Annotated in this window: 209 protein-coding genes, 5 pseudogenes and 2 riboswitches (1 of these 216 running past the window's edge); of the genes and pseudogenes, 111 read left to right on the top strand and 103 right to left on the bottom strand. The window is 73.4% G+C overall.

The genetic code is table 11. From position 1 onward, the window contains the following. From ACIBBD_RS06085 to ACIBBD_RS06070, 4 genes are all read left to right on the top strand, one after another. Nucleotides 1-574 carry the 3' portion of an SDR family oxidoreductase gene (locus ACIBBD_RS06085; protein ID WP_399418078.1) on the top strand. 188 nt of this gene lie to the left of the window's left edge, so the window shows 574 of its 762 coding nt (coding positions 189-762); its start codon lies off the left edge, out of view; its stop codon occupies nt 572-574. 218 nt (nt 575-792) lie between these two features. Further along, nucleotides 793-2355: an ABC transporter substrate-binding protein gene (locus tag ACIBBD_RS06080; protein ID WP_399418077.1), complete on the top strand. Its 1563-nt coding sequence runs from the start codon at nt 793-795 to the stop codon at nt 2353-2355. A gap of 91 nt (nt 2356-2446) precedes the next feature. Continuing rightward, the gene (ung, locus tag ACIBBD_RS06075) at nt 2447-3130 is read left to right on the top strand and encodes a uracil-DNA glycosylase (protein ID WP_399418076.1); all 684 of its coding nucleotides are present in this window, start codon (nt 2447-2449) and stop codon (nt 3128-3130) included. Between the two features lie 100 nt (nt 3131-3230). Then, nucleotides 3231-3710: a hypothetical protein gene (locus ACIBBD_RS06070; protein ID WP_399418075.1), complete on the top strand. Its 480-nt coding sequence runs from the start codon at nt 3231-3233 to the stop codon at nt 3708-3710. 5 nt (nt 3711-3715) lie between these two features. Here ACIBBD_RS06070 and ACIBBD_RS06065 read toward each other — a convergent pair whose 3' ends face one another. The 3 genes from ACIBBD_RS06065 to ACIBBD_RS06055 form a co-directional block, all read right to left on the bottom strand. Then, nucleotides 3716-4219, bottom strand: coding sequence for a hypothetical protein (locus tag ACIBBD_RS06065; protein ID WP_399418074.1), 504 nt, complete (start codon nt 4217-4219; stop codon nt 3716-3718). 117 nt (nt 4220-4336) lie between these two features. Then, entirely contained in the window at nt 4337-4444 is a 108-nt protein-coding gene (locus ACIBBD_RS06060) for a DUF664 domain-containing protein (RefSeq protein WP_399418149.1), read from the bottom strand. A 62-nt stretch (nt 4445-4506) separates the two neighbouring features. Further along, nucleotides 4507-5100, bottom strand: a complete 594-nt coding sequence (locus ACIBBD_RS06055) for a TetR/AcrR family transcriptional regulator (protein ID WP_399418073.1) — start codon at nt 5098-5100, stop codon at nt 4507-4509. A gap of 93 nt (nt 5101-5193) precedes the next feature. Between ACIBBD_RS06055 and ACIBBD_RS06050 the strand changes: the two genes are divergently transcribed. Further along, a complete protein-coding gene (locus ACIBBD_RS06050) occupies nt 5194-6378 on the top strand; it encodes an FAD-dependent monooxygenase (RefSeq protein ID WP_399418072.1) in 1185 nt (394 codons plus the stop codon). A gap of 10 nt (nt 6379-6388) precedes the next feature. Beyond that, on the top strand, nt 6389-7300 hold the full coding sequence (locus ACIBBD_RS06045; protein WP_399418071.1) for a Gfo/Idh/MocA family protein: 912 nt from the start codon (nt 6389-6391) through the stop codon (nt 7298-7300). Here ACIBBD_RS06045 and lnt read toward each other — a convergent pair. Together lnt and ACIBBD_RS06035 are read right to left on the bottom strand one after the other, a co-directional pair. Continuing rightward, nucleotides 7218-8783, bottom strand: coding sequence for an apolipoprotein N-acyltransferase (lnt, locus tag ACIBBD_RS06040; protein WP_399418070.1), 1566 nt, complete (start codon nt 8781-8783; stop codon nt 7218-7220). The two genes, ACIBBD_RS06045 and lnt, sit on opposite strands and share 83 nt — an antisense overlap. Before the next feature lie 145 nt (nt 8784-8928). Next, the gene (locus tag ACIBBD_RS06035; protein WP_399418069.1) at nt 8929-9402 is read right to left on the bottom strand and encodes a nuclear transport factor 2 family protein; all 474 of its coding nucleotides are present in this window, start codon (nt 9400-9402) and stop codon (nt 8929-8931) included. A gap of 112 nt (nt 9403-9514) precedes the next feature. Here ACIBBD_RS06035 and ACIBBD_RS06030 point away from each other — a divergent pair, with 112 nt between their 5' ends. From ACIBBD_RS06030 to ACIBBD_RS06020, 3 genes are all read left to right on the top strand, one after another. Continuing rightward, nucleotides 9515-10147 carry a DUF4291 domain-containing protein gene (locus ACIBBD_RS06030; RefSeq protein ID WP_399418068.1) on the top strand — a complete coding sequence of 211 codons (633 nt, stop codon included), beginning with the start codon at nt 9515-9517 and terminating at the stop codon, nt 10145-10147. Between the two features lie 53 nt (nt 10148-10200). Continuing rightward, a complete protein-coding gene (locus ACIBBD_RS06025; protein ID WP_399418067.1) occupies nt 10201-11316 on the top strand; it encodes an AI-2E family transporter in 1116 nt (371 codons plus the stop codon). Nucleotides 11317-11391: 75 nt separating this feature from the next. Further along, complete coding sequence (locus ACIBBD_RS06020; protein WP_399418066.1) at nt 11392-12132, top strand: SDR family NAD(P)-dependent oxidoreductase; 741 nt, start codon at nt 11392-11394, stop codon at nt 12130-12132. 247 nt (nt 12133-12379) lie between these two features. On the opposite strand, the gene ACIBBD_RS06015 is transcribed toward ACIBBD_RS06020, so the two are convergent. The 3 genes from ACIBBD_RS06015 to ACIBBD_RS06005 form a co-directional block, all read right to left on the bottom strand. Continuing rightward, on the bottom strand, nt 12380-12559 hold the full coding sequence (locus tag ACIBBD_RS06015) for a hypothetical protein (RefSeq protein WP_399418065.1): 180 nt from the start codon (nt 12557-12559) through the stop codon (nt 12380-12382). Nucleotides 12560-12707: 148 nt separating this feature from the next. After that, a complete protein-coding gene (locus tag ACIBBD_RS06010) occupies nt 12708-13139 on the bottom strand; it encodes a hypothetical protein (protein ID WP_399418064.1) in 432 nt (143 codons plus the stop codon). Nucleotides 13140-13294: 155 nt separating this feature from the next. Then, nucleotides 13295-14170: an undecaprenyl-diphosphate phosphatase gene (locus ACIBBD_RS06005; RefSeq protein WP_399418063.1), complete on the bottom strand. Its 876-nt coding sequence runs from the start codon at nt 14168-14170 to the stop codon at nt 13295-13297. A 350-nt stretch (nt 14171-14520) separates the two neighbouring features. Between ACIBBD_RS06005 and ACIBBD_RS06000 the strand changes: the two genes are divergently transcribed. Beyond that, complete coding sequence (locus ACIBBD_RS06000; protein ID WP_399418062.1) at nt 14521-15681, top strand: Gfo/Idh/MocA family protein; 1161 nt, start codon at nt 14521-14523, stop codon at nt 15679-15681. Next, nucleotides 15678-16604, top strand: coding sequence for a PmoA family protein (locus ACIBBD_RS05995; protein WP_399418061.1), 927 nt, complete (start codon nt 15678-15680; stop codon nt 16602-16604). The genes ACIBBD_RS06000 and ACIBBD_RS05995 overlap by 4 nt, the downstream gene beginning before the upstream one ends. Before the next feature lie 124 nt (nt 16605-16728). Here ACIBBD_RS05995 and ACIBBD_RS05990 read toward each other — a convergent pair whose 3' ends face one another. Continuing rightward, a complete protein-coding gene (locus tag ACIBBD_RS05990; RefSeq protein WP_399418060.1) occupies nt 16729-17202 on the bottom strand; it encodes a winged helix-turn-helix transcriptional regulator in 474 nt (157 codons plus the stop codon). Between the two features lie 127 nt (nt 17203-17329). On the opposite strand from ACIBBD_RS05990, the gene ACIBBD_RS05985 reads away from it, so the two are divergent. Beyond that, nucleotides 17330-18499: a thiolase family protein gene (locus ACIBBD_RS05985; RefSeq protein ID WP_399418059.1), complete on the top strand. Its 1170-nt coding sequence runs from the start codon at nt 17330-17332 to the stop codon at nt 18497-18499. Nucleotides 18500-18623: 124 nt separating this feature from the next. Here ACIBBD_RS05985 and ACIBBD_RS05980 read toward each other — a convergent pair whose 3' ends face one another. Continuing rightward, a complete protein-coding gene (locus tag ACIBBD_RS05980) occupies nt 18624-19418 on the bottom strand; it encodes a TVP38/TMEM64 family protein (RefSeq protein WP_399418058.1) in 795 nt (264 codons plus the stop codon). 49 nt (nt 19419-19467) lie between these two features. On the opposite strand from ACIBBD_RS05980, the gene ACIBBD_RS05975 reads away from it, so the two are divergent. The 3 genes from ACIBBD_RS05975 (at nt 19468) to ACIBBD_RS05965 (ending at nt 22724) form a co-directional block, all read left to right on the top strand. Next, nucleotides 19468-20190, top strand: coding sequence for a DNA alkylation repair protein (locus ACIBBD_RS05975; protein WP_399418057.1), 723 nt, complete (start codon nt 19468-19470; stop codon nt 20188-20190). Between the two features lie 382 nt (nt 20191-20572). Next, a complete protein-coding gene (tuf, locus tag ACIBBD_RS05970; RefSeq protein ID WP_399418056.1) occupies nt 20573-21754 on the top strand; it encodes an elongation factor Tu in 1182 nt (393 codons plus the stop codon). A 178-nt stretch (nt 21755-21932) separates the two neighbouring features. Then, nucleotides 21933-22724, top strand: a complete 792-nt coding sequence (locus tag ACIBBD_RS05965; RefSeq protein WP_399418148.1) for a spermidine synthase — start codon at nt 21933-21935, stop codon at nt 22722-22724. 89 nt (nt 22725-22813) lie between these two features. Here ACIBBD_RS05965 and ACIBBD_RS05960 read toward each other — a convergent pair whose 3' ends face one another. Then, nucleotides 22814-24145, bottom strand: a complete 1332-nt coding sequence (locus ACIBBD_RS05960) for an MFS transporter (protein WP_399418055.1) — start codon at nt 24143-24145, stop codon at nt 22814-22816. Nucleotides 24146-24213: 68 nt separating this feature from the next. Then, nucleotides 24214-25233 (bottom strand): hypothetical protein, encoded by a 1020-nt coding sequence (locus ACIBBD_RS05955; protein ID WP_399418054.1) that lies wholly within the window; start codon nt 25231-25233, stop codon nt 24214-24216. Between the two features lie 433 nt (nt 25234-25666). Here ACIBBD_RS05955 and ACIBBD_RS05950 point away from each other — a divergent pair, with 433 nt between their 5' ends. Then, nucleotides 25667-26104: a DUF4442 domain-containing protein gene (locus tag ACIBBD_RS05950; RefSeq protein WP_399418147.1), complete on the top strand. Its 438-nt coding sequence runs from the start codon at nt 25667-25669 to the stop codon at nt 26102-26104. Between the two features lie 246 nt (nt 26105-26350). Here the strand turns inward: ACIBBD_RS05950 and galU are convergent, their stop codons facing one another. Continuing rightward, complete coding sequence (galU, locus tag ACIBBD_RS05945; protein WP_399418053.1) at nt 26351-27304, bottom strand: UTP--glucose-1-phosphate uridylyltransferase GalU; 954 nt, start codon at nt 27302-27304, stop codon at nt 26351-26353. Between the two features lie 388 nt (nt 27305-27692). On the opposite strand from galU, the gene ACIBBD_RS05940 reads away from it, so the two are divergent. Both ACIBBD_RS05940 and ACIBBD_RS05935 read left to right on the top strand, forming a co-directional pair. Beyond that, entirely contained in the window at nt 27693-29564 is a 1872-nt protein-coding gene (locus tag ACIBBD_RS05940; protein WP_399418052.1) for an RICIN domain-containing protein, read from the top strand. Between the two features lie 135 nt (nt 29565-29699). Continuing rightward, the gene (locus ACIBBD_RS05935) at nt 29700-30380 is read left to right on the top strand and encodes a DedA family protein (protein WP_399418051.1); all 681 of its coding nucleotides are present in this window, start codon (nt 29700-29702) and stop codon (nt 30378-30380) included. Nucleotides 30381-30600: 220 nt separating this feature from the next. Here ACIBBD_RS05935 and ACIBBD_RS05930 read toward each other — a convergent pair whose 3' ends face one another. After that, complete coding sequence (locus ACIBBD_RS05930) at nt 30601-31128, bottom strand: gamma carbonic anhydrase family protein (RefSeq protein ID WP_399418050.1); 528 nt, start codon at nt 31126-31128, stop codon at nt 30601-30603. Nucleotides 31129-31237: 109 nt separating this feature from the next. On the opposite strand from ACIBBD_RS05930, the gene ACIBBD_RS05925 reads away from it, so the two are divergent. Continuing rightward, complete coding sequence (locus tag ACIBBD_RS05925; protein WP_399418049.1) at nt 31238-32002, top strand: acyltransferase; 765 nt, start codon at nt 31238-31240, stop codon at nt 32000-32002. Nucleotide 32003: 1 nt separating this feature from the next. On the opposite strand, the gene ACIBBD_RS05920 is transcribed toward ACIBBD_RS05925, so the two are convergent. Continuing rightward, the gene (locus ACIBBD_RS05920) at nt 32004-32861 is read right to left on the bottom strand and encodes an EamA family transporter (protein WP_399418048.1); all 858 of its coding nucleotides are present in this window, start codon (nt 32859-32861) and stop codon (nt 32004-32006) included. Nucleotides 32862-32966: 105 nt separating this feature from the next. Between ACIBBD_RS05920 and ACIBBD_RS05915 the strand changes: the two genes are divergently transcribed. Together ACIBBD_RS05915 and ACIBBD_RS05910 are read left to right on the top strand one after the other, a co-directional pair. After that, the gene (locus ACIBBD_RS05915; RefSeq protein ID WP_399418047.1) at nt 32967-33539 is read left to right on the top strand and encodes a helix-turn-helix domain-containing protein; all 573 of its coding nucleotides are present in this window, start codon (nt 32967-32969) and stop codon (nt 33537-33539) included. Nucleotides 33540-33582: 43 nt separating this feature from the next. After that, on the top strand, nt 33583-34137 hold the full coding sequence (locus ACIBBD_RS05910; protein WP_399418046.1) for a YbaK/EbsC family protein: 555 nt from the start codon (nt 33583-33585) through the stop codon (nt 34135-34137). A gap of 76 nt (nt 34138-34213) precedes the next feature. Here ACIBBD_RS05910 and ACIBBD_RS05905 read toward each other — a convergent pair whose 3' ends face one another. Further along, complete coding sequence (locus ACIBBD_RS05905) at nt 34214-35401, bottom strand: cation diffusion facilitator family transporter (protein WP_399418045.1); 1188 nt, start codon at nt 35399-35401, stop codon at nt 34214-34216. Nucleotides 35402-35463: 62 nt separating this feature from the next. Here ACIBBD_RS05905 and ACIBBD_RS05900 point away from each other — a divergent pair, with 62 nt between their 5' ends. Then, nucleotides 35464-35823, top strand: coding sequence for an ArsR/SmtB family transcription factor (locus tag ACIBBD_RS05900; protein ID WP_399418044.1), 360 nt, complete (start codon nt 35464-35466; stop codon nt 35821-35823). A gap of 13 nt (nt 35824-35836) precedes the next feature. Here ACIBBD_RS05900 and ACIBBD_RS05895 read toward each other — a convergent pair whose 3' ends face one another. Both ACIBBD_RS05895 and ACIBBD_RS05890 read right to left on the bottom strand, forming a co-directional pair. Next, nucleotides 35837-37060, bottom strand: coding sequence for a 4-hydroxybenzoate 3-monooxygenase (locus tag ACIBBD_RS05895; protein ID WP_399418043.1), 1224 nt, complete (start codon nt 37058-37060; stop codon nt 35837-35839). Nucleotides 37061-37308: 248 nt separating this feature from the next. After that, nucleotides 37309-37716, bottom strand: coding sequence for a CoA-binding protein (locus ACIBBD_RS05890; RefSeq protein WP_399418146.1), 408 nt, complete (start codon nt 37714-37716; stop codon nt 37309-37311). A gap of 115 nt (nt 37717-37831) precedes the next feature. Between ACIBBD_RS05890 and ACIBBD_RS05885 the strand changes: the two genes are divergently transcribed. The 5 genes from ACIBBD_RS05885 (at nt 37832) to ACIBBD_RS05865 (ending at nt 44511) form a co-directional block, all read left to right on the top strand. Beyond that, nucleotides 37832-38566 (top strand): hypothetical protein, encoded by a 735-nt coding sequence (locus ACIBBD_RS05885; protein ID WP_399418042.1) that lies wholly within the window; start codon nt 37832-37834, stop codon nt 38564-38566. Beyond that, a complete protein-coding gene (locus ACIBBD_RS05880; RefSeq protein WP_399418041.1) occupies nt 38563-39099 on the top strand; it encodes a SixA phosphatase family protein in 537 nt (178 codons plus the stop codon). The genes ACIBBD_RS05885 and ACIBBD_RS05880 overlap by 4 nt, the downstream gene beginning before the upstream one ends. A 497-nt stretch (nt 39100-39596) precedes the next feature. Continuing rightward, entirely contained in the window at nt 39597-40223 is a 627-nt protein-coding gene (locus tag ACIBBD_RS05875) for a YigZ family protein (RefSeq protein WP_399418040.1), read from the top strand. A 134-nt stretch (nt 40224-40357) separates the two neighbouring features. Next, nucleotides 40358-41521: an exonuclease SbcCD subunit D gene (locus ACIBBD_RS05870; RefSeq protein ID WP_399418039.1), complete on the top strand. Its 1164-nt coding sequence runs from the start codon at nt 40358-40360 to the stop codon at nt 41519-41521. Further along, nucleotides 41518-44511: an AAA family ATPase gene (locus tag ACIBBD_RS05865; RefSeq protein WP_399418038.1), complete on the top strand. Its 2994-nt coding sequence runs from the start codon at nt 41518-41520 to the stop codon at nt 44509-44511. The genes ACIBBD_RS05870 and ACIBBD_RS05865 overlap by 4 nt, the downstream gene beginning before the upstream one ends. A gap of 66 nt (nt 44512-44577) precedes the next feature. Here the strand turns inward: ACIBBD_RS05865 and ACIBBD_RS05860 are convergent, their stop codons facing one another. Next, nucleotides 44578-45024 carry an Lrp/AsnC family transcriptional regulator gene (locus ACIBBD_RS05860; protein ID WP_399418037.1) on the bottom strand — a complete coding sequence of 149 codons (447 nt, stop codon included), beginning with the start codon at nt 45022-45024 and terminating at the stop codon, nt 44578-44580. A gap of 138 nt (nt 45025-45162) precedes the next feature. Here ACIBBD_RS05860 and ACIBBD_RS05855 point away from each other — a divergent pair, with 138 nt between their 5' ends. Further along, nucleotides 45163-45660 (top strand): rhodanese-like domain-containing protein, encoded by a 498-nt coding sequence (locus ACIBBD_RS05855; RefSeq protein ID WP_399418036.1) that lies wholly within the window; start codon nt 45163-45165, stop codon nt 45658-45660. 59 nt (nt 45661-45719) lie between these two features. Here the strand turns inward: ACIBBD_RS05855 and ACIBBD_RS05850 are convergent, their stop codons facing one another. Next, nucleotides 45720-47411, bottom strand: a complete 1692-nt coding sequence (locus ACIBBD_RS05850) for a DUF885 domain-containing protein (protein ID WP_399418035.1) — start codon at nt 47409-47411, stop codon at nt 45720-45722. 33 nt (nt 47412-47444) lie between these two features. Continuing rightward, the gene (locus ACIBBD_RS05845; RefSeq protein ID WP_399418034.1) at nt 47445-47936 is read right to left on the bottom strand and encodes an Lrp/AsnC family transcriptional regulator; all 492 of its coding nucleotides are present in this window, start codon (nt 47934-47936) and stop codon (nt 47445-47447) included. Between the two features lie 60 nt (nt 47937-47996). Here ACIBBD_RS05845 and ACIBBD_RS05840 point away from each other — a divergent pair, with 60 nt between their 5' ends. Further along, a complete protein-coding gene (locus ACIBBD_RS05840) occupies nt 47997-49220 on the top strand; it encodes a trans-sulfuration enzyme family protein (RefSeq protein WP_399418033.1) in 1224 nt (407 codons plus the stop codon). A 48-nt stretch (nt 49221-49268) separates the two neighbouring features. Here ACIBBD_RS05840 and ACIBBD_RS05835 read toward each other — a convergent pair whose 3' ends face one another. The 3 genes from ACIBBD_RS05835 to ACIBBD_RS05825 form a co-directional block, all read right to left on the bottom strand. Beyond that, a complete protein-coding gene (locus ACIBBD_RS05835) occupies nt 49269-50648 on the bottom strand; it encodes a GNAT family N-acetyltransferase (protein ID WP_399418145.1) in 1380 nt (459 codons plus the stop codon). Between the two features lie 225 nt (nt 50649-50873). After that, nucleotides 50874-52448 carry an alkaline phosphatase D family protein gene (locus tag ACIBBD_RS05830; RefSeq protein WP_399418032.1) on the bottom strand — a complete coding sequence of 525 codons (1575 nt, stop codon included), beginning with the start codon at nt 52446-52448 and terminating at the stop codon, nt 50874-50876. A 658-nt stretch (nt 52449-53106) separates the two neighbouring features. Beyond that, nucleotides 53107-53937, bottom strand: a complete 831-nt coding sequence (locus ACIBBD_RS05825; protein ID WP_399418031.1) for an alpha/beta fold hydrolase — start codon at nt 53935-53937, stop codon at nt 53107-53109. A 213-nt stretch (nt 53938-54150) separates the two neighbouring features. Between ACIBBD_RS05825 and ACIBBD_RS05820 the strand changes: the two genes are divergently transcribed. Then, nucleotides 54151-55032, top strand: a complete 882-nt coding sequence (locus ACIBBD_RS05820) for an RNA polymerase sigma-70 factor (protein WP_399418030.1) — start codon at nt 54151-54153, stop codon at nt 55030-55032. Between the two features lie 239 nt (nt 55033-55271). Continuing rightward, the gene (locus ACIBBD_RS05815; protein ID WP_399418029.1) at nt 55272-56036 is read left to right on the top strand and encodes a GntR family transcriptional regulator; all 765 of its coding nucleotides are present in this window, start codon (nt 55272-55274) and stop codon (nt 56034-56036) included. 218 nt (nt 56037-56254) lie between these two features. On the opposite strand, the gene ACIBBD_RS05810 is transcribed toward ACIBBD_RS05815, so the two are convergent. The 3 genes from ACIBBD_RS05810 to ACIBBD_RS05800 form a co-directional block, all read right to left on the bottom strand. Then, nucleotides 56255-57427: an ROK family transcriptional regulator gene (locus tag ACIBBD_RS05810; RefSeq protein WP_399418028.1), complete on the bottom strand. Its 1173-nt coding sequence runs from the start codon at nt 57425-57427 to the stop codon at nt 56255-56257. Between the two features lie 100 nt (nt 57428-57527). Beyond that, nucleotides 57528-58190, bottom strand: coding sequence for a response regulator (locus ACIBBD_RS05805; RefSeq protein ID WP_399418027.1), 663 nt, complete (start codon nt 58188-58190; stop codon nt 57528-57530). Between the two features lie 14 nt (nt 58191-58204). After that, on the bottom strand, nt 58205-59359 hold the full coding sequence (locus tag ACIBBD_RS05800; protein ID WP_399418026.1) for a sensor histidine kinase: 1155 nt from the start codon (nt 59357-59359) through the stop codon (nt 58205-58207). Nucleotides 59360-59466: 107 nt separating this feature from the next. Here ACIBBD_RS05800 and ACIBBD_RS05795 point away from each other — a divergent pair, with 107 nt between their 5' ends. The 3 genes from ACIBBD_RS05795 to ACIBBD_RS05785 all read left to right on the top strand — a co-directional run bounded on the left by ACIBBD_RS05795 (nt 59467) and on the right by ACIBBD_RS05785 (nt 61663). Beyond that, nucleotides 59467-60387: an ATP-binding cassette domain-containing protein gene (locus ACIBBD_RS05795; protein ID WP_399418025.1), complete on the top strand. Its 921-nt coding sequence runs from the start codon at nt 59467-59469 to the stop codon at nt 60385-60387. Nucleotides 60388-60389: 2 nt separating this feature from the next. Then, nucleotides 60390-61112: an ABC transporter permease gene (locus ACIBBD_RS05790; protein ID WP_399418024.1), complete on the top strand. Its 723-nt coding sequence runs from the start codon at nt 60390-60392 to the stop codon at nt 61110-61112. Between the two features lie 107 nt (nt 61113-61219). Further along, on the top strand, nt 61220-61663 hold the full coding sequence (locus ACIBBD_RS05785) for a hypothetical protein (RefSeq protein ID WP_399418023.1): 444 nt from the start codon (nt 61220-61222) through the stop codon (nt 61661-61663). Here the strand turns inward: ACIBBD_RS05785 and mug are convergent. From mug to ACIBBD_RS05745, 8 genes are all read right to left on the bottom strand, one after another. Next, on the bottom strand, nt 61641-62216 hold the full coding sequence (gene mug, locus ACIBBD_RS05780; protein ID WP_399418144.1) for a G/U mismatch-specific DNA glycosylase: 576 nt from the start codon (nt 62214-62216) through the stop codon (nt 61641-61643). The two genes, ACIBBD_RS05785 and mug, sit on opposite strands and share 23 nt — an antisense overlap. After that, nucleotides 62213-63655, bottom strand: coding sequence for an adenylosuccinate lyase (purB, locus tag ACIBBD_RS05775; protein WP_399418022.1), 1443 nt, complete (start codon nt 63653-63655; stop codon nt 62213-62215). The genes mug and purB overlap by 4 nt, the downstream gene beginning before the upstream one ends. Nucleotides 63656-63872: 217 nt before the next feature. Continuing rightward, on the bottom strand, nt 63873-64661 hold the full coding sequence (locus tag ACIBBD_RS05770) for an SGNH/GDSL hydrolase family protein (protein WP_399418021.1): 789 nt from the start codon (nt 64659-64661) through the stop codon (nt 63873-63875). A gap of 66 nt (nt 64662-64727) precedes the next feature. After that, on the bottom strand, nt 64728-65741 hold the full coding sequence (locus tag ACIBBD_RS05765) for a hemolysin family protein (RefSeq protein WP_399418020.1): 1014 nt from the start codon (nt 65739-65741) through the stop codon (nt 64728-64730). Continuing rightward, the gene (locus tag ACIBBD_RS05760; protein WP_399418019.1) at nt 65738-67072 is read right to left on the bottom strand and encodes a hemolysin family protein; all 1335 of its coding nucleotides are present in this window, start codon (nt 67070-67072) and stop codon (nt 65738-65740) included. The genes ACIBBD_RS05765 and ACIBBD_RS05760 overlap by 4 nt, the downstream gene beginning before the upstream one ends. A gap of 178 nt (nt 67073-67250) precedes the next feature. Further along, the gene (locus ACIBBD_RS05755; protein WP_399418018.1) at nt 67251-67712 is read right to left on the bottom strand and encodes a GNAT family N-acetyltransferase; all 462 of its coding nucleotides are present in this window, start codon (nt 67710-67712) and stop codon (nt 67251-67253) included. A 290-nt stretch (nt 67713-68002) separates the two neighbouring features. Next, entirely contained in the window at nt 68003-70570 is a 2568-nt protein-coding gene (locus tag ACIBBD_RS05750) for an FtsX-like permease family protein (protein ID WP_399418017.1), read from the bottom strand. A 4-nt stretch (nt 70571-70574) separates the two neighbouring features. Further along, a complete protein-coding gene (locus ACIBBD_RS05745; RefSeq protein ID WP_399418016.1) occupies nt 70575-71381 on the bottom strand; it encodes an ABC transporter ATP-binding protein in 807 nt (268 codons plus the stop codon). A 137-nt stretch (nt 71382-71518) separates the two neighbouring features. Between ACIBBD_RS05745 and ACIBBD_RS05740 the strand changes: the two genes are divergently transcribed. Continuing rightward, the gene (locus ACIBBD_RS05740; RefSeq protein WP_399418015.1) at nt 71519-71767 is read left to right on the top strand and encodes a toxin-antitoxin system HicB family antitoxin; all 249 of its coding nucleotides are present in this window, start codon (nt 71519-71521) and stop codon (nt 71765-71767) included. Nucleotides 71768-71771: 4 nt separating this feature from the next. Further along, nucleotides 71772-72146, top strand: a complete 375-nt coding sequence (locus ACIBBD_RS05735) for a fic family toxin-antitoxin system, toxin component (RefSeq protein ID WP_399418014.1) — start codon at nt 71772-71774, stop codon at nt 72144-72146. A 34-nt stretch (nt 72147-72180) separates the two neighbouring features. Here ACIBBD_RS05735 and ACIBBD_RS05730 read toward each other — a convergent pair whose 3' ends face one another. Together ACIBBD_RS05730 and ACIBBD_RS05725 are read right to left on the bottom strand one after the other, a co-directional pair. Then, nucleotides 72181-72888, bottom strand: a complete 708-nt coding sequence (locus ACIBBD_RS05730) for a class I SAM-dependent methyltransferase (RefSeq protein ID WP_399418013.1) — start codon at nt 72886-72888, stop codon at nt 72181-72183. A 71-nt stretch (nt 72889-72959) separates the two neighbouring features. Continuing rightward, entirely contained in the window at nt 72960-73646 is a 687-nt protein-coding gene (locus tag ACIBBD_RS05725; protein ID WP_399418012.1) for an esterase/lipase family protein, read from the bottom strand. 118 nt (nt 73647-73764) lie between these two features. Here ACIBBD_RS05725 and ACIBBD_RS05720 point away from each other — a divergent pair, with 118 nt between their 5' ends. Next, nucleotides 73765-76032: a LuxR C-terminal-related transcriptional regulator gene (locus ACIBBD_RS05720; protein WP_399418143.1), complete on the top strand. Its 2268-nt coding sequence runs from the start codon at nt 73765-73767 to the stop codon at nt 76030-76032. A gap of 13 nt (nt 76033-76045) precedes the next feature. Here the strand turns inward: ACIBBD_RS05720 and bioD are convergent, their stop codons facing one another. Genes bioD through bioB form a run of 3 tightly spaced genes read right to left on the bottom strand, consistent with a single transcriptional unit; the run spans nt 76046 to nt 79261 of the window. Further along, nucleotides 76046-76795 (bottom strand): dethiobiotin synthase, encoded by a 750-nt coding sequence (gene bioD, locus ACIBBD_RS05715; protein WP_399418142.1) that lies wholly within the window; start codon nt 76793-76795, stop codon nt 76046-76048. 2 nt (nt 76796-76797) lie between these two features. Continuing rightward, the gene (locus ACIBBD_RS05710) at nt 76798-78078 is read right to left on the bottom strand and encodes an adenosylmethionine--8-amino-7-oxononanoate transaminase (protein WP_399418011.1); all 1281 of its coding nucleotides are present in this window, start codon (nt 78076-78078) and stop codon (nt 76798-76800) included. Beyond that, nucleotides 78071-79261, bottom strand: coding sequence for a biotin synthase BioB (bioB, locus tag ACIBBD_RS05705; protein WP_399418010.1), 1191 nt, complete (start codon nt 79259-79261; stop codon nt 78071-78073). The genes ACIBBD_RS05710 and bioB overlap by 8 nt, the downstream gene beginning before the upstream one ends. A gap of 148 nt (nt 79262-79409) precedes the next feature. On the opposite strand from bioB, the gene ACIBBD_RS05700 reads away from it, so the two are divergent. Then, on the top strand, nt 79410-80537 hold the full coding sequence (locus tag ACIBBD_RS05700) for an 8-amino-7-oxononanoate synthase (RefSeq protein WP_399418009.1): 1128 nt from the start codon (nt 79410-79412) through the stop codon (nt 80535-80537). Between the two features lie 67 nt (nt 80538-80604). Here ACIBBD_RS05700 and ACIBBD_RS05695 read toward each other — a convergent pair whose 3' ends face one another. Both ACIBBD_RS05695 and ACIBBD_RS05690 read right to left on the bottom strand, forming a co-directional pair. After that, complete coding sequence (locus ACIBBD_RS05695; protein WP_399418008.1) at nt 80605-80847, bottom strand: DUF397 domain-containing protein; 243 nt, start codon at nt 80845-80847, stop codon at nt 80605-80607. A 9-nt stretch (nt 80848-80856) separates the two neighbouring features. Beyond that, complete coding sequence (locus ACIBBD_RS05690) at nt 80857-81717, bottom strand: helix-turn-helix domain-containing protein (RefSeq protein WP_399418007.1); 861 nt, start codon at nt 81715-81717, stop codon at nt 80857-80859. Nucleotides 81718-81930: 213 nt separating this feature from the next. Here ACIBBD_RS05690 and ACIBBD_RS05685 point away from each other — a divergent pair, with 213 nt between their 5' ends. Next, entirely contained in the window at nt 81931-82389 is a 459-nt protein-coding gene (locus tag ACIBBD_RS05685) for an ATP-binding protein (RefSeq protein ID WP_399418006.1), read from the top strand. Nucleotides 82390-82756: 367 nt separating this feature from the next. On the opposite strand, the gene ACIBBD_RS05680 is transcribed toward ACIBBD_RS05685, so the two are convergent. The 3 genes from ACIBBD_RS05680 to ACIBBD_RS05670 all read right to left on the bottom strand — a co-directional run bounded on the left by ACIBBD_RS05680 (nt 82757) and on the right by ACIBBD_RS05670 (nt 84736). Continuing rightward, entirely contained in the window at nt 82757-83230 is a 474-nt protein-coding gene (locus ACIBBD_RS05680; RefSeq protein ID WP_399418005.1) for a C40 family peptidase, read from the bottom strand. Between the two features lie 3 nt (nt 83231-83233). Further along, nucleotides 83234-83435, bottom strand: a riboswitch (cyclic di-AMP (ydaO/yuaA leader). Nucleotides 83436-83784: 349 nt separating this feature from the next. After that, entirely contained in the window at nt 83785-84093 is a 309-nt protein-coding gene (locus ACIBBD_RS05675; RefSeq protein ID WP_399418004.1) for a hypothetical protein, read from the bottom strand. A 7-nt stretch (nt 84094-84100) separates the two neighbouring features. Beyond that, a complete protein-coding gene (locus ACIBBD_RS05670; RefSeq protein ID WP_399418003.1) occupies nt 84101-84736 on the bottom strand; it encodes an ATP-dependent Clp protease proteolytic subunit in 636 nt (211 codons plus the stop codon). Between the two features lie 63 nt (nt 84737-84799). Between ACIBBD_RS05670 and ACIBBD_RS05665 the strand changes: the two genes are divergently transcribed. Beyond that, nucleotides 84800-85078: a type II toxin-antitoxin system Phd/YefM family antitoxin gene (locus ACIBBD_RS05665; RefSeq protein ID WP_399418002.1), complete on the top strand. Its 279-nt coding sequence runs from the start codon at nt 84800-84802 to the stop codon at nt 85076-85078. A 118-nt stretch (nt 85079-85196) separates the two neighbouring features. Here the strand turns inward: ACIBBD_RS05665 and ACIBBD_RS05660 are convergent, their stop codons facing one another. Further along, nucleotides 85197-86210, bottom strand: coding sequence for an ABC transporter permease (locus ACIBBD_RS05660; RefSeq protein ID WP_399418001.1), 1014 nt, complete (start codon nt 86208-86210; stop codon nt 85197-85199). Nucleotides 86211-86375: 165 nt separating this feature from the next. On the opposite strand from ACIBBD_RS05660, the gene ACIBBD_RS05655 reads away from it, so the two are divergent. The 8 genes from ACIBBD_RS05655 to ACIBBD_RS05620 all read left to right on the top strand — a co-directional run bounded on the left by ACIBBD_RS05655 (nt 86376) and on the right by ACIBBD_RS05620 (nt 93571). Continuing rightward, nucleotides 86376-87023 carry a TetR/AcrR family transcriptional regulator gene (locus ACIBBD_RS05655; protein WP_399418000.1) on the top strand — a complete coding sequence of 216 codons (648 nt, stop codon included), beginning with the start codon at nt 86376-86378 and terminating at the stop codon, nt 87021-87023. A 112-nt stretch (nt 87024-87135) separates the two neighbouring features. Then, nucleotides 87136-87438 (top strand): urease subunit gamma, encoded by a 303-nt coding sequence (locus ACIBBD_RS05650; protein WP_399417999.1) that lies wholly within the window; start codon nt 87136-87138, stop codon nt 87436-87438. A gap of 11 nt (nt 87439-87449) precedes the next feature. Further along, complete coding sequence (locus ACIBBD_RS05645; protein WP_399417998.1) at nt 87450-87761, top strand: urease subunit beta; 312 nt, start codon at nt 87450-87452, stop codon at nt 87759-87761. After that, a complete protein-coding gene (locus ACIBBD_RS05640) occupies nt 87754-89475 on the top strand; it encodes an urease subunit alpha (protein ID WP_399417997.1) in 1722 nt (573 codons plus the stop codon). The genes ACIBBD_RS05645 and ACIBBD_RS05640 overlap by 8 nt, the downstream gene beginning before the upstream one ends. Continuing rightward, a complete protein-coding gene (locus ACIBBD_RS05635; RefSeq protein WP_399417996.1) occupies nt 89475-90149 on the top strand; it encodes an urease accessory protein UreF in 675 nt (224 codons plus the stop codon). The genes ACIBBD_RS05640 and ACIBBD_RS05635 overlap by 1 nt, the downstream gene beginning before the upstream one ends. Nucleotides 90150-90398: 249 nt before the next feature. After that, nucleotides 90399-91076, top strand: a complete 678-nt coding sequence (gene ureG / locus ACIBBD_RS05630) for an urease accessory protein UreG (RefSeq protein ID WP_399417995.1) — start codon at nt 90399-90401, stop codon at nt 91074-91076. Between the two features lies 1 nt (nt 91077). Further along, complete coding sequence (locus tag ACIBBD_RS05625) at nt 91078-91833, top strand: urease accessory protein UreD (RefSeq protein ID WP_399417994.1); 756 nt, start codon at nt 91078-91080, stop codon at nt 91831-91833. Between the two features lie 139 nt (nt 91834-91972). Then, nucleotides 91973-93571 carry an alpha/beta hydrolase gene (locus ACIBBD_RS05620; protein WP_399417993.1) on the top strand — a complete coding sequence of 533 codons (1599 nt, stop codon included), beginning with the start codon at nt 91973-91975 and terminating at the stop codon, nt 93569-93571. A gap of 30 nt (nt 93572-93601) precedes the next feature. Here ACIBBD_RS05620 and ACIBBD_RS05615 read toward each other — a convergent pair whose 3' ends face one another. From ACIBBD_RS05615 to ACIBBD_RS05590, 6 genes are all read right to left on the bottom strand, one after another. Beyond that, complete coding sequence (locus ACIBBD_RS05615) at nt 93602-94363, bottom strand: lysophospholipid acyltransferase family protein (protein WP_399417992.1); 762 nt, start codon at nt 94361-94363, stop codon at nt 93602-93604. A 148-nt stretch (nt 94364-94511) separates the two neighbouring features. After that, nucleotides 94512-95756: a PP2C family protein-serine/threonine phosphatase gene (locus tag ACIBBD_RS05610; RefSeq protein ID WP_399417991.1), complete on the bottom strand. Its 1245-nt coding sequence runs from the start codon at nt 95754-95756 to the stop codon at nt 94512-94514. A gap of 85 nt (nt 95757-95841) precedes the next feature. Further along, a complete protein-coding gene (locus tag ACIBBD_RS05605) occupies nt 95842-98304 on the bottom strand; it encodes a SpoIIE family protein phosphatase (RefSeq protein WP_399417990.1) in 2463 nt (820 codons plus the stop codon). A gap of 514 nt (nt 98305-98818) precedes the next feature. Next, complete coding sequence (gene rocD, locus ACIBBD_RS05600) at nt 98819-100045, bottom strand: ornithine--oxo-acid transaminase (protein ID WP_399417989.1); 1227 nt, start codon at nt 100043-100045, stop codon at nt 98819-98821. Further along, a complete protein-coding gene (gene ddaH / locus ACIBBD_RS05595; protein ID WP_399417988.1) occupies nt 100042-100854 on the bottom strand; it encodes a dimethylargininase in 813 nt (270 codons plus the stop codon). Before ddaH ends, rocD begins: the two co-directional genes overlap by 4 nt. Before the next feature lie 125 nt (nt 100855-100979). Further along, nucleotides 100980-101483 (bottom strand): Lrp/AsnC family transcriptional regulator, encoded by a 504-nt coding sequence (locus tag ACIBBD_RS05590; RefSeq protein WP_399417987.1) that lies wholly within the window; start codon nt 101481-101483, stop codon nt 100980-100982. 147 nt (nt 101484-101630) lie between these two features. Between ACIBBD_RS05590 and ACIBBD_RS05585 the strand changes: the two genes are divergently transcribed. From ACIBBD_RS05585 to ACIBBD_RS05570, 4 genes are all read left to right on the top strand, one after another. Next, the gene (locus ACIBBD_RS05585) at nt 101631-102380 is read left to right on the top strand and encodes a LytR/AlgR family response regulator transcription factor (protein WP_392003126.1); all 750 of its coding nucleotides are present in this window, start codon (nt 101631-101633) and stop codon (nt 102378-102380) included. Further along, nucleotides 102377-102775 (top strand): hypothetical protein, encoded by a 399-nt coding sequence (locus tag ACIBBD_RS05580; protein WP_399417986.1) that lies wholly within the window; start codon nt 102377-102379, stop codon nt 102773-102775. The genes ACIBBD_RS05585 and ACIBBD_RS05580 overlap by 4 nt, the downstream gene beginning before the upstream one ends. A gap of 80 nt (nt 102776-102855) precedes the next feature. Continuing rightward, nucleotides 102856-104580, top strand: coding sequence for a cation acetate symporter (locus tag ACIBBD_RS05575; RefSeq protein WP_399417985.1), 1725 nt, complete (start codon nt 102856-102858; stop codon nt 104578-104580). Further along, nucleotides 104577-105782, top strand: a complete 1206-nt coding sequence (locus tag ACIBBD_RS05570; RefSeq protein ID WP_399417984.1) for a sensor histidine kinase — start codon at nt 104577-104579, stop codon at nt 105780-105782. Before ACIBBD_RS05575 ends, ACIBBD_RS05570 begins: the two co-directional genes overlap by 4 nt. Before the next feature lie 178 nt (nt 105783-105960). Here ACIBBD_RS05570 and ACIBBD_RS05565 read toward each other — a convergent pair whose 3' ends face one another. The 5 genes from ACIBBD_RS05565 to ACIBBD_RS05545 all read right to left on the bottom strand — a co-directional run bounded on the left by ACIBBD_RS05565 (nt 105961) and on the right by ACIBBD_RS05545 (nt 110855). Then, nucleotides 105961-106131 carry a hypothetical protein gene (locus ACIBBD_RS05565; RefSeq protein WP_399417983.1) on the bottom strand — a complete coding sequence of 57 codons (171 nt, stop codon included), beginning with the start codon at nt 106129-106131 and terminating at the stop codon, nt 105961-105963. A 434-nt stretch (nt 106132-106565) separates the two neighbouring features. Further along, nucleotides 106566-107516 (bottom strand): cytochrome c oxidase assembly protein, encoded by a 951-nt coding sequence (locus ACIBBD_RS05560; RefSeq protein ID WP_399417982.1) that lies wholly within the window; start codon nt 107514-107516, stop codon nt 106566-106568. Between the two features lie 108 nt (nt 107517-107624). Then, on the bottom strand, nt 107625-108650 hold the full coding sequence (locus tag ACIBBD_RS05555) for a 6-phosphofructokinase (RefSeq protein ID WP_399417981.1): 1026 nt from the start codon (nt 108648-108650) through the stop codon (nt 107625-107627). Nucleotides 108651-108867: 217 nt separating this feature from the next. Next, nucleotides 108868-109596 (bottom strand): type 1 glutamine amidotransferase, encoded by a 729-nt coding sequence (locus ACIBBD_RS05550; protein WP_399417980.1) that lies wholly within the window; start codon nt 109594-109596, stop codon nt 108868-108870. A gap of 20 nt (nt 109597-109616) precedes the next feature. Next, nucleotides 109617-110855, bottom strand: a complete 1239-nt coding sequence (locus tag ACIBBD_RS05545; protein WP_399417979.1) for a MurT ligase domain-containing protein — start codon at nt 110853-110855, stop codon at nt 109617-109619. A gap of 158 nt (nt 110856-111013) precedes the next feature. Here ACIBBD_RS05545 and def point away from each other — a divergent pair, with 158 nt between their 5' ends. Then, nucleotides 111014-111568 carry a peptide deformylase gene (gene def / locus ACIBBD_RS05540; protein WP_399417978.1) on the top strand — a complete coding sequence of 185 codons (555 nt, stop codon included), beginning with the start codon at nt 111014-111016 and terminating at the stop codon, nt 111566-111568. Nucleotides 111569-111646: 78 nt separating this feature from the next. Here the strand turns inward: def and ACIBBD_RS05535 are convergent, their stop codons facing one another. Further along, nucleotides 111647-112288, bottom strand: a complete 642-nt coding sequence (locus ACIBBD_RS05535; protein WP_399417977.1) for a TetR family transcriptional regulator — start codon at nt 112286-112288, stop codon at nt 111647-111649. A gap of 170 nt (nt 112289-112458) precedes the next feature. Here ACIBBD_RS05535 and ACIBBD_RS05530 point away from each other — a divergent pair, with 170 nt between their 5' ends. Then, entirely contained in the window at nt 112459-113685 is a 1227-nt protein-coding gene (locus ACIBBD_RS05530) for an acyl-CoA dehydrogenase family protein (protein ID WP_399417976.1), read from the top strand. 186 nt (nt 113686-113871) lie between these two features. Here the strand turns inward: ACIBBD_RS05530 and ACIBBD_RS05525 are convergent, their stop codons facing one another. The 5 genes from ACIBBD_RS05525 to ACIBBD_RS05505 all read right to left on the bottom strand — a co-directional run bounded on the left by ACIBBD_RS05525 (nt 113872) and on the right by ACIBBD_RS05505 (nt 118592). Beyond that, nucleotides 113872-114108 carry a DUF6213 family protein gene (locus ACIBBD_RS05525; protein WP_399417975.1) on the bottom strand — a complete coding sequence of 79 codons (237 nt, stop codon included), beginning with the start codon at nt 114106-114108 and terminating at the stop codon, nt 113872-113874. Nucleotides 114109-114133: 25 nt separating this feature from the next. Further along, on the bottom strand, nt 114134-115519 hold the full coding sequence (locus tag ACIBBD_RS05520) for an NADP-dependent succinic semialdehyde dehydrogenase (RefSeq protein ID WP_399417974.1): 1386 nt from the start codon (nt 115517-115519) through the stop codon (nt 114134-114136). Nucleotides 115520-115594: 75 nt separating this feature from the next. Then, a complete protein-coding gene (locus ACIBBD_RS05515) occupies nt 115595-116059 on the bottom strand; it encodes an NUDIX domain-containing protein (RefSeq protein ID WP_399417973.1) in 465 nt (154 codons plus the stop codon). Then, the gene (locus tag ACIBBD_RS05510) at nt 116056-117594 is read right to left on the bottom strand and encodes an ATP-dependent DNA ligase (protein ID WP_399417972.1); all 1539 of its coding nucleotides are present in this window, start codon (nt 117592-117594) and stop codon (nt 116056-116058) included. The genes ACIBBD_RS05515 and ACIBBD_RS05510 overlap by 4 nt, the downstream gene beginning before the upstream one ends. Before the next feature lie 29 nt (nt 117595-117623). Continuing rightward, on the bottom strand, nt 117624-118592 hold the full coding sequence (locus tag ACIBBD_RS05505) for an NAD(P)/FAD-dependent oxidoreductase (protein ID WP_399417971.1): 969 nt from the start codon (nt 118590-118592) through the stop codon (nt 117624-117626). Nucleotides 118593-118670: 78 nt separating this feature from the next. Between ACIBBD_RS05505 and ACIBBD_RS05500 the strand changes: the two genes are divergently transcribed. From ACIBBD_RS05500 to ACIBBD_RS05475, 6 genes are all read left to right on the top strand, one after another. Next, nucleotides 118671-119252, top strand: coding sequence for a helix-turn-helix domain-containing protein (locus ACIBBD_RS05500; protein ID WP_399417970.1), 582 nt, complete (start codon nt 118671-118673; stop codon nt 119250-119252). 96 nt (nt 119253-119348) lie between these two features. Continuing rightward, nucleotides 119349-120326, top strand: coding sequence for an NADPH:quinone oxidoreductase family protein (locus ACIBBD_RS05495; protein ID WP_399417969.1), 978 nt, complete (start codon nt 119349-119351; stop codon nt 120324-120326). After that, entirely contained in the window at nt 120323-121504 is a 1182-nt protein-coding gene (locus ACIBBD_RS05490) for an acyl-CoA dehydrogenase family protein (RefSeq protein WP_399417968.1), read from the top strand. The genes ACIBBD_RS05495 and ACIBBD_RS05490 overlap by 4 nt, the downstream gene beginning before the upstream one ends. Next, nucleotides 121501-122574 (top strand): acyl-CoA dehydrogenase family protein, encoded by a 1074-nt coding sequence (locus ACIBBD_RS05485; RefSeq protein WP_399417967.1) that lies wholly within the window; start codon nt 121501-121503, stop codon nt 122572-122574. Before ACIBBD_RS05490 ends, ACIBBD_RS05485 begins: the two co-directional genes overlap by 4 nt. Nucleotides 122575-122745: 171 nt before the next feature. Continuing rightward, on the top strand, nt 122746-123606 hold the full coding sequence (locus ACIBBD_RS05480) for a phosphatidylinositol-specific phospholipase C/glycerophosphodiester phosphodiesterase family protein (RefSeq protein ID WP_399417966.1): 861 nt from the start codon (nt 122746-122748) through the stop codon (nt 123604-123606). Nucleotides 123607-123719: 113 nt separating this feature from the next. Continuing rightward, the gene (locus ACIBBD_RS05475; protein WP_399417965.1) at nt 123720-123914 is read left to right on the top strand and encodes a hypothetical protein; all 195 of its coding nucleotides are present in this window, start codon (nt 123720-123722) and stop codon (nt 123912-123914) included. 12 nt (nt 123915-123926) lie between these two features. Here ACIBBD_RS05475 and ACIBBD_RS05470 read toward each other — a convergent pair whose 3' ends face one another. The 3 genes from ACIBBD_RS05470 to ACIBBD_RS05460 all read right to left on the bottom strand — a co-directional run bounded on the left by ACIBBD_RS05470 (nt 123927) and on the right by ACIBBD_RS05460 (nt 127379). Next, nucleotides 123927-125156: a phosphodiester glycosidase family protein gene (locus ACIBBD_RS05470; protein ID WP_399417964.1), complete on the bottom strand. Its 1230-nt coding sequence runs from the start codon at nt 125154-125156 to the stop codon at nt 123927-123929. A gap of 299 nt (nt 125157-125455) precedes the next feature. Beyond that, a complete protein-coding gene (locus ACIBBD_RS05465) occupies nt 125456-126655 on the bottom strand; it encodes a bifunctional class I SAM-dependent methyltransferase/NUDIX hydrolase (protein ID WP_399417963.1) in 1200 nt (399 codons plus the stop codon). Nucleotides 126656-126929: 274 nt separating this feature from the next. Continuing rightward, nucleotides 126930-127379: a carboxymuconolactone decarboxylase family protein gene (locus ACIBBD_RS05460; protein ID WP_399417962.1), complete on the bottom strand. Its 450-nt coding sequence runs from the start codon at nt 127377-127379 to the stop codon at nt 126930-126932. Nucleotides 127380-127509: 130 nt separating this feature from the next. Here ACIBBD_RS05460 and ACIBBD_RS05455 point away from each other — a divergent pair, with 130 nt between their 5' ends. Continuing rightward, nucleotides 127510-128370: a pirin family protein gene (locus tag ACIBBD_RS05455; protein ID WP_399418141.1), complete on the top strand. Its 861-nt coding sequence runs from the start codon at nt 127510-127512 to the stop codon at nt 128368-128370. A gap of 60 nt (nt 128371-128430) precedes the next feature. On the opposite strand, the gene ACIBBD_RS05450 is transcribed toward ACIBBD_RS05455, so the two are convergent. Beyond that, a complete protein-coding gene (locus ACIBBD_RS05450; protein WP_399417961.1) occupies nt 128431-128907 on the bottom strand; it encodes a carboxymuconolactone decarboxylase family protein in 477 nt (158 codons plus the stop codon). Between the two features lie 199 nt (nt 128908-129106). Between ACIBBD_RS05450 and ACIBBD_RS05445 the strand changes: the two genes are divergently transcribed. After that, nucleotides 129107-130042, top strand: a complete 936-nt coding sequence (locus ACIBBD_RS05445; protein WP_399417960.1) for an RNA polymerase sigma-70 factor — start codon at nt 129107-129109, stop codon at nt 130040-130042. Between the two features lie 101 nt (nt 130043-130143). Here the strand turns inward: ACIBBD_RS05445 and ACIBBD_RS05440 are convergent, their stop codons facing one another. From ACIBBD_RS05440 to ACIBBD_RS05430, 3 genes are all read right to left on the bottom strand, one after another. Continuing rightward, nucleotides 130144-131265 (bottom strand): amidinotransferase, encoded by a 1122-nt coding sequence (locus ACIBBD_RS05440; RefSeq protein WP_399417959.1) that lies wholly within the window; start codon nt 131263-131265, stop codon nt 130144-130146. A 161-nt stretch (nt 131266-131426) separates the two neighbouring features. After that, nucleotides 131427-131639: a hypothetical protein gene (locus ACIBBD_RS05435; RefSeq protein WP_399417958.1), complete on the bottom strand. Its 213-nt coding sequence runs from the start codon at nt 131637-131639 to the stop codon at nt 131427-131429. A 278-nt stretch (nt 131640-131917) separates the two neighbouring features. After that, nucleotides 131918-132856 (bottom strand): endonuclease/exonuclease/phosphatase family protein, encoded by a 939-nt coding sequence (locus ACIBBD_RS05430; protein ID WP_399417957.1) that lies wholly within the window; start codon nt 132854-132856, stop codon nt 131918-131920. A gap of 346 nt (nt 132857-133202) precedes the next feature. Here ACIBBD_RS05430 and ACIBBD_RS05425 point away from each other — a divergent pair, with 346 nt between their 5' ends. Further along, complete coding sequence (locus ACIBBD_RS05425; protein ID WP_399417956.1) at nt 133203-133994, top strand: matrixin family metalloprotease; 792 nt, start codon at nt 133203-133205, stop codon at nt 133992-133994. Between the two features lie 124 nt (nt 133995-134118). Here ACIBBD_RS05425 and ACIBBD_RS05420 read toward each other — a convergent pair whose 3' ends face one another. Next, nucleotides 134119-135615 carry a glycoside hydrolase family 6 protein gene (locus tag ACIBBD_RS05420; RefSeq protein ID WP_399417955.1) on the bottom strand — a complete coding sequence of 499 codons (1497 nt, stop codon included), beginning with the start codon at nt 135613-135615 and terminating at the stop codon, nt 134119-134121. Nucleotides 135616-135914: 299 nt separating this feature from the next. On the opposite strand from ACIBBD_RS05420, the gene ACIBBD_RS05415 reads away from it, so the two are divergent. Beyond that, the gene (locus ACIBBD_RS05415) at nt 135915-136397 is read left to right on the top strand and encodes a flavin reductase family protein (RefSeq protein WP_399417954.1); all 483 of its coding nucleotides are present in this window, start codon (nt 135915-135917) and stop codon (nt 136395-136397) included. Between the two features lie 251 nt (nt 136398-136648). Beyond that, entirely contained in the window at nt 136649-136939 is a 291-nt protein-coding gene (locus tag ACIBBD_RS05410; protein ID WP_399417953.1) for a DUF6355 family natural product biosynthesis protein, read from the top strand. Nucleotides 136940-137034: 95 nt separating this feature from the next. Here ACIBBD_RS05410 and ACIBBD_RS05405 read toward each other — a convergent pair whose 3' ends face one another. Beyond that, entirely contained in the window at nt 137035-138612 is a 1578-nt protein-coding gene (locus tag ACIBBD_RS05405) for a hypothetical protein (RefSeq protein ID WP_399417952.1), read from the bottom strand. Between the two features lie 263 nt (nt 138613-138875). Between ACIBBD_RS05405 and ACIBBD_RS05400 the strand changes: the two genes are divergently transcribed. From ACIBBD_RS05400 to ACIBBD_RS05350, 11 genes and pseudogenes are all read left to right on the top strand, one after another. Continuing rightward, entirely contained in the window at nt 138876-140132 is a 1257-nt protein-coding gene (locus ACIBBD_RS05400) for an ATP-grasp domain-containing protein (protein ID WP_399417951.1), read from the top strand. Next, a complete protein-coding gene (locus ACIBBD_RS05395) occupies nt 140129-140962 on the top strand; it encodes a hypothetical protein (protein WP_399417950.1) in 834 nt (277 codons plus the stop codon). The genes ACIBBD_RS05400 and ACIBBD_RS05395 overlap by 4 nt, the downstream gene beginning before the upstream one ends. Beyond that, nucleotides 140959-142074: a PLP-dependent cysteine synthase family protein gene (locus tag ACIBBD_RS05390; protein ID WP_399417949.1), complete on the top strand. Its 1116-nt coding sequence runs from the start codon at nt 140959-140961 to the stop codon at nt 142072-142074. The genes ACIBBD_RS05395 and ACIBBD_RS05390 overlap by 4 nt, the downstream gene beginning before the upstream one ends. Further along, the gene (locus tag ACIBBD_RS05385) at nt 142071-143123 is read left to right on the top strand and encodes a dipeptide epimerase (protein WP_399417948.1); all 1053 of its coding nucleotides are present in this window, start codon (nt 142071-142073) and stop codon (nt 143121-143123) included. Before ACIBBD_RS05390 ends, ACIBBD_RS05385 begins: the two co-directional genes overlap by 4 nt. After that, nucleotides 143107-144369 (top strand): MFS transporter, encoded by a 1263-nt coding sequence (locus ACIBBD_RS05380; protein WP_399417947.1) that lies wholly within the window; start codon nt 143107-143109, stop codon nt 144367-144369. The genes ACIBBD_RS05385 and ACIBBD_RS05380 overlap by 17 nt, the downstream gene beginning before the upstream one ends. Continuing rightward, nucleotides 144366-145178 (top strand): class I SAM-dependent DNA methyltransferase, encoded by an 813-nt coding sequence (locus ACIBBD_RS05375; protein ID WP_399417946.1) that lies wholly within the window; start codon nt 144366-144368, stop codon nt 145176-145178. The genes ACIBBD_RS05380 and ACIBBD_RS05375 overlap by 4 nt, the downstream gene beginning before the upstream one ends. A 27-nt stretch (nt 145179-145205) precedes the next feature. Beyond that, a complete protein-coding gene (locus ACIBBD_RS05370; protein ID WP_399417945.1) occupies nt 145206-146783 on the top strand; it encodes an ABC transporter substrate-binding protein in 1578 nt (525 codons plus the stop codon). A gap of 2 nt (nt 146784-146785) precedes the next feature. Beyond that, nucleotides 146786-147739, top strand: coding sequence for an ABC transporter permease (locus ACIBBD_RS05365; RefSeq protein WP_399418140.1), 954 nt, complete (start codon nt 146786-146788; stop codon nt 147737-147739). 287 nt (nt 147740-148026) lie between these two features. Then, nucleotides 148027-148434: pseudogene (locus tag ACIBBD_RS05360) on the top strand (ABC transporter permease subunit); the annotation flags it as partial. Beyond that, nucleotides 148380-150104 (top strand): ABC transporter ATP-binding protein, encoded by a 1725-nt coding sequence (locus ACIBBD_RS05355; protein WP_399418139.1) that lies wholly within the window; start codon nt 148380-148382, stop codon nt 150102-150104. The pseudogene ACIBBD_RS05360 and the gene ACIBBD_RS05355, both read left to right, overlap by 55 nt. A gap of 21 nt (nt 150105-150125) precedes the next feature. Then, nucleotides 150126-150530: pseudogene (locus ACIBBD_RS05350) on the top strand (DUF6766 family protein); the annotation flags it as partial. 17 nt (nt 150531-150547) lie between these two features. Here ACIBBD_RS05350 and ACIBBD_RS05345 read toward each other — a convergent pair. The 6 genes from ACIBBD_RS05345 to ACIBBD_RS05320 all read right to left on the bottom strand — a co-directional run bounded on the left by ACIBBD_RS05345 (nt 150548) and on the right by ACIBBD_RS05320 (nt 156091). Beyond that, entirely contained in the window at nt 150548-151738 is a 1191-nt protein-coding gene (locus ACIBBD_RS05345) for an amidohydrolase (RefSeq protein WP_399417944.1), read from the bottom strand. An 85-nt stretch (nt 151739-151823) separates the two neighbouring features. Further along, on the bottom strand, nt 151824-152681 hold the full coding sequence (locus tag ACIBBD_RS05340) for an energy-coupling factor ABC transporter ATP-binding protein (RefSeq protein ID WP_399417943.1): 858 nt from the start codon (nt 152679-152681) through the stop codon (nt 151824-151826). After that, nucleotides 152678-153427 (bottom strand): cobalt ECF transporter T component CbiQ, encoded by a 750-nt coding sequence (gene cbiQ / locus ACIBBD_RS05335; protein WP_399417942.1) that lies wholly within the window; start codon nt 153425-153427, stop codon nt 152678-152680. Before cbiQ ends, ACIBBD_RS05340 begins: the two co-directional genes overlap by 4 nt. 6 nt (nt 153428-153433) lie before the next feature. Beyond that, nucleotides 153434-153880 carry an energy-coupling factor ABC transporter substrate-binding protein gene (locus tag ACIBBD_RS05330; RefSeq protein WP_399417940.1) on the bottom strand — a complete coding sequence of 149 codons (447 nt, stop codon included), beginning with the start codon at nt 153878-153880 and terminating at the stop codon, nt 153434-153436. Then, entirely contained in the window at nt 153877-154578 is a 702-nt protein-coding gene (locus ACIBBD_RS05325) for an energy-coupling factor ABC transporter permease (RefSeq protein ID WP_399417939.1), read from the bottom strand. Before ACIBBD_RS05325 ends, ACIBBD_RS05330 begins: the two co-directional genes overlap by 4 nt. Nucleotides 154579-154607: 29 nt before the next feature. Next, a riboswitch (cobalamin riboswitch) is annotated at nt 154608-154791 on the bottom strand. A gap of 145 nt (nt 154792-154936) precedes the next feature. Continuing rightward, nucleotides 154937-156091 (bottom strand): PP2C family protein-serine/threonine phosphatase, encoded by a 1155-nt coding sequence (locus ACIBBD_RS05320; protein ID WP_399417938.1) that lies wholly within the window; start codon nt 156089-156091, stop codon nt 154937-154939. Between the two features lie 151 nt (nt 156092-156242). Here ACIBBD_RS05320 and ACIBBD_RS05315 point away from each other — a divergent pair, with 151 nt between their 5' ends. The 4 genes from ACIBBD_RS05315 to ACIBBD_RS05300 all read left to right on the top strand — a co-directional run bounded on the left by ACIBBD_RS05315 (nt 156243) and on the right by ACIBBD_RS05300 (nt 159140). Continuing rightward, the gene (locus ACIBBD_RS05315) at nt 156243-156728 is read left to right on the top strand and encodes a MarR family transcriptional regulator (protein WP_399417937.1); all 486 of its coding nucleotides are present in this window, start codon (nt 156243-156245) and stop codon (nt 156726-156728) included. A 183-nt stretch (nt 156729-156911) separates the two neighbouring features. After that, a complete protein-coding gene (locus tag ACIBBD_RS05310) occupies nt 156912-157916 on the top strand; it encodes a YihY/virulence factor BrkB family protein (protein ID WP_399417936.1) in 1005 nt (334 codons plus the stop codon). A gap of 143 nt (nt 157917-158059) precedes the next feature. Next, nucleotides 158060-158620 (top strand): phosphatase PAP2 family protein, encoded by a 561-nt coding sequence (locus ACIBBD_RS05305; protein ID WP_399417935.1) that lies wholly within the window; start codon nt 158060-158062, stop codon nt 158618-158620. A 187-nt stretch (nt 158621-158807) separates the two neighbouring features. Next, on the top strand, nt 158808-159140 hold the full coding sequence (locus tag ACIBBD_RS05300) for an SCO0607 family lipoprotein (RefSeq protein ID WP_399418138.1): 333 nt from the start codon (nt 158808-158810) through the stop codon (nt 159138-159140). A 2-nt stretch (nt 159141-159142) separates the two neighbouring features. On the opposite strand, the gene ACIBBD_RS05295 is transcribed toward ACIBBD_RS05300, so the two are convergent. Next, entirely contained in the window at nt 159143-160135 is a 993-nt protein-coding gene (locus ACIBBD_RS05295) for a class I SAM-dependent methyltransferase (RefSeq protein ID WP_399417934.1), read from the bottom strand. A 173-nt stretch (nt 160136-160308) separates the two neighbouring features. Beyond that, complete coding sequence (locus ACIBBD_RS05290) at nt 160309-161265, bottom strand: helix-turn-helix transcriptional regulator (protein WP_399417933.1); 957 nt, start codon at nt 161263-161265, stop codon at nt 160309-160311. Nucleotides 161266-161541: 276 nt separating this feature from the next. Between ACIBBD_RS05290 and ACIBBD_RS05285 the strand changes: the two genes are divergently transcribed. Together ACIBBD_RS05285 and ACIBBD_RS05280 are read left to right on the top strand one after the other, a co-directional pair. Beyond that, on the top strand, nt 161542-161868 hold the full coding sequence (locus ACIBBD_RS05285) for an ANTAR domain-containing protein (RefSeq protein WP_399417932.1): 327 nt from the start codon (nt 161542-161544) through the stop codon (nt 161866-161868). Nucleotides 161869-161936: 68 nt separating this feature from the next. Continuing rightward, nucleotides 161937-164864, top strand: coding sequence for an AfsR/SARP family transcriptional regulator (locus tag ACIBBD_RS05280; RefSeq protein WP_399417931.1), 2928 nt, complete (start codon nt 161937-161939; stop codon nt 164862-164864). Nucleotides 164865-165354: 490 nt separating this feature from the next. Here the strand turns inward: ACIBBD_RS05280 and ACIBBD_RS05275 are convergent. Further along, nucleotides 165355-165480: pseudogene (locus tag ACIBBD_RS05275) on the bottom strand (site-specific integrase); the annotation flags it as partial. Between the two features lie 226 nt (nt 165481-165706). On the opposite strand from ACIBBD_RS05275, the gene ACIBBD_RS05270 reads away from it, so the two are divergent. After that, complete coding sequence (locus tag ACIBBD_RS05270) at nt 165707-166000, top strand: hypothetical protein (protein WP_399417930.1); 294 nt, start codon at nt 165707-165709, stop codon at nt 165998-166000. A 653-nt stretch (nt 166001-166653) separates the two neighbouring features. On the opposite strand, the pseudogene ACIBBD_RS05265 reads toward ACIBBD_RS05270, so the two are convergent. Further along, nucleotides 166654-166981, bottom strand: a pseudogene (locus ACIBBD_RS05265) (helix-turn-helix domain-containing protein); the annotation flags it as partial. A gap of 125 nt (nt 166982-167106) precedes the next feature. On the opposite strand from ACIBBD_RS05265, the gene ACIBBD_RS05260 reads away from it, so the two are divergent. The 4 genes from ACIBBD_RS05260 (at nt 167107) to ACIBBD_RS05245 (ending at nt 171946) form a co-directional block, all read left to right on the top strand. Continuing rightward, nucleotides 167107-168984, top strand: a complete 1878-nt coding sequence (locus ACIBBD_RS05260; protein ID WP_399417929.1) for a BTAD domain-containing putative transcriptional regulator — start codon at nt 167107-167109, stop codon at nt 168982-168984. A 114-nt stretch (nt 168985-169098) separates the two neighbouring features. Continuing rightward, nucleotides 169099-169968, top strand: a complete 870-nt coding sequence (locus ACIBBD_RS05255) for a helix-turn-helix domain-containing protein (RefSeq protein ID WP_399417928.1) — start codon at nt 169099-169101, stop codon at nt 169966-169968. 267 nt (nt 169969-170235) lie between these two features. After that, nucleotides 170236-171207: an alpha/beta hydrolase gene (locus tag ACIBBD_RS05250; protein WP_399417927.1), complete on the top strand. Its 972-nt coding sequence runs from the start codon at nt 170236-170238 to the stop codon at nt 171205-171207. 19 nt (nt 171208-171226) lie between these two features. Then, a complete protein-coding gene (locus ACIBBD_RS05245) occupies nt 171227-171946 on the top strand; it encodes an alpha/beta fold hydrolase (protein ID WP_399417926.1) in 720 nt (239 codons plus the stop codon). A 214-nt stretch (nt 171947-172160) separates the two neighbouring features. Here the strand turns inward: ACIBBD_RS05245 and ACIBBD_RS05240 are convergent. The 4 genes and pseudogenes from ACIBBD_RS05240 to ACIBBD_RS05225 form a co-directional block, all read right to left on the bottom strand. Beyond that, nucleotides 172161-172262: pseudogene (locus tag ACIBBD_RS05240) on the bottom strand (epimerase); the annotation flags it as partial. 123 nt (nt 172263-172385) lie between these two features. Next, nucleotides 172386-173111: a metallophosphoesterase gene (locus ACIBBD_RS05235; protein ID WP_399417925.1), complete on the bottom strand. Its 726-nt coding sequence runs from the start codon at nt 173109-173111 to the stop codon at nt 172386-172388. Continuing rightward, nucleotides 173108-173401 (bottom strand): BON domain-containing protein, encoded by a 294-nt coding sequence (locus ACIBBD_RS05230; RefSeq protein WP_399418137.1) that lies wholly within the window; start codon nt 173399-173401, stop codon nt 173108-173110. The genes ACIBBD_RS05235 and ACIBBD_RS05230 overlap by 4 nt, the downstream gene beginning before the upstream one ends. A gap of 11 nt (nt 173402-173412) precedes the next feature. Further along, nucleotides 173413-174123, bottom strand: a complete 711-nt coding sequence (locus ACIBBD_RS05225) for a nucleotidyltransferase domain-containing protein (protein WP_399417924.1) — start codon at nt 174121-174123, stop codon at nt 173413-173415. A gap of 198 nt (nt 174124-174321) precedes the next feature. Here ACIBBD_RS05225 and ACIBBD_RS05220 point away from each other — a divergent pair, with 198 nt between their 5' ends. Beyond that, on the top strand, nt 174322-174633 hold the full coding sequence (locus ACIBBD_RS05220) for a hypothetical protein (protein ID WP_399417923.1): 312 nt from the start codon (nt 174322-174324) through the stop codon (nt 174631-174633). Nucleotides 174634-174753: 120 nt separating this feature from the next. Here ACIBBD_RS05220 and hypE read toward each other — a convergent pair whose 3' ends face one another. From hypE to hypA, 6 genes are read right to left on the bottom strand one after another with little or no spacing between them, the layout of a single operon-like run. After that, complete coding sequence (gene hypE / locus ACIBBD_RS05215) at nt 174754-175815, bottom strand: hydrogenase expression/formation protein HypE (RefSeq protein WP_399417922.1); 1062 nt, start codon at nt 175813-175815, stop codon at nt 174754-174756. Then, a complete protein-coding gene (gene hypD / locus ACIBBD_RS05210; RefSeq protein ID WP_399417921.1) occupies nt 175808-176911 on the bottom strand; it encodes a hydrogenase formation protein HypD in 1104 nt (367 codons plus the stop codon). The genes hypE and hypD overlap by 8 nt, the downstream gene beginning before the upstream one ends. Then, nucleotides 176908-177207 (bottom strand): HypC/HybG/HupF family hydrogenase formation chaperone, encoded by a 300-nt coding sequence (locus tag ACIBBD_RS05205; RefSeq protein WP_399417920.1) that lies wholly within the window; start codon nt 177205-177207, stop codon nt 176908-176910. The genes hypD and ACIBBD_RS05205 overlap by 4 nt, the downstream gene beginning before the upstream one ends. Then, the gene (gene hypF, locus ACIBBD_RS05200) at nt 177207-179591 is read right to left on the bottom strand and encodes a carbamoyltransferase HypF (RefSeq protein WP_399417919.1); all 2385 of its coding nucleotides are present in this window, start codon (nt 179589-179591) and stop codon (nt 177207-177209) included. Before hypF ends, ACIBBD_RS05205 begins: the two co-directional genes overlap by 1 nt. Then, complete coding sequence (gene hypB / locus ACIBBD_RS05195) at nt 179588-180385, bottom strand: hydrogenase nickel incorporation protein HypB (protein ID WP_399417918.1); 798 nt, start codon at nt 180383-180385, stop codon at nt 179588-179590. The genes hypF and hypB overlap by 4 nt, the downstream gene beginning before the upstream one ends. Beyond that, nucleotides 180385-180738 carry a hydrogenase maturation nickel metallochaperone HypA gene (gene hypA, locus ACIBBD_RS05190; protein WP_399417917.1) on the bottom strand — a complete coding sequence of 118 codons (354 nt, stop codon included), beginning with the start codon at nt 180736-180738 and terminating at the stop codon, nt 180385-180387. The genes hypB and hypA overlap by 1 nt, the downstream gene beginning before the upstream one ends. A gap of 146 nt (nt 180739-180884) precedes the next feature. Here hypA and ACIBBD_RS05185 point away from each other — a divergent pair, with 146 nt between their 5' ends. The 10 genes from ACIBBD_RS05185 to ACIBBD_RS05140 are packed head-to-tail and all read left to right on the top strand — an operon-like array spanning nt 180885 to nt 189524. Next, complete coding sequence (locus ACIBBD_RS05185; RefSeq protein WP_399417916.1) at nt 180885-182585, top strand: enoyl-CoA hydratase-related protein; 1701 nt, start codon at nt 180885-180887, stop codon at nt 182583-182585. A 50-nt stretch (nt 182586-182635) separates the two neighbouring features. Then, nucleotides 182636-183691, top strand: coding sequence for a hydrogenase expression protein HypE (locus tag ACIBBD_RS05180; RefSeq protein WP_399417915.1), 1056 nt, complete (start codon nt 182636-182638; stop codon nt 183689-183691). A 44-nt stretch (nt 183692-183735) separates the two neighbouring features. After that, nucleotides 183736-185523: a nickel-dependent hydrogenase large subunit gene (locus ACIBBD_RS05175; protein ID WP_399417914.1), complete on the top strand. Its 1788-nt coding sequence runs from the start codon at nt 183736-183738 to the stop codon at nt 185521-185523. Between the two features lie 11 nt (nt 185524-185534). Then, complete coding sequence (locus ACIBBD_RS05170; protein ID WP_399417913.1) at nt 185535-186065, top strand: NifU family protein; 531 nt, start codon at nt 185535-185537, stop codon at nt 186063-186065. After that, nucleotides 186062-186712, top strand: coding sequence for a DUF5947 family protein (locus ACIBBD_RS05165; protein WP_399417912.1), 651 nt, complete (start codon nt 186062-186064; stop codon nt 186710-186712). The genes ACIBBD_RS05170 and ACIBBD_RS05165 overlap by 4 nt, the downstream gene beginning before the upstream one ends. Then, nucleotides 186697-186903, top strand: coding sequence for a hypothetical protein (locus tag ACIBBD_RS05160; protein ID WP_037681622.1), 207 nt, complete (start codon nt 186697-186699; stop codon nt 186901-186903). The genes ACIBBD_RS05165 and ACIBBD_RS05160 overlap by 16 nt, the downstream gene beginning before the upstream one ends. Beyond that, on the top strand, nt 186900-187604 hold the full coding sequence (locus ACIBBD_RS05155) for a DUF6084 family protein (RefSeq protein ID WP_399417911.1): 705 nt from the start codon (nt 186900-186902) through the stop codon (nt 187602-187604). Before ACIBBD_RS05160 ends, ACIBBD_RS05155 begins: the two co-directional genes overlap by 4 nt. Continuing rightward, nucleotides 187601-188623, top strand: a complete 1023-nt coding sequence (locus ACIBBD_RS05150; RefSeq protein WP_399417910.1) for a hypothetical protein — start codon at nt 187601-187603, stop codon at nt 188621-188623. The genes ACIBBD_RS05155 and ACIBBD_RS05150 overlap by 4 nt, the downstream gene beginning before the upstream one ends. Beyond that, nucleotides 188620-189384 (top strand): hydrogenase maturation protease, encoded by a 765-nt coding sequence (locus tag ACIBBD_RS05145; protein ID WP_399417909.1) that lies wholly within the window; start codon nt 188620-188622, stop codon nt 189382-189384. Before ACIBBD_RS05150 ends, ACIBBD_RS05145 begins: the two co-directional genes overlap by 4 nt. Before the next feature lie 8 nt (nt 189385-189392). Then, nucleotides 189393-189524: a DUF6893 family small protein gene (locus ACIBBD_RS05140; protein ID WP_399417908.1), complete on the top strand. Its 132-nt coding sequence runs from the start codon at nt 189393-189395 to the stop codon at nt 189522-189524. An 85-nt stretch (nt 189525-189609) separates the two neighbouring features. On the opposite strand, the gene ACIBBD_RS05135 is transcribed toward ACIBBD_RS05140, so the two are convergent. Further along, complete coding sequence (locus tag ACIBBD_RS05135; protein ID WP_399417907.1) at nt 189610-191829, bottom strand: endonuclease; 2220 nt, start codon at nt 191827-191829, stop codon at nt 189610-189612. A gap of 265 nt (nt 191830-192094) precedes the next feature. Here ACIBBD_RS05135 and ACIBBD_RS05130 point away from each other — a divergent pair, with 265 nt between their 5' ends. Then, nucleotides 192095-192361, top strand: coding sequence for a peptidoglycan-binding protein (locus tag ACIBBD_RS05130; protein WP_399417906.1), 267 nt, complete (start codon nt 192095-192097; stop codon nt 192359-192361). Between the two features lie 142 nt (nt 192362-192503). Then, on the top strand, nt 192504-193154 hold the full coding sequence (locus ACIBBD_RS05125; protein ID WP_399417905.1) for an FMN-dependent NADH-azoreductase: 651 nt from the start codon (nt 192504-192506) through the stop codon (nt 193152-193154). A 105-nt stretch (nt 193155-193259) separates the two neighbouring features. Here ACIBBD_RS05125 and ACIBBD_RS05120 read toward each other — a convergent pair whose 3' ends face one another. The 6 genes from ACIBBD_RS05120 to ACIBBD_RS05095 form a co-directional block, all read right to left on the bottom strand. Then, nucleotides 193260-194051, bottom strand: a complete 792-nt coding sequence (locus tag ACIBBD_RS05120; RefSeq protein WP_399417904.1) for an enoyl-CoA hydratase — start codon at nt 194049-194051, stop codon at nt 193260-193262. Nucleotides 194052-194313: 262 nt separating this feature from the next. Further along, complete coding sequence (locus ACIBBD_RS05115) at nt 194314-195534, bottom strand: ABC transporter substrate-binding protein (RefSeq protein WP_399417903.1); 1221 nt, start codon at nt 195532-195534, stop codon at nt 194314-194316. Further along, nucleotides 195531-196436 (bottom strand): hypothetical protein, encoded by a 906-nt coding sequence (locus tag ACIBBD_RS05110; RefSeq protein ID WP_399417902.1) that lies wholly within the window; start codon nt 196434-196436, stop codon nt 195531-195533. Before ACIBBD_RS05110 ends, ACIBBD_RS05115 begins: the two co-directional genes overlap by 4 nt. Next, nucleotides 196433-197890, bottom strand: a complete 1458-nt coding sequence (locus ACIBBD_RS05105) for a VWA domain-containing protein (RefSeq protein WP_399417901.1) — start codon at nt 197888-197890, stop codon at nt 196433-196435. The genes ACIBBD_RS05110 and ACIBBD_RS05105 overlap by 4 nt, the downstream gene beginning before the upstream one ends. A 132-nt stretch (nt 197891-198022) precedes the next feature. Further along, nucleotides 198023-200317, bottom strand: coding sequence for a tetratricopeptide repeat protein (locus tag ACIBBD_RS05100; protein ID WP_399417900.1), 2295 nt, complete (start codon nt 200315-200317; stop codon nt 198023-198025). After that, nucleotides 200314-202026: a trypsin-like peptidase domain-containing protein gene (locus ACIBBD_RS05095; RefSeq protein WP_399417899.1), complete on the bottom strand. Its 1713-nt coding sequence runs from the start codon at nt 202024-202026 to the stop codon at nt 200314-200316. Before ACIBBD_RS05095 ends, ACIBBD_RS05100 begins: the two co-directional genes overlap by 4 nt. Before the next feature lie 85 nt (nt 202027-202111). Here ACIBBD_RS05095 and ACIBBD_RS05090 point away from each other — a divergent pair, with 85 nt between their 5' ends. From ACIBBD_RS05090 to ACIBBD_RS05075, 4 genes are all read left to right on the top strand, one after another. Next, nucleotides 202112-202453, top strand: coding sequence for a trypco2 family protein (locus ACIBBD_RS05090; RefSeq protein ID WP_399418136.1), 342 nt, complete (start codon nt 202112-202114; stop codon nt 202451-202453). Between the two features lie 264 nt (nt 202454-202717). Continuing rightward, nucleotides 202718-203440 carry a class I SAM-dependent DNA methyltransferase gene (locus ACIBBD_RS05085; protein ID WP_399417898.1) on the top strand — a complete coding sequence of 241 codons (723 nt, stop codon included), beginning with the start codon at nt 202718-202720 and terminating at the stop codon, nt 203438-203440. 325 nt (nt 203441-203765) lie between these two features. After that, on the top strand, nt 203766-206573 hold the full coding sequence (locus ACIBBD_RS05080) for an AAA family ATPase (RefSeq protein WP_399417897.1): 2808 nt from the start codon (nt 203766-203768) through the stop codon (nt 206571-206573). A 177-nt stretch (nt 206574-206750) separates the two neighbouring features. Beyond that, nucleotides 206751-207668 carry a proline iminopeptidase-family hydrolase gene (locus tag ACIBBD_RS05075; RefSeq protein WP_399417896.1) on the top strand — a complete coding sequence of 306 codons (918 nt, stop codon included), beginning with the start codon at nt 206751-206753 and terminating at the stop codon, nt 207666-207668. 108 nt (nt 207669-207776) lie between these two features. Here ACIBBD_RS05075 and ACIBBD_RS05070 read toward each other — a convergent pair whose 3' ends face one another. Beyond that, complete coding sequence (locus ACIBBD_RS05070; RefSeq protein WP_399417895.1) at nt 207777-208025, bottom strand: acyl carrier protein; 249 nt, start codon at nt 208023-208025, stop codon at nt 207777-207779. Between the two features lie 192 nt (nt 208026-208217). Here ACIBBD_RS05070 and ACIBBD_RS05065 point away from each other — a divergent pair, with 192 nt between their 5' ends. The 5 genes from ACIBBD_RS05065 to ACIBBD_RS05045 are packed head-to-tail and all read left to right on the top strand — an operon-like array spanning nt 208218 to nt 216213. Continuing rightward, entirely contained in the window at nt 208218-209765 is a 1548-nt protein-coding gene (locus ACIBBD_RS05065) for an AMP-binding protein (protein ID WP_399417894.1), read from the top strand. Further along, entirely contained in the window at nt 209762-211087 is a 1326-nt protein-coding gene (locus ACIBBD_RS05060; RefSeq protein ID WP_399417893.1) for a type III PLP-dependent enzyme, read from the top strand. The genes ACIBBD_RS05065 and ACIBBD_RS05060 overlap by 4 nt, the downstream gene beginning before the upstream one ends. Continuing rightward, the gene (locus ACIBBD_RS05055) at nt 211084-211593 is read left to right on the top strand and encodes a cobalamin B12-binding domain-containing protein (protein WP_399417892.1); all 510 of its coding nucleotides are present in this window, start codon (nt 211084-211086) and stop codon (nt 211591-211593) included. The genes ACIBBD_RS05060 and ACIBBD_RS05055 overlap by 4 nt, the downstream gene beginning before the upstream one ends. 26 nt (nt 211594-211619) lie before the next feature. Beyond that, a complete protein-coding gene (locus ACIBBD_RS05050) occupies nt 211620-213011 on the top strand; it encodes a methylaspartate mutase (RefSeq protein WP_399417891.1) in 1392 nt (463 codons plus the stop codon). Nucleotides 213012-213015: 4 nt separating this feature from the next. Beyond that, nucleotides 213016-216213: an AfsR/SARP family transcriptional regulator gene (locus ACIBBD_RS05045; protein WP_399417890.1), complete on the top strand. Its 3198-nt coding sequence runs from the start codon at nt 213016-213018 to the stop codon at nt 216211-216213. A gap of 213 nt (nt 216214-216426) precedes the next feature. Here ACIBBD_RS05045 and ACIBBD_RS05040 read toward each other — a convergent pair whose 3' ends face one another. The 3 genes from ACIBBD_RS05040 to ACIBBD_RS05030 form a co-directional block, all read right to left on the bottom strand. Continuing rightward, nucleotides 216427-217992, bottom strand: coding sequence for an MFS transporter (locus tag ACIBBD_RS05040; protein ID WP_399417889.1), 1566 nt, complete (start codon nt 217990-217992; stop codon nt 216427-216429). 114 nt (nt 217993-218106) lie between these two features. Next, on the bottom strand, nt 218107-218979 hold the full coding sequence (rfbA, locus tag ACIBBD_RS05035) for a glucose-1-phosphate thymidylyltransferase RfbA (protein WP_399417888.1): 873 nt from the start codon (nt 218977-218979) through the stop codon (nt 218107-218109). After that, nucleotides 218976-220259, bottom strand: a complete 1284-nt coding sequence (locus tag ACIBBD_RS05030; RefSeq protein ID WP_399417887.1) for an activator-dependent family glycosyltransferase — start codon at nt 220257-220259, stop codon at nt 218976-218978. Before ACIBBD_RS05030 ends, rfbA begins: the two co-directional genes overlap by 4 nt. A gap of 261 nt (nt 220260-220520) precedes the next feature. On the opposite strand from ACIBBD_RS05030, the gene ACIBBD_RS05025 reads away from it, so the two are divergent. Next, on the top strand, nt 220521-221483 hold the full coding sequence (locus tag ACIBBD_RS05025) for an ACP S-malonyltransferase (RefSeq protein WP_399417886.1): 963 nt from the start codon (nt 220521-220523) through the stop codon (nt 221481-221483). 22 nt (nt 221484-221505) lie between these two features. Beyond that, nucleotides 221506-223062, top strand: a complete 1557-nt coding sequence (locus tag ACIBBD_RS05020; protein ID WP_399417885.1) for an AMP-binding protein — start codon at nt 221506-221508, stop codon at nt 223060-223062. Nucleotides 223063-223425: the final 363 nt, after the last annotated feature.

Here is a 223425-nt window from a genome sequence, read left to right as displayed (position 1 = left end):
CAAGGCCCACGACGTGACGCACCAGGCCGCCGCCGTCGAACGCACGATGGAGGCCTTCGGCCGCGTCGACTACCTGGTCAACAACGCCGGTACGAACCCCGTGTTCGGGCCGATCGCCGACCTCGACCTGGACGTGGCGCGCAAGGTCTTCGAGACCAACGTGATCTCCGCGCTCGGTTTCGCCCAGCGCACCTGGCACGCCTGGCAGAAGGACAACGGCGGCGCGATCGTCAACATCGCCTCCGTCGCCGGCCTGTCGGCCTCGCCCTTCATCGGCGCCTACGGCGTCAGCAAGGCCGCGATGATCAACCTGACCCAGCAGCTGGCGCACGAGTACGCGCCGAAGGTGCGGGTCAACGCGATCGCCCCGGCCGTGGTGAAGACCAAGTTCGCGCAGGCCCTGTACGAGGGCCGGGAGGCGGAGGCGGCCGCCTCCTACCCGCTCGGCCGGCTCGGCGTGCCCTCCGACATCGGCGGCGCCGCCGCGTTCCTGACCTCCGAGCAGTCCGACTGGGTCACCGGCCAGACGCTCGTCGTCGACGGCGGCATCTTCCTCAACGCCGGCGTGGGCTGACCCCCGCGCCGCACGGCACACGGGCGCCGCTCCCTCCCGGGGGCGGCGCCCGTCGCGTCGTACGGCCACCACGGCGTGTGATGACAACGTCGTCACCACCGACGTGATCAAGAACGCTCTCCCGTCGCTGCTTCACCCGGCGTGGCGCTGCGGTATGGTCTGCCGACCCTTGGTATGGCAGATCGAGGAGCGTGCGCGTGTTCAACCGGAAGCGATCCATGCAGCGAGTGGCTGCGATCGTGTCCATATCGCTGGTGGCCGGATGCGGTCTCCTGGGTGAGGAGAGCTCCGACGACGCGGGGCCGATCGTGGTGGGCACCACGAGCGCCCCCAGCACGCTGGACCCCGCCGCCGCCTGGGACGGCTCCTGGGAGCTGTTCCGCAACGTCTACCAGACCCTCCTGGCCTACCCGAACGGCGCGACCACGCCCCAGCCGGACGCCGCCAAGAGCTGCGAGTTCGTCGACGCCAACAGCCAGACGTACCGCTGTGAACTGCGCGAGGGCCTCACCTTCTCCAACGGCGACAAGATCGACGCCGCGGCCGTGAAGCACTCGATCGACCGGATCAAGGCGATCAACGCCCCCACCGGCCCGGCCGGACTGCTGGGCAGCCTGGAGCGGGTGGAGGTGAAGGGCGACCGTGAGGTCGTCTTCCGGCTCAACAAGCCCGACGCCACGTTCCCGTTCGTCCTCGCCACCCCCGGCATGTCCCTCGTCGCTCCCGACGACTACCCCGCCAGGTCGCTGCGCGAGGACGACGGCATCGTCGGCTCGGGGCCGTACCGGCTGGAGGCGTACGACGAGGGCAAGCAGGCCGAACTCGTGCGCAACGACAGCTACAAGGGCTTCGCCGACCGCCGCAACGACGCGGTCACGATCCGCTACTTCCAGGACTCCGGAGAGATGGTCAAGGCCCTGCGGGGCAAGCAGATCGACGTCACCTACCAGGGTCTCGCCGCCGACGACATCGTGGCCCTGGAGAGCGAGGGCGCCGACAACGAGGGTCTGGAGCTCGTCGAGGGCTCCTCCACCAACATCAACTACCTGGTGTTCAACCCGAAGGACCCGATGGCGAACGAGCTCGCCGTCCGCCAGGCCGTCGCCCAGGTCATCGACCGGGCCGCGATCGCCCACAAGGTCTACAAGGACACCGTCGACCCGCTGTACTCCATGGTCCCCAAGGGCCTGACCGGGCACACCACCAAGTTCTTCGACGACTACGGCGACCCGGACCCGGCCAAGGCCCGCGACATCCTCTCCGACGCCGGCGTCGAGACGCCCGTCCCGCTCACCCTCTGGTACACCACCGACCGCTACGGCTCGGACACCGCCCTGGAGTTCAAGGAGATCAAGGCGCAACTGGAGGACTCGGAGCTGTTCGAGGTCACCCTGAAGAGCCGCCCCTGGAAGACCTACGTGGTCGGCTACCAGAAGGGCGAGTACCCGGTCTTCGGCCGCGGCTGGGCTCCCGACTTCCCGGACGCCGACAACTTCATCGCCCCCTTCGTCGGCGAGCAGAACGCGCTCGGCACGCCCTACCCGGTCAAGCAGATCACCGACGTGCTGCTGCCCCGCTCCCGTGAGGAGGACGACCGCGCCAACGTGGTGGAGGAGCTCCAGGCGGCCCAGCAGATCCTCGTCGACGACGCCCGGCTGCTGCCGCTGTGGCAGGGCAAGCAGTACATCGCCTCGAACGAGGACATCTCGGGCGCGGAGCGGGCGCTGGACCCGTCGACGATCATGATGGTGTGGGAGCTCTCCCGCAAGACCAGCTGGTAGCGGCCCGGCAGGGCGGACCGGCGGGCGCGTTGTCAGTGGTCACCTGTAGGTTCTGTGGCCTGGAAGTGACCGCACGACGAAGGACGTTGACGTGACCGACACCGCCATGCTGCCCGAGTCCTGGCGCGGGGTCCTGGGTGACGAGCTGCAGCAGCCCTACTTCAAGGAGCTGACGGAGTTCGTCGAGGAGGAGCGAGCGAAGGGTCCCGTCTACCCTCCGCGCGAGGAGGTCTTCGCCGCGCTCGACGCGACGCCGTACGAGCGGGTGAAGGTCCTGATCCTCGGCCAGGACCCGTACCACGGCGAGGGCCAGGGACACGGCCTGTGCTTCTCGGTGCGGCCCGGGGTGAGGATCCCGCCGTCGCTGCGCAACATCTACAAGGAGATGCACGAGGAGCTGGGCACGCCCGTACCGGACAACGGCTACCTCATGCCGTGGGCCCGGCAGGGCGTGCTGCTGCTCAACGCGGTCCTCACCGTCCGCTCCGGCGAGGCGAACTCGCACAAGGGCAAGGGCTGGGAGAGGTTCACGGACGCGGTGATCCGCGCGGTGGCCGACCGGCCGGACCCCGCGGTCTTCGTCCTGTGGGGCAACTACGCGCAGAAGAAGCTGCCCCTGATCGACGAGACGCGGCACGTCGTGGTCAAGGGCGCGCACCCCTCCCCGCTGTCCGCCAAGAAGTTCTTCGGTTCCCGCCCGTTCACCCAGATCAACGAAGCGGTGGCCCGGCAGGGCCACGAGCCGATCGACTGGACCATCCCGAACCTGGGCTGATCCCGCCGGGCCGGTCCCTCCGCGGGCCGGCCCGGTGCCGCCTGACCGGGATTGCCGCCGCTTGCGGCTAGCGTCGTGGCATCGACGCAAGGAGGGCGCGGTGGCGGAGCATCGACAGGGGCAGGCGGCACCGGACGCCGTGCTGACGCGCATCGGGCAGGTCGTGATGCTGCACCACGGAGGAGACCGCGAGGAGGCCCGGCGCCGGCTGCTCGACCTGTGGACGGAGATCGGCGAGGACGGGGACGCGCTGCACCGGTGCACCGTGGCCCACTACCTGGCCGACACCCAGGACGACCCCTTCGACGAACTGGCCTGGGACCTGCGCGCCCTGACCGCGGCGGAGGAGCACGAGAGCTCACTGGAGGTGCGGGCGCTGTACCCCTCGCTGCACCTCAACCTGGCGGCGGACTACGTGAAGCTGGGCCGCTCCGAGGCCGCCCGCACCCATGTGCGCAGGGCACGACGAGCGGCCGGCGCGCTGGGCGACGACAGCTACGGGGACGGGGTACGGGCGGCGATCAGCAGGATGGAGCTGCGGCTGGGGGAGGGGGGCTTCGGCGACCCCCGGTGGGACTGACCTCCCTAACGTCCGTACGTCTGCTCGCAGATCACCGCCTCCGGGCTGTCCGCGCGCCAGCCCCCGTGCTGCCTGCCGAGCGCGCACACGCCGGCGTTCTCGCGCATGTGCTCCCGCACCTTCCCGCGTACGTCGGGGACCTGGGCGTGCGGATGCGCGGGGTGCCGGGGTTCCGGACGCGCCGGCCGGGGGTGCGGTTTCTTCGGGTGTAAGCGGGCCGGTGGTGGCTGCTCGGCCGGAGCCGCGGGGGAGGTCCGCCGCGGTCGAGGCGGTGCCGTGGGCGCCGGGCCGCGGTCCTTGCCGACCATCTCCAGCGCCTCCAGGGCCGGTGCCTGCACGACCCGTTGCTCGGTCTCCCGCACGGCCTCCCGCCTCGGCGGGGGCGCGGACGGCCGGGACGGGGCGGGGGGCGGGCCGGGAGCGGGCGGGTACTGGATGGTCACGCATCCGGCCAGGGCCGAGGCGGCCACGGTCAGCAGGAGCGTTGCGGTAGTCGTCGTTCGGTGCACCCGCGCCACTCTGGTGGGTCCGGTCGGCGCGGGCACGGCGGTCCGGCGCGGAATGGTCCGCACGGGTGATCCACCGCCCCCTGCGGGTGGCTGTCGCCCGCAGGGGGTGACGTCGCGTCAGCGACCGGTGACGCCGTCGACGCGCTCACGCACGAGATCGGCGCGGACGTTGTGGCGTGCGTACTCCTCGATCGCGTGGGTGTGGATCCAGCGTCCGGGGCGGATGCCCTGCGCTGCACCGTCAGGAACACATCGTTCCAGGACGCGGGCGGTGCGACCGCGCGTCGTCAGCCGCCGAGCGTCCCGGCGAGCAGTTCCCGCAGCCCCGCCCGCACCTCGTCCAGGCTCGGCACCTCCGCGTGGAACGACCCGGCCACGCAGCTGAACATCAGTCCGTCCGCCCAGGCCACCAGCGACAGCACGTGCCTGGCCGGGTCCGTCGAGCCCATCGCCGTGACCAGGGCGGTGAGCTGGTCCCGGAAGCGGGCTCCGGCCGCGTCGAAGTGGGCCCTCAGCTCGGGGCGGCGCGTGGCCTCCAGGGCCAGTTCGTAGCGGGCGAGCGTCAGCTCGCGGTGGCGGGTCAGCGCGCGGTGCGTCGCCAGGGCGAGCGCGTTCACCACGGCGGGGAGGCCGGCCTGCGGATCCGGCATCTCGTCCAGGGCCAGCACCCGGGCCTCACGGTCGGCGAGGCGGCGCACCGCCAGCTCCAGGAGCGCCTGGCGGGTGCGGGCGAGGTTCGAGGTCGAGCCCTGGGGGAGTCCGGCCGCCTCGTCGACGGCCCGGTGGGTCAGGCCGCGCATCCCCCGCTCGGCGAGCAGGGCGAGGGCGGTGTCGGCGACGAGATCGGCGCGCGAGGCACTCGGGGCGGTGCGTACGGACATGATGGCCAACCTACCCCTCTCACTACGCCTGTAGTACAGTCGAGGCATGGAGGCACTACAGTTGTAGTGCGGACGGTGGAGGCTGGAGGAGTCATGGCACAGTCGGGGCACGCGGTCGTCATCGGCGGCGGCATCGGAGGCCTGACCGCCGCGGTGGCCCTGCACCAGCAGGGGTGGCGGATCACCGTGCTGGAGCGGGCCCGCTCCCTGGAACCGGTCGGCGCGGGCATCTCCCTGGCGCCCAACTCCCTGCGCGCCCTGGACGTCATCGGCCTCGGCGACAAGATCCGTGGCCTGGCCGCCTGGCAGGGGGACGGAGGCCTGCGCACACCCGGCGGGCGCTGGCTCTCCCGCTCCAGTGCCGAGGCGGCGGCCCGGCGCTTCGGCGGCCCGCTCGTCCTGCTCCACCGGGCCACCCTCGTCGACAGCCTCGCCGCACAGCTGCCGCCGGGAGCCGTCCGCACGGCCGCCGCCGCGACCCTCACCGATCCCGGCGACGCCGGACGGCCGGCCCGGGTGAGCACCTCCGACGACGAGTGGGAGGCGGACCTGGTGGTGGCCGCGGACGGCATCCGCTCCGCCGTACGCGGCGCGCTCTTCCCGGGGCACCCCGGGCCCGCCTACTCCGGGTTCACCACCTGGCGGGTCGTGCTCCCGGTGCCCGGCCTGCGGTTCGCCTCGCACGAGACCTGGGGGAGGGGCCGCATCTGGGGCACCCACCCGCTGAAGGACGGCCGGGTCTACGCCTACGCCGCGGCCATGACCCCCGCCGGACACCGGGCGCCCGACGACGAGAAGGCCGAACTCCTCCGCCTCTTCGGCGACTGGCACGCCCCGATCCCCGCCGTCCTCGCCGCCGCCCGCCCCGAGGACGTCCTGCGCCACGACGTCCATCACCTCGCCGAGCCCCTGCCCGCCTACCACCGGGGCCGGGTCGCCCTCGTCGGGGACGCCGCGCACGCCATGCCCCCGACGCTCGGGCAGGGCGGCAACCAGGCCATCGAGGACGCGATCGTCCTCGCCCACCACTGCCACGACCTCGCCGCCTACACGGCCGCCCGGCTGCCCCGCACGACGGCCGTCACCCGCCGAGCCGTCAGGGTCGCCCGCCTCAACATGACGAGCAGCCGCGCGCTGATGGCCGTACGCGACACCGCCATCGCCGTGCTGTCCAAGGCCGGACCCGCCCTCCTCCTGCGCGGCTTCGACGGGATCGCCGACTGGCGGCCGCCGCAGCCCCCGTATGCTGCGGTCCGGACAGGCGCGGACCAGCAGTGAAGGAGTTCCCGTGAAGGTCGGCTGCATCGGACTCGGTGACATCGCGCGGAAGGCCTACCTGCCGGTGCTCGGCGCGCTGCCCGGGATCGAACTGCACCTGCACACCCGTACGCCGGCCACACTCGACCAGGTCGCCGACACCCTGCGCGTCCCCGCCGGGCAGCGGCACCGGGACCTCGACGCGCTCCTCGCCCAGGGCCTGGACGCCGCGTTCGTCCACGCCCCCACCGCCGTCCACCCCGAGATCGTCGCCCGGCTGCTGGAGGCGGGCGTCCCCACCTACGTCGACAAGCCGCTGGCCTACGAACTCGCCGACTCCGAACGGCTCGTGGCCCTCGCCGAGGAGCGCGGGACGAGTCTCGCCGTCGGCTTCAACCGGCGGTACGCCCCCGGCTACGCGCAGTGCGCCGACCATCCGCGCGAGCTGATCCTGATGCAGAAGAACCGGATCGGGCTGCCGGAGGAGCCGCGCACGATGATCCTCGACGACTTCATCCACGTCGTCGACACCCTCAGGTTCCTCGCGCCCGGGCCGGTGGACGACGTGACCGTACGGGCCCGGACGGTGGACGGGCTGCTGCACCACGTCGTGCTCCAGCTCGCCGGGGACGGGTTCACCGCGCTCGGGGTGATGAACCGGCTCAGCGGCTCCAACGAGGAGATCCTGGAGGTGTCCGGGCAGGACACCAAGCGGCAGGTCGTCAACCTCGCCGAGGTCGTCGACCACAAGGGCCAGCCGACCGTGCGGCGCCGCGGCGACTGGGTGCCGGTGGCCCGCCAGCGCGGCATCGAACAGGCCGTCCTGGCCTTCCTCGACGCCGTGCGCGCGGGCAGGGTGCTCAGCGCCCGGGACGCGCTGGCGACTCACGAACTGTGCGAGCGGGTGGTACGAGCGGTGCGCGAGCGTTCCGGCGCAGCCTGACCGCCCGCGTCCCCTCCGAGAGGAACACGGCCGCGAGGACCAGCAGGGCCGCGTGCGCCGGCCAGTCCCCGAAGCGGACGTACGGGGTCACGCCCTCGGTGAGGGGCACTTCGAAGACGGCCGTGGTGCTCGCGTCCGTCCCCAGCCACGACCCCAGACGCCGGCCGCTCGCGTCGTAGACGGCGGAGACGCCCGTCAGCGTCGCGTGGACGAACGGGCGGCCGGTCTCCGCGGCGCGCAGGGCACCGAGCGAGGCGTGCTGCTCGGGGGCCCAGCTCTCCTGGAAGGTCGACGTCGACGACTGGGCGACCAGCACGTCCGTGCCGTCCGCGGCCAGATGGCGGCTCATGTCCGGGAACGCGGTCTCGAAGCACACCATCGGCCCGACACGCAGCCCGTCCCCGGCCTCCATCACGACCTGGCCGGTGCCGCGCCGCCGGTCCTCGCCGGCCGCCTTCCCCACGGAGGCCGCCCAGCCGAGCAGCGAGCGGGCCGGGATGTACTCACCGAAGGGCACCAGCCGCATCTTGTCGTACCGGTCGCCGGTCGGGCCGTCCGGTCCGACCAGGATCGAGCTCTTGTAGATGCCGGGCAGGTCGGAGCGGCGCGCGTCGACGTTGACCAGGATGTCGGCGCCGGTCGCCCGGGACAGCTCCGCCAGGCGCCGCGCCAGGTCGGGCCGGTCGTCCAGGTCGTGTCCGACACTGCTCTCGCCCCAGACGATCAGGTCGACGTCCTGCCCGACGAGCCGGCGGGTCAGCTGCTCCTCCCGGTCGAAGCGGCGGTCCGGGCCGGCGACGACACCCGGCTGCACGACGGCGATCCGGGTGTGCCCCCCGGCGTCCGGGCGGGGCGACCACACCCAGGCGGCGGAGGCCGCGGCGGCGGTCGCCACGAGTCCCGCGACGGCGGGCACCCGGTGCGCCGGGACGGCGGCGAGCACGGCGACCGCGACGTTCACGGCCACCACCAGGAAGCTGAGCAGCCACACCCCGCCGACCGACGCCAGCCGCAACGCCGGCTCCACCTGCCACTGACTCGCCCCGAGCATGCCCCACGGGCCGCCCAGGCCCTGCCAGGAGCGGACGAGTTCGACGGCCAGCCAGCCCGAGGGCAGCACGACCAGCGCGGCCCCGATCCGCCCCCACGAGGGCACCCCGGCGAGGAACCGGCGCACCAGCCAGCCCCACGGCGCCCACAGCGCGCCCAGCAGCGCGGCGATCACCACGGTGAAGACGTGCAGGAACGGCAGCAGCCACAGGTGCATGGCCAGCACGAACCCGAATCCGCCGCTCCAGCCGTCGTACAGCGCCCGCCGGCCCGTCGGCGCCGAGCGGGCGAGCAGGATCCAGGGAACCAGCGCCAGGAGCGCCCACCACCACCAGGCGGGCGCCGGGAACGCGGGCACGGGCAGCGCGCCCGCCAGCGCCGCGACGGCCGAGCGCCGCCACGGGGAGGTGAGCCAGGTACCGAACGTCTTCATACGGCACCTCCCTACCCGCTGGTGGCTCCAGTGTGCGCGCCGGGAGCGATCTCCGGCCAGATGGCCTGGGACCGGCCGACCACGGGCTGTCGGCGGGCGCTCCCGACGCCCCGCACCGTCCCGGCGGCCCCGGCGCCTGACCAGGTCAGCCGGCCGAGCCCCGGCCCGGCAGCCGCCGCCACTTCTCCTGGACGACCACCTCCCGCACCCGCCAGCCGTCGTCCGTCCGCAGCAGCCCGAAGGCGTACCGGCCGCCGCAGACGAAGTCGGGCGCGCCCGAGGGCCCCTCGTCGGCCAGCCGCATCGGATTGACGTAGTCGGCCTGGACCAGGGCGGTGTCGCCCCGGTCCCGCTCCAGCACACCGAAGCGGAGCCGCCGGTTCACGATGAGGTGCTGCCGCATCGAGAACACCCGCATGCTCTCCGCGAGCCACGCGGCCACCTTCCCCGCGTCCCCCTCGATACCGCCGGCGGAACGGTAGTCCGCCCGTCCGTCCGGCGTGAACAACTCCCGGTACGCCGCCCAGTCGCCGTCGTCCACCGCCACCGCGTAGTCCGTGATCAACCCGTCGACGGCCAGCCGGTCCATCACGGTGGCGAGCTCCACACGCTGCGTCATGGCCCGAGTGTTGGCCATGGACCTCGCCGAGCCAAGAGGCGCGCGGGGTACGACACGGATACGCCGAATATTCGCTGGCCCTCACGGCCGGTCGGCGGCGAGGCTGAGAGCCGTGAACGATCAATCCGTCGAACGACTTCCCGACCTGGCCCGCGAGCAGGAGCCGAAGTTCCGCATCCGCGCCCTGCACACCGAGGACACGGTCACCGTCTACCAGGCCTACCGACCGAAGATCGGCAACGCCGCGGCCCGCGACGGGCGCTTCCCGTCGTCCTGGAGCCGTGAGCGGATGACCTGGATCAAACCGTCCTTCCTGTGGATGATGTACCGCTGCGGCTGGGCCACCAAGGAGAACCAGGAGACCGTCCTCGCCGTCGAGATCACCCGCGAGGGCTTCGAGTGGGCGCTGCGGAACGCCTGTCTGTCGCACCACGTGCCGGCGCTGCACGGCGACCACGACGCCTGGAAGCGGCAGTTGAAGCGGTCACCCGCGCGCGTGCAGTGGGATCCGGAACGCGACCTGCACCTTGCTCCGCTGCCCCACCGCTCCCTCCAACTCGGCCTGGCGGGCGAGGCGACGGCCCGCTATGCCGACGAGTGGATCGTGGGCATCCGGGACGTCACGCCCCTGGCCAAGGAGATCCACGCACACGTACGCGCCGGTGAACTCGACCGCGCGGCCGAGCTGTTGCCGCGGGAGCGGCCGTACCCGGTGGCCGACGGCGCGCTGGACCATCTGCGCTGACGGGTGACCGGGCCGCGCTCCGCAGTTCGCCGCAGGGCACATAGGGTGACCCCATGCCTGCCACCTTGAGTCCCACGAGGACCCGCGCCGCGCTCCGCACGTCGGCGCGCGTCTCCGTCGATGTGTTGTTGGTCCTCGTGATGCTGAGCGTGGCCTTGTGGCTGCTGGGGCGCATGTGGTCGGTGGTCTGGCCGCTCATAGTCGGTCTGCTCCTCACCACGCTGACCTGGCCCGCGGCGCGCTCCCTCCGTCGTCGGGGGTGGCCGCCGGCTCTCGCCGCCTCGGTGGTCACGGTCCTGTTCCTCCTGGTCGCCCTGGGCGTCGTCGCGCTGATCGCCGTGCCGGTGGCGTCCCAGTCCGGTGAACTGACCGACGGCGTGGTCGAGGGCATCCAGAAACTGCGCGAGTGGGCCTCCGGGCCACCGTTGAACATCGGCGACGACCAGATGACCAAGGCGTTCGACAGCGCGGTCGCCCGTGCCCAGGACGGGCTCGGCAGCATGGTCACCGCTGTCGTCACGGGAGTGAGCACCGTGGTCAACGGTGTGGTCACCGCCGTCCTGGCCCTCTTCCTGATGTTCTTCTTCCTCAAGGACGGTCCGCGGTTCCTGCCGTGGCTCGCCCGTCAGCTTCCCGGCCGGCTCTCCACCGACGTCCCGACCGTGGCCGCGCGCAGCTGGGACACCCTGGGCGCGTTCGTGCGCTCCCAGGCGTTCGTCGGCCTGCTCGACGCCGTCCTGATCGGCCTCGGGCTGTGGATCCTGGGGGTGCCGCTGGTGCTGCCGCTGGCGGTGCTGACCTTCGTCTCCGCCTTCGTGCCGATCGTGGGCGCCCTGTTCGCCGGGTTCGTCGCGGTGCTCATCGCGCTTGTCTCGAACGGCCTGACGGACGCGCTGATCGTGCTCGCGATCATCGTCGTGGTGCAGCAACTCGAGGGCAACGTGTTCCAGCCCATGATCCAGAGTCGGGGACTCGGCCTCCACGCGGCGGTGGTGCTGCTGGCGGTGACGTTGGGCGGGAGCCTGGCCGGCATCGTAGGCAGTCTGCTCGCCGTACCGGTCGCCGCGGTGATCGCGGTGGTCTGGACCTATGTGCGCGACCAGCTCAGCGATCCGCCGCGGCAGTCCGCGACCGACGAACCGCACGCCGGTGCCCCCGTCCCGTCGTAGCGGACCGCCGGCGGCGCCCTGGCCGGACGGCGGCGGTGCGCGGTTGAGCGTGTGTCAGGTGGTCGGGAGGAGATCATGAAACGACTCGTCAGCGTCGTCACCGGCGGCGGCCGTGGCATCGGTGCCGCGGTCTGCCGACGGCTCGCGGACGACGGGCACGACGTGGCGGTGGGGTACGTCCGGGACGCCGGGGCCGCGGAGGCGGTGGCCGACGCGGTGCGGGACGCCGGCCGCCGTGCCGTCGCGGTGCGGGTGGACACGTCGGTCGAGGCGGACGTGGAGCGGCTCTTCGCGGTGGCGGAGGACCGGCTCGGGCCGGTGACCGGCCTGGTGAACAACGCCGGGGTGACCGGGCCCCTCGGGCGGCTCGCCGACGCCGGCACCGCCGACCTGCGCCGGGTCGTGGAGGTCAACCTGCTGGGCGCGCTGCTGTGCGCGCGGCGGGCCGCCCAGCTGATGACACCCAGGGGCAGCGGGCTGATCGTCAACATCTCGTCGGCGGCCGCCACGCTCGGCAGCCCCGGCGACTACGTCCACTACGCGGCGACCAAGGCCGCCCTCGACGCCCTGACCGTGGGCCTGTCCAAGGAGCTCGGCCCGGACGGCATCCGGGTCAACGCGGTCGCGCCCGGCATGATCGACACCGGGATGCACGCCGCGATGGGCGACCCCGGCCGGGCCCACCGGGCCGCCACGTCCATCCCGCTGGGGCGTCCGGGACAGGCCGAGGAGATCGCGGCGGCGGTGGCATGGCTGATGTCCCCGGAGGCGTCGTACGCGACGGGGGCGGTGGTGCGGGTCGCCGGGGGGCGGTGACGGGGTCTCGCGCGGTGGCGGACGGTGATGATTCGCCGTGTGGGGTGCCGGGCGGGCGATGACGGTGGGGCGTGAGGGGTAGGGGAGGCGGTGACGCCGGGCCCGGAGCAGTGCGGGGGGTCGGTGACGCCGGTCCGTGAGCGGTGCCCGGGCGGGCGGTGACGGTGGGGCGTGAGCGGTGTCGGGGTCGGTGACGCCGGTCCCTGAGCAATGCCGGGGACGGGGCCGGTGACGGTGACAGCGGGCCTCAGGCGGCCTCGGCGACGTCACCGCGGATCGCCGCCGCCCACTCCACCACCAGCAGCTCGTACTCGGCCCGCTCCTCGGCCGACAGGGACCCGCCCGCGCGCAGCCACAGTGCCCGGATCTGCTCGTTCACCTCGGCGGCAGACCGCACGGAACCAGGGGCTAAAGAACTGGGGGACATGCGCAACAGCGTAGGCGCAAGCACTGACACTGCGCTACCGCACGGATACGGGGACGGTATGGAGTTGGTCACGGCCACCGTCCGCCCCTGGTCAGGAGCTAGGACGGGGACGGGCACGGGCTCACGGACACGGCCTTCACAGAGCCCCTCAGCGGCCTCGGCGCGGCCCCGCGGGCGTCGTCGACGCGTCGGCCCGGCCCGTCAGTCGACCCACACCCCCACGCACCAGCCTCGCCGGCCGGCCTCGCCGTGGAACCGGCGCAAGGATCGGAAGTGATCGGTGGGGCAGTGCCGTACGGACACCCCGGAACCCCCGGTCGAAACCGCAGGCCGCCGCCGCGGCGGGGGGTGCGGCGGGCAGGCCCGCCAGGACGGCGTCGAGGTCGACGGGGCCGAGGGCGCGGGCGATCTCGGTGACGGCCTCGGGCGTGAGCAGCCGGGGCGGGTCCTCGAAACCGTCGTAGACCTCGTCGTGGTCCAGGAAGCCGACGGGGACGTCTCCGTGGATCGCCCGGTCGAGCACGGCGACCAGGTCGTCGTCGGCGCCCGTGGTCCGGCAGTACCGGATCGGGCCCCACACCGCCCAGTCCGTGTCCAGGAGATCCTCGTGGGGAGACTCCCAGCCCGGTGCCCGTCCGGGGAATCGAGGGCCGACTCCCGGCAGCGGGACAGGGACGCCGGGGAGACGCGCGCGAACTGTTGGGTGAGCGCCACGACCCGTTCGCCGGAGCGGGCTCAGCCCGCCGACTCGGCCGCGTGGGGGCTGAGGACACCCGCCATGACCAGGCCGATCAGCACGATGCCGAGGACGACGCGGTAGTAGACGAACGGCATGAAGGACTTGGTGCTGATGAACTTCATGAACCACGCGATGACCGCGTATCCGGAGACGAAGGCGATCACCGTCGCGAACGCCGTCGGCCCCCACTCCACATGGCCGCCCTCCATGGCGTCCTTCAGTTCGAAGGCACCGGAGGCCAGCACGGCGGGGATGGCGAGCAGGAAGGAGTACCGGGCCGCCGCCTCGCGCCGGTAGCCCATGAACAGGCCGCCGCTGATGGTGGCGCCGGACCGGGAGACGCCGGGGATGAGGGCGCAGGCCTGGCACAGACCGAAGATCAGGCCGTCCTTCACCCCCAGGTTGTCCAGGGTCTTGCGCTGCTTGGGCGCGCGATGGCGCCCGCCGTTCTCGTCGCGTGCCGCCAGGCGGTCGGCGATGCCGATGACGACGCCGACCACCACGAGCATGGTCGCGGTGACCCGCAGATCGCGGAACGGTCCCTCGATCTGGTCCTTCAGTGTGACGCCGAGCACACCGATCGGGATCGAGCCCACGATGACCAGCCAGCCCATCTGGGCGTCGTGGTCCTTGCGCATCGTCTTGTCGAACAGCGACCGGGTCCAGGCCGAGACGATCCGCCCGATGTCCTTGCGGAAGTAGATCAGCACCGCGGTTTCGGTGCCGATCTGGGTGATCGCCGTGAAGGCGGCGCCGGGGTCCTCCCAGCCCGAGAAGGCCGCGGTCAGCCGCAGGTGCGCGCTGGAGGAGACGGGGAGGAACTCGGTCAGCCCCTGGACGAGTCCGAGGATGAGGGATTCAAACCAAGACATGAGGTTACGGAGTCCAAGTGCCGATCGGAGAGGGGCGACGGACACGGCGGGCCGCCGCGCGCGGTGATCAAGTGGTGTGCCGAAGGCAGCGTAGCGTCCCTCGGCGACCGGCCGGGCACAGGGGTTTCGCAGGAGGCGGCGGAGGGGAAGCGTCCGCGGCGGCCGAGCAGGGCCGATGTGTTGACCGGCCGCCGGACGGCCGCTTACGTTGCTGCCGGAGAGAAAGCGCTTGCTGCGTCCTGGGCCGGGCGTGTGCCGTCCGGCGGACGCCGGCGCCCGGTCGCCCGCCGGCCCTGTCGCTCCGCCGCTCGGTTGTCCGGTCGTCCGTCGCAGGAGTGCTGATCACGCCCATGAACCCATCCGCCCCCGCTCCCGTCGCCGGCCGCCGTATCCGTGCCGCCGTCATCGGCACCGGTGCCATCGCCCGGGGCTCGCACCTGCCGGCCCTCAAGCAGCTCGAGGCCGAGGGGGAGAGCGAGGTCGTCGCGGCCGTCGACATCGACGCGGCCGCGGTGGAGGCCTTCTGCGCGGACGGCGGAATCCCGCACGCCTACACCGATCTGGAGCGGATGCTCGCCGAGCAGCGCCCCGACCTGGTGGCCATCTGCACCCCGCCGACCCTGCACCGCGAGCAGAGCGTGGCCGCGCTGCGGGCCGGCGCCTGGGTGTGGTGCGAGAAGCCGCCGGTGCCGACCCTCGCCGACTACGACGCCGTGCAGGCGCAGGAGGGAGCCGAGGGCGGCCCCTACGCCTCGATCGTCTTCCAGCACCGCTTCGGGTCCGGGGCCCGGCACGTGGGACGGCTGCTCGCCGAGCAGGCCCTCGGGCGCCCGCTCGTGGCGCACTGTCAGACGACCTGGTACCGCGACACCGCCTACTACGCCGTGCCCTGGCGCGGCCGCTGGCAGACCGAGGGCGGCGGCCCCGCCATGGGGCACGGCATCCACCAGATGGACCTGCTCCTGGACCTGCTCGGCCCCTGGAGCGAGGTGCGCGCCATGGCCGGCCGGCTCGTGCACGACGTGGAGACCGAGGACGTGTCCACCGCCCTGGTCCGCTTCGAGAGCGGCGCCATGGCCACGGTGGTGAACAGCGTCCTCAGCCCCGACGAGGTCAGTCGCATCCGCATCGACTGCGAGCACGCCACAGTCGAACTCACCCACCTCTACGGCCACTCCAACGCCGACTGGCGCATCACCCCCGCCCCGGACGTCCCCGGCGACCGGGCGGCCGCCTGGCAGGACTTCGGCGCGGACGTGCCCAGCTCGCACCTGGCGCAGCTGCGTGAGCTGGTCGCGAGCATGCGCGCCGGGGAGCGTCCGCGCAGCAGTGGCGCCGACGGGCGCACCAGCCTGGAACTGGTCACCGCGCTGTACAAGTCGGCGTTCACGGACGCGACGGTCAAGCGCGGTGAGATCGGGCCCGGCGACCCCTACTACACGGCGCTGCACGGCGGTGCCCCCGGCTGGGCGCCGGCCGCCGTGCCGGTGGACTCCGAGGTGTCCGCGTGACCGGTCTGCGTCTCGTCCACGCGCACGGGGAGCGCATCACCGTGACCGACCCGGCCACCGGTGTCGAACTGCTCGCCTACGTCTACCGGCCGGAGGCCGCCTGGGAGGCGCCGAGGCCGTACATCCACCCCCTGCGCACCCTCGCCGGGGACGTCGTCACCGACTACCGGCCCAACGACCACCGCTGGCACAAGGGCCTGTCGCTGACCGCCTCGCACCTCTCGGGCGCCAACCTGTGGGGCGGCAACAGCTATGTCCACGGGCAGGGCTACCTCGAACTCCCGGAGCGGGTCGGCTCGATGGCGCACGTCGGCTTCGACGAGGTCGTGGCCGAGGGTGACCGGGTCGTCGTCGCCGAGCGTCTGACGTGGCACCCGCACAGCGGCGAGCTGTGGGCCGAGGAAGCGCGCCGGATCGAGGTGCACGACGTCGACCGGGTCTGCGGCTCCTGGGCGCTGACCTGGACGAGCGCGATCACCAACCGCCGCGACGAGCCGCTGCGGTTCGGCAGTCCGACCACCGCCGGGCGGGAGATGGCCGGCTACACGGGCCTGTTCTGGCGCGGCCCGCGCGCCTTCCGGGACGGCCGTGTCATCGGGCCCGAGGGCGAGGGCCCCGAGCTGATGGGCTCGCAGGGCCCCTGGCTCGCCCTCTCCGGCGAGCACGACGGGACCGACGGTCACGCCACCGTCGTCTTCGCCCACGCCCCCGAGAACGACCACTCCGGTGCCGGGGGCGCCCACCCCGCCCACTGGTTCGTCCGCAACGAGCCCTTCGCGGGCATCGCCCCGTCCTGGGCCTTCTTCGACGAGCTGGAGCTCGCCCCCGGCGACACCCTCACCCGCCGCTACCGTGTCGTGGTCGCCGACGCGGCCTGGGAGCGGGAGGAGATCGCCGAGTACCTCCAGGCGCACCCGTGGTGAGGGAAACGGCGGTGCCTCGCCCGTCGCCCTGACGGCCCCGCGGTGGCTCCCGGGGAATGTCTTGTGCATCCTGCCGGGGGCGGGGCCCGGCGCGGGGGCGCGGGGGCTGGCCCCCAGGGCACGCCTAGGCCGCCGTCGGCCCCGTCACCGTCCATCCCGGGGCCTGGGGGTGGGCCGTGAGGTCCTCGTGGCGGACCCGGTCGCCGCAGGCCGCGCAGGTGACCACCGGCACCATCTCGTGGCCGCAGACGTGCTCGATCACCATGGGGCGGTCGTCGTCCCTGCGCAGATGGCGGTCGCCCCACGCCATGAGCGTCATCAGGACCGGCTCCAGTTCGAGCCCCGCCTGTGTGGGCCGGTACTCGAAGCGCTGCGGGCGCTCGCTGTAGGCGCGCTTGGTCAGGATGCCCGCGTCCACCAGGCGGCGCAGCCGGGTGGCCAGGACGTCGCGCGGGGCCCCGATGTTGCGCACCAGCTGATCGAAGCGGCCGTTGCCGAGGCACACCTCCCGCAGCACGAGCAGGGAGTACTTCTCACCCACGAGCGCCAGGGTGTCGGCGATGGAGCAGGGACGCGGGTCTTTGGTGGAGGCGGCCATGCCGTTCAGTCTAGGCGAGGGTTTGATTTTCCAACTTACAGAGCTATGGTGAGTTCAGATTTCCTACTCACCGGTAATCGCCGCGTCCGGCGGACCGGTACCGCCCGGCGGCCAAGGAGGCCCGCACATGCGTGACGCAGTCATCGTCGAAGCCGTACGCACCCCGATCGGCAAGGGCAAGCCGAACGGTTCGCTCGCCCACGTGCACCCCGTCGAACTCCTCGCCCACACCCTGCGCACCCTCGTCGAGCGCTCCGGCGTCGACCCGGCGTTGATCGACGACGTCATCGGCGGCACCGTCGACCAGGTCGGCGAGCAGGCCATGAACACCACCCGCTACGCCGCCCTGTCGGCGGGCTTCCCCGAGACGGTCCCCGCGACCACGGTCGACCGGCAGTGCGGCTCCTCCCAGCAGGCCGTGCACTTCGCCGCGCAGGGCGTCATCTCCGGCGCGTACGACCTCGTCGTCGCCTGCGGAGTCGAGTCGATGAGCCGGGTGCCGATGTGGTCGAACGTGCCGCCCGGCAAGGACCCCTTCGGCCCCGGCATCGCCGAGCGCTACCCCGAGGGCCTCGTCCCGCAGGGCATCAGCGCGGAACTCATCGCCGCCAAGTGGTCGATCACCCGCGAGCAGATGGACGCCTTCGCCGTCTCCTCCCATCACAGGGCGGCCGAGGCCTGGGGGAGGGGCCTCTTCGACGCGGAGACCGCACCCCTGGACGGCGTCTCGCGCGACGAGTGCGTACGGCCGGACAGCACGGCGGAGGTCCTCGCCGGTCTGAGGTCCGCCTACTACGACCCGGCCTTCGCCGAGCGGTTCCCGCAGATCGAGTGGAACGTCACGGCGGGCAACGCCAGCCCGGTCAACGACGGCGCCTCGGCCGTGCTGATCACCTCCGGCGAGACCGCCGCCCGCCTCGGTCTGCGCCCGCTCGCCCGCCTGCACAGCTTCGCCGTGACCGGCTCCGACCCGCTGCTGATGCTCACCGGCGTCATCCCGGCGACCGAGAAGGTGCTGCGCAGGGCGGGCCTGTCCCTCGACGACATCGACCTCTTCGAGGTCAACGAGGCGTTCTCCAGCGTCGTCCTGGCCTGGCGGCAGGAGACCGGCGCCGATCTCGCCAAGGTCAACGTGCACGGCGGCGCGATCGCGCTCGGTCACCCGCTCGGCGCGAGCGGGACCCGTCTGACGACGACCCTGGTGCACGCGATGCGCGAACGCGGCGCCCGCTACGCCCTGCAGACGATGTGCGAGGCGGGCGGACTGGCCAACGCGATGGTGCTGGAGTCCGTGTGACGGGTGCGGGCGGGTGATTCGTGCGGGCGGGCCACCCGCGCGGGCGGGCCACCCGCGTGCGCGGGTGATTCCGGGTGGGCCGGTGGGCCGGTGGGGGTCCGGTCCGTGTGATCCGTGGGCCGGGTCAGCGGGCCCGCAGGTGGTGGCGTTTGCGCCACGCCACCACCGCGCCCGCCAGCGCCGGCAGGGCGATGCCCGCCACCGCGATCAGGAAGACCGGGGAGGTCGGGGACGAGGCGCTGGCCCCGGCGACGACGTAGGCGGCCGTGTTCGGGATCGAGCCGAGCCCGGTCGCGGCCAGGAACGGCAGCCAGCCCATGCGCGAGACGGCGGCGCAGTAGTTCGCGGCCCAGAACGGCACTCCCGGGAACAGCCGGGCCGCCAGCATCGAGCGCAGCCCGTGCCGGCTCAACTGGCCGTCCGCGGCCTGCAGAAGCCGCCCTCGCAGGAGTGGCCGCAGCGCGTCCTGGCCGAGGATCCGGCCGAGTCCGAAGGCGAGCCCCGCGCCCAGCACGGTGCCCCCCAGTGCCGCGCCCAGGCCGAGCTGAGAGCCGAACAGCGCGCCGGCGGCCAGGTTCAGCAGCGGCCGCGGCACGAACGCCACCGTGCACAGCCCGTACGCGACCGCGAAGACGAGCGCCGCCGTGGCGCCGCCCAGTTGGGGCGGCCAGCCGTCCGCGAGCAGCTTCTGCGGTTCGAAGAGCAGCACGCTCGACGCGGCGGCCGCGAGCAGCGCGACCAGCAGCGAGAAACGGGACCACGGGGACAGCAGCACTCTCGTGCAGCGCGCGACGGGACCGGCGGGCGCGGGCGAGGGGGCGGCGAGGGCGGGCACGGAGACGGGGACGGCGAGCTCCGTCGCGGCGGCCCGGGGAGAGGCCGTGGCGGTGCCCCCAGAGCGGGTGGTGGCATCGAGCATCCGGCGACACTAACCGACACATGCGTGTGATCGCCGTATGGTTCGTCTCATGACCGTCACAGGTGCGGAAACGGTCGGTGTACCGCCCAGCGCACTCGCCGACGCCGTACTGGAGCGGCTGACCGCCGCTTACGCCGCCGGGGCCGATCCGGCCCGGGCGGCGGCCATGCGCGCGTACATGAAGGACGTGGCGCCCTTCCTGGGCCTGTCGACGCCCGAGCGGCGGACCCTGTCGCGTGCCGTCCTGGCGGGCACGCCCCGCCCCGACGAGACGGACTGCACGGCGATCGCCCTGCGCTGCTGGGCGCTGCCGCAGCGCGAGTACCACTACTTCGCCGTCGACTACCTCCGCCGGCACGTCGGACGCTGCGGCTCCGCGTTCCTGCCGGTGGCTCGCCACCTCGTCACCACCGTCCCCTGGTGGGACACCGTCGACCCGCTCGCCGCGCACGTCGTCGGCGCCCTCGTCGCCGCCGACCCCCGGCTCACCGCCGCGATGGACGCCTGGGTCGCCGACGACGACCTCTGGCTCGTCCGCACCGCCCTCCTCCACCAACTCCGCTCCAGGAAGAGCACCGACGCCGACCGCCTCTTCGCCCACTGCCTGCGCCAGGCCGGCCACCCGGACTTCTTCGTCCGCAAGGCGATCGGCTGGGCCCTGCGCGAGTACGCCAGGACCGACCCCGAGGCCGTCCGCGCCTTCCTGGACCGCGAGGGGCACCGGTTCGCGCCGCTGTCGGTGCGGGAGGCGCTGAGGAACATCGGGGCCTGAGCACGTCTCACGGCCGCCGACGGGGCGCCTCGTCGCCGGGGTGCCGGGGCTGCCGAAGTGGAAGGGGACCGCGAGGTGGTCGGCCAGGGCCCGGCCCTGTGGTGAAAACCATTCGACACCGGTCGAACCGTCGGCGAGGATCACTCGCATGTTCCGGTACGCCTTCCTCCTCGCAGCATCCGCCGTCGCGGATGCCCCGAAGGCTGCCGTCCCCGTTCTCGTGGCCGCTGTCGACGGCGCCCGAAGCTGACCCTCTCCGGATCGTCCGGCGGACCCCGCAGGGGGAGGGTCGGCGAGTTCCCAGGGGTCCCCGTCCCGGCCGGCGTCCCGCCGCAACCGGGGCCCTCACTCGGCACTTCCTGAGACGCTTCGAGGTATCGCCATGCCCAAGACGGCATACGTGCGCACCAAACCGCACCTGAACATCGGCACGATGGGCCACGTCGACCACGGCAAGACCACCCTGACCGCCGCCATCACCAAGGTCCTTGCCGAGCGCGGCGCCGGCACCTTCGTGCCCTTCGACCGCATCGACCGCGCCCCCGAGGAGGCGGCGCGCGGCATCACCATCAACATCGCGCACGTCGAGTACGAGACCGACACCCGGCACTACGCGCACGTCGACATGCCGGGCCACGCCGACTACGTCAAGAACATGGTCACCGGGGCCGCGCAGCTCGACGGGGCGATCCTCGTCGTCTCCGCGCTCGACGGGATCATGCCGCAGACCGCCGAACACGTCCTGCTCGCCCGGCAGGTGGGCGTCGACCACATCGTCGTCGCCCTCAACAAGGCCGACGCCGTCGACGACGGCGAGGACGCCGTGCTCACCGACCTCGTCGAGCTGGAGGTCCGCGACCTGCTCACCCGGCACGGCTACGGCGGTGACTCCGCGCCCGTCGTCCGGGTCTCCGGGCTGAAGGCCCTGGAGGGCGACCCGCGGTGGACGGCGTCCATCGAGGCGCTGCTCGACGCGGTCGACACCTACGTGCCGATGCCCGAGCGGTACGTGGACGCGCCGTTCCTGCTGCCCGTGGAGAACGTGCTCACCATCACCGGCCGGGGGACCGTCGTCACCGGCGCGGTCGAGCGGGGCACGGTACGGATCGGTGACCGGGTCGAGGTGCTCGGTGCCGGCCTGGACACCGTGGTGACCGGCCTGGAGACCTTCGGCAAGCCGATGGACGAGGCGCAGGCCGGGGACAACGTGGCGCTGCTGCTGCGGGGCGTGCCGCGGGACGCCGTCCGGCGGGGGCACGTGGTGGCCGCGCCGGGCAGCGTGGTGCCGCGACGGCGGTTCACGGCGCGGGTGTACGTCCTGTCGGCGGGGGAGGGCGGGCGCTCGACGCCCGTCGCCACCGGGTACCGGCCGCAGTTCTACATCCGTACGGCGGACGTGGTCGGGTCCGTGGACCTGGGGGAGGCCGCCGTCGCGCGGCCCGGGGACACGGTGGCCGTGAGCGTCGAGCTGGGGCGTGAGGTCCCCCTGGAGCCCGGGCTCGGGTTCGCCGTCCGCGAGGGCGGGCGGACCGTCGGAGCGGGGACGGTGACCGCCGTCGAGTGACGGCGGGGCGCCGTGCGCGGGGGCCGCGGGCCGGCTGTGGCCGGTCGCGCGGTCCCCGCGCGTCCCCGGGGGCGCTTCCCGGCGGGCGTGGCGGACGGGCTCGCCCCGGCACAATGGGACGGTGAACGACGAGCCCATACCCGTCACCCGAGCCGTCGACCACGGCACCGCCAAGCTGATGCCGGACGTCGACCGGGAGCGGGCGTGGCTGCTGACGGTCGACGGGGCGCCGCAGTCGTACGTCGACCTGGACGAGCCGACGTACCTGGAGTTCGAGTACGCGCGTCGGCTCGGGCACGTCCTGGACACCGTCGCCGAGGCGGGGCGGCCCCTGGACGTGCTGCACCTCGGCGGCGGGGCGCTCACCCTGCCCCGGTACGTGGCGGCGACCCGGCCCGGTTCCCGGCAGGACGTCGTCGAGGCCGACCGCGCACTGCTGGAGCTGGTGGCCGAGCACCTGCCGGTCCCGGCCGGCACCGGCATCACCCTGCACGCCGCCGACGCGCGGGTCTGGCTGGAAGCGGCCCCGGCCGACTCCGCCGACGTCCTCGTCGCCGACGTCTTCGGCGGCTCCCGCGTCCCCGCCCACCTGACGTCCCTCGCCTACGCCCGCCAGGCCGGACGCGTCCTGCGCGCCGACGGCGTCTACCTGGCGAACCTCGCGGACGCGGCGCCGTTCGCCTTCCTGCGATCCCAACTCGCCACCTTCTCGGCGGTGTTCGAGGAACTCGCGCTGATCGCCGAGCCGGCGGTGCTGCGTGGCCGCCGCTTCGGCAACGCGGTCCTCGTCGCCGCCCACCACCCCCTCGACATCACCCCCCTGGCCCGCCGCACCGCCTCCGACGCCTTCCCGGCCCGCGTCGAACACGGGCCCGCCCTGCGGGACTTCGTCGGCGATGCCCCGCCGGTGCGGGACGAGGAGGCGGTACCGTCACCCGTACCGCCCGAGGGCGCGTTCGGGATCGGCTGAGCCGGAGCAGGCGGACGCGGGTCGCCCACGGCGCCGGGTCGGGTACGGCGCCGGGGCGCGCTGTCCCGGCACCCGTTCCACCCGGTCTCCTAAGAGGTCGAGCCGCCGCGCACGGCGTCCGCCTCCCCGACGGCCGCCGCCGGGCCGCCCCCGCCCGCCGCGTCGTCCGGCGTGCCTCCGGCCACCGGCTTCGTGCGACGCGTCAGGTTCCGTACGTCGGGTACGCACAGGACCGCCGCCGTCACCAGGACGACCAGGACGGCGCACCCCCACAGCGAGGCCGTGCGGCCGAAGACGGACTCCGACGGGCCGGCCAGAGCCATCGCCAGGGGGACCAGGGCGACCGAGCCGAACCAGTCGTAGGCCGAGACGCGGGACAGCTTGTCCTCGGGGATCTCCTGGTGGAGAGCGGTCATCCAGGAGACGCCGAACACCTCGAGGGTGACACCGGTCAGGAACATCACCGCGCACAGGACACCGACGGGCGCGGGCACGGCGAGCGCGGCGGACGGCAGGGCCAGCGGGAAGACGCACAGAGTGCCGACGAAGAGCAGGCGGCGGGGTTTCCAGCGGGTCATCACGACGGCGCCGGCCACCGTGCCCGCGCCGAAGAAGCCGAGGGCAAGCCCCCACGGTCCCGCTCCGCCCAGATGGTCCCGGGCGACGAGGGGGCCGTACACCGCGTCGGCGGCTCCGACGACGGCGTTCGCGATGGAGAACTGGAGCACGATCCCCCACAGCCAGGGGCGGCCGCTGAACTCCCGCCAGCCCTCCCGGAGGTCGGCGAGCATGCCGCCGCCCCGCCCGCGCGCCGGGATGTGGCTCACGTCGAGGAAGGCGCGCAGGGCCCCGGCGCACGCGAACGCGGCGGCGTCCGCGGCCAGGACCCAGCCCGGTCCGGTCACGGCGACCATCGCGCCGCCGAGCGCCGCGCCGCCGAGGGCCGCGCCCTGCATCGCCATCCGGAACACCGCGAACGCCCGCCCGGCCTGCTCACCCTTTACGGAGGACATCAGCATGCCCTCCGCGGCCGGGCTGAAGAACGCCTGGCCGGTGCCGCCGAGGGCGGTCAGCAGCATCATCTGCCACAGCTGGGGTTCGCCCGCGAGCACGAGCGCGGCGAACGCGGCCTGGGAGAGGCAGTTGAGGGCGTTGGCCGCGACCATCACCCGGTGCCGTGGCAGCCGGTCGGCGACCGCGCCGCCGATCAGCAGGAACAGCACCAGCGGCAGCGTGCGGGCCGCGGCCACCAGACCGACGTCGCCGCCGTCGCCCCCCGTCTCGAGGACGGCGAACGCGGCGGCGATGAGGGCGCCCTGACTGCCGAGGCTCGTGATGAAGGCGGCGGCGGTCAGCAGGCTGTAGTTACGGCCCGCCCAGGCGGGTCTGCGCAGGCGGCGGGTGTCGGCGGCTGAGGTCACCGGCCGACTATGGCCGCCCGGACACCGATCTGCCAAACCGGTGACCCGCCGCTCCGCGGGGCCGGAGGTCAGCCCTCCGTGGGCTCGCCGTGCAGCCGCACGGTGCTGAGGATCTGCATGATCGTCGCGTTCGGCAGTTCGCCCTTCACGCCCTTGGCCGTGTACAGGTTCCAGGAGACGTAGTCGCCCTTGGAGTTCTTGAAGCCGAACGTGATCGCCTTGCCGTCGCTGGCGCACTTGCCCGTCTGGGGCGTGTTCGTCGACTGGGCCCACGCGTAGCTGCCCTTGATGCCCGAGGCGGTGGTGTAGGAAGTGGCCTTCTCGTCGAAGGAGATGCTCTTCTTGTCCGGCTGCGTGTAGCCGCCGAACACCCACCAGGCCGGCGTGTTGATCGCGATCTCGTCGGTGTTCTTGGCCCCTTCGGCACCCTTGGTGCCGACGATGGCGAGCGCGGTGTCGTCGGTCTTGCCGTCCTTGTCGTCGTCCTCCGTGCACCACTTCGACTTGTACTCGGCGGTGCCCGACTGGATGATCGAGTCGTAGCCGTCGGGCTGCTCCTTGTCCTCCCACTCGAAGCCCTGGCTGAGCGTCGGAGACTGGACCTCCCAGTCCGCCGGCACGTCGAAGGCGACGCCCCGCTTGGGGTTCACCACGACCTTCCAGCCCGCCACGGTCGGCTGCAGCGTCTCGGTGGCGCGCGGGTTGTCGTCCGTGCCGGTCGACGACGAGGCCGAGCCGCTCGGCTCGGTGGACACGGTGGGGCTCTTGCTGCCCTTGCCGGTCACCTCGACCGGATCCTCGTCGCCGCCGAGCACCAAAAACCCGGTGACGCCTGCGGCCACGACGACGGCCACGGCCGCCACGATCGCGATCAGCTTCGTCCGGTTGCCACCGCCTCCTCCACCGGTCTGCGGCGGGCCCGCGGGCGCCGGGGTGCCCCACTGCGCCGTCTGCGCGTAGGGGTTGGGCTGCGGTGGGAAGCCCGGTTGCTGATAGGGATTCGGCTGCTGGTATCCCGGCTGCTGGTACGGATTGTTCTGCGCCTGCGGGTTCTGCTCTCCCCCGGGCGGCTGCTGTCCTGGCCACATGGCCAGAAACCCTAGTGCCGCCAGGGACACGTTTCGGTCACCACCCCTTGTCAGGGACGTACCGAATCAGGACGTGGCGGGCGTGAGCACGCGCACGTCGTCCCGATCTGACGGACGGCCGCGTCCGGGTCCCGGTCGCCGACCCCCGCGGCACCGGGGAACGACCACGAGGCCGGGTCTCGGTCCGGGGTCTCGAGGGCGAACCAGGTGGCCCTGTCGTGGGAGTCGCACCCGCCCTTCTCGGGCCGCCCCGGAGGACCGCGAGGCGGCGACGCTGCCGGTGAGGCCGGAGATGGTGAAAGAGGGTGCCGGACCGGTGATCGCCAGGGGGCCGGGGGAGCGGGCGCCGGGCAGCCGGCGTACGGCGATCGGCACACCGCTCTGGCGGGTGCTGCTACTCGTGGGTAACATCGCCCTCATGAGCGCAGACCAGATGTCCATCGGCGAGATGCTCGCCGCCACGGTGCCCATGGCCCGGACCCTGAACCTCGAGTTCCTCGAGACCAGCCCGGAGAAGGCCGTGGTGGCCCTGCCGGACCAGAGCGAGTACCACAACCACGTGGGCGGGCCGCACGCCGGGGCGATGTTCACGCTCGGCGAGTCCGCCAGCGGCGCGATCGTCCTCGCCGCCTTCGGCGACCAGCTCTCGCGGGCCGTGCCGCTCGCCGTCAGCGCCGAGATCGCGTACCGGAAGCTCGCGATGGGCGCCGTCACCGCCACCGCGACCCTCGGCCGCCCGGCCGCCGAGGTCGTCGCCCAGCTCGACGCGGGCGAGCGCCCCGAGTTCCCGGTGACGATCGAGATCCGCCGGGGCGACGGGGCGGTGACCGGCGAGATGACCGTGGTGTGGACCCTGCGCCCCAACGGCTGAGCCGGATCCGGCGTACGGGCTGGGGTGCGGCTCTCGCCGGGTGCGGCTGAGTCGGAACCGGTGTCCGCGCCGGGGTGCGGCACTCCCTCCCCGAGCCAGGGCGGCCCCGTCCGCGTCCGGCCCGCCCGCATCAGGCCCCGTCCGCCGTGGCGCAGGCCCCATGGTGTCCGCCGTGGCGCAGGCCCCACGGTGTCCGCCGTGGCGCCAGGCCTCGACGGCGTCCGCCGCGAGAGCGGGGCCCCTTCGTCACGCCGCCAGTCGTTCGTGCCCCGTGCGCTCCTCCGCCTGCTCCAGTCCGGCAACGAACTCCTTGAGCCAGGCCACGAATCCGGGCCCGAGGTCGGGGCGGTCGCAGGCCAGGCGGACCACCGTGCGGAGGTAGTCGGCCTTGTCGCCGGTGTCGTAGCGGCGGCCGGAGAAGACGACGCCGTGTACGGTGCCGCCCGCGGCCAGTTCCTGGAGGGCGTCGGTGAGCTGGATCTCACCGCCGCGGCCCGGCGCGGTGCGCTCGAGGACGTCGAAGACGGCCGGGTCGAGGACGTAGCGGCCGATGACGGCGTACCGGCTCGGTGCCTCCTCGCGGGCGGGCTTCTCCACCAGGCCGGTGACGCGGACCAACCCCTCCTCCCCGGAGGGCTCCACCGCCGCACAGCCGTAGAGGTGGACCTGCTCCGGCGGGACCTCCATCAGCGCGACCACGCTGCCGGCGTACCGGTCGCGGACCTCCAGCATCCTGCTGAGCAGCGTCTCGCGCGGGTCGATGAGGTCGTCGCCCAGGAGGACGGCGAACGGCTGGTCGCCCACGTGGTGGCGGGCGCACAGCACCGCGTGGCCGAGGCCGAGCGGGTCGCCCTGCCGGATGTGGTGGATGTCGGCCAGGCGGGCCGGGTCGCGCACCGCGTCCAGTCGCACGGTGTCGCCCTTGGCCGCGAGGGCCTGCTCCAGTTCGAAGGCGTGGTCGAAGTGGTCCTCGATGGCCCGCTTGTGGCGGCCGGTGACCATCAGGACGTCGTCCAGGCCGGCCGCGGCGGCCTCCTCGACGACGTACTGGATGGCCGGCTTGTCGACGACCGGGAGCATCTCCTTCGGGGTCGCCTTCGTCGCGGGCAGGAAGCGGGTGCCGAGGCCGGCCGCCGGGACGACCGCCTTGCGGACGACGCGGGCGGACGGGGTGACGGGGGAGGAGTGGGGGGCGTTCATGGCGACCAGGGTGGACCACGGGGATGGGAGAACCCCGGGAGTCACCTCGGAGACGCCTGTGGGACGGGCGCGCAGGAGGACATTCGGTGTGTCAGCCGCCTTTGCCCGCACACGAGTTGGCGGCGGTACTCCGGTGACATTTTCGAATGGGGGTACGGATACCGCCGGTAACTTATCTGTACAGCGCTTGCTTTGAATCGAGGCCGCTCGAACTCCTTGTTTCCTGTGAGGCGTGTGTGCGAAGGTGAGCCTCCCCGCGGGCCGGTCGGATCGGACATCGGAGCTGGTCAGGCCAGAAGTACGCACCAGTCAACGCACCCAATCAGGCACTTGCTTTCCGGCGAAGGCGTATTGCGCGTGCCGCTCGTCGGCGGAAGGAAATGGTTCCGTGCAGCCCCCCAACCCCCCACGCCCGCCCTACCCGCCCCGCCCCGGATGGGTCCCCGGCGATTCCGACCGCGACCTCGCCGCCCGGCTCGGCACGGACGGCAACGCCCGCGCCGTCGCCCTGCTGCTGGCCCGGCACTGGCGGGCCGCGCACGACTACGCCACCGTCTGTCTCGCCGGACCCGAGGACTCGGGGCGGCTCGTGGCCGCCGCCGCGTTCCACGAGGTGTTCGGGCGGCTGGCGAACGGCCGCACCGACGGCGCCCTGCGCCCCCAGCTCCTCGTCACCGTGCGCGACACGGTTCGCGCATGGGCCGGGGCGGAGGGTGTGGTCGCCGTCCTGCCGGAGCTGCGCAAGACCGTCGGTGGCCGCGGACTGCGCGCCGCGCGGCCCGCGACACCGGAAAGGCGACAACTCGCCGAGCGCGCTTTCCGGTCCCTGCCGGCCGCCTCCCAATGCCTCCTGTGGCATACGGAGGTCGAGGCCGAGCCCATAACCGTACCGGCCGGTCTGCTGGGCGTGGACGACATCACCGCGGCGGCCGGTCTGGAACGCGCCCGCGAGCAATTCCGCAATGGCTGCGTACGCGCCCACCGGGAACTGGCGCCGACGACCGAATGCCGCTTCTACAACCGCCTTCTCGACGTTCCCCTGCGCCGCGGCGGAACGCTGCTGCCCGATGTCCGGCAGCATCTCGCCCAGTGCCGCCACTGCCGTCACGCCGCCGAACAACTCAGCCATTTCGACGACGGTCTGGACGTCCTCCTCGCCGAGACCGTCCTCGGCTGGGGCGCCCGCCGCTACCTCGACTCCCGCCCCGGACGCGCGACCGCCGAGGCCGGCGCCCGGTCCGCCCGGCCCTCGGCGGTACGCCCGGTCGGCGGCCGCCACCGCACCACCTCGGCCGGTCTGCTCGACCTGCCCGGCCGGCGCTCCAAGGCCGTGCTGGTCGGCGTCGGCCTGACCTCCCTCGCCCTGCTCGCGACCGTGCTCGTGGCCCGCGGCTGGTCCGAGGACAACGGTGTCGCCGACCCCCGGGCCACCTGGGGCGCACCCGCCGGCGGCACCGGCCCGGGCATCCCCGACGACCCTGCCGCCACCGGCTTCTCCACCGGCTCCACCGGCTCCTCCACCGGCTCCTCCTCGGCGGCCTCCGCCGCCCGCCCGGCCGGCACCGCCCACGGCAGACTGCGCAGCACCGCCGAGGACCTGTGCCTCGACACGGCCGACGGGCGGATCGAGGCCGGTGCCCCGGCCGTCCTGGCGGCCTGCTCCTCGGCCCCCTCGCAGCAGTGGTCGTACCAGGAGGACGGGCTGCTGCGCAGCACCACCGCCCCGGCCCTCTGCCTGGCCGCCGACCCGGACCGCGCGACAGCCGCCCTGGACGGGTGCGTGGTGCACGCGGGTGAGGTCTTCTTCGACCTGACCGTCCGCGGGGAGCTCCTGCTGCGGCGGAGCGACGGCGGCCAGGTCGTCGCGCCCGGCACGGGCCGGTCGCGGACGGACGTCGTCGTCGCGGACCGGGACGGCTCCGAGGGGCAGCGGTGGGTGTTCGACGCGGCCGTCGCGGCGAAGGGCGCGCCCCTTCCGGACGGGAACGACCCGGTGCGACCGTCCCTCCCGGCACCGGCCCCGGAGCGGCCGGCACCGCCCGGCGTCCCGGCACAACCCCGCGACACCGTACCGTCCCCGCCCCCGGCCGCCTCTGTGCCGCCCGCCGCCCCGGAGTACGAGCAGCGGTTCGCGCGGGTGGGATGCTGCGAGGCGACCGATCCGGGCGGGTCGGCCGGCTCCCGCTCCGGGCCGGCCGGCGCGCTCGACGACGTGCTGAGTGCCACTGTCACGGGAGTGACGACGGCCCTCGGCCGGTGAGGAGGGGGCCGTCCTCCCGGATCGAGCCGGGTGCACCGGCCGACCCGGTAGGCTTCCCGTGCGCCCGCTCGCGGCGCGCGCTGGTGGTACCGGGGCAGACCCGGGAACAGCGAAGCCAATCGGGAGGAATCGGCGGTGCACGTCCAGGAGTGGCTCGAGGCCGTACCCGCGGTCAGTATCTACGCGCTGGTCGGTCTGGTCATCGGTCTGGAGAGCCTGGGCATCCCGCTGCCGGGCGAGATCATCCTCGTGTCCTCGGCGCTGCTCGCCTCCCAGCACGGCGAGATCGACCCGTTCGTCCTCGGCACCTGCGCCACCGCCGGCGCGGTGATCGGTGACTCCATCGGCTACGCCATCGGCCGCAGGGGTGGACGCCCGCTGCTGGCCTGGCTCGGGAAGAAGTTCCCACGGCACTTCGGCGAGGCGCACATCGCCACGGCGGAGCGGTCCTTCGAGAAGTGGGGCATGTGGGCCGTCTTCTTCGGCCGCTTCATCGCCCTGCTGCGCATCTTCGCGGGCCCGCTCGCCGGCGTGCTGCGCATGCCGTACTGGAAGTTCTTCATCGCCAACGTCCTCGGCGGGATCCTGTGGGCGGGCGGTACGACGGCCGTCATCTACTACGTCGGTGTCGTCGCCGAGTCCTGGCTGAAGAGGTTCTCCTGGCTGGGGCTGGTGGCGGCCGTCCTCATCGGCCTCACGTCGATGCTGGTGCTCAAGCGCAAGGCCAAGAAGATGCAGGGCGCCGAGCAGGAGCCCGTCGTGGACGCGGAGAAGGAGCCCGCCGTGGAAGCGGAGAAGGTGCCCGCCGCCGAGTAGCCGGGTGCGGGCCGCCCGCCCCGGGGCCTGTCCGGCATGATCCGCCGGACAGGCCCTAAGAGCTCCGGACAAAAGGAGCGCCCGGCTCGCGGCGTCCGGCACGCACGCTCGCCGCGTTGCCGGAAGGCCCTGGTAGCTCCGCTGCGAGGACCTTCCGGCGCCTTGCGATCGCACGCACCGGACGCCGCGAGCTGATCGGACTCCCCTTTTGTCCGGAGCCCTAAGCGTGAACCTCCCGGTGTGCCTTGGCCAGGTCCGCGTACAGCGTCCCGTTCAGCGTGAGACCCTGCCGTTCCTCCTCGCTCAGCTCCCGCCTGACCTTGGCGGGCACCCCCGCCACCAGGGACCCCGGAGGCACCTGCATCCCCTGCGGCACCAGCGCCTGCGCGGCGACCAGTGAACCCGCACCGATCACCGCGCCGTTCAGCACCGTCGCCCCCATCCCGATCAGGCAGTCGTCGCCCACGGTCGCCCCGTGGACGACGGCGTTGTGGCCGACGGAGACCCGCTCGCCGATCGTGACGGGGAAACCGGGGTCGGCGTGAAGGGTGCAGTTGTCCTGGATGTTGCTCCGCGCGCCGACCGAGATCCGCTCGACATCGCCGCGGACCACCGCGCCGTACCACACGCTCGCGCCCGCTTCCAGGGTCACGTCCCCGATCACCGAGGACGTGGGCGCCACGAAGGCCTCCTCGTGGATGTCGGGTTCCCTGCCGCCGATGCCCGTGATCAGCGCCTTGTGCGTCATCACCGTCTCCTCTTCGCCGCGGTACACCGGCACCGTACGCCACCCGGTGGGGTGAAGATCACAGGGCTGGCGCGTCCTGGGGGCGGTGCCCGCTGAGTACCGTGAGCGGGTGCCGAAGCGCAAGAACACGTTCTCATCATGGCGGCGCCGCCTCGCGCAGCGCGCGGTCCACGCGGGCTGGGCCTGGGTCCAGCGCACCGGCTCGGTCACCGCCGAGCACCCCGGCCGCTTCCGCTTCGGCGCGATGGGTACCGGTACCCGGCTCGCCTTCCCGCTCGGCACGGTCTTCGGTGAACCCTGGATCCACCTCGGCGCGCACTGCATCGTCGGCGAGCAGGTCACACTGACGGCCGGTCTGATGCCCGACCTCGACCTCGGCCCCGACCCGATCCTGCGCATCGGCGACGGGGTGGTCCTGGGCCGCGGCAGCCACGTCATCGCCGACACCACGGTCACCATCGGCAGTGACTGCTACTTCGGGCCGTACGTCTACGTGACCTCCACCAACCACTCCTACGACGACCCGCACGAGCCCATCGGGAAGCAGTGGCCGCGGATGGAGCCCGTGGAGATCGGGACGGGGTGCTGGATCGGCACCGGGGCCGTCATCCTGCCGGGGGCGCGGATCGGGCGGAACGTCGTCGTGGCGGCCGGGGCCGTGGTGCGCGGGACCGTGCCCGACCACGCGGTGGTGGCGGGGGCGCCCGCCCGGGTCGTACGGCGTTGGACGCCCGCCGAGGGCTGGCAGCCGCCGCTGCGCACTCCGCCGCCGGTGCCGATCCCCGACGGGGTCACCTCGGACCAGCTGGTGGCGCTGTCGGGGCTGGACGAGACGTCGGCGGCGCGGCTGGCCGAGCTGGAGCCCGAGGGCTGACTCAGCCCGTCGCCAGCAGCACCGTGCCCACCAGGGCCAGACCCGCGCCCGCCGCCTGGATCGCGCGCAGCCGCTCACGCAGGAAGCCGCGGGCGGCCAGGGCGGTCACCACCGGGTAGAGCGAGGCGAGCACGGCGGCCACGGTGACCGGGCCGTGCTGGGCGGCGATCGCGTACGTGCCGTTCGCGGCGACGTCGGCCAGCCCGACGAAGGCGAACGCCGGCAGCGCTCTCCGGGGCAGCCCCTGCCCGGAGAGCGCGGGCGCCCCGCGCCGTACGGCGACGTACAGGGCCGCGCCACCCACGGCGACGTTGGTCACGCGCTGCACGAAGAGGGCGAGGAGGAGGCCGGTGACGGTGGTCGAGGCCTCGGTGATCAGGGTGAACACGGCGCCGAAGCCGAGGGCGGCGACCAGGGTGAGCAGAACGGCCCGGCGCTGCACCGGGGCACCCCGCAGCTGCGGGCCGCCCGCCAGGACGACGCCGAGCACCGCGACCGCGATGCCCGCCACCTGGATCAGCCCCGGGCGCTCGCCGAGGAACAGGCCGACCGAGACCGGCACGGCCACGCTCAGGGTGGCCAGCGGGGAGACGACCCCCATCGGACCGAGCGCCAGCGCCTGGTAGAAGCAGAGCAGCGCGACCGGGCCCACCACGCCGGCCGCGACCGCGAACCAGAGGCGGGGACCGGCCTCGCTCCAGCCGCCGGTGGCGAGCACGACCGCGCCCAGGACGACCGCCGCGATCGTCTGGGAGACGACGACCACCGTCAGGGCCGGGGTGCGCCGCGTCAGCAGCCCGCCGCCGAAGTCGGCCAGCCCCCACAGAAGGCTCGTGGCCAGGGCGAAGAGTGCTGTCACGGAAGCCTCGCAGTACAGTTCGGTGCACGATCGGGTACACCACACCGTAGTGCAGGACAGTGAACCCTGTCATCCAGCATATTGGACTCCAGAAGTGGACGGAACGTGTCGGACCTCGACCTGCTGACCCAGTCCCTGGCGCGCAACGTCAAGCACTGGCGGGCGGTGCGCGGCTTCACCCTGGACGTGCTCGCCGCCCGGGCCGGTGTCAGCCGGGGAATGCTCATCCAGATCGAGCAGGCCCGCACCAATCCGAGCATCGGCACGGTGGTGAAGATCGGGGACGCGCTCGGCGTCAGCATCACCACCCTGCTCGACTACGAGCGGGGGCCGAAGGTCCGCGTGGTCCCCGCCGAGCGGGCCGTACGGCTGTGGCACACCGACGCCGGAAGCTACAACCGGCTCCTCGCGGGCACGGAGGCGCCCGGACCGCTGGAGATGTGGGACTGGCGGCTGATGCCGGGCGAGAGCAGCCCGTCCGAACCCCATCCCGACGGCACCGTCGAGCTGGTCCATGTCACCGCGGGCGAGCTGACGCTCACCGTGGAGGGCGAGGAGTACCGCGTCCCGGCCGGCGCCAGCGCCTCCTTCGAGGCCAACGTGCCGCACCGGTACGGCAATCGCGGTGACCTGCCGATGGAGATGGTGATGGCCGTCTCGGTGCCGCCCGTGCACTGAGACGTCGGTACGACGGGCGGGCGGACCTTGTTACCGTGCGGCCATGGACGCACCCATCGGCCGCTTCGACGACCCCCGCCCCGCCCCCGACTGCCTCGACGAGCTGACCCGCCCGGTCGCCGACGCCGTACGCCAATGGCGCGGCAGCGTCCCCGCCGACCAGATCGTCTACGTCGACACCGACCCGCGGTGGGCCGACACCGCCACATTCGTCGAGCACTACGGGCAGGAACTGCTGGAGCAGTCGGCGAACTGCGTCGTCGTCGCGGCCAAGCGCGGCGGCGAGACCACCCTCGCCGCGTGTGTCGTGCTCTCCACCACCCGGGTCGACGTCAACGGCGTGGTGCGCCGCCGGCTCGACGCCCGCAAGGCGTCGTTCGCCCCCATGGACACCGCCGTGGGCGAGACCGGCATGGAGTACGGCGGCATCACGCCCCTCGGGCTGCCCGAAGCCTGGCCGGTGCTGGTGGACTCGGCCGTCGTCGACCTGCCGTACGTCCTGGTGGGCAGCGGGCGCCGGCGCGGGAAGCTGCTGGTGCCGGGGAAGGCGCTCGCCGAACTGCCGGGCGCCGTGGTGCTGGAGGGGCTCGGCGTCTGACGGGCGCCGCGGATACGGAAGGGCGCGGCGTCCGAAGGGCGCGGTGGTGCCGGAAGGGCTCGGCGTCCGACGGGCGTCACGCCCTCGCGTGGTGGGCGAGCGTCAGGTGCGGGTCGGCCTGGCCGGGCGCCGGTGCCGGGTCGGCGTGGACCAGCGCGGCCGTCAGCCGCGGTACGGCGTGCAGCAGGGCGTGTTCGGCGTCCACGGCGATCGCGTGCGCCTGCCGTACGGTCGCCTCGCCGTCCACGACGACCGCGACCTCGGCGCGCAGCCGGTGCCCGATCCAGCGCAGCCGCAACTCGCCCACCCCGCGCACCCCTTCGACCGCCCGCAGCGCCCGCTCGGCCCGGTCCACCAGCGCCGGGTCGACGGCGTCCATCACCCGCCGGAACACCTCCCGTGCCGCGTCCCGCAGCACCAGCACGATCGCCGCCGTGATCGCCAGCCCCACGACGGGATCCGCCAGGTGCCACCCCAGTGCCGTTCCTGCGGCGCTCAGCAGCACGGCCAGGGAGGTGAAGCCGTCGGTGCGGGCGTGCAGCCCGTCGGCGACCAGCGCGGCCGAGCCGATCGCGCGGCCGACGCGGATGCGGTAGCGGGCGACCCACTCGTTGCCCGCGAAGCCGACGAGCGCGGCCACCGCGACGGCGGGCAGGTGCTCCACGGGCCGGGGGTCCAGCAGCCGGTCCACGGCCGTCCACCCGGCGAAGGCCGCCGACGCGGCGATGGTCAGCACGATGACCAGGCCCGCGAGGTCCTCCGCCCGCCCGTAGCCGTAGGTGAAGCGGCGGGTGGCGGCCCGCCTGCCCAGCACGAACGCGATCCCCAGCGGTACGGCGGTCAGCGCGTCCGCCGCGTTGTGCACCGTGTCGCCGAGCAGCGCCACCGAGCCGGAGGCCACGACGACGACCGCCTGCGCCAGCGCCGTCACGCCCAGCACCGCCAGCGAGACCCACAGCGCGCGCATGCCGCGGGCCGAGGACTCCAGGGCCCGGTCCAGTTTGTCGGCGGTCTCGTGGGAGTGCGGGGTGAGGAGGTGCGAGAGGCGGTGGCGCAGACCGGGGGAGGGGCGGTGGCGCGGAGGGCCGAGCCGGTGCCGGGGCTCGTGGTGCCCGTGCCCGTGTCCCTGGCCGTGCTCGTGCCGTCGGTGTCCGTGCCCGTCCTTGTGCTGCCGGTGTCCGTGTTCGGGCCCGTCCTCCTGGTGCCCGGGGTGCTCGTGTCCGTGTTCGTGTCCGTGCTCGTGGTGGTCGTGCCGTTCGCTCACGTCGGTCCCCTTCCGGTGCGCCGGGGTGGACGGGGGTCCGCCCACTCCGCCATTATGTGCGTATGAGCGCACGCATGCACCTGTCACCTGCGCATCATGCGCACCCGCGCAGCCCCGGCGAGGAACAGTTCGCCCTCGCGGCCGAGCTGCTCGCCCTGCTCGGCGACCGCACCCGCCTCACCCTGCTGCACGCCCTCACCTCCGGTGAGGCGGACGTGACGACACTGACGGAGGCGTGCGGGGCGGCTCGGCCCGCGGTCAGTCAGCACCTGGCGCGGCTGCGGCTGGCCGGGCTGGTGACCACCCGCAAGGAGGGGCGGCGGGTGGTCTACTCGCTGCGCGACGGCCACCTGCGCCGCCTCGTCGACGAGGCGCTCAACGTGGCCGACCACCGGCTCGGCGACCAGCCGCCGCACGACTGAGGCGGCACCCGGGTCAGTACCGCTCCGCCGTCCCGAGGTACTGCTCCGCGAACGCGGCGGCCGCGGCCGGCGAGGTGAACAGCCGGCGCAGCCGGGCGAGCGCGGTGCCCGTGCGGAACGGATCGCCCGCGGCGGTGCCGTGGTACACCTCGGAGAGCCACTGCGAGAACTCCTGGTAGTCCCACACCCGGCGCAGACACGCCTCCGAGTAGCCGTCCAGGCCGTCGCCCTCACCCTTCGTCAGACACGCGACCAGGGCGTCGCCGAGCAGGAAGGCGTCGTGCAGGGCGAGGTTCATGCCCTTCGCGGCGATGGGCGCGACCAGGTGGGCCGCGTCCCCGGCCAGGAACAACCGCCCGTGGGCCATCGGCTCGACCACGTAGTCGTGCATGTCCAGCACGCGCTTCTCGATCAGCCGCCCCTCGGTGAGCGGCGGTACGCCGGCCGCCCCCAGGCGTTCGTGGAGTTCGGCCCAGACACGCTCGTGGGGCCAGTTCTCCGGGTCGTCGCCGGGCGGGCACTGGAGGTAGTAGCGGGTGACCTCGGGACTGCGGGCCATGTGCCCGGCGAACCCGCGCGGGTGGATGCCGAACAGCACGCAGTCGCAGGACGGCGGTGCCTCGGCGAGCAGCGCCAGCCAGCCTATGCCGTAGTCGTGCCGCGCGATCCGCGCCCGCTCCGGCACCAGCGCGGCCCGGCTGACCCCGCGCGCCCCGTCCGCGCCCACGACGAAGTCGCAGCGCAGCACCCGCCGTTCACCCGTCTCGGGGCAGGTGTACGACACCGACGGGCGGTCCGTGCCGAGGTCGTGCAGGGCCACGTCGCGCACGGCGAAACGGGCGTCCCCGCCGCGCACGTCGACGTACTCGTGGACGAGGTCCGTCACCAGCAGCGGCTGCGGGTAGACGAAGTGATGGCGGCCCGTCAACTCACCGTAGGGGAAGCGGTACCGCTCGCCGCCGAAGCGGAACTCGCAGGCGGTGTGGAGCTGGGCGCGCTCCAGCAGGTTGCCGGCCAGACCGCGCCGTTGGAGCCCGCGCACGGCCCATTCCTCGATGACCCCGGCGCGGGGCCGGCCTTCGACGAACTCACGGGTCTCGGTCTCCAGCACCACGCAGTCGACGTGCGCGGCCCGCAGGACGTTGCCCACCGTCAGGCCGGCGGGTCCGGCACCCACGACGACGACCGGAACGTGCTGCGGCGAGCGGGAGTCGGGGTGGGGCGGGGTGGTGGTCACCCGCACATTATGGGTGCCCCCCGCAGGGGTGTCAGTGCGCCGGCGGCGGCGCTCTGGACCCCGCGCATGCGCCGTCGGAGGGCGCGCGGGCGGCCCGGCAGCCGGGCCGGCCACCACCACCTTCTCCGCGCCGTTTTCGGTCGGAGCCGATGACGGATCCGACCGACGTCCCCACCACCCCGATCAGCCCGATCAGTCCGACATCCGGCGCAGGCCGCCCGGGCTCTCTGCGGATGTCCGGTGGGACATCAGCGCAGGCGGGGAACCTCGATCGCCGGGCAACGGTCCATCACCATGTCCAGGCCCGCCGCACGCGTGCGGTCGTAGGCGGCCTCGTCGACGACACCCAGCTGGAACCAGACCGCCTTGGCGCCCTTGGCGACCGCCTCGTCCGCGACGGCTCCCGCGAGGTCGCTGTTGACGAACACGTCGACGACGTCCACCTCGAAGGGGATGTCCGCGAGCGAGGCGTACCCCTGCTCCCCGTGCACCGTCTCCGCCTTCGGGTGGACGGGCACGACCCGCTTGCCGAAGCGCTGGAGCACCTCGGCGACGCCGTACGCCGCGCGCTGCCTGTTCGTCGACAGGCCCACCACCGCCCAGGTGTCGCCGAGTCCGGTGAGGATCCTGCGGATCGTTGCCTCGTCGCCGTACACCGGCGGCCTCCTCTGGCTCACGGGGAAAAGTGCTGACCTGCTCAACAGCGTACGAGCGGTCCTGATTCCGTGCCGTCGGACCGCGGACGGCCCGTCGTCCGCCTACGCTCGCCCCGTGCTGAGCATCATCGACGCCCGAACCGGCGAGCCCGTCACCGCCGCCCCCGCCCGCCGTGGCCTGACCCGCGTCGAGGCCCACGCCTCGGGGCACGACACCGGCGAGCTCCGTGTCCTCCTCGTCGCCGACCTGCTCGTGCGCGCCCTGGAACTCGGCGGGACGCCCGTCGTCGCGCTGCTCACCGGCGAACGGGCACGGGCGGAACTGCGCACGGCCGGGGCGGCCCTCGGCATCCGGCCCTTCGAGCAGGGGCGGGACCTCGCGGCCGGGATGGGCGCGGCCCAGACCCTGCACGTGGTGCGGGAGGACGGAGAGGCACCCGAAGGGGTCCTGATCGCGGTGGGCCCCGTGTTCCCCGAGACCCCCGCCGCTCCCGCCCGGCCGGACGCGGACCCCACCGCCCTCCGCCTCGCCCTGCTCTCCCACCACCACCGCGACGCCGTCCCGCTCGACGAGGACGCGCTCGGCCGGTCCCACGCCACCCTCGCGCGCTGGCGCCGCGCCGTCGCCGACTGGGCACGACAGCCGTCCCGCCCGGTCCCCGACGAGGTGCGCGGACGGCTCCACACCGCCTGGGAGGACGACCTGGACGTACCGGAGGTGCTGCGCGTGCTGCGCTCGGTGGAGGAGGCCGGCCCGGACCTCCCGGCCGGCGCCCGCTTCGAGACCTACGCCTACGCCGACCGTCTCCTCGGCCTGGAGCTCACCCGCGACGTGGGAGGCGTGGCGTGAGCGCCGGTGCGGGAGGGGGGCCGCGGCGGCTCGTGGTGGTGCGGCACGCGAAGTCGGCCTGGCCCGAGGGGGTCGCCGATCACGAGCGGCCGTTGGCGGCACGGGGGCGCCGGGACGCGCCGGCCGCCGGTCGGGCGCTGGCCGAGGCCGGCTGCCTGCCCGACCTCGCGGTGTGCTCCACCGCCGTCCGCGCCCGCCGGACCTGGGAACTGGCCTGCGCCCAGTGGGACAGCCCGCCGCCGGTCCGCCACGAGCCGCGGCTGTACGCGGCCGACGTGCCCGAGGTGCTGGAGGTCGTCCGGGAGACGCCCGACGAGATCGGGACGCTGCTGTTGGTCGGACACAACCCCGGCCTCCGGGAACTGGTCCTCGACCTGGCGGGGGAGGGGCTCGACGACACCCTGGAGCGGGTGCGGGTGAAGTTCCCGACGGCCGCGATCGCCGTTCTGCACTGGGACGGGCCCACCTGGCGGGACCTCGCCCCGGGCACGGCCCTGCTGACGGAGGTGACGGTGGCCCGAGGGGCCCGCTGAGCGAGGCGTACACGCGCGCGTGGGCAGCGCGGTGAACCCCGGCTTCACGCCTGACGGCCGGCAGAGGCGTACGCGCGCGCCTGGGCAGCGCCGCGGGACCGGTGCCGCGGTGGCACCCCGAAGGAGAGGCGCGATCCGGCCGGAGGGCGTGCCGGCCCGATCCGGCCGGCGCGGACGCGCGGCTTCGGCGGGACGGGGCACCGCACCTCAAGAGACCCGCGCCGGACGTCCCGCCCGGTACCGGCGTGCTCGTGCACCCGGACGCCGGCCCCGGCGACCTCGTGCACCCGGGTGCCGGCTCCCGCGTGCCGATCCGCGGCCGGCCGGGTCCGAGGCTCCGGGTACCGCCGGTCCCCCGCTTCCGGCGCGCGCACCGCGGCTCTGCCGTGCCTGCGGTCATGTCGCGCCTCGGGTGCCCGTACCTCCCGCGCCCGCGCCGCCGGTCACCCCGCGCCTCCGGCGCCGACCGCCCCGGTGCCACCGCATAGGCTGGCCGGATGCAGGACGAGTACCGCACAGTCGCCCGCGCGGGCGTGCACGAGACCGAGGTCAACCGCTCCCGTTTCCTGTGCGCCCTCGCCCCGGCGGCCACCGAGCAGGAGGCCCAGGACTTCATCGCGGCCGTCCGCAGGGAACACGCCGACGCCACCCACAACTGCTGGGCCTACGTCATCGGTGCCGACGCCTCCGTCCAGAAGGCCAGTGACGACGGCGAACCCGGCGGCACCGCGGGCGTCCCCATGCTCCAGATGCTGCTGCGCCGTGACATGCGCTACGTCGTCGCCGTCGTCACCCGCTACTACGGAGGCGTCAAGCTCGGTGCCGGCGGTCTCATCCGCGCCTACGGCGGCGCGGTCGGCGAGGCCCTCGACGCCCTCGGCACCCTCACGCGCCGCCGGTTCCGGCTGGCCACGGTCACGGTCGACCACCAGCGGGCCGGCAAGGTGCAGAACGACCTGCGCGCCACCGGCCGCGTGGTGCGGGACGTGCGCTACGGGGAGGCGGTCACGATCGAGATCGGCCTGCCCGACGCCGACGTGGACGCCTTCCGCGCCTGGCTCGCGGACGCGACAGCGGGGTCGGCGCAGTTCGAGGTGGGCGGGGAGGCGTACGGGGACGCGTGACGGAGGGCACTCGGCGGGCAGTGACGAGCGCCGGGTGAAATGTCCGTAACGCCCCCTTGGTGCGCCGGGTGTGACGGGGCGATACGGGAGTAACCGCGCCGTGATGTCAGACCCGGCCGTTAGTCTCGGGAATCATGAGGCTCCTGCACACTTCCGACTGGCATCTCGGCCGGGCGTTCCACCGGGTGAACATGCTGGGTGCCCAGGCCGAGTTCATCGGCCACCTCGTCACCACCGTGCGGGAGCGCGAGGTGGACGCGGTGGTCGTGTCGGGTGATGTGTACGACCGGGCGGTGCCGCCGCTCGCGGCCGTCGAGCTGTTCGACGACGCCCTGCACCGGCTCGCCGAGCTGGGCGTGCCGACCGTGATGATCTCCGGGAACCACGACTCCGCGCGGCGGCTCGGCGTGGGCGCCGGGCTGATCGGGCGCGCGGGCATCCACCTGCGGACCGACCCCTCGGCGGCCGGGACCCCGGTGGTCCTCGCCGACGCGCACGGCGACGTCGCCTTCTACGGCCTGCCCTACCTCGAACCCGCCCTGGTCAAGGACGAGTTCGGCGTGGAGAAGGCGGGTCACGAGGCGGTGCTGGCCGCCGCCATGGACCGGGTCCGCGCCGACCTCGCCACCCGCGCGCGGGGGACGCGCTCCGTCGTCCTCGCCCACGCCTTCGTCACCGGCGGCGAACCCAGCGACAGCGAGCGGGACATCACCGTGGGCGGTGTCGCGTCCGTACCCGCCGGCGTCTTCGACGGCGTGGACTACGTGGCGCTCGGGCACCTGCACGGCTGCCAGACCATCACCGAGCGCGTGCGCTACTCCGGCTCCCCGCTGCCGTACTCCTTCTCCGAGGCCGGGCACCGCAAGACCATGTGGCTGGTCGACCTCGGGGCGGACGGCTCGCTCGACGCCGAGCGCGTCGACTGCCCGGTGCCGCGCGCGCTGGCCCGCGTCCGGGGCACGCTGGAGGACCTGCTCGCCGACCCCGGACTGACGCGGTACGAGGACGCGTGGGTGGAGGCGACGCTCACCGACGCGGTGCGCCCTGCCGAACCCATGGCCCGCCTCACCGACCGCTTCCCGCACACCCTCAGCCTCGTCTTCGCCCCCGAGCGCGCACCGGACGACCCCGACGTGTCGTACGCCAGGCGCCTCGCGGGCCGCAGCGACCAGGAGATCGCCGAGGACTTCGTGGCCCACGTCCGCGGAGCCGGCCCGGACGCGCGTGAGCAGTGTGTGCTGAGGGAGACGTTCGACGCCGTGCGCGCGGACGGCGTCGTCCGGGAGGTGGCCCGGTGAGGCTGCACCGGCTCGACCTCACCGCCTTCGGGCCCTTCGGCGGCGCCCAGAGCGTCGACTTCGACGAGCTGTCCGCCGCCGGTCTGTTCCTGCTGCACGGGCCGACCGGAGCGGGCAAGACGTCCGTCCTGGACGCCGTGTGCTACGCGCTGTACGGCTCCGTCCCGGGCGCCCGGCAGAGCGCCCAGGGCCTCACCCTGCGCAGTGACCACGCCGCGCCCGGCACCCGCACCGAGGTCACCCTCGAACTCACCGTCGCCGGGCGCCGGCTGGAGGTCACCCGGCAGCCGCCCTGGGAGCGCCCCAAGAAGCGCGGCACCGGGACCACGGTCGAGAAGGCGCAGAGCGGGCTGCGCGAGTACGACGCCGTCACCGGGGCGTGGAAGGACCTCAGCCGCTCCCACCAGGAGATAGGCGAGGAGATCACCCAGCTGCTCGGGATGAGCCGCGAGCAGTTCTGCCAGGTCGTGCTGTTGCCCCAGGGCGACTTCGCCCGTTTCCTGCGCGCCGACGCCGAGGCGCGCGGCCGGCTGCTCGGCCGTCTCTTCGACACCCAGCGGTTCGCCGATGTCGAGAAGCGGCTCGCGGAGCGGCGGCGCACGGCCGAGGCACGCGTGCGTGAGGGCGACGCGGCACTCCTGGCGGACGCGCACCGCATGCAGCAGGCCGCCGGTGACGCCATGGAGCTGCCCGAGCTGGCACCCGGGGAGCCAGGTCTGGCCGAGGCCGTGCTCACCGCCGCCGCCGTCGCCCGCAGCACCGCGCGCGAGCAGCTGACGGTCGCCGAGTACGGCCGCCTCGCCGCCGAGTCCGCCCAGGCCGCCGCCGAGCGCGCCCTGGCCGACGTCCGGGAGCTGGCGCGGCTGCAGGGGCGGTTCGCCCAGGCGCGGGAGCGGGCCCGGCAGCTGCAGGAGCGGGCCGCGGCGCATCAGCAGGCGCAGGCGCGGATGGAGCGGGCCCGCAAGGCGGAGGCGGTGGCGCCGGCGCTGGAGCTGCGGGACGCGGCCGACGCCGAGCACCGCAGGGCGGCCGCCGCCGAGGCACGCGCGCGTGCGCTGCTGCCGGAGCGGTTCGCGGACGCCGGTCCCGCCGGGCTCGCCGCCGCCGCACGCCGGGCCGCGGAGGAACTGGGCGGGCTGGAGTCGGCGCGCCGCGGTGAGCGACGGCTGGCCGACCTGCTCGCCGAGCGGGCGGACCTGGACCGGCAGGAGCGCGCCGACGAGGACGTACGGGCGGAGAGCGAGGGCTGGCTCGCGGACTGGCAGGCGACCCGCATGGCGCTCCAGGCTCGGGTCGAGTCCGCCCAGGAGGCCGCCACCCGCGCCGAACAGCTCGCCGTCCAGCGGGAACCCGCACAGCGGCGCCTCAGGGCCGCCCGGCTGCGCGACCAGCTGGCCCGTGACACCGACGAAGCCCAGAAGAAGGTCCTCGTCTCGGGGGAGAGGGCGCTCCGGGCCCGTACGCACTGGCTGGACCTCAAGGAACAGCGCCTCAACGGGATCGCCGCCGAGCTGGCCGCCACCCTCACGGACGGCCGACCCTGCGCCGTCTGCGGCGCGACCGAACACCCCGCCCCCGCCCGCAGGGACGCCGGGCACGTCGACCGCGAGGCCGAGGAGCAGGCGCTCGAGGAGTACCGGCGCGCCGAGGAGGATCAGGCCCGGGACGAGCGTGACCTCGGTGTCGTCCGGGAGGCCCTCGCCGCCGCCACCGCCGAGGCGGGCGACACCCCCACCGACCGGCTCGCCGCCGAGGCCGACGAGCTGGAGCGGAGCTACGCGCAGGCCCGCCGGGACGCCTCCGCGCTGCACCCGGCGCGCGAGGAACTGCGCCAAGCCGAGCAGGAGCACGAGCGGCGCACGGCCGCCCAACGGGAGGCCGCGGTGCGGGCCGCGTCCCGGGTGGGCCACCGGGAGCGGCTGGAGCGGGAACGGACCGCGCTGGAGGAGGGGCTGGCGCGGGCGCGGGGCACCGCCGAGAGCGTCGCCGCGCGCGCCGCGCAGCTGGAACGGCTGGCCGCCCAGCTCACCGACGCCGCCGACGCCGCCCGGGCCGCCGAGGACAGCGCCGACCGCCTCAAGGCCGCCGACGGGCGCCTCGACGAGGCCGCCTTCCGGGCCGGTTTCGACACCCCGCAGGACGCCGCCGACGCCCTCCTCGACGACGCCGCCCACCGCGAGCTGCAGCGGCGCCTGGACGCCTGGCAGTCCGAGGAGGCCGCCGTACGGGCCGTGCTCACCGAGCCGGACACCGTGGCCGCAGCCCAGCGGCCGCCCGCCGACCTCGCCACCGCCGAGCAGGCCGCCGCCGAGGCCGCGGAACGGCTGCGCCGGGCCGCCTCCGCCCAGGACGCGGCCGCCCGCCGGTGCGCCGAACTCGACCGCCTCTCCGCGCGCGCGGCCGACGGCGTACGACGGCTCGCCCCTCTGCGCGAGGAGTACGACCGGGTGGCCCGTCTCGCCGGCCTCACCGCCGGCACCTCGGCGGACAACGAGCGCAGGATGCGCCTGGAGTCGTACGTCCTGGCCGCCCGCCTGGAACAGGTGGCCGCCGCCGCGACCGTGCGCCTGCAGCGCATGTCCTCCGGGCGGTACACCCTCGTCCACTCCGACGACCGCTCCGGACGCGGGCGCAGCGGGCTCGGACTGCACGTCGTCGATGCCTGGACCGGACGGGAGCGGGACACGTCCACGCTGTCGGGCGGCGAGACCTTCTTCGCCTCGCTCGCGCTCGCGCTGGGCCTCGCCGACGTGGTCACCGACGAGGCGGGCGGTGTCCGGCTGGACACGCTCTTCATCGACGAGGGGTTCGGCAGCCTCGACGACCAGACCCTGGACGAGGTCCTCGACGTCCTGGACTCCCTGCGCGAGCGCGACCGCAGCGTCGGCATCGTCAGCCATGTGGCCGATCTGCGGCGCAGGATCCACGCCCAGCTGGAGGTCGTGAAGGGCAGGGCCGGATCGGTGGTGCGCCAGCGCGCGGGCGCGTGACCTGGGTGTCTCAGTGTCTCCGCAGCTCCGTGCCGCGGTGACCCCGCGCCTCGGTGTCCCTGTGCCTCACCGACCCAGCGGGCGCCGGGGCAGCGGCGAGGAGTAGACGACGCTGGTCGTCACCGACCCCAGCGTGCCGATCCGGCCCGACACCTCCTCCAGGTGCCGCATCGAGCGGGCGGCGACCTTGATGACGAAGCAGTCGTCGCCGGTGACGTGGTGGGCCTCCAGGATCTCCGGGGTGACGGCCACCAGGTCGTGGAACGGCCTGTAGTTCCCGTTGGGGTAGCGCAGCCGCACGAACGCGAGGATCGGCAGCCCCAGCCGTTCGGGGTCCACGACGGCCGCGTATCCCTGGATGACGCCCGCCTCCTCCAGCCGCCGCACCCGCTCGGTGACGGCGCTCGCCGACATCGACACGGCACGCGCCAGGTCGGCGAAGCTGGCCCGTCCGTCGCGCTGGAGGACCTCGAGGATGCGCCAGTCGGTGGCGTCCGGGGAATACGCGGTCATCTCCGAGGGATACCAGGGGAATCCCCGGCCGGGCAAGGCCCGGACCGTGGAACACACCTTCAGGAAGAGGATCGACAGCCGTAGATTTCCGTTCAGTCCGGTCGGAGAGAGCCGGAACCGCCACGGAAGGGCCCCGCGATGACAGCCACCCCTGCCACTGCCGCCACCAGCGCCGTCAATCCCGTCCTCCGCGTGGCCCCCGCCGCCCCGGCCGAGGCCGCCGCCCACTTCAGGTCCGCCCTCGCCTTCCACGCCGACGCCTCCGACGTGGCCGCCGCGCTCGCGGCCGGCGGCGATCCCGGCTTCGTCGTCCTGGACTCCCGCTCCACCGAGTCCTGGGACCAGGGCCACGTCCCCGGCGCGATCCACCTGCCGACCGCGCTCATCCCCGAGCAGGCCGAACAGCTCCTCGACAAGGACGTGCCGGTCGTGACCTACTGCTGGGGTCCCGGCTGCAACGGCGCCGCCCGAGCCGCCCTCGCGCTCGCCGAACTCGGCTACCGCGTCAAGGAGATGCTCGGCGGCTTCGAGTACTGGGTCCGCGAGGGCTTCGCGTTCGAGACCCGGGAGGGCCGGGAGCGGCGCGACGCCGACCCGCTGACCGCGCCGGCCGACGCGGAGAACTGCGGCTGCTGACGGGACCGGGCCGCCGGCAGCCGCTCAGCGGCCGGGCCGGCGGCCGCGCATCCGCCGCGTCAGAGCCGCGCCAGCTCGTCCACCAGGTCGTCCAGCCCGAGTGAACCCTGTGAGAGGGCCGCCATGTGCCAGGACTTGAGGTCGAAGGCGTCACCGTGCCGCTCGCGGGCCTTCTCGCGTCCGAGCAGCCAGGCCCGTTCGCCGAGCTTGTACCCGATGGCCTGGCCGGGGATGGACAGATAGCGGGTCAGCTCGCTCTCGACGTAGTCCGCCGGACGGCTGCTGTGCGCGCCGAAGAACTCCTCGGCGAGCTCCGGAGTCCAGCGCTCCCCCGGGTGGAAGGGGGAGTCCGCCGGGATCTCCAGCTCCAGGTGCATGCCGATGTCGACGATGACCCGCACCGCGCGCATCATCTGCGCGTCCAGGTAGCCGAGCCGCTGCTCGGGGTCCGTGAGGAAGCCGAGCTCGTCCATCAGACGCTCCGCGTACAGCGCCCAGCCCTCCGCGTTGGCGCTCACGATGCCGACCGTGGCCTGGTAGCGGGACAGGTCCTGGGCGACGTGCGCCCACTGCGCCAGCTGGAGGTGATGGCCGGGGACGCCCTCGTGGTACCAGGTGGAGACCAGGTCGTAGACCGGGAAACGGGTCAGCCCCATCGTCGGCAGCCAGGTGCGGCCGGGACGCGAGAAGTCCTCCGACGGGGACGTGTAGTACGGGGCCGCCGCGCCGCCGGGAGGGGCGATGCGCGACTCCACCTTCCGAACCCGCTCGGCGAGTTCGAAGTGGGTGCCGTCCAGCGCGTCGATCGCCTGGTCCATCAGACCCTGCAGCCAGTCGCGGACCTCGTCGACGCCCTCGATGTGCTTGCCGTGCTCGTCGAGGTGCGCGAGCGCCACCCACGGCGTCCCCGCGCCCGGCAGGATCTTCTCCGCCTCCTGCCTCATCTCGGCGAGCAGCCGGTGGTACTCGGCCCAGCCGTACGCGTACGCCTCGTCCAGGTCCAGGTCGGTGCCATTGAAGTAGCGTGACCAGCGGGCGTAGCGCTCACGGCCGACGGTGTTCGGCGCGTCGTCGACCGCCGGCGCGTACACGTCCCGCATCCAGTCCCGCAGCTCGACGACCGCCGCGGTCGCCGCCCGGGCCGCCTCGTCCAGCTCCGCGCGCAGCGCCTCGGGTCCCTCGGCGGCGAACTCCTCGAACCAGCCGCGGCCGGAGCCGTCCGTGTCCGCCCACTCGCCGAGCTGGTCCACGAACGTGGCGGTCGGGCGCGGGGCCGCGTACAGCTTGCGCTCCAGACCGAGGGCGAGCGACTCGCGGTAGCCGGCCAGCGCCGCCGGCACCGCGCGCAGCCGCTCGGCGATCGCCGCCCAGTCCTCGTCGGTCTCCGTGGGCGTCACGGTGAACACGTCACGCACGTGATGCGCCGGCGTGGACATGTTGCCGACCGCGCGCAGGCCTTCCTCGGCGTCGTGCACGGCGAGTTCGGCGGTGAGACGCTCGCGCAGCAGGCGCCCGCACCGGCGCTCGACGTCACGGTCCGCGCCGGGCCGCCGCTCCGCCTCGTCGAGCCTGGCCAGCGTGGACCGCGCGAGCCGCGCCAGCGCCTCCTGTCCCGCCGGTGAGAAGTCGGGCAGGCGGCTCGAGCTCTCCTTCACGCCGAGGTAGGTACCGGTGACCGGGTCGAGGGCGATGAGCTCGTCGACGTAGGCGTCGGCGACCTCGCGGGGCAGCGGGGTGTTGGTCTGTGGCATGCGCACCATCCTCGTACGAGGCGGCGCCGCACGTCACGGCGTTTGCGCCGAAGCGGACGGCGGCAGCAGCGGTCCGCAGTCCCACTGCTGGAAGATCAGCCGCGTCTCCACCCGGGCCACCTCCCGCCGGGCCGTGAACTCGTCCAGGACCAGCCGCTGGAGATCGGCCATGTCCGCGACGGCCACATGTACGAGGTAGTCGTCGGGCCCGGTGAGGTGGAAGACGGTCAGCGCCTCCGGCAGCGCCCGGATCCGTTCCACGAACGGCCCGACCAGCTCCCGCCGGTGCGGCCTGACCTGCACCGACAGCAGCGCCTGCAGACCCCGGCCCAACTTGGCCGGATCGAGTTGCAGCCGATGCCCCACGATCACCCCGGACCGGCGCAGCCGGGTCACCCGGTCCAGGCAGGTCGACGGCGCGAGCCCCACCTGCGCCGCGAGGTCGCGGTAGGTCGTCCGGGCGTCGTTCTGCAGCAGCCGCAGCAACTGAAGATCGACCGGATCGAGTACGACTGATTCGGTCATCGGCCGAACGTAGCACGGACTCCGGCCCCGTATCGCCGTCCGCTGTTCACCCTGCCGTCCATGGACTCAGCCGCAGCGAGCACGCACGCGTACGACGGAGTACGCCCGTCTGGAGCGCCCCGCGCACTGGCCACCGAGGCCGTGCACGCCGGGCGGGACGACCTGGCCCGGCAGGGCCTGCACGCCCCGCCGATCGACCTGTCCACCACCTATCCCTCGTACGACAGTCGCGCCGAGGCCGCCCGCATCGACGCGTTCGCCACGACCGGCGCCGAGCCGGACGGCCCGCCCGTCTACGGCCGGCTGGGCAACCCGACGGTCGCCCGTTTCGAGACCGCGCTGGCCCGGCTGGAGGGCACCGGGAGCGCGGTCGCGTTCGCCAGCGGCATGGCCGCGCTGAGCGCGGTCCTGCTGGCGCGCGCCTCCATAAGGCTGCGGCACGTGGTGGCCGTCCGCCCCCTGTACGGCTGCAGCGACCACCTGCTGACCGCCGGGCTGCTCGGCTCGGAGGTCACCTGGACCGACCCGGCGGGGATCGCGGACGCGCTGCGCCCCGACACCGGCCTGGTGCTGGTCGAGTCGCCGGCCAACCCGACCCTCGCCGAGGTCGACCTGCGGGCGGTGGCCCACGCCTGCGGTTCGGTCCCGCTGCTCGTCGACAACACCTTCGCCACGCCCGTCCTCCAGCGCCCGGCGGAACAGGGCGCGCGGCTGGTACTGCACAGCGCCACCAAATACCTCGGGGGACACGGGGACGTCCTGGCGGGTGTCGTCGCCTGCGACGAGGAGTTCGCCGGACGGCTCCGGCAGATACGTTTCGCCACCGGTGGGGTGCTGCACCCGCTGGCCGGCTACCTGCTGCTGCGGGGCCTGTCGACGCTCCCGGTACGGGTGCGGGCCGCCTCCGCGACCGCCGCCGAACTGGCCCGTCGGCTGGCCGCCGACCCGCGCGTCGCCCGCGTCCACTACCCGCGCATCGGCGGCGCGATGGTCGCCTTCGAGGTCCACGGCGACCCGCACGAGGTGATCGCGGGCGTCCGCCTGATCACCCCGGCCGTGAGCCTCGGCAGCGTCGACACCCTCATCCAGCACCCGGCGTCCATCAGCCACCGCATCGTGGACGCGCGGGAGCGCCGGGGCGCCGGGGTGAGCGACCGGCTGCTGCGCATGTCGGTGGGGCTGGAGGACGTCGAGGACCTGTGGGGGGACCTGGACGGGGCGCTCGGCAAGACGACGGAGACACAGACGATTCCCGGGACCTGGCGCGGCGGCGCCGCCGTATGAGAGACGGCCCGGCGGTGTCGTACCGCCGGGCCGCTCGCGGATCCGGCGTCAGTCGCGGACGATCCGTACCCCGGACCCCTCGAACGACGGCTCCGCGCCGCTCCTGGCCGCCGCGTCGAGGCGAGCGGTGATGACGAGGGTGCCCTCCTCGATCTGGTAGTCGAGGGGCAGGCCGAGGCCGCGCATGGCGGCGACCATGCCGGTGTTGGAGGACTGCGTCACCGCGTACACGCTCTCGCAGCCCGCCTCGACGGCCATCGCCACCAGCCGGCCGAGCAGTTCGCCGCCGATGCCGCGCCGCTGCCACTGGTCCTCGACGAGCAGCGCCACCTCGGTCTCGTCGCCGTCCCACAGCAGGTGGCCGAGGCCGACGATGCGACCGGACGGGGTCTGGACGGCGAGGGTGCGGCCGAAGCGCGGGCTGAGCAGGTGGTTGAGGTAGCGGTCGGCGTCACCGACCGGACCGTGGTAGCGCATGCCGAGGGTGCGCGCCGAGCACCGCTCGTGCATCGCCTTCGCCGCCGCCAGGTCACCGGTGTCCGCCCGGCGCACGGTGATGGCGTTGCCCTCGGGCAGCGTCAGCACGTCGTGCCCGCGCGGCACCCGCGGGCCCAGCCGGGCGTCCAGTTCCACCAGCGCCCGCGCCCGCGCGAACTCGGTCGGTGTGAACGGCAGGTACGGCCGCTCCACGGTGATCACTCCGCCTTCCGGCGCCCGCAGGCGCATCACGGTGTCCTCCAGCACCCCTTCCACGGGCACGGCCTGCGGCCCCCGCCCGCCGCCCGGCGTGGTGGCGGGCAGCGAACGGATCGTGCACCGGCCCAGCAACTGCCGGAGCGCCAGGGGAAGTTCTGCGGCGTCCAGAGCCGTACGGGTGGCCAGGCCCAGGACCCGGGTGGGCGCGTCCACCAGATCGTGGGCGTCGGCCCGCTCGATCCAGGTGCCCGAGCCGCCCGCCCGCGCCACGGCCCGGGTGATGTCGGCCGCCGCGAGCGCGCCGGGGGCGCGCAGCAGGAACTCGTCCACCGTGTCGTCACCCAGCGGATGCGTCTGCAGGCTGAGGATGTCGACGCTGTGCTCGGCCAGCGCCGTGCACAGCGCGGCCAGCGACCCCGGTGCGTCCTTCACCGTCGTCCGCATCCGCCACAGGGTGCTCTCCTCGGCGACGCCACCGGGGAGCTCGGACGGCCCGGCCTGCCCCTCGGGGGAGGGGGGCCGGGCATCGGTATCACCCGTGGGCGGTGCGTGGCCGTGGCGCCGTGACCACCAGACGTGGAATCCCGCGGTGGCGATCAGGGCGGCGGCGGAGACGGCCAGCAGGCCGGGGCCGTCGGGGCCGTGTCCCACGAGGTTCGCGACCACGTCGGCCACCGCGACCGCCGTGAAGAGGGCGGCGAGCTCCACCAGGTCCCGCCGCCAGTGGTGCACGGGGCGCCCGTGTTTGTGGCGCGTCACATCAGACATGTCTCGAGTCATGCAGCCACTGTGAGGGAACGGTGTTGCGTGATCACGAACGCTGTGTGACTGATGAGTAAAGGATACATATGTCCATTTTTTACTTCTTGTACGGCTGGAGCCCGCCGGCCGCCCGGGACCGCGCCGCGCACCGGGGGATGACACCGATGCGCGGAGCGTCCTTCCAGGGTAAGGGAGTTACTGACCGACCCGGCCCGGCTGCAGCACCTTGGTGAACAGCACGGCGCCGTCCTGCTCGCGCAGACGGACCGTCAGTTCCCCGCTGTCGCCGTCGATGTCGACCTCGCCGAAGAACTGGAAGCCGCCCGCCGGGGAGACGTTGGACGCGGTGGGCGCCTTGACGAAGACACGGTCCGGGCCGAACGTGCCGTCGAGCGCGCTCGCCGGGAAGGCCCCCGCGTTGAGCGGCCCGGAGACGAACTCCCAGAAGGGCGCGAAGTCCTGGAAGGCAGCGCGCGACGGGTCGTAGTGCTGGGCCGAGGTGTGGTGGACGTCGGCCGTCAGCCACACGGTCCCGGTGATCCGCCGGTGCTTGACGAACCGCAGCAGCTCGGCGATCTGCAGCTCGCGGCCGAGCGGCGCGCCGGGGTCGCCCTGGGCGACCGCCTCGAAGTTCGGCCTGCCGTCGGTGCCGTCCGGCACGACCAGGCCGAGCGGCATGTCGGCGGCGATCACCTTCCACACCGCCCGGGAACGGGCCAGCCCGCGCTTGAGCCACTCCAGCTGCTCGCGGCCGAGGATGCCCTGCGGGCCGGTGGTCTGGTCGTCCGGCGAGTTCGCGTCCCGGTACGTGCGCATGTCCAGGACGAAGACGTCCAGCAGCGGGCCGTGGTGCTGCACCCGGTGGACCCGGCCGTCGGGACGGCGCAGGGTCGAGACCGGGAAGTACTCCGAGAACGCCTGCCGGGCGCGCGCGGCGAGCACGTCGACGCTCTTCTCGGTGTAGCGGGGGTCGGCGAGGATCTCGCCCGGGAACCAGTTGTTGGTGACCTCGTGGTCGTCCCACTGGACGATGGACGGCACCCGGGCGTTGAAGGCCCGCAGGTTCTCGTCCATCAGGTTGTAGCGGAAGTTGCCGCGGAACTCCGCCAGCGTCTCGGCGACCTTCGCCTTCTCCTCGGTCGTGATGTTGCGCCAGGTCCGCCCGTCGGGCAGGGCCACGGCCTCGGTGAGCGGGCCGTCGGCGTAGATGGTGTCACCGCTGCAGAGGAAGAAGTCCGGGTCGAGGGCGGCCATCGCGTCGTAGATCCGGTAGCCGCCGAGCTCCGGGTTGATACCCCAGCCCTGCCCGGCCAGGTCGCCGGACCACACGAACCGCACGCCGTCGCGCCGCCGCGCCGACACGGTCCGGAAGGTGCCGGTCACCGGTTCGCCCGTACGGCGCGGGTCGTCGGGGTCGGCGAGCAGCACCCGGTAGTGGATCTGCTCGCCGGCCGGCAGTCCGTGCAACCGGGTCGTGCCGGTGAAGTCGGTGCCCGCGCCGAGCAGCGGACCGTGGAAGCGGCGGGCGCCCCGGAACGACTCCGTGGCCGCCGTCTCGACGATCATCCGCGCCGGACGGTCGGACCGCACCCACACCAGCCCCGAGTGCGCGGTCACGTCCCCGGTCTGCACACCCCACCCCGCCGCGGGCCGCCCGGACAGAGCGAGGGCCGGCGCCGCGCCGACGGCGGCGGGCAGGGTCAGCGCCGCGGACGCGGCCAACGAGCCGCGCAGAACGCTGCGGCGCCCGGGGAACGGACGGTGTGACATTGAAGGGCCTCCTGGGACGCGAACCGGCCGGTGTGCACCGCCACACCTACTGGGGCGCCGCAGCGCCCACGGAAACCACAAGTGAACAACTGGGCGCGGGGGAGGGGAGGAGGGCGCGTGGGTGCGCGAGTGATCGGGCGCGAGGGCTGCGAGGGCTGCGAGGGCTGGGGGTGCCGCGGGTGCCGTGGGGGAGAGGGGGCCTCGGGGCGAGGGGTCTTTGGGGCGAGGGGCGGCGCGTACATCTGCCGGGGACGCGGCCGGGGGAGGCGGGCGGGGGTTCGGCCCGGGGATTCAGGTGGGCGAGAGGGGCGCGTGCGGAGAGCGCGCGCAGTCCCGTGCGGCGGTGCCGGTACGCGCGCGCGGCCCGCGGGTACGCGCGTGACCCGCCGGGGCCGGCCCGTGCGCGGACCACTCGGCGCCCCGGCCCCGCGACCGGCCCCCGGCAGGGCCGACGCGTCCGTGCGACCTGGAGCCGAGCGGCGGGACCGGTCGGCGACACCGACCGCCGGGGCCGGTGTCGGGGCCGGCGTGCGCAGTGCTGCGGGGCGGACGGGCCTGCGTCTGGGGCCTGTCGGTCCCGCCCTCGCGCCGGCGCCCGGGCCCGGTGCCGAGGGCTACGGCGTTTCGACGGCCCCGGGCGCCGAGCCCGCCGGGTCCTTCAGCGGCTGCCGTCCAGGATGACGCGGGCGACGAGGGCCGGGTCGTCGTTCATCGGGCAGTGGCCGCAGCCGGGGAGCCGTACCAGGCGGGCCCGGGGGATGATCTGCTTCGCTCGGACGCCCTGGCGGCGGACGAGCAGCCAGTCCCTGGTGCCCCAGGCCACGGTGACCGGGATGCCGGGCAGGTCGTCGGTGAACCGCACGGCCGCACCGGCCCGCAGGGTCTGGTCGAACCCGGTGGCCCGCGCCAGCGCGAGCGTCTCGGCGACCACCGCCTCCGGCGAACGGCGGCTCGGGCGGGCGTAGATGGTGCTGGTGAGGACCGTGCGCCCGGCCGCCGTACGCGACAGGCGCTCGACGAGGGGCAGCGGGAGCCGCTGGGAGATCCGTCGCATGGTCAGCAGGACACTGAAGGCGTACCGTCGCTCGGCATCCGACCAGAAGCCGGCCGGGGACAGGGCGGTGACCGACCGTACGTGCTTCTCGCGGCCCAGCTCCAGGGCGAGCAGGCCGCCGAGGGAGTTGCCCGCGACGTGGGGGCGTTCAAGCTCCAGAGCCTCGCAGAGGGCGCCGAACACCGAGGTCGTGGTGGGCAGGTCGTAGGCGAGCCCGTCGGGCAGGGCCGGGGACGCGCCGAACCCGGGCAGGTCCACGGCGATCACGTCCCGCTCGGTGGCGAGGATGTCCACCACGGGGTCCCAGGCCTGCCGGTGGTGCCCGATGCCGTGCAGCAGGAGCAGCGGCTCGCCGCGCCCCACGCGCGCGTAGGAGACGGTGACGGGCTGCGGGCCACGGGGAGAGGGGACCGTGAAGGAGACGGTGGCGGACATGAGGCTCCTCGGCGGGACGGGCTGAAGGACTGACGAAGTGAAGGAGTGACGCGGTGAGGGACTGGTGGGGTGAGGATCCGCAGGGCTGACGGAGTGGAGCACCGGTGGGCCGGCGGATCCGCGTAGACAGCTTGTCAGCAATTGCTACCCACGGGTAGCCCCCGGTCGCGCGCCGTCTGGACACCGGCAGACGCCTCGGATGGGATGGACACCGTGACCGCAGACACCGTGACCGACGTCTTCGAAGAGCACCGCCCCCTCCTCCTGGGCGTCGCCTACCGCATGCTCGGCCGGGTCGCCGACGCGGAGGACGTGGTCCAGGACGCCTGGCTGCGCTGGTCGGCCGCCGACCGGACCGACGTGCGCGAACCGCGCGCCTACCTGGTCCGCGTCACCACGCGCCTCGCGCTCGACCGCCTCGGCCGCGTCAAGGCCCGCAACGAGGCGTACATCGGTCCCTGGCTGCCCGAGCCGTACGTCACCGACTTCGGCGACACCGTCCAGGACACCGCCGAGCGGGCCGTGCTCGCCGACTCCGTCTCCCTCGCCGTCCTCGTCGTCCTGGAGTCGCTGTCCCCGCTGGAACGCGCGGTGTTCGTGCTGCGGGAGGCCTTCGGCTACCCGTACGCCGAGATCGGCGCCGTCCTCGACCGGACCGAATCCGCGGTGCGCCAACTGGCCGGCCGGGCCCGCCGGCACGTGGAGGAGCGGCGGCCCCGCTACGAGGTGGACCCCGTCCAGCGCCGCGAGCTCACCGAGCGGTTCCTCGCCGCCGCCGTGGACGGCGACCTGGAGGGGCTGATGGCGCTGCTCGCGCCGGACGCGCGTCTCGTCGGCGACAGCGGCGGCAAGGCGAGGGCGCCGCTGCGGGTGGTGGAGAGCGCCGACCACGTCGGCCGGTTCCTCGTCGGCGCGGCCCGCAAGGGCATCCCCGACCCCTCCTTCCGCTTCCTGGAGATCAATGGGGCCCCCGCCCTGCTGGTCCTGTCCGGGGACAAGCCGGACGCCGTGTTCCAGATCGACGTCGTCGAGGGCCGCATCCAGGCCGTCTACGTCATCCGCAACCCCGACAAGCTGCGCGGGCTGGCCGTCTGACAGCGCATCGGCGCCCCGGCCCCGTCCCGGCGACGGGGCATTGCCGCCACGTCAAGGGACGGCCCCGTACGAACGCCTCGTGAACGCTGTTCGGCGGGGCGCCCGCGGGCTTCCGGAGGGATGCAGGATTGGTCTTGACCAAGGATGGGGGCCGCCCTATGGTCGCAGACAAGTGCAACAACCTTTAATAAACAAGGGCGCGAAAAAGCCGCCGTACCACGGCGATTGCGGAGGACAGGGTGGGGACCACGCAACTGGAACCGGTACCGGAACCGAAGTACTGGCATCTCAAAACCGTGCTCAGCGAGGCACTCGACTCGGAGTTCACGGTCGGTGAGATCCTGCCGAACGAGCGTGAGCTCGCCGCCCGCTTCGGCGTCGCGCGCGCGACGCTCCGGCAGGCGCTCGAGCAGCTCGAGCTGGAGGGCCGGCTGCAGCGCCGACGCGGCGTCGGCACCACGGTCGCGCCGCCCCGCGTGGGCGTCGACGTGGGAACCGAACGGCAGGCCTGGCCCGGCGCGGCTGGTGACACGTGGCAACCCGTCGACTGCACGGTCGCGGCCCCGCCGGCGGGCGTCGCCGACGCCCTGTGCGCCGACCGGGACCGGCCCGTGCACATCGTGCGCCGCTCACGGGTGTCCCACGGCCAGCCCGTCGCCGCCGAACTCCTCTACGTGCCGCAGTCCTCGGTACCCGAGCTCACCGCCATCGACGCCCCGTCAGGGCCGGCACGCGCGCGTGCGGTGCTGCGCGAGCTGCAGCGCCTGGGGCTGGAGGGCCAGGACCGTGCCGTGGAGCTCGGCTCGGCCCGTGCGGACGACGCGAAGGAACTCGACCGGCTCCCGGGCGCCCCGGTCCTCGTCGTCACCACGCGCTTCTTCACGGAGGGCCGCCGTACCGCGGCGCTCTCCGTCGCCACCTACCGTGCCGACACCTGCCGGCTGACGTTCGGCGCGTCCGGCGGCGTGGAGATCCACCACGGCCCGCAACGGCGCGCGTCCTGAGACCGGAACGGCAGGCGCCCTGAAGCGGAGAGGGCAGACGTCCTGACGCTGGTACGACCGGTGCCCTGGCGCTGGTACGGCAGGCGTCCCGACGACCGGCGCCCTCCTCCGGCCCGTACGGCAGACCCCCTGAACGGTCTGCACCGGGCCATCGGGCCACCGGGCGCACCGGCGCGCACCCGGCCGCGCCCCGGAACTCCTCCGGGGCGCGGCACGTCTCACGGACGACCCGCCGCGGGGCGGCCCGTCACCGTCCCCTCCACCGCGAAGAGCTCCGCCTCCACATGGTCGAGCGCGAGCCGCAGCGCCCCCGTCGCCACGGCCGCCTCGCCCAGCAGCGACAGGGCCACCCTCGGCGGCCGCAGACAGTACCGCGCCAACTCCCGCCGCAGCGGCTCCAGTACGCCGTCCAGTCCGGCCGCCCAGCCGCCGACCACGACCAGCTCGGGGTCGAGCGCCAGGACCAGCGCGGCCACGTCGTGGACCAGCCGCTGGATGAAGCGGTCCACGGCCGCCCGGGCCCGCTGGTCGCCCTCGCGGGCCCGCGCGAACACCGCGGCGACCGCCTGCTCGTCCAGCGGGTGCAGCGGCTCGTCCGTCGTGGACAGCAGCGTCTCCGGGGTCACCTCCCGCCCCAGCAGGTGCAGCGCGCCGATCTCACCGGCCGCCCCGCCGTACCCCCGGTGCAGCCGCCCCCCGATCAGCGCACCGGCACCCGGACTCAAGCCCGCCAGCACGAACACCACGTCGTCGGACTCGGTGGCGGAGCCCTTCCAGTGCTCCGCCACGGCCGCCGCGTTGGCGTCGTTCTCGACCAGCACCGGGCACTTGAAGGAGCGGCTCAGCCGCTCGCCCAGCCGCAGTCCCGTCCACTGGGGCAGCGCGGTGCCCAGCCGTATCGTCCCGTCGGCCTCCACGATCCCGGGCGTGCCGACGCCGACCGCGCGCAGCGAACTGCGGGGGACGCCCGCCCGGCGCAGCAGCTCGGCGACCGCGGTGCGCAGCCGCTCCAGCCGCTCGTCGGCGGGGACCTTCTCGTCGACCTCCTTGGCCTGGGCGCCCAGCACCCGCCCGTCCAGGTCGGCCAGGAGCGCGGCCACCCGGTGCGCCCCGATCTCCAGACCCAGCAGATGACCGGCCTCCGCGCGGAACCGGAACCGGCGCGCCGGCCGCCCCTGCCGCCGGGCGGCGCCCTCCTCGGCCGCCTTCTCGACGACGAGACCCGCGCCGATCAGATCCTCGACGACCCCCTCGACCGTCGGCCGGGACAGCCCCGTCACCCGGGTGATCTCCGTCAGCGTCGCGCAGTCGGCGGCACGCAGCGCGTGCAGCACCACCGCGGAGTTGATCCTTCGCAGCAGCGAGGGATCCCCGCCGGTCAGCCGCCCCAACGTCCGTCCTCCCAGCTCGTGCGCGTGTTGGGCGGATCGTACTCGGCGCGGCGGACCCCGGCGAGTGCCTCCCGCGCACCGGGGGGCGCGGAGCGCGGGCTCAGCCCGTCCCGACGAACCCCGACTCGTACGCCGTGATCACCGCCTGTGTGCGGTCCCGGGCCCCGAGCTTCGCCAGGACCGCGCTCACGTGCGACTTGACCGTCTCCGCCCCGACGACCAGCCGCGCGGCGATCTCCGCGTTGGACAGCCCGCGGGCCATCAGCCGCAGCACCTCGGACTCCCGCTCGGTCAGCCGGGCCCGCTTCAGCACGTCCCTGGCCGCCCGGTCGCCGCGCCCGTCGCCGTGCTCGGCGGCGAGCTGCCGCACCGAGGCCGGGAACAGCAGCGACTCGCCCTCGGCGACCAGCCGCACCGCGTGTACGATCTCGCTCGGCCGGGCCCGCTTCAGCAGGAACCCGTCGGCCCCGGCCCGCAGCGCCTCGTACACGTACTCGTCGTTCTCGAAGGTCGTCACCACGAGGATCTTCGGCGGCTCCGGCACCGTCCGCAGCACCGCGCGGGTGGCCTCGATGCCGTCCATCAGCGGCATGCGTACGTCCATGGCCACCACGTCGGGCCGCAGCCGCCGCACCAGGGGGATCACCGCCGCCCCGTCGGCCGCTTCCCCGACCACCTCGATGTCGGACTGCGCCTCCAGCACGGCCCGCAGACCCGCGCGGACCAGGGGCTCGTCGTCGACGAGGAGTACGGTGACCGGCATCCGGCCAGCGTAGATCAGCGCAGCGGCAACTCCGCCCGCACCTGCCAGTCACCCTGGTGCGGACCGGTGTACGCGTGGCCGCCGAGGAGGGCCGCGCGCTCGCGTATCCCGCGCAGTCCGCTGCCCCGGCCCGGCCCGGGTACGTCGGCGGTGAGCGGGTTGCGGACCTCGAGGGCGAGGGTGTCGCCGGCGACGTCGATGCGGACCCGGACCGGGACGGCCCCGGCATGCCGCAGCACGTTGGTCAGCGACTCCTGGAGGATGCGGTAGCCCTCGCGGGAGACCGGACCGGGCACGCCGGCCACGGGCCCGGTCAGCTCGGCGTCGACCTTCGCCCCGGAGGCACGGGCGGACTCCAGCAGACGGTCGGCGTGCGTGAGCGTCGGCCGACTGCCGACCGGCCGCTCCGACTCGCGCAGGACGCCGAGGACCCGCTCCAGGTCCTCCAGGGCCGCCCTGCCCGTCTCCTCGATCGCGTCCAGGGCACGATCGGTGAACGCGGGATCCCCCGCCGCCCGTGCGGCGCCCGCCTGGACGACGGCGACGGTCAGCGCGTGACCGATCGAGTCGTGCAGCTCCCGGGCGATGCGGTTGCGCTCCAGGAGCTGCTCGGTGCGCTCCTCCAGGGCGGCGAGCCGCTCGGCGGCGGACGGGCCGAGAAGCCGCCGGGCGACGGCCGTGGCCAACTCGCCCAGGCCGACGACGAGTCCATACAGCGCGAGGAGGGGAAGCGGTACGAGCAGGGCCGACCACCCCTGCGGTGCCGTCTCGGCGAGGCCGGGAATGTCGTCGTCCACGCGACCGAGGGCGGTCTCGGCCAGCTCGAACGCGAGGACCGGCAGCCAGACGCAGCCGACCGCGGCCACCGCGCCCAGGATCATGCGCACTTCGAGCCACAGCACCGTACGCAGCCGGTCCCGCCAGGCCGTGGCCGGGGCCAGGGAGAACCCCGGATCCCGCTCGCCGGGCGTCAGCAGCAGCTGCGCCTGCACGCCCTCGCCCCTGCGCACGGCCGGGATCAGCCCGACCGGCAGCACCACGAGCAGGGGCACCCACGGGCGCGTCGGGTCGATGAACATCCAGACGCTCACGACCAGCAGCGGCACCCACAGGTGCAGCAGCCGTGTGTACGTCGTCCCCCGCAGCAGCGGGCGCAGGAAGCGGCCCATGCGGACATCGTGGCAGGCGCCACCGACAACGGTCCTCCCCCGACCGGGGGAGACGGACCCCTCCGGCGGGGGAGGACCCCCTCCCGGCCGGCGGCCAGGGTGGTGCCATGACCAGCATCGACATCCACCACCTCACCAAGGAGTACGGCACCCGGCGGGCCGTGGACCACCTCACCTTCCGCGTTCTCCCCGGCCGCGTCACCGGCTTCCTCGGCCCGAACGGCGCCGGCAAGTCGACCACCATGCGCCTCGTCCTCGGCCTCGACCGGCCGACGTCGGGAACCGCCACGATCGGTGGCCGTCCCTACGCCACGCTGTCCGACCCGCTGCGCCACGTCGGCGCCCTGCTCGACGCGCAGGCCCCGCACGGCTCGCGCACCGGCCGCGACCATCTGCGCGCCCTCGCCGTGAGCAACCGCCTGTCCCTGCGCCGGGTCGACGACGTGCTGGAGGAGACCGGGCTGGCCCCCGCCGCGCGCCGCCGGGTGAAGGCGTACTCCCTGGGCATGCGCCAGCGGCTGGGCATCGCGGCGGCGCTGCTCGGCGACCCCGGGGTGGTGCTGCTCGACGAGCCGTCCAACGGCCTGGACCCCGAAGGCATCGTCTGGATCCGCGCGTTGCTGCGCCGGCTCGCCGCCCAGGGACGCACGGTGCTGGTCTCCAGCCACCTCATGAACGAGACCGCCTCCTTCGCCGACCACCTCGTCGTCCTCGGCCGGGGCCGCCTGCTGGCCGACACCCCGATGCGGGACTTCATCGACGCGCGCGTACGGCCCCGCGTCCGGATCCGCACCACCGATCCCACCGCGCTCTCGACGGCCCTCGCCCGCCACGGCCACACCGCCGTCGCACACGAGGACGGGCACTGGACCGTGGACCACGCGCGCGTGGACGACATCGGCCGCCTCGCGTCCGAGGCCGGTGTCCCGCTGCTCGAACTGACCGCCGAGGAGGGCACGCTGGAGCAGGCCTACCTCGATCTGACCGCCGCGGAGACCGAGTTCACGGCCCAGCCGCAGGAGGCCTGACCATGGCGTTCCAGCCCGCTCTCCACGCCGAGTGGATCAAGATCCGTACGCTGCGGTCGCAGGTCGGCGGCCTCGCCGCGATCCTGCTCGCCACCGTCGGCTTCTCCGCGCTCGCCGCCGCCGACCCGGAAGGCGGCGACGCCGACCCGCTGTTCTCCGTCTTCTTCGGCGTCACCTTCGGCCAGATCGCGGCGATCGCGTTCGGGACGACGGCCGTGGCGGCCGAGTTCCAGGGCGGCGCGCTGCGCGTGTCCCTGGCCGCGGTGCCGCGCCGGGGCCGCTGGTTCGCCGCCAAGGTGACGGCGATCGCGCTGCCCGTCCTGGCCACCGGCCTGACCACGGGCTTCGTGACCCTGGCGGTGGGCGGCGCGGCGCTCGGGGAGAAGGCCGGCGGATTCACCACGGCCGACGGCGTACGGGCCGCCGTCGGCTGCGGGATCCACCTCACGCTGATGGCCCTGCTCGCCGCCGGCGTGACGGCCGTCCTGCGCAGCGCAGTGGCCGCGGTCGGCCTCCTCGTCCCGTTCCTGCTGATCGTGTCCTTCGTGATCGGCGACCTGTCCGGCAGCCTCGCCGACTTCCTGCCCGACAGGGCCGGTCAGGTCGTGCTCCACGGACGGTGGGACGGCGCCCTGGGGCCGTGGACCGGCCTCGCGGTGACCGCCCTGTGGACCGCGGCGGCGCTCGCGGCGGGGGCCTGGCGGGTGCGGCGCAGGGACGCCTGACCGGCGGGTACGCTGACGCCCCGCCAACTGACTGCCGTGGCGGCCTCACTGATTGCCCGTGGCCGCAGCCTCACTGATTGTCAGTGGCGGCCGCTTTACTGGATCCCATGGACATCGCGCGCTGTCTCGCCACCATCGACCTGCTGTGCACCCGGGACTTCCCCGCGGAGCACGGCAGGACGGACGTGGGCACCGGAGGACCCGGTTATCTCGTCGCCGAGTTACGGACCAGCCGCGACTTCTGGGACGACGACGGGACGGAGCGGGAGGCGACGGAGGAGCAGTACGAGGCCGAGCGGGACGGGCTGACGGAGCGGCTGACCGACCGCTGGGGCCCACCGCACCGCATCAGCCTGGCGAGCACGCTGGAGCGCTGCATGGACGGCGAGGACATACCCGAGCCCTGGGCCTCCCTCAGCGCCCACGTGCCCGACGTCCACCTGTGGCGGTCACCGGACACCGCGCGCTGGATGGCGCTCGGAGTCTCCCAGTGGGACAAGGAACTGCCGTTCCAGCTCCTCGCCGTCGTCACCGAAACGGATCCTCCGTAGCGGGCGGAGGCGTCTGCGCCGCGGCCCGCAGCCGCGCGAACTCCTCCGCCATCGTCGCCGCCGTCCAATGGGCGTTCAGCCCACTGGGATTCGGCAGCACCCACACCCGGGTGTCCCCGATGACCCGCTCCTGCGGACCCACCCGCGCGGTGCGGTCGTCGAACGCGACCCGATAGGCGGTGACACCCACCACCGCCAGCCAGCGCGGCTCCAGCCGGAGCACCTTCTCGGCCAGCAGGCGCCCGCCCTCGCGGTACTCCTCCGCCGTCAGCTCGTCGGCCCGGGCGGTCGCCCGCGCGACCACGTTCGTGATGCCGAGCCCGTACGCCAACAGCTCCTGCTGCTCCGCCGGCTTCATCAGCCTCGGCGTGAAACCGGACAGGTGCAGCACCGGCCAGAAGCGGTTGCCGGGGCGGGCGAAGTGGTGGCCGGTCGCCGCCGTCATCAATCCCGGGTTGATACCGCAGAACAGCACGCGCAGGCCGCCCGCGACCACGTCCGGGACGAGACGGTCGCGGGCGGCCTCCAGTTCCGCCTGGGTGAAGCGGGTCAGAGGATCGCTCCCGGGGCGTAGCCGGCGGCCTCCGGGCGCTGCTTCACGATCTCCTCGATCCGGCCGACGACGGTGGCCACCTGGTCGGCGGCGGCACCGGTGAAGGAGAGCTTGTCGGCCATCAGCGCGTCGAGCTGCGCCCGGTCCAGCGGGATGCGCTCGTCGGCGGCGAGCTTGTCCAGCAGCTCGTTGCGCTCGGCGCCCCGCTCGCGCATCGCGAGGGCGGAGGCCACCGCGTTCTCCTTGATCGCCTCGTGCGCGACCTCGCGGCCCACGCCCGCGCGCACCGCTCCCATCAGCACCTTGGTGGTGGCGAGGAACGGCAGGTAGCGGTCCAGCTCACGCGAGACGACCGCGGGGAAGGCGCCGAACTCGTCGAGCACGGTCAGGAACGTCTCCAGCAGGCCGTCCAGCGCGAAGAACGCGTCGGGGAGGGCGACCCGGCGCACCACCGAGCAGGACACGTCGCCCTCGTTCCACTGGTCACCCGCCAGCTCGCCGGTCATCGACGCGTAGCCGCGCAGGATGACCATGAGGCCGTTGACGCGCTCGCAGGAGCGGGTGTTCATCTTGTGCGGCATCGCCGAGGAGCCGACCTGGCCCGGCTTGAAGCCCTCGGTGACCAGCTCGTGCCCGGCCATCAGCCGGATCGTCTTCGCCAGCGACGACGGGGCCGCCGCCAGCTGCACCAGCGCGGTGACGACCTCGTAGTCCAGCGAGCGCGGGTAGACCTGGCCGACCGAGGTGAAGGCCTGGGAGAAGCCGAGGTGGTCGGCGATCCGCTGCTCCAGGCCGGCCAGCTTCGCCGCGTCCCCGCCGAGCAGGTCGAGCATGTCCTGTGCGGTGCCGACCGGGCCCTTGATGCCGCGCAGCGGGTAGCGGCCGAGCAGCTCCTCGACCCGGCCGTACGCCACGAGCAGCTCGTCGGCGGCGGTCGCGAAACGCTTGCCGAGGGTGGTGGCCTGGGCGGCCACGTTGTGGGAGCGGCCGGCCATGACCAGTTCGCCGTACTCGCCGGCCAGCTTGCCCAGACGGGCCAGGACGGCCACCGTACGGTCGCGCATCAGCTCCAGGGAGAGACGGATCTGGAGCTGCTCGACATTCTCCGTGAGGTCGCGGGAGGTCATGCCCTTGTGCACGTGCTCGTGCCCGGCGAGGTCGTTGAACTCCTCGATCCGCGCCTTCACGTCGTGCCGCGTGACCTTCTCGCGCTCGGCGATCGAGGCCAGGTCGACCTGGTCGAGGACGCGCTCGTAGTCGGCGATCGCCGTGTCCGGCACCTCGATCCCGAGGTCCTTCTGCGCGCGCAGCACGGCGAGCCAGAGCTGACGCTCCAGCTTCACCTTCTGCTCGGGCGACCAGAGCGTGGCGAGCTCGGCGGAGGCGTAGCGTCCGGCGAGGACGTTCGGGATGCGGGGCTTGGCGGGAGCGGAAGTCACGTGTACGGATTCTACTGGCGCTTCGTGCAGGCCAGCGCCACGGGGCTGTTCGGCGGAACCTACGAGACCTGTGTCACCACCCGGTTTCGGCGACCCCGGCCGGGGCGTCCGCGCCGGCCCGGCGGCGGCGCGAAGCGGCAGGCCAGGGTCTCACCCCGCGGGCCGCGGCACCGGCGCGGCCGCTCCACCCGGTGCATCCCGCGTGGCCGTCGCGCGCCTACTCCGCGGGCAGCTGGTACGGCAGCAGCTCGGGCCGCTTCGGGGGCAGACCGTCGCCGGACGAGCGGCCGGTCAGCCGGCGTGCGATCCACGGCAGCAGGTGCTGCCGGGCGAACCGGGCGTCCGCCACGCGCCGGGCCAGCCAGCCGGGCGGCAGGGTCGCCGGCATCGGTGTGTGCCACTCGGTGTCCTCGGGGTCGTACCCCAGGCCCTGCCAGACCGCCTCGGCGACCCGGCGGTGCCCCTCGGCCGTCAGGTGCAGCCGGTCCACGTCCCACAGCCGCGGGTCGCCGAGGGAAGGCGCGCCGTACAGGTCGACGACCAGCGCGCCGTGCCGGGCGGCGAGGTCGTCGACGCAGGCGAACAGCTCCTCCATGCGCGGCCGGAACCGCTCCAGGACCGGGCCCTGGCGGCCGGGGCTGCGCATCAGCACCAGCTGCTTGCAGGACGGGGCGAGCCGCTCCACCGCCTCGGTGAGCAGACCCCGCACGCGGCCCATGTCGCACTTGGGGCGCAGCGTGTCGTTGAGGCCGCCGACCAGGGTGATCACATCGGCGCCCATGGCGGCCGCCACCGGCACCTGCTCCTCGACGATCTGGCCGATGAGTTTGCCCCGCACCGCGAGGTTGGCGTACCGGAAGCCGGGCGTGTGGGCGGCCATCCGGCCCGCCAGGAGGTCCGCCCAGCCCCGGTAGGTGCCGTCGGGCAGCAGGTCCGACATGCCCTCGGTGAAGGAGTCGCCGACCGCGACCAGGCTGGAGTACGGGGGTGTGGTGTTCGTCTGCATGGCGTCAGCGATGGTAACCCGTTCACATACCCGCCGGTCGGTCGACCTCCACACCCCCGCCCGCGGTCAGGCCCGCTGGCCGAACAGCTCCCGCAGCACGTCCTCCATGGTCACCAGCCCCGCGAGCCGCCCGTCGGCGCCGAGCACGGCCGCCAGGTGCGTACGGCTGCCGCGCATGGCCGTGAGGACGTCGTCCAGGGGCGTCGTCTCCCGCACGCGCGCGATGGGCCGCAGGTCCCGCAGCCGGAACGGCACGTCCCGCGGGGAGGCGTCCAGCGCGTCCTTCACATGCAGGTAGCCCACGATCCGGCGCCCCTCGTCGACCACGGGGAAACGGGAGAACCCGGACTCGCCCGCGAGCCGCTCCAGCTCGTCCGGCGTCACGCCCACGCGCGCGTAGACGACACGCTCCAGCGGCAGCACGACGTCCCGCACCGGGCGGCGGCCCAGCTCCAGCGCGTCGTGCAGCCGCTCCTGGGCCCGGTCGTCGAGGAGACCCGCCTCCCCGGCGTCCTTGACGATCTGCGCCAGCTCCGCGTCCGAGAAGGTGGCCGTGACCTCGTTCTTCGTCTGGATCCGCAGCAGCTTCAGCAGACCGTTCGCGAAGGCGTTGATGGCGAAGATCACCGGGCGCAGCGCCCGGGAGAGCGTGACCAGCGGCGGTCCGAGCAGCAGCGCGCTGCGCACCGGCTCGGCGAGTGCCACGTTCTTCGGCACCATCTCACCCAGCAGCATGTGCAGATAGGTCGCCAGGGTCAGCGCGATCACGAAGGAGACCGCGTGACCCGCGCCCTCGGGCACGCCGATCGCGTGGAACACCGGCTCCAGCAGATGGGCGATCGCCGGTTCCGCCACCACACCGAGGACCAGGGTGCACAGCGTGATGCCGAGCTGCGCGGCCGCCATCAGCGCGGACACGTGCTCCAGGCCCCACAGCACGCTCTTGGCGCGCCGGTCGCCCCGCTCGGCGTACGGCTCGATCTGGGAGCGGCGTACGGAGATCAGCGCGAACTCCGCTCCGACGAAGAAGGCGTTGACGACCAGGGTCGCCAGGCCGATCAGCAACTGGACGGCGGTCACCGGCCGACCTCCTGTTCCGACGGGGTGGTCAGCGGGGCGTGCAGCAGCACCCGGGCGGCCCTGCGGCCGGACGCGTCGACCACGTCCATGCGCCAGCCGGCCACTTCGACGCTGTCACCGACGGCCGGGATGCGGCCCAGTTCGGTGGCGACGAGGCCGGCGAGCGTCTCGTACGGACCCTCCGGGGTGTGCAGGCCCACCCGCGCGAGCTGGTCGGTGCGGGCGGCACCGTCGGCCGAGTACAGGACGCGGCCGTCGTCGCCCGTGCCGGCCGGGGCGAGGTCGGGTGTCTCGTGCGGGTCGTGCTCGTCGCGGACCTCGCCGACGACCTCCTCGACGATGTCCTCCAGGGTCGCCACGCCCGCCGTGCCGCCGTACTCGTCGATGACCACGGCCATCGTCCGCTTCCCGGACAGCCGGTCCAGGAGGCGGTCCACGGTCAGGGACTCGGGCACCAGCAGCGGCTCGCGCATGATCTCGGCGACGGACACGCGCGTGCGGCGCTGTGCCGGGACCGCCAGGACGTCCTTGATGTGGGCGGTGCCGACCACCGTGTCCAGGCCGCCCTGGTAGACGGGGAAGCGGGAGAGGCCGGTCGCCCGGGTCGCGTTCGCCACGTCCTCGCAGGTCGCCTGGGCCTCCAGGGCGATGACCTGGACCCGCGGGGTCATCACGTTCTCCGCGGTCAGGTCGGCCAGGTTCAGCGTGCGCACGAACAGCTCGGCGGTGTCCGCCTCCAGTGCGCCCTGCTTGGCGGAGTGCCGGGCCAGCGCCGCCAGTTCCTGGGGGCTGCGGGCGGAGGCCAGCTCCTCGGCGGGCTCCAGGCCGAACCGGCGCACGACACGGTTCGCGGTGTTGTTCAGGTGGGTGATGAAGGGACGGAAGGCGGCGCTGAACCAGCGCTGCGCGTTGCCCACCCGCTTGGCCACGGCCAGCGGGGCGGAGATCGCCCAGTTCTTCGGCACCAGCTCGCCGACCACCATCAGGAACACGGTCGACAGGGCGGTGCCCAGCACCAGCGCGACCGAGCTCGCCGCGGTCTCCGACAGACCGATCGACTCCAGCGGGCCGGAGATCAGCTTGGCGATCGAGGGCTCGGCGAGCATGCCCACCACCAGGTTGGTGACGGTGATGCCGAGCTGGGCGCCGGAGAGCTGGAAGGTGAGGTTGCGGACGGCCTTGAGGGCGCCGGCCGCACCCGTCTCGCCGCGCTCCGCGGCCCGCTCCAGCTCCCTGCGCTCCACGGTCGTCAGCGAGAACTCGGCCGCGACGAAGGCGCCGCACGCGAGCGACAGCAGGATCGCCACCAGCAGCAGGAGGACTTCCGTCATCGTGTCACCTCCGTCCCATCGTCGGACAGGGCGGGGAGGATCGCGCGATGTGGGGTACTGGGAGGCTCGCCCATGGGCGGACGCTCACACCTTTCATGAACCGGTAGGAGGACCGTACTGTCCGCACGGTCCTCCAAGAGTAAAGGGTCGGCAAAACGGATGGCGTGGTCGGCGGGGCTCAGCCGGTGAGCGGCTTCACCCAGCGCCGCCAGTGCTCTTCCGGCGTGTACCCCGCCGCGCGCCACGCATGGTGGGCCGTCTCGTTGCGTGTCAGCACCATCGCGTCCCCGCGCCGCCCGCCCAGCCGGACGAACCGCTCCTCCGCCGCGGTCAGCAGCGCCGAACCGATCCCCTGGCGGCGGCGCCCCGGATGCACGGCCAGCCGGTACAGATGGCAGCGCCACCCGTCGAAGCCCGCGATCACCGTGCCGACCAGCTCCCCCTCCCCTCCCGGCTCTCGGCCGTGCTGGAGCGGGGGGACCTCCATGGCCAGGATCAGCGCCTCGGGGTCGCGGGTGATCAGCCGCTCCACGCCGTCCCGGTCGTCGCTGATGCTCGTGCCCTCGGCGGAGGTCTTCCAGAAGGCCAGCACGGTGTCGAGGTCGTCGGGCGTCGCGGCCCGTATCCGCAGATCAGACATGCGGGTGATCACACCACGGGCGGCGGGCGCGGACGGGTGATTCCAGCATCCGGACCGACGCGCCACACCTGGGCACGCCACAGCCTGGACCGCCCCACCCCGGGCGCGCCCCAGCCGGGCGCCCCCCCGGGCACGGCTACCGGCCCTTCCGCTCCGCCGGCACCGGCGCGACGTCGCGCTCCCGCGCGGGCTCCCCGGCAGCACGCCACCCGCCCGTCGCGCTCGTCGGCCGTGGTCGGCGTCGGCCCGGCCGGGCTCTGCGCCGACGGCCGCGCGACGCCGCGATGCCGTCACTCGTGCGCGATGGCCGCCAGCACGTTCATGCGGGAGGCGCGCAACGCCGGGAGGAGGGCCGCCACGACACCGACCACCGCCGAGCCGACGACGACCGCGACGATCGTGCCCCACGGGATCGCCAGCGCCTTCATGCCCTGCAGGGCCAGCACCTGCTGCGTGCACACGCCCCACACCAGGCCCAGCACGAGCCCCAGGACCGCGCCGAACACCGCGATCACCACCGACTCGAGCCGGATCATCCGGCGCAACTGCCGGCGCGCCAGCCCGATCGCCCGCAGCAGCCCGATCTCCCGGGTCCGCTCCACCACCGACAGGGCGAGGGTGTTGACCACGCCGAGCACCGCGATGACGATCGCGAGCCCCAGCAGCGCGTACACCAGGTACAGCAGCACGGCGATCTGGTCGTGCACCAGCTCCTTGTAGTCGGCCTGGTCGCGCACCTGCACCTGCGGATACGGCTCGAGCGCCCGCTCCAGCCGGGGCCGCAGGTCGTCGGCGTTCGTCCCGGGCCCGGCGTTGACGTACAGCACGGAGTCCTGCCCGCCGGGCACGTACTCCTCGACCGTCGCGAGGCCGAGGAACAGGCCGCCCCGCATGCCCGGCCCCTCGGCGGCGTCCTGGTCGGTGAGCGCGCCCACCCTCAGCGGGACGGTCCGGCCACCGGGGAACCCCACCGGGAGAGCGCTGCCGATCCGCACGCCGTGGTCCCGCGCGAAGTCCACGTCCATGCCGAGCGCGCCGTCGGCCAGCGCGGCCGCCGTGTCGCCCTGCGCGTACGTCACGTGGGCGACCGCGTCGACCTGGTCGTCGTACCCGCCGGCCGTCGTCTCGACCCGCTCGCCGTCCGGCAGCCGTACGGCGACCGGCGCGAACCGCTGCCGTACGACGACCCCCACGCCGTCGGTGGCGCGGACCCGGTCGGTGACCTCCTGGGAGAACGGGGTGAAGTTGGTGTTCTGGATGACGAAGTCGGCGCCGAGGGTCTTGTCGATCTGCTGGTCGAAGGACTCCGACATCGAGGCGCTCGCCACCGACATGCCGCCCACCAGGGCGATGCCCACCATGAGCGCGGCGGCGGTGGCGCCGGTGCGGCGCGGGTTGCGCAGGGCGTTGCGCTGGCTCATCCGGCCGACCGAGCCGAACAGCGCCGGGAAGGCCGCGCCGAGCACCCGGATCACCGGACGCACCAGCAGCGGTCCCGCGACGACGGTGGCGACGAGCGTGAGGACGACACCGACCCCCAGCAGGGAGGCCGCGGACGCCGTCTCCGACGCGCTCACGCAGCCGGCGAGCGCGGCCGCCCCGAGGGCGCCGACGACGGCTCCCACCGCCGCCCGCACCTTCAGCGGCCGTCCCACCCCGGCGACGTCCGCGTCCGCGAGGGCCGCCATGGGCGACACGGTCGCCGCGCGGCGGGCCGGAAGGTAGGCGGCCACGAAGGTCACGCCGACGCCGACGACGTACGCCGCCACCGGAGTGGTCCAGCCGACGGCCATCTCCGTGGTCTTCAGGTTCATGCCGAACGCGCTCATCAGCCGGATCAGCCCGGCCGCCAGAGCGATGCCGGCGGCGAGACCCAGCGTGGAGCCGACCAGGCCCAGCAGCACCGCCTCGGTGAGCACCGAGCGCCGTACCTGGCGGCGGTCCGCGCCGAGGGCACGCAACAGGCCCAGCTCACGGGTGCGCTGGGCGATCAGCATCGAGAAGGTGTTGACGATCAGGAACACGCCCACCAGCACGGCGATCCCGGCGAAGCCCAGCATGACGTACTTGATCACGTCGAGGAACCCGCCCAGGCTCTCCGCCGCCGACTTCGCCTGCTCGTCGGCCGTCCTCACGTCGTAGGGCGCGGAGCCGATCACGTCGGCGACGCGGCGCTTGAGTTCGGCGTCGGTCACCCCCTCCGCCGCGTCGACGGAGATGCTCGTGGCCCGGTCCGCCGAGCCCAGCAGCCGCGTGGCGGCGACCTGCGGGTCGAGGAAGACCAGTGCCGCGCCGGGGTTGGTGGTCCTGAAGGTGGCGATGCCGACGATCTCGACCTCGAAGGAGCCCGGCTGGGCCATCACCGTCAGGGCGTCGCCGATCTCCACGTCCTTCTTGTCGGCGGTGTCGGCGTCGAGCAGGGCCTCACCGGCGCCGCGCGGGGCGCGGCCCGAGGTCAGCTCCACCGGGCTGCGGTCGGTGACATGCCAGTCGGCGGCGATGGTGGGCGCGCCGGTGGTCGGGCCGACGGACTCGTTCTCGCTGTTCACGACGGTGATGTTCTCGACGCCCACGTCGGCGTGGGCCGAGGCGGCCCCGTCGACGCGGGCCACCCGCTCGGCGAGGGCGGCCGGTACGGTGCTGACCGCGCCGGTGGGCACGTAGGCGTCCAGGTCCTCCTTCGGTTCGACCGTCACGTCGGCCGACGTGGACGCGAAGAGGCGGTCGAAGGTGCGCGTCACCGTGTCGGAGAAGATCAGACTGCCCGCGACGAACGCCACCGAGAGCACCACCGCCAGGGCCGACAGCAGCAGCCGGCCCTTGTGGGCGAGGAAGCTCCGCAGCGTCGCCCTCAGCACCGGCTCAGCCCCCCTCCGCGGCGTCGCCGACCTGGGCGCGGATCACGTCGAAGCGCTTCATGCGGTTCAGCACCGACTCCGCCGTCGGCTGTTCCATCTCGTCCACGATCCGCCCGTCCGCGAGGAAGAGCACCAGGTCGGAGTGGGCGGCGGCGCCCGGGTCGTGGGTGACCATGACCACGGTCTGGCCCAGGCCGTCCACGGCCTCGCGCAGGAAACCGAGGACCTCCAGGCCGGCCCGCGAGTCCAGGTTGCCGGTCGGTTCGTCCGCGAAGATCAGCTCCGGGCGCGAGGCGAGCGCCCGGGCGCAGGCCACACGCTGCTGCTGGCCGCCGGAGAGTTGCGACGGCCGGTGCCTGAGGCGGTCCCGCAGCCCGAGCGTGTCGATCACCCGGTCCAGCCACTCCCGGTCGGGCTTCTGGCCCGCGATGTCCATCGGCAGGCTGATGTTCTCGGCCGCGTTCAGCGTCGGGATCAGGTTGAACGACTGGAACATGAACCCGATCCGGTCGCGGCGCAGCCGGGTCAGCTCCCGGTCCTTCAGCCCCGTGATCTCGGTGTCGCCGAGCCACACCTGTCCGGCCGAGACGGTGTCGAGCCCTGCCAGGCAGTGCATCAGCGTGGACTTCCCGGACCCCGAGGGCCCCATGACCGCGGTGAAGCGTCCGCGCAGGATGTCCACGTCCACCGAGTCCAGGGCGAGCACGGTGGTCTCGCCCGAGCCGTACGCCTTGGTCAGCCCGCGGGCGCGGGCCGCCACGTCGTCGGCGGGGGCCAGGCCGGGGGCGTGCTGCGGAGCAGGTGTGGACACGGTGTCTCCTCGCTCGCGGGGGCGTGCCGGACGTGCCTGTCCGGCCGAGGGTAATGTGACCGGGCACACACCCGGTAATACTTTTCGGCACGGGACCGCCCTTGCCGGTGCTAGCGCCTCGGCGCTAGCGTCGAGGTATGGCGAAGACCCAGCTGAACGTGCGCGTCGACGAGGGCACGGCCCGCGCCGCCCGCGAGCGCGCCACCGCGCGCGGCATGAGCGTCAACCGCTACATCGAAGAGCTGGTCAGACAGGACACGGGGGAGGCGGGCCACACCTTCGTGGAGGCCGCCGCCGACTTCATGAAGCAGTACGAGACCGTCTTCGCCGAGGAGTTCGGCCCGGCCCGCGAGGGCACACGCCCCACGCGCGAAGGTCGCCGCTGAACCCTTGAACAACCTCAGTATCGACCTCGCCTGGCTCCTGATGCTCGCCGAACAGAAGACGCCGGGAGACCCCCAGGTCACCGACTGGGGGGCCCTGGTGGCCGCCGTGGCGCGCCATCAGGCCGAGATCTTCGACGTCCCTGTCTACGACAGCCCGCACGCCCGGGCGGCGTCACTGCTCCAGCTCCTCCTGCACGTCCCCGCGCTGGAGCGCTCGAACGCCCTCTTCGCCTGCTCCGTCGCGTACGCCTACCTCGTGGCCAGCGGGGCGAAGGTCGTCACCTCACCGGAGCAGGTCCGCGACCTGGCCCGGCTGGTCAAGAGCGGCGAGGCGTCGGTCCACGACATCGCGGAGGAACTGCGCCAGTGGAGCCTGTGAGACCCGTGGCGCGGACCAGGGGCCGGTGCGAGGCTCAGGTCTCGTCGTCGGCCGGCCGCCAGGCCGTCCCCAGCACGCAGTACGACACCGGCAGCCGCGGCCCCTTCTCCGGCAGCACCAGCCGCCGGTAGGGGCCGAGCCGGAACCCGGCCTCGCGCAGCGCCGCGACCGGGTCGCGGGACAGATGGCAGCCGCCGGCGAGGCGCGGCCACACCGTCCGGTCCAGCGCCCGCTGGGTGAAGGCCATCGCCGGACCGCCCCCCACCCCGTGCTCCAGGAACCGCAGCTCGCCGCCGGGCCGCAGCACCCGCCGCAGCTCGGCGAGGGCCCGCGGCACGTCGCGCACACTGCACAGCACCAGCGAGCACACCGCCGCGTCGAAGGCCTCGCTCTTGACCGGCAGCGCCTCCGCCGCGCCCGGGACGACGTCGACGGGCACCTCGGCTCGCAGGGCCGACTGCCGCGCCAGCCTGCGCATCACCCGCTCCGGCTCGATCGCGACCACCTCCGAGACCGTCCCCGGGTAGTGCGTGAAGTTCAGCCCGTTGCCCGCGCCGAGCTCGACGACCCGGCCGGAGAGCCCGGCGAGCAGCCGGACGCGCAGGCCGGCCACCCCGGCACGGGTCTCCGCGGCCACACTGAGCCGGGCGTAGCAACGGGCGAACAGCGGGTGGTGGACGGGATCACCGCGCACCTGGCCGGCGCCGGTCGGGCTGAGGCGAAGGACACGACCCCGTGGCATGGCGACCTCCCGGGCAGGACGGGCCTACCGGGATTCTCCCCCGCGCGGGCCCGCCGCACCCCCCTCGGTCCTCACCGGACGAAGTCGCGCACCTGTTCGTAGATCCCGGGGTCGTTGTTCATGTCGGTGTGCGATACGCAGCCGACACCCACGTTCGTGGCCCCGCTCAGCAGCGCCGAGGAGTCCGGGTTGATCGCCTCGTCGCAGTTCGACCAGTAGCTCGCGTACGTGACGCCGCCCGGTGTCTCGTCACCGGAGTTGAGCGCGGTGAGGAACGCGCTGCCCGTCTGCATCTCGGTGCACGAGGGGTACAGCCACCCGCACAGCGAGGCGACGGACGTGCCGTGGTTGGTGCCGGCGACCGAGACGAAGTCGTCCACGTACGCCGTCCCGCCCAGGTTCTTGAGGTAGTAGCGGGAGCTGAGCGCGCCCATGGAGTGCACCACGAGGTCCACCTTGCTCGCCCCGGTGCGCGCGAGCACGTTCTGGATCTCGGTGGCCAGCTGCCGGGCGGTGGTGGCGTTCGACTGGGACCAGCTGTACGACCACGCGTCCAGCTCGGCGGCGGTGTAGCCGTCCGCCCGGAAGTTCGCGACCCAGTCGGTCCAGCTGCTCGACGAACTGCTGATGCCGTGGACGAAGACGACCGGGTCGTGCGTCGCCGCGTGGGCCGGGGGAGCGGAGAGGGAGAGTGACAGAAGGAGCGATGCGGCAACGGCCGAGAGGGCCGCGGCGATGCGACGCGTGGGGCGCTGCATGAGGCCTCCTGAAACGGGTGGGGTGAACAGGAGTGTCCGGTGGGGTCTACGCGCGCCGCATCGGTGAAATCGCCGGTCTTTACGGTTCAAGTAACCGATCGGTAACGTCACTTGTGTGGTGACTCCGGTGAACCCCCCACCCCTCGACCGCACTTCGCCACCGCCGCTCCCGGACCCGTGGCAGCGCCCGCCCTCCGCGCTCCCCGAACGCGTCCGCATCCGGGTGCTGCGCCAGGTGTACGGCGATCCGCGGGCGGCCGCCGAACTCGCGGCGCGGCTGACCGAACGTCAGGCGGCCGGCCTCGACCCGCTGCCCGCCGAACCGGCGCGACTGGCACCCGCGTTGCTCGCCGCCCGCCGCCGCGCCGTACGGGCGCTGCCGGACGACACACGGCTGCTGCTCCTGCTCGCCGCGGCCGACCAGTACCCGGTCGCCACCCACGCCTTCCCGCGGGCCGTCGCCGCCGCCCGCCTCGACATCCGGCCGCTGGAGGCCGCCGAGGCCGCCGGCCTGGCCCACGCCACCACCGACGGCGTCGGCTTCGTCGACCCGTGGACCCGGATCGCCGCCTACGAGGCGGCAGGCCCGGCCGACCGGCGCGACGTCCACCGGTTGCTCGCCCGCGTCCTGCACGGGGCGGGCGAGGGTCCCCGGCGGTCCTGGCACCGGGGAGCGGGCGCCCTCGGCCCCAGCGGCCGGCTCGCGGCGGAGCTGACGACGGCCGCCGCACAGGCCCGCGACGCCGGGGACCCGGCCCTCGCCGCCGCCCTCGCCGAGCGCGCCGCGGCCCTCGCCCCGGGCCCGCGCGAACAGGCCCGCCTCCTCGCCGAGGCCGCCACCGACGCCTGGAACTCCGGCGACGGCAACCGAGCCCGCCTCCTCGCCGCCCGCACCCCGGCCGAGGCCACGGACGGCCTCCTCGCCCTGCGGACGGGCCACGCGGGGGAGGCGTTCGACACCCTGCTGCAGGGCGCCGTACGGGTCGCGGGCACGGCGAACGGACCGGCGGGGACGGCCGAGGGGACGAGGCAGGCGGGGACGGCCGAGGCGAACGGACCCGTGGGGACGGCCGAGGCGAACGCCCGCCACCTCCTCGCCCGCGCCGCCGAGGCCGCCGTCTACACGGGCGACCTGCGCCGCTGCCGCGAGGCCGTCCGCGCCGCCCGACGGCTCGGCATCGCACCGCCGGGCGTGCTCGCCGGACTCGCGGCGGCTGTCGACGGGCGGTACGAGGACGCGCGGAACCTGCTGGAAGCGACCGCCGGCCGCTGCGGGCCGGGCGGCGACCCCACCCTCCTCGTCCACGCGGCCATGGCCGCCCTGATGCTCGGCGACCACACCCGCGCCACCACCGCCACCGTCCGGGCGGCCGCCGCCGCCCGCACCCGGGGCATCACCCCCGTCGTGTCCCAGGCCATGGAGTTCCGCGCCTACGCCGACTTCTGGACCGGCCGCACCCGTGCCGCCGAGGCCGCCGCCCTCGACGCCCTGCGCCAGGCGTACGCCACCGGACAGGACAACGGCGCCTGCCATCTGCAGGCCGCGCTCGCCATGTTCGCGGCGCTCACCGGCGACGCCGACCTGTGCCGCGAACGGGCCGCCGCCGCCCGCTCCCACGCCCTCGCCCACGGGCTGGGCCTGCCCGCCGCGCTGGCCCAGTGGGCGCTCGCCTTCCTCGACCTCGGTCACGGCCGCCACGACGCCGCCGCGGCCCGGCTGCGCGCCCTCGCCGGGTTCGGCCCCGGCCACGGTCACCGGGCCGTCCGCCACCTCGCCACCCCGCACTACGTCGAGGCCGCCGTCCGCACGGACGACACCCGGGCGGCGCGCGCCGCCCACGCCGACTACGACCGCTGGGCCCGCGCCGTCGGCAGCCCCGACGACCTGGCCCTCAGCGCCCGCTGCCGGGCCCTGCTCACCCCGGGTGCCGACGCCGTCGACCACTACCGCACCGCACTGGACCTGCATGCCCAGGGCACCCGCGCCTTCGAACGGGCCCACACGGAACTGCTGTTCGGCGGTGCCCTGCGCCGACTGCGCCGCCGCACGGAGGCCCGGGAGCGACTGCACGGCGCGCTGGAGGCGTTCGAGGCCTTCGGCGCACCGCACTGCGCCGACCGCGCCCGCACGGAACTGCGCGCCCTCGGCGCCCCCGCCGCCGGCCGGCGCGCGCCCGAGAGCCGCACGGCCCACCTGACCGCCCAGCAACTGCGCGTCGCCCGCATGGCGGCCGAGGGCGCCACCAACCGCGAGATCGCCGCCCGCCTCGCCCTCAGCCCCCGCACCATCGACCACCACCTGCGAGGCGTCTTCACCCGCCTGGGCATCCGCTCCCGCATCGAACTGGTCCGGCTGCTCGAGGAAGGGGAGGGGGACGGCGGTTAGGGCCTTCCGGCGGTCAGGAGTCCGGTACCGCGCTCTGGCGGAACGCTCGGGGCGCGGTCCTCGCCCGGAACGCCTCCGCCTCCCACCTGCCGTCCAGCCGCGGTGCCAGCCAGCCCGGCGCCTGCGCACGGAAGTCGGCCGGCGCGAGCGATCCGGCACCGTCGGGCAGCGCCCCCAGCAGCGGGGCGCCGGCGACGTCCGGCAGGTCGGTGACGTTGCACCGCATCGCCAGATCGGGGGAGCCGGGCCAGCTGCCGATGACCACCCCGAGCAACTCCACGCTCCGCGAGCGCAGTTCCCGGGCCGTCAGCTCCGTGGTGTTCAGCGTGCCCAGGCCCGCCGAGGCCACCACCAGCACCGGTGCCCGCAGCAGCTCCGCCGCGTCGGCCAGCGTCCCGCCCGCCTCGTCGAAGCGGACCAGCAGCCCGCCCGCGCCCTCGACGAGGACCAGGTCGTGCTCGGCGGCCAGCTTGGCGGCGGCCTCGGCGACCTCACGCGGGCGCACCGGTTCCCGGCCGGCCCGCCGGGCCGCCGTCGCGGGCGCCAGCGGGTCGGGGAAGCGGGCGACCTCCGCCGGCGTGACCGCACCCGCCAGCCGCGCGACCTCCTCGGCGTCCCCGCGCTCGTCCGGCCCGACGCCGGTCTGGGCGGCCTTCAGTACGGCCACCGAGCGGCCGGCCCCGAGCGCCGACGCGGCGAGCGCCGCGGTCGTGACGGTCTTGCCGACCTCCGTGCCCGTTCCCGTGATCACCAGGATCGGCATGCTCATCCCTCCCGTGCCGCCGCGCACACCGCGCGTGCGATCCGTGCCACGTCCGCGTCGCCGGTGACGTACGGAGGCATCGTGTAGACGAGGTCGCGGAACGGCCGCAGCCACACGCCCTCCCGCACGGCGGCGTCCGTGGCGGCCTTCATGTCCACCGCGTGGCCCAGCTGGACGACCCCGATCGCGCCGAGCACCCGTACGTCCTTCACGCCCGGCACCTCACGCGCGGGAGCCAGTCCCTCGCGCAGCCCCGCCTCGATCCGCTTGACCTCCGCGAGCCAGTCCTGCCCGAGCAGGAGCTCGATCGAGGCGCAGGCGACGGCCGCCGCCAGCGGGTTGCCCATGAAGGTCGGCCCGTGCGCGAGGACCGGGACCTCGCCCCGCGAGATGCCGTCGGCCACCCGCGCCGTGCACAGGGTCGCCGCCATCGTCAGGTAGCCGCCGGTCAGCGCCTTGCCGACGCACATCACGTCCGGCGTCACCGCCGCGTGCCCGGCCGCGAACAGGGAGCCGGTGCGCCCGAACCCGGTCGCGATCTCGTCGAACACCAGCAGCACGTCGTGCGCGTCGCAGGCTTCGCGCAGCACCCGCAGATACGCCGGCGAGTGGAACCGCATCCCGCCCGCGCCCTGCACCACGGGCTCGACGATCACCGCGGCCAGCTCGTCGGCGTGCCGCTCGACCGCGGCGCGCAGCTGCTCCGCGTACGCCTCCTCGTAGGCGGCGGGGGGCGGGTCCACGAAGACCTGGCGGGGCAGCACCCCGGTCCACAGGTCGTGCATCCCGCCCTCGGGGTCGCACACCGACATCGGTTGCCAGGTGTCGCCGTGGTAGCCGCCGCGCCAGGTCAGCAGCCGGCGCTTGCCCGGACGGCCCAGCGAGCGCCAGTACTGGAGGCACATCTTGACCGCGACCTCGACCGACACCGACCCCGAGTCGGCGAGGAACACATGCTCCAGGCCGTCGGGCGACATGTCGACAAGGAGTTTCGCCAGTCGTACGGCGGGCTCGTGGGTGAGCCCGCCGAACATCACGTGGCTCATCCGTCCGAGCTGCTCGCGCGCGGCCTCGTTGAGCACCGGGTGGTTGTAGCCGTGGATCGCCGACCACCAGGACGACATGCCGTCCACCAGGTCGGCCGAACCGTCCGCCGGCCGCAGCCGCACCCCGCTCGCCGACTCCACGACGAGCGGCTCGACCCGGCCGGGCATCGGACCGTACGGATGCCACACATGCCGCCGGTCGAGGTCCAGCAGCTCGGACACGCTCAGCTCAGGCATTGGGCGCGAGGTCCGTCCCGGCACCCCGGCGGCGTACGGCGACCAGGTCCGTACGCGGCTCACCGGTGGGCGCGGCCGCGGCGGAACCACAGACACCGCCCCCCTCGTGCGATCCGCAGCCCGCGCTCTCGTGCGATCCGCACCCCGCGCTCTCGTGCGACCCGCAGCCCCCGCCGGCGGCCCGGTGCTCCGGCAGCGTCACCCGGTCCGCGCCCTCCACCTCGAAACCGGCGTCCGCGATCATCTCCAGGTCGGCCTTGCCCGCCTGGCCCTCGCTGGTCAGGTAGTCACCGAGGAAGATCGAGTTGGCCAGGTGCAGCGCGAGCGGCTGCATCGTGCGCAGATGGACCTCACGTCCGCCCGCGATCCGCACCTCCACGTCCGGGCACACGAACCGCACCATGGCCAGGATCCGCAGACACCGCTGCGGGGTGAGATGCCACTCCTTGGCCAGCGGGGTGCCCTCGAACGGGATCAGGAAGTTGACCGGAACCGAGTCGGGGTCCAGCTCGCGCAGCGCGAAGACCACGTCGACCAGGTCCTCGTCGCTCTCACCCATGCCCGCGATCAGACCCGAGCAGGCGGACAGCCCCGCCGCGTGCGCCTTCTGCACCGTGTCCACCCGGTCGGCGTACGTGTGCGTGGTCGTGATGTCCGCGTACGTCCCCTCGGACGTGTTCAGGTTGTGGTTGTAGGCGTCGGCGCCCGCCTCGCGCAGCCGCTCCGCCTGGCCGTCGGAGAGCAGGCCGAGGCAGGCGCACACCTCGACCTCCTCGTTCTGCTCCTTGATCGCCTTGATGGTCTCCGAGACCCGGTCCACGTCCCGGTCGGTCGGGCCGCGCCCGGACGCCACCAGACACACCCGCTTGGCACCGCCGGCCAGCCCCGCGGCCGCCGCCTGGGAGGCCTCGTCGGGCTTGAGCCAGGTGTACTTGAGGATCCCGGCCGTGGAGCCCAGCCGCTGGGAGCAGTAGGAGCAGTCCTCGGGGCACAGCCCCGACTTCAGGTTGACGAGATAGTTGAGTTTCACCCGTCGCCCGAACCAGTGCCGGCGCACCTTCCCGGCCGCGGCCACCACATCGAGCAGGTCGTCGTCGGACGTCGCGAGGACGGCCAGCGCTTCCTCGCGGGTCGGCAGCTCGCGCCGAAGCCCCTTGTCCACCAGCGTGTTCAGCAGGTCCATGAGAGCCGATCCTGTCCTACGGACCCGCTCCGGGCCAAGGTAGGGATCACACAACACACCCGGTTCGACGTGTGGGTATTGCCACACCATGGGTGGCCGGTCCTACGGCTAGTGTCTGTCCGCTACCTACAAAAGCCCCGGAGGAGCCATGGCGTTCGGCTGGATCGACGAACAGGCGGAGCTGCGCCGCCGTGCCGGACTGGTACGGACCCTGCGGCCCCGGCCGGCCGACTCGCCGCTCCTCGACCTCGCGAGCAACGACTACCTGGGCCTGGCCCACCACCCCGAGGTCACCGAGGGCGCGGCGCGGGCCGCCCGGACCTGGGGCGGGGGCGCGACCGGTTCCCGGCTCGTCACCGGCACCACCGAGCTGCACACCGAACTGGAGCGGGAACTGGCCGACTTCTGCGGCTTCGAGGCGGCCCTGGTCTTCTCCTCCGGCTACGCCGCCAACCTCGCCGCGGTCACCGCGCTGGCCCCGCACGGCTCCCTGATCGTCTCCGACGCGGGCAACCACGCCTCGCTCATCGACGGCTGCCGGCTGGCCCGCGGCACCACCCAGGTCGCCGCGCACGCCGACCCCGACGCGGTGCGCAAGGCGCTCGGCACCCACGACGGTCCGGCGGTGGCGGTCTCCGACACGGTCTTCTCGGTCGACGGCGACGCGGCCCCGCTGGCCGCCCTGGCCGGGGCGTGCCGGGACCACGGCGCCGGGCTGGTCGTCGACGACGCCCACGGGCTCGGCGTCCTCGGTGACGGCGGGCGCGGTGCCCCGCACGCGGCGGGGCTGGCCGGCGCCGAGGACGTCGTCGTCACGGTGACGCTGTCCAAGTCGCTCGGCAGCCAGGGCGGAGCCGTGCTCGGTCCCGCGCGCGTGATCGACCATCTGGTCAACGCGGCCCGGACGTTCATCTTCGACACGGGCCTCGCCCCGGCGGCGGCGGGCGCGGCCCTGGCGGCCTTGAGGCTGCTGCGCCGGGAGCCGGAACGCGCGGCACGCGCGCGTGCGGTGGCGGGTGAACTGCACGCGCGGCTGACGGCCGCGGGTCTGGAGGCGGTCCGTCCGGACGCCGCGGTCGTCTCCGTGCGTGCGCCGTCCCCGGAACAGGCCGTGCGCTGGGCGGCGGACTGCCGGGCGGCAGGCCTGGCCGTGGGCTGCTTCCGGCCTCCTTCCGTGCCCGACGGCATCTCGCGTCTGAGGCTGACCGCCCGCGCGGACCTCTCCGAGGCTCAGATCGAACGCGCTGTACTGGTGATCGACGGCGCACGGCCGTGAGTCGGCGTGACACGGTCGCGCACCGGCGTGACGGGTAGTCCCGTGGACGGGTGGGGAAGGACGGGGGTCAGCGGAGCGCGGCCGTGAAGCCCGTCCAGCTCTCGGGGGAGAAGAGCAGGGCGGGTCCGGCCGGGTTCTTGGAGTCGCGTACGGCGAGCAGACCGGCCCATGGTCCGGTGGCCGGACGGGCCGTCTCGACGCAGTTGTTGGCTCCCGTGCTGTAGCTGCTGCGCAGCCACCGCAGACCCTGCGGATGGCGGCGGTCGTGCAGGTCGGTGCTGGAGGGAACGTTCCGAGGCAGTGCGGTCATGGTGCCTCCCTACGCGCCGTCAGCTGTCGCGGCGAGGTAGTCCAGTGTGTCTTCGGGGGAAAGGGCGTGCGTCCGAAGGGCGTCGAAGGCCTCGGTGTAGGCCTGGAGGTCTTCTTTCCGTTCGAGGTAGAGGCTACTCGTCAAGTGGTCGAGAACAACCACATCCAGATCAGAAGTGCTCGAAAATGAGAAGATAACGAAAGGCCCGGTGACGCCGATGTGCGCCCCGGCGCTGAACGGCAGTACCTGGAGCCTCACTTGGGGCAGCCGTGCCGCCTCCACCAACCGCTCCAGCTGCCTCGCCATGACCTCGGGGCCGCCCACCTCCCGCCGCAGCACCGCCTCGTCCAGCACCGCGTTCAACTCCAGGGGCGGCCGGGTGCGCAGCACGTCCTGCCGGGCCAGCCGCACCTCCACCAGCGTGTCCAACTGCTCCTCGCCGGCGCCCTCGAGGGCGGCCCGGGTCACCGCCCGCGCGTACTCGGGCGTCTGCAGCAGCCCCGGGACCACGGTCGTCTCCAGCGTGCGCATCGCGCTCGCCTGCGACTCCAGGCTGATGAAGTCCCGGTAGGCGGGCGGCAGCACCCCGCGGTAGGCGTGCACCCAGTGGTCCCGTCCGCCGCTGTCGGCCGACCCGGCCAACGCCAGCATCAGTTCGCGCAGTTGGGGATCGCCCACGCCGTAGGCGTCGAGGAGTAACCGCACATCGGCCGGTTTCGTACCGCTGGTGCCGGTCTCGATCCGGCTCACCTTCGACTGGTGCCAGCCCACGAGTCGGGCCGCCTCACCACTGGTGAGTCCCAGGCGGGCACGTAAGGCCCGCAGTTCGGCCCCCAGTTTCCGGCGGCGTACCGCGGGACCGTGCTGCATCGGAGTCTCCTTACTCCTCCCGAGCCGTCCACATACGCTCTGCCCTGGCAGAGTTCACCGCATCGGGCGACAGATATATGCATACCTTGGTGGATCGCCACCCGTGACGGGCGCGGTGATGGCAGTCTGGCGACGAAGCACCAGTCCGGGACCGTACTCGAACCATCCGCACCGTGTCGGACTCCGGTCCCGTGGGAAAGGGACGAGGTCGCCATGGCAGACCACCTGGAAGCATCCGTCACTCTGCCGAGCGATCCTGCCTCGGTGTCCACGGCCCGCGCGTTCGTGCTGACCACGTTGGGGGAGTGGGGCCTTCCGGCGGAGACGGAGGCGGCCGACACCATCCGTCTCATCGTCTCCGAGCTCGCCACCAACGCCGTCCAGCACACCTTCGGGCAGTCCCCCACCTTCACGGTGGACCTGGTGCTCGAACGCGACGAACAACTGCGCCTGGGCGTGACCGACAGCCACCCGCGCTTCCCCAGACGGCTGCCGGCCGCCGTCCAGCAGGACAACGGCCGGGGCATGGTGATCATCCGCTGGCTGACCGCGGAGTGCGGCGGCAGACTACGGGTCCGCCCCACTCGCGAGGGCGGCAAGACGGTCCTGATCGAACTGCCGTGGACGGCTCCGGTGGAACCGGTGCCGGCAGCGGGTCAGCAGGAGCCGTGACCGGCGGGGGCGGGGGCGACGCCGTCGGGGCCGCTCGGCCGGTGGCCGCGCACCGGGTCACGCGAGCCGCTCGGCGCGGGGCCGGGCCGCTCACCCGGGGCGCGGCCGACCGTATGGGCCCGCGACCGTGCCGGTCCGCGTGACGGTGCCGGCCCACGTGGTGGAGCCGGTCCACGTGACCGCAGCGGTCCGCGGGACCGCCGCGTGCCGGCGACCGGGCGCATACGGCCCCCGGACGGGAGGCGCGCGTCAGAGGGCCGCTGACGGCCCTGAGGGGGCCGTCCTTCCCCGAACCGCCACCGCGGGGCCGGGGGCGGATCTCCGGGGCGGTGGCGGCGCGTCAGGACGCCGCCACCACCCCGGAGGGTCACTTGACCCGGCCGTACCAGACGCTCTTGGTCCAGATCTTCTGCAGCCGCACCACGTCGCCGGTCTTCGGCGAGTGCCAGATCTTGCCCTTACCGGCGTAGATGCCGACGTGGTACACGTTCGACCCCGAGTGGAAGAACACGAGGTCGCCGGCCTTGCGGTTGCTCGCCGAGATGTGCTTGGTCTTGTTGTACTGCTGGGCCGCCGTACGCGGCAGCTTCTTGCCCGCCTTCTTGAACGAGTACAGCGTGAGCCCCGAGCAGTCGAACCTGTTCGGCCCAGTGGCGCCGTACTTGTAGGGGGAGCCCTTCTTGGAAGCCGCGACCTGGAGTGCCTTCTTCGCGGGCGTGGCGGCCGCGGCGTCGGAGGCGACACCCGGGACCACGATCGAGCCGCCCACGGCGGCGATGGCGAAGGCCGAGGCCGTACCGGCACGGGCCATGAGCGACGGGACACGATTGAGCGCAGTCATGCGCAACCCTTCGTCAGCCGCCTGTGAAGGATGACCTGTCGGATTCGGGCTGACAAAGTTGCCCGGCCGCTGCTGCGGCTTCACCCCAAGGGCTGCTCGGCCCGGTCATGGCGTGACCGTTCCGGCGACCCGTCGTGCTTGGGTCCTCCACTCCTGCCGATGCACTTCTGTCGACCGGTCATCCGGGCGGCGGCAGGACTCGGCGTCCGCCCGGACCGCCCCGCCGCTTGTGGCGGGGGCTTGTCGTCAGACAGGGATCTTGGCGCACCGATGTCCGAAAATCCCAACGCAACCGGGGATTTGTGGGGTTACTCACCACTCACCCGTTCGGGTGGACACCCTGATGGCCGGTCAGGTGTCAAGACGACGAAATGCCCCCGGACCAGCACTGGAACCCCTCCTTCCGCCCTTTCGGCCCCTCATTCGCGCAACCGCTGTGGGCTGGAAAAAGCAGCCACGGATACGCCGAACGTGGGTACGTCTTCTGGGTCGTTTCGACTCCGGTGCGGACGTCACGCTCTCGGCGAACACGGCCGGGTCCGGACGCCGATGCGTCAACTGTCGGGGAGTGGAGGCACCGTGACGCGCGCTGTGCGGCGCTCCCCGTCGAGGACGCGCAGCGCCCGCGCGAGGGTCGGCGCGTGCAGTTCGCTCTCGCCCCGCTGGTGCATCAGCGTCAGCGCGTCCCGCAGCGCGGTCGCCCGGCCGACCAGTGCCTGGGCCGCGCGCAGTCCGCGGTAGGTGTCGCCGTGGTGGGCGGGGTTGATCCGGCCGAGCAGGTCGACCACCTCCAGGTAACGGTCGATCAGCTCGGCCTCGGCCCGGGTCAGCGCGGGCAGCGGCGGCAGCTCGGGAGGCAGCATCGGCGGCTCACCTCGCGCCCGGCGCGTCGCCGGCGTCCCTGCGGCCCGGGACGATCCGGTCCGCCAGCCCGTACGCCACGGCCTCCCGCGCGTCGAGGACGCGGTCCCGCTCGATGTCCGCGCGCACCTGCTCCGGACGGCGCCCGGTGTGCCGTACGAGCATCTCCTCCAGCAGCGCGCGGACGCGGGTCAGTTCCTGGGCCTGGATCGCCAGGTCACCGGCCTGGCCCTGGACCGGCTCGGGCAGGGCCGGCTGGCGGATGACGACACGCGCGCCCGGCAGGACGTACCGCTTGCCCGGCGTGCCGGCGGCCAGCAGGACGGCGGCGGACGTGCCGGCCTGGCCCAGGCAGACGGTCTCCACGTCGCACGTGAGGAAGCGGAGCGTGTCGTAGACGGCCGACATCGCGCTGAACGAGCCGCCGGGGGAGTTGATGTACAGCGAGATGTCCCGGTCCGGGTCCTTGTGCTCGAGGTACATGAACTGGGCCGTCACGTCGTTCGCCGACGTGTCGTCGATCGGTGTCCCGAGCAGGACGATCCGCTCCTCGAGCAGCTTGGAGTAGGGATCCAGCGTCCGGTGCCCGGAACTCGTGCGCTCCGTGAACTCGGGCAGGACATGGCGGGCGGACGGTCGGGTCATGGGAACCCCTCCTTCGACGTCTGTAAAAAATGTACAGGATGTACGTGACGTTAGAATGGGGTCATGGCCTACGAGATTCCGGTGACGCAAGCCAGGGCTGAGCTCGCCGACCTGATCAACCGGGTGGTGTACGGCGGTGAGCGCGTCGTGGTGACGCGGCACGGCAAGCCCCTCGTCGCCCTCGTCTCCGCCGCCGACCTGGAGCGGCTCGACGCGCTCGACGCCCCGGCCGAGGAGCAGGTGATCAGCTCGGTGTCGGCGGTCCGGGAGGTCGCCTCCGCTCCCCGCGAACGGCAGCGGTTCGGCATCGCGGCGGAGCACCGGGGGCCGAACCCCTCCTGAGGCGCAGCCGCCGCCCCGCGCCCACGCCCGTGCCGCGGACGACGCCCTCCTGACGCCGAACACGAGACCGTGCGCCCCCGCGGGGGCGCACGGTCGGCCGGGTGGCGGGCGGGTCAGGTCAGCCGGCGAGCGCGGGCTCCCGCTCGGCAGCCGGATCGGCGCCCTTGCCGCGTGCCTTCATCGCGTCGCCCAGCAGCACCGCGCCGAGCCCCAGCGCCGCCCACCAGGTGAGGGTCAGGGCGGGACCGGTCGCCGCCGCGCCGTCGAAGAACGACACCGAGCGCAGCAGCGTCGTCCCCGCACCCGGCGGCAGCCACTGGCCGATCACGCCGGCCGGCTCGGGCAGCATCTGCGGGGCCGAGGCCGCCCCGGAGAACGGGTTGCCCAGGAACATCACCGTGAAGGCCATCAGTCCGAGGCCCGCCGGGCCGATCAGCGCGGCGCACCCGGCCACGGCCGCGCTCACCGCCAGCGTCGACAGGCCGAGCGTCGCGGCTTCGGCCCACCAGTCACCGGTGAGCACCCCGAGCCAGCTGTGCGCGAGCGCCACCGCGACCATGCCCACCAGGGCGGCCGCGCCGGCCAGCGCCATCGCGGCGCGGAGTCCGCGCAGGCCGAGCAGGGTCACCACGGAGCCCGCGGCGATGCCGGCCAGCGCCAGAGGCAGCACGCTCGCGTTCAGGGCCGCGCCCCGCGGGTCCTTCGCCGGGGCGGCGACGACGTCCACGGTCCGCACCTCGGTGCCCTCGGCGGCGGCCCGCTCCGCCACCGCCTGCTGCAACAGCTGGGCGGCGACCGGGCTCGCGGCCGAGGCGGTGAGCAGTTCGGGGCCCCGGGCGGTGACGACCACGGCGCCGTATACGGTCCGGTCCTCGATCGCGGCGCGGGCGGCGGCCTCGTCGTCGTAGTGATGGATCTCGAAGGCGCCCTCGCGCTGCCGCAGCCGCTCGTCCAGCTGCGCGGTCGCGGCGGCCGGGCCTGCCACGCCGATCGGCAGGTCGCGGGGCGCGGTGCGGGCCGCGGGCCAGGCGAACGCCCACAGGGCGAGCGCCGCGAGGACGGGGACGAGGACGACGACCGCGAGCACGCGCCGGGCGGGGGCCCTGGTGGAGGCGGCGGGAGCGGTGGACATGGTGTGTCTCCTCTGGATCTTCCCGTTCGGCGGGATCCGGCCCTTCCCTCTCGCGGGATCCGCCGGGCGGTTAAAAAGAAGGATCGTTCGTTTTAGTTGTGTCACCACCGTGCGCCCGTCGGGCGGCCCTTGTCAAGAAGGAACGTTCGTTTTAGGTTGTGGACCATGGCACGCGTATCCCAGGCCCACCTCGACGCCCGCCGTCGGCAGATCCTCGACGCCGCCGCGCTCTGCTTCGCCCGCAACGGCTTCCACGCCACCTCGATGCAGGACGTGCTGAAGGAGGCCGACCTCTCGGCCGGGGCGGTCTACCGCTACTTCAGCGGCAAGGAGGAACTGATCACCGCGATCGTCTCGGAGGTGCTGGGCGAGGTCCGCGCGGCCTTCGAGGCGGCCGCCCGGCAGAGTCCTCCCCCCTCGCCCGACGTCCTCGTGCCCTCCGTCCTCGGCCGGACCCTCGGGCTGCGCGAGTCACTCACCCTCGACGGCGTTCCCGCCTTCCCGCGTCTGGTCGTCCAGGTGTGGTCGGAGATCCCGCGCAACGAGGAACTGGCGGCCGTCCTGCGCGAGGGATACGGCTCGGTGCGCGCGGCCTGGGGCCGCATCGTCGAGGCCTACCAGGAAGCCGGGACGATGCGGTCGGACATCCCGCCCGACCACGTGGCCCGCACGATGATCGCCGCGGTCCTGGGCTTCATCGCCCAGCAGTCCCTGTTCGGACCCACCCCGGTGGAAATCCTGCGCGACGGTCTGCGCGCGTTGATGAGCGTGCCGTGCGAGGACCCGCAGGCCTCCGGATCACAGCTTGGTTAACGTGCTCGAAATGCACTCCAATTAGCCTGCCCCTCCACGCCACCAGGGTCTTTTCCCGGTGGCCGCGGCAGCCGGGTCCCGCACGGCCCGGAGCGAGGATGTGAGGTGGGACGTGCAACTGACCCCGCACGAGCAGGAGAGGCTGCTGATCCATGTGGCGGCCGACGTCGCCGAGAAGCGCCGGGCCCGCGGGCTCAGGCTCAACCACCCCGAGGCGGTCGCGCTCATCACGTCGCACATCCTCGAGGGCGCCCGGGACGGCCGTACCGTCGCCGAGCTGATGTCCTCCGGGCGCGGGCTGCTCACCCGGGACGACGTGATGGAGGGCGTGCCCGAGATGATCCACGACGTCCAGGTCGAGGCGACCTTCCCGGACGGCACCAAGCTCGTCACCGTCCACGACCCGATCGTCTGACGGGGGCCTCGATGATTCCCGGAGAGATCCTCTTCGCCGAGGACCCGATCGTCTGCAACGAGGGCCGCGAGGTCACCCGGCTCACCGTCCTCAACGCCGCCGACCGGCCCGTCCAGGTCGGCTCCCACTACCACTTCGCCGAAGCCAACCCCGGTCTGGAGTTCGACCGCGCCGCGGCGCGCGGCAAGCGGCTGAACGTCGCCGCCGGCACGGCCGTGCGCTTCGAGCCCGGGATCCCCGTGGACGTCGAACTCGTACCCCTCACCGGCGCCCGTGTGGTGCCCGGTCTGCGCGGGGAGACCGGAGGTGCCCTCGATGCCTGAGATCTCGCGTGCCGCATACGCCGATCTGTTCGGCCCGACCACGGGCGACCGGGTCCGGCTCGCCGACACCGACCTGATCGTCGAGATCGAGGAGGATCGTTCCGGCGGTCCGGGTCTCGCCGGGGACGAGGCGGTGTTCGGCGGCGGCAAGGTCATCCGGGAGTCCATGGGGCAGGCGCGCTCCACACGCGCGGAGGGCACGCCCGACACCGTCATCACCGGCGCCGTCATCGTGGACCACTGGGGCATCGTCAAGGCCGACATCGGCATCCGCGACGGCCGGATCACCGGCATCGGCAAGGCGGGCAACCCGGACACCATGGACGGGGTGCACCCCGACCTGGTGATCGGCCCGGAGACCGAGGTCATCGCCGGCAACGGCCGGATCGTCACCGCCGGCGCCATCGACGCGCACGTCCACTTCATCTGCCCGCAGATCGCCGACGAGGCGCTGTCGGCGGGCGTCACCACGCTGGTCGGCGGCGGCACCGGGCCGGCCGAGGGCTCCAAGGCGACGACCGTGACGCCCGGCCCGTGGCACCTGGCGCGCATGCTGGAGGCGATGGAGCAGTACCCGCTGAACGTCGGGTTCCTCGGCAAGGGCAACACCGTCTCGCACGAGGCGATGCTCTCGCAGATCCGTGGCGGCGCGCTGGGCCTGAAACTGCACGAGGACTGGGGGTCCACCCCGGCCGTCATCGACGCCTCGCTGACCGTGGCCGACCGGACCGGCATTCAGGTCGCCATCCACACGGACACCCTCAACGAGGCCGGATTCGTGGGCGACACGCTCGCCGCGATCGCCGGACGCGGCATCCACGCGTACCACACCGAGGGCGCGGGCGGCGGGCACGCGCCGGACATCATGACCGTCGTCTCCGAGCCGCACGTGCTGCCGAGCTCGACCAACCCGACGCGGCCCTTCACCGTCAACACCGCCGAGGAACACCTCGACATGCTGATGGTGTGCCATCACCTCAACCCGGCGGTGCCGGAGGACCTGGCGTTCGCCGAGTCCCGGATCCGGCCCTCGACGATCGGCGCGGAGGACATCCTCCACGACCTCGGCGCCATCTCGATCATCTCCTCCGACGCGCAGGCCATGGGCCGGGTCGGCGAGGTGATCCTGCGGACCTGGCAGACCGCGCACGTGATGAAGCGACGGCGGGGCGCGCTGCCGGGGGACGGCCGCGCCGACAACCACCGCGTCCGCCGGTACGTCGCCAAGTACACGATCAACCCGGCGCTCGCGCAGGGGCTGGCCCGGGAGATCGGCTCCGTCGAGAGCGGCAAGCTCGCCGACCTCGTCCTGTGGGAACCGGCGTTCTTCGGCGTCAAGCCGCTCCTCGTCATCAAGGGCGGGCAGATCGCCTACGCGCAGATGGGCGACGCCAACGCCTCCATCCCCACCCCGCAGCCGGTCCTGCCGCGTCCGATGTACGGGGCGATCGGGCGGGCGCCGGCCGCCAACTCCTTCAACTTCGTGGCGCCGCTCGCGATCGAGGACGGACTGCCGGAGCGGTTGCAGCTCGGCAAGAGGTTCGTCGCCATCGAGTCCACGCGGGGGGTCACCAAGGCGGACATGCGGGAGAACGACGCCCGGCCGCGGGTCGAGGTCGACCCCGACAGCTTCGCCGTGCACATCGACGGGGAACTCGTCGAGGCGACACCGGCGGCCGAACTGCCCATGGCCCAGCGTTACTTCCTGTTCTGATGGCCGGGGCAGCGCTTCTCGTCCTGGCCGACGGCCGCTTTCCCGCCGGGGGGCACGCGCACTCCGGCGGGGCGGAGGAGGCCGTCAAGGCCGGCCGGATCACCGGGGCGGCGAGCCTGGAGGACTTCTGCCGGGGCCGGTTGCACACGGCGGGGCTGGTGGCGGCGGCGCTGGCCGCGGCCGCCGCGGCGGGGGCCGACCCGTCGCGACTCGACGCGGCGGCCGACGCGCGGACGCCGTCGCCCGCGCTGCGGGTGGTGGCGCGCAAGCTGGGCCGCCAGTTGATGCGGGCCGCCCGGGCGACCTGGCCGAGCGACGAACTGGACGCACTGGCACGGGAGTTCCCCAAGGGCGCTCATCAGCCGGTGGTGCTGGGGCTGGCCGCCCGGGCGGCCGGACTGGGACCCGAGGACGCGGCGTACTGCGCGGCGTACGAGAGCGTGAGCGGGCCGTCGACGGCGGTGGTGCGGCTGCTGAGCCTGGACCCGTTCGACGCCACGGCGGTGCTGGGCCGGCTGGCGCCGGAGATGGACCGGGTGGTGGACCGGGCGGTCGCGTCGGGGCGGGCGGTGCCGGCCGTCGGGGTCGACGCGCTTCCGGCGGCCTCGGCGCCGTTGCTGGAGATCGGGGCGGAGGTGCACGCGGGGTGGCCGGTGCGGCTGTTCGCGTCGTGAGGCGGTGTCGCCGCCCTCACCCTTCCCGTCCCCAGGGGCTCCGCCCCCTCGCCCCCGCCCGGGGGCTGCCGTCCCCTCGGCCCCCGCATCGGCCCTGAACGGGCCTCGTCCTCAGACGCCGGACGGGCTTCTGCCCGGCCGGTGTCCGTCAGCCGCCGGAGGCGGCCGCCGTCGGCGGGTGAATCGCCCGACCGGCACTCGTCAGCCGCCGTCGGCGGGCTGGTAGTACCTGGCCAGAAGGAGTCGCACATGCACCTCGATCACTCCCACGACACCGCCCCGGCCCTCAGTGCCGACGCCCGTCGCCCCGACGGGGCCCGGCGCGCGCTGCGCATCGGGCTCGGTGGGCCCGTGGGCTCCGGGAAGACGGCCACCGTGGCGGCCCTGTGCCGGGCACTGCGGGAGGAACTGTCCCTCGCCGTCGTCACCAATGACATCTACACGCGCGAGGACGCCGAGTTCCTCCTCCGGGAGGCCGTGCTGCCGCCCGAGCGGATCACGGCCGTCGAGACGGGCGCCTGCCCGCACACCGCCATCCGGGACGACATCTCCGCCAACCTCGAAGCGGTGGAGGACCTGGAGGACGAGGTCGGGCCGCTCGATCTCATCCTCGTCGAGTCCGGTGGGGACAATCTCACCGCCACCTTCTCCAAGGGGCTCGTGGACGCGCAGATCTTCGTCATCGACGTGGCCGGCGGGGACGACATCCCGCGCAAGGGCGGGCCGGGGGTCACCACCGCCGACCTGCTGATCGTCAACAAGACCGACCTCGCGCCGTACGTCGGATCCGACCTCGCCCGGATGGCCGCCGACGCCAAGGCGCAGCGCGCCGAACTGCCCGTCGTCTTCCAGTCGCTGCGCAGCGAGAGCGGCGTGCGGGACGTCGCCGCGTGGGTGCGGGCGCAGCTCGCCGCGTGGGTGGCGTGACATGAACGGGGTGCACGCCACCGCGCGGATCCGGGCGCGCGCGGACGGGCGCGGGGGGACCTCCCTGCCCGTTCTCGACAGTGACGGACCCCTCGCGCTGCGGCGGACCCGGGGCGGCGACGGCGGCCAGGCACGGGTCGTGCTCGTCGGCGCGATGAGCGGACCCCTCGGCGGCGACCGCTTCGCCGTCGAGACGGCCGTCGGGAGCGGCGCCCGGCTGCGCCTGGGTTCGGCCGCCGCCACCATCGCCCTGCCGGGCCAGATCAAGGACGAGGCCCACTACGACGTCCGGATCGACGTCGCCGACGGCGGTGAACTGCACTGGCTTCCCGAGCCGTTGATCTCGGCCAAGGGCAGTGACCTGTACGTCACCACCCGCGTCGACCTCGCTCCCGGCGCACGGCTCGTGCTGCGTGAGGAGCAGGTGCTCGGGCGGGCGGGGGAGGAGCCCGGGCGCCTGACCAGCCGCCTCGCCGTGCGGGTCGGCGGACGGGCCGTGCTCGACCAGGAGTTGTCCTGCGGGCCGGGCGCTCCCGCCGGCTGGGACGGGCCCGCGGTTCTCGGGGGACACCGCGCCCTCGGGCAACTGGTCATCGCGCGGCCGGAGTTCGGTGACCGACCGGTGACCGCGCGGGTTCTCGGTGACAAGGCCTCGCTCGTGCCGCTCGCCGGGCCGGCCGCCCTGGTGACCGCCGTCGCGCCGGACGGGCTGCGGCTGCGGCGCGTGCTGGACGAGGCCCTCGCGTCCCTGGCCTGATCCGCCCCTCCATCCGGTCAGCGGTACCGGCTTCCCCGGTTATCGGATTGGCAAAGAAGGCCAACGGGGCCTGTTCTCAGCAACCTCACAGCGGCAAGGATCCCCGTACCAGTCGGAACTGTGTACGGAGGGGCCCCACTTGAGGGACATACGATCGAACAGGCGGACGGCTGCGCTCGGCTCGGCCGGTGTGCTCGTCACCGCCACGCTGATAGCCGGGGCGGTCACCGCCCCCACGGCGAGCGCCACCAGCGGCCGGGCGGGGCAGGACCGGGAGATGCGGGGTGCCGCGATCGCCGCGGAGCGCGCCGCGAAGGCCGGGATCGACTGGCAGGACTGTCCCGCCGACTGGGGCCTGGAGAAGCCGATCCAGTGCGGTTGGGTCACCGTGCCGCTCGACTACGCCAAGCCCGACGGCAAGCAGATCAAGCTCGCCGTCGACCGCATCGGCAACACGGGCACGAAGGAGGAGCGTCAGGGTGCGCTCGTCTACAACCCCGGTGGCCCCGGCGGCTCCGGCCTGCGCTTCCCGCGCCGCGTGACCACCAAGGCCCCCGTCTGGGCCAACGTCGCCAAGGCCTACGACTTCGTGGGCTTCGACCCGCGCGGCGTCGGCAAGTCCGCGCCGATCTCCTGCGTCGACCCGCAGGAGTTCGTCAAGGCGCCCAAGGCCGACCCGGTCCCGGACACCGAGGCCGACAAGCTCGCCCAGCGCAAGCTCGCCCGCGCGTACGCGCAGGGCTGCTACGAGCGCAGCGGCGAGATGCTGCCGCACATGACCACGCCGAACACCGTGCGAGACCTCGACGTCATCCGCGCCGCCCTCGGCGAGAAGAAGCTGAACTTCCTCGGCGTCTCCTACGGCACCTACATCGGCGCCGTCTACGGCACCCTCTTCCCGGGCCACGTGCGCCGCATGGTCGTCGACAGCGTGGTCAACCCCTCCCGCGAGAAGATCTGGTACGAGGCCAACCTCGACCAGGACGTCGCCTTCGAGGGCCGCTGGAAGGACTGGCAGGACTGGGTCGCCGCCAACGACGCCACCTTCCACCTCGGCACCACCCGCGCCGCCGTCCAGGCCAAGTGGCTCGAGCTGCGCGCCACCGCCAAGAAGAACCCCATCGGCGGGGTCGTCGGCCCGGCCGAGCTGATCTCCTTCTTCCAGAGCGCCCCGTACTACGACTCCTCGTGGGTCCCGGTCGCCACCGTCTTCAGCAAGTACGTCGCCGGTGACACCCAGGCCCTCGTCGACGCCGCCGCCCCCGACCTGACGGACACCGCCGGCAACGCCGCCTCCGAGAACGGCAACGCGGTCTACACGGCCGTCGAGTGCGCCGACGCCAAGTGGCCCACCAGCTGGCGGAAGTGGGACCGCGACAACACGCGGCTGCACCGGGACCACCCGTTCATGACCTGGGCCAACGCCTGGATGAACCTGCCGTGCGCCACCTGGCCGGTCAAGCAGCAGACCCCGGTGAACGTCAAGAGCCACAAGGACCTGCCGCCGGTGCTGATCGTGCAGGCCGAGCGGGACGCGGCAACCCCCTACGGGGGCGCCGTCGAACTGCATCAGCGCTTCAAGGGCTCACGCCTGATCACCGAGAAGGACGCGGGCTCCCACGGCGTCACCAGCCTGGTCAACTCCTGCGTCAACACGAGGGTGGACGCCTACCTCCTCACCGGCGGGCTCGACACCGCGGACGTGACCTGCGCCCCGCACGCCACGCCCAAGCCGTAACCACCGCCACCACGACGAGGGGCGGCCGGATCACACCGGCCGCCCCTCGCCCGTACCGTCCGTCCGGCCTCGACTCAGCGGCAGGCGGGGGAACCTGCGCGCCTTCTCCCGGGCCGCCTCCTCCTCCGCCTTGACCACGGCCGCGTACTGGTCGACGTACTCCTGCTCCGACAGCGTCAGGATCGCGTACATGATCTCGTCGGTGATCGCGCGCAGGACCGCCTTCTCGTTCTCCATGCCCGCGTAGCGGGAGAAGTCGAGGGGCTCGCCGAAGCGGATGACGACGGGGCGGAGGCGGGGGATCACCTTGCCGGGCGGCTGCGCCTCGAAGGTGCCGATCATCGCGCAGGGGACCACCGGCACACCGGCCTTCAGGGCCATCACCGCGACACCGACCTTGCCCTTGTAGAGGCGGCCGTCGTGCGAGCGGGTGCCCTCCGGGTAGATGCCGAGCAGCTCGTCCTTGCTCAGCACGCCGAGGCCCTCGCGGATCGCGGCCTGACCGGCCTCCTTGCCGGAGCGGTCGACCGGGATCTGCCCGGCGCTGCGGAAGAAGGCCGCGGTCAGCCGGCCCTTGATGCCGGGCCCCGTGAAGTACTCGGCCTTCGCCAGGAAAGTGATGCGCCGCTTGAGGACCGCCGGCATCAGGAAGTGGTCCGAGAACGACAGGTGGTTGCCCGCGACGATCGCCGCGCCGGACGCCGGAACGTGCTCGAGTCCCTCGATTCGGGGCCGGAACAGCAGGCGCAGCAGCGGTCCCAGCACCACGTACTTCAGGAGGTAGTAGAACAAGGCTTCGCTCCTCAGTCCGGCGGTCCGGCGGGGCCGCCGTGTCCCGGCAGGTCAACCGGCATGTGTGGGCTGCCAGTGTAGGCGGGGGCGGGTGCGGCCGGTACCCGGCCGCCTGACGGTCTGTCACCCGCCCGGGCGCCTCTCGTCCTCACAGCCGCACGATGACGAGCGCCGTGTCGTCGGTGGCGCCTCCGGGAGGCAGCAGTTCCAGCAGCACGGCGTCGGCGAGGGTCTCGGGGTCCGCCGACCGGTGGCGGGAGAGGGCGTCGGCGAGGCGGGCCAGGCCGGTGTCGATGTCCTCGTGGCGGCGTTCCACCAGGCCGTCCGTGTACAGCGTGAGGATCGCCCCGCTGTCGTAGGTGGTGACCGCCTGCGGCCGCGGGACCGGGTCCGGGCGGGCGTCGAGCGGGGTGTCGGTGGCCCGGTCGAGGAACTCGACCCGGCCGTCGGCGTGCACCAGCACGGGCGGGGGGTGCCCGGCGCTGCTGTACGTGATGGTCCGGTGGTCGCAGTCGATGAACGTGGTGACCGCGGTGGCCGATTCGGCGCCGTCCACGACGTGCGCGTACCGCCCGAGGACGTTCAGGGCCTCGGCAGGCCCCTTGGCGACCCTGGAGGCGGCGCTGAGCGCGCTGCGCAGCTGCCCCATCACCCCCGCGGCCGCCAGGCCGTGCCCGACGACGTCGCCGACCGACACGCCGATGCGGTTGCCGCCGACGAGGTCGACCAGGTCGTACCAGTCCCCGCACACGTTGAGCGCGCCGGCCGCGGGCCGGTAGCGCACGGCGGCACGGTGGTGCCCGACCTGCCGCCGGGCGGGCAGCATCGCCTCCTGGAGGGCGAGGGCCACCTCGCGTTCGCGGGCGTGCGCCAGTCGCAGGCGTTCGTTGAGCTCCTGGAGTTCACGGGCGCGCGTGTACAGCTCGGCCTCCAGCATCCGGGGCTGGCTCCCCTCCCCGTCCCTGGTCCGGCTGGTCCCGCGGGCCCGGATCAGCTCGGTGACCTCCTCGACGCGGTGCACCACCAGGACCACCGAGCCGTCCGGTCCGTGCACCGGAGCGTTGACCGGGCTCCAGTAGCGCTCCTCCCACTCGCCGGGCCGTTCGGGTGACTCGAGGTCGTAGCGCTGGAGGGCCATGGCGTCGCGCTCGCCGGTGGCCAGCACCCGCTGGAGGGAGGCCTCCAGGTTGCGCACGCCGTTGGCCGAGGGGTTGTGCGGGTTGTCCGGGAAGACCTCGACGAGGGCGCGGCCGACCACCTGCTCGCGGCTGCGCCCCGCGCCGCGCAGGAACTCCTCGTTGGCGTCGGCGAACTCCAGGTCGGGGGTCAGCAGGGCCACCATGCCGGGCAGGGCCCGGAACACCGCCGCGTAGTCGATCGCCGTGTCTTTCATGACCCATGCCCCATCCGACCGCGTGCCCCATATGACGATATTGCGCCATTTTCTCATGGGGGTGACGAGGGAGGCGGCGGTCGCGTCACACCTCGGGACCGGACAGCGACTGCTCGGCCCAGATGATCTTCCCGTCGGGGACGAAGCGGGTGCCCCACCGCCGGGTGACCTGCGAGACGAGCAGCAGCCCCCGCCCGCCCTCGTCCGTGGTGCGCGGATGGCGCAGGTGGGGGGCGGTGGCGCCGCCGTCGTGGACCTCGCAGACGAGGGCGCGCTCGCGGATCAGGCGCAGCCGGACGGGGCCGGTGGCGTAGCGGATGGCGTTGGTGACGAGTTCGCTCACCACCAGCTCGGTGGTGAACGACAGCTCCGTGAGGCCCCAGTCGGCCAGTCGGCGGCTCGCGGCCTTGCGGGCCTCGGCGACCGCGGCCGGGTCGGCGGGCAGCTCCCACTGCGCCACCCGGTCGGGGGAGAGCCGGCGGGTGCGCGCCATCAGCAGGGCCACGTCGTCGTGCGGACGGTCCGGCACGAGGGTGTCGATCACCGTCCGGCAGCGCAGTTCGAGCGAGGGCGCCTGCCGCTCCAGGGCCCGGCGCAGCCGCTCCCGGTCGGTGTCGAGCGCCCACTCCTCACCGTGGGCCAGCAGACCGTCCGTGTGCAGCGCGATGGTGGTGTCCGGCGGCAGCCGCAGCTCGGTCGACTCGAACGGCGGCCCGCCCGCGCCCAGGGGCGACCCCTGCGGCAGGTCGACGAAGCTGACCGTGCCGTCGGGCAGGACGATCGCCGGGGCCGGGTGCCCGGCGGCGGCCATCGCGCACCGCCCGTCGACGGGGTCGTACACGACGTACAGGCACCCGGATCCCACGGCCTCCGTGCCGTCCGCCACGGTGTCCGTGCCGTCCACCACCACCTCGGGACCGGCGCCCTCCTCGCGGGCCGTACGGGCGACCAGGTCGTCGAGGTGGGCGAGGACCTCCTCCGGCGGGAGGTCCAGGGCGGCGAGCGTACGGACGGCGGTCCGCAGCCGTCCCATGGCCGCGGCGGCGTCGATGCCGTGCCCCGGCACCTCGCCCACGACCAGCGCCACCCGGCCGCCCGACAGGGGGATCAGGTCGTACCAGTCGCCGCCCAGGCCGGTCAGCGCGTCGGCCGGCCGGTAGCAGGCGGCCACCTCGACGGCGTCCTGCTCGGGCAGCCGGTGGGGGAGCAGACTGCGCTGGAGCACCAGCGCCGCGTCCCGCTCGCGGGTGTAGCGGCGGGCGTTGTCCACGCAGACGGCCGCCCGCGAGACCAGGTCCTCGGCCAGCGCGACGTCGTCCTCACCGAAGGGCTCCTGGGCCGGGCGGCGCACGAACGTCGTGACGCCCAGGGTGGTGCCCCGCGCCCGGACCGGCACGACCAGCACGCTGGGCGGCCCGACGTGCTCCTCGCCGAGGGTGGGCAGGGCCGGCCGCCATTCCCCGGCGTCCGGTCCGAGTCGCTCCACGCGCCAGGCCCGTCCGGTGGCCAGACAGCCGACGGGGGGCGAGCCGGCCGGGAAGGTGACCACGGGCGGGTCGGCGTCGGCCGCGGCTTCGGGACCCCCCGCCGGCCGCCGGCCGACCCGCCGCAGCGCCACGGCCCCGCCCTCGCCGTGCGCCACGGCGGGCTCCGCGCCCCGCAGCACCGCCTCCAGCAGGTCCACGGCGACGGCGTCGGCGAAGCCGGACACCGCCACGTCGGCGAGTTCCTGAGCGGTTCGCGCGATGTCCAGGCTGCGACCGATGCGCCGGCCGGCCCGGTCCAGCAGGGCGAGGCGCTGCCGGGCACGATGACGGTCGGTGATGTCCATGACGGTGTAGTAGACGCCCATCGGGCGGCCGTGTTCGTCGTCGAGACGGGTGAACGACAGCATGTGCGCCGTCTCCTGGTGCGGCGCGGCCCGGACCCGCCCGACGTGCTCGTAGCCGACGACGGTCTCGCCGCTCTCCAGCACGTGCCGCATCTGGGCCTCCACCGCGTCCGCGTCCAGGCCCGGCTGCACGTCCGCGAACCGCAGGCCCAGCCGGTCCTCGGGCGGACCGCCGCCGAACCGGCTCAGGGCCGTGTTCGACCACACGAAGCGCAGGTCCGTGTCCACGATGGCGATGCCGATCGGCGAGTCGCCCACCATCTGCTCCAGCACGGTGCGGCTCATGCTCCAGCCGGGGGCGTCACCCCTGTCGTTGAGCAGCACCAGCCAGCGTGCCGGGCCGCCGGGCTCGTCCGCCGAGGTGATCCGGGCCATGACCGGAACCGGCTGCCCGTCCCTGCGGCGGGCCGACAACAGCCCCGCCCACCCGCCGTCCCGGCGGCACCGCTCGAGCACGCCCGGCACCCGCCCGCTGTCGCCGTGGGCCAGCAGCCCGGCCAGGTCCTTCCCGACCGCCTCCGCGGCCGGATACCCGAGCAGCCGCTCGGCGTCCCTGGTCCAGCCCGTCACCACACCCCGCGCGTCGAGCAGCAGGGGCGCGGCATCCGCCACGTCGAACCGCCGGCGGGCAACGCCGTCCTCGTCCTGTCTGCCCACGGTCGACCTCTCTGTCGCTGAGAGTGGTCTACCACCACTTGCCTCCATCTTCACCCTGCCGCAGCCCCGATGTGTGCGATGCGGCACCCTCCGGGGACAGGCGGGCCGGGCGCGGCGCCGGCCGGGCCCCGAGCCGAACCGACGAGAACGACCCATCGGCGTCCGCTGCCGCGCCGGGGCGACGCCGCGGGCGGGGAGGGGACGGCGGCGGGACGAGGAACCGGCCGGGGCGGGGAGCCGGCCGGGCCCAGGACGGCCGGCTGTGGTGACCACCCGGGCCGGGGACGGCGGGCCGCGGCGACCACCCGGCACCCCCGGCACCGGCCGGCCGGCCCTGGAACCGCGGACCGCCCTCCCCCGCCGTGCCCCAAAACCGCGGCGCCCCGGCCGGCTCAGAACCGCGGACCACGTCCAACCCCCGTGCCCGGCGCCCGAGCCGCCCCCTCTCAGCCCCCGCCGGCTGCCCGACCTCGGTCCCCGGCGCTCAGCCCCGTCCGCCCTCGGCCCCCGGTCCTCAGCCCTCGTTCCCCAGCACCTTCTCCAGGGCGCCCAGCGCCGACACCAGCTCTTCCTCGGTGATGGTCAGTGGCGGGGCCAGCCGGATCGTCGAGCCGTGGGTGTCCTTCACCAGCACCCCCTCGGCCAGCAGCCGCTCCCCGATCTCCCGCCCGGTGCCGACCGACGGGTCCACGTCGACCCCCGCCCACAGCCCGCGCGAGCGGAAGCCGACGACACCCTTGCCGACCAGCCCCGTCAGACCGTCCCGCAGGACGACGCCCAGCTCGGCCGCCCGCCGCTGGAACTCTCCCGTCTCCAGCAGCTCCACCACCGCCGTGCCGACCGCCGCCGCCAGCGGGTTCCCGCCGAACGTCGACCCGTGCTCACCCGGCCGCAGAACCGACAGCACCTCCCGCCGGGCGACGACCGCCGACACCGGCACGATGCCGCCGCCGAGCGCCTTGCCCAGCAGCAGCACGTCGGGCACGACCCCCTCGTGCTCCACGGCCAGCGTGCGGCCCGTGCGGCCCAGGCCCGACTGGATCTCGTCCGCGACGAAGAGGCAGCCCCGGCGGCGGGTCAGTTCACGCACGCCCGCCAGATAGCCGTCGTCGGGGATGACGACGCCCGCCTCGCCCTGGATCGGCTCGATCAGTACCGCGGCCGTCGTCTCGTCGACCGCCGCCTCCAGGGCCGCCAGGTCGTTGTACGGCACGATCCGGAAGCCCGGCGTGAACGGGCCGAAGCCCTGCCGCGCCGTCTCGTCCGTCGAGAAGCTCACGATCGTCGTCGTACGGCCGTGGAAGTTGTCCGCCGCCACCACGATCGTCGCCCGGTCGGCCGGGACGCCCTTCACCTCGTACGCCCACTTGCGGGCCACCTTGATGCCGCTCTCGACCGCCTCCGCGCCCGTGTTCATCGGCAGCACCATGTCCAGGCCGGTCAGCTCCGCGAGCCGCTCGGCGAACTCGGCGAGCCGGTCGTTGTGGAAGGCGCGGGAGGTGAGGGTCAGGCGGTCCAGCTGGCGGTGGGCGGCCTCGACCAGCGCGGGATGCCGGTGGCCGAAGTTCAGGGCCGAGTAGCCGGCCAGCATGTCGAGGTAGCGGCGCCCCTCGACGTCCTCCACCCAGGCGCCCTCGGCGCTCGCGACGACCACGGGCAGCGGATGGTAGTTGTGCGCGAGGACGGGCTCCTCGGCCCGGATCAGGTCGGCGGAGGTACGCGTACGAGCGGGTGCGGTCATGAACGGATCTCCTGGGTGCAGCACTTGATGCCCCCGCCGGCCTTCTGGAACTCGGACAGGTCGACGGGGACGGGGACATAGCCGCGGTCGGCCAGGCGTGCGGCGAGCGCCTCCGCCCGGGGGGCGATGAAGACGTGACGGCCGTCGGAGACGGAGTTGAGCCCGAACGCCAGCGCGTCCTCCCGGGTCGCCAGGACCGCGTCCGGGTACAGACGCGCCAGCACCTCCCGGCTGCCCGGCGAGAACGCCTCGGGGTAGTACGCGACGTTCTCGTCGTCCAGGACGAACAACGCCGTGTCCAGGTGGTAGAAGTGCGGGTCCACCAGCGTCAGGCTGATCACCGGGTGGCCGAAGAACTCCTGCACCTCGCGGTGCGCCTCCCGGGTCGTACGGAACCCGCTGCCGGCCAGCACGTACCGGCCGGTCCACACCAGGTCGCCCTCGCCCTCACAGACGGACTCGGGCCGGTGGACGTCGTAGCCCGCCGCCTTGAACCAGGTGTCGTAGTGCACGGACTCGGGGCGCCGCTGCGGCGCGTGGAAGAGGGAGCCGAAGACGCGGCCGTCCACGACGACCGCCGAGTTGGCGGCGAAGACCATGTCGGGGAGGCCGGGGGCCGGCTCCACGGCGTCGACGGTGTGGCCGTGGGCGCGGTAGGCGCGGATCAGCGACTGCCACTGCTCCTGCGCGAGGTCGACGTCGACGGGGGTGTCGGGATGCATCCAGGGATTGATCGCGTACTGAACGGCGAAGTGTCTGGGTTCACAGACCAGGAAGCGCCGGGAGCGCGGCACACGGCTGACGGACACAGAGGGGTTCCTCCGCTTTTCCTGCGGTGTCGACAGGGGGTGACATCACGGTAGAAAGCGACAGGGACGCTCGACAAGGAACCATCGCTGCGTGTCCGCGCAGGATCGCTGCGTAGTTTCGTCGCTCAGCGCACGTCTGCTGCGCCCTCGGGAGCCGCATGGGTGGCCCCCGCCTCCGGGCTCTCCGGCAGCAGGTGCGAGAGCACCATCACGCTGATCGTCTTCCGGATGAACGGCTCGACCCGGATCCGTTCCAGCACCTCCTCGAAGTGCTCCACGTCCCGCGCCCGCACGTGCAGCAACGCGTCCGCACCGCCCGTCACCGTCATCGCCGCGGTGATCTCCGGATGGTTGCGCACCACCTCCGCGAGCCGCCGCGGCGGCGCCGCGCCCTCGCAGTACACCTCCACGTACGCCTCCGTGCGCCAGCCCAGCGCCGCCGGTTTCACCGTGGCCGTGAACCCGGTGATCACCCCGCTGTCCCGCAGCCGGTCCACCCGCCGCTTGACCGCCGTCGCGGACAACCCGATCGACGAGCCGATCTCGGCGAAGCTGGTCCGGGCGTTCGCCATCAGCGCGGTGAGGATCTTCCGGTCGAGTTCGTCGAACGGCGGCGGCGTGCTGTGCATGGCGGCACTGTATCCAGCGGGTCCCCGCACATCGCCTCCGGCGGCTGTCCGCGCATCGGCTCCAGCGGGCGCCTGCCCCTTCGCTCCCGGGGTACCTGCACATCCGCACATGTCCAGCCGCCCGGATCGCCCCTACACTCCACGTTCATGCTGCGCGCCCTCGCCGTCGACGACGAACGCCCCTCGCTGGAGGAGCTGCTGTACCTGCTCACCGCGGATCCCCGGATCGGGAGCGTGGAGGGCGCCGGTGACGCGACCGAGGCGCTGCGCCGGATCAACCGCGCCCTGGAGTCCGGCCCCGAGGGCCCGGAGGCCATCGACGTCGTCTTCCTCGACATCCAGATGCCCGGCCTCGACGGACTCGACCTGGCCCGGCTGCTCACCGGCTTCGCCCGGCCGCCCCTGGTCGTCTTCGTCACCGCCCACGAGGACTTCGCCGTCCAGGCCTTCGACCTCAAGGCCGTCGACTACGTCCTCAAACCCGTCCGCAAGGAACGCCTCGCGGAGGCCGTGCGCCGGGCCGCCGAGCTGCGCGGCACGGCACCCCGCATCCCGGTCCACGAGCCCGATCCCGACCAGATACCCGTCGAGCTCGGCGGGGTGACCCGGTTCGTCGCCGTCGACGACATCACCCACGTCGAGGCCCAGGGCGACTACGCCCGCCTGCACACCGACCGCGGCAGCCACCTCGTACGGATCCCGCTCTCCACCCTGGAGGAGCGCTGGCGCGCCCGCGGCTTCGTCCGCATCCACCGCCGCCACCTGGTCGCCCTGCGCCACATAGGAGAACTCCGCCTCGACGCGGGCACGGTCAGCGTCCTGGTCGGTGGCGAGGAACTCCAGGTCAGCCGCCGCCACGCCCGCGAACTGCGGGACCTGCTGATGAGGAGGCCGTGACGGTGCCGCACCAGGACCCCGCCGAGCGCCGCGTCGTCGTCACCGGCCCGCCCCGCCGCACCCACCCCCGGCTTCGCTCGCGCGGGCGGTACCCCCTTGCCTCGGGCTACTACCGCCCGCGCGCCGAGATCGACGAGCAGACCACCCTCGGCCACACCTACGTCCGCTCCCTCATGCGCACCCAGCTGCGCGCCGCCCTCACCGTGGTCGCCGTCCTGGCCCTCCTCATCGGCCCCCTGCCCCTGCTGTTCGCGGCGATGCCCGACGCCCGCCCCCTGGAATGGGCGGTCCTCGGCTTCGGCCTCTACGTCCCGCTCGTCCTGCTCGCCCGCTGGTACGTCCGCCGCGCCGAACGCAACGAACGCGACCTCGTACGTCTGGTCGAGGACCGATGAACGCCGAGGACCGAAGAAGGCCAGGGAGCGACGGAGCCGACGACCGATGAAGCCCGACGACCTATGAAGCCCGAAGACCGATGAACTCCACCTTCGCCGTCCCCGCCGTCGCCCTCGTCGTCGTGGCGACCGTGCTCGTCGGCGCCTTCGGCCTGCGCATCTCCCGCACCACCTCCGACTTCTACGTCGCCTCCCGCACCGTCGGCCCCCGCCTCAACGCGGCCGCCATCAGCGGCGAGTACCTCTCCGCCGCCTCCTTCCTCGGCATCGCCGGCCTGGTCCTCGTCCAGGGCCCGGACATGCTCTGGTACCCGGTCGGCTACACCGCCGGATACCTGGTGCTGCTGCTGTTCGTCGCCGCCCCGCTGCGCCGCTCCGGCGCCTACACCCTCCCCGACTTCGCCGAGGCCCGCCTCGCCTCCCAGGCGGTACGACGGCTCGCGGGCGCCTTCGTCGTCGGCGTCGGCTGGCTCTACCTGCTGCCCCAGCTCCAGGGCGCGGGGCTGACCCTGACCGTCCTCACCGGCGCGCCCGACACCCTCGGCGGGCTGATCGTCGCCGTCGTCGTCACCGCGACCGTCGCCGCGGGCGGCATGCGCAGCATCACCTTCGTGCAGGCCTTCCAGTACTGGCTCAAACTCACCGCGCTCCTGGTCCCCGCCCTCTTCCTCGTCCTCGCCTGGCAGGACGACGGCGCCCCCCGGCACGCCTTCCGGGAACCGCCCGCCTTCCGCGAACAGCGCTCCGTCCGCGTCGACGCCACCCTCGACCTCCGACTGGATGGGCCCCTGACCGTGACCGTGACCGGCACGGTCGACGGCCGCCCGCACCACGACGCGGAACTCCGCCTGGCGGCCGGCACCCACCGCATCGAGGAGGGCACCCGCCTCGCCTTCGCGCGGGGCACCGCCGTCCCCACCGCCGACCCCGGCAGCACCGGCGGCATGTCCACCTCCCTCGCCTCCGGCCGGGACGAACGCCCCCTGTACGCCACGTACGGGCTGATCCTCGCGACCTTCCTCGGCACCATGGGCCTGCCGCACGTCGTCGTCCGCTTCTACACCAGCCCGCACGGCGTCGCCGCCCGCCGCACCACCGTCGCCGTCCTCGCCCTCATCGGCGGCTTCTACCTCCTGCCGCCCCTCTACGGCGCCCTCGGCCGCCTGTACGCACCCGAGCTCGCCCTCACCGGCGACGCCGACGCCGCCGTCCTGCTCCTGCCCGACCGGGTGATCGGCGGTCTCGGCGGCGACCTGCTCGGCGCGCTGGTCGCCGGCGGTGCCTTCGCCGCGTTCCTGTCCACCGCCTCCGGGCTGACCATGGCCGTGGCGGGCGTGCTCACCCAGGACGTCCTGCCCGCGCGCGGGGTGCGCCACTTCCGGCTCGGCACCGGCCTCGCGATGGCCGTACCGCTCGCGGCGAGCGTGCTGGTGGGCGGGCTGCCGGTGGCCGACGCGGTCGGACTCGCCTTCGCCGTCTCCGCGTCCTCCTTCTGCCCGCTGCTCGTCCTCGGCATCTGGTGGCGGCGGCTGACCCCGCCCGGCGCGGCCGCCGGGATGCTCGTGGGCGGCGGCTGCGCGTTCGCCGCGGTCGCCGCGACCATGGCGGGCCTGCCGGTGACGGGCACCCCGCACGCCCTGCTCGCCTGGCCCGCCGTGTGGTCGGTACCGCTGGGCTTCCTCACCATGATCCTGGTGTCCCTGGCCACCCCGGGCCGGGTGCCGGCCGGGACGGCGGCGATCCTGGCCCGCTTCCACCTGCCGGAGGAACTGCGCGCGGAGGAGCTGAGGGAGGTGAAGGCATGAGCGGCTTCCTGGCGGGCCTGTGCATCGCGATCCTCCCCTTCCTCGCCGTCGGCTTCTGGCTCGGCCGGCGCACCGCACGCCCCGAGAACCTCGGCGGCCTCGGCACCCCCGTCGAGCACGCCACCTTCCAGACCCTGCACACCGCCTCCCTCGCGGCACCCCCGCTGCGGGCCGGTCTGACGGAGGAGACGGCCCGCAAGTCCGCCCGCCGCCTGCGCACCCTCCTCGGCACGGACGCCCTGTGCCTGACGGACCGGGGGCAGGTCCTGGTCTGGGACGGGGTGGGCGCCCACCACCGCACCGAGATCATGGCCCGCCTGGCCGGCCCGCTGGACACCGGCCGGGGCGAGGCCTTCCCGCTGACCTGCGCCGCCCCCGACTGCCCCGTGCGCTGGGCCGTCGTCGCCCCGCTCACCGTCGACGACCGCGTGCACGGCGCCCTCGTCGTCTGCGCGCCCCGCGAGTCCGCCGTCCTCGTCCGCGCCGCGGGCGAGGTGGCCCGCTGGGTGAGCGTCCAACTGGAACTGGCCGACCTCGACCAGTCCCGCACCCGCCTCATCGAAGCCGAGATCAAGGCCCTGCGCGCCCAGATCTCCCCGCACTTCATCTTCAACTCGCTCGCGGTGATCGCGTCGTTCGTCCGCACCGATCCCGAACGCGCCCGCGAACTGCTCCTGGAGTTCGCCGACTTCACCCGCTACTCGTTCCGCCGGCACGGCGACTTCACCACCCTCGCCGACGAGCTCCACGCCATCGACCACTACCTGGCGCTGGTCCGCGCCCGCTTCGGCGACCGCCTCTCCGTCACCCTGCAGATCGCCCCCGAGGTCCTCCCGGTCGCCCTGCCCTTCCTCTGCCTCCAGCCCCTGGTGGAGAACGCCGTCAAGCACGGCCTGGAGGGCAAGGCCGACAAGTGCCACATCCGGATCACCGCCCAGGACACCGGCGCCGAGGCCCTCGTCGTCATCGAGGACGACGGCGCCGGCATGGATCCGGTCCTGCTCCGCCGCATCCTGGCGGGCGAGGTCAGCCCGTCCGGCGGCATCGGCCTGTCCAACGTCGACGACCGGCTCCGCCAGGTGTACGGCGACGACTACGGGCTGGTCATCGAGACCGCCCTCGGGGCGGGCATGAAGATCACCGCCCGGCTGCCCAAGTACCAGCCGGGGGTGCACTCCGCGGCGCGGCTGAGGCCCGAGTAAGAGCTCCGGACAAAAGGGGAGCCCGATCAGCTCGCGGCGTCCGGTGCGTGCGATCGCAAGACGCCGGAAGGTCCTGGTAGCCGAGCTACCAGGACCTTCCGGCAACGCGGCGAGCGTGCGTGCCGGGCGTCGCGAGCCGGGCTCCCCTTTTGTCCGGAGCTCCAACCCCCGCCGTGTGTCAGGTCGTGCGCATCACGACCAGGGTGAGGGTGATCAGCCCGAGCACGACCCAGCCGAACCACAGCCAGCCGTTGCTGCCGAGCGCCACCGTGTAGGCCGTCACCACCACGAGCCCGCCGAGGGTGAGCACCCCCATCGTCTTCGTGGAACCGTCCGTGGAACCGGGCATCGCGACACCCTCCTCCGGCACACCCTCCTCAGGGTGCGTCCCCCTCCATGGTGCCCCCGATCCGTGTCCGCGCAGGTGTGGACGACGGAACGCGTTCCGGACGTCCCGGCTCCGCCGCCGGTCCACGGGCCGGATCCGTACACCGACGGGTCGCAGCCGGGACCGCCCGCGCGCACGCCGGGTCCGACTCCGTGCGCGCCGCGACCAGCACGCCCGCCGTTCCCCCGATCGGGTGAAACCGATCACCGGCTCGTCGTACGGCCCGGAGCCCGACACCAGCCGGGGGGGCCCGGTGGACCGGGTCCGCGCGCCCGGCCCCGCGGCCCGCGGCGCCACGACCTCGCCGAGCAGGGCCTTCACGGCCCGGCGAGCAGGGGCCTCGGTGACCCCGGCGAGCGGGAGTCCGCGACCTCGCCGTCCGGCCGTCGCGCCTCTCAGCCCCGGCGGGCGTTCAGTGAGGCCAGATAGGCGTTGTACGCCTCGAGCTCCTTGTCACCGTCCCGGTCGGCGGCCCGGTCCGCGCGCTTGGCCTGCCGCTGCTCGGAGCCGTACCACTGGAACAGCAGAGCGATCAGCACCAGCACCGACGGGATCTCACTGAAGGCCCAGGCGATGCCGCCGGCCGCGTTCTGGTCGGAGAGCGCGTCGATGCCGAGGGAGGCGGGCGGATTCCTGAACGACTCGACCATCGGTGTCGACGCCATCATCAGCGCGATGCCGAAGAACGCGTGGAAGGGCATGCCCGCGAACAGTTCCAGCATCCGCATCAGGTACCCCGGCCGGTGCGGCCCGGGGTCCACGCCGATGATCGGCCAGAAGAACACGACACCGACGGCGAGGAAGTGCACCATCATCGCGGTGTGCCCCGTCCTGGAGCCCATCAGGAAGTCGAAGAGCGGGGTGAAGTACAGCGCGTACAGGCTCGCGATGAACAGCGGGATCGTGAACGCGGGGTGCGTGATGACCCGCATGTACCGGCTGTGCAGCAGCATCAGCAGCAGCTCGCGCGGCCCCTTGCGTCCCCTCCCCGCCGTCGGCAGCGCGCGCAGCGCCAGCGTGACCGGGGCGCCGAGCAGGACCAGGATCGGCGTCAGCATGCTGATCACCATGTGCTGCACCATGTGCACGCTGAACATGACCATGCCGTAGTCGTTCAGCCTGGTGCACATCACCAGCGCCACGGTCAGCACACCGGCCACGTAGGAGACGGTCCGCGCCACCGGCCACGCGTCCCCGCGCCGCCGCAGCCGTACGACGCCCCACGCGTACAGGCCCAGCCCGACCAGACAGGCGATGAGGAAGAACGGGTCCGCCGACCACTGAAGCCCCCGCCCCAGCGTGAACGGCGGCAGATCCATGGTCATGCCGTGCCCGCCGTGATCCATTACCGTCGGCTCCTGATTCGTGGGGGGATGTGCGTTTCCTGCCGCCCCAAGAGTAGGACTGCCCCCGGCGACTCCTGTCACCGGGGGCAGCCGCAGTCGCCGGGGCGGCTACAGCACGGTCTCCGCTTCCGCGTACCGCTCCGCCGGAACGGTCTTCAGCGTCTCCACGGCCTCGGCCAGCGACACCATCACGATGTCCGTCCCCCGCAGGGCCGTCATCATCCCGAACTCACCCCGGTGCACCGCCTCAACGGCGTGCCATCCGAAGCGGGTGGCGAGCACCCGGTCGTACGCGGTCGGCGTACCACCTCGCTGCACATGCCCGAGGATCACCGGGCGGGCCTCCTTGCCGAGCCGGGACTCCAGCTCGATCGACAGCTGCCGGGCGATGCCGGCGAACCGCTCGTGCCCGTAGATGTCCTTGCCGCCCTCGTCGAAGGCCATGCTGCCGGGCGCCGGCTTGGCGCCCTCCGCCGCCACGACGATCGCGAACCGCTTCCCCGCCTCGAACCGCTCGCCCACCCGCCGGGCCAGCTCCTCGATGTCGAAGGGCCGTTCCGGTACGACGATGGCGTGGGCGCCGGCCGCCATGCCGGAGTGCAGCGCTATCCAGCCGGTGTGGCGTCCCATGACCTCGACGACCAGCACCCGCTGGTGGGACTCGGCGGTGGTCTTCAGCCGGTCGAGAGCGTCCGTCGCCACGCCCACGGCCGTGTCGAAGCCGAAGGTGACGTCGGTGACGGCGATGTCGTTGTCGATGGTCTTCGGCACGCCCACGATCGGCAGGCCGCTGTCCGACATCAGGCGGGCGGCCTTGAGGGTGCCCTCACCGCCGATCGGGATGATGGCGTCGAGGCCGAGCTCCGCGACGTGACCGCGGGCCCGTTCCACACCGTCCCGCAGGTGCGAGGGCTGGACGCGGGAGGAACCGAGGATCGTGCCGCCGCGGGCGAGGATGCCGCCCACCGCGTCGAGGTCGAGCTTGAGGTAGTCGCACTCCAGGAGGCCCTTCCAGCCGTCCCGGAAGCCGATGACCTCGTCGCCGTGGTCGGCGACGGCACGGTGCACGACGGACCGGATGACGGCGTTCAGGCCGGGGCAGTCGCCGCCGGACGTGAGGACACCAATGCGCATAGCCCGAAACAACCTTCTTGACGTGGGCCGGGTCCGGACCACGTTGTCCGGCTCGATTCCCCGCCACCCTAGCGGCACGAGGGGGCGGGGCCGAAGCACACGTCCGCCTGCTGGACGCGCCCGCTCACCTGTGCGGACGCACCGTCAGACGGGCTGCTGACGGCGCCCCGACAATCAGGTGAACGTCCAGGTGGGCGGGCAGCCGGACCTCCCGCTGTCAGGCAGGCTGCTGCGCCGCCGCGATGCGCTCGTTGCGCAGCGCCTCGTACCAGCGGTCGTCGATCGGCGGGAGCGCGTTCACGTCGAGCGCCAGCTTCAGCAGCAGGTCCCCGATGAGCGGGTTGCGGGCGAGCACCGGGCCGTGCATGTAGGTGCCGAACACGGTGTCGTTGTACGCGCCCTCGGTGCCGTCGCCGGTGCCGTTGCCCTTGCCGAGCTGGACCCGGGCGAAGGGGCGGGCGGTCGGGCCGAGGTGGGTGACGCCCTGGTGGTTCTCGAAGCCGGTCAGCGGCGGCAGGCCCAGCCGGGGGTCGATGTCGGCGAGGACGTCGCCGACGCACCGCTCGCCCTGGCCGCGCGTCGTGGTGACGTCGAGCAGGCCGAGGCCCGGCTGGCGCTGCCCGAGGTCGTTGACGAACTCGTGGCCCAGGATCTGGTAGCCGGCGCACACGGCGAACACGATCGCGCCGTTCTGCACCGCCTGGTACAGGTGTCCGTCGCGGCGCAGCCGCTCGGCCGCGAGCCGCTGCGGACGGTCCTCGCCACCGCCGATCAGGTAGATGTCGCCGGAGGTCGGGATCGGCTGGTCGCTGCGCACGTCCAGACGCGCCACGTCGAGGCCGCGCTGGCGCGCCCGGCGCTCCACGACCAGGACGTTGCCCTGGTCGCCGTAGGTGCTGAGCAGGTCCGGGTACACCCAGACGACCCGCAGCTGATTGTCGCTCATCACGTGATGGTCCCTCGTGCTCAGTTGCCGACGCGGCGGCGCAGGTCCTGGAAGGCGGTGTAGTTCGCGATGACCTCGATGCGGCCCGGCGGAGCCATCTGGACCGCCTGGTCGATGCTCTCGCACACCTGGAAGTGCTGGTTGGCGACCTCCAGACGCACCGCGAGGTCCAGCTTGCGGTCGCCGATGACGAAGATCGGGTGGCCGGTGAGCCGGGTGTAGTCGACGTCCCACAGCCAGGAGGTGTCGGTGCCGTCGGCGCCGCGCGCGTTCACCGACAGGATGACCGGGGTGGGCGGAGGATCGATCAGGCTGAACGTCTCGAGCCAGCCCGCCGGGTTCTTCGCGAGCAGCAGCCGCAGGTCGCGCTGCATGAACTGGACGACGTCGTAGCGTCCGGCGACGGCCTGCACCTGGTACATGCGCTCCAGCGCGACCTGCGGCGGCACCCCGAAGACGGCCGCCACGGCGGCCGAGGAGGCGGCGTTCGCCTTGTTGGCGCGGCCCGGCAGCTGGAGGTGGATCGGCCACGCGGAGCCGTGCGGGTCGAGGACGTGGTCACCGGAGAGCGCCCAGCTCGGCGTGGGCCGGCGGAACCCGCACTCGCCGCAGAACCAGTCGTCGCCCGGACGCTGCATCACGCCACCGCAGGACGGGCAGGACCAGGCGTCGTCCTTCCACATCTGGCCGGCGGCGACCCAGACGACGTTGGGGGAGGAGGACGCGGCCCACACCACCAGCGGGTCGTCGGCGTTGGCGACGATGACGGCCTTGGACCCGGCCAGCCCCTCGCGCCAGTTCTCCGCGAGCATGCGGGTCTCGGCGGCGCGGTCGAGCTGGTCGCGGGAGAGGTTGAGCAGGGCGATGCACTTCGGGGCGGTGTCGCGGGCCACGCCCGCCAGGTACTTCTCGTCGACCTCGATGACGCCGTACCTGGCGTCGGAACCGCCCGCCAGGGCCGAGGTGATGCCGGCCGGCATGTTGGCACCGAGCGCGTTGGAGACGACCGGGCCCGCGGCGCGCAGCGCCTCCGCGATGAGACGGGTGGTCGTCGTCTTGCCGTTGGTCGCCGACACGAGGACGACGTCCAGGTTCTGGGCGAGCCGGGCAAGGAGGTCGGGGTCGAGTTTCAGCGCCACCCGGCCGCCGATCACCGAACCGCTGCCGCGTCCAGCGGCACGCGACGCCGCCGCGACCGCCTTGCCCGCGGTCACGGCGATCTTGGCCCGCGGCGTGAGCGGGTCCGAGTTGCCTGCCATCAGTTCTCGATCCTCCTTGCGTACGCGCCGCGCCTGAAGCCTGACGGCAACGTGGTAGGTGGTCAGCCTATCGAGATCCATTCGCACACCCGAATCGCGGCACCACCTCACGCCGCCTACGGCATGCGCGTGTCAGAAAGGACCGTACCCTTGCCGCCATGCGACACGGCTCCATCCCGGGCGCCCGCGGGCAGGTCCGGCCTCTCACTCTGCTCGGTGACCCCGTCCTGCGGGAACCCTGCCGCGAGGTGACCGACTTCGGCCCCGGACTCGCCCGCCTCGTCGAGGACATGTTCGCCACGATGTACGCGGCCCGGGGCGTCGGCCTGGCCGCCAACCAGGTGGGGGAGGCCCTGCGGGTGTTCGTGTACGACTGCCCCGACGACGAGGACGTCCGCCACCTGGGACATGTCGTGAACCCGCGCCTGGTGGAGGCGGACGGGCTCGTCCTGCGAGGTCCGGAGGGCTGCCTGTCCCTGCCGGGGCTGGAGGCGGGGACGGAGCGCTACGACCACGCGGTGGTCGAGGGGCGCACGGTCACGGGCGATCCGGTCACCGTGCACGGCACCGGATTCTTTGCCAGATGCCTGCAGCACGAGTGCGATCACCTGGAGGGGACGGTCTACGCGGACCGGGTCACCGGCTGGCGCCGGAGGAGACTGATGCGCCAGGTGACGCGGGCCTCCTGGGCAAGGGGGAGTGGACCTGCGTGAGGGCGCGCGGTGAACCGCACGGACGGATCCCCGCGGGGAACTGCGCGACCGCTTCCGTCCGCACACGCGCCGTGGACCTCAGAACCCGGGGCCACCCATCTTGTCCCCCGCGGCGGCCAGCCGGCCCCACAGCAGGTCGGCCAGACTCCGCACGAGCTCGGCCCGGGAGCAGGGCCGCTCACCCAGCCACCAGTCCCCGGCCGCGTGCATCATCCCGACGATCCCGTGCCCCCACACACGGGCCAGCTGCTGACTCCCGGGCCCGAGGTCCAGCCGTTCCTCGATGACCTGGGCCAGTTCCTCGCCCATCCGCCGCAGCAGGGGAGCCGAGTGCTTGCCGACGTCGAACCCCTGGTCACCGGACGACCCCTCGGCCGGATGCATGAGGAAGCGGTACACCTGGGGCCGTGCCTCGATCGCCGCGAGGTAGGTGTCGAGGGTGGCCTCGACCCGCTCCCGGCGCTCGGCGGGGGCGTCCAGCGCCGCCCGCAGCGAGTCCAGCAGCGCGTCGGTGTGCCGCTTGGCGAGGGCGGCGTACAGCCCGCCCTTGTCCCCGAAGTGGCGGTACAGGATCGGCTTGGTGATGCCGGCCTCGGCGGCGATCGCGTTCATCGACGCCTGGGGCCCGTCCCGGAGCACCACTCTGTCCGCGGCCTCCAGCAGCTCGCGTCGTCGGCGGTCGGCGGACCGCTGCTGCTCGGTCCGCTGTGTGGTGTCCATGAGCTCTCCCCACCCGTGCTGATTCGGTGACGCCTGCGCAAACTAACACCTGCCAGGCGTCCGGGATCGAACGGGTTGCCGAGGTGACATCAGGAGTTGACTTTTCCTACCGACCGGTAACAGACTCGGGGTTACCGCTAGTAACACGCACTGCCGCCGCTGGAGGGGACATGGCCGAGTTCACCATGGAGCTCAACGACGAACAGAAGGAGGTCCGGGACTGGCTGCACGGCTTCGCGGCCGACGTCATCCGCCCCGCGGCCGCCGAATGGGACGAGCGTGAGGAGACTCCCTGGCCGGTCATCCAGGAGGCCGCGAAGGTCGGCATCTACTCCCTCGACTTCTATGCCCAGCAGTACTTCGACCCCACCGGCCTCGGTATCCCGATGGCCATGGAGGAGCTGTTCTGGGGCGACGCGGGCATCGCCCTCTCCATCGTAGGCACCGGTCTCGCCGCCGTGGGCGTCCTCGCCAACGGAACCGAGGAGCAGATCGGCACCTGGATCCCGCAGATGTACGGCGACGCCAACGATGTCAAGGTCGCCGCCTTCTGCTCCTCCGAGCCCGACGCCGGCTCCGACGTCGCCTCCATGCGCACGCGTGCCGTGTACGACGAGGCCAAGGACGAGTGGGTGATCAACGGCACCAAGACGTGGGCCACCAACGGCGGCATCGCCAACGTCCACGTGGTCGTCGCGGTCGTCGACCCCGAGCTGGGCTCCAAGGGCCACGCGTCCTTCATCATCCCGCCGAACACGCCCGGCCTCGCCCAGGGCCAGAAGTTCAAGAAGCACGGCATCCGCGCCTCGCACACCGCCGAGGTGATCCTGGACAACGTGCGCGTTCCCGGTTCCTGCCTGCTCGGCGGCAAGGAGAAGCTGGACGAGCGGCTGGCGCGGGCCAGGGAGCGGGCCAGGGCCGGCGGTGAGCGGGTGAAGAACGCGGCCATGGCCACCTTCGAGGCCTCGCGGCCCGCGGTCGGCGCGATGGCCGTCGGTACCGCCCGCGCCGCCTACGAGGTCGCCCTCGACTACGCCATGACGCGGGAGCAGTTCGGGCGGCCGATCATCGACAACCAGGGTGTGGCCTTCCAGCTGGCGGACATGCGCACGTCCATCGACGCGGCGCGGCTGCTGGTCTGGCGTGCCTCCTGGATGGCGATCAACGGCAAGCCGTTCACGGCGGCCGAGGGCTCGATGTCCAAGCTCTTCGCGAGCGAGACGGCGAAGAAGGTCACGGCCCAGGCCATCCAGATCCTCGGCGGCAACGGTTACACGCGGGAGTACCCGGTCGAGCGGATGCACCGGGACGCGGCCATCTACACGATCTTCGAGGGGACGAGCGAGATCCAGCGGCTCGTCATCGCCCGGACCCTGTCCGGGATGCCCATCCGGTAACGCGGGGCGGGGAGCTGCGCGATGCGGTCCTCGGGCGCGTCGCGGCTTGTCGCGCAGTTCCCCGCGCTCTCTGGCCGGCTGTCCCGCCGTCCGCCGTCGAGGTGCCGCCGTGTGCGCCCACCCAGGAGCGTGGGCAACCGCGCGATCGGCCACAACCGGCATGCGCCCGGCAACGAGACGCGCCTCTCACGGAGTGGTCCCGCTGCTGTGGGCGATGCACGCCACATCGATCCGATCCGCCAGCTTCGCCAGCTCGATCGTCAGCGCGGCCACCGTGTCCTCGTCCAGCCCCTCCGCCCCGGCCTCGACGAGGTGCAGCCACCGGCCGCCCAACGTCCGCAGCAGCTTGCTCACGTCGGCCGCGGCCACCTGCAAGTGCCCGCGGTCGTCGACGATCAGAGGCAGAGTCACTTCGCGGTTCACAGACGGGATCGTAGCCGTGGAAGCGTCACGCACCGTGCCAAACGGTGGTGATGTTGCAGAACTCCCTGATTCCGTGCCCGGACAGCTCACGCCCGTAGCCCGACCGCTTGACCCCGCCGAACGGGAACGCCGGGTGGGAGGCCGTCATGCCGTTGACGTACACGCCGCCCGCCTCCAGATCCCGTACAAAACGGTCGACCTCGGCCTCGTCCCGCGTCCAGACGTTGGAACTCAGGCCGAACGGCGAGTCGTTGGCGATGAGGACGGCCTCGTCCAGGTCGGCGGCCCGGTACAGCGTCGCGACCGGACCGAAGGCCTCCTCGCGGTGGATGCGCATCTCGCGGGTGACACCGGCCAGGACGGTCGGCGGGTAGTACCAGCCGGGCCCGTCCGGCCGCTCCCCGCCGCACAGCACGCTCGCGCCGCCGCGCCTCGCGTCGTCCACCAGTTCCTCCAGGTCGTCCCGCCCCCGTTCGCTCGCCAGCGGGCCGACCTCGGTGTCCTCCTCCAGCGGGTCGCCGACCTTGAGCGCCTTCATCCCCTCGGTGAAGCGCTCGGCGAACCGGTCGTACACGTCCGTGTGGACGATGAACCGCTTGGCGGCGATGCACGACTGCCCGTTGTTCTGCACCCGCGCCGTCACCGCGACCTCGGCGGCCCGGTCGACGTCCGCGGACGGCATGACGACGAACGGGTCGCTGCCGCCCAGTTCCAGCACCGTCTTCTTGATCATCTCGCCGGCCGTGGAGGCGACCGCGCGGCCCGCGGGCTCGCTGCCGGTGAGGGTGGCCGCCCTGATCCGCTCGTCGCGCAGCAGGTCGTCGACCGCGCCGGAGCCGATGAGCAGGGTCTGGAAGCAGCCCTCGGGGAAGCCCGCCCGGTGCAACAGGTCCTCCAGGTAGAGGGCGGTCTGAGGCACGTTCGAGGCGTGCTTGAGCAGGCCCACGTTGCCCGCCATCAGCGCGGGCGCGGCGAAGCGGACCACCTGCCACAGCGGGAAGTTCCACGGCATCACCGCGAGCACCGGCCCCATCGGCCGGTAGCGGACCAGGGCCCGGGAGGCGCCGGAGTCCCTCACGTCGGCCTCGGCCGGCTCCTCGTCGGTGAGCAGCGCCTCGGCGTGCTCGGCGTACCAGCGCATCGCCTTGGCGCACTTCGCGGCCTCCGCCCGCGCCTGCTTGACCGGCTTGCCCATCTCGGTGGTCATCACCCGGGCGATCTCCGGTCCGTCCTCGTCGAGGAGGTCGGCGGCCCGGTTCAGCAGCCGGGCGCGCTCGGCGAACGCCGTCGTGCGATACGTGCGGAACGTGGCCTGCGCGAGCTGGAGCCGGCGTTCGAGCTCCTCCTCGTCCATGGCCTCGTACGTCTTGAGCGTCTCGCCGTTCGCCGGGTTCACCGTTGCGATGGGCATGACCGACCTCCTGGAGTACTGGCTGTGCTTCGACCTTCGCGCGCCGCGCCGAGCCCCGCAACGCGACGCGTCCGCTCAGCCCGAGTGCTCCGCCAGCCGGTCCAGAAACGCGGCCTGGGCCCGCACGATCACCTCGCGCGCCCGGTCCAGGCCGTACCAGGCGACCCGGTCCAGTTCGGGGAACTCCCGGGTCCGCCCGGACCGCGGCGGCCACTCCATGACGAAGGTGCCGGGCTCGATCACCGCCGGATCGAAGTCCGCCTCGACCGCCCAGGCCGTGACGATCTTGCCGTTCGTCTGCCGGACCTCCCCGAGCGGGATCGCCTCGCCGTCCGGCGGCGCGACCCCCAGTTCCTCCCGGAACTCGCGGCGGGCGGCCTCCCAGGCCGGCTCGTCGGGCTCGTACTCGCCCTTCGGCACGGTCCACGCTCCGGCGTCCTTGCGCGCGAAGAACGGGCCGCCCATGTGTCCCAGCAGCACCTCCAGGCCGCCGTCGCCCCGCCGGAACAGCAGCAGGCCCGCGCTGTGCCTGGCCGTCACGGCCGCACCTCCGGGTGTGCGGCGAGCAGCGTCTCCACGGTGTCCGCCTCCTCGGGTCGCTTGTCCTCCCGGTAGCGGATCACCCGGGCGAAGCGCAGGGTGACGCCGGCCGGGTAGCGGGTGGAGCGCTGCAGGCCGTCGTAGGCGATCTCGACGACGAGTTCGGGGCGCACGGTCACCACCCAGCCGTCGTCCTCGACGGCCAGCTCGCTCAGGCGCTCGGTCTGCCAGGTGAGCATCGCGTCGGTCATGCCCTTGAAGGTCTTGCCGAGCATGGCGAAGCCGCCGTCGGCGGTGCGGGCGCCGAGGTGCAGGTTGGACAGCTTGCCGGTGCGCCGCCCGTGGCCCCGCTCGGCGGCCAGGACCACCAGGTCGAGCGTGTGCACGGGCTTGACCTTCAGCCAGGACGCGCCGCGCCGGCCCGCGCTGTACGGCGCGTCGAGGGACTTCACGACCACGCCCTCATGGCCGCGCAGCAGGGTCTCCTCGAGGAACTCCTCCGCCGCCGGGAGATCCTGCGCGCCGGACACGACCGTGCGCCGCACCCGCATCGGCTCGGGCACCAGCCGGGCCAGCTCCGCGTGGCGTTCGGTGAAGGGCAGGTCGAGCAGGTCCCGGTCGTCCACCGACAGCGCGTCGAAGAAGACGGGGGAGACGGGGACCGTCCGGGCGGCCGTCGCCACGTCCACGCGGGAGCCGACACGGCCCGCGGTCTCCTGGAAGGAGCGGGGCCGGCCGGTGTCGTCGAAGGCGATGACCTCGCCGTCCAGGACGAACCGCCCGCCTGCCAGCTCCAGCGCGGCGGAGGTCAGTTCGGGCAGGCGGTCGGTGATGTCGTCGAGGGTGCGGGTGTAGATCCGCACGCTGTCACCGTCCCGGTGGACCTGGACGCGGATGCCGTCCAGTTTCTCCTCGACCGCGCAGGCGCCGAGCTTGCCGACCGCCTCGGTCACCGAGGAGGCGGTGTGGGCGAGCATCGGCAGGACCGGGCGGCCGACGGTGAGCCGGAACCGGTCCAGGGCGGCCGCCCCGTCCGTGAGCAGCGCCTGCGCCACCGTCTGCAGCGAGCCGGCCAGCATCACCGCCCGCCGCACGTGGGTCGAGGGCGCCCCGGTCGCCTCGGCCAGCCCCTCCACCGCGACCGCGTCCAGCGCGCCCTGCCGGACCTCGCCGGTGATGAGCCCGAGGAGGAAGCGCTGCTCCTCCGCGGTGGCCGCGCCCATCAACTCCCCGACCAGGCGGGCCCGTTCGGCCTGGGAGCCGGGGCCCGCCACCTGGCCGAGCTCGGTGAGCCGGGCGTCCACCTCGCGCACGGTCAGACTCGGCGCGTCGGCCGGGGCGACCGGGCGGCCCAGCACCTTCCAGCCGACGCCGAGCCGGCCCTGGGGGAGCCGTCCGGCCAGGTAGGGGATGACGATCGGCACGTCGTCCGCCTCCGCGTCCCGGAAGAGCTCGGCGAGCAGGGCGATCTTGCGGGAGCGCGCCGAGGTGGCGGCGACCTCGCGGGACACGTCGGCGAGCCGGGTCAGCAGCATGCAGCCATGGTGCAACGCCGGCGTGCCGACTACACCTGGACGGTCCCCTGCGCACCCCGGACCGCCGCGTCCAGGTCGCTCATCAGCAGCTCCCCGTTGATCGCGGCCCCCGCCCGGTAACCGCGGCTCGCCGCGTTGACGACCTGCTCGGCGATTCCGGAGGCATTGCCCGCCGCCCACAGCCCGGGGACGGTCGTCAGGCCCCGGCCGTCGACCACGGGGTAGACGCCGAAGGGGGTCTGCTCCATCTCGGCGCCCAGCCGGCGCAGCAGGTCGGTCCCCGGGACCGCCCGGGGCGCGACGAACAGGGTCTCGCGGGCGTGGACGGTGCCGTCCACGAGCCGGACGCCGGTCAGCCGGTCCTCCTCGACGACGACCCCGGCCACCTCGCCGGGGACCACGTCGACCCCGGCGGCGGCGAGCCGGCGCAGGTCCACGTCGGACAGTTCCTCCTCGGCGACCGTGTTGAGGAAGAACGTCACGTCCTTCGACCACTGGGTCACCATCAGCGCCTGGTGCACGCTCAGCGGGCTCGTCGCGAGCACACCGAAGGCCTGGTCGCGCACCTCCCACCCGTGGCAGTACGGGCAGTGCAGCACGTCCCGGCCGAAGCGCGCGGCGAGGCCGTCGACCGGGGGCAGCTCGTCCCTCAGGCCGGTGGCGACCACGAGGGCCCGGGCGTGGACGGTCCTCCCTCCCGCGAGCCGCACGGCGAAGTCCTCGCCCTTCGTGGCGTCCACCGCCCGGTCCCGCACCAGCTCCACGCCGTAGCGGGCGATCTCCTCGCGGCCCACCGCCAGGAACTCGGCGGGCGGCATCCCGTCCCGGGACAGGTAGCCCTGCATGTGGGCGGCGGGCGCGTTGCGCGGCTCGCCCGCGTCGACGACCAGGGTGCGGCGCCGGGCCCGGCCCAGGACGAGGGCGGCGGACAGGCCCGCGGCTCCGCCGCCGATCACGATCACTTCGTAGCCGTCGCTCACTTCGTGGTTTCCGGTCATGTGTGACCACCTCCACGGGCACGGTCGCTCGCCCACTGCGGCATTGACAAACCCGTTTGCCGAAACTGCAATGACTCCATGAGTGACGACGTCATGGAAGAGGTCCTCGCCGAGGTCGGTCCGCGGCTGCGGCGGATCCGCAAGGAGCGGGGAGCGACGCTGGCCGGGCTGTCCGAGGCGACCGGTATCTCGGTGAGCACGCTCTCCCGGCTGGAGTCGGGCCTGCGCAGGCCCAGCCTGGAGCTGCTGCTGCCGATCGCGCGGGCGCACGAGGTGGCGCTGGACGAACTGGTGGGGGCACCCTCGGTGCGCGATCCCCGGGTGCGCGCCCAGCCGATCGTGCGGCACGGGCGCACCTACTGGCCGCTGACCCGTCAGCCAGGCGGCCTCCAGGCCTTCAAGGTGCTGGTGCCGCGGGCCACGGACGAGCCGGAGCCGCGCACCCACGAGGGCTATGAGTGGCTCTACGTGCTGGCCGGGCGGTTGCGGCTGGTCCTCGGTGATCACGACATCGTGCTGACGGCGGGGGAGGCCGTCGAGTTCGACACCCGGGTGCCGCACTGGTTCGGATCGACGGGGGAGGGGCCGGCGGAGTTCCTCAGCCTGTTCGGACCGCAGGGCGAGCGGATGCACGTGCGGGCGCGTCCCAAGCGGTCGTGAGGAGCGTCACGGGTTCCCTCTTGGCAAGCGACCGCTTAGTATGCGACCGACCCCTGGTCAGCCCGGTCAGACGACGCAGTCCCGTGGAGGCTCCGCATGCAGGCATGGCAGGTGCACGAGAACGGCGAGCCGAGCGAGGTGATGCGGCTCCAGGACGTGGAGCCGCCCACGCCCGGTGACGGCCAGGTCCTGCTCAAGGTGCGCGCCGCGAACATCAACTTCCCGGACGTGCTGATGTGCCGGGGCCACTACCAGGTCCGGCCCCCGCTGCCCTTCACGCCCGGCGTGGAGGTCTGCGGCGAGACCGAGGACGGCCGCCGGGTGATCGCCAACCCGGCCCTGCCCTACGGCGGTTTCGCCGAGTACGCCGTCGCGGACGCCGCCGCGCTGCTGCCCGCGCCCGACTCGCTGGACGACGCCGAGGCCGCCGCGCTGCACATCGGCTACCAGACGGGCTGGTTCGGTCTGCACCGCCGGGCGGGGCTCGAGGCCGGCGAGACGCTGCTCGTCCACGCTGCCGCCGGAGGGGTCGGCAGCGCGGCCGTGCAGCTCGGCAAGGCGGCCGGCGCCACCGTCATCGGGGTCGTCGGCGGGGCCGACAAGGTGTCCGTCGCCCGGGAGCTGGGCTGTGACGTGGTGATCGACCGGCACGGCGAGGACGTCGTGGCCGCCGTCAAGGAGGCCACCGGCGGCCGGGGCGCCGACGTGATCTACGACCCGGTCGGCGGCGAGGCCTACGCCCAGTCCGCCAAGGTCGTCGCCTTCGAGGGCCGGATCGTGGTCGTGGGCTTCGCGAGCGGCACCATCCCGAACCCCGGGCTGAACCACGCCCTCGTGAAGAACTACTCGATCCTCGGCCTGCACTGGGGCCTGTACAACACCAAGATCCCCAAGCTGGTCCAGCACTGCCACGAGCAGCTCACCGACCTCGCGGCCCGGGGCGCGATCAAGCCCCTGGTGAGCGAGCGGGTGCCGCTGAGCGAGGCGGCGGCAGCGGTCCAGCGGGTCGGCGACGGGGCCACGACCGGCCGGGTCGCCGTCGTCCCCTCCCTGGAGAACGGAGCCGCCGCATGACCGACACAGCAGAACTCAGGCGCCGCACAGCGCAGTTGCTGGCCTCGCATCCGCCCGCCACCACCGACCGCCTCGACTTCCTCAGGGCCCGCTTCGATGCGGGACTGGCCTGGGTGCACTACCCGGAGGGCCTCGGCGGCCTCGGCGCACCGCGCTCCTTGCAGGCCGTCGTGGACGCCGAGCTGGAAGCGGCCGGCGCCCCCGACAACGACTCGCGCCGCAACGGCATCGGGCTCGGCATGGCCGCCCCGACGATCCTCAAGTACGGCACCGAGGAGCAGAAGCAGCGCTATCTGCGGCCGTTGTGGACCGGCGAGGAGGTCTGGTGCCAGCTGTTCAGCGAGCCCGGCGCCGGCTCGGACCTCGCGGCGCTCGGCACCCGGGCCGTCCGGGAAGGCGACGAGTGGATCGTCAACGGGCAGAAGGTGTGGACGTCCGGCGCGCACAACTCGCGCTGGGCCATCCTCATCGCCCGCACCGACCCGGACCTGCCCAAGCACGCGGGCATCACCTACTTCCTCTGCGACATGACCGACCCGGGCGTCGAGGTCCGGCCGCTGCGCCAGATCACCGGCGAGGCCGAGTTCAACGAGGTCTTCCTCACCGACGTCCGCATCCCCGACTCCTGCCGCCTCGGCGAGATCGGTGACGGCTGGCGGGTCGCGCAGACCACGCTGAACAACGAGCGTGTCGCCATCGGCGGCATGCGGCTGCCCCGCGAGGGCGGCATGATCGGTCCGGTCTCGAAGACCTGGCGCGAACGCCCCGAACTGCGCACCCACGACCTGCACCAGCGGCTGCTGAGGCTGTGGGTCGACGCCGAGGTCTCCCGCCTCACCGCCGAGCGCCTGCGCCAGCAACTCGTCGCAGGACAGCCCGGTCCCGAGGGCGCCGGCATGAAGCTCGCCTTCGCCCGCCTCAACCAGGAGATCAGCGGCCTGGAGGTCGAACTCCGCGGCGAGGAGGGCCTGCTGTACGACGACTGGACCATGCGCCGCCCGGAGCTGGTGGACTTCACCGGCCGGGACGCCGGATACCGCTACCTGCGCTCCAAGGGCAACAGCATCGAGGGCGGGACCACCGAGGTCCTGCTGAACATCGTCGCCGAGCGCGTGCTGGGCCTGCCCGCCGAGCCGCGCACCGACAAGGACGTCGCCTGGAAGGACCTCGCCCGATGACCGACCTGCTGTACTCGGAGGAGGAAGAGGCGCTCAGGGCGGCCGTACGGGACCTCCTCGCCGACCACTGCGACGCGCCGGGTGTGATCGCCCGCACCGAGTCGGACACCCCGCACGACCCGGCGGCCTGGAAAGCGCTCGCCGAGGGCATGGGCCTTGCCGGACTGCTGGTGCCCGAGGCCCAGGGCGGCCAGGGCGCGACCCACCGCGAAGTCGCCGTGGTCCTGGAGGAGCTGGGACGGGCGGTCGCCCCGGTGCCGTATCTGACCAGTGCCGTCGTCGCCACGGAGGCGCTGCTCGCCTGCGGTGACGAGGAACTGCTGGGACAGCTGGCGTCCGGCCGGACCGTCGGCGCGCTGGCCATCGGGCTGCACACCGCGCCCGACGCCGCCTTCAAGGCCGTACGCGTCGAAGAGGGCGCCCTGCACGGGGAGGTGACCGGCGTCGCGGACGCGGCGGTCGCCGACGTGCTGCTGGTGCCCGCCGAGGACGGCGGCCTGTACGCGGTCGACGCCTCGGCGGCGACGGTCACCCCGCAGGTCTCCTTCGACCTCACCCGCCCCCTCGCGACGGTCACCCTGAGCGGTGCCGTCGGCCGTCGCCTCGGCGACGCCGGACCCGCTGTGCGCCGGGCCCTGCGCGCCGGTGCCGGACTGCTCGCCTCCGAGCAGCTCGGCGTCGCCGACTGGCTGTTGACCGAGACCGTGCGCTATCTGAAGGAGCGCAAGCAGTTCAACCGGCAGGTCGGCGGCTTCCAGGCGCTCAAGCACCGGCTCGCCCAGCTGTGGCTGGAGGTCGTCAACCTCCGTGCCGCCGCCCGGGGCGCGGCCGACGCGCTCGCCACCGGAGACGACGTCGACGTGGCGGTCGCCGTCGCCCAGGCCTACGCGGCGCCCGTCGCCGTCCGCGCCGCCGAGGAGGCGCTGCAACTCCACGGTGGTATCGGCATGACGTGGGAGCACCCCGTCCACCTCTACCTGAAGAGGGCCAAGGCCGACTCGATCGCGCTCGGTACCGCGGGCGCCCACCGCGCGGCACTGGCCGAACTGGTCGACCTCCAGGCACCCTGACCGAACCGCAGGGAAAGCCCGCCCCACCTGGGGCGGGCTTTCCCGTGCGCCCGGCGGAACGGGGTGAACAACCGGCGGCGCTCCGGCCAACTCCTGCTCCGCACAGGTCCGTTGAGGTCCGAAGGACGTGATACTCCCTGAGGTCCCGTACGGCATCCCAGGGAGGCAGGCATGGCCCTCACCACCCGTCGCAGAGCCCTCACCACCTTCGGCGCCGCCCTCGCCGGCGCGGTCGCCCTGCCCGCCGGCAACGCGCTGGCGGCCGAACAGAAGCACCGCGTCCGCCCGTTGTGGCGCGCCCACGCCCACAACGACTACGAGCACCCGCGTCCCCTCCTGGACGCCCTCGACCACCGCTTCGGCAGCGTCGAGGCCGACATCTTCCTCGTCGGCGGGCAACTCCTCGTCGCCCACGACCCCGTGGACCTCGACCCGGCCCGCACCCTGGAGTCGCTCTACCTCGCCCCGCTCGCGGCCCGCGTCGAGGCCCACCACGGCGCGGTGTACAGGGGTGCGCGCACGCCGCTGCAGCTCCTCATCGACATCAAGACCGAGGGCGCGTCCACGTACCTCGCACTCGACCGTCAACTGCGGCGCTACCGGCACCTGTTCACCACGTACGACCACGGCCGGGTGCGCCGGGGCCCGGTCACCGCCGTCATCTCCGGCGACCGTGCCGCCCGCCTGCCCATGCAGGCGCAGACCGTGCGCCGGGCCTTCTACGACGGCCGCCTGGCGGACCTCGGCAGTACCGAGGCCTCCTTCGCCTCGCTGATCAGCGACAACTGGTCGCTCAACTTCACCTGGCAGGGCGTCGGCGCCTTCCCCGACGCCGAGCGGCGGAAGCTGCGCGGTATCGTCGGCGCGGCCCACGCGCGCGGGCAGAAGGTGCGGTTCTGGGCGACCCCGGACGTGCCGGGCCCCGCCCGGGACGCGCTGTGGGGCGAACTCCTCGCCGCCGACGTCGACCACCTCAACACCGACGACCTGGCCGGCCTGGAGGCGTTCCTCGACGCACACCGCTCGGCCTAGTCCCCCGTCGACACCACTCGTTCGGAGGACGGGTCAGCCGCACGGACGAACCCTCCGCTACGCCACACTTGCGGCCGAATGCCGCGAAAGCGGACGTGGCGGAGGAGGTTGACGTGGCCGTTTCCATTTCCGTGCTGCTGTTGCTGCTGATCCTGGCGGTGATCTTCCTGCGCACCGGCGGACTGAAGATCTCGCACGCGCTGGTCTGCCTGCTGCTCGGCTTCCTCCTGGCCGGCACGAACATGGCCCCCACCATCCACAGCGGCCTCACGGCGACGGCCGACATCGTCGGCAGCCTGCGGCCGTGAGGCCGTGCGGGATCACTGCGTGAAGACGCCGATGCCGTTCGGCACGGGACGCTCCGCACCCCCGGAGGGGTGGTTGCGCACCGTGACCCTGGTCGCGCCCGGCGCCCGGGCGACCAGCGTCGTCGAACCGCCGCCGTCCAGGCTGAAGCCCTCGGTGGCACCGAGGCTCTTCAGGGCCTTGGCGACCTCGGCGATCGTCAGGCCCTTGCGGTAGGCGGCGGCGCCGTCCACCGCGAACAGCAGCACGCGCTGTCCGCCGTTGGCGAGCCCCACGGCCGTGCGTACGGCCGAGGTCCGCGCGTCCAGCCCCGTCAGGGGCTGCCCGCCGGAGAGCACCGGGTAGCCGCCCAGGGCGAAGCGGTACGCGCGCTGCGACGCGGCCGTCAGGCCGTACCGCACCGCCACCCGCTGGCCCTTGACGAACCTGCGCAGGCGCTGCGCGCCCGCCTCCCGTCCGACGAGCACGACCGTGTCGGCCGCGACGGTGCCGCTGCCCGGGGTGGCCGAGGCCGAGACGACCACGCCCTTCTTCACGGTCACCTCATAGGTGCTCGTGCTGCACCCCGCGGCCCGGTCGGTGTCCGTGCCGCAGGCGGCCCGGGCCCGGGAGACGCTGCCCCAGTCGGACGTGTACGCGCCGATGGAGTTCTCCGCCAGCGCGTACTGGTTGAGCCCGCCCAGCGGCAGCCGTCGCCCGATGGTGCTGACCGACCCGGTGACGCTCAGGCTGTCCAGCCGGGCCCGTCCGTCGGTGCCGACGCCCACGACGTTCTTCGTGGTGGTGCCCCGTGGAAGCTCGGGCCCGAACCGCTGACCGTTCGGGACGGCGCCCTTGAGTACCTTCCCGGCGGCGATCGCCGGACCCACGCTCGCCCCGGTCGCGGTGACGCCCGGGTGCTGGACCTCGGAGATGTTGAAGAAGTCGCCGTTGACGCCGGCGACGGCCTTCTGCGCCGTGGCCAGCTGGGAGACGGTCCCCCGGGCAGCGACCTTCCCCGGGTACAGCAGGCCGAGACGGACGTGGGTGTTCGTCAGGTCGACGCTCAGCACGTGCACGTGCGTGGTGCCGGCCGTGGCCGACAGGTCGTACTGACGGTAGGTCACGCCCGCCGCGATCGTGGTCCAGGTCGCGGCACCGGCCGGCGCCGCCCCCGCCAGGAGCCCGCCCGTCAGCGTGCCGAGTGCCGTCACAAGCGTCAGCGACGTTCTGCCTGCCCTGAACCGTTTTTGATGCCGTGTCACAGACCCCCCTGCGTAGTTCGGGCCGCAACTTTCTCATGACCTGCTGGGACGGCGGCCGGGGGGTCGGTGCCAACACCACGAGAACGAGTGAGAAGTGGCGCGATTCTCCACGATCCTGCTCACCCGCACGGCCGCACGGCCGGACGCCGGCGCGTCGGCCGTGCAGGCGTCGGGGGCGGGGGGCTCTATGAGGCCGGCGGCACGACGCGGTCCTGCGCCGACGCGACGACGCAGGCCTTTCCGTGCCCGCCGGCGCACGCGTGCAGGGAGTCATCGCCGCACGTCGGCGCGGCACCTGCTCAACCGGCCGGGGAACCGCCCGCGTACGGCGTGAAGTGGGCCGGTGCGTGGTCGATGGGGAGGTCCGGGCGCCAGGCGGTGAGGGCCTGGGCGCTGCACACGAAGAGGGACGGCGGCAGGTGGTCCAGCGCGTACCAGCGCCAGTCGCCGACGCGTTCGCCGGGCTGGTCGGCCGGCTCGCCACGCCAGTCGGTCACGGCGGCGGCGACCGTCACCCGGACGACGCCGTCGGCGTGGTCGAGGAGGGTGCCCAGCAGCCGTACGTCCGAGGGGCGTGCCCGCAGCCCGGTCTCCTCCCGCAACTCCCGTACGACCGCCTCCTGGAGCGACTCCCCGGGCTCCACCGTGCCGCCGGGCAGCTCCCAGGTGCCCCGGCGGTGGCGGCCCAGGAGCAGCCCGCGCGGGCCGTGCAGGATGGCCCCGACGCCGAGGGCCGCGTGGGCGACGGGAGGCAGGGCCGTGCGCGGGCGGGCGGAGACGCGGACGGGCCGCCGGACCCGGAACACCCGGTACGAGGCGAGGTTGGCCGGATCGGGGGCGGTCACCTCCGTCACCTCCTCGACGTTCAGCCCGTGGTCGGTGAGCAGGTCGGTCCACACCTCGGGTGCCAGCACCCACATGCGGACCGTCGTCTCGCCGCCACCGGCGAACAACAGCGTCTCGGGCCGGGCGACGACCTCCGACGAGGGGCCGTCCCCGCGCGAGTTGGTGTGCAGCGCTGAGAAGCACAGCGTCCCGCCGGGCGTCAGCGCCGTCGCCAGCGCGGGCAGCAGACGGCGCGGGTCGACGTACGGCACGGCGTTGACGGAGTAGACGACGTCGTACGGCCGGGCGGTGCGCAGGTGGGCCACGGCGTCGGCGTGGACGAGGCGCAGGCCGGGGAGGGAGCCGTAGCGGGCCCGTGCCCGTTCGATCTGGCCCGGCGCGGAGTCGACCGCGTCCACCTCGGCGCCGTGCGCCCGCACGAGCCGGGCGGCGTGCCGGGCCGTGCCGCAGCCGAGGTCCAGCACGCGCCGGCCCTTCAGATCCCCGAGGAACGCGTCGTCCGGCCCCGCGCCCGGGAACCCCCAGTCGATCCGCTCCGCCGCCGCGACGACCGTGCCGCGCCGCAGGTGGTGCGCCGCGTAGGCCTGCCAGGCGTCGGCGTTGACGGCCTCCGGGTCGTCCGGGGCGAGGGGCGGGACGTGGGGGTGCGGCATGGGCGGCCTCCGGGGCGGCTCGGCGGGTGGCCCGGGGATTCTTACCGGGGGCCCGGCGGGGCAATCTCCGGATCGAGGATCCCGGGGACATCACCACAGCCCGCGCCGCCGAGGCCGTGAGCAAGCCGTGCGCTGTGGGGCCGGAGCCCGTGCACCCAGGGACACGGGCCCGGCCTCCGGCAGCCGTAGCGTCGGTGCTCGGTGCTCGGTGCTCGGTGCTCGGTGCTCGCCAGCCCGGTGCCACGCTGAGGTACCACCCGGAACGGAGGGACCGTCAGTGGACGGGGTGCTTGCTGAGGATGGAGACCCGGTTGAAGGCGTTGATGGTGACCGCCACCCAGATCACGGCCGAGATCTGGTCCTCGGTGAGGACCTCCAGGGCCTCGGCGTAGGCGGCCTCCTGTGCGGCGGCGTCGGAGGGCACGGTGGTCGCCTCCGCCAGCGCCAGGGCCGCGCGCTCCACAGGGGTGAACAGGTCGGTGTCCCGCCAGGCCGCGAGCACCCCGAGCCGCCGTGTGGTCTCTCCTCCGCGCAGCGCGGCCCTGGTGTGCACGTCGAGGCAGAAGGCACAGCCGTTGAGCTGCGAGACGCGCAGATTGACCAGTTCCACGACGGTGCGCTCCAGGCCCGCGTCGGCGGCGGTCGCGCGCACCGCCTCGGACGTCTGGACCAGGGCGTGGTAGGCCTTGGGGCTCTGCTTGTCGATGAAGATCCGTCGAGTCATAGTTGAATATCAAACATTCCTGGGAGAGGCGGAGGCGAGAGGCCGGGATGGAACCGACGAGAGGTGGCGCACTGTGAGCAAGGTCGAGGTACTCACCCCGCGGGAGGTACCGCTGGGCGGCCCCCGGGCTATGGCCGTACGGCGGACGCTGCCGCAGCGTACCCGTTCCTTGATCGGCGCCTGGTGCTTCGCCGACCACTACGGCCCCGACGACGTCGCCGAGTCCGGCGGCATGGACGTCGCGCCCCACCCGCACACCGGCCTGCAGACGGTGAGCTGGCTCTTCAGCGGCGAGATCGAGCACCGCGACAGTCTCGGCAGCCACGCCTTGGTCCGGCCCGGCGAGCTCAACCTGATGACCGGCGGTCACGGCATCAGCCACTCCGAGGTCTCCACCCCGGGCACCAGGGTCCTGCACGGCGTCCAGCTCTGGCTGGCGCTGCCCGACGAACACCGCGCCACCGCACGGGACTTCCAGCACCACGCACCGCGGCCGGTCCGCCTCGACGGCACCGAGATCAGGGTCTTCCTGGGCACCCTCGCCGGATCCACCTCCCCGGTACGGACGTTCACACCGCTCCTGGGCGCGGAGATCCTCCTGGAACCCGGCGCCGAGACCTCCCTGGCCGCCGACCCCGCGTTCGAACACGGCCTGCTGGTCGACACGGGGGAGATCCGCTTCGCCGAGACGTCCCTGCGCTCCGCGGAACTGGGCTACCTGCCGGCCGGCGCCGCCCGTCTGACCCTGGCCAACGAGTCCGGCGCCCCGGCCCGGGCCGTCCTGCTCGGCGGTACGCCGTTCGAGGAGGAGATCGTCATGTGGTGGAACTTCATCGGACGCAGCCACGAGGACATCGTGCGGGCGCGCGAGGACTGGATGGCGGGGCTGGGTGGTCCCCGGTTCGGTGAGGTGGAGGGGTACGACGGGGCGCCGCTTCCTGCGCCGGAGCTGCCGTCGGTGCCGTTGAAGGCGCGCAGCAGGGGGCGTTGACGCGGGACGGCGCCCGGCCCGGATCGTCCGATGCGGGCCGGGCGGGGAGTCGTCCGCCGGTCAGTCGAGCGCGGCGAACATGCCGGGCTCGTACGAACCGCCCGGGTTGCGCACGATCACGTTCATCCGGGTGGCCGCGTTGATCAGGGAGACCAGGCAGACCAGCGCACCGACCTGGTCGTCGTCGTAGTGCTCGCGCACCTCGGCCCAGGTCTCGTCGGACACGCCGTGGTCGCCGAGCCGGGTGCCCTCCTCGGCGAGTGCCAGCGCGGCCCGCTCGGCCGCGGTGAACACGGTGCTGTGGCGCCAGGCGGCGACCAGGTGGAGGCGGAGCGCGCTCTCACCGGCGGCCGCCGCCTCCTTGGTGTGGATGTCGACACAGAAGCCGCAGCCGTTGAGCTGGCCGACCCGCAGCTCCACCAGCTCCCGCAGGGTCTTCGGCAGCGTCGACTGTTCCAGGACCGACGAGACGTCGGAGAACCGCTTGGCGATCTTCGCGGCGGTCGGGGCGGCGAGCAGGTTGAAACGAGGTTCCATGCCTTCGTCCTCACTCATGGGATGGGGCGCCGTGCGGATCGTTCGCACGGCGTCGGTGGCGACATGGAGATGCCGCCGCCCCGGCCCCTGTGACAGGCGGGTCATGTGACGTACGCCACCGGTCGTGGCTGTCACACGGCGGTCGTGACCGGCGTCCTGTGTGCGGCACCGTCGAGGGCGAACAGGGGGAGAGCCGGCCATGGGCGAGCGTGGGGAGCACACGAGGGGCGCAGCCGGGCCGCGCGCACGAGGCGGCCGCACGGACCGGGCCACCGAGGGGTTCGTCGCCCACCGCAACCTGCTGTTCACCGTCGCCTACGAGATGCTCGGCTCGGCCGCCGACGCGGAGGACGTCCTCCAGGAGACCTGGATGCGGTGGGCTGACGTCGATCCCGACACCGTGCGGGACACGCGCGCCTACCTGGTCCGGATCACCACCCGCCAGGCCCTGAGCCGGCTGCGCACACTCCGTCGGCGCAAGGAGTCCTACGTCGGCCCCTGGCTGCCCGAGCCGCTGCTCACCACGCCCGACGTGGCCGAGGACATCGAGCTGGCCGACAGCGTCTCGATGGCGATGCTGCTGGTGTTGGAGACGCTCACGCCGACCGAACGGGCGGTGTTCGTGCTGCGCGAGGTCTTCGGTCTGGAGTACGACGAGATCGCGGAAGCCGTCGGCAAGAGCCCGGCCGCGGTCCGCCAGGTCGCGCACCGGGCACGGGCCCACGTGGCGGCGCGGCGACCGCGCGGGGCCGTGTCCCCGGCCGAGACCCGCGCGGCGCTCGAGGCGTTCCGACGGGCCGTCGAGACGGGCGATCTGCAGGGCCTGCTCGACATCCTGGCGCCGGACGTCGTCCTCCTGGGCGACGGCGGCGGAGTCGTGCAGGCCGTGCTGAACCCCGTCGTGGGGGCCGGTCCGGTGGCCGAGCTGGCCGCCGGGCTGGGCAGGTTCGGCGCCGCGGCCTCGCTGCGAGCGGCACAGGTCAACGGCCACCCGGCGCTGCTTCTCCGGCTCGACGGCGAGATCGACACCGTGGTGGCGGTGCGCGTCGACGACGGCCTCATCACCGGGCTCTACGCCGTGCGCAACCCCGTGAAGCTGTCACGTGTCGAGCGGGCCACCCTCCTGCGCCGCTGACGTGCACGGCGTCCTCGGCACGGCGCCGCGTCCCCTGCGCCGCAGCCGGTTCAGGGCCCTCGGCCCGAGGGCGCGCGCCTCACCCGCTCCGGCGACGTGGATCAGTCGACGTACGACGCGAGCGTGCCGCGGCGCCGGACGTCGAGTGTCGCGCAGTGGAACGAGCCGCCGAACGGCGCGTAGTGCAGCAGGTCGCACGGGATCGGCTCGAACCCCCACTTCTCGAGCGCCCGCAGCATGCCCGTGTGGTGCCGCTCCGCGATCACCCGTTTCTCGTCGATCATCAGCACGTTCATGCTGAGCCACTTGCCGCACATCGAGGTGATGCCGAGCAGGCGCTCGTCGATCGGGTCGGGCTCGGGGGCGATCAGGATGTCCCAGGAGCCGAGCACGTCGGGCAGGCGGTCGACGTCGACGTACTCGGGATTGACCAGGGCCTTGCCCGGCCCGAGCGGGACGAACGTCGTGTCGATGTGCATGGGCGTGCGGCAGCGGCTCTCGATCTCGTGAATGCGGTAGCCCGGTCCGAGGTGGCGGCGCAGCCATTCGATGCCCATGCGGTTGGTGACATTGCTGCGCGTGACGAACAGGTCGCGTCCCGCGCGCACGAAGTCCGCCGCGTCGAACACCGGCTCGAACTCGGTGAGGATGTGGCGCACGGGCTCGCCCGCCGCGGGGATACGGAAATCCGCCTCGAACAGCGCGTCGGTGAGCTGCGGTTTCGGAGCCGACGTCCAGCGCGCGCCGCGCCGGAAGTAGTCCTTGAGGATCTCGCGATAGGAGTGGGTCTCGAAATACCGGCAGGGCCAGGCCATCGGGGTCTCGATGATCTCGTCACCGATCACGAGCATGCTGTCGCGCGGACAGGTGTTGCAGAAACCGCGTGAGGACCAGTCGGGGGTGCCGAAGCGACGCCTGTGGTCGACCGCGTCCGGGCGCCTGACGGTGATGTCGAGGGACTCCAGGAGGGCGACGAAGCGGTCCAGTTCGTCCCGCGCCCGCTCGACCAGCACCCGTGGATACCTGAAACCGGCGGCGAGGCCCTGCAACCGCGCCGCCCAGGGCGGCATGTTGCAGGCCACGACCGGATGCTTGGAGGGGATCGTCGCGTCGTCCAGACGACCGACGATGATCTCCTCCAGCGGGTCCCACTCGTTGTGCGAACTGACCGGCGAAACGAGAGGTTCCGCAGCGCTGTCGGTGGTGACCGGTGCCGCCGACATCACACGCAGCCCGCAGCCCGCCGAGGGGCCTCGCCGACCGCCGACGGAGGACTTCCGGGCCTTCGCACCACTACCGCCATGCTCAACCGCTTTCGATCGCAGAGAACGCAGAGAACGCAGAAAACGCAGGACGCAGAAAACGCAGGACGCAGAAACGCGTGTCACCGGGCACAGCCGACGTCCCGTATCTCGATCACGTCACCATGGCGGGTATACACCAGCCAGCACCATTCACCGAACGCCACGGCGATGTCGGGGACGTGTGTCGTCCGGTCCTCGGCCACGGCCTCGATGAGCATCAGGATCTCCTTGTGCACATCCTCCGGGACGTCGAACAGCACGTCGGCGGCCCGTTGGATCATCTCGACTCTCATGTCTCACCCCGCGGGTGGCAGGAGCATCAGGGCAGGAGCCGAGGACTCCGCTCGGGTCGGTGGACGGCTCGACCGGAATCCCCGAACCACGATAAATCCGCTCGCGACGAACGTCACGACCGCCGCGGTGGCCGCGTCGGTCCGTCCGGCGGCGGTGGTACAGCAGTTCGGCCGCACGCCGGGCATCATCGCCCACGCGTCCGCACGACAGGGGCGGAACCAGGCTGGAGATCCCGGACTTCGGCGACGCACCGACGGGGGAGACCCGGACAGCACAGCTAGCCCAGCCGTACCCGCCCCACCACCGGCAGGTGGTCGCTGCCGGTCGCGTCCCGGGCCGACACCTCCGTCACCACGACGCCTCTGCCGAGGACCTGGTCGATCCGCGCCACCGGCAGTGAAGCCGGCCAGCTGAACGCGAACCCCGCGGCCGGGGCGGAGAGCCGGGAGGTGAGCGGTGCGAGCCCGCGATCCTGCACGGTGCCGTTGAGGTCGCCCACCACCAGGAGCCGGGCGGCCGGGTCCGCCGCGATCCGTGCCCCGAGCAGCGCGGCGCTCTCGTCGCGGGCCGACGACGCGAAGCCGCTCGCGCCGAGGCGGACCGACGGAAGGTGGACCACGTACACCGCCACCTCTCCCTCGGGCGCGCCGACCGTGGCCCGCAGGCCGCGCCGCCAGCCGTCCGGGAAGCCCGCGGGCCGGATGTCCACGGCCCGCACGTCCGAGAGGGGGTACGCGGACCAGAGCCCGACCGTGCCGTGGACCGCCCGGTGGGGGTGCGAGGCGGCCAGGACGTCCTCGTAGGCGGGCCGCGCCGCGGGCGTCAGCTCCTGGACGGCCACGAGGCCGGCGCGCGCGGCGCGGAGGGCCCGCGCGGTCCCGGCGGGGTCGGGGTTGTCGTCGGCCACGTTGTGCTGGACGACCGTCAGGTCGTACGGCTCCGAGGAGAACGGTGACCACAGTCCGCCGAACAGAACGAGCCAGGCGAGCGTCGGCGCCAGACAGGCGAGCAGCCCCGCCGTCGATCTCCTGAGCAGCGCCAGGCAGATGAGGAGCGGCACGACCACGCCCAGCCAGGGCAGGAACGTCTCCAGGGCGCTGCCGAGACGCCCGAGCCGGTTGGGCACGGCGGAGTGACAGGCCAGCAGACCGGTGACGCCGGCCGCGCACCCGGCGAGCCCGAACGCCCACCGCCGGTCTCGTGGGCGAGCAGCCACCCGGGCGGCAGGCCCGTGCGGAGCGTGCGGTCCTCGCGTGTGCAAGGTGGTCCCTTCCGGGGCGACGGTGACGTACGTCGACACGCGCCGGATGGCCGAAGCGGTTGCACCGCACCGCGACGTCCGCCCCGTTCTATTGTCATGGCGTCAACACAGGCCTAGCTTGTCGTGCACACGCCCGGCAGCTGACCGTGCCGGGTCGGGGGGGCGGGGGAATCGGGGGCCCCGGACAGATCATCACCGGCGGCGTCGCCGCTCTGTCGGCATGCCTCATTTCTCCCCTCCCTGCTCAGTGCGCCCCACGACCACCACCGAGCCAGGGAGACATGTCCGAATGAACCGTCGGTTGAGACACAGGACCAGCGGCTGGGCACTGACCGTGCTCACCGTGCTCGCCGTCAGCCTGGGCATACCCGCCCAGGCCACCGCCGCGCCGGCCCCCGGGGCCGCACCCGCGGCGGGGCAGGCCGAGAGGGCCGGCGACGTCCACGCCGTCCGGCAGAACGCCGACGGCACCACGTCCGTCAGCGTCTACCGTCCGGCGCCCGGGGTCACCGCCGACGCACTGGCCAAGAAGCTCAAGGCCAAGGGCGTGCGGGGGGTGCAGGCCCCCACGTCCGGTGACGTGACGGCACTCGCCCTGCCCTGCTCGTACGGCACGGCCCGCAGCCTGGAGTGCTCGCCCGTCCGCTGGGCGCACAACGGCTACGCCGACCCGCAGGTGTACTTCCTCGACCACACGTCCTCGGCCTGGCCGATGACCGCCGTGGTCCCGAAGTGGCACGAGTCGGTGGGCATCGACTCCTACTACCGCTGGTACACGGACGGCTGCCCGGGCGGCGGGCGGCACTGTGCCCACGTCCACAACAGCAACTACGGCAACACCGGCTGGACGGGGGTCACCAACTACCAGTACAACTCCGACCGTTACTTCGTCGACGGCAGCGTCTCCATGCAGCTGAACGACTACTACGGCGGAAGCGCGGCCGAGCACCGCAACACCGCCTGCCACGAGGCGGGCCACGTGCTCGGGCTGGGTCACGGCACCTCCACGTCGAGCTGCATGTACAGCTCCCGCACCTCGACCACCGTGCCGAACTCGGACGACTTCGCCCTGCTGCCGCGCATCTATCCCTGACATCCCCGGTCCGCGCTCCGCGCGATCAGCGGTGTGCGGCCCTCCCGCGCGCCGGGGCGGACGAGGTCCGCTCCGGCGCCGCGGACGCTCTCGCGGAACACGGTGGCCGGCCGGCTGCCGCCGGTCAGCTGCCGTCGATCAGTGCCTCGGCCAGCTCCGGGGAGAACGAGCCGGCCGCCGGGGAGTTCGCCGGGCACTGCGCCGAGTCGCCGTCCGAGTCACCGGGGTTCTTGATCCACAGCTGGTACTCCGCCCCGCCGGGGCTGCCGGCCCGGGAGGTCACACCGAGTCTGCGTCCGGCCGGGTTGCAGAACCCCACATGGCCGCTGTCGGGCGACCCCGGGACGACATGACCGCCGTTGCCGTTGCGGGAGGTGTCGACCACCCAACGGCTGGTCAGGCCGAAGTCGGCCTCGAGCCGGGCGGCGAGCCGCCGGGCGTAGTCGTCGGAGACGGCGGTGTCGTCGAAGTTGGACACGTTGACCGAGACCCCGCGGGCCATGGAGACACCGGAACGGTCGAGCAGGTACGCCATCTTCTCCAGGCCGATGCCCTGCGTGCCGCTGAGGTCCGGCCCCAGCGTCCAGGTGGCGTTGCCGGCGTCCAGGTACGTCCGCACGAACGCGCCCTGCTGCTGCAACTGCCGGGTGGCGTGCCGGAGCATGTCGAAGCGCTGCTCGGCGCCGCCGTTCATGCAGGCCTCGTCCGAGGCCTGGGCCACCGCGTCCGGTTCGAGTACGACGATCGCCGGGCGGCCCGCGACGCCCTGGGCGAACGCGTCGATCCACGCCTTGTACAGGTCCGGGGAGCCGGCACCGCCGGAGGAGGCGCCGCCGCAGTCCCGGCCGGGGATGTTGTAGGCGACCAGGACCGGCAGCCGGCCCTCGGCCGCGGCGGCGCCGACGTAGTCCGACACCTCGGCCCCGATCCCGGTCGTGGGGTCCCCGTCGGCGTCCCAGTCCCCGAACCACTTCACGGTGTTGTGGTCCCCGATGGAGGCCTTGATCCGCGCGGCGCGGGTGTCGTCGGAGTGGGTCCCGGCCCAGACCGCCGCGTTGTTGCCGGGATCGGTGTAGAAACCCTCGCGGGCGGTGGAGGTGGTCAGGGACACGTTGTCGAGGACGATGTCCGTCGCGGCCGGCTGCCCGCCGAGCTGGAAGGTGAGCGCCCCGGCCGTGGTGTCGATCCCGGAGGTGAACGTCCAGGAGAAGTGCTGCGAGGAGGGCGTCAGGCCGACGGTCCGGTCCAGTGTGGCCGTGTGGGGCGCGGCATCGAGCTGGGCGGTCGCGCGCATCGTCGCCGCGGTGGAGGCCCTGGCGTCGAAGGACAGCGTGTACCTGACGCCGGGACGCAGCCGCAGACCACCCTGTCCGACCATGGCGTCCCACGGGTTCGCGGTCCCGGCGTCGACGGTGGCCGCCAGCGCTCCGTCGGCGGCCGTCATGGTGGTGCCCGTCGACCACCAGCCGGTGGTGCCGGCGGCGAAGGTGCCGTTGTCCGCCAGCTCGCCGTAGACCGGCTGGGCGTCGGCCGCGGAGGCCGACGGGGTGGCGGACGCCAGGAGGGCGGCGACCAGGACGGGGGCGCCCACCGCCCGGAACAGTCCGGGTGTCGTGATCATGGGGAACGGCCCTTCGTCAGTCGTGTCGGTCGGCCGCGAACGGCACGGGGGTACACCCGAGTGAAGGCCCCCCTTTCACGGACCATGATCCCCTGACCGTCCGTCACGGCACCCCGGAAGAAGGTAGCTGTGACCTGTGCCATACCTCGGGCCGGCCGCCGCTCGGGGGAGCGCGTCCCGGCCGCGGGGTGTCGGCGGGGCGTACGGCGGGCACCGCTGTGAGCCCGGGGAAAAGACGGGCACCCGTCCGGTGACGAGGTGCCGGCCGGTGGGGCGCGGTGGACGGGAGTGAGGGTCACGTGACGGACGTCGACGTGTTCATGAATCGGCTGGACCCCGACATGTGCGTGGTCACGGCCGCGGTGGGCGAGGACCGGTCGGGATGCCTGGTCGGGTTCTCCTCGCAGTGCTCCATGCGCCCGGTGCGGTTCGTCGTGTGGCTGTCCAAGGTGAACCACACCTACCGGGTGGCCCGCGACGCGGACTGCCTCGCCGTCCATCTGCTGACCCGTGACCAGCACGAGCTGGCCGCCCTCTTCGGCGGGCGGACGGGCGACCGGGTCGACAAGTTCACGCGGGTCCGCTGGAGGCGGGGGCACGGCGGCGCGGTGGTCCTGGAGGACGCGGCCGCGTGGTTCGTCGGCACCGTCGAGCGGCGCGTCGACGGCGGCGACCACGTCGGCTTCGTCCTCGAACCCGTGCAGTGGGACGAGCGGGCCGACGGCCCCCTGCTGCGCCTCGGTGACGCCCTCGACATCAGCCCGGGGCACCCCGTGGACTGACACGGGCCCCCACCGGCCCGAGCCGCGGACACACCCGCGGCGCGGCCGCGCGGGAACCGGGCGGGACGACCCGTTCGGCGCAGTGGCAAAACGATCCACTGGGTGAACGGGCCGGTGTTCGATCAAACGCGGGTGCGCGGCGCGGCCATTCTGTGGCGGGAGTTCCCACGTCACCGGACAGTGGAGCCCCCACGTCACCGGACGGGGGAGTCGTCCCGGTCCGGAAACGTCCACCGGCAAGGAGTCCTGCTTTGCGTGTTCGCCCTATCCTGACCAGCGCCCTCGGTTCCGCCGCCCTCGTCCTCACGTCGCTGGGCGCGGCGACCGTCGCCGCCGGTCCCGCGGCCGCCGACCCGTGCGGTTACTACGAGACCAGCGCCGACGCCTTCTACAACCACTGCACCTCCGACGGCTCGCGCGTGGTCATCAAGGTCGAGGTCGCCTGGGGGCCCGACTACGAGCGGTGCGTCGGCCCGGGCAGGTCCTGGCTGGGCTCGGCCGAGAAGATCCAGGGCGCCTACTACGTCGGCCGGACCTGCTGACGGCCCCGGGCGGGTACGGCTCCCGCGCGGACGGGGGCCGTACCCGCCCGGGGAAGGCCGTCACATCGGGGGCCGCACCCGACCCCGGACGGCCGTCACAGGCCCGTCCCCAGCGTCTGGGTCGCGTAGGCGCACTCCGTGTAGATGTAGCCGGACTGGAGCTTGGCCGTGTCCGAGGCGGGCGAGGACGAGCTGGCGCCGTTCGGCTTGTGCAGGAAGTACGTGGTGCCGGGCGGCAGGCTGATGGTGCGCTCCGGGTAGTTCCTGCCGCTGCTGCAGGGTTCGAAGCTCGGCGAGAGCGTGTCGCTCAGGGAGTACGTCGTGCAGCTGCCGCAGGCCTTGAGGGTGAAGCTGCCGGTGACCGGGCCCGTGTAGAGCACGGTGATGTCGTCGGGGCTGTCGTTCTGCACCGTGACGGAGATGCTGCCGCCGGTCCGGGTCGTGGGCAGGCGCTTGCCGGCGGCCGGCACCGTCTGCGCGATCTCCGCCGCGATCGCGATCTTCTGGGCCCGGGCCCGGTTCTTGTTGTTCTTGTTCGCCTTGACGAACTCGTTCATGGTCGTCCGCGCGGCCTCGAACTCGCCGTCCTGGTACTGGTCCACGCCGCACAGGTAGGTGCCCGAGTCGGCGTTGGCGTTGGCCTGCCGGACGTTCTTGGTGAGACCGTCCTCGATGCCCGCCTCCTCGCCCGGCAGGTCGTCGATCTGGGAGCCGAGACTGCGCAGCCGGTCGACCGCCGTGCAGGGGTCGTCGCCCTGGATGTCCTTCGCCGCCCGGGTGACGGCGGCGCCCACCGCCGGCTCGACCTTCGCGGCCTGCTCGGACTTGGGGAAGGTGGTCAGCAGGTCGTCGAAGTTCGACGTCCAGGCGGAGCCGCCGGCCGTGAGGCCCTTCGCCCCGCACTCGTACAGGGAGGTGGCCAGGCGCTCGTCGGGCCAGTCCGCCAGCTCCCCGAGGTCCGTGCTGGGCATGTTCTTCGGGACCGTGCGCAGATAGGTCAGCGGCTGTACGGCCCCGCAGTGGTCGCCCTGCGCGTAGGTGGCGCCGACGGTCGAGTAGAAGGTCTTCATCCGGGCGGGCACCCGCTCGGCCGCGCGGGAGCCGGGGTGGTCGGCGCTCAGGTTCTCGTAGAGGTCCAGCGCCTCGCTGTAGCCGTCCTTGCCGACGCCGAACGCCTGCTCGCCGGATCTCGCCACCAGACGGTCGGCCCGCTCCAGCCGGTCGAGCAGCATCTGCTGCACCGCCTCGTCGCGCGCGTCGTCGTAGAGCACGACGCCCCCGGCCGGTACGGCGAGCAGCGCGAGGCCCACCACCAGCGCGAGCGGCGCGCGGCCGGGCCACACCGGACGGGCGCGCAGGCCCACCCGCGCGCCGTGCGCCGCCACCGCGGCGAGGAACACGACGTAGACGACGAGGGCGAACACCGGCACGCCGTCCGGGTCGGCCGGCAGCGCCACGAGCAGCAGCGCGGCCGTGGCGATCCAGCACAGCAGCATGAGGCCCCGGCGACGCACGAACGCGTATCCCAGGCCGAGTCCGCCGAGGTTGAGGACCGCCACCGCCACGGCCCGCGCACCGTCCGCCGGAGCGGGCGGCGGAGCGGGCGGCGGAGCCGGCGGCATCGGTGGAATGAGGAAGTCCCGGTCGTGCATGCCGTACCCATCGCCGGACATGGCTGGCCCCCCGTCAACTGCGCCCGCGCATCGCTGATTTGTCAGTCTACGGGCGGGGGCTGACAGTCGAACAGTGCGGCGGGGATGTGAGTGGCCGCCTTCCGTGCGGGTGGGTGACGCCGGTGCGGGAAGGGGGGGCGACAAGGGGCTAGTAAATGAAAATGATTATCGATAGCTTGTTGGTGCGCGCGGCCCGGCCCCCTCCCGTCCGAGGGAGCGTCGTGCTGCCCGCCGCCTGAACCCATGTCACGAAAAGGGGAGTTGTGGCTCATCTGCTGATGGTCGAGAGCTGGGTCGGGTCGATGAGCAGGCTGCTGCCACGGGCGATCCGGGAGGGCGGACACGAGTTCACGTTCCTCACCCGCGACCTCCACCACTACCTGCGCTCGGCCCCCGAGGGAGTCGCGCATCCGCTGCTCGGCGCCCGCCATGTGATCACGGCGGACACCAACGACGTCGAGGCCCTGCTCCCCGAGGTCGAGCGGCTGCACGCGGTGCTCGGCTTCGACGGTGTGCTCACCTCCTGCGACTACTACCTGCCGACGGTGGCACGCATCGCCGGTCGCCTCGGCCTGCCGGGGCCGGGCCCCGAGGCGGTCGGGAACGCCTGCCGCAAGGACGCCACCCGCCGCGTCCTCGCCGACGCCGGCCTGCCCGGCCCGCGCTTCGCCCTGCACGAGGAGTGGGCGGACCTCGCGCGGGCCGCACGGGAGATCGGCTATCCGCTGGTAGTCAAGCCCGTCGACCTGTGCGCCGGCATGTACGTCCGCCGGGTGGACGACGAGGCCCAGCTCGCCGAGGCGGTCAAGTCGCTGGCGGACTTCCCGGTCAACGCCCGTGGACAGCTGCGCGACCCCGCCGTCCTGCTCGAGGAACTGCTGGACGGCCCCGAGGTGAGCGTCGAGACCGTGTCGCACGCGGGCACGGTCCATGTGGTCGGCGTGACCGACAAGAGCGTCGGCGGAGCACCCGCCTTCGTCGAGACCGGCCACATGTTCCCCGCCGCCCTGACGCCCGCCGACACCGAGGCCGCCGAACGCACCGCCCGGGCCGCGCTCGAGGCGCTCGCCCTGACCGACGGGGTCGTGGCGCACACGGAGATCAAACTGACCTCCGCCGGACCGCGCGTCGTCGAGGTCAACCCCCGGCCCGCCGGGAACCGCATCACCGAACTCGTCCGCCATGTCACCGGCGTCGACCTCGCCGCCGCCTTCGTCGACGTCGCCCTGGGCCGCGCTCCCGGTCTGCGGCGCACGGACACCGGGCTGCGCAGCGCCGCCATCGGCTTCCTCGTGCCGGACCGCCCGGGCACCCTCGGCGCGCTCGACGCCGCTCCGGTCGCGGAGCAAGAAGGCGTGCTGGAGGTCCTGTTCGCCGAGCCGGGCCGGGCCGTGCGGGCGGCGGGCAGCAACAACGAGTACCTGGGTCACGTCATGGCCGGCGACCCCGACGGGCTCGGCGCCCGCGACCGCGTCGAGGCCCTGCTGTCCTCGATACGGGCGGAGCTGGTGATCCGATGACCGTCCTCACCCCCGCCCACCCGTCGTACGACGCTCTCGTGGACCGCGTCCGCGCGGGCGCCCTCGGCCCCGACCCGGCCACGCAGCGGATCACCGTCGCCTTCACCACCCGCCAGGCCGTGCGCCACGAGGGGCGCGGCACCGGCTACCGCAACGAGGTCCTCAGCCTGCGCCTCGCCGAGGCCGTCGGCTCCTGCGCCGTCGAGCCGGGCGAGCTGCCCGACAGCGCGCTCGACGACTGCGTCGGCGCCGACGTGGCCCGGCTCCTGGAGCATCCCCTGCCACCGGTGCGGGTGGCCGCCCTCGACGCCTACCTCATGCACGTCACGCCGCACGGCCCGAGCGTCGGCGCCCAGGAGGTCGCGCTGCCCGCCGGGTCGTCGCTGGAGAAGTCCCGCGCCCGTGCGCGGGCCGTCGTCGAGCTGCTCGACCTGCCGGCCGGGGCCACGGTGCTCGTGGTCGGCGTCGTCAACTCCCTCCTGGGGGAGCTGCGTTCACGCCGGATCGGCTACGTCCCGTGCGACCTCAAGGGCGGGGCGACCGAGTGGGGCGAACCGGTCGTCGCCGACGCGCTCGCCGCCGCCGACCGCTGCGACGCACTCCTCGTCTCGGGCATGACCCTGGGCAACGGCACCTTCGAACCCCTGCGCCGGCACGCCCTCGCGCAGGGCAAGCAGCTGGTGGTGTTCGCCCAGACCGGCAGTGCCGTCCTGCCCCGCTTCCTCGGGCACGGAGTGAGCGCGGTCTGTGCGGAGCCCTACCCCTTCTTCTGGCTCGACGGCGGGCCCGGGGTCGTCCACCGGTACCGGTGTCCCGGAGGCGGACGATGACCGTCACCGCCGTGCGCCCCCTCGCCCGCCCGGAGTTGCTCGCGCTGCTCGGCCGGACACCCGTCGTGCGGATCACCGCCGGTCTGCCCGCCGCCCACCCCGGTTTCTGGGCCAAGCTCGAAGGGCTCGCGGCCGGGGGCATGAAGGCGCGGGCCGCCGTGTCGATGCTGGTGGGCGCGCGCGAGCGCGGCGAACTGCGGCCCGGCGACCCGGTGGTGGAGTCCACCTCCGGCACGCTCGGCGTCGGCCTCGCCTTCGCGGGCCAGGCGCTGGGGCATCCCGTCGTGCTGGTCGGTGACCGCGAACTGGAGCCGTCCATGCGGCAGTTGCTGCGTGCCCACGGGGTCCGTCTGGAGATCGTCGACCGCCCGGCGGCCGAGGGCGGCTGGCAGGCCGCCCGCCTCTCCCGGCTGCGGGACCTCCTCGCCGAACTGCCCGGCGCCTACTGGCCCGACCAGTACAACAACCCGGACAACACCGCCGGCTACGCCTCCCTCGCCGCCGAACTCACCGCCCAGCTCGACCACCTGGACGTCCTGGTGTGCAGTGTGGGCACCGGCGGTCACAGCGCGGGCGTCATCGCTCCCCTGCGCAGGCGCTGGCCCGCCCTGCGCCTCATCGGCGTCGACGCCACCGGCTCCACGATCTTCGGCCAGCCCGCCCGCCCCCGCCTGATGCGCGGCCTCGGCTCCAGCATCCATCCGCGCAACGTCGCCTACGACGCCTTCGACGAGGTCCACTGGATCGGCCCGGCCGAGGCCGTGGACAGCTGCCGCAGACTGGCCCGCTCCAGCTTCGTCACCGGCGGCTGGAGCACCGGGGCGGCCGCCCGAGTCGCCGCCTGGGCGGCCCGCGTCCACCCGGGGGCCGTCGTCGCCACCGTCTTCCCCGACGGCCCGCACCGCTACCTCGGCACCGTCTACGACGACGACTTCACCACCGCCCACGGCCTCGACCCCGCCGCCGCGGCCACCCGGCCCGTCGAGATCCCGCACCCGAGCGCGGCGGAGGCGACCGGCTGGGCGCGCTGCACCCGGGTCGCCGACCCGCTCGAGAGCCCGTCTCCCCTCAGGAACCACCTGAGCCCCCCGTCCAGGAAAGGCCACCGGTGAAGGCCCGACTGCGCACCGTACGACTCGACCTCGCCGAACCGCTGCGCATCTCCCGCTCCACCATGACCGCCCGCGACGCCGTCTGGCTGACCGTCACGCACGACGGACTGCACGGCCACGGCGAAGCCGTCACCAGCACGTACTACGGCCTCGACGCCGGCACGCTCGTACGGTTCCTGACCGCCGTCGACCTGAGCCGGTTCGCCGACCCGGAGAGCGCCCTGGAGGCGCTGGGGGAGCGGCAGCCGACCGCCCCCGGCACCCCGCCGGCCGTGACCGCGGCCGTCGAGGCCGCCCTCCTCGACCTGGTCGGCAAGCGCGCGGGTCTCCCCGTCCACCGGCTCCTCGGCGCGGCCGCGCCACCCGTGGCCGCCACCGCCCGCACCATCGGCATCACCCCGCCCGCACACGCGGCGGCCGAGGCCCGCCGCCTCGCCGCGCGCGGCTTCCAGGTCCTCAAGGTCAAGGCGGGCGGCCCCGACCCCGAGGACGACGTGGAGCGCGTACGGGTCGTCCGGGACGCGGCGCCCGGTGTCCGGCTGCTCCTCGACCCCAACGGGGCGTGGACCGCGCGGCAGGCCGAGGCCCTGCTGCCGCGGTTCGCCGACCTCGGCGTCGAGGCCGTCGAGCAGCCCCTGGCCCCCGGCGACCCGGAGGCGCTGGGAGCCCTCGCCGAGCGCGCGCCGCTGCCCGTCATCGCCGACGAGGACGCCGTCGGCCTCGAGGACGCCCGCCGGCTGGCCGGACGCGTCCAGGGCGTCAACGTCAAGCTCGCCAAGTGCGGCGGGGTCCACGCCGCCCTGCGCATCGCCGAGACGATCGAGGGCAGCGGCACCGAGTTGATGCTGGGCTGCCTCACCGCCAGCACCCTCGGACTCGCCCCCGCCGTCCACCTCGCCGGCCGCGCCCGCTGGACCGACCTCGACGGCCACCTGCTGCTCGCCCGTGACCCGTGGACCGGCATCGGCGGCACCGACGGTCTCGTCCGCGCGAGCGGCCGCCCGGGCCTGGGAGTCGAGGAGGTGGGGGTGCGTGAAGACGTGGCGTGAGACGCGCAGCTTCCCGCTCGCCGTCCAGCTCCTGCTGGTCAACCAGCTCGGCGTCAACACCGGCTTCTACCTCCTCGTCCCCCACCTCGCCACCCACCTCGGCGAGAACCTGGGCCTCTCCGCGGTCGTCGTCGGCATCGTCCTCGGCGTGCGCAACCTCAGCCAGCAGGGCCTGTTCATCATCGGCGGGTCCGCCGCCGACCGGCTCGGGGCGCGGGGCGTCATCATCGCCGGGTGCGCCCTGCGCACGGCCGGGTTCGCGCTGTTCGCGCTCGGCGACGGGCTGCCGGTGCTGCTCGCCGCGTCCGTGCTCAGCGGGCTGGCGGGGGCGCTGTTCAACCCGGCCGTGCGGGCCTACCTCGCGCGGGAGGCGGGGGAGCGCAAGGCGGAGGCGTTCGCCCTGTTCAACGTGTTCGCCACCACCGGCGCGCTGATCGGCCCGCTGCTCGGCAGCGCGCTGCTGCTGGTCGACTTCCGTACCTCCGCGCTCACCGCCGCCGGGATCTTCGCGGTGCTCACGGTGGCGCAGGCCCTGGTCCTGCCCGTGCGCGCGGTGGAGCCGGCCGCGACGAGCGTGCTCGCCGACTGGCGGGAGGTGCTCGGCAACCGGGCCTTCCTCGGCTTCGCCCTCGCCATGGTCGGCATGTTCACCCTGGAGAACCAGCTCTACCTGCTGCTGCCCGACGGCGCCCGGCGGGCGACCGGCTGGGACGGCGCGGCCGGACTCGTCTTCCTCGTGGGCACCCTCGCCAACCTGGCCTTCCAGTTGCGCATCACCCGGTCCCTCAAGGCGCGCGGCAGCCGCCCCCGGTGGATCGCGGCGGGCCTGGCTCTCATGGGCCTGGCGTTCCTGCCCCCGGCGACGGTGGCGGGCTCGGCGTCCGAGGGCCGGCTCGACCTCGTCCCCGTCCTGCTGGGCGCCCTGCTGCTGCACCTCGGTGTCATGGTCGCCTCGCCCTTCGTCATGGAGCTGATCCCCGGCTTCGGCCGCCCCGGGCTGACCGGCACCTGCTTCGGCATCTTCTACGTCGTCTCGGGCGTCGCCGCCGCCGTCGGCAACGCGCTCGTGGGGTGGGCCATGGACACCGGCGAGCGCGGCGACGCCGGATGGCTGCCGTGGGTGTGCTGTGCGCTGCTCGGGCCGGCGTCGGCCGGCGGGGTGCTGTGGCTGCACCGGCGCGGGGCCCTGCCCGGCAGCCCGGTCCAGGCCGCCGCCGCGCCGGCCGAGGACAGGAGCGCCGCGTGACGACCGACGGCCCGCCCACCGGGAACCTGCTCACCGACAACCCCGCCCTGTACGAGGCCCGCTTCCCCGACCCCGGGCGTCTCGCCGGGCGCTGGGCCGAGGACTGCCTGCGCCGCCACGGCGCCGGACCGCGCGTCCTGGACCTGGGCTGCGGCACCGGCCGCGACGCCGCCCACCTGCACACCGTGGGCCGTACGGTCACCGGCGCCGACCTGTCCGAGGCGATGCTCGCGCACGCCCGCGCCCACCACCCCGGACCGCGGTACGTCTGGGCCGACCTGCACGGTTTCGACCTGGGCCGGGCCGCGTTCGACGCCGTGCTCTGCCTGGACAGCTCCCTGCTGTACTGCCACACCAACGCCCAGCTCGACGGCTTCCTCGCCTCCTGCCGCCGCGCCCTCGCACCGGGTGGGCTGCTCGTCGCCGAGATGCGCAACGGCGCCTACTTCCTGGGCCGTACGGACCTGCTCGACACCCCGACCGTCGACACCTTCGACCGGCAGGGCGTCCACTACCGCTCCGCCACCACCCTGTCCGTCGACCGCACCGCCCAACTCCTGCGCCGGATCCGCGTGTGGACGTCCGACGACGGCGCACCGCCCGTCGAACAGCACTCCGCGTGGCGGCTGTTGTTCCCGCAGGAACTGCGGCACTTCCTCGCCGCGCACGGCTTCGAGGTCCTCGACCTCCACGACGGCCCCGGCCCGCGCACCGAACCCGCCTGGCGGGAGGGCGAGCCGCCCGGAGCGACGACCGACGGCGACCGGCTGCACCTCGTGGCCCGACTGCGCCCCGCCACCACCCCCTGACCCACCTCACTCACCCCAAGGACGGTCATGTACGACGAACGTTTCCCCGGCCTGCGTCGCCGCGGTTTCCTCGCCGCCGGTACCGGCGCCGCCGCCCTCGCCCTCGTCGGCTGCGGGAGCGGCGGCACAGCCGGCGACGGCAAGGCCGGCGACGGCAGACCCAGGAAGGGCGGACGACTGCGGGCCGCCTTCGCCGGCGGCGGCGCGAGCGAGACCCTCGACCCGCACCTGGCCAACCTGTTCGCCGACGTGGCCCGCGCCAAGGCCCAGTACGACAAGCTCGCCGACTACGGCGCCGACCTGTCCGCGCAGCCCCGCCTCGCCGCGACCTGGGAGCCCGGCAGGACGCTGGACCGCTGGCAGGTCACGCTGCGCCGGGCCACCTTCCACGACGGCAGGCCCGTCACCGCCAGGGACGTCCTCTACAGCTACCGCCGCATCGCCGACCCGAAGCAGGCCTTCCGCGCCAGGGCGTCCCTGGAACCCATCGACCTCGACGCCAGCCGCGCCACCGGCGAGCGCGGCATCGAGTTCGTCCTGAAGCGGCCGACCGCCGAATTCCCCAACGTCCTCGCCGCGTTCGGCGCGTACATCGTCCCGGAGAACGCGGGGGAGACGCACGACTTCGACAAGGACCCCGTCGGCTCCGGCCCCTTCCGCTTCGTCTCCTTCACGCCCGGCCGCTCGGCCGTCTTCCGCCGCTACGACGACTACTGGGAGGGCGCCCCGCACCTGGACGAGTTGGAGTTCGTCGTCGCCAACGAGGAGTCCGCGCGCGTCAACGCCCTCCTCGGCGGACAGGTCGAGTACGCCCACGAGCTCAACCCCACCACCGCCCGCGCCCACGAGGGCGGGGGCCGGATCGAGATCGTCCGCCTCCGCAACAGCGCCATGCAGGCGTTCTGCATGAAGACCGACCGGGCCCCCTTCGACGACCGGCGGGTGCGCGAGGCGTTCTTCCTGATCGCCGACCGGAAGGAACTCGTCGACGGCGCCCTGTCCGGCGCGGGCGTGGTCGGCAACGACCTGTTCGGAAAGGGCTACGAGTACTACGCCGACAGCCTCCCGCAGCGCGAACGGGACCTCGACAAGGCCCGCGCCCTGCTCAAGCAGGCCGGCGCCGAGAAACTGCGGGTCACGCTCGACACCTCCGCCGTCGCCGCCGGCTTCACCGAGGCCGCCGGCATCTTCCGCGACCAGGCCGCCGAGGCGGGCGTCACCGTCGACGTGAGGATGGGCAGCAAGGACTCCTACTGGAGCGACATCCTCGACAACGGCAGCCTGTGCTGCTACCGCTCCGGCGCCATGCCCATCGAGGCCCACATCTCCCAGCGGTTGCTGACCGACTCCACCACCAACGCCACCAAGTGGAAGCACCCGGACTTCGACGCCCTCTACCGGCAGGCCCAGTCCACCGCCGACAAAGCCGAACGGGCCGCCGTGTACGAGCGGATGCAGCGCCGCCTGCACACCGAGGGCGGCTTCCTCATCTGGGGATTCGCCGACTGGATCCTCGGAACGGCCCGCACCGTGAGGGGGGTCGGGAGCGAGGCACCCGCCAACACCCTCGACTGGGCCCGCTTCGACAAGGTATGGCTCGCGTGAGCGTGAGCGGGCTGCGCTCCTTCGTCGCCCGGCGGCTGCTCCTCGGCGCTCTGCAGACCGTGGCCGTGGTGCTGCTGGTCTTCGCGCTCACCGAGGCGCTGCCGGGCGACGCCGCCGTCGCCCTCGCCGGCGACCAGCCCGACCCCGCGCGGATCGCCGCGATCCGCGAGGCGATGGACCTGGACCGTCCGGCGTTCGAGCGGCTCGCGGACTGGGCGGCGGGCCTGCCGCACGGCGACTTCGGCACGTCCCTGACCTCCGGCCGCCCGGTGAGCCGGTACCTCGCCGACGGCTTCGGCCCGACCCTGCTGCTGGCCGCGCTCACCCTGGCCCTGCTGGTCCCGCTCGGCTTCGGGCTCGGCGTCCTCGCCGCCCGCCACGAGGGGCGGTTCGTCGACCGCCTGGTCAGTTCCGTCACGCTCGCCGTGTACGCGGTCCCCGAGTTCGCCCTCGGGGTCCTGGTGGTGACGGTCTTCGCACTGGAGCTGGCCTGGCTGCCGCCGACCGCCGTCGGCTACGGCACCGACCTGCTGGGCCACCCGGCCGCGCTCGTCCTGCCCGTCCTCGTCCTGCTGTCCCGGCCGGTCTGCTCACTGAGCCGCCTGGTCCGTGCCGGCATGGTCGACGCCCTCGCCTCGCCGTACGCGGCCCACGCCCGCCGCTACGGCGTCCCCGGCGCCCGGGTCCGCTACGCCCACGCCCTGCCCAACGCCCTCGCCCCGGCCGTCCAGCAGCTCGCCCGTACCGTCGACTGGCTGCTGTGCGGGGTCGTCGTCGTGGAGGCCCTGTTCGTGATCCCGGGACTCGGCACCGTCCTGCTCAACGCCGTCGCCGAACGCGATGTACCGGTCGTGCAGGGACTCGCGGTGGTGTTCGGCGTGCTGACCGTCGTCCTCAACCTCGGAGCGGACCTGGTGGCGCACCGGCTGGCACCCCGGGCGGCGGTGGCAGCGTGACCCGGCGCCGCTTCGCCCTGGGCCTGGCCGTCGTCGGCCTGCCCCTCGTACTGGCCCTCCTGGGCCCGCTGTTCGCCGGGGACCCCGGCCCCCGGGCCGCCTCCTTCATCCTCGGCGACGGACACCCGCTCGGCACCGACTTCGTGGGCCGGGACGTCCGGCACCAGGTGCTGCACGGCGGACGCACCGTCGTCGTCACCGCGCTCGCCGCGACCGCGCTCGCCTACCTGGTCGCCGTCCCGGTCGGCCTCGTCGGCGCGCTCACCCACGTACGGTGGCTGGAGGAGATGCTGATGCGGCCGCTGGACGTGCTGCTCGCCGTACCCTCGCTGCTGCTGATCCTGCTGGTGGCCTCCGTGTTCTCACCGGGTGCCGTGGGGCTCGCGCTGCTCGTCGCACTGGTGAACGTGCCCGACGCGGCGCGTATCGTCCGGGCGGCGGCGGGCGAGGCGGCCGCGCGCCCGGCGGTCGAGGCGCTGCGCATGCAGGGCGAGAGCCGGTGGCGGATCTCCGTCGGCTACGTCGGCCGGTCCGCCCTGCGCACCCTCGCCGCGGACGCAGGCATCCGGCTGACCGGCGTGCTGTACCTGGTGTCGACGGCCGCGTTCCTCGGGGTCGGCGTCGCGCCGGACGCCGCGGACTGGGCGGTCATGGTCGACCGCAACCGCACCGGCCTGCTGGTGCAGCCCTGGGCGGTCGTGGTGCCCGCCCTGCTGATCGTGGCGCTGACCACGGGCACCAACCTGCTCTTCGACGCGGCGCTCGAGAAGCCGCCTCGGACCCGGCCGAAGACGTCACAGAGGAAGAGGGGGCCACGTTCGTGAGCCACGGGAGGGGCCCGGTCGCCGAGCTGCGCGACCTCCGCGTCGAGATCGACGGCCGTGCGATCGTCGACGGCGTGCGCCTGCGCGTCCTGCCCGGCACGGTGCACGCCCTGGTCGGTGCCTCCGGCTGTGGCAAGACCACGACGGGACTGGCGCTGCTGGGGGAGTACCCGCCCGGCGCCCGGGTCACCGGCGAGGTGTACCGGACGACCGACGGCCCGGTGGGCTACGTGCCCCAGCACCCCGCCGCCGTCCTCAACCCGGCCCGCCGCGTCGGCGCGCTGCTGCACGACATCGCCCGCCTCCAGGTCCGCGGACTTCCCCGCGCCGAACGCCGTACGGCGGCCCGCGAGCGGGTCCTGCGGGCGCTCGCCGACGCCCAACTCGCCGACGGCGAGACACTGCTGCGGCGCCACCCGCATCAGCTCTCCGGCGGACAGCAGCAACGCGTCGTCCTCGCCCAGGCGCTGCTGCTCGGCGCCCGGGTCATCGTCGCCGACGAACCCACCACCGGCCAGGACGCGTTGACCAAGAGCCGGATTGTCGACCAGCTGGCGGCGGTCGCGGCCCGCGGGATCGCGGTCGTCCTGCTCAGCCACGACCTCGACGTGGTCCGCGCCCTCGCCGACGACGTCCTCGTCATGCGGGCGGGCCGGGTGGTGGAGTCGGGACCGGCCGAGCGGCTGTGGCGCGCGCCCCGCCACGAGTGGACCCGCACGCTCCTCGACGCCCGGCGACCACCCACCGACGCCGGGCCGGCCCCGGACCCCGACCGCCCCGCCCTGCGGGTCCGCGGCCTCACCGCCCGCCACCACGGCGCCGTGGCGCTGCGCGTGCCCGAGCTCGATCTGCACCCGGGCACCTCCCTGGCCGTCGTCGGCCGCTCGGGCAGCGGCAAGACCACCCTGGCCCGCTGCCTGGCCGGCCTGCACCGCGACCACGACGGTGAGATCGTCCTCGACGACACCCCGCTGCCGCGCAGCCTGCGCCACCGCACGCGGGCCCAACTGGCCGCCGTGCAGTACGTGTTCCAGGACGTGCGCGCCGCCTTCGACGACCACCGCCCGGTCCTCGACCAGGTCGCCCGCACCGCCGTACGCCTGCGCGGCACGGACCCGGTGGCCGCCCGCGAGGAGGCCCTGGCCACTTTGGCCCGGCTGGGCCTTCCGCCCGGCCCGTCCCACCGCCTCCCGTCCCGGCTCTCCGGCGGCGAACTCCAGCGCGCGGCCCTCGCCCGCGCCCTGCTCGCCCACCCCCGGGTCCTCCTCTGCGACGAGATCACCTCCGGGCTCGACACGGTCACCCGGCGCGCCCTCCTCGGCCTCCTCGCCGGACTGCTGCGCGACCGCGACGACCTGTCCCTCGTCCTCGTCACCCACGACCTGGACACCGCGCGCCTGGCCGACCGCATCGCCGTCCTGGACGCGGGCGAACTGGTGGAGCAGGGCCCCGCGCGCCGTGTGCTGACGGAGCCCCGGCACCCCTTCACCGTCTCGCTCAGGGAGACGACGGCCCGCCTGGAGACGGGATCACCGCCCTGAACGGCCCGGGGCAGCGCGCGCAACCAGCTGGTCGATGACGGGCTGCGGCCCGTCGGCTTCGCCGAGTACGTCGCGTCGTCCGACTTCGCGGTCGACGTGGCGGAGAACTGGCAGTCGGAGTACCTGCAGTTCTCGCTCTACATCGGTGCGACCGTCTGGCTGCTGCAGCGGGGTTCCCAAGTCCAAGGAGCCGGGCACCTCCGGCACCGAGTCCGACCGGGACCAGTTGGTCGGCGACCACGCCAGGGAGAGCTCGCCCAGGTGGGCCGCGGCCCCCGGATGGCGGCGCACCGTGTACTCGAACTCCCTGCTGAACTGCTCGCCGTCGCCTCGATGGCGGTGCTCTCGATCTACCTGCGGCAGCGGGGCTCGCCGGAGTCCAAGCCGGTCGGTTCCGCGCACAGCGCCACCGGTGTCGAGGGCTGACGGCCGGTCCGGAGCTCTCAGCGCGGGACGCCGACGGTGTCCCGGTGTCCGCTCCATGCCTCGGCCCGCAGCCGCGGGTCGTACAGGACGTCCACCGCGGTGCACGCCAGGGCCTCGGTGGCGGCCGTCAGGACCCGCCGGGCACGGTCGGAGGCCGCCGCCGCGGCGAACTCGGGCGTGTGGTCCGAGCCGTCCTCGTCCATGATCGCGACGAAGGGGTGGATGGCCGGCACCCGGGCACTGACGTTGCCGATGTCCGACGAGCCGAGGTACACACCGGGCGCGGGCGGGGTGAGCGTGATGCCGGCGCGGCCCAGATGCGTGGCGAAGCGTCCGGAGAGCACCGCGCTGTCGCGGAAGTGCTCGTAGCGGACCGTGGCGCGCTCGACGGCGCACGTGGTGCCGGTGGCCTGCGCCACCCCCGCGGCGGCGGAGCGCAGCTGCCCGGCCAGGTCGTCCAGCGCCTCCGTGGTCGCCGCGCGCAGACCGAACAGGCCCTCCGCGTACTCGGGGACGATGTTCGTGGCCTTGCCGCCGTGCGTGACGATGCCCTGGACGTGAGAGGCCTCCGGCAGGCGCCGGCCTAGCGCGGCCAGGACGTTGAACAGCTCGATCAGGGCCGCGAGCGCGTCGACGCCCTCCGTGGGGTTGCCCGTCGGATGGGCGGCACGGCCGTGGAAACCGACCCGGTACTGCTCCTGCGCCGTCAGCGGCGCCCGCGCCCAGTCGTACACCCCCGGATGGAACATGAGCGCGGCGTCCACGTCGTCGAAGACGCCCGCCTCCACCTCCAGCGCCTTGCCCCCGCCGCCCTCCTCGGCCGGGCTGCCCACGGCCAGCACCGACCCGGCACCCGGCTCCAGCACCGCGCCCGCGGCGAGCGCCGCGCCGAGACCCGCGGCGGCGATCAGGTTGTGCCCGCAGGCGTGTCCCAGGCCGGGCAGGGCGTCGTACTCCAGCAGCAGTGCCACCGTGGGCCGCCCCTCGCCACGGCGCGCGGTGAAGGCGGTCGGCATTCCCGCCACGTCCTGGCGCACCTCGAACCCCGCCCGGCGCAGCTCACCCGTCAGGAGCGTGGCCGCCCGCCGCTCGGCGAAGGCGTACTCGGGGTCGGCGTGCAGCACCGACGCGATCTCCCAGAGCGCGTCGGCCCGGTCCGTCACCTCCTCGTGGAGGCGACGGTACGTGGCGTCTGGGGTGGGGGACACACGAGCCTCCCGGGCGTCGGCGGACCTGCCTTGCGTGACACCGGGTTCCACCGGGAGCCGCGGCGACACGCGCGGGTGCCGGGGATCAGCCGTCGGCCGGTACCGGGGGAGCGGCGGGCGCCGCCGCCAGGGCGGCCAGTTCCTCCGGGCTGCGCGGCCCCTCGCCCGACTCCGTCAACAGGCCCTGCGCACGCAGCAGCTGGGCGGCGGCGATGCCCCAGGGCAGCCGGAGGCCGGCCTGCCGGAGCAGGTCGGTGCGGGCCAGGGTCGTGACCGCGGGGCCCGTGTGCACGCCCGAGGGGGTGAGGAGGGCCGCGTCGTCGGCCCAGCGCAGGGCGAGATCGACGTCGTGGGTGGCCATCACGACCGTGGTGCCGGACGCGCGCAGGGCACCGAGGGTGGCGAGGAGACGTTCCTGGCCGTCGGGGTCGAGTCCGGCGGTGGGTTCGTCGAGGATCAGCACCCGCGGCCGCATCGCCACGGCGCCCGCGATCGCGGTCCGCTTGCGCTGGCCGTAGGAGAGGAGGTGGGTGGGGCGGTCGGCGAGGGCGGTGATGTTCAGGGCGGCCAGCGCCTCCGCCACCCGGGCCCGCACCTCGGCGTCGGGCAGGCCGAGGTTCAGCGGCCCGAACGACACGTCCTGCGCGACGGACGCGGCGAACAGCTGGTCGTCCGGGTCCTGCACCACGAGCTGCACGGTCGTCCGCAGCCGGGTCAGCCCCTCGCGGTCGTACGCCACCGGGCGCCCCTCGACCGTCAGTTCGCCGGTGCGCGGGCGCAGTCCGCCGCTGAGCAGCCGCATCAGGGTCGTCTTGCCGGTGCCGTTGCGGCCGAGCAGGGCGAGCGCGCGGCCCTCGCGGATCCCGAAGTCGAGGTCGTCGAGCACGGTCGGACCGTCCTCGTAGGCGAAGGAGGCGCCTCGCAGGGCGACCAGCTCGCTCATGACAGGGGCCTTTCCAGTACGAAGGTGAGGGCGGCCAGGGCCACCAGGAGCCCGGCGGCGGCCGCCGTGAAGCGGGCGGAGACGCGGGCCTCGGGCACCAGCACGCGCAGGGTGCCGTCGTAGCCGCGCCCGGCGAGGCCGGCCTGCAACCGCGCCGCCCGGTCGAAGGCCCGCACGAACGCGGTGGCCCCGAGGCCGGCCAGGGAACGCCATTCGGCCGCCCGGGAGGTGTGCCCGAGCCGGGCCGCCTGCGCCTCCCGGATCCGGCGCACGGAGTCCAGCAGCAGGAAGCTCATCCGGTACGTCACCAGGGCGACGTCGACGACCGGCGCGGGCACACCGGCCCGCACCAGCCGCGGCAGCAGGTCGGACATCGGAGTGGTGAACGCGAACAGCAGCACGCCCAGGGAGGCGGCCGAGGAGCGCAGCATCAACTCCCCGGCGCGCACCGCCCCGCCGTCGGCCAGGCTCACGAAGCCGCCGGGACCGCCCACCTGGACCAGCAGCGTCACCGCGCCCGTCGCGCAGAAGCCCAGCGGCACCCGGTAGGCGCGCCACAGCCGGCGGGCCGGCACACCCGCCGGGCCCAGCAGCAGGGCGAGCGCCGTGACCAGCACCAGGGCCGCGCCCGGCCAGGGCGGCAGCGAGATCGCGAGCACGGTGAGGCCGAGCCCGAGCACGGCCTTGTCCACGGGATGACGGCGGCGCCAGCGGCTGCTGTGCGCCGCCGCGTCGATCGGCAGCACGGGCGATCAGACCCGTTCCGTCGTGGACTTCCCGGTGTCCGGAGCGCTGCGCGCACCCTCCGGGTTCTCCGCGCCGTCCGTCGTCCCCGTGCCGCGCGGGCTGTCCGTGCCCGGGCCGCTCGCGGTGTCCTCGCTGTCCCGGCGCGCCCGCTCCCGCAGTTCGCCCTGCCGCCGCCCCCGGCGCAGGCCGAAGTAGTAGGCGAGGACGCCCGCGCCCAGGGCCGCCTGGACGGAGAACAGGGCGGACTCGATCTCGCCGGACGGCGGTTCGTACAGGGGGGAGAACCACGGCTCGTAGTCCGGCTCGATCTCGGTGATCGCCGTCTCCGCCTCACCGTCGGCGCCCGAGAAGGGCTGCTCCTTGTGGTCGCCGAGGCCCAGGGCCAGCGGCAGCACCGCCAGCGCGACCACCACGGCCAGCAGCAGGACGTTGATCTTCGTGTTCCGGTTCACCGGGACACCGCCTCCGTTCCGGCCGGCGCCTGCTTCCCGGCCACCAGCACGCCCAGCCGGGTCAGTTCGCCCTTGCTGGACTGCACCAGGAGCCGCATCACCAGGACCGTGAGGAGCCCCTCGCTCACCGCGAGCGGGATCTGCGTGACGGCGAAGATGGAGCCGAACTTGCCGAGCGCGCCGAGGAACCCGCTGCTCGGGTCCGGGAACGCGAGCGCCAGCTGCACGCTGGTGACGCAGTAGGTGGACAGGTCGGCGACGAACGCGCCGAAGAACACCGCCACCATCAGCGGCACGTCGTACCGCCGCAACAGCCGGTACACGCCGTAACCGGCCCATGGGCCGACGATCGCCATCGAGAAGACGTTGGCGCCGAGCGTGGTCAGGCCGCCGTGTGCGAGCAGCAGCGCCTGGAAGAGCAGGGTGATGGTGCCGAGCACCGCCATGATCGGCGGCCGGAAGAGGATGGCGCCCAGCCCGGTGCCGGTGGGGTGCGAGCAACTCCCCGTCACCGACGGCAGCTTGAGGGCGGACAGTACGAATGTGAAGGCCCCGGAGGCGCCGAGGAGCAGGGTGCTCTCGGGGTGCTCGCGGACCTCGCGGCCCAGTGCGCGGACTCCGTGGACGACGAACGGCGCCGACGCGACGCCCCAGGCGACCGCGTGCACCGGAGGCAGGAAACCCTCGGCTATGTGCATGGCTCAGCAGACCCTCTCCAGCACCTCGTGGATGGTTGACGCGCCTTGGCCGGTCTCCTGGCTGACGGGTACCACCGCCCGCACTCCGCCTTCCCGGGTCCGAGGACCCAGTGGCTGCCCGTGAGGGCCGGAGCCGGACTTCCCGATCACAGTGGCGAGGGCCGCACCGGCATCACACCGGATTTCCCGTTCACCAAGGCGTGGTGACACTAGTGCGCCGACCGGGGCGGTGACAAGCGGCAACGGGGGCGCGCGGGCGGCGGACGACGGCTCACACCCCGGCGCACGGATGCCCCCGCCCACCAGGTACGCGCTTGCTGAACGCGGCGGGGGGCCACCCGTGCCCGGTGCGGCGGGATCAGCGGCCGTGCCAGTCCAGGCAGACCACCATCGCATCGTCGTCCGGGTCCCGACGGCCGCGATGGCGGGTCAGCTCCCGCAGGACGGCGTGCGGGACCTCGGCGGCGGGCAGCAGGCGCGTGGACAGGATCGCCCGGGCGAGCGCGCCGTGCCCGTACGCCTCTCCGCCGGGGGAGACGACCGCGTGGACGCCGTCGCCGACGAAGACGAGGCGGTCGCCGGGCTCGACCTGGAGCTCCTGCGCCACGTAGTCGGTCTCCTCGAACATGCCCAGCGGCAACTGGGCGTCGAAGCGGACGCGTTCCACGGTCCCCTTCCGCAGCCGCAGCAGCTGCGGGGAACCGGCGTCCACCACCTGGGCGCGTCCCGTGGCGAGTTCGACGTCGAGCATGAGTGCCGACAGGTGACGGCGGCCCCCGTACTGGGCGTGCACGGCCTGGTCGGCGAGGGCCGCCTGGTCGGCGAGGGGGATGCCGGCCCGCCGGGCGTTGCGCAGCGCGTTGAGGGCCAGGTTCGTCAGCAGGGAGGCCTCCGTGCCCTCGCCCATGCCGCACGCGACGTACAGCGTCAGCTGGTCGGCCGTCGCCGACCAGTCGTAGGTGTCGCCGAAGGCGCCGTAGGCGGGCTCCAGCTGGGCGCCCAGCTCGTATTCGGGGCGGGTGCGCGAGCGGCCCGGGAGCAGCTGCCACTGCATCTCCGCGGCCAGGGTGAGCCGTTCCCTGCGTCTCGCCCGGACGTAGAGGTCGGTGTCCCGCTCGGCCACGATCAACTCGCGCCCGAGCACCTGCGCGATCTCCGTCAACTCCGCCGTCACGTCGTCGACGCGATCCGGCAGGGTCACCGTCAGCACGCCGAGCCGCTCGCCGCGCACGGTGACGGGCAGGTGCGCGCGCACCCGTCCGCCGCGCACCGGTTCCAGGAAGGGTTCCTGCGCGCCGAAGGCCCGGCCGGCCGGCCCGTCGTGCACTGACACCGGTTTCCCGGAGTGCGGCTGCTCGGGCACCGTTCGCAGCACCGTCAGGCCGTAGTCGGCCAGGAACAGCTCGACGCTGTCCGCCGTGTACTGCTCGACCAGTACACGGCGGACAGCATCGACCAACTCGTGGGGTGCCGCCGTCCGCAGGGCGCGCTCAGCGATCACGAATCTCTTCACGATGGTCCATCACCAACCCTTCGGGGAACATGTCGCCCTCGTGCGGATCACGAGGGCCGCCTTCGCCACGGCCGCGCCGGTCGTCCCCGCCGCACCCGTCCTCGACACACTCGGCTAGTACGCTGGCGGTCGTCCCAGTGCCTGCGAGAGCGTGACCGTGACTGCATTCCGCCACCGCCCGGAGCCCGACGAGGTCGCACGGGTGACCGCGACGGCCGCGGAGCTGCTGGAAGTCCTGTGGGGCCGGGCCTCGACCGCGCCCGCCTCCGCGTCCCAACTGCGCGTGCTGCTGATCCTCGAGCACCACCAGGGCATCAATCTGCGCACGCTCGCCGACTCCCTCGCCTCCACGCCGCCGTCGACCAGCCGGCTGTGCGACCGGTTGCAGGCCGCCGGCTTCGTCGAGCGCGTGGTGAGCCCGGCCGACCGGCGTGAGGTGCGGCTGCACCTCAGCGGCCGGGGACGGGCCTTCCTGGCGGACCTGCGCGCGCGCAGAGAGCGGGAACTGCAGGCGGTGCTGGCCGGGATGCCCGCCGCCAAGCGGGTCGCGCTGCTGGAGGGGCTGGAAGCGTTCTGCGACGCGGCGGCGACGCGCATACACGACGACGTCGAGGACTCCGGCAGCCGGACCGCCTGACCACCACTGCCCGTCCTCCTTCCCGCTGCTTCCCGCTGCTTCCCGCTGTGCGCTCGCGTCTGGGGAGACGGTTACCCCGAACCGCCCCCGACCTGCGTCGCTCGTGGCCACGTTCTCGGTGGGCGTCTCCCGGCGGCGGCCGGACCGACGCATGAGGCGGACCGTGCGGGTTACTCCGGTGATATGGCACGGACATCGAAATCCCAGCCGTCACCGGGACCGGACGAGCAGGTGGAACGGCGCGCACCGGACGAGCCCACCCAGCTGCCGAAACGGTCCTGGGGGGCGGTGCTGAAGGGCACGGTGAAGGAGTTCAAGGACGACGAACTCACCGACCGCGCGGCCGCCCTGACCTACTACGGCGTGCTGTCGCTGTTCCCCGCCCTGCTCGTACTGGTGTCCATCCTGGGCATCGCCGGCAGGTCCGCCACCGACCAGGTCCTGAAAAACCTCCAGAAACTCACCCCGGGCTCGGCCCGGGACATCATCAGCGACGCGGTGCAGCAGCTCCAGGGCCGCGGCGGAATCGGCTCGGTCATGGCCCTCGTCGGTATCGTCCTCGCGGTGTGGTCGGCCTCCGGTTACGTCGCCGCCTTCATCCGCAGCGCCAACGCCGTGTACGACATGCCGGAGGGCCGTCCGGTGTGGAAGGTGCTGCCGGTGCGGGTCGGCGTGACGGTGGTGCTCCTCGTACTGGCGGTGATCAGCGCGCTGATCGTGGTGTTCACCGGGGACCTGGCCCGCCGGGCCGGCACCGCGCTGGGCATCGGTGACACCGCCCTCACGGTGTGGTCGATCGCCAAGTGGCCGGTGCTGGTCGTGCTGGTCACGATGATGATCGCGCTGCTGTACTGGGCCACGCCCAACGTGAAGGGGCGCGGCTTCCGCTGGATCACCCCGGGCAGCGTGCTGGCCCTGGTCATCTGGCTGATCGCCTCCGCGGGCTTCGCGTTCTACGTGGCGAACTTCGCCTCGTACAACAAGACCTACGGCACGCTCGCCGGTGTGATCGTGTTCCTGGTGTGGCTGTGGATCAGCAACATCGCGATCCTGCTCGGCCTGGAGTTCGACGCGGAGCTGGCCCGCCAGCGGGCCGTCGCGGGCGGCCTGCCGCGCGACGAGGAGCCGTACGTGCCACCGCGCGACACGCGGGCCTGGAGCGAGGAGGACCAGCGCCGTCTGGAGTGAGCGGGCGCACGGGTCGCCGTGTCCGGTACCGGCGGGCGGGGACGGGCCTGCTCGCCGGTCGCCGTGTCCGGTACCGGCGGGCGGGGTGAGCGGGGCCGGCGGTCATCGTGTTAGGCATCGGCCGGACAGGGAAGGCGCAGGTCATGAGCTTGTTGGCGGATCTCCGGGAGAAGGATCGCCGACTGGTCAGGTCGGTGGCGTCCTGGCAGTCGTCGTGTGCGCGGCGGATGTTGCCCGCGGTCGAGGACGCGGCGCAGCACACCAAGCTGTGGTGGGGTGCGGCCCTCCTCATGGCCACCGCCGGCGGTGGGCGGGGACGCCGGGCCGCGGTGGCGGGTCTGGCGAGCATGGCCGTGGCGGAGGCGGTGTCCAACGGCGTGTGCAAGCAGCTGTGGGAGCGGCGCAGGCCGCCCAAGGAGTGGATCTCGCACGAGGAGGTCCACGACCGGCCCGACTCCTCGTCGTTCCCCTCCGGCCACACCGCCGCGGCCGTCGGCTTCACCGCGGCGGTGGCCGCGGTGTGGCCCTGGGCGGGCGCCGCGTCGGCGGTACCAGCGGTGATGGTGGCCTGCGAACGGGTTCACACGGGCGCCCACTACCCCTCCGATGTCGTGGTGGGCGCTGCCATCGGCCTGACCGCCGCCGCCCTGACCCGCCGGATCCCCCGCCTGACGGTCCGGGCACTGGCCGCGAAGCTCGGCTGAGACCCGCCGGACGATCACCAGGAGCCCGGGAGCGACGCCCCGACCGCCCGGACCGACCCGGGTAGCCCGGCGTACGTCGCCTGAGTACTCGTACTCATGAAGGCCCTCCCCCGTGTGGCGCAGGCTGGTCGCACAAGCCACCGAGAGGGAGTCAGCCGTGCGCACCACCGATCGTGTTCAGCCCCCGATGCCCCTGAGGACCGCGACCCCCGCCACGCCCGCGATCGGCCGGCGTGCCGGGCGGTCCGTCCTGGGGCTCGCCCTGGCCGGCCTGACCGCCGCGCTGCTCACCGGCTGCTCCCTCGAGGAGGCGAGCTGCCGGGGCGGTGAGTACCCGGTCCTGGCCGTGGGCAACTCGGGCAGCGCCTGTGTGCCGGACGGCGAGGAGCCGCCCGCCGGTTACGCGCGCTATCCGGAGGGCAAGGTTCCGGAGCATGTCGGCGACAAGTGGGACGAGTACTGGAGCACCCGCACCCTCGACGAGAACGGTGACATCGTCAAGGTGCCCGAAGCCGGGTGACGTCAGGCCGGCGGCGCCTCGTCGGGCAGCGGTGACCGGCGTACCCGGATCTTCGACTGGCCGTGCGGCAGCTGTTCCCAGTCGTCCATCAGACGGGCGGACAGGCCGTGCGCGCGGGCGAGTGACAGGAGCGTCTCGGCGCGGTAGTAGAAGTCCTCGCGCAGGACCTGGTGCTCGGCGCCCTCGGTGCGGTCGAAGGTGAAGTCGAAGAACCCCTCGTCCGTCAGGACGCGTCCGACGTGGGCGAGGCACTCCTCGATGACGTGCAGCGGGGAGTGGGAGAAGACGCTGTGCGCGTGCACGACGTCGAAGTGGTCACTGGGCAGGAAGTCCAGCGTGAGGTCGCCGGTGAGGGTCAGGTGCGGCAGCTTGTGCTGGAGCCGGCGCTCGGTCAGCGTCTTCTTGGCGGCGATCAGGATGTCGGGCGAGATGTCGATGCCGTAGTAGTTGCCGGGGTCGAGGTGGTCGATGAAACGCCAGCCGCCGCGCAGGTTGCCGCAGCCGATGTCGAGCATCTTGTGTTCGGGGCGCAGGCCGTGTCCGAGGAGGTAGTCGAACTGCATCCGCCCGAGCGCCAGCCACCGTTCGTGGCTCCGGCTGCCCACGGCGGCCTCCGGATCGCGGCGGGTGTCGCTGGCCATCACCGCCCGGTAGTAGCCGACGTGGTCGGGGTGCCTGAGTCGCAGCCAGGCGTCCCTGGTGGCGCGGCGCAGGTACGGGGCGATGCGGCCGGGGTGCAGCAGGGCGTAGCCGATCTTGTGGGTCAGCGTGGAGCGGTTGCGCTCGGGTCCTTTCCAGGACCGCTCCCAACGGTTCCGCGACCGTTCTGAACGGTTCCACGACCGCTCCCAACGGTTCGACGACCGATCGGTACGGTTCCGCGACCGATCGGAACGGTTGCGGGACCGATCGGAACGGTTCCGCGACCGCTCCGTTCGTCTCCAGGACCGGTTCGTCTCGTTCCCCTCGTTCCACGACTTCGTGTGCCGGGCCATGGCGTGACCTCCGTACGGGCCGGGCGGCGACCCCGGGGTGGGGACGGGCCTCTGACAGCGCTCCCTCCCACGCCACCACCGCTCCCGCCGTCCCACCAGCGCGGCGGACCGTCCGCGTGACGGTCCGCCGCGGCTGACCGGCTCCGCGGTGATCCGCCGGACGGCTCCCGGCCCTACTCGGCGAGGGTCCGGTGCGGCGGACGTCCGTAGGCCGCGCGGTACAGGGCGGCGAAGCGGCCCGGGTGGAAGAAGCCCCAGCGGGCCGCGACGTCGGTGACCGTGGTGCCGTCCAGCGGGGTCGCCGCCACCAGGTCGGCGTGGGCGTGGGACAGGCGGACCCGGCGCAGATGGGCCAGCGGAGTGGTGTCCAGGTGGCGTCGGAAGGCGTACTGGAGGGCGCGGACGGTCACGTGGGCGGCCGCGGCGATGTCGGCGACGGTGACCGGCTCGTCGGCGTGGTCGTCGATGTAGGCCAGCGCGCGGCGCAGGGTGGTGGGGTGGGAGTCGTTGCGGTCGGTCGCGGTGGGATCGGTGAGCGCGGTGTTGGGGAAGGCGGCCAGCACGCTCGCGGCCAGGTGCTGGGCGGCGGTGGAGGCGATCAGGGGCTGGTCGGCGAGATCGGGGTCGGCCAGGACGTGGTCGCGCAGGTAGCCGATGGTGCCCCGCAGGTGCCGCGCCGCGGCGGGGGAGTGGGGCCGGTGGTCGGTCAGCCGCACCGGTTCCGGACTGCGTCCGGGCCTGCCGGCGGCGACCTGCGCGAGCAGGTCGGGATCGAGCATCGTGATGTTGTAACGGGCGTTGCGGACCCGGCCCGAGTACGGGCGGTCCGGCGGGGCGAAGTACACCATGTCACCGGGGCCGAAGGCCTCCGGGGCACCGTCGACGACGTGGTCCCGGATGGTGCCGTCGTGGACGAGACACAGACAGATCCGGCCCAGCGGGGTGACGGAGTAGCTCATCTCGAAGTCCAGGTCGAGCTCGTCCACGGTCACCGACGGCAGGGCCGCCCGGGTGACGCGGGCCCGGCCGGCCCGCAGGTCGCTGCTGCCGATGCGCATGCGCGCGTAGGCCCGGCTGAGGAAGTCCTCGGTCAGGTCCAGGTTGTCACTGTCGAAGAACAGCGTGTCCATCTCGTCCGTCCGGTGTCAGGATTCCTGCGCGGTGCAGGGCCCGCAGGCCCGGCGGACACGCCGCGGCAGCCGCTGCGGTGAGCGGGCCGCCGGTCACCCGCTCACCTCGCCTGCCCCGCATCCAGAACCGCATTCGTTTTCCGGATTGACCAGGGCCATGTCGTTCGTCATACGTGCGGCCGGAGCGGATCACGTGGGGCAGGCTGGGACGACACGTGCCGTGATCGTCGTGGACATCGGCCGCGTGGAGCTCGTACGAGGAGAGAGGCGGTTCGCATGGCCGTGGAGGAGGATCTCAACGACCGGATCGGCGTCCTGGAGGAGGAGGTCGCCCAACTGCGGCAGGCCCTCGTCTCGCACGCCGTCGTCGACCAGGCCATCGGAGTGGTCGTCGCCGTCGGTCACCTCCGTCCCGAGCAGGGCTGGGAGGTCCTCAAGGAGGTCTCCCAGCACACCAATACGAAACTGCGCGAAGTCGCGGAGTACGTGGTGCAGGGGGCCCACTGCCGGTGGCTGCCCGACGAGATCCACGAGGCGCTGCTGGCCGCCCTGAAGCGCGCGAAGGCCACGAGCCGGCCCGCCGGTGACGCCGATCCCTCCTGAGTAACTCTGGGTAACGCCCCTCGTCACGTACAGTCGACGCCCAGGGAGGAACACCGGAGGGGGATGACGTGCCGCTGGAGCCGGTGCGGTTCGCGGTCCTGGGGCCCGTGCGGGTGTGGCGGGGAGAGACGGAGCTGGAACCCGGAGGGCCGCAGGAGCGGGCCTTCCTGGCGCTGCTGCTGGTCAGGGCGGGGCAGCCGGTCGCCGTGGACGAGATCGTCGACGTGCTGTGGGGCACGCGTCCGCCGCGCAGCGCCGTCAACGTGGTCCGCCGGCACGTGGGATCGCTGAGGCGCCTGCTGGAGCCCTCGCTCGCCGCGCGCGCCGAGGGCCGCTGGCTGGTGCGGGACGCGGGCGGGTACCGGTTGGTGACCGACGGTGACTCCCTGGACCTGTTGAGGTTCCGCGCCCTGCGGGAGGCGGGGCGCGCGAGCGCCGGCGACTCACCCGCCCGCGCCGTGGACCTGCTCACCGAGGCGCTGTCGTGGTGGCGCGGCCCCGTCGCCGCCGGAATCCCCGCACGGGCCCGTGCCCACCCGGCGTTCGGCGCGACCGACCGGGAACGGCTCGAGGCCGTAAGGGAAGCGGCCGACGCGGCCCTGCGCGCGGGAACACCGGACGCGGTCCTGCCGCAGCTGCGGGCCGCCGCCGCCGGACATCCGCTGGACGAACCCGTGCGGGCCGCCCTGATCCGCGCCCTCGCGGCGGCCGGCCGCCGGGCGGAGGCGCTGGAGACGTACGACGCCGTACGGGCGACGCTGGCGGAGGAGCTGGGGATCGACCCGGGGCCGGAGCTGCGCCAGGCCCGCGAGGCGGTGCTCCGGAAGCCCGGCGAGGCGCTGCCGTGGGAGCCCGGCCAGAGGGTGCTCCGGGAGTCCGGCGAGGTGCGGGAGTCCGGCCAGGGGGTGCCGCGAGGCCTTCCGGCCGACGAGCCGAGGGCACCCGCCCCGCCCGCGGCGGCCTTCACCACCCCCGCCCAACTCCCGCACGACAACCCGGTGTTCACCGGCCGCCGCGCCGAACTGGACGAGATCCTCGCCCTGTCGGACGGAGACGGGCCGTCCGCCGACACCGTCGTGATCAGCGCCATCGGCGGCATGGCGGGCGTCGGCAAGACCACCCTCGCCGTGCACTGGGCCCACCGCGTCGCCCACCGCTTCCCCGACGGGCAGCTCTACGTCAACCTGCGCGGCTTCGACCCGTCCGGCGCGGCCGTGGAGCCGGGAGAGGCCGTCCGCGGGTTCCTGGACGCGCTCGGGGTACCGCCGGAACGCGTCCCGCACGGCCTGGACGCACAGGCCGCGCTCTACCGCGGTGTGCTGGCCGGCCGGCGTGTCCTCGTCGTCCTGGACAACGCCCGCGACAGCGACCACGTACGGCCGCTGCTGCCCGGCGCGCCCGGCTGCCTGGCCATCGTCACCAGCCGTGACGAACTGTCCGCGCTGGTCGCCGCCCACGGCGCCCGCACCCTCACCCTGCGGCCGTTCGACGCGGGACAGGCGCGGACCTTCCTCGTCCGCCGCCTGGGCGCCGAGCGGGTCGAGGCCGAGCCGCACGCCGCCGACGAGATCGGCGAGCTGTGCGCCGGGCTGCCCCTCGCCCTCGCCTGTGTCGCCGCCCGCGCCGCCGCCCACCCCCACTTCCCGCTCGCGGCCGTCGCCGCGGAGCTGCGCGAGGCCCACGGCAGCCTCGACGCCTTCGCGCGCTCCGACGCCTCCGTCGACGTGAGCACCGTCTTCTCGTGGTCCACCCGGGAGATCTCGGAGCCGGCCGCCCGGCTGTTCCGGCTGCTCGCGCTGCATCCCGGCCCGGACTTCTCCCTGCCGGCCGCGGCCGCGCTGGCCGGCCTGCCGGTGCGCCGGACCCGGCCGCTGCTGGCCGAGCTGACCGGTCTGCACCTGGTCACCGAGCACAGCCCCGGCCGCCACGCCTTCCACGACCTGCTGCGTGCCCACGCCGCCGAACTCGTCGACGAGCGGCACACCGACGAGGAACGGCGGGCGGCCCTGCACCGGCTGTACCACCACTACCTGCACACCGCGCACACAGCCGACCTGCTGCTCGCCCCCCACTCCGACCCGCTGCCCCCGCCGCCCGCGCCGGACGGCGTGCACCCCGAACCGCTCGCCGACGACCAGCGGGCCCTGGCCTGGCTCACCGCCGAGCACGCGGTGCTGCTCGCCGTCGTCGACACGGCCGCCGCCCACGGGCACGAACGGCTCGCCTGCCACCTGGCCTGGTCCCTGGAGCCCTTCTTCGACCGGCGCGGCCACTGGCACGACGGGCTCGCCGTCCAGCGCACCGCCCTGAAGGCCGCCCGGCGGCTCGCGGACCCCGTGCTCCTGGCCCGCGGACTGCGCGGACTGGGCCGCATCGAGGGCCGCCTCGGCCTGCACGCCGACGCCGTCCCCCGCCTCGAACGCGCCCTGGAGCTGTTCACCGAGACCGGCGACGACACCGGCCGCGCCCACACCCACCGCAGCCTCGGCTGGGAGCGCGAACAACAGGGCGACCTCCCCGGCGCCCTGCGCCACAACCAGCTCGCCCTCCGCCTGTTCCGCGCCCTCGGCGACCGCGCCGCGCAGGCCAGCGTCCTCAACTCCGTCGGCTGGTACCACGCCCTGCTCGGCGAGTACCGGCAGGCGCTCGCGCACTGCTTCGACGCCCTGACCGTGCTCCAGGAGCTCGGCGACCGCTACGGCCAGGCCGCCACCTGGGACAGCATCGCCTACGCCCACCACCACCTCGGCCGCCACCCGCACGCCCTCCTCGGCTACCGCAACGCCCTCGCCCTCCTGCGCGAGCTCGGCGTGCCCCACCTCGAGGCCGGCATCCTCACCCGTGTGGGAGACACCCACCGGGCCATGGGCGACCAGGACGGCGCCCGCACCGCGTGGCACCAGGCGCTCACCCTCCTCAGGGCGCTGAACCACCCCGACGCCGAGCGGGTCGAGGCCCGCCTGGCCGGACGGGACGGCCGCGCCGGTGCCTGCTGACCGCACCGCCGCGCCCGGCGCCGCCCTCCTCACCACCAGGTCACCCTGCCCTCCGCCCGCCGCCGGGGCGTTCTCGCTGGCGCGAGGCCCGCACGCTGCCGCAGGTTGGCGGTGCCACCCACCTCCACCTCGGGCCGCGCCCTCCGGGCCGCCCACGGCAGGTCGCCCACCACCGAACAGCGCTCGCCGCGGCGGCCCCGGGCGGCGACCGGGAGCGCACCGGGTCCTGACCCACAGGGCCGTCGGCCCCGCCCTTTGCTGCCCTCGGTGACTGCATCCGGTCGGCCGATCCCCGCCACGGCAAGACCGGCACGACCACCGGCTGACGAGCGAAGCCTGTGCCACAACCGTGCCAGATACAGGCGCAGACACGGTCAGTACGGGTGACTGGCGAACGCACCTGCCGCCCGTGGCTCCACGAACAGAGCTGCAGATCGCCGGCCAGACACCCCAGCCTCTCTCCTGTTCGTTCTGACATTGGCCGCGACGGTCACTGACGACCGGGGCGCCTCCTGAGCAGCCGGTCCATGTGGCTCATCGCTTCGCGCTGGGTGTCCAGGACGGCGTGGGTGTAGACGTCCATGGTGATGCTGGTCCGACTGCGCCCCAGGGCCTGGGGCGATGCCACTCTCATGCCGTAAGGGACGGGCCCCGGGAATCGAGGTACTACAGGGAGGGCACAGAACCAGACTACGGCCGAGGCAGGAAACGCCCAGGTCACGCCACTGATCGCCTCACCTCGCTTGGCATGCGAGGGGCATTTGGGCGACTTAGCATGAGAAGTGCGTCCCTGACCAGTCAATTACTGCTCTGCGGGAAGGCGGATCCACACCATGTACATGATGCGCGAGGTCTTCCAAGCCGAACGCGGGAAGGCGCCGGAGATCGTGGCGGCGTTCAAGACCCTCACCAAGGTGTTCGAAGAGGCCGGGTACACGAACCTGCGGATCTACGTCGATTACGCCGGTCCCATGGATGCGGTCGTCTGCCAATGGGAACTCGACAGCCTCGACCAGTATTTCACCATGGAGCGAGGGTTCTTCGTGAATCCGGACGAAAACGCACAGTCACTGATCGACACACTCAACCGCAACGCGGCATCCGGCTACAAGGAGATCTACGAGGTCATCCAGTAGCGGCTCACTTGGTGACAGAAAGGCACGGTCATCAGCCTGCCACGCCGGGGATCGGGGGACTCTCTGTAGACATGGAAGCCCCCCTCGTCACGGCATGGGGCCATGGGCTGCAAGAACCCTCGTGAGACGAGCGGCCTCCGGAGCTGTGAGCGCAGGTTGGCGTCGTCCAGCGGCCGTGCAGGGCCGCCAGATGGCCGGCTAGGCGGACTGGAGGGGGACCGTGGGTGAGTGGAAGTAGGGGCCTGCCGCGTTGCCACCTCCACCAAGGTGACTGGACGAAGCGCGGCCAGGCGGAACTCAAGCGCCGCAAGAAGTGAGCCGGAGTCGCGGGGTGAGTGTCTAACCGCGTGACAACGCCGACGAACACCGGCGGACGAACGCGAACGTCTGCGGAGAATTAGCGCAGGTGAGCGCCGCACCAGCCCAAGGCAGCACCCCCGCCGAAGGTGCTTCAGGACGAAGAGGCCATGGCACCCAGGTCGGCCGTGAGCGTGCGTAACGACCGACACGACGAAACCGCTCTGCGACGAGGAGCTGGAGCTCTTCTTGCAGTACCTCCATCCCTTCGCCCGGCACGACGTCGATCGGTTCGCACTGATGGAAGTGGACGACCCCGAGGTACCCGTGCTACGTAACCCTGTCCCTGTCTCTGTCCCGTGCACACGGCGCAGGTAGGCGGCGAGTCTGCGGATCGACCAGCGGGTGAAGGGCCGGCCGAGCTTGGTGGGGCGGGTGGTGGCCGTCTGGGAGGGGCCAGACAGGCCAGACCGATCTCGTTGAACCGGTGGATCATCGCCCGCACCGTGTCCTCGTCCGCCTGGACAGACTGCGCGATCACCGGGACGCGGTTCCCGCCGCGGACGCCAGCAGCATCATCGCCCGCCGGTGGCGCACCGAGCCGGTACTGCCCCGGCGCATGATCTGCCGCAGCCTCTGCCCTTCCTGATCGGTCAGTCTGCGCACCCGCACCGGCTCGGCCACCACGCCTCCAGCGGTCGGATCGGACGTCACCGCCCGTCCCACCGCCCCAACCACCAACCCGGCGAAGGTTCGCGGTCACAGCACTAGGCTGTCACCCGGGAGCCGGGAGGGGGTACGGCGAGGCGATGCGGTTCGAGGTGCTGGGGCCCGTCCGGGCGTGGCGGGAGGATCACGAACTCGACCTCGGGTTCCCCCAGCAGCGTGCCGTGTTCGCCCTGCTCCTGGCCCACACCGGCCGGCCCGTCCCGGTGAGCGGCATCCTCGACGTGCTGTGGGCCGAACGCCCGCCGGCCAGCGCCCCGAACGTGGTGCGCCGGTACGTCGGCGCCCTGCGGCGACTGCTGGAACCGGAACTGCCGTCCCGCGCCCCCGGCGGACGCCTGCTGCGCCGACCCGGCGGCTACCTCCTGGAGGCGGACCCGGACGAGGTCGACCTGCTGCGCTTCCGCGAACTGACCCGGGAGGGCAAGCGGGCGGCGGCCACCGGGCGGCCCGAGACGGCGGCCCGGCGTTTCACGCGGGCGCTGGAGGAGTGGCGCGGCCCGGTCGCGATGGGGATCCCCCCGTCCGTGCGCGAGCACGTCCAGTTCACGGCCGTCGAGCGCGAACTCCTGCAGACCGCCCGGCTGGCGGCCGACGCGGCCCTGCTGTGCGGCCTCGCCGAGCACGTCCTGCCCGCCCTGCGCCGGGCCACCGCGCTCGACCCCCTCGACGAGCCGCTGCACGCCCGGCTGATCCTCTCCCTCGCCGCCTGCGGTCTCCAGGCGGAGGCGCTGACCGCGTACGAGGACGTCCGCCGGCGGCTCTCGACGGAACTCGGCATCGCCCCCGGCGCCGAACTGGCGGCGGCGCACACACGGGTGCTGCGCCAGGAGGTGGGACGGCTGAGGGCCGGGCCCACCGTGGACCTGGGGCGGGACCTGCCGGTCGTGCGGGTGGCCACCGCCCGCGGGACGTCCTCCCCCGCACCGGTCGGCGGTCCGGCCGACCTGCCCCCCGATCCCGCCGCCTTCGCCGGCCGCGGGGCCGAACTGGAGTGGCTGACGGCCCACACGGGACCGGCGGCGGAGGGCGCCGAGCCGCCGCCGGCCGTGCTGATCGGCGGGATGGCGGGCGTCGGCAAGACCACGCTCGCCCTGCACTGGGCCCACCGTGCCGCCCACCGCTTCCCGGACGGCCGACTCCACGTCCCGCTCCGGGGATCCGACCCGCAGACGCCCGCCGTACCGCCCGAGGAGGCGCTGCGCGGGATGCTCGCGGCGCTGGGCGTCCCCACCGCGCGCATGCCGGCCGGCCCGGCCGCCCTGACCGGCCTGTACCGCACCCTGCTCGCCGGCCGGCGCGTCCTCGTGGTCCTCGACGACGCCGCCGGCACCGAGCAGCTGCTCCCGCTGCTGCCCGCCGCACCGGGCTGCCTGGCGCTGGTCACCAGCCGCCGCGCCCTGCCCGGCCTGATCGCCTCGGGCGCCCGCCCGCTGCGCCTGGAACCGCCGTCCGCCGAGGACGCGCGCGCGGCCCTGGCCGAGCTGGTCGGCGCCGGCCGGCCGGCCGCCGACCCCCGCGCCGCCGCGGAGATCGTCACCCGGTGCGGCCGACTGCCGCTGGCCCTCGCGGCCGTCGCCGCCCGCGCCGCCGCCCACCGGGACCTCCCGCTCGCGGCCGTCGCCGACCACCTGCGCGCCTCCCGCGGCAGCCTGGACGCCTTCTCCGTCCCGGGCACCGCCGACGTCCGTACCGCCTTCCTGGGCTCCTACCGTCTCCTGCCGGCGGAGAGCGCCCGACTGTTCCGTCTGCTGCCCCGGCACACCGGATTCGACCTCACCCCGGCCGAGGCAGCCGCGCTCGCCGGTCTGCCGGTCCGCCGGGCCCGTCTCCTGCTCGCCGAACTCGCCGACGCCCACCTCCTCACCGAGCACACGCCCGGCCGCTACACGCTGCACGGCCTGCTGCGGGTCTTCGCCGCGGAACGCGCCGCGCAGGAGGACGTTCCCGAGGGCCGCTGACGGGCCGGCGGGGGCCGTGAGCGGGGAGTGTCACTGCGTTGTCACTCTTTTTGCACATCTCCCGGCCTACCGTCCCGGCGAACAGACTGACGGTCGCCCTGGAGGCAATAACGGATGTCCACCACCAGCACCACCGACACGCGCGCCTGCTCGACGCCCCTCGGCGTCGAGATCACGACCGGGGAGCGGGGCCCGGGCCGGCTGCCGGGGGAGCGCTCGCCGCGCCCCGCGCACCGGTTCCACGCCACGGACCGCGGCGAGTACCTCTTCGTGGGCCTGCGGGGCGCCACCGGCCGGCCGGACACCGAGCCCCTCACCCTGTCCCTCGCGCCAGGTGACCTCTGCTTCTACGACGCCCGCCACCCGGCCGCCCTCGACTTCCCCGAGCGGTTCCGGGCGACGGTGTTCCTCCTCCCCGGCGACCTGCTCGCGCTGACGCCCGCCGATGTACGGCGGGTCACGAACACCCCCGTCACCCGGGCGTCCCGGCTCGGCACGCTGCTGTCACCGTTGCTGTCCGAACTCGCCCGCACCGCCTTCGAGGTCCGCCCGCCGGTCGGCGAGATGCTCGCCCGCAACGCCGTGAACCTGCTGGCGACCCTCGCCGCCGAACAGCTGGCCGCCCACACGCCGGGCACCCCGGACGGACAGGCACCGGTGCTCGCCCGGATCCTGGAGTACGTCGAACTCCACCTGACCGACCCGGACCTCTCCCCGGAGGCCGTCGCCCGGGCCCACCACATCTCCGTGCGCTACCTGCACAAGCTGTTCCAGGAGGAGGGCACCACGGTCGGCCGCTGGATCCTGCGCCGCCGCCTGGAGGAGTGCCGGCGCGACCTGGTGCGGCACGGGCGGGGCAGCCGCCCCATAGCGGCGGTGGCGGGCCGCTGGGGGTTCACCAGCGCCACCCATTTCAGCCGCGTCTTCCGGACGGCCTACGGGATGTCCCCGCGCGAATGGCGGGACGCCGCCGGGTGGCGCTGAGCGCTTCCCCCCGGCCGGTGAGCGGTCCGCCGGCCGGTCCGTCCCCGGCCCGACGACGACCCCGGTCGGGATCGGCGGCCGCCCGGGCGAGGTTCTCGCCCGTGCCGTTGAGCCGCGGCCGTGCGTCGCCGTCGCCGGCACGCGCCCCTCGGATCCACCGGGTGCGCTGTGAGGACACATCCGGTGCACGCGCGGGCAAGGCCCGGCCGTCCGGCCGACTTAGCGTGACGGGGCAAGACAGCGCACATCGAGAAGCAGGAGAATTCCATGTCCGACGTCGTCGAACCGGTTCGGCCGGTCCTGGAACCCGAGGCCGCGGCGTTCGCCGAGGCGACCGCCAACCCGCCGTACCTGTTCGACCTGCCGCCGGCGGAGGGGCGCAAGGCCGTCGACGAGGTCCAGTCCGGCGACATCGACAAGCCCGCCGTGGACGAGGAGTGGATCACCGTCTCCGGCGGCTCCACGGGCAGCGTCCGGGCCCGGATCGTCAGGCCCGCCGGAACCGAGGGCACCCTGCCGGTGATCCTCTACATCCACGGCGCCGGCTGGGTGTTCGGCAACGCCCACACCCACGACCGCCTGGTCCGCGAACTCGCCGTCGGCGCCGGGGCCGCCGTGGTCTTCCCCGAGTACGACCTCTCGCCCGAGGCCCGCTACCCGGTCGCCGTCGAGCAGAACTTCGCGGTCGCCCGGTGGGTCGTCGAGCAGGGCGCCTCCAAGGGACTGGACGGCACGCGGCTCGCCGTGGCCGGCGACTCCGTCGGCGGCAACATGACCGCCGCGCTGACCCTGATGGCCAAGGAGCGCGGCGGTGTCCCGCTCGTGCAGCAGGTGCTGTTCTACCCGGTCACCGACGCGGCCTTCGACACGCCGTCCTACCACCAGTTCGCCACCGGCTACTTCCTGCGGCGCGACGGCATGCAGTGGTTCTGGGACCAGTACACGACCGACGAGGCCGAGCGCGCCCAGATCACCGCCTCCCCGCTGCGCGCCACCACCGAGCAGCTCACCGGCCTTCCCCCGGCCCTCGTCATCACCGGCGAGGCCGACGTGCTGCGCGACGAGGGCGAGGCCTACGCCAACAAGCTCCGCGAGGCCGGTGTCCCGGTCACCGCGGTCCGTTTCCAGGGCATCATCCACGACTTCGTGATGCTCAACGCCCTGCGCTCCACCCATGCCGCCGAGGCCGCCATCACGCTGGCCGTCGGCACCCTGCGCACCGCCCTGCACTCCGCCTGACCCCGAGGGGACACCCGACATGACCACCACCACGCCCACCGTCCTCCTCGTCCACGGCGCGTTCGCCGACGCGGCGAGCTGGTCCGGTGTCATCGCCGAACTCCAGGGCGACGGCATCCCCGTCGTCGCCCCGCCCAACCCGCTGCGCGGCCTCGCCCACGACGCCGCCTACGTCGCCTCGGTCGCCGCCCAGATCGACGGTCCCGTCGTCCTCGTCGGCCACTCCTACGGCGGCGCCCTCATCACCGTCGCGGGCACCACCGAGAACGTCGTCGGCCTCGTCTACGTCGCCGCCTACGCGCTGGAGGAGGGCGAGAGCCTGGGCGAGCTCCAGGGCCGCTTCCCGCTCTCCTCGCTGGTCAGCAACCTCAAGCAGTGGACGTACCCGGTGCCGGGCGGTGAGCCGGCCGTCGAGGTGACCATCGCCGAGGACGCCTTCCCGTCGGTGTTCGCCGCCGATGTGCCGGCGGACGTCACCAGGGTCCTGGCCGCGGCCCAGCGCCCGCTGGCCGCCGCCGCGTTCGAGGAGACCGCCGCCGCGGCCGCCTGGAAGACCAAGCCGTCCTGGGCGCTGATCGCCGGCGCGGACGAGGCGATCAACCCCGAGGTCGAGCGCTTCGGCGCCAAGCGGGCCGGGGCGACCGTCGTCGAGGTGGAGGGCGCCTCGCACGCCGTCGCCGTGTCCCGGCCGAAGGAGGTCGCGGACCTCATCCGTGACGCCGTACGCGCCACGGGCTGACCGCCGGCCGCACCGGACCGCCGCGCGGACGCACTCCCCCGTAACGCGTCCGCGCGGCTCACCCGTGCCCCTCCCGCACCGCCGGTCAGGCCCGCGCCCGCCGTACAGGTCCCGGGCCGCCCCGGCCGGTCGGGGCGGTCGAAGGCGGAGCCCCTGGGCCGAGGCGGTCGACGGCAGCGACGTGGTGATCAAAGCTGGTGGGCCGCAGCGTCGACGGGCCCCGTGTCCGGCCGTCCCAGCCGGCCTCGCCCGGCCCCGCGGGCCGTCTGCCCACCACGACGACCTCGTGCCCGGCTGCGGTCGGCGCCCGCCGCAGGACCGTCCCGACCTGCCCGGTCCCCGGATATGACGATCTGCACCAAGAGGCTCCCCTCCTCTTACGGAGGGGAGCCCACTTAGTTCGAACGTGTTCAGGAACTTCCGCGCGGAGGTGTCGCGGTCAGGCGGTGTGCAGCTGGTACACGTTGAACGCCCGCCGGATGACCGGCTGCGCCACGTTCCTCACGCGGATCCCGCCGGCCGTCATCCCGTGCTCGGTGCCCATGTGGGCGTGGCCGTGCACGGAGAGGTCGGCGCCCGCCGTGTCGATCGCCTCGGCCAGCAGGTAGCTGCCGAGGAACGGGTAGATCTCCGGCGGCTCGCCGGCGAGGGTGTCGGCGACGGGGGAGAAGTGGGTGAGGGCGACCCGCATGTCGCAGCCCTCCTTGCCCAGCTCCTCCAGCGCGGTGCGCAGACCGTCGGCGCTGCGGCGGGTGTAGCGGACGAACTCCTTCATCAGCGGCTCGCCGAACTCCCCGGCGCTGCGCCCCACGAACCCGCCGCAGAAGCCCTTCGTCCCGGCGATCCCGACGCGTGTCCCGTGGCAGTCGACGATCGTGCTCTCGCCCTCCAGGACCGTCACGTCCGCGTCCTGGAGGATGGCGGTGACCTTCTCGGGCTGTTCGTCGTGGTGGTCGTGGTTGCCCAGCACCGCCACCACCGGCACGGGCAGGCCCCGGACCTCCTGCGCCACCACCCGCGCCTCCTCCGGTGTGCCGTGACGGGTGAGGTCACCCGCCAGGAGCAGCAGGTCGGCGCAGTCGGGCAGGGTCTCGAAGGCGGGCCGCAGCAGACCCTGGCTGTCCGGCCCCATGTGGATGTCCCCCACGGCGGCGACGCGGATCATGGCAGGTCCTCCGCGTGGTCGGGGGAGGCGTTCTCCGCCACCACGACGTCGGTGTGCACGGCGAGCCCGGACAGCTCCTCCCGGACGGTCCGCAGCACGGTCTCACGGCACTGCGTGGAGGGGACCGTGCCCGTCACCACGACCGATCCGGCCCGCACCTCGGCGCGTACGCCCAGTTCACCGAGTTCCTCCGCGGCGAGCCGGTCGCGCAGATGGGCGACGCGGTACTCGACGTTCTCGGTGGCGTGGTCGGCGCTCCCTGCTCCGCCCGCGTGCTCCGCGGGCCTCATCGCTGGGGGCCTCATCGCTGTTCCTCCTTCGACCTCGGCGCAATGACCTGCAGCCGTTCCAGGAAGTAGAAGAACGCGTCGGGCATCGGCTGGTCCCCGCAGGCCCGGCGCACCCTCTCCCAGTCGACCCTCTCCCGCAGCGTGCGGGCGATCGGCAGCACCGCCCCGAAGTCGCAGTGGTGCTCGGAGAAGGCCGCCACCAGGCTGTGGATCAGGTCGGTCGGCGACAGGACCGGCATGAAGACCGAGTCGACCGACAGCTCCTGGGTCCGCTCCAGCAATTCGCTGGTGACCGGCTGGTGCGCCAGCTCGAAGATCAGGTCGACCTGCTGACCGAGACAGCTGGACTTCAGCAGCCAGTCCTCCGGCGGCGTGAACACCGGCAGTCCGGCCTCCCGCAGGGTCTCGGCGACGGCGTCCGCGTCCTCGGGGCGGAAGCAGAAGTCGACGTCGTGCTGGAGGTTCTGGCTGCCGCCGTGGGCGTACACCGCGACGCTGCCCGCGAGGGCGAACCGGTGCCCCTTCCGCTTCAGGATCGAGCCGACCTGCTTCGCGGCCTGGAGGATCGCCTGGTTGCGGTCGAGGGGGAGGTCCTCCGCGAGCACACCGTTCTGCCCCAGCACGCCGTTCTGTGGGAGGAGTCCGGGATCTCCCGTTGCCAGACGCAGCTCCGCGACGCCCGCGTGCTGGTCGAGAGCGTTGTCGTCGGCGTGCTGCGTCATCACTGCCCCCTTGTTCCCGGTGTTCCTTGTCGTTCTTCCTGGTCGGCCCGTCGTCCGCCGGTCCACGTCCGCGGACCGTCCGGCGCGGGACCGTGACGGCGAGCTCCCCGAGTACCCGGGCACGGCGTCTTAGACACCGGCAGGGGAGAAGGGTCGCGCCGACGTCTCCCGCCCCCGCTTCCTGGGCACTCGGCCCTCATGAACAGCGAGGACAAGCAGCAGCCGGCCGCGTCCGAGGACCGTCGGACCGTCGAACGGCTCGTCGCGGCGTGGCTGGAGGAGACCGAGCGGCACGACAGGGACGCGGCCCGCGAGGCCCGCGCCGGATGGGAGCGGGGCTCCCTGCCGGCCGGGTCCGCCCAGGACCTGGCCCACTGGGTGACCGCCCGGGTCACCGACACCGCCTTCAACCAGGACGAGGGCCCCCAGGTCGCAGGCGCGGTCCGGATCACCCCGGCCGACAAGGAGACCGTCCACCGGTGGCTCACGGGACAGGGGCACCGGATCTGACGGCACCGGCGTCCCTCCGGGGCGGACGGCACCGGCGTCCTCCCGGGGACGTGGCGGGCCGTCCCGCACCCCCGCCGTGCCGGTGACGTCCGCCGTGCCGGTGACGTCCAGCGGCGCCGCTCAGCAGATGCGCGGCAACTGCTCGCCCAGCGGCAGGTCCACCACCCGGGTGCCGCCCAGACCGGTCCGGGCCACCACCATGCCGGGGTGCTCGTCCACACACCGGCCGATGACGGCGGCCCCCGTCCCCTGCGGATGGGCGCGCATCGCGGCCAGGACGGCATCGGCGTGCTCGGGCGGTACGAAGGCCACCAGGCGCCCCTCGTTGGCCACGTACAGCGGGTCGAGGCCGAGGAAGCCGCAGGCGGCGGTCACGGACTCGGGCACCGGAACGGCGCTCTCGGTCAGGACGACACCGGTGCCGGAGGCGGCGGCGATCTCGCACAGGGACGTGGCGAGCCCGCCCCGGGTGGGGTCGCGCAGGACGTGCAGGTCCCGGGTGACCGCCAGCATCGCGGCCACCAGTCCGCCCAGGGGCGCGGTGTCGCTGACCACGTCGGAACCGAACTGAAGTCCCTCGCGCACGCTCAGCACCGCCACGCCGTGCGCGCCGATCGGACCGCTGACGATGACCACGTCCCCCGGCGCCGCCCGCTGGGGGCGGATGTCGACGCCCGGCGGGATCAGGCCGATACCGGAGGTGTTGACGTACACCCCGTCGCCGTGACCCGCCTCGACGACCTTGGTGTCCCCGGTCGCCACCGTCACCCCGGCGGCGGAGGCGGCCGTCCCCACGGCCTGGGCGACACGGCCCACCACGTCCAGCTCGACACCCTCCTCCAGGATGAAGGCCGTCGACAGGTACGCCGCCCGGGCGCCGCTCATCGCCAGGTCGTTGACCGTGCCGTTCACCGCCAGGTCGCCGATGCTGCCACCGGGGAAGAACAGGGGGCGTACGACGTAGGAGTCGGTGGAGAAGGCCAGCCGGACCCCGCCCAGTTCGACGGCGGCGGAGTCGGTGAGCGCGGCGAGCGTCTCGTTGCCGTAGGCCGCGGCGAACAGGTGCTCCGTCAGCTCGCCGGAGAGCGCGCCGCCACCGCCGTGGCCCATCACGACCACCGGATGGTCGCGCAGCGGCACGGGACAGGACCAGTTCGCGGGGTCGAGTGTCGTCTCAGCCAACGGGGGCCACCTCCAGGCGCCGGTACAGGTAGTAGGCCGCGCAGGCACCCTCGCTGGAGACCATCGTCGCGCCCAGCGGGGTGCGCGGGGTGCAGGTGGTGCCGAAGGCGGGGCACTCGTTGGGTTTGATCAGCCCCTGCAGCACTTCGCCGCTGCGGCACTCGGCGGACTCGACGGTCCGCACGTCGCCCACGTCGAAGCGGTCTTCGGCGTCGTACGCGCGGAAGGCGTCCGACAGCTTCCAGCCGCTGTCCGGGATGGTCCCGATGCCCCGCCAGGAGCGGTCGGTGACCTCGAAGACCTCCTCGATCATGCGCAGCGCGGCCGGGTTGCCCGCCTCGCGCACCGCGCGCGGGTAGGCGTTCTCCACCCGGTGCTCCCCGCGCTCCAGCTGACGGACGGTACGGCGGACGCCCTCCAGGATGTCCAGCGGTTCGAAGCCGGTCACCACGATCGGCACCCGGTGGCGCGCGGCCAGTTCGGGGTACTCGGCCGTGCCCATCACACTGCACACGTGACCAGCGGCCAGGAACGCCTGGACGCGGCACTCGGGCGCCCGCATGATCGCGTCGATGGCCGGTGGTACGCGCACGTGCGACACCAGCAGGCTGAAGTTGCCGATGCCCTGGCGGCGGGCCTCGTGCACGGTCATCGCGTTGGCCGGGGCCGTGGTCTCGAAGCCGATGCCGAAGAACACGACCTCCTTGTCCGGCTCACGACGGGCGATCTCCAGGGCGTCGAGCGGCGAGTACACCACCCGTACGTCACCGCCCTCGCCCCGGACCCGGAACAGGTCGCGGTCGGTCCCGGGCACCCGCAGCATGTCGCCGAAGGAGCAGAAGACGACGTTCGGGCGGGACGCGATCGCCAGCGCCTTGTCGATCATCTCCAGCGGGGTCACGCACACCGGACAGCCCGGCCCGTGGATCAGCTCGACCTCGTCGGGCAGGAGCTGGTCGATGCCGTGCCGGATGATGGAGTGGGTCTGTCCGCCGCAGACCTCCATCATCGCCCAGGGCCGGGTGACGCTCGCGCGGATCTCGTCCAGCAGCCGGCGGGCCAGCTCCGGGTCGTTGAACTCCTCGATGTACCTCATCGCCTGCCCTCCGGCTCCGTGGCCGCCTCCTCCGCCTCGGCGCGCGCCCACGCGTCGCCGAACTCCTCCTCCAGCAGACCGAGTTCCTCGAACAGGGCCAGTGAGGCCCGGGCCGACTCCTCGTCCAGCCGCTGGAGCGCGAAACCGACGTGGACGATGACGTACTCGCCCACCTGGGCGTCGGGGACGTACGCCAGGCACACGTCCTTGACCACCCCGCCGAAATCGACCCGCGCCATGCGCGTGCCGTCCCGGTCCTCGATCCCGGCCACACGGCCGGGTACCGCCAGGCACATCAGCGTCCTCCTTGTCGTTGCGAACGTTGCGAGCGGCCGGTATGTCCGGCGTGCGCCGCCACGACCAGCTGGCCGAGCGCGAGACCGCCGTCGCCCGGCGGCACCCGCCGGTGGCGGAGCACCGTGAAGCCGTCCGCCGCGAGCAGCGCGGCGCACTCGGCGTCGAGCAGCGCGTTGGCGAACACCCCGCCCGACAGCGCGGCCACGCCCGCCCCCGTCTCCCGGCGCGCGGACCGGCAGACCTGCAGCACGGCCGCCGCGACCGCGCGGTGGAAGCGGGCGGCGATCACCGGGACCGGCACCCCGCGCCGCAGGTCGGCGACGATCGCGGCGAGCACCGGCCCGGGGTCCAGACCGCCGGCGAAGGCGTACGCACCGGTCCGTTCCGGCCAGGCACGCAGGGCCGCCGCCTCCAGTTCGACCGCCGCCTGGGCCTCGTAGTGGGTCCGGTGGCAGACCCCGGCGAGGGAGGAGACCGCGTCGAAGAGCCGGCCCATGCTGGAGGTCGGCACGCACGCCGTGCCCCGGTCCAGCTGCTGCCGCAGCATCCGCAGCTCGTCGGGCGGGCAGGCGGCGACGCAGGGCAGGTCCGCGTCCCACGGCAGACGGGCGGCGCGCAGCCGGGCCAGCGCCGTGCGGCAGGGGTTGGCCACGCCCGCGTCCCCGCCGGGCAACGGCGCGTACGACAGACGGGCGAAGCGGCGGTAGCCGTCGTAGCCCGCGACCAGCAGCACCTCGCCGCCCCAGACCGCCCCGTCGTCGCCGTATCCGGTGCCGTCGAAGGCGACGCCGATGACGCGGGCGCCGCCGTCCAGCCCGTGCTCGGCCATCAGGGACGCGACGTGGGCGTGGTGGTGCTGCACCGGGCGCAGGGCCAGGCCGCCCGCCCGCGCGGCACGCCGCGCCCACCGCGCCGAGTGGTACCCGGAGTGCCGGTCCGCCGCGAGCAGCTCGTGGTCGACGCCGGTCAGCGCGCGCAGCCGCCCCGCGGCCCGCTCGAAGGCCCGTACGGTGGCCAGGTCGCCCATGTCGCCGATGTGCGGGGAGAACCAGGCGCTGCCCTCCGCCCCGAGACACAGGGCGTTCTTGAGGTCGCCGCCCACGGCGAGGGCCGGGGTGACGGGGACGGGCAGCGCGACCGGCTCGGGGACGTGGCCGCGCGACCGGCGCAGCACCACCTCGCCCCCTCCGTCCGGGCGGACGCGGACCACGGAGTCGTCGCAGGGCGCCTCGATGACCCGGTCGTGCCAGAGCCAGGCGTCGGCGATCCCGGCGAGCCGCTCCAGCGCCTCGGCGTCGTCCGTGACGATCGGCTCCCCGGAACGGTTCCCGCTGGTCATCACCAGGACCTGCGGTCCCGGCGGGTCACCGGGCAGCCCGAACAGCAGCCGGTGCAGCGGGGTGTACGGCAGCATCACGCCGATGTCCGGGCTGCCCGGGCACACCGACCCGGCCGTCCCCGGGGCGCCCGTGCGGCGCAGCAGCACGATCGGCCGCCGCCGGCCCGTCAGCACCGCCCGCTCCTCGGGACCGACGTGGGCCAGCCGCTCGGCGCCCGCCAGGTCGGCGCACATGACGGCGAACGGCTTCCGGCTGCGCCGCTTGCGCGTGCGCAGGGTGGTGACGGCCCGTTCGTCGGTGGCGTCGCAGGCGAGGTGGTAACCGCCGAGCCCCTTCACGGCGAGCACGGCGCCCCGCGCCAGCAGCCGCCGCGCCTCGGCGAGAGCCCCCTCGCCCTCGTACGGGCGCCCGCCGGGCACCGTGAGCCGCAGCCGGGGTCCGCAGTCGTGGCACGCCACCGGCTGGGCGTGGAAACGACGGTCGGCCGGGTCCGCGTACTCGGTGGCGCACTCCCGGCACAGCGGGAACGCCGCCATGGTGGTGGTCGCCCGGTCGTAGGGCAGGCCGGTGGAGATGGTGAAGCGGGGGCCGCAGTGCGTGCACGTGATGAAGGGGTGCCGGTGGCGACGGTCCGCCGGGTCGGCCAGCTCCCGCAGACAGTCGTCACAGGGCGCGGTGTCCGGCGGGACGAGCGTCCGCCTCCCGCCGTCGCCGTCGTCCTCGGACGCGTGGATGACGAATCCGGACGCGCCGAGGGCCGGTACGGTCTCGTACGCCACCTCCCGGACGTCCGCCAGGGGCGGTGGCCTCTCGATGAGGGCCCGGCAGAACTCCGCGACGGACCCGGCGGCGCCCTCCACCTCGGCGACCACGCCCTCGGCGCCGTTGCGCACATGACCCGCGAGGTCCAGCTCCGCCGCCAGCCGGTGCACGAAGGGCCGGAACCCGACGCCCTGCACGGTGCCCCGCACGATCACCCGCCGCCGTACCGCGGGCGAGGGCGGGGAGCCGGCCGTGTCCGGGGCCGTCGTCGTGGAGGTCACGCGGTGGTGGCCCGCGACGCGTGCCCGTGGTCGTGAGCCGTGCCGTGGTCGTGGGCCGGAGCGTGGTCGTGGGCGGGGCCGTGGTGGTGGCCGTGGTTGCGCAGGTGGTCCGCCGCGAGCAGCGGGGCGTGCGGCGCCGCTCCGTCGGCGACGGTGAGGATCCGGTCGAGCAGCGTGTCGACGCCCTGCCCGGTGCGGGCGGAGGTGCGCAGGATCTCCACGCCGGGATTGACGCGTTCCACGGCCGTCGAGAAGGCGGCGTCGTCGAAGCCAGCGGCGTCGGCGAGATCCGTCTTCGTCAGCACCAGGAGATGGGCCCCGCCGAAGGCGGTCGGGTACTTCAGCGGCTTGTCCTCGCCCTCGGTCACCGACATCAGCGTCACGCGCAGCGTCTCGCCCAGGTCGTAGGAGGCGGGACAGACCAGGTTCCCGACGTTCTCCACGAACAGCAGGCGCGTGCCGGGCGGGAGCCAGCCGTCGAGCAGTCCGCGGACCTGCGCGGACTCCAGGTGGCACAGGCCGCCGGTCAGCACCTGCCGCACCGGCGCCCCGGAGCGGGCGAGGCGGCGGGCGTCGTTCTCGGTGGCCAGGTCGGCGGTGAGGGCGGCGACCGCCACGCCCCGCTCGCGGGCCCGGCGCAGCACGATCTCGAGCAGTGCGGTCTTGCCGCTGCCGGGGCTGGAGAGCAGGTTGACGGCCGTCACCCGCCGACTCGCCAGGTCGGCGCGGAGTTCGGCCGCCAGACCGTCGTTCTTGGCCAGTACGGCCGTCCGTACGTCGACGCTGCGGCACATCACGGGCTCCCTGCCATTCGTACCTCCGCCAGTTCCAGTTCCCGCCCGGTCAGCAGCTCGGCCGCCGGGGTGTCGCAGTGCGGGCACCACAGCGCGGGCGGCGAACCGACCGCGAACCGCGCGTCGCAGCCGCCGCAGCGGGCCCGGGCCGGCACCTCCTCGATGACCAGCTCCGCGCCGTCCAGCGCGGTGCCCTCGGCCACCAGCGAGAAGGAGAAGCGCAGCGCGTCCGGGACCACACCCGCCAGCTCGCCGATCCGCAGCGTCACACCCGCCACCGTGTCCGCCCCGTGGTCGCGGGCCACGCTTTCGGCGCTCTCCACGACGGCGGCGGCGATCGACAGCTCGTGCATGGTCCGCCACGCTAGGCACGGCCACGGCCCCGCCCGGGCAGGCGACGGCGGACGGTGTCCGTTTTCCCCCGGGCGGCCCAAGCGCACGGCCGCCGGGGCGTGGCTCCCGCGCCGGGCCCGGACGGCCGGGGAGCATCGCGGCCGTGATGCGGATTCTGCTTCTCGCGAGCGCGTTCAACAGTCTCACCCAGCGGGTCTTCGCGGAGCTGCGCGACCGCGGCCACACGGTCGCCGTGGAACTCGCGCTCGGTGACGACCGGCGGCTCACCACCGCGGTGCACGGGCACGCTCCCGACCTGGTGATCGCCCCCATGCTGACGACCGCCGTCCCGGAGGAGGTCTGGTCGGCGTACACCTGTCTGATCGTGCACCCGGGGCCGCCCGGTGACCGGGGCCCCTCGTCGCTCGACCGGGCGGTCCAGGAAGGCCGCGAGCGCTGGGGTGTGACCGTGCTGCAGGCGGTGGCCGAGATGGACGCCGGACCGGTGTGGGCGTCGGCCGGCTTCACCGTGCCCCCGGACGTCGGCAAGAGCGACCTGTACCGCGGCGAGCTCGCCGACGCCGCCGTGGGCGCGGTCCTGCTCGCCGTCGAACGCGTCGCCTCCGGCTCGTACACCCCCGTCACGCCGCCGGAACACACCTGGCAGCCGTACCTGCGCCAGGAGGAGCGCCGGATCGACTGGCACCGCGACCCGACGGAGACGGTCCTGCGCAAGCTGCGGGCCGCCGACTCACAGCCCGGCGTGCTGGACACCTTCCTGGGCGGCGAGTGGTACCTGCACGGCGGCCACCCCGAACCCCACCTCACCGGCCCCCCGGGCGAGATCCTGGCCACCCGTCACGGCGCGGTCTGCCGCGCGACGGTGGACGGCGCGGTCTGGATCCCGGAACTGCGCCCGCGCCGCACGCCCGGAGGACCGGCGACCTTCAAACTGCCGGCGACCCTGGCGCACCAGGGGCTCGGGGAGGAACCGCGCGACCGGCCCCCCACGACCCGCACGCCCGAACCGACAGCCGGAAGCTACGCCGACATCACCTACGAGGAACGGGGAACCGTCGGCTTCCTCCGCTTCCGCTTCCCCGGCGGAGCCATGAGCACCGACCGGTGCCGCCGTCTCCTCGACGCCTACCGGCACGCCCGCACCCGCCCGGTGGACGTCATCGTGCTCGGGGGAGAGAGGGACTTCTTCTCCAACGGCATCCACCTGAACGTCATCGAGGCCGCCCCCGACCCCGCCGCCGAGTCGCTCGCCAACATCGAGGCCATCGACGACCTGGTGGCGGAGATCCTGACCACCACCGACCGCCTGGTGGTCGCGGCGCTGCCCGGCAACGCGGCGGCGGGCGGCGCGATGCTGGCCCTCGCGGCGGACGAGGTGTGGTGCCGCGGCGGCGCCGTCCTCAACCCGCACTACCGGCTGATGGGGCTGTACGGCTCCGAGTACTGGACCTACACCCTGCCCCGCCGGGTCGGTCCGGCGGTCGCCGCGCGGCTCACCGAGGACGCGCTGCCGCTCACCGCCACCGCCGCCCAGGCGCTGGGGCTGGTGGACCGGGTCGTCGACTGCGCACCGGGGGAGTTCACCGGCGAGGTCACCCGGATGGCCGACCGGCTGGCCCGTTCGGCGGGACTGCCCGCCCGGCTGGGCGCGAAGAAGGCGGCGCGCCAGCGCGACGAGGCCGTGCGCCCGCTCAGCGCCCACCGCGCCGCGGAACTGGAGCGCATGCGGGCCGTCTTCGACGACCCGGCCGCTCCCTACCACGCGCTGCGCTCCGCCTTCGTACGCAAGCGTCGGCCGAACGAGACGCCGCAGCACCTCCGAACGGAGTGTCCGAATGGTGGGTGATTGCGTGCTATGTCAGCCTGCTTCGGGGGACGCCGCAAGGAAGGGATCCCATGAGCACCGACACCCAGGCCCCCGCGGCCGTGGAGGAGGTTCACATCCTGTGGACCTCGGAAGGCATGAGCTGCGACGGCGACACCATCTCGGTCACCGCCGCCTCGCTGCCCAGTCTGGAGGACGTCGTCCTCGGAGCCATTCCGGGACTGCCGAAGGTCGTGCTGCACAACAAGGTGCTCTCGTACGACAGCGGTGACGACTTCACCCGCCCCTTCCACGAGGCCGCCAACGGCGAACTCGGGGCGCCGTACGTCCTCGTCGTGGAGGGCTCGATCCCCAACGAGCGCATCAACGGCGACGGTTACTGGACCTCGATGGGCAACGACCCCCGCACGGGCGAGCCCATCACCTTCAACACCTGGATCGACCGGCTGGCCCCCGGCGCCTTCGCCGTCGTCGCGATCGGGACCTGCGCCACGTACGGCGGCATCCACGCCATGGCGGGCAACCCCACGGGCTGCATGGGCCTGGCCGACTACCTCGGCTGGGACTTCCGTTCGGCCGGCGGGCTGCCGATCGTCAACGTGCCCGGCTGCCCCGTCCAGCCCGACAACTTCATGGAAACGGTGACCTGGTTGCTCTACCAGGCGGCCGGGATGGCCCCGCCCATTCCGCTCGACGACAAGTTGCGCCCCACCTGGCTGTTCGGCAAGACCGTGCACGAGGGGTGCGACCGCGCCGCCTACTACGAGCAGGGCGACTTCGCCAAGGACTACAACTCGCCCAAGTGCCAGGTGAAGATCGGCTGCTGGGGCCCGGTCGTCAACTGCAACGTCCCCAAGCGCGGCTGGATGGACGGCATCGGCGGCTGCCCCAACGTCGGCGGCATCTGCATCGCCTGCACCATGCCCGGCTTCCCCGACAAGTTCATGCCGTTCATGGACGAGCCACCCGGCGGCAGCGTCTCGTCCGGGTTCATGGCCTCCACCTACGGACCGCTGGTGCGCACGCTGCGCGCCATCACCAACCGTTCGGTCAACCAAGAGCCCAAGTGGCGTCACAACCGCGACGAACTCACCTCCGGCTTCGCGCCGCGCTGGCCCGGCAAGTGACCCCAAACCCCCGGCACCCCCCTTGTGTGAAAGGAACCCGTCGAGTGACGACGAGCCAGGCCGCCCCCGCGGAGCAGCGCACCCTCACCGATGTCGCGTTCGATCCGATCACCCGGATCGTCGGCAACCTCGGCATCTACACGAAGATCGACTTCAATGCCCGTGAGGTCGTCGAGTGCAAGAGCACCTCATCGGTCTTCCGGGGCTACAGCGTCTTCATGAAGGGCAAGGATCCCCGCGACGCGCACTTCATCACCAGCCGCATCTGCGGCATCTGCGGGGACAACCACGCCACCTGCTCGGTGTACGCGCAGAACATGGCCTACGGCGTGAAGACCCCGCCGGTCGGTGAGTGGATCATCAACCTCGGCGAGGCCGCCGAGTACATGTTCGACCACACGATCTTCCAGGACAACATGGTCTTCGTCGACTACTGCGAACGCATGGTCAAGGAGACCAACCCGGGCGTGTGGGAGCGGGCCGAGCGCACCCCCGCCCCGCACGCGGACCAGCACGGCTGCCGCACCATCGGCGACATCATGCGCTCGTACAACCCCTTCGAAGGGGCCACCTACAAAGAGGCGCTGGTCATGAGCCGCCTCACCCGCGAGATGATCTGCCTGATGGAGGGCCGCCACGTGCACCCCTCCACGCTCTACCCGGGGGGTGTCGGCACGATGGCCACCCCCCAGGTCTTCACCGACTACCTGGTGCGGCTCACCCGCTGCATCGACTTCATCAAGCGTGCCGTCGCCATGAACGACGACGTCTTCGACTTCTTCTACGAGGCCCTGCCCGGCTACGAGCAGGTCGGCCGGCGGCGCACGCTGCTCGGCTGCTGGGGCGCCTTCCAGGATCCCGAGATCGTCGACTACAGCTACAAGAAGATGAACGAGTGGGGCAACCGCATGTTCGTCACCCCGGGCATCGTGGTCGACAACCAGCTCGTCACCACGGACCTGGTCGACATCAACCTCGGCATGCGGATCCTGCTCGGCAGCTCCTACTACGAGGACTGGACCGGCGAGGAGACGTTCGTCGACAAGGACCCGCTGGGCAACCCGGTCGACAAGCGCCACCCCTGGAACCAGACCACCCTGCCCGCGCCGCAGAAGCGTGACCTGGAGAACGGCAAGTACAGCTGGGTGATGAGCCCCCGCTGGTTCGACAAGCGCACCAACGACTTCCTCGCCCTGGACACCGGCGGCGGCCCCATCGCCCGTCTGTGGGTCACCGCCCTCGCCGGGAAGGTCACCACCCCGTACGTGCGCTCCACCGGCCACAGCGTGCAGATCACCCTGCCCAAGACGCCGTCCTCGCCCGAGCGGCAGCTGGAGTGGACGCCCCCGCCCTTCCCCAACACCATCGAGCGCAACCGGGCCCGCATGTACTTCGTCGCCTACGCGGCGGGCATGGCCCTGCACTTCGTCGACCAGGCCCTCAACGAGGTCCGCTCCGGCGTCACCAAGACGTTCCAGGACTTCAAGGTGCCCAAGGAGGCCATCGGCGTCGGCTTCCACGAGGCCGTGCGCGGGGTGCTCAGCCACCACATGGTCATCCGCGACGGCAAGATCGCCAACTACCACCCGTACCCGCCGACCCCGTGGAACGCGAGCCCCCGCGACTTCTACGGCACCCCCGGACCGTACGAGGACGCCGTGCAGGGCTGCCCGATCTTCGAGGAGAACGGGCCGGACAACTTCAAGGGCATCGACATCATGCGCACCGTCCGCAGCTTCGACCCCTGTCTGCCGTGCGGTGTCCACATGTACCTCGGTGGCGGCCGCACCCTCACCCAGTCCCACTCGCCGACCTTCGGCACCCTCGCGTAGGGCGGCCCGCGATGACGTGGGAACCCTGGGACGACGCGTACGCCCGTGGCCAGGTGGCGCTGGCCGAGGAGCGGCTGTCCGGTCTGGACACCCTGCCGGACGGGCTCGCCGCGCAGCGGGCAGCCGAGACCGTCGAGACACTCGTCGGGCTCTACGGACAGTGCCTGGGACGGGTCACCGCCCACCTGGCGGACCATCCCGACCTGCTGGAACGGCTGGCCGCCGACGAACTCGTGGGCCACCTCCTGCTCGTCCACGACCTGCACCCCGACCCGGTCGAGACCCGGGTACGGCAGGCCCTCGCCGCCCTGCCCGGCCCTCCGGAGCTGGTGGAGCTGTCCGGGACCGCCGCACGCGTCCGGATCCGGGGCGGCGGCTGCGGTTCGGCCCGGACCGAGCAGGCCGTACGGGACGCGGTGGCCGCGCGGGCTCCGGAGATCGAGGACGTACGGGTGGAGAGCGGTCAGGCGGACGGGGCGCTGATCCCCGTCGACGCGCTGTTCCGCGACCGCACACCCGTCGCCGGAGGGGCGTGCGGATGAGCCGGCTGCGGCGGGTGGCCCGGCAGGCATCCCGGGCCGGGAGACAGCGGGACCGGGAGGAGCGGTGCGACCTGTGCGCCGAGCCGCTGCCGACCGGGTACCCGCACCGCCACGTGCTCCAGTCCGCCACCGGCACGGTCTCCTGCGCCTGCCGTGCCTGCGCCGTGCTGTTCGACCACGGCGCAACCACGGCCGGCGGCTACCGCCTGCTGCCGCAGGAACGGTGCCGGCTCGAGGGCTGCCGCATCGACGACGCCGCCTGGGCGGGTCTCGGTGTCCCCGTCTCCCTCGCCTTCTTCACCCGTTCGGGCGAGGACGGCGAGGTCACCGCCGCCTACCCGAGCCCACTGGGCGCACTGCGCGCCACCGTCGCCGCGGACAGCTGGCGCGAGGTCGAGCAGTGCCACCCCGACCTGCCGGTGCACGTCACCGACGTACAGGCCCTGCTGGTGCACAGGAGCCGCGGGGCTGACGAGTACTGGCTCGTCCCGCTCGACGACTGCTACCGCCTGGTCGCCGTCGTGCGCGCACACTGGAAGGGACTGGACGGCGGCCCAGAGGTGTGGCAGCGGGTCGAGGACTTCTTCCGTGAACTGACCGAACCCACTCCCTTCACCACCGAGGAGGCGTCATGGGCATCACCGTAGGCAAACCCGACGTCGAGCCCGACAAGCCCGCCCACGTGGCGGGCGTACGGCGCGGCAACCACCGGGGCCTGATCAAGCACCAGCCGGGACACCGCCGCAACGACCGCACCACGGCCCGCAGCTACACCGGAATCAACGCCAAGCGCCGGAATCCGGTCGACCCGGACATGCCGAACCTGCCCACCCCATGACGGCGTCACCCGCGCTGTCCGCCCCGGTGACGGCGCCGGTCCTGGCGTTCTCCGTCACCGGAGCGGAGGAGGAGCGCTTCGCCGCGCTGCCCACCCTCCGTTTCGGCCTGGAGATCGTCAGGACCGGCGGACTGCCCGTCAGCTCCGTCGCCCTGACCACAGTCGTCCGTATCGACGTCGCCCGCCGCCGCTACGGCCCCGAGGCGCACGAGGCGCTCGGCGAGCTGTTCGGGGCGCCCGACCAGTGGGCGGCCGGCATGCGCCCCCTCACCTGGGCCCGCACCACCGTCCACGTCCCGGCCTTCGACGACCGCACGACGGTGGAGATCCCCGTCGAGTGCTCCTACGACACCGAGCTGGCCGTCACCAAGTACCTGCGCGCGGTCGGCGACGACGGCGACGTGCCGCTCGACTTCCTCTTCAGCGGCACCGTCTTCCACCGGACCCCAGGCGGACCCGGACTCGCCGCCTCCCGCGTCTCCTGGACCGACGGCGACACCCGCTACAGCCTGCCCGCCGCCCTCTGGCACTCCCTGACCGACCGCTACCACGCGGGCAGCCCCTGGCTGCGGCTCTCCCGCGAGACCTACGACCGCCTCGACGCCTACCGCGCCCGGCACGTCCTCGGCACCCCCGACGACGCCGTGCGCGCCCTGCTCGACGGCACCGCCCACCACCACTCGGGGACCTCCACCACATGACCCTCACCGACCAACCGCACCCCGCGGTCCTCTCCGACGTCGAGAAGATCACCCGGACCTGCCTGTACGAGGGCTACCTGCTGTGGCCCTACCGCAGATCCGCGCTGAAGAACGCCAAACGCTGGACCTTCGGCGGTGTCTTCCCCGCCGCCTGCGCCGACGCGCTCGGCGAACCCGCCACCATGTCCACCCAGGTGCTCCACGAGGGGCCCGCCGACGACCTCACGGTGCGGGTGCGCTTCCTCCACGTGGTGGACCGCACGGTGACGCGGGACGGCCGGGCCGTCGACGAACTGACCGTGGCGGGGGAGCGGTACGTCAGCTGGCAGGAGGTGACCGAACGGGAGGTCGTGCTGACCGGAGCCCCCGCCACCGCGGCCGTCGACATCCCCGAGGGCACCGCCACCGAGGAACTGCCGGGCGCGACCGCCTGCCTCGTCCGGGCCTGGCGGCGGCTCACCGGCACGGTCGAGGTCACGGCCGACCCGGTCGCGGACGGCGTACGCCGGCTGACCGTACGGATCACCAACACCACCGCGTGCCCGGTACCGGAACCGGGTGCCCGGCACGCGAGGGAGGCCGCCGCGCCCTACGCCTTCGTCTCCACGCACACCGTGCTGCACAGCGGGAGCGGCCGCTTCGTCTCCCTCCTCGACCCGCCCGCCGCCCTGCGCGAGCACGCCGCCGCCTGCCGCAACGAGGGCACCTGGCCGGTCCTGGTCGGCGCCGACGCGGGCGACGGCCGGGCGCACGCGGTGCTGTCCTCGCCGGTCACCCTGTACGACTTCCCGCGGGTCGCGCCCGAGAGCCCGGGCGACCTGTTCGACGGGACCGAGATCGACCAGCTGCTCGTGCTGAGCGTGCTGAGCATGACCGAGGAGGAGCGCGCCGAGGCACGGGCGAGTGACCCGCGGGCACGCGAGATCCTCGACCGCTGCGCCGGACTCGGCACCGACGACCTGATGAACCTGCACGGCACCATCCGCGAGTTCCGCACGGCCCCCGGGGAGGGACGGTGAACGGCGTCTCCTTCCGTCCCGGCACCCGGGTGCGGCTGCGGCCCTCCCGCCGGGCGGACATCATGGACCTCGCCCTGACCGGGCGGATCGCCGAAGTCGCGGCCGTGGAGGAGGATTTCGAGGGGCAGCTGCACGTCGCCGTCGTCCTCGAGGGCGACCCGGGCCGCGACCTGGGTGCCGCGAGCCAGATCGGCCACCGGTTCTTCTTCGCCCCCGACGAACTCGAACCGCTGGGCGGGCCCGACGGCGCGCCGCCCGCCCACCGCGTGCTCGTCGCGGGCGTCGGCAACATCTTCATGGCCGACGACGGCTTCGGCCCCGAGGCCGCCGCCGCCCTCGCCCGCCGCACGCTGCCCGACGGCGTCCACGTCGCCGACTTCGGCATCCGCGGCATGGATCTCGCGTACCGCATGCTGGACGGTTACGACACCGTCGTCCTGCTGGACGCCACCCCGCACGGACAGTCGCCCGGCACCCTCAGCGTCATCGAACCCGACCTCGCCGCGCTCCCCGCCCACGGCGCTCCCGAGGCCCACGCCATGGACCCCGTGAAGGTCCTCGCCCTCGCCCGGCGGCTGGGCGACGGGGACCTGCCCCGCGTCCTCGTCGTCGGCTGCGAGCCCGAGGTCCGTATGAACGGCGACGAGGTGGATGTCGTCGTCGGTCTCAGCGATCCGGTCCGCGAGGCCGTCGAGCGTTCCGTGCCGTTCGTCGAGTCGCTGCTCGCCGACCTCCTCGCCGACGCCGTCGAGAGGAGGTGAACCCCGCCATGGAGAAAGGCATCTTCATCCCCGCCCGCGTCGTGAAGGCCGCGGTCGGAGCCGTCAGCGCCGTGCTGGTCCTGATCGCCCTGGCCGAACTGCCCGAAGCTCGCCGGTACCTCAGGCTGAAGTCCATGTGATGCGGGCGCCTGACGGGCATCCGCCCTGATCAGGCGCCCTTCCCACTTCGCTCACCGGTCCCGGACCACCCGGGCCGCGGCCCGCTCAGGGCCAGACGCCGGAGAAGTCGACGGTCCGCGCCCACTCCGGGTGGTCTATCAGGGGATTGCGGTTCCCCTGTATCTCGGCGATGGCCGCGTTGCGATGCAGCTCGTACTCGGTCACGGGTTCGTCGTCGTGCCACTCCAGGAGGGCGGGCAGCCGTTCCGGGGGGAACTCCCTCGCCTCGTCACCGACGGTCCCGGGGTACCGCAACAGGAAGTACAGGGTCGCCCTGGCCACGGCCCCCCTGCTGTGCTCGGGTTCAAATCCCGTGCTCTCGCGCATGCCGCAGTCCTCCCGTACGACCTCGTCGAAGTCGGGGAAGTCCATGTACGGGATGTTGCCGCGGAAGCTGTTGCACGCGGGCTCGCACGCGAACAGGTGATGCAGGTCACCGCGCATGGGCTCGCGCTTGGCGAACCATGACTGGGGCACGACGTGCTCGCAGTTGAACGGCAGCGACGCCTCCAGAGCGTCGAGCTCCTCGGCGAGTTCGGCCGAGCCCGCCGTGCTCTCGCGCAGCAGGAACTCCTGCAGACCCCGGAGCCGGGCCGCCTCGGCGGCGGCGTCGGCGCGGATGAGTTCCTCCGGGGTGAACGTCTTGCCGGAGTAGACGCTGCGCAGGAGACGGTCGGGGTGGAGGTCGACCCACGGGTAGAGCAGCCGCGACGGCTTGTAGGAGGGGCGGCGCGCGTGGCTCTCCTCCAGCAGGCCGGTCAGCGCACGGCGCAGCGCGTCGCCGTCCGCGCCGTCGTCGACGGTCGCGTAGTAGGCGTCGCGCGCCTCCCGGTCGGCCTCCGGGTCGTAGTAGACGCGTTCCTCCCCGAGCCGGAGGTTGCGCAGCGCCGCGTGCAGGTCCCGCTCGACGGCGTCACCCGCCGCGGCGGAGCCGCCGTCCACCTGCCCTGCCGAGGGGCGGACCGGCGGCAGGACGGCGGCCGTGCCGATCGAGGGCAGCACGGACACGGAGTGACCCGAGGCGTGCTGTCCGGGGGTGGGCAGTTCGACGCCGACGGTGATCCGCAGCGGCACGGTGAGGCCGACGGCTCCGCCGGCGGCGGTGACGTGAGCCGAACCGTTCGTCGCGAACCCGTCGGCGGCCGGCCCCGCCGCTGCCGTCCGCGGTGCGCCCTCGCCCGGCCCCGGTGTGCCGGGCGGCCGGAACAGCTCGTCCCGCAGCCGGGCCGCGGTCCCGGTCAGCGTGAGCCTGCTCAGCGCCTGCAGTACGCGGCTGATGCGCACCCCTTCGTTGGCCTTCCACGCCAGCCGGTGCTCGCCCATCCCCGGCCGCCAGACGGTTCCGTCGATGGCCAGGGGCCGGCCCTGGTCGTCGGTCTTCGGCACCGCCGAGTGGTGCAGGGCGACGACTTCCCACTGGTCGTTGAAGACGGGTGATCCCGAGGAGCCCGGCGCGGTGTCGGTCGCGTAGTGGACGAACCGGTCCAGCAGATCGACGATCTGGTTCTCGCGCAGCGCGAGTTGTTTCGGCTCGCCGTTGGGGTGCTGAATGATATTGACGAATTCCCCGAGAATGGCCTTGCCCTGCGCCCCGTCCAGGGGCAGCCAGTCGAAATCGGCGAGCTGCTCGCCCTGCCGGCCGCGCTCGGCCACGGCGACCACGCTGAAATCCAGGTCACGGTCGGTCGCGAAGAACCTCTGAGGCTCGAGCGCGAAGGTGACCGGGTCGAGGGGCAGCCCGTCCAGCCCTGCCTGGAAGTCGAATTCGACGACGGCGCGAGCCGCTTCCTCCGGGTTGCGCAGGACGTGGTTGTTGGTCATCAGCAGCGAGGGGGACACCATGAAGCCGGTGCCGTGGTGCCCGCCCGTCGGGGTCCTGACGGTCACCCGCCCGATCGACCGGGAGGCCAGGTGCCCTCCCTCCAGGAAGGCCACGCCGGTGAGGTTGTTCCGGCCCATCAGGCGTTCCAGGCCGAGCACGTCGGCGCCGAAGTTCTCCGGGGCCAGCGGCAGAGTGCTGCCCGTGGACGCGGCGGGCAGTGTCGGTGTCCGCTCGATCGACCTGGCCAGTGACCAGTCGGCGTTCAGCCGTGCCAGCCGCTTCCTGACCCGGTCGGGCGCGTCGGCGTACAGCACGCCCCGGCGCTCGATGGTCCGGCGGGTCTCCTCGCGCTGTGCGGCGCGGCTCTCGAAACGCTCTCCGGCTTTTTCCAGTTGCGCCAGGTAATCGGTCTCCGCTTCGGAAACGTGTTCTGCGGTGATCATGCGCGCCTCCGTGGTTCTCGGCTCTCCCTTCCATTGTGTGCACCGGCTCCCATGATTTTCCCCTCGTGGAATTTTCCCGGATCAGTGGTCGTCGATTCAAATGTCACCCGGTCAATCAGGCCTTTTCTGCATCACTAATTCCTCCCCGTGCGTGCGCAGATGGGCGCGCCTACCATGAGGACAGAGAAATCGTGGACCAGGCTCAAGGTCCTTTTCGGAAAGGTTGACGCGCAGGTCGCCGACGGAGCGGAGGAGGAGACTCCGAGTGGCTACTCAGGTCTGCAATCACACCAAGTCCCGGCCGACCGTCGGGCGCGGCTCGTCAGGCCCGGCGGTGAAACAGGCGCAGTGCTACCTCAACAACTCGCTCACCGGCCGACGACTTGCCGAGGACGGCGTCTTCGGTCCGGTCACCGAAGCGGCGGCCCGCAGGTTCCAGCAGTGCGCGGACATCACGGTCGACGGCGTCGTCGGCGCCCAGACCTGGTCGCACCTGACCTTCTGGGCCCACAGCCCGAACTTCGTGTGCTGAACGGCAGGTGGGGCGGCCTCGGCACCGTGACACTCCCACGAGCCGTGTGGTCGGTGATGTGGATCACAGGTCCTGGACCTCAAGTGCGCTTGAGGAAGCAGGCTGATGCACACCACGAACCACGAAGCTGAGGAGAATCGTGATGGCCACCCTGCTCCACATCGACACCTCGCTCAACCACGAGAACTCGCACTCCCGCGCGGTGACCGCCGCCTTCCGCACGGCATGGGAGAGCGAACATCCGCAGGGCAGGGTGATCCACCGCGATCTCGACACCGACCCGGTACCGCACCTGCGGGCCGCCGCCTACTACGCCGGTTTCACGGCTCCCGCCGACCGGTCCCCCGAGGAGCGGGCCGCCTTCGCACTGCGCGGCCGGCTGATCGAGGAGGCCGAGGCGGCGGACGTGATCCTGCTCGGCGCCCCGATGTACAACTACTCGATCCCCTCGGCGTTGAAGGCCTGGATCGACCACGTCGTCGCCGTGGGCCGCACCGCGATGACCGAGAACCCCTCGCTCGCGGGCAAGCCAGCCGTCGTCGTGACCAGCCGCGGCGGGTCGTACCAGGAGGGCACTCCCCAGTACGGCAACGACTATGTGCAGAGCTACCTCCAGCAGGTCCTCGGCACCGGTCTCGGCCTGGACGTCACCTTCATCGTCCCCGAGCTCACGATGGCCCCGGCCGTGCCCGCGATGGCCGACCTGGTCCCGCTGTTCGAGGCCTCCCGCACCGAGTCCCTCGCGGCCGCCGAGTCCCACGCCAGGAAACTGGTGATGCGTCTGGCCGCGTAACCGCACCGCGTAGCCGTCCCGCCCCGCTGTGCGTCGCCGGCGCACGGCTGCTCGGCACGAGCCGCGGACCGGCCCCGCAGGAGCCGGTCCGACGCCCCGGCGAGCTCAGCCTCGGGGGTCCGTGCGCCGCCGGGCGCGGACCCGCTCCAGGGCCTCCCTGAACGCGGGCTGGTGCAGGGAACGCACCTGGCGGTCGAACTCGATGTCGACCATCCGCGTGAAGTCGGATTCCGCGCCGCTCTCGTACAGGCTCCGCTTGACCGTGCGCAGCAGGACGGGGTCGGTGCCCGCGGCCCGCCCGCCGAGGGCCACCGCCTCATCGACGAGTTCGGCGCCGGGAAGGCACCGCAGCACCAGTCCGGCGTCGGCGGCCTCCCGCCCGGTGAGCGGCTGGGAGAGCAGGAGCATGGTGGCGGCCCGCTGGTGGCCGACGGCGCGGGTGAGCATCCAGGTGTGGCCGCCGCCCGGGTGCAGTCCGAGCCGGGTGAACCGGCAGTCGAACAGGGCCTCTTCGGAAGCCAGCCGGATGTCGCAGGCCAGCGCGAGGTTGAGGCCCGCCCCCACCGCCGGGCCGTTGACGGCGGCGATGGTCGGCAGCCGGCACGAGGCGACCCGCAGGAAGCCCGCGTACACCTCCCGCAGCCGGTGCTCCTCGCCCTCGGCGGCGGCCAGCAGGTTGTCCAGTTCGGCGCCCGCGCAGAAGGCCGGGCCCGCGCCCGTGAGCACGATCGCGCTGACGGCATCGTCCCGCTCGCACGCGTCGACGGCGTCTACCAGATCACGCACCATCCCCGGTGACAGGACGTTACGGCGGTCCGGATCGTCCAGGCGGAGCACCGCCACCGTGTCCCGGATCTCCAAGTGGACGAGTGGCCGGTGTGCCTGCGGCTCGTTCATGCTGCTCCTTGCCGGTGTGCCGGACGGTCGACGGGTTCTCCCCGGACACCTTGCCAAGGGGCGAGGGGTGAAGCGCGTCGAACACGGCCGACCGCCCGGAGCGGTGTCGGTCGGAAACGGCGGCCGCTCGGTCAGGTGTCCTCCGACGCCGGGCCGGGCGGGAACCTCTTCCGTGCGTGCTCACCGGCCGCGGCCCGGCACGGACGACGGCCGCGGTGGCGGTGGCGTCGGGGCGGCGGTGACAACCGCCCGGCACGGCCGCTCAGCCGCCGCCGCAGACGGGAAGTGTCGGACCCCGGCCGTCGCGCAGGGCGTCCAGGCGTCGCAACTGGTCCTCCAGCGCGTCGGGCGAGACGAGGAAGTGCAGGACGGCCTGGTGGAAGGCGTCGCGCAGGACCGGGGGCATGGTGTCCGAGGCGTCCCAGCAGAGCGTCTGCCGCGAGCCGCGCAGGATCGAGCCGATCTTCCGCCGCACCGGGTCGTCGTGGCGGTCCGGTGCGGCGGCCCTTTTGTTGGCCGTGAAGTCCGGCAGCCCGGTACCGGGGTCGGCCAGGAACCGGATCAGCTCCTTCGCCTCGTCGGTCGCGTTCAGCAGGGCCGCGAGGTCACCGGAGACCTCCCAGTGTCCGGCGTCCGGCCGAGCACCGGGGATGACCTGCGCGGAGTGGACGAAGTCGCCGTCGACCCGCTTCCAGTCCGCGGCACGGAACGACCCCTGGTGCTCCAGGCGCTCCCGCGGGCAGTCCTGGCCGAAGTCGTCCTTCAGCACGCGCTCGGCACGCTTCCTGTCGCCCGCGCCCACCAGGTCGCCCCAGGTCTCCCAGGCCCTGCGCACCCGCGCGTCCGTCCACGCGAGGTCGCCGGTCGCCCACTGCGCGTAGACCCCGGGGCCGGCCTGCTGGAGCAGGATGTCCTCCACCCAGTCGGTGCCCGGCCAGCCGGAGGTCGCGCCGGACTCCATGCCCAGGCACCAGCCGTCGGGTTCGCCGGCGACCTTCGCCGTCTCGGCATCCGACAGGCCTCCCGCGTGCCACACCATGCTCTTCAGACCGGTCTTGACCGGCAGCCAGTACGTGCGGGCCCGGCCGTCCTCGCCCGCCACCTTCGGCCTCCAGACGCCGTCGTAGTCACCGGCGTCGAACAGGCCGTCCAACGGCTCGAGTCTGCCCTCGGCCGCGTAGGCCATCAGTTCACCGGGCCCCGGCAGCACGGCCACGTCGGGCTGCGTACCGGCCGCGAGATCGGCGGCCAGCACCTGGCTCAGGGCGGAGCTGCCCTGGTAGACGACATCGATGCGGTGCTCCTGCTCGAACGCGTGCACGGCGCGCTCGAACTGCTCCTTCTCGCCGCCGCTCCAGTTGGCCAGGACGGTGACCGAACCCGTCCAGCCCCGCGCCCACCGCACGCCCGCGGCCACCCCCGCCACGAGCAGGACCAGACAGACGCAGACGATGCCGAGGGTCCGGGCACGCGGCCGTCTCATCGCGGCACCCGGAACCGGTACTCGGAGATCCGCGGCCAGAGCCCCACCAGCGTCAACGTCATCAGCAACACCCCTCCGACCAGGACCCACCCGGACAGTGACGCCCAGAGACCCGCGTCCGCCATGTACCGCTCCACGTCCGCACCGGCCTCGGGGATCTCGTCCGCGGCCCGGGCCTCGCGGAGCTCGGCGAGGGAGTCGCCCATCGCCGTGTGCGCCCGCGCGGTGAACCAGCCGAGGACCGCCACCCCGGCCGCGCACAGGACGGTCGCGGCGAGCAGGGGCGGGTGCACGGCGCGCCGGAACCGGCGCCGCGAGAACCACTGCGCCTCCACCAGCGCCGCGCACAGCGCGAGACACAGCACCAGGACCGCGCCCCAGCCCAGCCGCAGCGGCCAGGGGAAGGACGCCTGCTCCTCGGCGACGTCCAGTTGTGCGTTCCGCAGCTCGTCGAGGCGGTCGACGATGTCGTTCCGGCCCTGTTCCGCGTAGTGCAGATACGCCCCGCGCAGCGACGCGTCCGGTTCCTTGCCGGCCCGCTCCACCCAGGCCGCGTAGACGGTGATCAGCCCGGTGACGGTCTGCAGGGTGTGACGGTCCGCCAGACCGGTGACGTTCTCCGAGGCCGCGACGGCGATGCTCTGGTGGGCGACCGAGATCCGGGTGTGGAACTCACCGGTCGTGTCACCCGCGGGCCCGCCCCCGTCGACGGCGTCGTGCGCCCGGAGCAGCGCGTTCCTCGCGGTGTCCACGGCCAGGATCCCCGGCGCGCTCGACGTCGCCAGCGGGACGGTGTCGTCGTGCACACCCCGGTAGGCGCCGAACAGGACGAGGGTGGTCACGGCCCCGAGGGCCAGCAGCAGGGAGAGCCTGCGGGCCAGGTCCCGCCCGGTGGTGCTCACGGCCGCTCCCGGAGCCGGTGACCGCACAGGGGGCAGAAGCGCGCGTCCGCCGAGGCCTTCCCGTCGCAGGCCGGGCACCGCACGGTGGCCGCGGCCGGCGCCATGACCTCCGGGCCGTCGGCGGAACCCGACCCGGGACCGTACGTGCTGTGGCTGCTGGCGGTGATCAGATGCTCGAAGTCGACGGCCGCCACGCCCGGACGGAGCCTGACCCGCCCGGCGGCGGCGTCGACGATCTCCACGAGCCGCCCGAGCCGGTCGAGCGACTGGTCCGCGCCGATGGTGTGGGCGAGGTGCACGGCCCTGCCCAGATGGTGCTCCGCCAGGTCGCGCTCACCGCGGCGGTGGGCGTCGGTCGCGGCGGCGACGGCCTCCCCGAGCCGCTGGTGCTGCTCGAAGTGCTCGACCTGGACGTCGGTGTGCCGGGACAGGGCCGGATCGTCGGTCCAGTGCACGACGCACGGCTGGGGCGGCGCCAGCCGTACGCCGTCGCCGCCGGGCAGGTCGAGGGCGACGACCGCGAGTTGCAGGTCCTCCCCGCGGGGCCGCCCGGTGGGGTCGGCGGACAGGCACAGCTGATAGCGGCGGGTCTCGTCGCCCCACGCCCGGGTGACGAACCGCAGAGCCCCGTCGTCCCGCCCCGCGCCGTCGGGGGCGAGCTCCACCTCGGTGGGGAAGACCTGCTTGAGGTAGCGCACCTCGGCCCCGGCCATCGGGGTCACCGAGATCACCAGTTCGGGAACGCGCTTCGCGAGCAGACGGCGCATCAGCTGCTCGTACTCCCGCGCGAGCGCCGCCTCCTCCCGCACCGAGGAGGCCTCACCGTGCAGGCGGCCGGTGATGCGCAGGAGCTCCCGCCCGTCCCAGCCGTCGCCGATGCCCCAGGCGTCGCAGACGAAGCGGCCGGCGCACGCCTCCAGCACGTCCGACAGCGGCATCAGCTCGTCGTGCTGGTTCCTGCCGTCGGTGAGCAGCAGGACGTGCCCGATGGGCGCGGCCTGCTCCGCCAGCAGCCGGCGGGACAGGTCGAGCCAGCTGCCGATACAGGTGCCTCCCCCCGTGATCAGACGGTGCACGGCCTGCTCCGCCTCCGCGCGCCGCCGGGCGTCCGCCCGGGCCATCGTCTCGGTCGCCGGATAGACCATGGTCGCCGACTGCGTACCCCGGACCACCGCGAAAGGGGTGCCGTCCGGCAGCATCCGCAACGCCGCCACGGCCGCCTGGTGGGCGGCACGGAGCTTCTCCTGCGGATAGGCCATCGAGCTGGAGCAGTCCACGGCCAGGACCTGGGCGAGCACCGGGCCGGCTCCACCGCCGTGCTCCGTGCCCTCGGCCCCGACGGTCAGGATGGCGTGCATCTGCGGCTCACGCGCCTTCGCGGACAGGTACTTCCACTGGCTGATCCCGAGGCCGACCGTGGCGTTGCGCCCCGCCGCGCCTTTGGCCGCGTGCATGTCTCGTGCGTCTCTGTTCACGGATGCGCCTGCGTCCACGGTGTCCGTGCTCCTCGCCTCGTCCCAGGGCCGTCGGCCCGCCCGCCGGCCCGTTCCCGGCCCGCCGGTGTCCCACCCGCGGGCCCCGCACCCTCACGTCGTCCGCCGCCACCCCCGGAACAGGTCCCGCAGACCGGCCGCCTCGGGGAGCACCGCGTAGGCCCGGTCGAGCAGGTCGCTGCGCTCGCCGGCGCCGCCCGCCTGGTCCGCGAGCCCCTTCAGCGAGCGGGACAGCAGACTGCTCAGTGCCCGGGGCGTGTCCGACTGCCCGAACAGCTCACCGGCCGGGAATCCGGGCCCCCACCCGGTGCGCGGACGGCAGTGGAACGCGTTCTCCCGGACCTCGGTGACCAGCCGGTCCCACGCCCTGCCGCCCACCAGGTGCCGCGCGGTCTCCCTGAGCAGCGCCAGCCGCCGGTCCGCGTCGGCCAGTTGGGCCGGCGTGGGTCCGGCACCGGGCAGTGGACCGGTGAGCACCCGGATCGCCGCGATGCGCGCGGCGTCGTGGTGGCGCGAGGTCGTCGGCACCTCGTCGAGTACGGCGACGGCGTGCGCCCGGTCTCCCCGGCGCAGGTGGAGCCGGGCGAGCCCGAAGGCCGCGCTGCCCTGGGTCCTGTCCCGCCGCCAGACGGCCTCGTAGTACGCCCCGGTCTGCCGCTCCCCGGCGGAGAGGTACTCCGCGCAGTAGCCGAGGGCCAGCTTCGGCGCCGACTCCCCGGGCAGGGCGGCGTAGGTGGCGGCGAACTCGCCCTCCGCCTCCCGCACCTGACCCGCCACCAGCCACACCAGGCCCTGGTGCCAGAAGATCCGCCAGTCGTACTCGCGGCTCTGCTCCCGGGCGGTGCCCAGCCACCGGTCGGCCTCGCCCCTGTTCCCGGCACCGAGGTGGGCACGGCACAGCCACAGCGCGGTCTCGACCGTGCGCAGCGCGGGGTCCCGTTCGGCCTGCTCCGCGATGCGCACGGGGTCGCCGGAGACGAGACCGCCGAGGAGCACGGCGGCGCCGTCGTGGGGGTCGGGGATCGGGACGGGCAGGGCACGGGCCGTCTCCCGGGGATCCGGGGCCCCGATGGGCAGGTGCGGGACCCCGGGGCCGGAACGCCCGGTCCAGTGGTCCAGGTCCGGCACCGTGCCGAGAGCCGAGCCGAACACCGCCGCCGTCGGCTCGAACCGGGTGGAGCGCTCCGGGTAGGGCTCGTGTCCGCCGAGGGCCTGGTGCTCGCGCAGCACCTCCCACAGTTGGCGGGACATCTCGGCCGCGGAGGTGAAGCGGGCCGCCGGCTCCGCGTGGGTGGCGCGTCTGATCAGCGCGTCGAAGGAGCGGGCGGCGAGCCCGGCGGCCGGTTCGGCGCGGGCGGCGAGGGCCTCCAGGGTCCGGCCGACGGTGAACAGGTCGGTGTCGACGTGGAAGCCGCGCCGGTCGCGTTCCTTCTTCGGCGGCGCGTAGCCCGACGTGTAGACGAGGGCGGAGGAGCGGTCGTCGGTCCGGCGGATGGCTCCCAGGTCGATGACCTTGATGTCGCGCCCGTAGTGGATGACGTTGTCGGGCTTCATGTCGCAGTACAGCAGGCCCTGGCCGTGCAGGTACTCCAGGGCGCCGAGGATCTTGCAGCCGTAGGTGATCACGTGGCCGATGCCGAAGGAGCCGCCGAACAGCCGCGCCAGTTCCCCGTCGGAGGCGCGCCGGATCCAGGCGAGCGAGCGGCCGCCGACGTACTCCATCACGATGTACCCGGTGGGTACGGTGTCCCCGGGCGCCTGGTGCTGCACATACGTGACGATGCGCACGATGTCGCGGTGGTGGAGCGTGGTGAGCGAGCGGCGCTCCTCGACGGCCGACCGCCGGGCGAGGGCGTCATCGGTGTTGATCAGTCCCTTGAGGACGACGTGCAGGTCGGGCACCCGGGTGTCCTCCGCCAGGTACACCCAGCCGAGTCCGCCCGCCGCGAGGCAGCCGAGCACCCGGTAGTGGCCGCCGACCCGGTCCCCGGGGCGCAGTTGGGGCCGGAAGGAGTACTCCCGGCCGCACTGCGGACAGAAGCCGTGGTCGAGGGCGGGGCCTCCGACGTGGGTGACGCCGATGGTGCCGGTGCAGTTGTCGACTCCGCAGCGCCGGCCCCCGGTGGGCGGGGCGGCGGTGGTGCTCGCGGCCTCCGACGGATCCGGGGAGGGGATGTCCGGGAGGATCAGCAGGCCGTCGTTGTCGAGCGTGCCGGCGGCCGGGGCGGCCGGCCGGCGCGGGGTCTCGGGCTCGGCGGTGGGGCGCGCCGGTGCCGTCCGGACCTCGTCGGGGGCCCTGCGGTGGCAGGTGTCGCAGAAGCCGGTCACCATGATGTGGCCGCCGCCCGGGCAGTCGGGTCTCGGGCACGGCGTCGGCGAGGACGTCATGACGCGGAGGCACCTCCCCGCCCCTGTCTCTCCGCGTCCCGCCCGTCGACGCGGCGGGTGTAGGCGTCGACCGCGGCCTCGGCGGCCCGCACGTCGCACGGCCTGGCCCGCAGCAGCTCGTACGCGCGGAGATGGAGGGCGTCCAACGTCAGGTCCTCCTCCTTGCCCCGTAGGGAGTTCTGGTGCAGCAGGTGGTAGCTGCGCAGCCTGCCCTCCAGTTCGTCGCGCCGGTCACGGAGCCCGTCGAGGGTGGCGACAACCCTGGTCATCCGGTCGGCCACCCGTTCGGCGAGCCGCTCGTACCGTGCCAGGTCCGGGCTCGGGCCGCCGTCACCGGCGGCGTCCCGCGCGCGGTTCAGGTCCGCCAGCGCGGCGTGGGCCCGCATCAGGTCCGCGTCGGCGGGGCGGGTGTCCTCGGCCCGTACGGCGGCCATGCGCCGGTACAGGGCCCCGGCGAGCGGTCCGGTGATCTTCTCCAGCCGCTCGACGAGGCGTGCGCGGCGTTCCCGCTCGGGCCTGACCACGAGTTCGTACCGGGCGCGGCGGTAGGAGGCGTCCGCGGTGCGGAAGACCAGCAGCAGGCGGTTGCCCTTGGCGCGCAGCGTGTCCAGGAGGTCCAGGAGGGCGGGTGGGTCGGCGGCCTCGTCGACACCGACGACGACCAGGGTCAGGGTGACGTCGGCCGCCCTGACCCGCTCGGCCACCGGCTCGGCCGGGTGCTGCCACAGCCCCATGCGCTCGGCGACGCGCTCGGCGATCTCGGTGGAGGTGAGCCCGGTGGCGTCCACGGCGAGGTCGTGGCCTCCGGCCGACGGGACGGTACCGGGTGGGTCGAGGGAGGCGCGGTCGACGGACGCCGCGGTGCGCAACTCCCGGTCGGCCAGGGTGATGGCGCGGCGCAGCGTGGCGTCCCGCACGGCGTCGCCGGGCGGGACGAGGCTGATCTCGACCTGGTGCCGGTCGTCCTGGAGCCAGTCGGCGAGGCGCTGGGCGAACGGCTCGTCGAGCAGGGCCTCCGCCGCGTCGTCCCCCGTGGACCGGAGCCGGTCGTCGACGGCAGTCCTTCCGCGGGTCCACCGGGCGACCTGGGGGAGGTGCCGGACGATGGTCTCGGCCGGGCTCATGAAGGAGAACAGGTTCCCGTGCCGGTCCTCGAGGCCGCTGAGGACCATGCCGATCACCTTGCCGGTCAGGGTGTCCACCACGCCCGAGCCGCTGCAGCCCGGGCTGGCGCGCTCGCCCGGGCTCGTCGGGCTCAGCTGCACCTGCCCGTCACGTCCGCAGCCGCCGACGATGGTGGCCCGGAACCAGATGCCGCCGTTGTGGTCGTAAGGGAAGCCGTACATCCGCACCGCGCGGTTCGGCGCGGAGAGCCGGTGGAGCAGGACCGTTTCGTCCGTGGGTCTGGGGTGTTCGAGCCGCAGCAGTGCCACATCGCCGCTGGGATCGCCGTCGGCGTCCCGGGTGTTCGGCACGTACGCGTCCCCGTCGACCCATGCCGCCACCGAGGGGACCGCGAGGCCGCGCGCGCCGACGAACTCCGCGGTGACCCGCGTTCCCCGGCCCACCACATGGGCACAGGTGAGAACCCGGTCGGGGCTCAGCAGAATGCCGGCGCCCGCGATCTCCCCGTCCGCCCGCCGGATGCGCACCGCCCAGCAAGGCGTCTCCGTCGACGAACCAGCATGGATCCCCCCGTCGGCCGCCATAGCACGACTATACGGGCGCCGGGTCCTGCCGCATACTGGGGCGACAACGGATCAACGAGCTTGCGGGGGTCGCGAGTTGACGGATGTGCCGGGGTTCGTGGGGTTGGCCGAGGTGATACGCCAGATCCGGGGCGAGCTGGAGCAGGCCCGGGAGGAGGCGCGGGGCCGCTCCCTGGGCTTCACCGTGGAGAACGTGAACCTGACGTTCACGGTCCAGGTGCACCGCTCCGGCACCGGCCGCGGTGGGGTGCGCATCGGTGTGGTGACGGCCGAACTCGACGGCACGGTCGACCGCCAGACCACCCATCAGGTCCAGGTCGACCTGAGGCCGGAGGTGACGGGAGGCGGACGGGTCATGGTCGGCCGGGGCGAGCCGCCACCCGAGTCTCCTCCGCAGGAGGAGCCTCCCGGCACGGGCCGCCCGTAGGAGTTCCCGGGCATCGCACTCGAAGACGGACAACGGATGTCGTGAAGATCGAATGTGACCGCGGACCGCGGTATTCCGTATTCCACCATCATGATCCGAAGAGTAAGTGCGACAATGTGACAAGTTCTGGTCCCCGTGATATCGTGCGGCCCTGGTGAAACGACCGGCTGGTGGCATGTCAGTTGCGCTTCGGGGGAAACCGGCGATAACGGCCGGTCGGCGTGCGGGCTCCTCCGTACTCTCAGTGAGACAGGGTGAGCGAGCTTGTACGACGACCAGTTCGCCGAAGTGTACGACCGTGTTTATTGCGCCTTATACGACTACGCCGAGCACGCCGAGCTGATCGGTGATCTGGCCCGGCGTCATGTAAGCGATCCCGTGACCCTGCTGGACGTGGGCTGCGGCACCGGAGAACATCTGCGGTACCTCGCCAAGCAATTCTCGGTGACCGGCGTCGACCTGTCCGGGTCCATGGTCCGGGTCGCCCGCCGGAAACTCGGGAACGTCGCCGTTCACCAGGCCGACATGCGGAAGTTCGACCTCGGCCGCACCTTTGACGTCGTCTGTTCGATGTACAGCTCGATCGGATATCTGGGCGGTCCGGAGGAATTACGGGCCGCGATATCGCGCATGGCCGCCCATGTCGCCCCGGGTGGCGTTCTCATCGTCGAACCGTGGATCCTCCGCGAGCGGTGGAACGGCGGCGTCCTGGCCCACGCCACCGTGGAGCACGAGGGCGTGACCATCTCCAGGATGGGGCACTGGCGCACCGAGGGCGCCCGCTCCCAGGTGGACATGCACTACCTGGTCTCCGAGCCGGACGGCGTACGCCACTTCGTCGACCACCAGGATCTTGCCCTGTACTCCCTGGAGGAGTACAAGAACGCCTTCGCCCTGGCGGGCTTCCAGGCCTCGCTGCTGCCGGCGGGCCGAGCCGACCGGGGCGTCTTCGTGGCCGTCGCCCGGACCGGGGAGGAGGGCCGCTGACGGCCCTCCCCGCTCACGACGTCCCGAGCCCGCCGTCGGGCCGCCCGGTGGGGTAAGGCCCGCCCGCCGGCGGCCGCACCGGCGATCACCGCCGGTATTCATCCCGATCTTCCTTTGCGAAACCTTGACGAATCGCTTGCGATTGGTGGAGCATCACGGCGTGGCGGTGCCGCCTGTCAGGGGAGGTGTTATCGGCAGGCCGCCACCGAGGATTAACACGTGCGAAACATCGAGTAGTTCGAGTAACCGGGTAGTTTGACCGCCGGGGCGAGAAGCGCCATAGGCAGGGGAATCTCGGCGGCAACTGGGGGAACACGGGAGAAGGATGTTAGTCGAACGTGCACGCGTACTTTCCGAACTAAGAGAACTCATACGGGGTGTCAATAACGGCCGGGGGAGCGTCGCCGTTATCACCGGGCCCGTCGCGGTAGGGAAAACCGAGCTGACGCATTCGCTGGCCGAGATAGCCCGGGAGGGCAGTCTGAAGGTTATGCGGGCGCACATGTATATGCCCGGCAGTCAGGGGGCCCGGGCACTGTTCGACCAGCTCGCGGATGGACTGCGGCGAGAACTGCAGGGGAGCGACGGGGCGTTCGCCGATGAAAATTCGGGCACTGCCGAAGACGCCTTTCCGGTTTCCGTGAGGCGCACCGGGAGAAGCCCCGTACGGGCCGCCGAGGAGATCGTCCGCCACTCCGACCGGCTCCCGCTCCTCATCGTGATCGACGATCTGCACCACGCCGATCCCGATTCCCTCGACGGCATCCTTCACCTGGTCCGGATCTGCCGTACCGCCCGCATCATGCTGGTGCTCGCGGCCTCCGACTGCTCCTACGAACAGATGCCGCTCTTCCACGCCGAGTTGCTGCGCGCCCCGCACTGCCGCCGGATCCGCCTGCGGCCGCTGTCCCGCACCGGTGTCGCCGAGGTGGTGGCGGGCAGTCTGGGGTCCGACGTGGCCGAGCGCAACGCCGCCGACTACTACCGCTACAGCGGCGGCAATCCGCTGGCGCTGCGGGCCCTCATAGAGGAGTGGTCCTCCACCCGTTTCACCGACGACGACGGCCCCGAGAGCACCGGGACCGGCATGCCCACACCCGGCAGGGTCTCGGCGCTGGCGGTCTTCACCTCGCTCCACCGCAGCGGTCCGCAGGCCATGGCCGTGGCCCGCGGCATCGCCCTGCTGGGCCCGGCCGCCGGCCTCGACCTGCTGTGCCAGCTGCTCATGCGCGAACCGGAGGACGTCACCCGGCACCTGCGGGACCTGGAGGCGGCCGGCGTGCTCAACGGATTCCGTTTCCGCCACCCGGGGGTCGCCCACGTCGTCCTCGCGGACCCGGAGTTCGAGCGGATCCGGGAACTGCACCACCGGGCGGCCGCCCTGCTGGAGGCGGACGGCCACAGCTCGCTCCAGGTGGCCCGCCACCTCGTCGCGGCCGACACCGTCGCCGAATCCTGGACCACCGCGGTGCTGCGTGAGTCGGCCCGGGAGGCGGCCGGCCAGTACGACTGGGAGTTCGCCCTCAAGTGCCTCCAGCTGGCGCTGCGCGGTCTGCTCTCCGACGAGGAGAGGGGCCTCGTCGTCAGCGAGTTCCTGCGCGTCGGATGGCGGCTCAACCCCGCCCGTGTCACCAAGTACTTCCAGGAGTGCTTCGAGCTCCAGCAGAAGGGCCACGTCCCCGACCACGAGACGCTCACCCTGCTGAGGATCTTCCTCTGGCACGGACACGTCGAGGACGCGGTGACCATGCTGCTGGACGTGGCCGACCGGTGCGCCGACGGCCCGCTCCGCACCGAGATCCAGAACTTCCTGGACTGGGCCCGGCTGAGCCACCCGGGCCTGCTCGACCGGATCCGCCGGGCCGACGAGCGGATGCTGGACCGGCTCCTGGAGACCTCCTCGGCCTCGCTCCGCCCGCTCACCGCCCTGTCCCGCGCGCTGTGCGAGACGGGCCACGCCAACGTCCCGGCCACCGCGGAGGAGGTGCTGGCCGACCGGCGGCTCACCGGCGACACCGCAGGATCGGTTCTGCAGGCCTTGCTCTACGCCGGCGAACTCGGCGCCGCCGAGCGCTGGGCCACCCGGGCCGTCCAGGACGCCGAGCGGCTCGTCTGCCCGCTGTCGCACGGCATGCACCAGGCGGTCTGCGCCGAGATCGCCCGTCGGCGCGGCGACCTCCCGGGCGCCCAGCAACTGGCCGAGAGAGCCCTCAGGCACATGGCGCCCCGCGCCTGGGGAGTCGCCCTCGCCCTGCCCCTGAGCGTCCTCGTCGCCGTGCACACCGCCCGGGGCGACACCGAACGCGCCGAGGAGTACCTGTCCTGGAGCCTGCACCCGGAGACGTACCAGACGTTCTACGGCCTGCAGTACCTCCACGCCCGGGGCCGCCACCGCCTGGCCCTCGGCCAGTACACCGCCGCCCAGCGCGACTTCAGGGCCTGCGAGGAACGCGTCCGTTCCTGGGGGCTGGCCCAGCCGGTGCTCGCCCTCTGGCGGCTGGGCCAGGCCGAGGCCGCCCTCGCCCTGGGCGACCGCGGCGAGGCCCGCCGCATGACCGAGAGCGAGCTGAACCAGGCCCGCGGCCGGCACCCCCACCTGCGCGGCGCGCATCTGCGCGTGTACGCGCGGCTGGTGGACCGCAGCCGCCGGCGCGCCGTGCTCACCGACGCGGCCGAGCTGGTCTCGGGCGGACGCGACAGGTACCAGCACTTCCTGGTGCTGACCGACCTCAGCCGCGCCCACCAGGAGGCCGACGACACCGCGAGAGCCCGCGCCACGGGGCAGCAGGCCTGGCACACCGCGGTGCGCTGCGGCGCCGAACGCCTGGCCCGAACCCTGCTCCCGGAGAGCGCCATCACCACGGTCGAGGAGACGACGGTCGTCCCCGACCAGCGGCTGAACACCGCCATGCTCAGCGAGGCGGAGCTCCGGGTGGCGGAACTGGCCGCGGCCGGCGAGACCAACCGGGAGATCTCCGGGAAGCTGTTCATCACCGTCAGCACCGTGGAGCAGCACCTCACCCGCGTCTACCGCAAGCTCCGTGTCTCCGGGCGCGCGGACCTGCGCTCCTGCCTCGCCGCGGAATCGGCGGTCGGCGCGGGGGTGGCCGAGCACTGCGCGCCGGGAGGCTGACGGGGCGCGCCCGGGGGGAACGCCCTCGGTGGTAGGGGGCCGGGGACCCGGTTAGGGGTTGGCCACCGCGGGGGCGGTGCGTAGCGTCCCAGGTGCCCCGGGGACGGGACCGGCGCCGTCCCGGACCGCGGTCCGTCTCCCGCCCGGCCCAGCCGCCCACTGCAGAGGTGATCGCCCATGGCAACCGCTCCCCGCCTCGCCGCCCCCAGTGCCAAGGGGGTGCTGTCCTTCGGTGAGTGGCACACCTGGTACCGGGTGACCGGTGACCTCCGCAACGGCCGCCCGCCCCTGGTGGTGGTCCACGGCGGGCCCGGGTCCACCCACGACTACCTGCTGCGGATCGCCGAACTGGCCGAGGACGGCTGGCCCGTCGTCCACTACGACCAGCTCGGCAACGGCGGCTCCACCCACCTGCCGGACCGGGGCGCGGACTTCTGGACCGTGCGGCTCTTCCGGGACGAACTCGCCAATCTCCTGGAGGGCCTCGGCATCGCCGACGACTACGTGCTCTTCGGCCACTCCTGGGGCGGGCTGCTGGCCGCCCGGCACGCCGCGGAGCGCCCCACCGGGCTCCGCGGCCTGGTGATCGCCGACTCCCCGGCCTCCTACCCGTTGTGGTTGGAGGAGATGAAGGTGCTGCGGGCGCAGCTCCCGCCGGGCGTCGATGACACCCTGCGGCGCCACGAGGCGGCCGGCACCACCGACAGCGAGGAGTACCGGGAGGCGGTCAAGGTCTTCTACGCCCGCCATGTGTGCCGGCTGCGGCCGTGGCCGAGGGAGTTCATGGCCTCGTTCTACGAGATCTCCAACGACCCCACCGTCTACTACACCATGAACGGCCCCAACGAGTTCCACGTCATCGGGACCCTGAAGGACTGGTCGGTGGTGGAACACTGCCCCGACATCGCGGTGCCCACCCTCCTCATATCGGGCCGCCACGACGAGGCCACCCCGGTCACGGTGCGGCCCTACGCAGAACACATTCCGGACGTCCGCTGGGAATTGTTCGAGGAGTCCAGCCACCAGCCCCATCTGGAAGAACCGGAACGTTTTCGGACCGTACTCGGGGAATTCCTCTGGAGCCTTTCTGAATAACCGGCACGGAAGCCGGGTCACCACCGTCGTACCACCAGGACGCGGCAGACGACGACCGGGCCGGAGCCCCCGAGGGCTCCGGCCCGGTCGTCGTGCGCGGACCCCGGTTCAGGCGGCCGAGGCGTCCCGCCCGAGCAGCGTCAGCCACAGCCGCTCCGGCGTGGCGAACGTCTCCAGGGTCAATGCGTCGTCCACGAACCGCAGGTCATAGGCGTGTTCCAAGTCGCTCAGCAACTCCACCGTGCCCAGCGAGTCCAGGCCCAGGTCCCGCAGCGCGGTGTTCGCGGTCAACTCCTCCTCATGACCGAGGAACGGCAGATGGCGACGCACGATCGCTTCGAACTTCTCGTCCCACATGGTTTGCTCCGCATCCGAACCGAGAATTGTCTTCCCCCCCATCGCAGTCCCCACCGTCCGCGGTGGCAACCCTTATCACCGCCCTCAGGGGTCGGCTAGGGGTGTTTCGGCCGCCGTGCCGTCCCTACTGTGCCGGAAGAACCGGAAAACACAATGCGGTGCGGACACGCGCGAAAGCGAAGCGGAGAGACCATGACGGAACTCGCGGTTTCAGAGGCCGCCACCGAATTCCCGGTGAACGGGCCGCTCCTGGTGCACGAACTGCTGGACGAGGCCGCGCGTGCCGTGCCCGACGGCGCCGCGGTCCGCGACGCGGCCGGCGGATGGACGTACCGGGAACTCCACCGGACGAGCCGCGCGTTCGGCGCCTGGCTCGACGCGCGGGGGCTGCGCCCCGGCGACCGCCTGGTGGTGCAGGCACCCAGCCGCCGGGACCTGGTCGCCCTGTTCTACGGCGCGGTCTCCCGCGGAGTGGTCTTCGTTCCGCTCAACCCCGGCATGAAGCCCTTCCACCTCCAGTCCGTGCTGGGCAACGCCGAGCCGGCCCTCGTCATCGTGTCGGGCCCGACCGCGCCGCGGCTGCGGGAACTGTCGCCCGTACCGGTCCACGAACTCGCCGACATCTGGCCCGCCGTGACCGAGCTCGCCGAGCGCGAGGCCGGCGCCCCGCCGGTCACCGTGCGCCCCGACGACATCGCCGTCCTGGTGTACACCTCCGGCTCCACCGCCGTCCCCAAGGCCGTGATCTGCCCGCACGCGCAGATCACCTTCGCCTCCCGGGCCATCGTGGACGTCCTCGGATACCGCGCCGACGACGTGGTCTTCTGCCGCTTCCCCCTCTCGTGGGACTACGGGCTCTACAAGGTGCTGCTGACCTGCCTGGGCCGCGGCGAACTGGTCCTCGCCGACGAGGAGGCGGACCTGACCCTGCTCGCCCGGATGCGGGAGACCGGCGCCACCGTGGTGCCCGTCGTCCCGTCCCTGGCCCAGATGATCGTCTCCCTGGCCCGGCGCGACCCCGACCGGCTGCCGCCGGTGCGGATGTTCACCAACACCGGCGCCGCCCTGCCGCCCGCGACCATCCGGGCCCTGCGGGACCTGTTCCCCGGCGTCCGGGTGGTGCGCCAGTTCGGCCAGACCGAGTGCAAGCGGGTCTCCGTCATGCCGCCCCCGGAGGACCGGGACCGGCCCGACTCGGTCGGGCTGCCGCTGCCCGGCACCCGCGTCCTGATCCTGGACGAGGAGGGCAACGAACTGCCCAGCGGCCACACCGGCGAGATCGTCGTCACCGGACCGCACGTGATGCCGGGCTACTGGCGCGATCCCGAACAGACCGCGCGCTCCTTCCGCCCCGACCCGCGCACCGGCCGACTGCGCCTGCACACCGGCGACTACGGCAGCCTCGACGACGACGGGTACCTGTACTTCGAGGGCCGCCGTGACGACATGTTCAAGCGCAAGGGCATCCGGATGAGCACCGTCGAGATCGAGGCGGCGGCCATGGACGTCCCCGGCGTGCGGGCCGCGGCCGTCGTGCCGCCGGCCGACGGCGCCGACCTCGCCCTCGTGGTGGAGGCCGACGACCTGGAGCCGCACGCCGTGCTGCGCGCCCTGGCGGGCAGACTGGAGGCCGCCAAGGTGCCCGCCCTGTGCAGGGTGGTGGCGCGCATGCCCCTCACCGGCCACGGCAAGAACGCCCGCCACGAACTGGCCGCCCTGGTCCGGGAGGGCGCCCGGTGACCGGCACGGCATCCGGCCTCCGCACCGAACTGGCCGAACGCTTCGGCACCCCGCTCTACCTCTACGACCTCGACGAGGCCACCGCCGCCCGCACCGAGCTGCTGACCGCCCTGCCCGAAGGGGCCGTGCTGTTCTACGCGCTCAAGGCCAACCCGCACCCCGACGTGGCCCGCGCCCTGCGCGGCGACGACGGCAGATGCCGGGCCGAGATCAGCTCCAGCGGCGAACTCCACGCCGCCCTGGAAGCCGGCTTCGACCCCGCCCACTGCCTCTACACGGGACCCGGCAAGACCGCCGCCGAGATCGGCCACGCCCTCGACCTCGGGGTGCGCACCTTCTCCACCGACTCGGTCAGCGACGTACGCCGGGTCGGCCGGGCCGCCACCGAGCGAGGACTGACCGCCGGGTGTCTCCTGCGGGTCAACGCCGTCAACACCGCCGCGGGCGGCGCCACCACCGGCATCCGGATGACCGGACGGCCCAGCCAGTTCGGCTTCGACGCCGAGGACCTGCCCGCCGCACTGCCCGAGCTGCGCCGGATCGAGGGCGCCTGGCCGGTCGGACTGCACTTCTTCCCGCTCAGCAACGCCGAGGACGAGGCCAACCTCATCGGCGAGTTCCGGCACACCGTGGCCGCCGCCGCCCGGATCACCGAGAACCTCGGCCTGCCGCTGGAGCTGCTGGACCTCGGCGGCGGCTTCGCCGCTCCCTACGGGGTGCCCGGCCCGCGCGACAGCTACCCCGACCTGCGCGGGGAGCTGGAGGCCATGCTGGACACCCACCTTCCGGGCTGGCGTACCGGCGGCCCCGCGATCGCCTTCGAGTCCGGCCGCTACCTCACCGCCTGCGCCGGCACCCTGCTGCTCGGCGTCACCAACGTCAAGACCGGACGCGGCCGCACCCATGTCATCCTCGACGGCGGCATCAACGTCTTCGGCGGCATGTCCGGCCTGGGCCGGCTCCTGCCCACCCACGTCGAGCCCGTCGCCACCACGGCACCCGGCGACGCCCCCACGGTGACCGCCAGCCTGGTCGGCCCGCTGTGCACCCCCGGCGACATGCTCAGCCGTGACCTGCCCGGACCCGGACTGCGCCCCGGCGACGTCATCACGGTCCCCAACACCGGCGCCTACGGCCCCACGGCCAGCCTGCTGGCGTTCCTCGGCCGCCCCGCGCCCGCCGAAGTCGCCCTGCGCGACGGGGAGATCGTCTCCGCCACCCGCATCGACTACCGGCGGGTGCCCCTCGGACCCGACGACACCCCGGCCACCCCGATCACCCCGGCCACCGCGCGCCGGCCCGCCCCGGAGCCCGCCCCGTGAACCACCTCCCCAGCGTCCGGCCCGGCACCGGGGACGACCGCCCCCTCGACACCGCGGGCACGGTCATCGTCTCCACCGTGGCGTCCGACTCCCACACCTGGAACCTGGTCTTCCTCCAGCTGCTCCTGGAGGAGGCGGGCTACCGGGTGATCAACCTCGGCCCCTGCGTGCCCGAGGAGCTCCTGCTGGCGGAGTGCCTGCGCCACGACCCCGCCCTGGTGGTGGTGAGCAGCGTCAACGGCCACGGGCACGCCGACGGGCTGCGGCTGGCCCGCACCCTGCGGGCCCGCCCCGAACTCGCCACCGTCCCCCTGGTCATCGGCGGCAAGCTCGGTGTCTCCGCCTCCCCAGCGGAACGCGGCCGTCAGGCGGCGGCCCTGCTGGGGGCCGGCTTCGACGCCGTCTTCGACGACGGCCAGGAGGAGGACCTGCGCCGCTACCTGGACTCGGCCCGGCCCGCGCCCGCCCTCACGGGCGTCCGGTCCGGAGCCCCGGGCACACCGTGAACCCCGGCGGCCGGCCCGCGCCCCGCTTGGGCCCGCCGCCCATCCCGGCCGCGGGCCCGGCCGGGGACGTCGCGGACGCCGGGGACTTCGGAAGCTTCGTACGGCGGGCGGGCGGCGCCGGACGCCTGGTCGTCCAGCCCCGCATGGGGTTCGACGACCCCCGCCGGATGCGCGCCGGGCTGGCCGCCACCAAGGCCGCCCGCGCGGTCACCGTCGGCACCGTGACCCTGGACAGCTACACCCGGCTCGGCGAGACGAGCGCCCTGGCCGACGCCCTGGCCCACGGCCGGGAACTCAACGGCTACCCGATCACCGCGCACGCCCCGGACGTCACCGCCCGGATGCTGGCCGGCATCCGCGACCGCGCCTTCCCGGTTCAGGTCCGGCACGGCTCCGCCGTCCCGCAGCGCATCTTCGCCGCCCTGATCGACCAGCGCATCGACGCCACCGAGGGCGGCCCCGTCTCCTACTGCCTGCCGTACGGCCGCACCCCGCTGGCCGAGTCGGTGCGCAACTGGACCGAGGGCGTACGCCGTTTCGCCGCCCTGCGCGAACGGGGCACCGAGCCCCACCTGGAGACCTTCGGCGGGTGCCTGCTCGGCCAGCTGTGTCCGCCGAGCCTGCTGGTCGCGGTCTCGGTGCTGGAGGCGCTGTTCTTCCACCGGCACGGGGTGCGCGACGTCTCGGTCAGCTACGCCCAGCAGACCCACCCGGGACAGGACCGGGAGGCGGTGGCGGCGCTGCGGCGGCTCTGCGCCGAACTGCTGCCCACCCCCACGTGGCACGTGGTGGTCTACGCCTACATGGGGCTGTACCCGGTCACCGAGCGCGGCGCCTACGGCCTGCTGGCCGACGCCGCCGCGCTGGCCGTGCACACCGGCGCCGAGCGGCTGATCGTCAAGACCGTCGCGGAGTCCCGCCGCATCCCCACCATCGACGAGAACGTCGCCGCCCTGGAGGCGGCGGCCCGCTCCGCGCGGACCGCCGCCCGCGCGGCCGCACCGCCCACCCCGCGGGAGACGGCCACCGCGGACAGCGAGACCTACCAGGAGGCCGCGGCCCTGGTGCACGCCGTGCTCGACCTCGACCCCGACCCCGGCGCCGGCCTGGTCAAGGCGTTCGCGCGCGGCTACCTCGACGTCCCCTGGTGCCTGCACCCCGACAACCGGGGCCGCACCCGCAGCTACATAGACGGCGACGGCAGGCTCCGCTGGGCCGACACCGGCTCACTCCCGCTCGGCCGCACCACCGCCCGCACGGCTCCCGCGCGCCGCATCGGCTCCGCCGACCTCCACGCCGACCTGCTCCATGTGCAGCGTCGCTACGACACCCTCGGCGGCCACGACCCCGCCCTCGGGGAAACGGCGTCCCCGGAGATCACCCGTGCGCCTAACAGGCCGTCACTGGGCAATAATTGACGCCATGTGGTTCGGGGTCCTGGGCGAGTTCGTGGTGCGGCGCGACGACGGGAGCTCGGTGGCCGTCCGCGGCCCTCGCGCCCGGTCCCTGCTCGTCCTCCTCGCCCTGGAAGCCGGCCGGGTGGTCACCGTCGACGCCCTCATCGAGGGCCTGTACGGCGACAAGCCGCCCGGCGACGCCCTCAACGCCCTGCAGTCACAGGTGTCCCGGCTCCGCCGCGACCTGCGGGGAGCCGCCCCGCACGAACTCGTCGAGTCCCACCCCGTCGGCTACCGCCTGGCCGTCGACCCCGACAGCGTGGACGCCCGCCGCTTCGAGCGCCTGGCCGCCGAGGGCCGTCGGCAGCTCGCCGCCGGCGACCACGCCGCGGCGGCGGCCACCCTCCGCCAGGCCCTCGACCTCTGGCAGGGCCCGGTCCCCGTGGAACTCGGGGAGGCCCCCACCGCCCGCGCCCGCGCCGACCGCCTGGAGGAACTGCGGCTGGCCGCCGTCGAGGACCGCGCCGAGGCCGAACTCGCCCTCGGCGGCCACCGCGAGCTCGTCACCGAACTCCAGCAGCTCGTCGCAGCCCACCCGCTGCGCGAACGGCCCCGCGGCCAGCTGATGCGGGCACTGTACGGCTGCGGTCGCCGCGCCGACGCCCTGGCCGTCTACGAGGACGCCCGCCGTATCCTCGCCGAGGAGCTGGGCAACGACCCCTCCGAGGAACTGGCCGCCGTCCACCTGGCCGTGCTCCGCGGCGACCTCTCCCTCACCACCGTCGCCGCACCCGCTCCCTCCGAGCCCGCCACCGTCGCGCGCACCGGACCACCCGCCCAGCTCACCAGCTTCGTCGGCCGCCGTGACGAACTCGAACGGGTCTCCCGGCTCCTCGGTCCCCTGGACCGCGGCGGCGGCGCCCGCCTGGTCACCGTCGTCGGCTCCGGCGGCTCCGGGAAGACCCGCCTCGCCATCGAGGCCGCCGGCCGAGACCCCGGCGATGTCGCCTTCGCCGACCTCGGTGGCCTGCGCGACGGCGGCGACCTGCCCCGGCAGGTGCTGAACGCGCTCGGCGTGCGGGAAGGCGTGCTCCACGCCGGCGGCCGTCAGGGCCAGCCCCCGGACACGGTCGAACGCCTGGTCGCCGCCCTGTCCGACACCGAGATCCTGCTGGTCCTCGACAACTGCGAGCACATGGTGGAGGAGGCGGCCCGCCTCGTCTTCCGCCTGCTCAGCTCCTGCCCCCGGGTCCGGGTCCTCGCCACCAGCCGCGAGGCGCTGGGCATCACCGGAGAGGTCCTCTGTCCCGTACCACCGCTCGCCGCCCCGCCCGAGGGGGTCAGCGCGGCCGAGGCACTGGAGTACCCGGCGGTGCGGCTCTTCGCCGACCGCGCCATGGCCGTACGGCCCGACTTCTCCGTCGACGCCGCCACCGTCGTCCCCGTCGTGCGGGTCTGCCGTGCCCTGGACGGACTGCCCCTGGCTGTCGAACTCGCGGCGGCGCGGCTGCGCTCCCTGCCCGTGGACGAGGTCGCCGCCCGCCTCGACGACCGGTTCAGGCTGCTCAGCCAGGGCAGCCGCACCGCGTCGCCCCGCCACCAGACCCTGCGTGCCGTGGTCGGCTGGAGCTGGGACCTGCTGGAGGACGACGAACAGCGGCTCGCCCGCCGGCTCACCGTCTTCGCCGGCGGCTTCACCCTCGGCGCCGCCGGCCGGGTCTGCGAACTGTCCGACGCGGAGGCCGTGGAGCGGCTCACCGGCCTCGCCGACAAGTCCCTCATCGAGGGCGACGGCGGCCGCTACCGGATGCTCGGCACCGTCCGTGCCTTCTGCGCCGAACGGCTGGCCCAGGCAGGTGAGGAGGAGCGCGTCCACCGCCGGCACACGGAGTACTTCCTGGACCTGGCCCGCACCGCCGAGCCGTACCTGCGCAGCGCCGACCAGCTCGACTGGCTCTCCCGGCTGGCCGCCGAGCACGCCAACCTCCAGGCGGCCCTGCACTGGGCGGTCCGCGCCGACCAGGACACCGCCCTGCGGCTCATCGCGGCCCTGTCCTCCTACTGGTGGCTGCGTGGCCTGCGCGGCCACGGCGCCGCGGCGGCCGCCGAGCTGCTGCGCACGGTCGGCAGCGCGCCGCCGGAGGGACTGGAGGAGGAGTACGTGCTGTGCGTGCTCAACGCGGCAGCCGCCGGCAGCGGCGGCGCGGCCGGCGGCTTCACCCTCCAGCCGTACTGGCAGCGGGCCGAGGAGATCATGGTGGAGCTGGAGTGGCCGCCGCGTCACCCCTTCCTGACCGTGCTGTGGGGCATGGGCACCGGCACGCCCCGTCCGGCCGCCCTCGCCGGCGGTGCCCAGCGCTCCGACCCCTGGTCCGACGCGCTGATCCGGCTCGGCCGGGGGCACATGGCCCTGTTCGGTGGTGACGTGGCCGAGGCCGAACGGCAGTTCGAGGACTCACTGACCGGCTTCCGGTCCACCGGGGACCGCTGGGGCACGGCACTGTGCCTCGCCGAGCTGGCCATGCTGGCCGGCTGGCGCGGGGACGGGCGGCGCTCCATGGCCCTGTACGACGAGGCGCTGGAGTCGGCCGGGCAGCTCGGCGCCGTGGAGGACCTGGCCGACCTGCTGTGCCGCAAGGGTGACGGGCTGGTCCGGGCCGGGGACTTCGCCGCCGCCCGCACCGCCTACGAACGGGCGGCGCGCACCGCCCGGGAGGCCGGGGCGCCCACCCGGCCGGCCGCCGTGGAATGGGGACTGGGCGAGATAGCCCGGCTCAGCGGTGACCTCACCGAGGCGCGTCGGCTGGTGGAGGCGGCCCTCGCGGGCTGTGCCACCGGATGGTTCGCGGTGGAGGAGCTGCGGGCCAGGGTGTTCGTGGCGCTGGGCCGGATCGCCGAGGCCGAGGACGACACGGCCCGGGCCAGGGAGTGGCACCAGCGGGCGCTGGACGTGATGATCGGCGGCCGGAATCTCGCGGGCGCGGCCGGGGTCGTGGAGGCGCTGGCCGGCGTGGTGCTGCTGGAGGGCGACACGGAACAAGCCGCGCTGCTGCTGGGGTTGGGTGCCGGACTGCGCGGCATCTCCCTGGACCAGGACCCGGATGTGGCGCGGACCGTACGCCGGGCGCGGGAGCTGCTGCCGCCGGACACCTACCGGAAGGCGTACGACCGCGGCCGCACCATGACCGCGGAAGAGGCCCTCACCTTCCTCGGCCGCGCCTGAGGAAGCGGGGACGGACCCGCTCGGGCCGGGGGGCCCGGCGTGCCGCGAGGACGCGGTTCGCGCGGGACCGGCCCGAGGGGGGAGGTGCCGCCGCCGTCGGAACGGGGGATGGCCGCGACGGCGGCACCCGTTGCGGGCCGCCGCCCGTGACAGGGATACGGGAGAAGCGGCACCGCGGTCCGGCGCCCCCGTCGGAGCGCCGGAGCCGGAGGGTCAGTGGGCCGTGGGAAGGGGCTCGGCCGGCTCGTCGCCCGGCTCCTGCTCCTCGATGACCTTGGGGACGTTGCGCAGAGTCACCAGCGAGGCGACGGCGACCAGGGCCATCACACCGGCGGCGACCAGCGCGGAGAGGTGGAAGGCGTCCACGAACGCGTGCCGCGCGGCCTCGACGACCCCGGCGGCGAGGTCGGCCGGCAGTGTGGCCGCCACCTGCATGGCGGAGGCGATGGAGTCCTCGATCACGGGCACGGCCGAGGCCGGCACTCCGTCGGGCAGGTCGAGGCCGTTGGTGTAGGCCGAGTTCAGCGCACTGCCGAGCACCGCGATGCCCAGCGCGCCGCCCACCTCCATCGCCGTCTCGGAGATCGCCGCCCCCGAACCGGCCCGCTCCTTGGGCACGGTGGCGAGCACCGTGTCGCCGGTGACCGCGAACGCCATGCCGAAGCCGACACCCACCGGCACCATCGCCACCACCAGCATGAGGTAGTCGGACTCCATGCCCGCCGTGGTGTACAGGGCGAGACCGATCGCGCCCAGCCCCAGCCCCAGACCCACGGTCCTCCCGCGGCCGATCGCCGAGATCAGCGGCGCGGCCAGCGCGCCACCGCCCACCGCGGACGCCGCCGCGCCGGGCAGCCCCGCCAGGCCCGCCTTCAACGGTGACCATCCCAGGACGAGTTGGAAGTACTGGGAGAAGATCAGCGACTGCGCCACCATGGCGAACATCGCGAAGAGGTTCGCGCAGACCGCCCCGGTGAACGCGGCCCTGCGGAACAGCCGCACGTCGATCAGCGGATGCGTCAGCCGCGTCTGCCGTACCAGGAACACGGCCAGCGCCGCACCCCCCGCCAGCGCGGTCAGCCACACCCTCGGCTGGCCGACACCGCCGTGCGCGGCCTCCTTCACCGCGTACACCAGACCGATGACACCGCCGGTGGACAGCACCACGCTCAGCCAGTCCAGCCGGCCCGGACGCGGGTTGCGGGACTCCGGCAGCACCAGCAGGGCCGCGATGAACAGCACCACCAGGATCGGGATGTTGATCAGGAAGACCGAGCCCCACCAGAAGCTGTTCAGCAGCGCCCCGCCGATGATCGGCCCCAGCACGAAACCGGAGGCCGACATCCCGCTCCACAGCCCGATCGCCGCGGTCCGCTCCTTGGGGTCGGTGAACACGTTCCGCAGGATCGACAAGGTGGACGGCATGATGGTCGCGCCGGCCGCTCCCAGCAGCGTCCGCGCCACGATCAGGACCTCGGCGTTCGGCGCGTACGCGGTCAGCAACGAGGCCCCGGCGAACGCGACCGTGCCGATCAGCAGCAGTTTCTTGCGGCCGATCCGGTCACCGACCGACCCCATGGTGATGAGCAGACCCGCCAGGACGAACCCGTAGATGTCCGCGATCCACAGGATCTGGGTAGCCGAGGGGTCGAGATCGCCGATCAGCTTCGGGATGGCGAGATGCAGGACGGTCAGGTCCACGGTCAGCAGGACCACGGCCGCGCAGGCGATGGCCAGGACGAGGCCCTTGTGGACGCGTCCGTTGACTGGAGTGTGCATGCTCCGAGTCTGGGCGGCCCCGCTTACCGCCCGAGCACCGCGCGCTTACCGGCCGCGCACCGCCCGGCGGGCGGGCGGTGCGCGGAGTCACGGCAGGCCGGCACGGCCGTACGGCTACGCCAACTCGGCCGCGATGGCCCGGACGTACGCCCCGTACGCCGAGGACGGCAGACGCGCGCCGAGCCGCTCGCACGCCTCCGCGTCGATGAAGCCCATGCGCAGCGCCACCTCCTCCACACAGGCGATCCGCACGCCCTGACGCTGCTCCAGCACGGACACGTACTGGCCGGCGGCGAGCAGCGAGGACGGCGTGCCGGCGTCCAGCCACGCGAAACCCCGGCCGAGATCGACCAGCTTGGCCTTGCCGCGCCGCAGGTAGTGCAGGTTCACGTCGGTGATCTCGAGTTCGCCGCGCGGCGAGGGCCGCAGGTTCTTGGCGATGTCGACCACGTCGTTGTCGTAGAGGTACAGCCCCACGATGGCCCGGTTGGAGCGCGGCCGGGCCGGCTTCTCCTCGATGGAGACCAGCCGGCCCTCCGCGTCCGTGACACCGACCCCGTACCGCTCCGGGTCCTCCACCGGGTAGCCGAACAGCACACACCCGTCGAGGGCGCGGGCGGCCCGCTGGAGGATGTCGTAGAAGTTGTTGCCGTGGAAGACGTTGTCCCCCAGGACCAGCGCCACCTGCTCGCCGCCGATGTTGTCCGCGGCCAGGATGAACGCCTCGGCCAGACCGCCGGGCACCGGCTGCTCCACGTAGTCGAGCTGGAGCCCCAGATGGGACCCGTCGCCCAGCAGACGCCGGATCTGCGGCAGGTCATGGGGTGTGGAGATGATCGTGATCTCCCGGATGTCGGCCAGCATCAGCACCGACAGCGGGTAGTAGATCATCGGCTTGTCGTTGACCGGCAGCAGTTGTTTGGACACGGCGAGCGTCAGCGGCTGGAGCCGGGAGCCGTGTCCGCCCGCCAGCAGGATGCCCTTCATGCCCGCTCGGCCGCCAGCCGTTCCAGCTCGGGCACGATGTCGCGCGGCGCCGGCGCGGACAGCAGCTCCTTGCTCAGCCGCTCGGCGCTGTCGGCGAAGGAGGGCTCCCTCAGCACCCGTTCCACCGCGGCCTGCAGGGTGTCGGCCCGGAAGTCGCGGGGCTCGATCATCAGTCCCGCGCCCTGCGCCTCCACCGCGAGCGCGGTGGCCCGCTCGTCCCACAGCCAGCCCGGCACGATCACCTGGGGCACGCCGTGCCGCAGCGCGTTCTGCAGGGTGCCCATGCCGCCGTGGTGGATGATGGCCGAGCAGGTCGGCAACAGCTCGTTCAGCGGCACGAAGTCCACCAGCCGCACGTTCTCGGGCAGCGCGGTCCCGGACAGCGACTCGGCCACCGCGGAGCCGACCGTGGCGACCAGTTCCACGTCCATCTCGGCCGCCGCCGCCAGCAGGTCGCCGATCGGGAAGCCCTCGTTGTACGCCTCGGGCAGGGTCAGGCCGAGGGTGAGCACCACCCGCGGCCGCTCGGGCCGCTCGTGCGTCACCCAGTCCGGCACCACCGACGGCCCGTTGTACGGCACCGGGCGCACCGGGATGCGGTCCAGCCCGGCGTGGATCCGCAGGAACGACGGCAGCGGGTCGACGGTGCGCTGACCGACCACCAGCTCCTCGTCGAACCGGCCGTCCCCCTCCGGGTCGCAGCCCAGTCCGGCCAGCCGGCCGGTGATCCAGTCCCGCAGCACGTCCACCCGGGCCTCCTCGGGCTGCTCCGCGGCCAGGCGCAGGAACAGCTCCCGCATCCGGGCCCAGTGGTCGGTGCCGAACAGCAGCCGCGCGTGCGCGGCGCCGCAGGCCCGGGCGGCGACCGGGCCGACGTAGCTCATCGCGTCCCACAGCACCAGGTCCGGCCGCCACCGGCGGGCGAACCGGGTCAGGTCGGTGAGCATCTCCGTGTTGGTGGACAGCTCCGCGATGTGCGCGTAGGCGGCCAGCGTGTCCCGGACGTACTCCCAGGTCAGCTTGGCGGGGTCGGTCTCGGCGATGTTGAAGCCGCTGCCGTAGCCGGCCTCCGCCGACTCCGGGGCCTGCTGCGACTGTTCCATCAGGTGCAGCGCCTGGCCCACCGGAACGGCGGTCAGCCCGGCGCGGGTGATGGCGGGCACGAGGTCCGGCTGGCTGGCCACCCGCACCTCGTGCCCGGCGCTGCGCAGCGCCCAGGCGATGGGCACCGTGTTGTAGAAGTGCGAATCGAGCGCGAGTGTCGTGATGAGGACACGCATGTGACATCTCCCTGGTGAACGGAATGCCGGGTGCGGCGAGTCCGGGCTCGGCGCCGGCTCATTCCCATCTCCGATCAGCGGGGAGCGCACCACACGGCTTCCCTCATGTGCGCAGACACCGTATTTCCGGCCGCCCGGGCCGCCCAACCCCTAGCGTCCGGGGTCCGCCCCTAAGGACCGCCAAGGGTCCGTAGGGGTTTTTCCGGCCAACGGGTGTTCCCTACTTTTGACGCCTGCGGCATGAACGGAAGGCGGATGGCCATGCAGATGGATTCGCGCACGGAATCGTCGTCCCGCTCCGCGCTCGTCTTCCCCGGCATGGGGGCGATGTCCTTTGCGGACGTGGGCAGATTCATGGTGGCCAACCCGTACGCCCGCCGGTTGGTCGCCATCGCCGAAGAGGTTCTCGGCTATTCGCTGATCGACGGTTACCGGAAATCCGAGCACGACTACAGCGAAGCGGCCCAGGTGGCGTTCCTCGTCAACTGCCTGGCGCTGGCCGAATGGGCGGAGGCCGAACTCGGCATCAGCCCCGAGATCTGTGCCGGGCCCAGTTTCGGCGGCAAGACGGCCGCGGCCCACACCGGCTGTCTGCCGTTCTCCGACGCGGTGCTGATGACCGCCCGGCTGGCCGCCTGCCAGGACGACTACTTCGCCCGGCACCACACGGACGTGGTCACCCACTCCTTCGTCCGCACCCCCGAGCACCAGCTCCGGGAGATGCTGGGCGAACTCGACGCACGCGGCGAGTGGTACGAGATCTCCTGCTACGTCGACCACGACCTGTACATGGTGTCGCTGCGCGAGAGCAGCCTCGAATGGTTCAGGAAGCGGGTGCGCTCCCTCGGCGGGCTCTCCCTCTACACCATGCGCCCGCCGCTGCACTCGGCCCTCTTCGCCGACCTGCGCCGCAGGGCCGAGGACGAGGTGCTGGGCAAGCTGCCCTTCACCGACCCGCGGCTGCCCGTCGTCTCCGACCACGACGGCACCCTGCTGACCACCGGTGACCAGATCCGCACCCTTCTGCTCGACGGCATCGTCCGCCCCATGCGCTGGCCGGAGGTGGTGGCCGCACTGCGCCGCCAGCGGGTGACGACGGTGTACGTCGCCGGACCGGACAACCTGTTCGGCCGGGTCGCCTGCACCACCGACTCCTTCGAGGTGGTGCGCGTCAATCCACGGCTGGCCCTCCAGCCCCGCAGTCGGCCCCACGCCGGGGCGTGACGAACCGTCCGAGGAGCACCCCATGTCCGAGGCGTACGGCGGCGCCCTGCACGCGCGGTTCCTGCGCGGACTCGCCCTGGCCCCCGAGCGGACCGCGGTGCGCGGTCCCGGCTGGGCCCTGACCTACCGGCACCTGCACGAGCGGGCACTGACCTGGGCCGGCTCCCTGCTGCGCGCCACCGACGGCGACGGCCGGGGCGGGCCGGGCACGGTCGCCGTGCTGGCGGCCAAGGGCCCGGACGCGTACACCGGCGTGCTGGCGGGCCTCAGCGCCGGAATGACCGTGGTGCCGATGAGCACCGGCTTCCCCGCCCCCCGCGTCCGGCAGATGCTCGACGCGGCCCACGTGACCGCCGTCGTCGCCGACGGCCCCGGACGGGCCCTGCTGGCCGACGCCGTCGAACCGGGCGGCCCCGCCCTGCCGGTGCTCGCCGCCGACGGCGGCACCGTCCGGGCCGATGCCGCGCACGCGCTCACCGCTCCCCGCCCGGCCCGCGTCGAGGACACCGCCTACATCCTGTTCACCTCGGGCTCCACCGGCCGTCCCAAGGGCGTGCGGATCACGCACGGCGCCACCGACCACTACTTCCAGGTGCTGGACGCCCGTTACCCCTTCACCCCCGACGACGTCTTCTCCCAGACGTTCGACCTGAACTTCGACTGCGCCCTGTTCGACCTCTTCTGCGCGTGGGGCGCCGGAGCCACGGCTCAGCAGATCCCCGCGACCGCCTACCGCGACCTGCCGGGTTTCGCCGCATCGAGCGGACTCACCGTGTGGTTCTCCACGCCCAGCGCGGTCTCCCTGGTGCGCCGCACCGGCGGGCTGGGGGAGGGGGCACTGCCCGGGCTGCGCTGGAGTTTCTTCGCGGGTGAGGCGTTCACCTGCCGGGACGCCGAGGACTGGCACCGGGCGGCGCCGCACTCGTACGTGGAGAACCTCTACGGGCCCACCGAGCTGACCGTCACCGTGACCGGCCACCGCTGGTCACCGCAGGACCCGCCGGACCGGGCCGTCAACGGGTTCGTGCCCATCGGCACCGTCCACAAGGGACACGACTGGCTCCTGCTCGGCGACGACGGCGAGCCCGTTCCCGACGAGGGCGAACTCGTCGTCACGGGGCCGCAGATGACCGCCGGCTACCTCGACCCGGCCGACGAACGGGGCCGCTTCCTCCAGCGCGACGGCCGCCGCTGGTACCGCACCGGCGACCGGGTGCGCCGGATCGGCGACGGCGTGCTGGCGTACGTGGACCGTCTCGACGCCCAGGTCCAGGTACAGGGCTGGCGGGTCGAGCCCGCCGAGATCGACCAGCGGCTGAGGGAACTCGCCGGCGTACAGGACGCGGTCACCGTCGCGGTCCCGGGGCCGGACGGCCAGACCGCGCTGGTCGCCTTCTACACCGGTGAGCGGCAGCCCCCGGCCGCGCTGGTGCGCGGGCTCCGCGCCCACCTGCCGGATCGCATGATCCCGCGCCGCTTCGAGCACGTGTCCGCGTTCCCCCTCAACCCCAACCGCAAGACCGACCGCAAGGCCCTGCGCGCCACCGCGACCGGACTGCTCGGCGCCGCCTCGTCCTGAACGACGGTCATGACCGCGCCGGCCGGGCGGCCGACCCGGTACGCGGCCGGGACTGCGTGACCGGTCGCGCTCACTCGTGACCCGCGGCGGGCCAGGGATCGGGGAGCGCGCGGTGGCCAGGCGGCCCGCGGGGACGACGGCGTGCCGCACACGCGGACGTCCTCCGGCCCGCCACCACAACGGGCCCACGGCGGGGCGAACCGGACCGTGCCGAGGCACTGCCGTCCGTGTTTCTTCCGCGCCCCCACGCTCCGCACGGCCGCCGGGGGGGGGGGGGGGGGGGGGGGGGCCCCGCGGCGCCCGCCGCGGCCCCCCCCCCCCCGGGGGGGGGGGGGCGGGGCCGGGGGGGGGGGGGGGCGCGCC

Origin of the sequence: Streptomyces sp. NPDC051315 (assembly GCF_044455165.1) — a bacterium.
In the GTDB taxonomy this organism is placed as follows: Bacteria; Actinomycetota; Actinomycetes; order Streptomycetales; family Streptomycetaceae; genus Streptomyces.
Note: the sequence above shows the minus strand (reverse complement) of the source record. Positions and strands in the feature narration are given on the sequence as shown.

Bases quoted from the DNA above. Each gene is read 5' to 3' on its own strand.
- ACIBBD_RS05900 (WP_399418044.1), top strand. From the start codon at position 35,464: ATGAGCGCACGCATGCACCTGTCACCTGCGCATCATGCGCACCCGCGC.
- ACIBBD_RS05245 (WP_399417926.1), top strand. From the start codon at position 171,227: ATGACCACCACCACGCCCACCGTCCTCCTCGTCCACGGCGCGTTCGCC.
- ACIBBD_RS05260 (WP_399417929.1), top strand. From the start codon at position 167,107: ATGCGGTTCGAGGTGCTGGGGCCCGTCCGGGCGTGGCGGGAGGATCAC.
- ACIBBD_RS05450 (WP_399417961.1), bottom strand. From the start codon at position 128,907: ATGGAACCTCGTTTCAACCTGCTCGCCGCCCCGACCGCCGCGAAGATC.
- bioD (WP_399418142.1), bottom strand. From the start codon at position 76,795: ATGCCGATCCTGGTGATCACGGGAACGGGCACGGAGGTCGGCAAGACC.
- ACIBBD_RS05445 (WP_399417960.1), top strand. From the start codon at position 129,107: ATGGGCGAGCGTGGGGAGCACACGAGGGGCGCAGCCGGGCCGCGCGCA.
- ACIBBD_RS05730 (WP_399418013.1), bottom strand. From the start codon at position 72,888: ATGCCACGGGGTCGTGTCCTTCGCCTCAGCCCGACCGGCGCCGGCCAG.
- ACIBBD_RS05170 (WP_399417913.1), top strand. From the start codon at position 185,535: ATGACGTGGGAACCCTGGGACGACGCGTACGCCCGTGGCCAGGTGGCG.
- ACIBBD_RS05300 (WP_399418138.1), top strand. From the start codon at position 158,808: ATGCCCCTGAGGACCGCGACCCCCGCCACGCCCGCGATCGGCCGGCGT.
- ACIBBD_RS05405 (WP_399417952.1), bottom strand. From the start codon at position 138,612: ATGTCCGGCGATGGGTACGGCATGCACGACCGGGACTTCCTCATTCCA.
- ACIBBD_RS05655 (WP_399418000.1), top strand. From the start codon at position 86,376: ATGGCACGCGTATCCCAGGCCCACCTCGACGCCCGCCGTCGGCAGATC.
- ACIBBD_RS05695 (WP_399418008.1), bottom strand. From the start codon at position 80,847: ATGACCGCACTGCCTCGGAACGTTCCCTCCAGCACCGACCTGCACGAC.
- ACIBBD_RS05760 (WP_399418019.1), bottom strand. From the start codon at position 67,072: ATGACGGAAGTCCTCCTGCTGCTGGTGGCGATCCTGCTGTCGCTCGCG.
- ACIBBD_RS05555 (WP_399417981.1), bottom strand. From the start codon at position 108,650: ATGCGCATTGGTGTCCTCACGTCCGGCGGCGACTGCCCCGGCCTGAAC.
- ACIBBD_RS05095 (WP_399417899.1), bottom strand. From the start codon at position 202,026: ATGGCGGCCGACGGGGGGATCCATGCTGGTTCGTCGACGGAGACGCCT.
- ACIBBD_RS05480 (WP_399417966.1), top strand. From the start codon at position 122,746: ATGGCCCTCACCACCCGTCGCAGAGCCCTCACCACCTTCGGCGCCGCC.
- ACIBBD_RS05435 (WP_399417958.1), bottom strand. From the start codon at position 131,639: ATGAGAGTCGAGATGATCCAACGGGCCGCCGACGTGCTGTTCGACGTC.
- ACIBBD_RS05560 (WP_399417982.1), bottom strand. From the start codon at position 107,516: ATGGATCACGGCGGGCACGGCATGACCATGGATCTGCCGCCGTTCACG.
- ACIBBD_RS05850 (WP_399418035.1), bottom strand. From the start codon at position 47,411: ATGCCACAGACCAACACCCCGCTGCCCCGCGAGGTCGCCGACGCCTAC.
- ACIBBD_RS05510 (WP_399417972.1), bottom strand. From the start codon at position 117,594: ATGCTGCTGACCCGGCTCGCCGACGTGTCCCGCGAGGTCGCCGCCACC.
- ureG (WP_399417995.1), top strand. From the start codon at position 90,399: ATGCACCTCGATCACTCCCACGACACCGCCCCGGCCCTCAGTGCCGAC.
- ACIBBD_RS05150 (WP_399417910.1), top strand. From the start codon at position 187,601: ATGACCCTCACCGACCAACCGCACCCCGCGGTCCTCTCCGACGTCGAG.
- ACIBBD_RS05740 (WP_399418015.1), top strand. From the start codon at position 71,519: ATGGCGAAGACCCAGCTGAACGTGCGCGTCGACGAGGGCACGGCCCGC.
- ACIBBD_RS05045 (WP_399417890.1), top strand. From the start codon at position 213,016: ATGTGGTTCGGGGTCCTGGGCGAGTTCGTGGTGCGGCGCGACGACGGG.
- ACIBBD_RS05830 (WP_399418032.1), bottom strand. From the start codon at position 52,448: ATGTCACACCGTCCGTTCCCCGGGCGCCGCAGCGTTCTGCGCGGCTCG.
- hypA (WP_399417917.1), bottom strand. From the start codon at position 180,738: ATGCACGAGCTGTCGATCGCCGCCGCCGTCGTGGAGAGCGCCGAAAGC.
- ACIBBD_RS05500 (WP_399417970.1), top strand. From the start codon at position 118,671: ATGAGTGACGACGTCATGGAAGAGGTCCTCGCCGAGGTCGGTCCGCGG.
- ACIBBD_RS05120 (WP_399417904.1), bottom strand. From the start codon at position 194,051: ATGAACGAGCCGCAGGCACACCGGCCACTCGTCCACTTGGAGATCCGG.
- ACIBBD_RS05635 (WP_399417996.1), top strand. From the start codon at position 89,475: ATGGCCGGGGCAGCGCTTCTCGTCCTGGCCGACGGCCGCTTTCCCGCC.
- ACIBBD_RS05855 (WP_399418036.1), top strand. From the start codon at position 45,163: ATGACAGCCACCCCTGCCACTGCCGCCACCAGCGCCGTCAATCCCGTC.
- ACIBBD_RS05725 (WP_399418012.1), bottom strand. From the start codon at position 73,646: ATGCAGCGCCCCACGCGTCGCATCGCCGCGGCCCTCTCGGCCGTTGCC.
- ACIBBD_RS05990 (WP_399418060.1), bottom strand. From the start codon at position 17,202: ATGGCCGCCTCCACCAAAGACCCGCGTCCCTGCTCCATCGCCGACACC.
- ACIBBD_RS05805 (WP_399418027.1), bottom strand. From the start codon at position 58,190: ATGCCGGTCACCGTACTCCTCGTCGACGACGAGCCCCTGGTCCGCGCG.
- ACIBBD_RS05495 (WP_399417969.1), top strand. From the start codon at position 119,349: ATGCAGGCATGGCAGGTGCACGAGAACGGCGAGCCGAGCGAGGTGATG.
- ACIBBD_RS05565 (WP_399417983.1), bottom strand. From the start codon at position 106,131: ATGCCCGGTTCCACGGACGGTTCCACGAAGACGATGGGGGTGCTCACC.
- tuf (WP_399418056.1), top strand. From the start codon at position 20,573: ATGCCCAAGACGGCATACGTGCGCACCAAACCGCACCTGAACATCGGC.
- ACIBBD_RS05165 (WP_399417912.1), top strand. From the start codon at position 186,062: ATGAGCCGGCTGCGGCGGGTGGCCCGGCAGGCATCCCGGGCCGGGAGA.
- ACIBBD_RS05125 (WP_399417905.1), top strand. From the start codon at position 192,504: ATGGCCACCCTGCTCCACATCGACACCTCGCTCAACCACGAGAACTCG.
- ACIBBD_RS05455 (WP_399418141.1), top strand. From the start codon at position 127,510: ATGGCCGTACGGCGGACGCTGCCGCAGCGTACCCGTTCCTTGATCGGC.
- ACIBBD_RS05115 (WP_399417903.1), bottom strand. From the start codon at position 195,534: ATGAGACGGCCGCGTGCCCGGACCCTCGGCATCGTCTGCGTCTGTCTG.
- ACIBBD_RS05065 (WP_399417894.1), top strand. From the start codon at position 208,218: ATGACGGAACTCGCGGTTTCAGAGGCCGCCACCGAATTCCCGGTGAAC.
- ACIBBD_RS05930 (WP_399418050.1), bottom strand. From the start codon at position 31,128: ATGACGCACAAGGCGCTGATCACGGGCATCGGCGGCAGGGAACCCGAC.
- ACIBBD_RS05070 (WP_399417895.1), bottom strand. From the start codon at position 208,025: ATGTGGGACGAGAAGTTCGAAGCGATCGTGCGTCGCCATCTGCCGTTC.
- ACIBBD_RS05800 (WP_399418026.1), bottom strand. From the start codon at position 59,359: ATGGGCCGCTTCCTGCGCCCGCTGCTGCGGGGGACGACGTACACACGG.
- ACIBBD_RS05675 (WP_399418004.1), bottom strand. From the start codon at position 84,093: ATGCTGCCTCCCGAGCTGCCGCCGCTGCCCGCGCTGACCCGGGCCGAG.
- ACIBBD_RS05100 (WP_399417900.1), bottom strand. From the start codon at position 200,317: ATGACGTCCTCGCCGACGCCGTGCCCGAGACCCGACTGCCCGGGCGGC.
- ACIBBD_RS05985 (WP_399418059.1), top strand. From the start codon at position 17,330: ATGCGTGACGCAGTCATCGTCGAAGCCGTACGCACCCCGATCGGCAAG.
- ACIBBD_RS05585 (WP_392003126.1), top strand. From the start codon at position 101,631: ATGCTGCGCGCCCTCGCCGTCGACGACGAACGCCCCTCGCTGGAGGAG.
- ACIBBD_RS05220 (WP_399417923.1), top strand. From the start codon at position 174,322: ATGAACAGCGAGGACAAGCAGCAGCCGGCCGCGTCCGAGGACCGTCGG.
- ACIBBD_RS05875 (WP_399418040.1), top strand. From the start codon at position 39,597: ATGCAGGACGAGTACCGCACAGTCGCCCGCGCGGGCGTGCACGAGACC.
- ACIBBD_RS05395 (WP_399417950.1), top strand. From the start codon at position 140,129: ATGACCGTCCTCACCCCCGCCCACCCGTCGTACGACGCTCTCGTGGAC.
- ACIBBD_RS05460 (WP_399417962.1), bottom strand. From the start codon at position 127,379: ATGACTCGACGGATCTTCATCGACAAGCAGAGCCCCAAGGCCTACCAC.
- ACIBBD_RS05975 (WP_399418057.1), top strand. From the start codon at position 19,468: ATGACCGTCACAGGTGCGGAAACGGTCGGTGTACCGCCCAGCGCACTC.
- ACIBBD_RS06000 (WP_399418062.1), top strand. From the start codon at position 14,521: ATGAACCCATCCGCCCCCGCTCCCGTCGCCGGCCGCCGTATCCGTGCC.
- ACIBBD_RS05870 (WP_399418039.1), top strand. From the start codon at position 40,358: ATGAGGCTCCTGCACACTTCCGACTGGCATCTCGGCCGGGCGTTCCAC.
- ACIBBD_RS06035 (WP_399418069.1), bottom strand. From the start codon at position 9,402: ATGACGCAGCGTGTGGAGCTCGCCACCGTGATGGACCGGCTGGCCGTC.
- galU (WP_399418053.1), bottom strand. From the start codon at position 27,304: ATGAACGCCCCCCACTCCTCCCCCGTCACCCCGTCCGCCCGCGTCGTC.
- ACIBBD_RS05235 (WP_399417925.1), bottom strand. From the start codon at position 173,111: ATGATCCGCGTCGCCGCCGTGGGGGACATCCACATGGGGCCGGACAGC.
- ACIBBD_RS05025 (WP_399417886.1), top strand. From the start codon at position 220,521: ATGCAGATGGATTCGCGCACGGAATCGTCGTCCCGCTCCGCGCTCGTC.
- ACIBBD_RS05290 (WP_399417933.1), bottom strand. From the start codon at position 161,265: ATGGACACGCTGTTCTTCGACAGTGACAACCTGGACCTGACCGAGGAC.
- ACIBBD_RS05785 (WP_399418023.1), top strand. From the start codon at position 61,220: ATGGACATCGCGCGCTGTCTCGCCACCATCGACCTGCTGTGCACCCGG.
- ACIBBD_RS05230 (WP_399418137.1), bottom strand. From the start codon at position 173,401: ATGAGGCCCGCGGAGCACGCGGGCGGAGCAGGGAGCGCCGACCACGCC.
- ACIBBD_RS05285 (WP_399417932.1), top strand. From the start codon at position 161,542: ATGGCCGTGGAGGAGGATCTCAACGACCGGATCGGCGTCCTGGAGGAG.
- ACIBBD_RS05825 (WP_399418031.1), bottom strand. From the start codon at position 53,937: ATGTCCGCCACCGTCTCCTTCACGGTCCCCTCTCCCCGTGGCCCGCAG.
- rocD (WP_399417989.1), bottom strand. From the start codon at position 100,045: ATGACCGCACCCGCTCGTACGCGTACCTCCGCCGACCTGATCCGGGCC.
- ACIBBD_RS05535 (WP_399417977.1), bottom strand. From the start codon at position 112,288: ATGGACACCACACAGCGGACCGAGCAGCAGCGGTCCGCCGACCGCCGA.
- ACIBBD_RS06020 (WP_399418066.1), top strand. From the start codon at position 11,392: ATGAAACGACTCGTCAGCGTCGTCACCGGCGGCGGCCGTGGCATCGGT.
- ACIBBD_RS05465 (WP_399417963.1), bottom strand. From the start codon at position 126,655: ATGCCGCACCCCCACGTCCCGCCCCTCGCCCCGGACGACCCGGAGGCC.
- ACIBBD_RS05955 (WP_399418054.1), bottom strand. From the start codon at position 25,233: ATGTGGCCAGGACAGCAGCCGCCCGGGGGAGAGCAGAACCCGCAGGCG.
- ACIBBD_RS05575 (WP_399417985.1), top strand. From the start codon at position 102,856: ATGAACTCCACCTTCGCCGTCCCCGCCGTCGCCCTCGTCGTCGTGGCG.
- ACIBBD_RS05710 (WP_399418011.1), bottom strand. From the start codon at position 78,078: ATGCCTGAGCTGAGCGTGTCCGAGCTGCTGGACCTCGACCGGCGGCAT.
- ACIBBD_RS05270 (WP_399417930.1), top strand. From the start codon at position 165,707: ATGCGCGAGGTCTTCCAAGCCGAACGCGGGAAGGCGCCGGAGATCGTG.
- ACIBBD_RS05570 (WP_399417984.1), top strand. From the start codon at position 104,577: ATGAGCGGCTTCCTGGCGGGCCTGTGCATCGCGATCCTCCCCTTCCTC.
- ACIBBD_RS05910 (WP_399418046.1), top strand. From the start codon at position 33,583: ATGGACGCACCCATCGGCCGCTTCGACGACCCCCGCCCCGCCCCCGAC.
- ACIBBD_RS05790 (WP_399418024.1), top strand. From the start codon at position 60,390: ATGGCGTTCCAGCCCGCTCTCCACGCCGAGTGGATCAAGATCCGTACG.
- ACIBBD_RS05690 (WP_399418007.1), bottom strand. From the start codon at position 81,717: ATGCAGCACGGTCCCGCGGTACGCCGCCGGAAACTGGGGGCCGAACTG.
- ACIBBD_RS05680 (WP_399418005.1), bottom strand. From the start codon at position 83,230: ATGACTGCGCTCAATCGTGTCCCGTCGCTCATGGCCCGTGCCGGTACG.
- ACIBBD_RS05420 (WP_399417955.1), bottom strand. From the start codon at position 135,615: ATGATCACGACACCCGGACTGTTCCGGGCGGTGGGCGCCCCCGTCCTG.
- ACIBBD_RS05980 (WP_399418058.1), bottom strand. From the start codon at position 19,418: ATGCTCGATGCCACCACCCGCTCTGGGGGCACCGCCACGGCCTCTCCC.
- ACIBBD_RS05505 (WP_399417971.1), bottom strand. From the start codon at position 118,592: ATGACCGGAAACCACGAAGTGAGCGACGGCTACGAAGTGATCGTGATC.
- ACIBBD_RS05325 (WP_399417939.1), bottom strand. From the start codon at position 154,578: ATGCACATAGCCGAGGGTTTCCTGCCTCCGGTGCACGCGGTCGCCTGG.
- ACIBBD_RS05685 (WP_399418006.1), top strand. From the start codon at position 81,931: ATGGCAGACCACCTGGAAGCATCCGTCACTCTGCCGAGCGATCCTGCC.
- ACIBBD_RS05370 (WP_399417945.1), top strand. From the start codon at position 145,206: ATGTACGACGAACGTTTCCCCGGCCTGCGTCGCCGCGGTTTCCTCGCC.
- ACIBBD_RS05640 (WP_399417997.1), top strand. From the start codon at position 87,754: ATGCCTGAGATCTCGCGTGCCGCATACGCCGATCTGTTCGGCCCGACC.
- hypB (WP_399417918.1), bottom strand. From the start codon at position 180,385: ATGTGCCGCAGCGTCGACGTACGGACGGCCGTACTGGCCAAGAACGAC.
- ACIBBD_RS05340 (WP_399417943.1), bottom strand. From the start codon at position 152,681: ATGAGCGAGCTGGTCGCCCTGCGAGGCGCCTCCTTCGCCTACGAGGAC.
- def (WP_399417978.1), top strand. From the start codon at position 111,014: ATGCGACACGGCTCCATCCCGGGCGCCCGCGGGCAGGTCCGGCCTCTC.
- ACIBBD_RS05670 (WP_399418003.1), bottom strand. From the start codon at position 84,736: ATGACCCGACCGTCCGCCCGCCATGTCCTGCCCGAGTTCACGGAGCGC.
- ACIBBD_RS05305 (WP_399417935.1), top strand. From the start codon at position 158,060: ATGAGCTTGTTGGCGGATCTCCGGGAGAAGGATCGCCGACTGGTCAGG.
- ACIBBD_RS05660 (WP_399418001.1), bottom strand. From the start codon at position 86,210: ATGTCCACCGCTCCCGCCGCCTCCACCAGGGCCCCCGCCCGGCGCGTG.
- ACIBBD_RS05770 (WP_399418021.1), bottom strand. From the start codon at position 64,661: ATGCAGACGAACACCACACCCCCGTACTCCAGCCTGGTCGCGGTCGGC.
- ACIBBD_RS06005 (WP_399418063.1), bottom strand. From the start codon at position 14,170: ATGTCTTGGTTTGAATCCCTCATCCTCGGACTCGTCCAGGGGCTGACC.
- ACIBBD_RS05860 (WP_399418037.1), bottom strand. From the start codon at position 45,024: ATGACCGCGTATTCCCCGGACGCCACCGACTGGCGCATCCTCGAGGTC.
- ACIBBD_RS05295 (WP_399417934.1), bottom strand. From the start codon at position 160,135: ATGGCCCGGCACACGAAGTCGTGGAACGAGGGGAACGAGACGAACCGG.
- ACIBBD_RS06015 (WP_399418065.1), bottom strand. From the start codon at position 12,559: ATGTCCCCCAGTTCTTTAGCCCCTGGTTCCGTGCGGTCTGCCGCCGAG.
- ACIBBD_RS05610 (WP_399417991.1), bottom strand. From the start codon at position 95,756: ATGAAAGACACGGCGATCGACTACGCGGCGGTGTTCCGGGCCCTGCCC.
- ACIBBD_RS06080 (WP_399418077.1), top strand. From the start codon at position 793: ATGCAGCGAGTGGCTGCGATCGTGTCCATATCGCTGGTGGCCGGATGC.
- ACIBBD_RS05250 (WP_399417927.1), top strand. From the start codon at position 170,236: ATGTCCGACGTCGTCGAACCGGTTCGGCCGGTCCTGGAACCCGAGGCC.
- ACIBBD_RS05160 (WP_037681622.1), top strand. From the start codon at position 186,697: ATGGGCATCACCGTAGGCAAACCCGACGTCGAGCCCGACAAGCCCGCC.
- ACIBBD_RS05440 (WP_399417959.1), bottom strand. From the start codon at position 131,265: ATGTCGGCGGCACCGGTCACCACCGACAGCGCTGCGGAACCTCTCGTT.
- ACIBBD_RS06025 (WP_399418067.1), top strand. From the start codon at position 10,201: ATGCCTGCCACCTTGAGTCCCACGAGGACCCGCGCCGCGCTCCGCACG.
- ACIBBD_RS05180 (WP_399417915.1), top strand. From the start codon at position 182,636: ATGAGCACCGACACCCAGGCCCCCGCGGCCGTGGAGGAGGTTCACATC.
- ACIBBD_RS06050 (WP_399418072.1), top strand. From the start codon at position 5,194: ATGGCACAGTCGGGGCACGCGGTCGTCATCGGCGGCGGCATCGGAGGC.
- ACIBBD_RS05755 (WP_399418018.1), bottom strand. From the start codon at position 67,712: ATGTCTGATCTGCGGATACGGGCCGCGACGCCCGACGACCTCGACACC.
- rfbA (WP_399417888.1), bottom strand. From the start codon at position 218,979: ATGAAGGGCATCCTGCTGGCGGGCGGACACGGCTCCCGGCTCCAGCCG.
- ACIBBD_RS05530 (WP_399417976.1), top strand. From the start codon at position 112,459: ATGGCCGAGTTCACCATGGAGCTCAACGACGAACAGAAGGAGGTCCGG.
- ACIBBD_RS05545 (WP_399417979.1), bottom strand. From the start codon at position 110,855: ATGGCAGGCAACTCGGACCCGCTCACGCCGCGGGCCAAGATCGCCGTG.
- ACIBBD_RS05185 (WP_399417916.1), top strand. From the start codon at position 180,885: ATGCGGATTCTGCTTCTCGCGAGCGCGTTCAACAGTCTCACCCAGCGG.
- ACIBBD_RS05155 (WP_399417911.1), top strand. From the start codon at position 186,900: ATGACGGCGTCACCCGCGCTGTCCGCCCCGGTGACGGCGCCGGTCCTG.
- ACIBBD_RS06055 (WP_399418073.1), bottom strand. From the start codon at position 5,100: ATGTCCGTACGCACCGCCCCGAGTGCCTCGCGCGCCGATCTCGTCGCC.
- ACIBBD_RS05020 (WP_399417885.1), top strand. From the start codon at position 221,506: ATGTCCGAGGCGTACGGCGGCGCCCTGCACGCGCGGTTCCTGCGCGGA.
- hypD (WP_399417921.1), bottom strand. From the start codon at position 176,911: ATGAGGTACATCGAGGAGTTCAACGACCCGGAGCTGGCCCGCCGGCTG.
- ACIBBD_RS05520 (WP_399417974.1), bottom strand. From the start codon at position 115,519: ATGCCCATCGCAACGGTGAACCCGGCGAACGGCGAGACGCTCAAGACG.
- ACIBBD_RS05550 (WP_399417980.1), bottom strand. From the start codon at position 109,596: ATGAGCGACAATCAGCTGCGGGTCGTCTGGGTGTACCCGGACCTGCTC.
- ACIBBD_RS05845 (WP_399418034.1), bottom strand. From the start codon at position 47,936: ATGACCGAATCAGTCGTACTCGATCCGGTCGATCTTCAGTTGCTGCGG.
- ACIBBD_RS05795 (WP_399418025.1), top strand. From the start codon at position 59,467: ATGACCAGCATCGACATCCACCACCTCACCAAGGAGTACGGCACCCGG.
- ACIBBD_RS05040 (WP_399417889.1), bottom strand. From the start codon at position 217,992: ATGCACACTCCAGTCAACGGACGCGTCCACAAGGGCCTCGTCCTGGCC.
- ACIBBD_RS05105 (WP_399417901.1), bottom strand. From the start codon at position 197,890: ATGCACGCGGCCAAAGGCGCGGCGGGGCGCAACGCCACGGTCGGCCTC.
- ACIBBD_RS05965 (WP_399418148.1), top strand. From the start codon at position 21,933: ATGCCGGACGTCGACCGGGAGCGGGCGTGGCTGCTGACGGTCGACGGG.
- ACIBBD_RS05310 (WP_399417936.1), top strand. From the start codon at position 156,912: ATGGCACGGACATCGAAATCCCAGCCGTCACCGGGACCGGACGAGCAG.
- ACIBBD_RS05485 (WP_399417967.1), top strand. From the start codon at position 121,501: ATGACCGACCTGCTGTACTCGGAGGAGGAAGAGGCGCTCAGGGCGGCC.
- ACIBBD_RS05080 (WP_399417897.1), top strand. From the start codon at position 203,766: ATGTTAGTCGAACGTGCACGCGTACTTTCCGAACTAAGAGAACTCATA.
- bioB (WP_399418010.1), bottom strand. From the start codon at position 79,261: ATGGACCTGCTGAACACGCTGGTGGACAAGGGGCTTCGGCGCGAGCTG.
- lnt (WP_399418070.1), bottom strand. From the start codon at position 8,783: ATGAAGACGTTCGGTACCTGGCTCACCTCCCCGTGGCGGCGCTCGGCC.
- ACIBBD_RS05205 (WP_399417920.1), bottom strand. From the start codon at position 177,207: ATGTGCCTGGCGGTACCCGGCCGTGTGGCCGGGATCGAGGACCGGGAC.
- ACIBBD_RS05950 (WP_399418147.1), top strand. From the start codon at position 25,667: ATGTCCATCGGCGAGATGCTCGCCGCCACGGTGCCCATGGCCCGGACC.
- ACIBBD_RS05590 (WP_399417987.1), bottom strand. From the start codon at position 101,483: ATGCACAGCACGCCGCCGCCGTTCGACGAACTCGACCGGAAGATCCTC.
- ACIBBD_RS05625 (WP_399417994.1), top strand. From the start codon at position 91,078: ATGAACGGGGTGCACGCCACCGCGCGGATCCGGGCGCGCGCGGACGGG.
- ACIBBD_RS05030 (WP_399417887.1), bottom strand. From the start codon at position 220,259: ATGCGTGTCCTCATCACGACACTCGCGCTCGATTCGCACTTCTACAAC.
- ACIBBD_RS05075 (WP_399417896.1), top strand. From the start codon at position 206,751: ATGGCAACCGCTCCCCGCCTCGCCGCCCCCAGTGCCAAGGGGGTGCTG.
- ACIBBD_RS05140 (WP_399417908.1), top strand. From the start codon at position 189,393: ATGGAGAAAGGCATCTTCATCCCCGCCCGCGTCGTGAAGGCCGCGGTC.
- ACIBBD_RS05840 (WP_399418033.1), top strand. From the start codon at position 47,997: ATGGACTCAGCCGCAGCGAGCACGCACGCGTACGACGGAGTACGCCCG.
- ACIBBD_RS05645 (WP_399417998.1), top strand. From the start codon at position 87,450: ATGATTCCCGGAGAGATCCTCTTCGCCGAGGACCCGATCGTCTGCAAC.
- ACIBBD_RS05225 (WP_399417924.1), bottom strand. From the start codon at position 174,123: ATGACGCAGCACGCCGACGACAACGCTCTCGACCAGCACGCGGGCGTC.
- ACIBBD_RS05490 (WP_399417968.1), top strand. From the start codon at position 120,323: ATGACCGACACAGCAGAACTCAGGCGCCGCACAGCGCAGTTGCTGGCC.
- ACIBBD_RS05390 (WP_399417949.1), top strand. From the start codon at position 140,959: ATGACCGTCACCGCCGTGCGCCCCCTCGCCCGCCCGGAGTTGCTCGCG.
- ACIBBD_RS05255 (WP_399417928.1), top strand. From the start codon at position 169,099: ATGTCCACCACCAGCACCACCGACACGCGCGCCTGCTCGACGCCCCTC.
- ACIBBD_RS05665 (WP_399418002.1), top strand. From the start codon at position 84,800: ATGGCCTACGAGATTCCGGTGACGCAAGCCAGGGCTGAGCTCGCCGAC.
- ACIBBD_RS05135 (WP_399417907.1), bottom strand. From the start codon at position 191,829: ATGATCACCGCAGAACACGTTTCCGAAGCGGAGACCGATTACCTGGCG.
- ACIBBD_RS05700 (WP_399418009.1), top strand. From the start codon at position 79,410: ATGGCGTTCGGCTGGATCGACGAACAGGCGGAGCTGCGCCGCCGTGCC.